The 225,823-nt window shown below is 70.1% G+C and carries 227 protein-coding genes, 2 tRNA genes and 1 pseudogene (2 of these 230 running past the window's edge); 126 read left to right on the plus strand and 104 right to left on the minus strand.

Annotation, left to right across the window (positions count from 1 at the left end; genetic code table 11):
• Positions 1 to 1,035 carry the 3' portion of a sigma-70 family RNA polymerase sigma factor gene (locus tag BJ998_RS15340; RefSeq protein WP_093575477.1) on the plus strand. The gene continues 15 nt to the left of window position 1, outside the view, so only the last 1,035 of its 1,050 coding nucleotides appear in the window; its start codon lies beyond the left edge, outside the window; its stop codon occupies positions 1,033 to 1,035.
• A gap of 179 nt (positions 1,036 to 1,214) precedes the next feature.
• On the opposite strand, the gene BJ998_RS15345 is transcribed toward BJ998_RS15340, so the two are convergent.
• Positions 1,215 to 1,880, minus strand: a complete 666-nt coding sequence (locus BJ998_RS15345) for a prepilin peptidase (protein ID WP_167545496.1) — start codon at positions 1,878 to 1,880, stop codon at positions 1,215 to 1,217.
• A gap of 464 nt (positions 1,881 to 2,344) precedes the next feature.
• On the opposite strand from BJ998_RS15345, the gene BJ998_RS15350 reads away from it, so the two are divergent.
• The 35 genes from BJ998_RS15350 to BJ998_RS15520 all read left to right on the plus strand — a co-directional run bounded on the left by BJ998_RS15350 (position 2,345) and on the right by BJ998_RS15520 (position 28,532).
• Positions 2,345 to 2,734, plus strand: a complete 390-nt coding sequence (locus BJ998_RS15350) for a hypothetical protein (protein WP_244287345.1) — start codon at positions 2,345 to 2,347, stop codon at positions 2,732 to 2,734.
• Positions 2,728 to 3,768 carry a hypothetical protein gene (locus tag BJ998_RS15355; protein ID WP_184862308.1) on the plus strand — a complete coding sequence of 347 codons (1,041 nt, stop codon included), beginning with the start codon at positions 2,728 to 2,730 and terminating at the stop codon, positions 3,766 to 3,768. Before BJ998_RS15350 ends, BJ998_RS15355 begins: the two co-directional genes overlap by 7 nt.
• A gap of 123 nt (positions 3,769 to 3,891) precedes the next feature.
• Positions 3,892 to 4,602: an SAF domain-containing protein gene (locus BJ998_RS15360; RefSeq protein ID WP_093575562.1), complete on the plus strand. Its 711-nt coding sequence runs from the start codon at positions 3,892 to 3,894 to the stop codon at positions 4,600 to 4,602.
• Positions 4,602 to 5,444 (plus strand): CpaE/TadZ family protein, encoded by an 843-nt coding sequence (locus tag BJ998_RS15365; protein WP_093575473.1) that lies wholly within the window; start codon positions 4,602 to 4,604, stop codon positions 5,442 to 5,444. The genes BJ998_RS15360 and BJ998_RS15365 overlap by 1 nt, the downstream gene beginning before the upstream one ends.
• Complete coding sequence (locus tag BJ998_RS15370; RefSeq protein WP_184862310.1) at positions 5,441 to 6,892, plus strand: TadA family conjugal transfer-associated ATPase; 1,452 nt, start codon at positions 5,441 to 5,443, stop codon at positions 6,890 to 6,892. The genes BJ998_RS15365 and BJ998_RS15370 overlap by 4 nt, the downstream gene beginning before the upstream one ends.
• Positions 6,889 to 7,812 carry a type II secretion system F family protein gene (locus BJ998_RS15375; protein WP_184862312.1) on the plus strand — a complete coding sequence of 308 codons (924 nt, stop codon included), beginning with the start codon at positions 6,889 to 6,891 and terminating at the stop codon, positions 7,810 to 7,812. Before BJ998_RS15370 ends, BJ998_RS15375 begins: the two co-directional genes overlap by 4 nt.
• 11 nt (positions 7,813 to 7,823) lie before the next feature.
• On the plus strand, positions 7,824 to 8,702 hold the full coding sequence (locus BJ998_RS15380; RefSeq protein WP_312890555.1) for a type II secretion system F family protein: 879 nt from the start codon (positions 7,824 to 7,826) through the stop codon (positions 8,700 to 8,702).
• Positions 8,703 to 8,753: 51 nt separating this feature from the next.
• Positions 8,754 to 8,939, plus strand: a complete 186-nt coding sequence (locus tag BJ998_RS15385; protein WP_184862316.1) for a hypothetical protein — start codon at positions 8,754 to 8,756, stop codon at positions 8,937 to 8,939.
• 13 nt (positions 8,940 to 8,952) lie between these two features.
• Positions 8,953 to 9,426 (plus strand): TadE/TadG family type IV pilus assembly protein, encoded by a 474-nt coding sequence (locus BJ998_RS15390; protein WP_184868676.1) that lies wholly within the window; start codon positions 8,953 to 8,955, stop codon positions 9,424 to 9,426.
• On the plus strand, positions 9,423 to 9,920 hold the full coding sequence (locus BJ998_RS15395; RefSeq protein ID WP_184862318.1) for a TadE/TadG family type IV pilus assembly protein: 498 nt from the start codon (positions 9,423 to 9,425) through the stop codon (positions 9,918 to 9,920). Before BJ998_RS15390 ends, BJ998_RS15395 begins: the two co-directional genes overlap by 4 nt.
• Positions 9,917 to 10,369 carry a TadE/TadG family type IV pilus assembly protein gene (locus BJ998_RS15400; RefSeq protein ID WP_246488594.1) on the plus strand — a complete coding sequence of 151 codons (453 nt, stop codon included), beginning with the start codon at positions 9,917 to 9,919 and terminating at the stop codon, positions 10,367 to 10,369. The genes BJ998_RS15395 and BJ998_RS15400 overlap by 4 nt, the downstream gene beginning before the upstream one ends.
• A gap of 54 nt (positions 10,370 to 10,423) precedes the next feature.
• On the plus strand, positions 10,424 to 10,855 hold the full coding sequence (locus BJ998_RS15405) for a hypothetical protein (protein WP_184862320.1): 432 nt from the start codon (positions 10,424 to 10,426) through the stop codon (positions 10,853 to 10,855).
• Positions 10,856 to 10,945: 90 nt separating this feature from the next.
• A complete protein-coding gene (locus tag BJ998_RS15410) occupies positions 10,946 to 12,310 on the plus strand; it encodes a LysM peptidoglycan-binding domain-containing protein (protein WP_184862322.1) in 1,365 nt (454 codons plus the stop codon).
• 995 nt (positions 12,311 to 13,305) lie between these two features.
• A complete protein-coding gene (locus BJ998_RS15415) occupies positions 13,306 to 13,695 on the plus strand; it encodes a hypothetical protein (protein WP_184862324.1) in 390 nt (129 codons plus the stop codon).
• Positions 13,696 to 13,710: 15 nt separating this feature from the next.
• Positions 13,711 to 13,998, plus strand: a complete 288-nt coding sequence (locus tag BJ998_RS15420; protein ID WP_184862326.1) for a hypothetical protein — start codon at positions 13,711 to 13,713, stop codon at positions 13,996 to 13,998.
• A gap of 56 nt (positions 13,999 to 14,054) precedes the next feature.
• Positions 14,055 to 14,828, plus strand: coding sequence for a DUF7178 family protein (locus tag BJ998_RS15425; protein ID WP_184862327.1), 774 nt, complete (start codon positions 14,055 to 14,057; stop codon positions 14,826 to 14,828).
• Positions 14,829 to 14,851: 23 nt separating this feature from the next.
• Positions 14,852 to 15,151: a hypothetical protein gene (locus BJ998_RS15430; protein WP_184862328.1), complete on the plus strand. Its 300-nt coding sequence runs from the start codon at positions 14,852 to 14,854 to the stop codon at positions 15,149 to 15,151.
• A gap of 48 nt (positions 15,152 to 15,199) precedes the next feature.
• The gene (locus BJ998_RS15435; RefSeq protein ID WP_168523987.1) at positions 15,200 to 15,508 is read left to right on the plus strand and encodes a hypothetical protein; all 309 of its coding nucleotides are present in this window, start codon (positions 15,200 to 15,202) and stop codon (positions 15,506 to 15,508) included.
• Between the two features lie 190 nt (positions 15,509 to 15,698).
• Positions 15,699 to 16,268 carry a hypothetical protein gene (locus BJ998_RS15440; protein ID WP_184862329.1) on the plus strand — a complete coding sequence of 190 codons (570 nt, stop codon included), beginning with the start codon at positions 15,699 to 15,701 and terminating at the stop codon, positions 16,266 to 16,268.
• Positions 16,269 to 16,329: 61 nt separating this feature from the next.
• Entirely contained in the window at positions 16,330 to 17,205 is an 876-nt protein-coding gene (locus BJ998_RS15445) for a hypothetical protein (RefSeq protein ID WP_184862330.1), read from the plus strand.
• 140 nt (positions 17,206 to 17,345) lie between these two features.
• Entirely contained in the window at positions 17,346 to 17,930 is a 585-nt protein-coding gene (locus tag BJ998_RS15450; RefSeq protein ID WP_184862331.1) for a hypothetical protein, read from the plus strand.
• A 96-nt stretch (positions 17,931 to 18,026) separates the two neighbouring features.
• The gene (locus BJ998_RS15455; RefSeq protein ID WP_184862332.1) at positions 18,027 to 18,614 is read left to right on the plus strand and encodes a hypothetical protein; all 588 of its coding nucleotides are present in this window, start codon (positions 18,027 to 18,029) and stop codon (positions 18,612 to 18,614) included.
• Positions 18,615 to 18,646: 32 nt separating this feature from the next.
• A complete protein-coding gene (locus tag BJ998_RS15460; protein ID WP_184862334.1) occupies positions 18,647 to 19,204 on the plus strand; it encodes a hypothetical protein in 558 nt (185 codons plus the stop codon).
• Between the two features lie 6 nt (positions 19,205 to 19,210).
• On the plus strand, positions 19,211 to 20,026 hold the full coding sequence (locus BJ998_RS15465; RefSeq protein WP_184862336.1) for a hypothetical protein: 816 nt from the start codon (positions 19,211 to 19,213) through the stop codon (positions 20,024 to 20,026).
• A gap of 42 nt (positions 20,027 to 20,068) precedes the next feature.
• On the plus strand, positions 20,069 to 20,452 hold the full coding sequence (locus tag BJ998_RS15470) for a hypothetical protein (RefSeq protein WP_184862338.1): 384 nt from the start codon (positions 20,069 to 20,071) through the stop codon (positions 20,450 to 20,452).
• A gap of 115 nt (positions 20,453 to 20,567) precedes the next feature.
• Positions 20,568 to 20,999 (plus strand): hypothetical protein, encoded by a 432-nt coding sequence (locus BJ998_RS15475; RefSeq protein WP_184862340.1) that lies wholly within the window; start codon positions 20,568 to 20,570, stop codon positions 20,997 to 20,999.
• A gap of 118 nt (positions 21,000 to 21,117) precedes the next feature.
• Positions 21,118 to 21,384 (plus strand): hypothetical protein, encoded by a 267-nt coding sequence (locus tag BJ998_RS15480; RefSeq protein ID WP_184862342.1) that lies wholly within the window; start codon positions 21,118 to 21,120, stop codon positions 21,382 to 21,384.
• Between the two features lie 135 nt (positions 21,385 to 21,519).
• Complete coding sequence (locus BJ998_RS15485; protein WP_246488595.1) at positions 21,520 to 22,749, plus strand: phosphoadenosine phosphosulfate reductase domain-containing protein; 1,230 nt, start codon at positions 21,520 to 21,522, stop codon at positions 22,747 to 22,749.
• A gap of 125 nt (positions 22,750 to 22,874) precedes the next feature.
• Entirely contained in the window at positions 22,875 to 23,402 is a 528-nt protein-coding gene (locus tag BJ998_RS15490) for a hypothetical protein (RefSeq protein WP_184862346.1), read from the plus strand.
• Between the two features lie 155 nt (positions 23,403 to 23,557).
• Complete coding sequence (locus BJ998_RS15495; RefSeq protein WP_184862347.1) at positions 23,558 to 24,766, plus strand: hypothetical protein; 1,209 nt, start codon at positions 23,558 to 23,560, stop codon at positions 24,764 to 24,766.
• A 42-nt stretch (positions 24,767 to 24,808) separates the two neighbouring features.
• A complete protein-coding gene (locus tag BJ998_RS15500) occupies positions 24,809 to 25,609 on the plus strand; it encodes a DUF8317 domain-containing protein (protein WP_184862349.1) in 801 nt (266 codons plus the stop codon).
• 69 nt (positions 25,610 to 25,678) lie between these two features.
• Entirely contained in the window at positions 25,679 to 26,557 is an 879-nt protein-coding gene (gene dprA / locus BJ998_RS15505) for a DNA-processing protein DprA (RefSeq protein WP_184862351.1), read from the plus strand.
• The gene (locus BJ998_RS15510; RefSeq protein WP_184862352.1) at positions 26,554 to 27,339 is read left to right on the plus strand and encodes a M48 family metallopeptidase; all 786 of its coding nucleotides are present in this window, start codon (positions 26,554 to 26,556) and stop codon (positions 27,337 to 27,339) included. Before dprA ends, BJ998_RS15510 begins: the two co-directional genes overlap by 4 nt.
• A 177-nt stretch (positions 27,340 to 27,516) precedes the next feature.
• Positions 27,517 to 27,795, plus strand: coding sequence for a hypothetical protein (locus BJ998_RS15515; protein WP_184862354.1), 279 nt, complete (start codon positions 27,517 to 27,519; stop codon positions 27,793 to 27,795).
• 80 nt (positions 27,796 to 27,875) lie between these two features.
• Positions 27,876 to 28,532 (plus strand): SLATT domain-containing protein, encoded by a 657-nt coding sequence (locus BJ998_RS15520; RefSeq protein WP_246489244.1) that lies wholly within the window; start codon positions 27,876 to 27,878, stop codon positions 28,530 to 28,532.
• 23 nt (positions 28,533 to 28,555) lie between these two features.
• Here BJ998_RS15520 and BJ998_RS15525 read toward each other — a convergent pair whose 3' ends face one another.
• The 9 genes from BJ998_RS15525 to BJ998_RS15565 all read right to left on the minus strand — a co-directional run bounded on the left by BJ998_RS15525 (position 28,556) and on the right by BJ998_RS15565 (position 40,893).
• Positions 28,556 to 29,467 carry a C40 family peptidase gene (locus tag BJ998_RS15525; RefSeq protein WP_184868678.1) on the minus strand — a complete coding sequence of 304 codons (912 nt, stop codon included), beginning with the start codon at positions 29,465 to 29,467 and terminating at the stop codon, positions 28,556 to 28,558.
• A gap of 48 nt (positions 29,468 to 29,515) precedes the next feature.
• Positions 29,516 to 30,559, minus strand: coding sequence for a replication-relaxation family protein (locus BJ998_RS15530; RefSeq protein ID WP_184862358.1), 1,044 nt, complete (start codon positions 30,557 to 30,559; stop codon positions 29,516 to 29,518).
• 128 nt (positions 30,560 to 30,687) lie between these two features.
• On the minus strand, positions 30,688 to 33,231 hold the full coding sequence (locus tag BJ998_RS15535) for a helicase HerA domain-containing protein (RefSeq protein WP_184862360.1): 2,544 nt from the start codon (positions 33,229 to 33,231) through the stop codon (positions 30,688 to 30,690).
• Positions 33,232 to 33,280: 49 nt separating this feature from the next.
• On the minus strand, positions 33,281 to 34,126 hold the full coding sequence (locus BJ998_RS15540; RefSeq protein ID WP_184862362.1) for a GP88 family protein: 846 nt from the start codon (positions 34,124 to 34,126) through the stop codon (positions 33,281 to 33,283).
• A 56-nt stretch (positions 34,127 to 34,182) separates the two neighbouring features.
• A complete protein-coding gene (locus tag BJ998_RS15545) occupies positions 34,183 to 36,093 on the minus strand; it encodes a VirB4 family type IV secretion system protein (protein WP_184862364.1) in 1,911 nt (636 codons plus the stop codon).
• The gene (locus BJ998_RS15550; RefSeq protein WP_184862366.1) at positions 36,090 to 37,325 is read right to left on the minus strand and encodes a PrgI family protein; all 1,236 of its coding nucleotides are present in this window, start codon (positions 37,323 to 37,325) and stop codon (positions 36,090 to 36,092) included. The genes BJ998_RS15545 and BJ998_RS15550 overlap by 4 nt, the downstream gene beginning before the upstream one ends.
• Positions 37,322 to 39,412 carry a TrbL/VirB6 family protein gene (locus BJ998_RS15555; RefSeq protein WP_184862367.1) on the minus strand — a complete coding sequence of 697 codons (2,091 nt, stop codon included), beginning with the start codon at positions 39,410 to 39,412 and terminating at the stop codon, positions 37,322 to 37,324. Before BJ998_RS15555 ends, BJ998_RS15550 begins: the two co-directional genes overlap by 4 nt.
• 3 nt (positions 39,413 to 39,415) lie before the next feature.
• Positions 39,416 to 39,727, minus strand: coding sequence for a pilin (locus BJ998_RS15560; protein ID WP_446685013.1), 312 nt, complete (start codon positions 39,725 to 39,727; stop codon positions 39,416 to 39,418).
• A gap of 188 nt (positions 39,728 to 39,915) precedes the next feature.
• A complete protein-coding gene (locus BJ998_RS15565; RefSeq protein ID WP_184862369.1) occupies positions 39,916 to 40,893 on the minus strand; it encodes a hypothetical protein in 978 nt (325 codons plus the stop codon).
• A 543-nt stretch (positions 40,894 to 41,436) separates the two neighbouring features.
• On the opposite strand from BJ998_RS15565, the gene BJ998_RS15570 reads away from it, so the two are divergent.
• The 5 genes from BJ998_RS15570 to BJ998_RS15590 are packed head-to-tail and all read left to right on the plus strand — an operon-like array spanning position 41,437 to position 45,469.
• Positions 41,437 to 42,429 (plus strand): hypothetical protein, encoded by a 993-nt coding sequence (locus BJ998_RS15570; protein ID WP_184862371.1) that lies wholly within the window; start codon positions 41,437 to 41,439, stop codon positions 42,427 to 42,429.
• Complete coding sequence (locus BJ998_RS15575) at positions 42,422 to 43,375, plus strand: DNA methyltransferase (RefSeq protein WP_184862373.1); 954 nt, start codon at positions 42,422 to 42,424, stop codon at positions 43,373 to 43,375. Before BJ998_RS15570 ends, BJ998_RS15575 begins: the two co-directional genes overlap by 8 nt.
• On the plus strand, positions 43,372 to 44,166 hold the full coding sequence (locus BJ998_RS15580; RefSeq protein ID WP_184862375.1) for a recombinase family protein: 795 nt from the start codon (positions 43,372 to 43,374) through the stop codon (positions 44,164 to 44,166). Before BJ998_RS15575 ends, BJ998_RS15580 begins: the two co-directional genes overlap by 4 nt.
• Complete coding sequence (locus BJ998_RS15585) at positions 44,163 to 44,684, plus strand: VUT family protein (protein ID WP_184862377.1); 522 nt, start codon at positions 44,163 to 44,165, stop codon at positions 44,682 to 44,684. The genes BJ998_RS15580 and BJ998_RS15585 overlap by 4 nt, the downstream gene beginning before the upstream one ends.
• Complete coding sequence (locus tag BJ998_RS15590; protein WP_013673389.1) at positions 44,681 to 45,469, plus strand: deazapurine DNA modification protein DpdA family protein; 789 nt, start codon at positions 44,681 to 44,683, stop codon at positions 45,467 to 45,469. Before BJ998_RS15585 ends, BJ998_RS15590 begins: the two co-directional genes overlap by 4 nt.
• A gap of 29 nt (positions 45,470 to 45,498) precedes the next feature.
• On the opposite strand, the gene BJ998_RS15595 is transcribed toward BJ998_RS15590, so the two are convergent.
• Together BJ998_RS15595 and BJ998_RS15600 are read right to left on the minus strand one after the other, a co-directional pair.
• On the minus strand, positions 45,499 to 45,777 hold the full coding sequence (locus BJ998_RS15595; RefSeq protein ID WP_013673388.1) for a helix-turn-helix domain-containing protein: 279 nt from the start codon (positions 45,775 to 45,777) through the stop codon (positions 45,499 to 45,501).
• Positions 45,778 to 46,243: 466 nt separating this feature from the next.
• Positions 46,244 to 46,831: a hypothetical protein gene (locus tag BJ998_RS15600; RefSeq protein WP_184862379.1), complete on the minus strand. Its 588-nt coding sequence runs from the start codon at positions 46,829 to 46,831 to the stop codon at positions 46,244 to 46,246.
• Here BJ998_RS15600 and BJ998_RS49560 point away from each other — a divergent pair.
• A complete protein-coding gene (locus tag BJ998_RS49560; protein ID WP_184862381.1) occupies positions 46,818 to 47,324 on the plus strand; it encodes a recombinase family protein in 507 nt (168 codons plus the stop codon). The genes BJ998_RS15600 and BJ998_RS49560 overlap by 14 nt on opposite strands.
• Positions 47,325 to 47,813: 489 nt before the next feature.
• Here the strand turns inward: BJ998_RS49560 and BJ998_RS15610 are convergent, their stop codons facing one another.
• The gene (locus tag BJ998_RS15610; RefSeq protein ID WP_184862383.1) at positions 47,814 to 49,028 is read right to left on the minus strand and encodes an IS110 family RNA-guided transposase; all 1,215 of its coding nucleotides are present in this window, start codon (positions 49,026 to 49,028) and stop codon (positions 47,814 to 47,816) included.
• Between the two features lie 304 nt (positions 49,029 to 49,332).
• Here BJ998_RS15610 and BJ998_RS47510 point away from each other — a divergent pair.
• Positions 49,333 to 50,124: pseudogene (locus tag BJ998_RS47510) on the plus strand (recombinase family protein); the annotation flags it as partial.
• Positions 50,125 to 50,610: 486 nt separating this feature from the next.
• Here the strand turns inward: BJ998_RS47510 and BJ998_RS47515 are convergent.
• From BJ998_RS47515 to BJ998_RS15640, 6 genes are all read right to left on the minus strand, one after another.
• Complete coding sequence (locus BJ998_RS47515; RefSeq protein ID WP_246488598.1) at positions 50,611 to 50,757, minus strand: hypothetical protein; 147 nt, start codon at positions 50,755 to 50,757, stop codon at positions 50,611 to 50,613.
• A 250-nt stretch (positions 50,758 to 51,007) separates the two neighbouring features.
• Positions 51,008 to 51,080 (minus strand) — tRNA-Ala (locus BJ998_RS15620).
• Positions 51,081 to 51,156: 76 nt separating this feature from the next.
• A complete protein-coding gene (gene sepX / locus BJ998_RS15625; RefSeq protein ID WP_184862385.1) occupies positions 51,157 to 51,951 on the minus strand; it encodes a divisome protein SepX/GlpR in 795 nt (264 codons plus the stop codon).
• A 145-nt stretch (positions 51,952 to 52,096) separates the two neighbouring features.
• Entirely contained in the window at positions 52,097 to 52,765 is a 669-nt protein-coding gene (locus BJ998_RS15630) for a GNAT family N-acetyltransferase (RefSeq protein WP_184862387.1), read from the minus strand.
• Positions 52,758 to 53,981 carry a molybdotransferase-like divisome protein Glp gene (gene glp / locus BJ998_RS15635; RefSeq protein ID WP_184862389.1) on the minus strand — a complete coding sequence of 408 codons (1,224 nt, stop codon included), beginning with the start codon at positions 53,979 to 53,981 and terminating at the stop codon, positions 52,758 to 52,760. Before glp ends, BJ998_RS15630 begins: the two co-directional genes overlap by 8 nt.
• Before the next feature lie 10 nt (positions 53,982 to 53,991).
• Positions 53,992 to 54,882 (minus strand): UTP--glucose-1-phosphate uridylyltransferase, encoded by an 891-nt coding sequence (locus BJ998_RS15640; RefSeq protein WP_184862391.1) that lies wholly within the window; start codon positions 54,880 to 54,882, stop codon positions 53,992 to 53,994.
• 38 nt (positions 54,883 to 54,920) lie between these two features.
• On the opposite strand from BJ998_RS15640, the gene BJ998_RS15645 reads away from it, so the two are divergent.
• The 4 genes from BJ998_RS15645 to mscL all read left to right on the plus strand — a co-directional run bounded on the left by BJ998_RS15645 (position 54,921) and on the right by mscL (position 57,030).
• On the plus strand, positions 54,921 to 55,496 hold the full coding sequence (locus BJ998_RS15645) for a 5-formyltetrahydrofolate cyclo-ligase (protein WP_312890130.1): 576 nt from the start codon (positions 54,921 to 54,923) through the stop codon (positions 55,494 to 55,496).
• A 101-nt stretch (positions 55,497 to 55,597) separates the two neighbouring features.
• Positions 55,598 to 55,915 carry an FmdB family zinc ribbon protein gene (locus BJ998_RS15650; RefSeq protein WP_184862393.1) on the plus strand — a complete coding sequence of 106 codons (318 nt, stop codon included), beginning with the start codon at positions 55,598 to 55,600 and terminating at the stop codon, positions 55,913 to 55,915.
• An 82-nt stretch (positions 55,916 to 55,997) separates the two neighbouring features.
• Positions 55,998 to 56,621, plus strand: a complete 624-nt coding sequence (locus BJ998_RS15655) for an SAF domain-containing protein (RefSeq protein WP_246488599.1) — start codon at positions 55,998 to 56,000, stop codon at positions 56,619 to 56,621.
• 25 nt (positions 56,622 to 56,646) lie between these two features.
• Entirely contained in the window at positions 56,647 to 57,030 is a 384-nt protein-coding gene (gene mscL, locus BJ998_RS15660; protein ID WP_184862395.1) for a large conductance mechanosensitive channel protein MscL, read from the plus strand.
• Here mscL and BJ998_RS15665 read toward each other — a convergent pair.
• Positions 57,027 to 57,206, minus strand: coding sequence for a hypothetical protein (locus tag BJ998_RS15665; protein WP_184868681.1), 180 nt, complete (start codon positions 57,204 to 57,206; stop codon positions 57,027 to 57,029). The genes mscL and BJ998_RS15665 overlap by 4 nt on opposite strands.
• 47 nt (positions 57,207 to 57,253) lie before the next feature.
• On the opposite strand from BJ998_RS15665, the gene BJ998_RS15670 reads away from it, so the two are divergent.
• Positions 57,254 to 57,535: an Rv0909 family putative TA system antitoxin gene (locus BJ998_RS15670; protein ID WP_184862397.1), complete on the plus strand. Its 282-nt coding sequence runs from the start codon at positions 57,254 to 57,256 to the stop codon at positions 57,533 to 57,535.
• Between the two features lie 208 nt (positions 57,536 to 57,743).
• On the opposite strand, the gene BJ998_RS15675 is transcribed toward BJ998_RS15670, so the two are convergent.
• Entirely contained in the window at positions 57,744 to 58,241 is a 498-nt protein-coding gene (locus tag BJ998_RS15675) for a MogA/MoaB family molybdenum cofactor biosynthesis protein (RefSeq protein WP_184862399.1), read from the minus strand.
• 94 nt (positions 58,242 to 58,335) lie between these two features.
• On the opposite strand from BJ998_RS15675, the gene BJ998_RS15680 reads away from it, so the two are divergent.
• The gene (locus tag BJ998_RS15680; RefSeq protein ID WP_184862401.1) at positions 58,336 to 59,397 is read left to right on the plus strand and encodes an NAD-dependent epimerase/dehydratase family protein; all 1,062 of its coding nucleotides are present in this window, start codon (positions 58,336 to 58,338) and stop codon (positions 59,395 to 59,397) included.
• A 17-nt stretch (positions 59,398 to 59,414) separates the two neighbouring features.
• On the opposite strand, the gene BJ998_RS15685 is transcribed toward BJ998_RS15680, so the two are convergent.
• Genes BJ998_RS15685 through BJ998_RS15695 form a run of 3 tightly spaced genes read right to left on the minus strand, consistent with a single transcriptional unit; the run spans position 59,415 to position 62,442 of the window.
• Positions 59,415 to 60,407: a sensor histidine kinase gene (locus BJ998_RS15685; RefSeq protein ID WP_184868682.1), complete on the minus strand. Its 993-nt coding sequence runs from the start codon at positions 60,405 to 60,407 to the stop codon at positions 59,415 to 59,417.
• Between the two features lie 18 nt (positions 60,408 to 60,425).
• Positions 60,426 to 61,115 carry a response regulator transcription factor gene (locus tag BJ998_RS15690; protein WP_184862403.1) on the minus strand — a complete coding sequence of 230 codons (690 nt, stop codon included), beginning with the start codon at positions 61,113 to 61,115 and terminating at the stop codon, positions 60,426 to 60,428.
• A 4-nt stretch (positions 61,116 to 61,119) separates the two neighbouring features.
• Complete coding sequence (locus BJ998_RS15695; RefSeq protein ID WP_312890131.1) at positions 61,120 to 62,442, minus strand: hypothetical protein; 1,323 nt, start codon at positions 62,440 to 62,442, stop codon at positions 61,120 to 61,122.
• A gap of 132 nt (positions 62,443 to 62,574) precedes the next feature.
• Between BJ998_RS15695 and BJ998_RS15700 the strand changes: the two genes are divergently transcribed.
• Genes BJ998_RS15700 through BJ998_RS15720 form a run of 5 tightly spaced genes read left to right on the plus strand, consistent with a single transcriptional unit; the run spans position 62,575 to position 66,065 of the window.
• Positions 62,575 to 63,225, plus strand: a complete 651-nt coding sequence (locus BJ998_RS15700) for a glycosyltransferase family 2 protein (protein ID WP_184862406.1) — start codon at positions 62,575 to 62,577, stop codon at positions 63,223 to 63,225.
• Positions 63,222 to 63,884, plus strand: a complete 663-nt coding sequence (locus BJ998_RS15705) for a TIGR04282 family arsenosugar biosynthesis glycosyltransferase (protein ID WP_184862408.1) — start codon at positions 63,222 to 63,224, stop codon at positions 63,882 to 63,884. The genes BJ998_RS15700 and BJ998_RS15705 overlap by 4 nt, the downstream gene beginning before the upstream one ends.
• Complete coding sequence (locus BJ998_RS15710) at positions 63,881 to 64,498, plus strand: class I SAM-dependent methyltransferase (RefSeq protein WP_312890132.1); 618 nt, start codon at positions 63,881 to 63,883, stop codon at positions 64,496 to 64,498. The genes BJ998_RS15705 and BJ998_RS15710 overlap by 4 nt, the downstream gene beginning before the upstream one ends.
• Before the next feature lie 44 nt (positions 64,499 to 64,542).
• The gene (locus tag BJ998_RS15715) at positions 64,543 to 65,646 is read left to right on the plus strand and encodes a molybdopterin-dependent oxidoreductase (protein ID WP_246489249.1); all 1,104 of its coding nucleotides are present in this window, start codon (positions 64,543 to 64,545) and stop codon (positions 65,644 to 65,646) included.
• Positions 65,643 to 66,065: a hypothetical protein gene (locus BJ998_RS15720; protein WP_184862412.1), complete on the plus strand. Its 423-nt coding sequence runs from the start codon at positions 65,643 to 65,645 to the stop codon at positions 66,063 to 66,065. The genes BJ998_RS15715 and BJ998_RS15720 overlap by 4 nt, the downstream gene beginning before the upstream one ends.
• Before the next feature lie 115 nt (positions 66,066 to 66,180).
• Here the strand turns inward: BJ998_RS15720 and BJ998_RS15725 are convergent, their stop codons facing one another.
• From BJ998_RS15725 to BJ998_RS15740, 4 genes are all read right to left on the minus strand, one after another.
• Positions 66,181 to 67,731 carry a S1C family serine protease gene (locus tag BJ998_RS15725; RefSeq protein ID WP_246488600.1) on the minus strand — a complete coding sequence of 517 codons (1,551 nt, stop codon included), beginning with the start codon at positions 67,729 to 67,731 and terminating at the stop codon, positions 66,181 to 66,183.
• Between the two features lie 77 nt (positions 67,732 to 67,808).
• Positions 67,809 to 68,891 (minus strand): galactose-1-phosphate uridylyltransferase, encoded by a 1,083-nt coding sequence (gene galT, locus BJ998_RS15730; RefSeq protein ID WP_184868685.1) that lies wholly within the window; start codon positions 68,889 to 68,891, stop codon positions 67,809 to 67,811.
• 20 nt (positions 68,892 to 68,911) lie between these two features.
• Positions 68,912 to 69,718, minus strand: coding sequence for a DeoR/GlpR family DNA-binding transcription regulator (locus BJ998_RS15735; RefSeq protein WP_184862414.1), 807 nt, complete (start codon positions 69,716 to 69,718; stop codon positions 68,912 to 68,914).
• 1 nt (position 69,719) lies between these two features.
• On the minus strand, positions 69,720 to 71,711 hold the full coding sequence (locus tag BJ998_RS15740) for a beta-galactosidase (RefSeq protein WP_312890133.1): 1,992 nt from the start codon (positions 71,709 to 71,711) through the stop codon (positions 69,720 to 69,722).
• 228 nt (positions 71,712 to 71,939) lie between these two features.
• Between BJ998_RS15740 and BJ998_RS15745 the strand changes: the two genes are divergently transcribed.
• The 3 genes from BJ998_RS15745 to BJ998_RS15755 are packed head-to-tail and all read left to right on the plus strand — an operon-like array spanning position 71,940 to position 75,153.
• Complete coding sequence (locus BJ998_RS15745; protein ID WP_184862418.1) at positions 71,940 to 73,256, plus strand: ABC transporter substrate-binding protein; 1,317 nt, start codon at positions 71,940 to 71,942, stop codon at positions 73,254 to 73,256.
• Positions 73,257 to 73,264: 8 nt separating this feature from the next.
• On the plus strand, positions 73,265 to 74,230 hold the full coding sequence (locus BJ998_RS15750) for a carbohydrate ABC transporter permease (RefSeq protein ID WP_184862420.1): 966 nt from the start codon (positions 73,265 to 73,267) through the stop codon (positions 74,228 to 74,230).
• Entirely contained in the window at positions 74,227 to 75,153 is a 927-nt protein-coding gene (locus tag BJ998_RS15755; RefSeq protein WP_184862422.1) for a carbohydrate ABC transporter permease, read from the plus strand. The genes BJ998_RS15750 and BJ998_RS15755 overlap by 4 nt, the downstream gene beginning before the upstream one ends.
• 172 nt (positions 75,154 to 75,325) lie before the next feature.
• Here the strand turns inward: BJ998_RS15755 and BJ998_RS15760 are convergent, their stop codons facing one another.
• Together BJ998_RS15760 and BJ998_RS15765 are read right to left on the minus strand one after the other, a co-directional pair.
• Positions 75,326 to 76,699 (minus strand): HAMP domain-containing sensor histidine kinase, encoded by a 1,374-nt coding sequence (locus BJ998_RS15760; RefSeq protein WP_184868686.1) that lies wholly within the window; start codon positions 76,697 to 76,699, stop codon positions 75,326 to 75,328.
• 2 nt (positions 76,700 to 76,701) lie between these two features.
• The gene (locus tag BJ998_RS15765; RefSeq protein ID WP_184862424.1) at positions 76,702 to 77,397 is read right to left on the minus strand and encodes a response regulator transcription factor; all 696 of its coding nucleotides are present in this window, start codon (positions 77,395 to 77,397) and stop codon (positions 76,702 to 76,704) included.
• 144 nt (positions 77,398 to 77,541) lie between these two features.
• Here BJ998_RS15765 and BJ998_RS15770 point away from each other — a divergent pair, with 144 nt between their 5' ends.
• Positions 77,542 to 78,045, plus strand: coding sequence for a hypothetical protein (locus tag BJ998_RS15770; protein ID WP_184862426.1), 504 nt, complete (start codon positions 77,542 to 77,544; stop codon positions 78,043 to 78,045).
• Here BJ998_RS15770 and BJ998_RS15775 read toward each other — a convergent pair.
• A complete protein-coding gene (locus BJ998_RS15775; protein WP_184862428.1) occupies positions 77,975 to 78,586 on the minus strand; it encodes a trimeric intracellular cation channel family protein in 612 nt (203 codons plus the stop codon). The two genes, BJ998_RS15770 and BJ998_RS15775, sit on opposite strands and share 71 nt — an antisense overlap.
• A 74-nt stretch (positions 78,587 to 78,660) precedes the next feature.
• Between BJ998_RS15775 and BJ998_RS15780 the strand changes: the two genes are divergently transcribed.
• Positions 78,661 to 79,323 carry a histidine phosphatase family protein gene (locus BJ998_RS15780; RefSeq protein ID WP_184862430.1) on the plus strand — a complete coding sequence of 221 codons (663 nt, stop codon included), beginning with the start codon at positions 78,661 to 78,663 and terminating at the stop codon, positions 79,321 to 79,323.
• A 1-nt stretch (position 79,324) separates the two neighbouring features.
• Here the strand turns inward: BJ998_RS15780 and BJ998_RS15785 are convergent, their stop codons facing one another.
• From BJ998_RS15785 to mrf, 6 genes are all read right to left on the minus strand, one after another.
• Positions 79,325 to 81,430 (minus strand): bifunctional polysaccharide deacetylase/glycosyltransferase family 2 protein, encoded by a 2,106-nt coding sequence (locus BJ998_RS15785; RefSeq protein ID WP_184862432.1) that lies wholly within the window; start codon positions 81,428 to 81,430, stop codon positions 79,325 to 79,327.
• 14 nt (positions 81,431 to 81,444) lie between these two features.
• Positions 81,445 to 81,885: a hypothetical protein gene (locus BJ998_RS15790; protein ID WP_184862433.1), complete on the minus strand. Its 441-nt coding sequence runs from the start codon at positions 81,883 to 81,885 to the stop codon at positions 81,445 to 81,447.
• A 133-nt stretch (positions 81,886 to 82,018) separates the two neighbouring features.
• Entirely contained in the window at positions 82,019 to 83,200 is a 1,182-nt protein-coding gene (locus tag BJ998_RS15795) for a S53 family peptidase (RefSeq protein ID WP_246488601.1), read from the minus strand.
• Positions 83,201 to 83,323: 123 nt separating this feature from the next.
• Positions 83,324 to 83,497 (minus strand): 50S ribosomal protein L32, encoded by a 174-nt coding sequence (gene rpmF / locus BJ998_RS15800; RefSeq protein WP_184862435.1) that lies wholly within the window; start codon positions 83,495 to 83,497, stop codon positions 83,324 to 83,326.
• Positions 83,497 to 83,748 carry a type B 50S ribosomal protein L31 gene (locus tag BJ998_RS15805; protein WP_184862438.1) on the minus strand — a complete coding sequence of 84 codons (252 nt, stop codon included), beginning with the start codon at positions 83,746 to 83,748 and terminating at the stop codon, positions 83,497 to 83,499. The genes rpmF and BJ998_RS15805 overlap by 1 nt, the downstream gene beginning before the upstream one ends.
• Positions 83,745 to 84,854: a ribosome hibernation factor-recruiting GTPase MRF gene (gene mrf / locus BJ998_RS15810; protein WP_312890134.1), complete on the minus strand. Its 1,110-nt coding sequence runs from the start codon at positions 84,852 to 84,854 to the stop codon at positions 83,745 to 83,747. The genes BJ998_RS15805 and mrf overlap by 4 nt, the downstream gene beginning before the upstream one ends.
• Positions 84,855 to 84,952: 98 nt before the next feature.
• Between mrf and rpmB the strand changes: the two genes are divergently transcribed.
• The 6 genes from rpmB (at position 84,953) to BJ998_RS15840 (ending at position 88,145) form a co-directional block, all read left to right on the plus strand.
• A complete protein-coding gene (gene rpmB / locus BJ998_RS15815; RefSeq protein ID WP_184862440.1) occupies positions 84,953 to 85,192 on the plus strand; it encodes a 50S ribosomal protein L28 in 240 nt (79 codons plus the stop codon).
• The gene (gene rpmG, locus BJ998_RS15820) at positions 85,192 to 85,356 is read left to right on the plus strand and encodes a 50S ribosomal protein L33 (RefSeq protein WP_116177775.1); all 165 of its coding nucleotides are present in this window, start codon (positions 85,192 to 85,194) and stop codon (positions 85,354 to 85,356) included. Before rpmB ends, rpmG begins: the two co-directional genes overlap by 1 nt.
• Entirely contained in the window at positions 85,357 to 85,662 is a 306-nt protein-coding gene (gene rpsN, locus BJ998_RS15825; protein WP_184862442.1) for a 30S ribosomal protein S14, read from the plus strand. It abuts the gene before it with no gap.
• A gap of 4 nt (positions 85,663 to 85,666) precedes the next feature.
• Positions 85,667 to 85,906 (plus strand): 30S ribosomal protein S18, encoded by a 240-nt coding sequence (gene rpsR, locus BJ998_RS15830; protein ID WP_184862444.1) that lies wholly within the window; start codon positions 85,667 to 85,669, stop codon positions 85,904 to 85,906.
• A gap of 53 nt (positions 85,907 to 85,959) precedes the next feature.
• Complete coding sequence (bluB, locus tag BJ998_RS15835; protein WP_184862446.1) at positions 85,960 to 86,595, plus strand: 5,6-dimethylbenzimidazole synthase; 636 nt, start codon at positions 85,960 to 85,962, stop codon at positions 86,593 to 86,595.
• A gap of 104 nt (positions 86,596 to 86,699) precedes the next feature.
• On the plus strand, positions 86,700 to 88,145 hold the full coding sequence (locus tag BJ998_RS15840; RefSeq protein ID WP_312890135.1) for a GGDEF domain-containing protein: 1,446 nt from the start codon (positions 86,700 to 86,702) through the stop codon (positions 88,143 to 88,145).
• A gap of 145 nt (positions 88,146 to 88,290) precedes the next feature.
• Here BJ998_RS15840 and BJ998_RS15845 read toward each other — a convergent pair whose 3' ends face one another.
• Positions 88,291 to 88,938, minus strand: a complete 648-nt coding sequence (locus BJ998_RS15845; RefSeq protein WP_184862450.1) for a response regulator — start codon at positions 88,936 to 88,938, stop codon at positions 88,291 to 88,293.
• A 183-nt stretch (positions 88,939 to 89,121) separates the two neighbouring features.
• Complete coding sequence (locus tag BJ998_RS15850) at positions 89,122 to 89,343, minus strand: hypothetical protein (protein ID WP_184862452.1); 222 nt, start codon at positions 89,341 to 89,343, stop codon at positions 89,122 to 89,124.
• 101 nt (positions 89,344 to 89,444) lie between these two features.
• Here BJ998_RS15850 and BJ998_RS15855 point away from each other — a divergent pair, with 101 nt between their 5' ends.
• Positions 89,445 to 92,678 carry a penicillin acylase family protein gene (locus BJ998_RS15855; RefSeq protein ID WP_184862454.1) on the plus strand — a complete coding sequence of 1,078 codons (3,234 nt, stop codon included), beginning with the start codon at positions 89,445 to 89,447 and terminating at the stop codon, positions 92,676 to 92,678.
• On the opposite strand, the gene BJ998_RS15860 is transcribed toward BJ998_RS15855, so the two are convergent.
• On the minus strand, positions 92,666 to 93,547 hold the full coding sequence (locus tag BJ998_RS15860; RefSeq protein WP_184862456.1) for a hypothetical protein: 882 nt from the start codon (positions 93,545 to 93,547) through the stop codon (positions 92,666 to 92,668). The two genes, BJ998_RS15855 and BJ998_RS15860, sit on opposite strands and share 13 nt — an antisense overlap.
• 13 nt (positions 93,548 to 93,560) lie before the next feature.
• Positions 93,561 to 95,117, minus strand: coding sequence for a hypothetical protein (locus BJ998_RS15865; RefSeq protein ID WP_184862458.1), 1,557 nt, complete (start codon positions 95,115 to 95,117; stop codon positions 93,561 to 93,563).
• A gap of 188 nt (positions 95,118 to 95,305) precedes the next feature.
• Between BJ998_RS15865 and BJ998_RS15870 the strand changes: the two genes are divergently transcribed.
• Positions 95,306 to 95,381: transfer RNA gene (locus BJ998_RS15870), tRNA-Arg, on the plus strand.
• Positions 95,382 to 95,476: 95 nt separating this feature from the next.
• Here the strand turns inward: BJ998_RS15870 and BJ998_RS15875 are convergent.
• The 4 genes from BJ998_RS15875 to BJ998_RS15890 all read right to left on the minus strand — a co-directional run bounded on the left by BJ998_RS15875 (position 95,477) and on the right by BJ998_RS15890 (position 99,204).
• Positions 95,477 to 95,848 (minus strand): hypothetical protein, encoded by a 372-nt coding sequence (locus BJ998_RS15875; RefSeq protein ID WP_184862460.1) that lies wholly within the window; start codon positions 95,846 to 95,848, stop codon positions 95,477 to 95,479.
• 45 nt (positions 95,849 to 95,893) lie between these two features.
• A complete protein-coding gene (locus BJ998_RS15880; protein ID WP_184862462.1) occupies positions 95,894 to 96,262 on the minus strand; it encodes a roadblock/LC7 domain-containing protein in 369 nt (122 codons plus the stop codon).
• A 56-nt stretch (positions 96,263 to 96,318) separates the two neighbouring features.
• Positions 96,319 to 96,867, minus strand: coding sequence for a hypothetical protein (locus tag BJ998_RS15885; protein ID WP_184862464.1), 549 nt, complete (start codon positions 96,865 to 96,867; stop codon positions 96,319 to 96,321).
• 549 nt (positions 96,868 to 97,416) lie between these two features.
• A complete protein-coding gene (locus tag BJ998_RS15890) occupies positions 97,417 to 99,204 on the minus strand; it encodes a VanW family protein (RefSeq protein WP_376775868.1) in 1,788 nt (595 codons plus the stop codon).
• A gap of 103 nt (positions 99,205 to 99,307) precedes the next feature.
• Here BJ998_RS15890 and BJ998_RS15895 point away from each other — a divergent pair, with 103 nt between their 5' ends.
• Positions 99,308 to 100,039 (plus strand): hypothetical protein, encoded by a 732-nt coding sequence (locus BJ998_RS15895; RefSeq protein ID WP_184862466.1) that lies wholly within the window; start codon positions 99,308 to 99,310, stop codon positions 100,037 to 100,039.
• Between the two features lie 197 nt (positions 100,040 to 100,236).
• Here the strand turns inward: BJ998_RS15895 and BJ998_RS15900 are convergent, their stop codons facing one another.
• Positions 100,237 to 101,841, minus strand: coding sequence for an MFS transporter (locus BJ998_RS15900; protein ID WP_184862468.1), 1,605 nt, complete (start codon positions 101,839 to 101,841; stop codon positions 100,237 to 100,239).
• 374 nt (positions 101,842 to 102,215) lie between these two features.
• Here BJ998_RS15900 and BJ998_RS15905 point away from each other — a divergent pair, with 374 nt between their 5' ends.
• From BJ998_RS15905 to BJ998_RS15925, 5 genes are all read left to right on the plus strand, one after another.
• A complete protein-coding gene (locus BJ998_RS15905) occupies positions 102,216 to 102,635 on the plus strand; it encodes a YciI family protein (RefSeq protein ID WP_184862470.1) in 420 nt (139 codons plus the stop codon).
• On the plus strand, positions 102,632 to 103,813 hold the full coding sequence (locus tag BJ998_RS15910; protein WP_184862472.1) for an RNA polymerase sigma factor: 1,182 nt from the start codon (positions 102,632 to 102,634) through the stop codon (positions 103,811 to 103,813). The genes BJ998_RS15905 and BJ998_RS15910 overlap by 4 nt, the downstream gene beginning before the upstream one ends.
• A gap of 49 nt (positions 103,814 to 103,862) precedes the next feature.
• On the plus strand, positions 103,863 to 104,447 hold the full coding sequence (locus BJ998_RS15915) for a TetR/AcrR family transcriptional regulator (protein WP_184862474.1): 585 nt from the start codon (positions 103,863 to 103,865) through the stop codon (positions 104,445 to 104,447).
• The gene (locus BJ998_RS15920) at positions 104,444 to 105,703 is read left to right on the plus strand and encodes an FAD-dependent monooxygenase (RefSeq protein WP_184862476.1); all 1,260 of its coding nucleotides are present in this window, start codon (positions 104,444 to 104,446) and stop codon (positions 105,701 to 105,703) included. Before BJ998_RS15915 ends, BJ998_RS15920 begins: the two co-directional genes overlap by 4 nt.
• Positions 105,704 to 105,776: 73 nt before the next feature.
• Complete coding sequence (locus BJ998_RS15925; protein WP_184862478.1) at positions 105,777 to 106,550, plus strand: pyridoxamine 5'-phosphate oxidase family protein; 774 nt, start codon at positions 105,777 to 105,779, stop codon at positions 106,548 to 106,550.
• Between the two features lie 44 nt (positions 106,551 to 106,594).
• Here the strand turns inward: BJ998_RS15925 and BJ998_RS15930 are convergent, their stop codons facing one another.
• The 8 genes from BJ998_RS15930 to BJ998_RS15965 form a co-directional block, all read right to left on the minus strand.
• The gene (locus BJ998_RS15930; protein ID WP_184862480.1) at positions 106,595 to 107,107 is read right to left on the minus strand and encodes a DinB family protein; all 513 of its coding nucleotides are present in this window, start codon (positions 107,105 to 107,107) and stop codon (positions 106,595 to 106,597) included.
• Positions 107,108 to 107,148: 41 nt separating this feature from the next.
• Positions 107,149 to 108,390: an FAD-dependent monooxygenase gene (locus BJ998_RS15935; RefSeq protein WP_184862482.1), complete on the minus strand. Its 1,242-nt coding sequence runs from the start codon at positions 108,388 to 108,390 to the stop codon at positions 107,149 to 107,151.
• Positions 108,391 to 108,414: 24 nt separating this feature from the next.
• Positions 108,415 to 111,192: an AfsR/SARP family transcriptional regulator gene (locus tag BJ998_RS15940; RefSeq protein ID WP_184862485.1), complete on the minus strand. Its 2,778-nt coding sequence runs from the start codon at positions 111,190 to 111,192 to the stop codon at positions 108,415 to 108,417.
• Positions 111,193 to 111,225: 33 nt separating this feature from the next.
• Complete coding sequence (locus BJ998_RS15945; RefSeq protein WP_184862487.1) at positions 111,226 to 114,174, minus strand: S8 family peptidase; 2,949 nt, start codon at positions 114,172 to 114,174, stop codon at positions 111,226 to 111,228.
• Between the two features lie 323 nt (positions 114,175 to 114,497).
• The gene (locus BJ998_RS15950) at positions 114,498 to 115,538 is read right to left on the minus strand and encodes a family 2 encapsulin nanocompartment cargo protein polyprenyl transferase (RefSeq protein WP_312890136.1); all 1,041 of its coding nucleotides are present in this window, start codon (positions 115,536 to 115,538) and stop codon (positions 114,498 to 114,500) included.
• A 9-nt stretch (positions 115,539 to 115,547) separates the two neighbouring features.
• Complete coding sequence (locus BJ998_RS15955) at positions 115,548 to 117,722, minus strand: terpene synthase family protein (protein WP_184862489.1); 2,175 nt, start codon at positions 117,720 to 117,722, stop codon at positions 115,548 to 115,550.
• A 12-nt stretch (positions 117,723 to 117,734) separates the two neighbouring features.
• Positions 117,735 to 119,123, minus strand: a complete 1,389-nt coding sequence (locus BJ998_RS15960) for a family 2B encapsulin nanocompartment shell protein (protein ID WP_312890137.1) — start codon at positions 119,121 to 119,123, stop codon at positions 117,735 to 117,737.
• Between the two features lie 166 nt (positions 119,124 to 119,289).
• Positions 119,290 to 120,708: a family 2B encapsulin nanocompartment shell protein gene (locus BJ998_RS15965; protein WP_312890138.1), complete on the minus strand. Its 1,419-nt coding sequence runs from the start codon at positions 120,706 to 120,708 to the stop codon at positions 119,290 to 119,292.
• Between the two features lie 845 nt (positions 120,709 to 121,553).
• On the opposite strand from BJ998_RS15965, the gene BJ998_RS15970 reads away from it, so the two are divergent.
• Positions 121,554 to 122,156 (plus strand): TetR/AcrR family transcriptional regulator, encoded by a 603-nt coding sequence (locus BJ998_RS15970; RefSeq protein ID WP_184862491.1) that lies wholly within the window; start codon positions 121,554 to 121,556, stop codon positions 122,154 to 122,156.
• Between the two features lie 88 nt (positions 122,157 to 122,244).
• Positions 122,245 to 122,604 (plus strand): helix-turn-helix domain-containing protein, encoded by a 360-nt coding sequence (locus tag BJ998_RS15975; protein WP_184862493.1) that lies wholly within the window; start codon positions 122,245 to 122,247, stop codon positions 122,602 to 122,604.
• Positions 122,605 to 122,837: 233 nt separating this feature from the next.
• On the opposite strand, the gene BJ998_RS15980 is transcribed toward BJ998_RS15975, so the two are convergent.
• Positions 122,838 to 123,596, minus strand: coding sequence for a thioesterase II family protein (locus tag BJ998_RS15980; protein WP_184862495.1), 759 nt, complete (start codon positions 123,594 to 123,596; stop codon positions 122,838 to 122,840).
• A 34-nt stretch (positions 123,597 to 123,630) separates the two neighbouring features.
• Here BJ998_RS15980 and BJ998_RS15985 point away from each other — a divergent pair, with 34 nt between their 5' ends.
• The 3 genes from BJ998_RS15985 (at position 123,631) to BJ998_RS15995 (ending at position 127,097) form a co-directional block, all read left to right on the plus strand.
• Complete coding sequence (locus tag BJ998_RS15985; protein WP_184862497.1) at positions 123,631 to 124,272, plus strand: phosphatase PAP2 family protein; 642 nt, start codon at positions 123,631 to 123,633, stop codon at positions 124,270 to 124,272.
• 105 nt (positions 124,273 to 124,377) lie between these two features.
• Entirely contained in the window at positions 124,378 to 125,820 is a 1,443-nt protein-coding gene (locus BJ998_RS15990) for a glycoside hydrolase family 10-like protein (protein WP_184862499.1), read from the plus strand.
• Positions 125,817 to 127,097, plus strand: coding sequence for a C39 family peptidase (locus tag BJ998_RS15995; protein WP_246488602.1), 1,281 nt, complete (start codon positions 125,817 to 125,819; stop codon positions 127,095 to 127,097). The genes BJ998_RS15990 and BJ998_RS15995 overlap by 4 nt, the downstream gene beginning before the upstream one ends.
• Positions 127,098 to 127,242: 145 nt before the next feature.
• On the opposite strand, the gene BJ998_RS16000 is transcribed toward BJ998_RS15995, so the two are convergent.
• A complete protein-coding gene (locus tag BJ998_RS16000; RefSeq protein ID WP_184862501.1) occupies positions 127,243 to 128,004 on the minus strand; it encodes a class I SAM-dependent methyltransferase in 762 nt (253 codons plus the stop codon).
• 4 nt (positions 128,005 to 128,008) lie between these two features.
• Positions 128,009 to 128,584 (minus strand): TetR/AcrR family transcriptional regulator, encoded by a 576-nt coding sequence (locus BJ998_RS16005; protein ID WP_184862503.1) that lies wholly within the window; start codon positions 128,582 to 128,584, stop codon positions 128,009 to 128,011.
• A gap of 132 nt (positions 128,585 to 128,716) precedes the next feature.
• Between BJ998_RS16005 and BJ998_RS16010 the strand changes: the two genes are divergently transcribed.
• Positions 128,717 to 129,298, plus strand: a complete 582-nt coding sequence (locus BJ998_RS16010; protein WP_221338028.1) for a TIGR03086 family metal-binding protein — start codon at positions 128,717 to 128,719, stop codon at positions 129,296 to 129,298.
• Positions 129,299 to 129,302: 4 nt separating this feature from the next.
• On the opposite strand, the gene BJ998_RS16015 is transcribed toward BJ998_RS16010, so the two are convergent.
• The gene (locus BJ998_RS16015; RefSeq protein WP_246488603.1) at positions 129,303 to 130,166 is read right to left on the minus strand and encodes an MBL fold metallo-hydrolase; all 864 of its coding nucleotides are present in this window, start codon (positions 130,164 to 130,166) and stop codon (positions 129,303 to 129,305) included.
• A gap of 195 nt (positions 130,167 to 130,361) precedes the next feature.
• Complete coding sequence (locus BJ998_RS16020) at positions 130,362 to 133,508, minus strand: bifunctional cytochrome P450/NADPH--P450 reductase (RefSeq protein ID WP_221338029.1); 3,147 nt, start codon at positions 133,506 to 133,508, stop codon at positions 130,362 to 130,364.
• Positions 133,509 to 133,611: 103 nt separating this feature from the next.
• Between BJ998_RS16020 and BJ998_RS16025 the strand changes: the two genes are divergently transcribed.
• Complete coding sequence (locus BJ998_RS16025) at positions 133,612 to 134,217, plus strand: helix-turn-helix transcriptional regulator (protein ID WP_184862507.1); 606 nt, start codon at positions 133,612 to 133,614, stop codon at positions 134,215 to 134,217.
• 123 nt (positions 134,218 to 134,340) lie between these two features.
• Here the strand turns inward: BJ998_RS16025 and BJ998_RS16030 are convergent, their stop codons facing one another.
• Positions 134,341 to 134,784 carry an SRPBCC family protein gene (locus tag BJ998_RS16030; protein ID WP_312890140.1) on the minus strand — a complete coding sequence of 148 codons (444 nt, stop codon included), beginning with the start codon at positions 134,782 to 134,784 and terminating at the stop codon, positions 134,341 to 134,343.
• Positions 134,785 to 134,960: 176 nt separating this feature from the next.
• Here BJ998_RS16030 and BJ998_RS16035 point away from each other — a divergent pair, with 176 nt between their 5' ends.
• Genes BJ998_RS16035 through BJ998_RS16055 form a run of 5 tightly spaced genes read left to right on the plus strand, consistent with a single transcriptional unit; the run spans position 134,961 to position 139,209 of the window.
• Complete coding sequence (locus BJ998_RS16035) at positions 134,961 to 136,049, plus strand: S-(hydroxymethyl)mycothiol dehydrogenase (protein WP_184862511.1); 1,089 nt, start codon at positions 134,961 to 134,963, stop codon at positions 136,047 to 136,049.
• 10 nt (positions 136,050 to 136,059) lie between these two features.
• Positions 136,060 to 137,118, plus strand: a complete 1,059-nt coding sequence (locus BJ998_RS49180) for a gamma-glutamylcyclotransferase family protein (RefSeq protein WP_184862513.1) — start codon at positions 136,060 to 136,062, stop codon at positions 137,116 to 137,118.
• Positions 137,119 to 137,176: 58 nt separating this feature from the next.
• A complete protein-coding gene (locus BJ998_RS16045) occupies positions 137,177 to 137,665 on the plus strand; it encodes a DUF4232 domain-containing protein (RefSeq protein ID WP_184862515.1) in 489 nt (162 codons plus the stop codon).
• Between the two features lie 24 nt (positions 137,666 to 137,689).
• Positions 137,690 to 138,499, plus strand: coding sequence for an alpha/beta hydrolase (locus BJ998_RS16050; RefSeq protein ID WP_312890141.1), 810 nt, complete (start codon positions 137,690 to 137,692; stop codon positions 138,497 to 138,499).
• Between the two features lie 11 nt (positions 138,500 to 138,510).
• A complete protein-coding gene (locus BJ998_RS16055) occupies positions 138,511 to 139,209 on the plus strand; it encodes a dienelactone hydrolase family protein (RefSeq protein WP_184862517.1) in 699 nt (232 codons plus the stop codon).
• On the opposite strand, the gene BJ998_RS16060 is transcribed toward BJ998_RS16055, so the two are convergent.
• Complete coding sequence (locus BJ998_RS16060) at positions 139,153 to 140,409, minus strand: VanZ family protein (RefSeq protein WP_184862519.1); 1,257 nt, start codon at positions 140,407 to 140,409, stop codon at positions 139,153 to 139,155. The genes BJ998_RS16055 and BJ998_RS16060 overlap by 57 nt on opposite strands.
• A 295-nt stretch (positions 140,410 to 140,704) precedes the next feature.
• Between BJ998_RS16060 and BJ998_RS16065 the strand changes: the two genes are divergently transcribed.
• From BJ998_RS16065 to BJ998_RS16100, 8 genes are all read left to right on the plus strand, one after another.
• Entirely contained in the window at positions 140,705 to 141,427 is a 723-nt protein-coding gene (locus BJ998_RS16065; protein WP_184862521.1) for a DUF2382 domain-containing protein, read from the plus strand.
• 155 nt (positions 141,428 to 141,582) lie between these two features.
• A complete protein-coding gene (locus BJ998_RS16070; protein WP_184862523.1) occupies positions 141,583 to 142,413 on the plus strand; it encodes a hypothetical protein in 831 nt (276 codons plus the stop codon).
• A 197-nt stretch (positions 142,414 to 142,610) separates the two neighbouring features.
• Positions 142,611 to 142,853 (plus strand): hypothetical protein, encoded by a 243-nt coding sequence (locus BJ998_RS16075; protein ID WP_184862525.1) that lies wholly within the window; start codon positions 142,611 to 142,613, stop codon positions 142,851 to 142,853.
• A gap of 3 nt (positions 142,854 to 142,856) precedes the next feature.
• On the plus strand, positions 142,857 to 143,108 hold the full coding sequence (locus BJ998_RS16080) for a hypothetical protein (protein ID WP_184862527.1): 252 nt from the start codon (positions 142,857 to 142,859) through the stop codon (positions 143,106 to 143,108).
• 20 nt (positions 143,109 to 143,128) lie between these two features.
• A complete protein-coding gene (locus BJ998_RS16085; RefSeq protein WP_184862529.1) occupies positions 143,129 to 145,909 on the plus strand; it encodes an FtsK/SpoIIIE domain-containing protein in 2,781 nt (926 codons plus the stop codon).
• Positions 145,906 to 146,271: a hypothetical protein gene (locus BJ998_RS16090; RefSeq protein WP_184862531.1), complete on the plus strand. Its 366-nt coding sequence runs from the start codon at positions 145,906 to 145,908 to the stop codon at positions 146,269 to 146,271. Before BJ998_RS16085 ends, BJ998_RS16090 begins: the two co-directional genes overlap by 4 nt.
• 116 nt (positions 146,272 to 146,387) lie before the next feature.
• Positions 146,388 to 147,401, plus strand: coding sequence for an NADP-dependent oxidoreductase (locus BJ998_RS16095; protein WP_184862533.1), 1,014 nt, complete (start codon positions 146,388 to 146,390; stop codon positions 147,399 to 147,401).
• Positions 147,402 to 147,681: 280 nt separating this feature from the next.
• A complete protein-coding gene (locus BJ998_RS16100) occupies positions 147,682 to 148,110 on the plus strand; it encodes a helix-turn-helix domain-containing protein (RefSeq protein ID WP_184862535.1) in 429 nt (142 codons plus the stop codon).
• 8 nt (positions 148,111 to 148,118) lie between these two features.
• Here the strand turns inward: BJ998_RS16100 and BJ998_RS16105 are convergent, their stop codons facing one another.
• Together BJ998_RS16105 and BJ998_RS16110 are read right to left on the minus strand one after the other, a co-directional pair.
• Positions 148,119 to 149,072 (minus strand): amidohydrolase family protein, encoded by a 954-nt coding sequence (locus BJ998_RS16105; RefSeq protein ID WP_184862537.1) that lies wholly within the window; start codon positions 149,070 to 149,072, stop codon positions 148,119 to 148,121.
• 9 nt (positions 149,073 to 149,081) lie between these two features.
• Positions 149,082 to 150,710 (minus strand): FAD-binding oxidoreductase, encoded by a 1,629-nt coding sequence (locus tag BJ998_RS16110; RefSeq protein ID WP_184862539.1) that lies wholly within the window; start codon positions 150,708 to 150,710, stop codon positions 149,082 to 149,084.
• Positions 150,711 to 150,726: 16 nt separating this feature from the next.
• On the opposite strand from BJ998_RS16110, the gene BJ998_RS16115 reads away from it, so the two are divergent.
• The 6 genes from BJ998_RS16115 to BJ998_RS16140 all read left to right on the plus strand — a co-directional run bounded on the left by BJ998_RS16115 (position 150,727) and on the right by BJ998_RS16140 (position 155,785).
• Positions 150,727 to 151,305 (plus strand): TetR/AcrR family transcriptional regulator, encoded by a 579-nt coding sequence (locus BJ998_RS16115; RefSeq protein ID WP_184862541.1) that lies wholly within the window; start codon positions 150,727 to 150,729, stop codon positions 151,303 to 151,305.
• Complete coding sequence (locus tag BJ998_RS16120; RefSeq protein ID WP_184862543.1) at positions 151,302 to 152,756, plus strand: glycerol-3-phosphate dehydrogenase/oxidase; 1,455 nt, start codon at positions 151,302 to 151,304, stop codon at positions 152,754 to 152,756. Before BJ998_RS16115 ends, BJ998_RS16120 begins: the two co-directional genes overlap by 4 nt.
• Before the next feature lie 165 nt (positions 152,757 to 152,921).
• Positions 152,922 to 153,191 (plus strand): helix-turn-helix transcriptional regulator, encoded by a 270-nt coding sequence (locus BJ998_RS16125; protein WP_184862545.1) that lies wholly within the window; start codon positions 152,922 to 152,924, stop codon positions 153,189 to 153,191.
• A complete protein-coding gene (locus tag BJ998_RS16130) occupies positions 153,188 to 153,706 on the plus strand; it encodes a hypothetical protein (RefSeq protein WP_184862547.1) in 519 nt (172 codons plus the stop codon). Before BJ998_RS16125 ends, BJ998_RS16130 begins: the two co-directional genes overlap by 4 nt.
• A complete protein-coding gene (locus BJ998_RS16135; protein WP_184862549.1) occupies positions 153,699 to 154,610 on the plus strand; it encodes an ABC transporter ATP-binding protein in 912 nt (303 codons plus the stop codon). Before BJ998_RS16130 ends, BJ998_RS16135 begins: the two co-directional genes overlap by 8 nt.
• Entirely contained in the window at positions 154,607 to 155,785 is a 1,179-nt protein-coding gene (locus tag BJ998_RS16140) for an ABC transporter permease (protein ID WP_184862551.1), read from the plus strand. The genes BJ998_RS16135 and BJ998_RS16140 overlap by 4 nt, the downstream gene beginning before the upstream one ends.
• Here the strand turns inward: BJ998_RS16140 and BJ998_RS16145 are convergent.
• Positions 155,772 to 157,091: a cryptochrome/photolyase family protein gene (locus BJ998_RS16145; RefSeq protein WP_184862552.1), complete on the minus strand. Its 1,320-nt coding sequence runs from the start codon at positions 157,089 to 157,091 to the stop codon at positions 155,772 to 155,774. The genes BJ998_RS16140 and BJ998_RS16145 overlap by 14 nt on opposite strands.
• 50 nt (positions 157,092 to 157,141) lie before the next feature.
• Between BJ998_RS16145 and BJ998_RS16150 the strand changes: the two genes are divergently transcribed.
• Positions 157,142 to 157,591 (plus strand): hypothetical protein, encoded by a 450-nt coding sequence (locus BJ998_RS16150; RefSeq protein ID WP_184862555.1) that lies wholly within the window; start codon positions 157,142 to 157,144, stop codon positions 157,589 to 157,591.
• Positions 157,592 to 157,701: 110 nt separating this feature from the next.
• On the opposite strand, the gene BJ998_RS16155 is transcribed toward BJ998_RS16150, so the two are convergent.
• From BJ998_RS16155 to BJ998_RS16165, 3 genes are all read right to left on the minus strand, one after another.
• Positions 157,702 to 159,018, minus strand: coding sequence for a citrate synthase (locus BJ998_RS16155; protein ID WP_184862557.1), 1,317 nt, complete (start codon positions 159,016 to 159,018; stop codon positions 157,702 to 157,704).
• Positions 159,019 to 159,561: 543 nt separating this feature from the next.
• Positions 159,562 to 160,488, minus strand: a complete 927-nt coding sequence (locus BJ998_RS16160; protein WP_184862559.1) for a carbohydrate kinase family protein — start codon at positions 160,486 to 160,488, stop codon at positions 159,562 to 159,564.
• A gap of 106 nt (positions 160,489 to 160,594) precedes the next feature.
• Positions 160,595 to 161,200, minus strand: coding sequence for a TetR/AcrR family transcriptional regulator (locus tag BJ998_RS16165; protein WP_184862561.1), 606 nt, complete (start codon positions 161,198 to 161,200; stop codon positions 160,595 to 160,597).
• 91 nt (positions 161,201 to 161,291) lie between these two features.
• Between BJ998_RS16165 and BJ998_RS16170 the strand changes: the two genes are divergently transcribed.
• Positions 161,292 to 162,422 (plus strand): acyl-CoA dehydrogenase family protein, encoded by a 1,131-nt coding sequence (locus BJ998_RS16170; RefSeq protein WP_184862563.1) that lies wholly within the window; start codon positions 161,292 to 161,294, stop codon positions 162,420 to 162,422.
• Positions 162,423 to 162,475: 53 nt separating this feature from the next.
• On the opposite strand, the gene BJ998_RS16175 is transcribed toward BJ998_RS16170, so the two are convergent.
• Both BJ998_RS16175 and BJ998_RS16180 read right to left on the minus strand, forming a co-directional pair.
• Positions 162,476 to 163,687, minus strand: coding sequence for an amidohydrolase (locus BJ998_RS16175; RefSeq protein ID WP_184862565.1), 1,212 nt, complete (start codon positions 163,685 to 163,687; stop codon positions 162,476 to 162,478).
• Between the two features lie 39 nt (positions 163,688 to 163,726).
• Positions 163,727 to 164,632, minus strand: coding sequence for an aldose 1-epimerase family protein (locus tag BJ998_RS16180; protein WP_184862567.1), 906 nt, complete (start codon positions 164,630 to 164,632; stop codon positions 163,727 to 163,729).
• Between the two features lie 111 nt (positions 164,633 to 164,743).
• On the opposite strand from BJ998_RS16180, the gene BJ998_RS16185 reads away from it, so the two are divergent.
• The gene (locus BJ998_RS16185) at positions 164,744 to 165,634 is read left to right on the plus strand and encodes an arginase family protein (protein ID WP_312890142.1); all 891 of its coding nucleotides are present in this window, start codon (positions 164,744 to 164,746) and stop codon (positions 165,632 to 165,634) included.
• 51 nt (positions 165,635 to 165,685) lie between these two features.
• On the opposite strand, the gene BJ998_RS16190 is transcribed toward BJ998_RS16185, so the two are convergent.
• The 8 genes from BJ998_RS16190 to BJ998_RS16225 all read right to left on the minus strand — a co-directional run bounded on the left by BJ998_RS16190 (position 165,686) and on the right by BJ998_RS16225 (position 172,236).
• Complete coding sequence (locus BJ998_RS16190) at positions 165,686 to 166,969, minus strand: MFS transporter (protein WP_184862571.1); 1,284 nt, start codon at positions 166,967 to 166,969, stop codon at positions 165,686 to 165,688.
• Positions 166,970 to 167,015: 46 nt separating this feature from the next.
• Positions 167,016 to 167,681, minus strand: coding sequence for a pyridoxamine 5'-phosphate oxidase (gene pdxH / locus BJ998_RS16195; RefSeq protein ID WP_184862574.1), 666 nt, complete (start codon positions 167,679 to 167,681; stop codon positions 167,016 to 167,018).
• A 167-nt stretch (positions 167,682 to 167,848) separates the two neighbouring features.
• Positions 167,849 to 168,610: an urease accessory protein UreD gene (locus BJ998_RS16200; protein WP_184862576.1), complete on the minus strand. Its 762-nt coding sequence runs from the start codon at positions 168,608 to 168,610 to the stop codon at positions 167,849 to 167,851.
• Entirely contained in the window at positions 168,610 to 169,290 is a 681-nt protein-coding gene (gene ureG, locus BJ998_RS16205; protein WP_184862577.1) for an urease accessory protein UreG, read from the minus strand. Before ureG ends, BJ998_RS16200 begins: the two co-directional genes overlap by 1 nt.
• Positions 169,280 to 169,903, minus strand: coding sequence for an urease accessory protein UreF (locus tag BJ998_RS16210; protein ID WP_184862579.1), 624 nt, complete (start codon positions 169,901 to 169,903; stop codon positions 169,280 to 169,282). Before BJ998_RS16210 ends, ureG begins: the two co-directional genes overlap by 11 nt.
• The gene (locus BJ998_RS16215; RefSeq protein ID WP_184862581.1) at positions 169,903 to 171,624 is read right to left on the minus strand and encodes an urease subunit alpha; all 1,722 of its coding nucleotides are present in this window, start codon (positions 171,622 to 171,624) and stop codon (positions 169,903 to 169,905) included. The genes BJ998_RS16210 and BJ998_RS16215 overlap by 1 nt, the downstream gene beginning before the upstream one ends.
• Positions 171,621 to 171,926: an urease subunit beta gene (locus BJ998_RS16220; protein ID WP_184862583.1), complete on the minus strand. Its 306-nt coding sequence runs from the start codon at positions 171,924 to 171,926 to the stop codon at positions 171,621 to 171,623. The genes BJ998_RS16215 and BJ998_RS16220 overlap by 4 nt, the downstream gene beginning before the upstream one ends.
• 7 nt (positions 171,927 to 171,933) lie before the next feature.
• Positions 171,934 to 172,236 (minus strand): urease subunit gamma, encoded by a 303-nt coding sequence (locus BJ998_RS16225; RefSeq protein ID WP_184862585.1) that lies wholly within the window; start codon positions 172,234 to 172,236, stop codon positions 171,934 to 171,936.
• A 97-nt stretch (positions 172,237 to 172,333) separates the two neighbouring features.
• Here BJ998_RS16225 and BJ998_RS16230 point away from each other — a divergent pair, with 97 nt between their 5' ends.
• From BJ998_RS16230 to sepH, 4 genes are all read left to right on the plus strand, one after another.
• Complete coding sequence (locus tag BJ998_RS16230) at positions 172,334 to 173,440, plus strand: citrate synthase 2 (protein ID WP_184862587.1); 1,107 nt, start codon at positions 172,334 to 172,336, stop codon at positions 173,438 to 173,440.
• A gap of 147 nt (positions 173,441 to 173,587) precedes the next feature.
• A complete protein-coding gene (locus BJ998_RS16235) occupies positions 173,588 to 174,133 on the plus strand; it encodes a tetratricopeptide repeat protein (protein ID WP_184862589.1) in 546 nt (181 codons plus the stop codon).
• Between the two features lie 124 nt (positions 174,134 to 174,257).
• Positions 174,258 to 175,391 (plus strand): phosphoserine transaminase, encoded by a 1,134-nt coding sequence (gene serC / locus BJ998_RS16240; RefSeq protein WP_184862591.1) that lies wholly within the window; start codon positions 174,258 to 174,260, stop codon positions 175,389 to 175,391.
• Between the two features lie 183 nt (positions 175,392 to 175,574).
• Positions 175,575 to 176,507, plus strand: coding sequence for a septation protein SepH (sepH, locus tag BJ998_RS16245; protein ID WP_184862593.1), 933 nt, complete (start codon positions 175,575 to 175,577; stop codon positions 176,505 to 176,507).
• A gap of 16 nt (positions 176,508 to 176,523) precedes the next feature.
• Here sepH and BJ998_RS16250 read toward each other — a convergent pair whose 3' ends face one another.
• On the minus strand, positions 176,524 to 176,751 hold the full coding sequence (locus tag BJ998_RS16250) for a hypothetical protein (RefSeq protein ID WP_246488604.1): 228 nt from the start codon (positions 176,749 to 176,751) through the stop codon (positions 176,524 to 176,526).
• 186 nt (positions 176,752 to 176,937) lie between these two features.
• Between BJ998_RS16250 and BJ998_RS16255 the strand changes: the two genes are divergently transcribed.
• Entirely contained in the window at positions 176,938 to 178,728 is a 1,791-nt protein-coding gene (locus tag BJ998_RS16255; protein ID WP_184862595.1) for an ABC transporter ATP-binding protein, read from the plus strand.
• Positions 178,728 to 180,560, plus strand: coding sequence for an ABC transporter ATP-binding protein (locus BJ998_RS16260; RefSeq protein ID WP_184862597.1), 1,833 nt, complete (start codon positions 178,728 to 178,730; stop codon positions 180,558 to 180,560). The genes BJ998_RS16255 and BJ998_RS16260 overlap by 1 nt, the downstream gene beginning before the upstream one ends.
• 103 nt (positions 180,561 to 180,663) lie before the next feature.
• Here BJ998_RS16260 and BJ998_RS16265 read toward each other — a convergent pair whose 3' ends face one another.
• Together BJ998_RS16265 and BJ998_RS16270 are read right to left on the minus strand one after the other, a co-directional pair.
• Complete coding sequence (locus tag BJ998_RS16265; protein ID WP_312890143.1) at positions 180,664 to 181,338, minus strand: DUF2537 domain-containing protein; 675 nt, start codon at positions 181,336 to 181,338, stop codon at positions 180,664 to 180,666.
• Complete coding sequence (locus tag BJ998_RS16270) at positions 181,335 to 182,138, minus strand: TrmH family RNA methyltransferase (RefSeq protein WP_184862599.1); 804 nt, start codon at positions 182,136 to 182,138, stop codon at positions 181,335 to 181,337. The genes BJ998_RS16265 and BJ998_RS16270 overlap by 4 nt, the downstream gene beginning before the upstream one ends.
• 213 nt (positions 182,139 to 182,351) lie before the next feature.
• On the opposite strand from BJ998_RS16270, the gene BJ998_RS16275 reads away from it, so the two are divergent.
• Together BJ998_RS16275 and BJ998_RS16280 are read left to right on the plus strand one after the other, a co-directional pair.
• Positions 182,352 to 183,848 (plus strand): glutamate-cysteine ligase family protein, encoded by a 1,497-nt coding sequence (locus BJ998_RS16275; protein ID WP_184862601.1) that lies wholly within the window; start codon positions 182,352 to 182,354, stop codon positions 183,846 to 183,848.
• Positions 183,849 to 183,895: 47 nt separating this feature from the next.
• Positions 183,896 to 184,522 carry a superoxide dismutase gene (locus BJ998_RS16280; protein WP_184862603.1) on the plus strand — a complete coding sequence of 209 codons (627 nt, stop codon included), beginning with the start codon at positions 183,896 to 183,898 and terminating at the stop codon, positions 184,520 to 184,522.
• A gap of 82 nt (positions 184,523 to 184,604) precedes the next feature.
• On the opposite strand, the gene BJ998_RS16285 is transcribed toward BJ998_RS16280, so the two are convergent.
• On the minus strand, positions 184,605 to 185,051 hold the full coding sequence (locus tag BJ998_RS16285; RefSeq protein ID WP_184862604.1) for a MarR family winged helix-turn-helix transcriptional regulator: 447 nt from the start codon (positions 185,049 to 185,051) through the stop codon (positions 184,605 to 184,607).
• A 97-nt stretch (positions 185,052 to 185,148) separates the two neighbouring features.
• Between BJ998_RS16285 and BJ998_RS16290 the strand changes: the two genes are divergently transcribed.
• Complete coding sequence (locus BJ998_RS16290) at positions 185,149 to 186,078, plus strand: alpha/beta hydrolase (protein ID WP_184862606.1); 930 nt, start codon at positions 185,149 to 185,151, stop codon at positions 186,076 to 186,078.
• A 101-nt stretch (positions 186,079 to 186,179) separates the two neighbouring features.
• Here the strand turns inward: BJ998_RS16290 and BJ998_RS16295 are convergent, their stop codons facing one another.
• Genes BJ998_RS16295 through BJ998_RS16310 form a run of 4 tightly spaced genes read right to left on the minus strand, consistent with a single transcriptional unit; the run spans position 186,180 to position 190,231 of the window.
• On the minus strand, positions 186,180 to 186,935 hold the full coding sequence (locus BJ998_RS16295) for an ABC transporter permease (protein ID WP_184862608.1): 756 nt from the start codon (positions 186,933 to 186,935) through the stop codon (positions 186,180 to 186,182).
• Positions 186,936 to 186,994: 59 nt separating this feature from the next.
• Positions 186,995 to 188,311 (minus strand): MFS transporter, encoded by a 1,317-nt coding sequence (locus BJ998_RS16300; protein ID WP_312890144.1) that lies wholly within the window; start codon positions 188,309 to 188,311, stop codon positions 186,995 to 186,997.
• A 16-nt stretch (positions 188,312 to 188,327) separates the two neighbouring features.
• Complete coding sequence (locus BJ998_RS16305; protein ID WP_184862610.1) at positions 188,328 to 188,762, minus strand: MarR family winged helix-turn-helix transcriptional regulator; 435 nt, start codon at positions 188,760 to 188,762, stop codon at positions 188,328 to 188,330.
• Positions 188,763 to 188,779: 17 nt separating this feature from the next.
• Positions 188,780 to 190,231: an NCS2 family permease gene (locus tag BJ998_RS16310; RefSeq protein ID WP_184862612.1), complete on the minus strand. Its 1,452-nt coding sequence runs from the start codon at positions 190,229 to 190,231 to the stop codon at positions 188,780 to 188,782.
• A gap of 20 nt (positions 190,232 to 190,251) precedes the next feature.
• Here BJ998_RS16310 and BJ998_RS16315 point away from each other — a divergent pair, with 20 nt between their 5' ends.
• On the plus strand, positions 190,252 to 190,533 hold the full coding sequence (locus BJ998_RS16315; protein WP_312890145.1) for a DUF2530 domain-containing protein: 282 nt from the start codon (positions 190,252 to 190,254) through the stop codon (positions 190,531 to 190,533).
• Here BJ998_RS16315 and BJ998_RS16320 read toward each other — a convergent pair.
• The gene (locus tag BJ998_RS16320; protein ID WP_184862614.1) at positions 190,530 to 191,378 is read right to left on the minus strand and encodes a sigma-70 family RNA polymerase sigma factor; all 849 of its coding nucleotides are present in this window, start codon (positions 191,376 to 191,378) and stop codon (positions 190,530 to 190,532) included. The two genes, BJ998_RS16315 and BJ998_RS16320, sit on opposite strands and share 4 nt — an antisense overlap.
• 72 nt (positions 191,379 to 191,450) lie before the next feature.
• On the opposite strand from BJ998_RS16320, the gene BJ998_RS16325 reads away from it, so the two are divergent.
• Positions 191,451 to 192,383 carry an oxidoreductase gene (locus BJ998_RS16325; protein ID WP_184862616.1) on the plus strand — a complete coding sequence of 311 codons (933 nt, stop codon included), beginning with the start codon at positions 191,451 to 191,453 and terminating at the stop codon, positions 192,381 to 192,383.
• Here BJ998_RS16325 and BJ998_RS16330 read toward each other — a convergent pair.
• Positions 192,380 to 195,331, minus strand: a complete 2,952-nt coding sequence (locus BJ998_RS16330) for a sacsin N-terminal ATP-binding-like domain-containing protein (protein WP_184862618.1) — start codon at positions 195,329 to 195,331, stop codon at positions 192,380 to 192,382. The two genes, BJ998_RS16325 and BJ998_RS16330, sit on opposite strands and share 4 nt — an antisense overlap.
• Positions 195,328 to 196,083 carry a DUF3027 domain-containing protein gene (locus BJ998_RS16335; RefSeq protein ID WP_312890146.1) on the minus strand — a complete coding sequence of 252 codons (756 nt, stop codon included), beginning with the start codon at positions 196,081 to 196,083 and terminating at the stop codon, positions 195,328 to 195,330. The genes BJ998_RS16330 and BJ998_RS16335 overlap by 4 nt, the downstream gene beginning before the upstream one ends.
• Before the next feature lie 55 nt (positions 196,084 to 196,138).
• Between BJ998_RS16335 and BJ998_RS16340 the strand changes: the two genes are divergently transcribed.
• From BJ998_RS16340 to BJ998_RS16350, 3 genes are all read left to right on the plus strand, one after another.
• Positions 196,139 to 196,888, plus strand: a complete 750-nt coding sequence (locus BJ998_RS16340; protein WP_184862622.1) for a glutaminyl-peptide cyclotransferase — start codon at positions 196,139 to 196,141, stop codon at positions 196,886 to 196,888.
• Between the two features lie 155 nt (positions 196,889 to 197,043).
• Entirely contained in the window at positions 197,044 to 198,624 is a 1,581-nt protein-coding gene (locus tag BJ998_RS16345; RefSeq protein WP_184868701.1) for an MFS transporter, read from the plus strand.
• 214 nt (positions 198,625 to 198,838) lie between these two features.
• Positions 198,839 to 199,315: a DUF2771 family protein gene (locus BJ998_RS16350; RefSeq protein ID WP_184862625.1), complete on the plus strand. Its 477-nt coding sequence runs from the start codon at positions 198,839 to 198,841 to the stop codon at positions 199,313 to 199,315.
• A gap of 43 nt (positions 199,316 to 199,358) precedes the next feature.
• Here the strand turns inward: BJ998_RS16350 and BJ998_RS16355 are convergent, their stop codons facing one another.
• Positions 199,359 to 199,745: a cold-shock protein gene (locus BJ998_RS16355; RefSeq protein ID WP_184862627.1), complete on the minus strand. Its 387-nt coding sequence runs from the start codon at positions 199,743 to 199,745 to the stop codon at positions 199,359 to 199,361.
• Positions 199,746 to 199,862: 117 nt separating this feature from the next.
• Here BJ998_RS16355 and BJ998_RS16360 point away from each other — a divergent pair, with 117 nt between their 5' ends.
• Positions 199,863 to 200,075 carry a hypothetical protein gene (locus BJ998_RS16360; protein ID WP_184862629.1) on the plus strand — a complete coding sequence of 71 codons (213 nt, stop codon included), beginning with the start codon at positions 199,863 to 199,865 and terminating at the stop codon, positions 200,073 to 200,075.
• 2 nt (positions 200,076 to 200,077) lie between these two features.
• On the opposite strand, the gene BJ998_RS16365 is transcribed toward BJ998_RS16360, so the two are convergent.
• A complete protein-coding gene (locus tag BJ998_RS16365) occupies positions 200,078 to 200,710 on the minus strand; it encodes an HAD family hydrolase (RefSeq protein WP_184862631.1) in 633 nt (210 codons plus the stop codon).
• Positions 200,711 to 200,791: 81 nt separating this feature from the next.
• Between BJ998_RS16365 and BJ998_RS16370 the strand changes: the two genes are divergently transcribed.
• From BJ998_RS16370 to BJ998_RS16390, 5 genes are all read left to right on the plus strand, one after another.
• Complete coding sequence (locus BJ998_RS16370; protein ID WP_184862633.1) at positions 200,792 to 201,388, plus strand: TetR/AcrR family transcriptional regulator; 597 nt, start codon at positions 200,792 to 200,794, stop codon at positions 201,386 to 201,388.
• Positions 201,381 to 202,322, plus strand: coding sequence for a R2-like ligand-binding oxidase (locus BJ998_RS16375; protein WP_184862635.1), 942 nt, complete (start codon positions 201,381 to 201,383; stop codon positions 202,320 to 202,322). The genes BJ998_RS16370 and BJ998_RS16375 overlap by 8 nt, the downstream gene beginning before the upstream one ends.
• Before the next feature lie 133 nt (positions 202,323 to 202,455).
• Positions 202,456 to 203,223, plus strand: a complete 768-nt coding sequence (locus tag BJ998_RS16380; RefSeq protein WP_184862637.1) for a polysaccharide deacetylase family protein — start codon at positions 202,456 to 202,458, stop codon at positions 203,221 to 203,223.
• A gap of 4 nt (positions 203,224 to 203,227) precedes the next feature.
• Positions 203,228 to 204,415, plus strand: coding sequence for a YncE family protein (locus BJ998_RS16385; RefSeq protein ID WP_246488605.1), 1,188 nt, complete (start codon positions 203,228 to 203,230; stop codon positions 204,413 to 204,415).
• A complete protein-coding gene (locus BJ998_RS16390) occupies positions 204,390 to 204,905 on the plus strand; it encodes a hypothetical protein (RefSeq protein WP_184862639.1) in 516 nt (171 codons plus the stop codon). The genes BJ998_RS16385 and BJ998_RS16390 overlap by 26 nt, the downstream gene beginning before the upstream one ends.
• Positions 204,906 to 205,038: 133 nt before the next feature.
• Here the strand turns inward: BJ998_RS16390 and BJ998_RS16395 are convergent, their stop codons facing one another.
• The 9 genes from BJ998_RS16395 to BJ998_RS16435 form a co-directional block, all read right to left on the minus strand.
• Positions 205,039 to 206,346, minus strand: a complete 1,308-nt coding sequence (locus BJ998_RS16395) for a M14 family zinc carboxypeptidase (RefSeq protein ID WP_184862641.1) — start codon at positions 206,344 to 206,346, stop codon at positions 205,039 to 205,041.
• Positions 206,347 to 206,405: 59 nt separating this feature from the next.
• Positions 206,406 to 208,040 (minus strand): AMP-binding protein, encoded by a 1,635-nt coding sequence (locus BJ998_RS16400; RefSeq protein WP_184868703.1) that lies wholly within the window; start codon positions 208,038 to 208,040, stop codon positions 206,406 to 206,408.
• An 83-nt stretch (positions 208,041 to 208,123) separates the two neighbouring features.
• The gene (locus tag BJ998_RS16405; protein ID WP_312890147.1) at positions 208,124 to 208,921 is read right to left on the minus strand and encodes a metallophosphoesterase; all 798 of its coding nucleotides are present in this window, start codon (positions 208,919 to 208,921) and stop codon (positions 208,124 to 208,126) included.
• A 132-nt stretch (positions 208,922 to 209,053) separates the two neighbouring features.
• A complete protein-coding gene (locus tag BJ998_RS16410; protein ID WP_184862643.1) occupies positions 209,054 to 209,839 on the minus strand; it encodes an HAD-IIA family hydrolase in 786 nt (261 codons plus the stop codon).
• A gap of 4 nt (positions 209,840 to 209,843) precedes the next feature.
• Positions 209,844 to 210,938, minus strand: a complete 1,095-nt coding sequence (locus tag BJ998_RS16415; RefSeq protein ID WP_184862645.1) for a sulfate/molybdate ABC transporter ATP-binding protein — start codon at positions 210,936 to 210,938, stop codon at positions 209,844 to 209,846.
• Complete coding sequence (locus BJ998_RS16420; RefSeq protein WP_312890148.1) at positions 210,935 to 211,717, minus strand: ABC transporter permease; 783 nt, start codon at positions 211,715 to 211,717, stop codon at positions 210,935 to 210,937. The genes BJ998_RS16415 and BJ998_RS16420 overlap by 4 nt, the downstream gene beginning before the upstream one ends.
• Positions 211,714 to 212,502, minus strand: a complete 789-nt coding sequence (gene modA, locus BJ998_RS16425) for a molybdate ABC transporter substrate-binding protein (RefSeq protein ID WP_184862647.1) — start codon at positions 212,500 to 212,502, stop codon at positions 211,714 to 211,716. The genes BJ998_RS16420 and modA overlap by 4 nt, the downstream gene beginning before the upstream one ends.
• Positions 212,499 to 212,918 carry a TOBE domain-containing protein gene (locus BJ998_RS16430; RefSeq protein WP_312890149.1) on the minus strand — a complete coding sequence of 140 codons (420 nt, stop codon included), beginning with the start codon at positions 212,916 to 212,918 and terminating at the stop codon, positions 212,499 to 212,501. The genes modA and BJ998_RS16430 overlap by 4 nt, the downstream gene beginning before the upstream one ends.
• A gap of 76 nt (positions 212,919 to 212,994) precedes the next feature.
• Complete coding sequence (locus BJ998_RS16435; protein ID WP_184862648.1) at positions 212,995 to 213,495, minus strand: MarR family winged helix-turn-helix transcriptional regulator; 501 nt, start codon at positions 213,493 to 213,495, stop codon at positions 212,995 to 212,997.
• A 117-nt stretch (positions 213,496 to 213,612) separates the two neighbouring features.
• On the opposite strand from BJ998_RS16435, the gene moaA reads away from it, so the two are divergent.
• Positions 213,613 to 214,671 carry a GTP 3',8-cyclase MoaA gene (gene moaA, locus BJ998_RS16440; protein WP_184862650.1) on the plus strand — a complete coding sequence of 353 codons (1,059 nt, stop codon included), beginning with the start codon at positions 213,613 to 213,615 and terminating at the stop codon, positions 214,669 to 214,671.
• A 4-nt stretch (positions 214,672 to 214,675) separates the two neighbouring features.
• Positions 214,676 to 214,927, plus strand: coding sequence for a MoaD/ThiS family protein (locus BJ998_RS16445; RefSeq protein ID WP_184862652.1), 252 nt, complete (start codon positions 214,676 to 214,678; stop codon positions 214,925 to 214,927).
• 68 nt (positions 214,928 to 214,995) lie between these two features.
• Here BJ998_RS16445 and BJ998_RS16450 read toward each other — a convergent pair whose 3' ends face one another.
• Complete coding sequence (locus BJ998_RS16450) at positions 214,996 to 218,232, minus strand: AfsR/SARP family transcriptional regulator (RefSeq protein WP_184862654.1); 3,237 nt, start codon at positions 218,230 to 218,232, stop codon at positions 214,996 to 214,998.
• Between the two features lie 188 nt (positions 218,233 to 218,420).
• On the opposite strand from BJ998_RS16450, the gene BJ998_RS16455 reads away from it, so the two are divergent.
• A complete protein-coding gene (locus BJ998_RS16455; RefSeq protein WP_312890078.1) occupies positions 218,421 to 219,518 on the plus strand; it encodes an IS630 family transposase in 1,098 nt (365 codons plus the stop codon).
• 7 nt (positions 219,519 to 219,525) lie between these two features.
• Here the strand turns inward: BJ998_RS16455 and BJ998_RS16460 are convergent, their stop codons facing one another.
• Positions 219,526 to 222,705: an AfsR/SARP family transcriptional regulator gene (locus tag BJ998_RS16460; protein WP_184862656.1), complete on the minus strand. Its 3,180-nt coding sequence runs from the start codon at positions 222,703 to 222,705 to the stop codon at positions 219,526 to 219,528.
• 564 nt (positions 222,706 to 223,269) lie between these two features.
• Between BJ998_RS16460 and BJ998_RS16465 the strand changes: the two genes are divergently transcribed.
• Positions 223,270 to 223,923 (plus strand): LysM peptidoglycan-binding domain-containing protein, encoded by a 654-nt coding sequence (locus BJ998_RS16465; protein ID WP_184862659.1) that lies wholly within the window; start codon positions 223,270 to 223,272, stop codon positions 223,921 to 223,923.
• A gap of 163 nt (positions 223,924 to 224,086) precedes the next feature.
• On the opposite strand, the gene BJ998_RS16470 is transcribed toward BJ998_RS16465, so the two are convergent.
• The 3 genes in view from BJ998_RS16470 to BJ998_RS47530 are tightly spaced (at most 9 nt apart) and all read right to left on the minus strand, a layout consistent with a single transcriptional unit that may run on beyond the window.
• Positions 224,087 to 225,034: a molybdenum cofactor biosynthesis protein MoaE gene (locus tag BJ998_RS16470; RefSeq protein WP_184862661.1), complete on the minus strand. Its 948-nt coding sequence runs from the start codon at positions 225,032 to 225,034 to the stop codon at positions 224,087 to 224,089.
• Entirely contained in the window at positions 225,031 to 225,510 is a 480-nt protein-coding gene (gene moaC, locus BJ998_RS47525; RefSeq protein ID WP_312890150.1) for a cyclic pyranopterin monophosphate synthase MoaC, read from the minus strand. Before moaC ends, BJ998_RS16470 begins: the two co-directional genes overlap by 4 nt.
• 9 nt (positions 225,511 to 225,519) lie before the next feature.
• A protein-coding gene (locus tag BJ998_RS47530; protein WP_246488606.1) for an NAD-dependent malic enzyme crosses the window boundary here: on the minus strand, positions 225,520 to 225,823 show its end. It continues 1,082 nt past the right edge of the window; only the last 304 of its 1,386 coding nucleotides appear in the window; its start codon lies off the right edge, out of view — the gene reads right to left on this strand; it ends in the stop codon at positions 225,520 to 225,522.

Here is a 225,823-nt window from a genome sequence, read left to right on the forward strand (position 1 = left end):
GTCGACGGTGGCAGCGAACCGGATGGTCAGCTCGCCACATTTGACGGTCCACGACGTAGCTGCTCGGTCAGTCGAGCCCGTGCTCCCCGGCGACAGTCTCGCGCGCACGAGCTGCTTTCGTTTGCGCGGCCGGCAAAGCCATCCGAACCACCCGGTGCCACCGAGGAAACCGTCGCACCGATCTACCAGGTTCGCGAGCGCGACGATGCAGAACTGCTTGAGGCCGTCCGGCAGGGGGACATCGAAGCGTACGGCGACCTGTGGGCACGTCACGTCAGCTCCGCTTGCAATCTTGCTCGCCAGCTGTCCCGGACAGCGGCAGAAGCCGACGACCTTGTCTCAGAAGCCTTCATCAGAGTTCTCCACACGCTACGTGCTGGTGGCGGCCCGGACTCAGCCATCCGTGCCTACCTGCTCACGGCGCTTCGTCATGTGGCCTACGACCGGACTCGAAAAGAACGTCGCATCGAACTGTCCGAGGACATTGGGCAATCGGTCGACCCTGCTCTGATCAGCATCCCCTTCGACGACACGGTGACGGCAACTACGGAGAGGGCCTTGGCGAACAAGGCGTTCGGGCAACTGCCCGAGCGTTGGCGGACAGTGCTCTGGCTGACCGAGGTCGAGGGGCGGACGCCAGCTGAAGTTGCGCCCAGCCTCGGACTCACAGCCAACGGAGTGTCGGCGTTGGCATACCGGGCTCGGGAGGCTCTCCGTCAGGCGTATCTGCAGGCTCACCTGGCTGCTGCTCAAGCTGAGCAGTGCGCCCCGACGATCAAGGTCCTCGGCGCGTGGACAAGAAGTGGCCTGCCGAAACGGCAGGCCAAGAAGGTCGAGGCTCACCTGGACGAGTGCGCTTCCTGCCAAGCGCTCTCCACGGAACTCACTGAGATCAACAGTTCGTTCCGCGCCACTACGAAGGCGCCTCCGAAGCGTTCAGCTGGGAGCAACGGCGTCAGTCAGTCTGCCTCTCGTCAACAGTGCCTCGTGATCGAGACGGGGCGCGGCCTCCTCAGCATGAAGTTGGCGAGCTAACGGACGCCCAGTCGCGCCACAACTCCCTCGATTGGGTTGCTTCACTCGCGGCTTGCGGTGAGGGCCAGTCACCGGCGTACCGTTGACTACTTCGGCGGTGTCGACCCTCCCCCTTGCGACGCCGTCCAGAGCCGCCGGCCGGCGCAGTACCCCCGCGGCGAACCGGTCGGCGGCTTCATTCAGGTCATCGAACTGACCAGCACGGCAGCGAACGCCCCGATGATCAAAAAGGGGCCGATGGGGATGTCCTGGCTCGCCTCAGATCCTCGAACGAAACGAAGTACGAGCAGTGCGAGTGCCGCGGTGAGCCAACCGAGGAGGGTTCCCGTCAGGATGGGCATCCATCCAGCCCAGCCCAGTGCCAGCCCGAGAACTCCGCCGAGTCGGAGGTCGCCGCCGCCGAGCCCACCAGGGCGAAGGACGTACAGCACTCCGTAGAAGATGAGGAGTGCAAGCATGCCGGCTACGGAGCGGACGAGCGGGTAAGCGTCACGGTGGAGCACAGCGGCCAAGCCGAAGAGCACGACCAAGAGGAACCCGGTTGGCCAGACCAACCTGCTGGGTAGGGCGTGGCTCTTCCAATCGATCGCGGCAAGCAGGACGCCGGCTGCGGCCAGCCAGGAGTAGGCGAACAAAGCAGGTTCCGTGCCGATGCGCCAGGCCAATGCAGAGAACAGGACCGCCGTGGCCGCTTCGAGCACGACTGGTGGCGCGAGCCGACCGGTCTCTGCGGGGAGGATCGAGCTTCGCTTGACGGCGACGCGTAGAACGCTGGCAAGTACGAGCCCGATCAGACCCCAGCCGATCGTGCCGAGCGTGGTCACCGTCGAACTCGCGCTGTTCATCTGCTCACGAGAGTGACAGACCTGGCCACGCTGTACCCCCTCTGCCCGCCGGTTGCGGCTGTCCGGTGTAGCGAACCTACTACTCAGCGGCATTTGGACACGGAGTTGTTAACCCATTCGGGTGAACCTTGTCCAGTTTTCCCAGTTCCGACACCGGTGTCCCCTCATAGGGACATTGCAGTCTCCTGGGGGACGGCAGGTAGACGTGGGGTGTAACACAGTAGATCGAAAGGAATTTTCGCAGATCTGAGGGGGTGCACGTGGTCGGGGGGAATGTACAAGGCCGCAACGGCTGGCGCAGGGTGGGACTAGCGCTTGGTGGACTCGCAGCGCTGACGTTGGCGGCCTGTAGCTCGAATCCGTCTTCGACGCCTGGGGGCACCACTGGGGTGGCACCTTCGTCGCCGACGAGCAGCGCTCCGCCATCGTCGGCGTCTCCGGCTGACAACGCTCGGCAGCAGGCTTTGGCTGCCTACACCGGCATGTGGCAGCAGATGGTCAAGGCCAGCGAGACCTCGGACTGGCAATCGCCCGCGCTTGCGAACTACGCGACTGGCGACGCGCTCGGGGTGATCAACCGCAGCCTGTACACCGACCATCTCAACGGCGTCGTCTCCAAGGGACAACCGCTTACAAATCCGCATGTCACGAAGGTCGACCCGGAGAGTAACCCCAATACGGTCATGATCTCCGACTGCGGAGATGACTCGAACTGGGTGAAGTACAAAAAGGACGGCTCACCGTTCACCGACGCGCCAGGAGGGCGGCGGTCGATCACCGCGGAGGTCAAGAAGCAGGCGGACGGCTCGTGGCGGGTCACCCGCTTTGCAGTTGAGGGGGTCGGGTCATGCTGAAGCGTGCACTAGCGGTAGCAGGTTTGACGGCGTCCGCCTTGATTCTTACGGCTTTGCCCGCGATGGCAAGCGGTTGGGGCTATACGGACTGCACTCAGTACCCCAACCCTGGTTGCGAACTCGGTGCAGGCACCAACCCTCAGCCAGGGAACGGTAACCAGGGCAACGGAAACAGCAAGCCAGGAACCCACGGCAACGGAAACCCCGGTACGGGGCAATCCAACGCCAACGGCGATACGATCATCGGTGGCAACACCAACTTGGCCCAGTGTGCGTACGAGCTCAGCGACTACCAGGGGCCTCCGCCTGGAGGCGCGCAGCCGGCGGCGTTCCATGTTCCGCCGAAGACTGGAGAGGTCACGGCGGTGCCCGCGGTGTACCGGCCACAGAGCGAGCCGGCCACGGTGCAATTCGCAGTTGCGCAGCCGCGACTCGCACAGGCCCAGCCACCATCCGGCGCCTGGTACGTCTACAAGTGCACTGGGCCTGGGTTCCACGACGCGTTGTACCGGCCGCCGGTCTGGATCGCGAACGGCCAACCTGGTCCGGCACCCCTACCGTCGCCTGCCGAACTCGCGGCACAGGCGCGGAGCCAGCTGCGCCTGCCCGCACCGAAGATCAAGGCGAATCCGGCCGGGGACCAGTTGGTTACCTTGCCGACGTGGTTGTGGCTGGACCGCGGCAGCTGGGGTGACGTGTCGGCGACCGCGTCGGTGCCAGGCGTCTCGGTGACCGCGGTCGCGAAGCCGACCTCGGTGACTTGGTCGATGGGTGACGGTGGCTCTGTGACCTGCACCGGCCCCGGTTCGCCGTTCCCTGCCGGTGGTGATCCGAAGAGCGCGTCACCGGATTGCGGCTACACCTACAAGACCTCCTCAGCCGGTCAGCGTGCCGATGCCTTCCCCGTGACCGCCACGGTGAACTGGACCGTGACGTGGGCGGGTGCTGGCCAGGCCGGCACATTCCCGAACATGACGACCTCGGCCACGGTGGCGTTCCGTGTGGCGGAAAGCCAGGGAATCGCGACCGGCTGAACCGAAGCCTCCCGCCTCACGAGGGCGGGCGTGCACAACGCAAAACGACCCCGTTGAGACCAAGGCACGTCGAACACCCGAATCGACGCGTCGCGATGGCGTCATGCCTGAAGGAGGTCGGTGGTGACCACTACCGCAGGTTCGACCAGCACGGACGCGACGACGCAGAAGCCCGCGTCGCCGAACGCGTGGGCCGGCCGTGACGGCAAGACACCGTCGCGTCTGAGTGGCGGTGGCCGGCGTCGCAGCGTGCCTTATCTGCTGCTCGGCGTCTTGCTGGTCGTTGTGTGCGCGGCCGGCGGCGTGTTCGCTGGCATGCAGCTCGGTGACCGCGAGAGCGTCATTGCGCTGGCTCGCCCCGTTGCCGTCGGCCAAGTTCTGACGGCGCAGGACCTGAAGCAGGTCAGCATCGCCGCGGATTCCGGGATGGACGTGTTGCCTGCATCGACTGCGTCCACAGTGGTGGGACAGCCGGTCGCTTTCAGCCTTCCCGCCGGCGCGCTGGTGACCCGTTCGGTGCTCGGCGCACCGCAGATTCCCGTCCAGGGCAAGGCAATCGCCGCGGTCGGGCTCAAACCGGGACAGTTCCCGCCCGACTTGTCGCCCGGCACCACCGTCGCGGTCCTTACCACGCCAGGACAAGGCACGGCGACCGGAACGACGACAGGCTCCGGGCAGACGTCGTCGTGGACCGCGGTGGTGACGGGCGTTGCCACACGCGAGACCGAGCAGATCACGGTGGTGTCCTTGCAACTGTCCGAATCAGACGCTCGCGCGTTGGCTTCGGCCCCGGCAGGGCAACTGAGTCTGGTCGCAATCGCAGGAGGCCGCTGATGCTCATCGCCGTCTGCTCGCTGAAGGGATCGCCAGGGGTGACCACCCTCGCGACCGCGCTCGGGGCTCGCTGGCCGGGCCACCAAAGCCCGATTGTGGTCGAGGTCGACCCGGCCGGCGGTGACCTCATGGCCCGCTTCCGGCTACCCGACACACCGGGCCTGGTCAGCTTGGCCGCAGCGGCCCGAGGCCGCGGCGGGACCGACCCCACCCTGCTGGCCCAGCACACACAGCTGCTGCCGGGCGGCCTGCGGGTGGTGCTCGGCCCGGTCGGTGCCGAACAAGCCCGCGCCGCGCTGATGGTGCTGGCCTCGGGCCTCTCGTCGCCGCTGCGGCGGGCGGCCGACCACCCGGACACCACGGTCATCGCCGACTGCGGCCGGGTCGATCCCGACTCTCCCGCGCTGCCGATCATCCGCAGCGCGGACGCGATGTTGCTGCTCGCCCGCCCGCACGATGACGAACTCGCGCACGTGGCGCTCAAGCTGCAGGCCGCCCAGCAGTGGTCTCGCCGCCCATGCTTCATCCTGGTCGGCGACGGCTACCCAACCGCAGAGGTCTCCCAGGCGCTGCGCATCCCGGTCATGGGCCGAGTGCCACGCGACGCCAAGGGCGCTGCCGTCCTGTGCGGCCAGGGCACCAGCCGACGCGGGCCGGACAAGTCCGCACTCGGTCGGGCCGCCGCCACGATCGCGCTCAACCTCGCCGCGCACGGGCTCCAACCAGCCACCGCCAACAGTCCCCAGGCCCCGCATCTGCGGCTGGCGGTCGCAGGCGAGCCGGTCTCGGGCGCGAGCCTGCAACCGCTCGGTCCGCAGACCCGAAACGGGGTGACGCCATGACCCGCCCCGAACTGAGCGATCCCCGCCTGACCACCTCGACCAACGGCACGGGCCCGCACCCGCTTCCTGCTCAGCACCTACCCGGCCCGGCCGAGCCTCCGCACCGGCCGGCCGGTGAAACCGCGGCCGTGGAACGGCTGCGCTCTCACCTGCGCACCGAGTTGTCCTCCCAAATTAGCCAGCGCATCCGAGCCGACGAAACCGCCGGTCGCCCACCGATGGACGCACCGGCGCGCCGCCGGCTGGCAGAGGTCATCCTGACCGATGCGGCCGAGGCGCACGCCCAAGCCGAGCTGCGCAACTCCGCCTCGGGCGGCATGCTGCTGCACCCCGAGGTCGAGCAGCGCGTGATCGGCCAAGTTCTCGACGAGGTCTTCGGCCTCGCCGGCCTGGAGCCGCTGCTGGCCGATACCGACATCGAAAACATCAACATCAACGGCGACCGCGTCTTCGTCAAGTACGCCAACGGCCGCCGCAAGCGTTTGCCGCCGGTGGTCGGCTCGGACACCGAGCTGATCGAACTCATCCGCGACCTGGCCACCCGTAGCGGCGTGGAGGAGCGCCGCTTCGACCGCGGCAGCCCGATCGTGAACTTCCAGTTGCCCGGCGGTGAGCGCGTCTCGGCGGTCATGGCGGTGACCGCGCGGCCATCGGTGTCGATCCGCCGGCACCGGTTCACCAAGGTCACGCTGGCCGAACTGCGCGAGAACGGGACGATCGATCTCGCCCTGGAGAGCTTCCTGAAAGCCCTGGTGAAGGCGAAGCGGAACATTCTCGTCACCGGCGGCACGGCGATCGGCAAGACGACCATGCTGCGGGGCCTGGCCTCGGCCATCCCGCCGTGGGAGCGGCTGGTGACGATCGAGGACGTCTTCGAGCTCGGCCTCGGTGAGGACGCCGATGCGCACCCGGACGTGGTCGCGCTGCAGGCCCGCGAACCGAACATCGAAGGTCAAGGGGAAATCTCGCTGTCGGACCTGGTGTGGCAGTCCCTGCGCATGTCGCCGGACCGGGTCATCGTCGGCGAGGTCCGCGGCCCCGAGGTCATCCCGCTGACCAACGCGATGTCCATGGGCAACGACGGCAGCATGGGCACCCTGCACTCCTCCAGCAGCCAGGGCGCGTTCACCAAGCTCGCCGCCTACGCCGTCCAAGGCCCTGAGCGCCTGCCCATGGAGGCCACCAACCTGCTGGTCGCCGCCGCGCTGCACTTCGTGGTCCACCTGGAAAAGCCCCGCGACGACCCGAGTAAGCGCGTCGTGTCCTCTATCCGCGAAGTCGTCGGCGCCGATGGCGCCCAGATCATCAGCAACGAGGTCTGGCGCCCGGACGCCACCCTTCGTGCCGTACCGGGTGCGCCACTGCGCACCGACACCGTCGACCTGCTCGTCGAAGCGGGCTACGACCCGGACCTGTTCGAGCGGCGCGAAGGGTGGTGGACCCCATGACCACCACTGCCGCCTTGTTCGGCCTGCTCGGTGCCGGCGTGGCCGTCGGGGCCCTGCTCATCGCCGTCGGGCTGCGCGGTCGGCCCGCTCGTCCGGCGACGCCGTCGCGGCTGAACACCTGGTTGGCCGCACGGCACGACCGTAAACAGGTCGGCCTGCTCGTCGTGGCCGTGCTCGCCGGGCTGGCGCTCGGCGCGGTCACCGGCTGGGTGGTCGGCGCCATCCTGACCGTGGTCGCGGTGATTGGCCTGCCGCGGATCCTTGGCTCGAACGTCGACTACAAGCGTCAGCTCGAACGCATCGAGGCGATCGCCGGGTGGACGGAGATGCTGCGCGACACCCTGGTGGCCGCGGCCGGGCTGGAGCAGGCCATCCTCGCCACCGCCCCGGCTTGCCCGGAGGCGATCCGCGAGGAGATCACCGAGCTGGCCGTCCGGCTGGAGCGCGGCGAACGCCTCGCGCCGTCGCTGCGTCACCTCGCCGACCAGCTGCGGGATCCGACCGCCGACCTGGTGATCTCCGCGCTCGTGCTGGCTGCCGAGCACCAGGCCCGGCAGCTGGCCGACCTGCTCGGTGAACTGGCCGGCGAGGCCCGTGAACAGGCGTCGATGCGCATGCGGGTCGAAGCCGGCCGCGCCCGCACCCGGACCAGCGTGCGGGTCGTCGTGATCACGACGCTCGTCTTCGCGATCGGGCTGGTGCTGCTCAACCGCGGCTACCTCGCCCCCTACGACTCCGCGTTCGGGCAGATCATGCTGCTGCTCGTCGGCGCGCTGTTCACGGCCGCTTTTGCGTGGCTCGCGCGGATTGTGCGCCTGCGTGAACCCGAGAGGTTCCTGACCGAGCTGACCACGATCCGCCCGCACGGCGCCGAGGTGGACGTCGATGACCTGCTCATCGGGAAGGAAACGTCGTCATGATCAGCGCGTTGGTGTGGGGCGCCGGGCTCGGCATCGGCCTGTGGGCACTGGTGGTCTACGTGTTCCCGCCACGGCCACCACTGCGGGCCTTGGTCGACCGGCTGCACGCAGCTCCCGCACGGCCGCCCATCCTCGCTGCGGACTCCGATGGCTGGGCACTGCGCGTGGGCCGTCCGTTCGTCAAGCCCCTGGCCGCGCTCGGGTTGCCCAACCGCAAGCTCCGCAATGATCTCGCCGTCACCGGCAAGAGCGTCCAACATCACTTGGCCGAGAAGGCCACGTTGGCGCTGACCGGTCTGCTGTTGCCGATCCTGATGCAGCTGCTGCTTGTCGTGGTCGACGTCGGGCTCTCCTGGGAGGTTCCGGCGGTCGCCAGCCTGCTCTTCGCGCTCGGCGGGTTCCTGTTCCCGGACATCAACGTCCGGCAGGAAGCCGAGCGCCGTCGCTCCACCTTCCGGCACGCGCTGACGGCCTATCTCAACCTGATCCGGGTCCTGCTGGCCGGCGGCGCTGGTGTCGATGGCGCGCTGTCGGATGCCGTCGGCATCGGCAAGGGCTGGGCCTTCCAACAGCTGCGCCGCGCGCTGGTCACCGCCAAGCTGACCCGCACCACACCCTGGTCGACCCTCGGCCAGCTCGGCACCGAGCTCGACGTGCACCAGCTCTCCGAGCTCGCCGCCTCAGTCAGCCTCGCGGGCACCGAAGGCGCCCGCGTCCGTGCCAGCCTCGCGGCCAAAGCCGCCGCCCTGCGCACTCGTGAGCTCACCGACGCCGAAGGCGACGCTCAGGCAGCCACCGAACGGATGAGCCTTCCCGTGGTGATGCTGTTCATCGGATTCCTGATCTTCATCGGGTTTCCCGCTCTTGCCAGCGTGTTGGCCGGCCTATGACAGTTCCACAAGAACTGTCCATACAGGACTCCGAACCCTAGGGAGAAGCTGATGCTCACCGAAGTCCAGATCCTCATCGCACGTATCCGTGTCGAGCTGCAGCGCCTGCACCGCGACGAAGGCGGATACTCCACCGAAGCCGTCGTGGTGACCGCCGCCTTGGTCCTCCTGGCGATCGCCGTCATCGCGATCATCGTCACCAAGGTGACCCAAAAGGCCAACGGCATCAACCTGTAGGTCGGTGACCACGATGCCTCGTCCCGACACGGCACACCACCTGCCCGACCCTCCGCGCTGGGCACGGGTGCGGGCCGCGCTGCGCCGACTTCGAGCGGATCAGCGAGGCGCCGGCACGGCCGAACTCGTCGTCGCGACCCCGCTGCTGTTGTTGCTGATTTTGCTCATCGCTCAGTTCGCGCTGTACATGCACGCCAGCCACATCGCCCAAGCCGCCGCGTCCGAGGCGCTGTCCGCGGCGCGGGTCTCCGGTGGCAGCGCCGCCGCGGGCAACACCGAAGGGCAACGTGTCCTCGCGCAGCTGGGAAGCGGCCCGTTGCAAGGAACGTCAGTGAACGTCCAGCGCGGAGCCACCCAAGCATCCGTGACGGTCACCGGGACCGTGATCAACGTAATCCCGTTCGCAACCTTCACGGTCCACGCCGAAGCCGTTGGGCCCGTGGAGAAATTTACTCCGCCGAGCGGAACCGGGGCGGTGACACCATGACCGCAGCCTACGGTCTCCCAGCGTTCGCAGACGCCGCCCGTCGGCGAATTCGTACGCTGCACCGGGACGAACGAGGCTCCGCCGCGGCCGAACTCACGCTCCTGACGCCGCTGCTGATCGTGCTGTTGTTGTTCGTCGTGTTCTGCGGCCGGCTGGCCGACACCAAACTGCGGATCAACGACGTCGCCCACCAGGCTGCCCGTGCCGCCACCCTGGCCCGCAGCCCATCGCAAGCAACCTCCAACGCCCAGGCCACCGCCAGCGCAGCCTTGGCCTCCGCTGGGATCACCTGCCAATCACTGTCGGTGTCCACCGATACCCAGGGACTCAAGCCCGGCTCGACGGTGACCGTCACCGTGTCGTGCAGCGTCGGTCTGGGGGACCTGACCTCGCTGGGCGTGCCCGGCAGTCGGACGTTCGAATCCAGCTTCTCCTCACCGGTCGACGTGTGGCGTGGCACCTCGACGCTGGCCCAAGCGGGAGGCGCGCCATGAGGCCAATCGCTGTGCTGCGACGCCGGATGTACCGGCTGCACGAGGATGAGGACGGCCGAGTGACTGCCTTCGTCGTCGTCATCGCGATCGCCGCCCTGCTGTTCGCCGGGCTCGTCCTCGACGGCGGACTTGCCCTGGCCGCCAAGGTCCGCGCGATCGGCGAGGCGCAGGAAGCCGCCCGAGCCGGCGCCCAGGAAATCGACCTGACTGCCTACCGCGCCGACGGCACCCTGCGTCTGGTCCCACAACAAGCCAGTACGGCGGCCCGGAACTACCTTGCCGCGGCAGGCCACACCGGCACGGTGTCCGTCGCCGGCAACACGGTCAACGTGACGGTCAGCATCACCCAGCCCACGCAGCTGCTGGGTCTGGCCGGCATCGGCTCGATCACGGTCACCGGAGCCGGGCAAGCCCAACCGCAACGCGGAATCTCCGGAGTACTCCCATGACACCTCCCGCACCATCGCGCCCAGCTCAGTACACCCACGGGAAAGGAGACCGGGATGGCGACGACTGAAGAGATCGAACGCCGCGTGGAAGAAGCCGACGCTGCCCGCAGCGCGAGGAGGGCCGCCGCGGCCAAGCGTGTCGGCGAGCTCGCGCAGCGGCGGGCCGAGGTGGCCGAGACGCTCGCCGACATCGAACGCGAACTTGGCGATGTGCTCGCCGAGTCCAGCGACGTGATCGGTGTCGACGAACTAGCCAAGTTCACGGACGTGCCGGCGGCCGATCTCGACCAGTGGCTCACCCATCGCAAAGCGGCCCGCCCCAAGCGCAAGCGGGCGACGACCACGTCCGCGACGAGAAGCGAGACGCGCGCAGGAGCGCCATCAACGAAGAAGCCGTCGGTAGGCCAGCCGGCAACGCCACCGGAGGTCGCGCCGCCCCGCACGGCCGTGGAGGAGTCCACTCGCACGCCCGTGCCGGTGACATGACCTCGCAGCGCCGACGTGACCGGCATGTCGTCGGCTCACGTGGCGACTGCTGAGTCATAAGCCTGTACACCCCAGGGAATCGAGCTCATCGTGACCGCACACTCGCACTTCTCGCGCCGGAAGCTGACGCAACCGAGCCCAGGCCGCCCCGCCTGGTGGCTGCTGTCCGCCACGATCCGGTTCGTCCGCGGTCTGCTCGCGCTCGTCGTCCTCCTTGCGCTCGTCGCCGGCCTGCCCTGGGCACTGGTGCGCTTTGTCGGCTGGCCACTGCCCAACCACGTACCGACCTGGGATGAGATCCAGGCCATCCTGCTCAACCCGATGAGCGCGGAGTTTCTGCTCGACACCTTGGCGGTGCTGTGCTGGATCGTCTGGTTCTTCTTCGCCCTGGACGTCGCGCGCTGCACCGTCGACGCGGCACGCGGGATCACCTGGCCGCAGGTCCGTCCGCCCGGCCCGCTGCACGGGCTGGCCGCGGCGCTGATCGGCACCATCGTGCTGACCCTGCTCGGCAGCCGGACCTCGTCCACGGCGCCGACCACCGCCATTGCCACGCTGGCCGGCGACCTCGCCCCCGTCGCCGTCGTGGCACCGCTCACGCCAGGCCCCGCCACGGCAACCACCGTGCACCTGGCCACCGCAGTCCAACCAACGACCACGATGGTCATCGATCGGAACGCGCCCGCCCCGCCGGGCATGGTGCAGGTCACCGAGGAGGTCCTGCTTCCCCACGACGGGATCTACGACAGCCTGTGGCGGGTCGCCGAACGCATCTACGGTCCTGGCGGCGGCAGCCGCTGGCCCGAGCTGTTCCAGCTCAACCGCGGCGTCGAACAACCCGACGGCCGCGCGCTCACCAACCCGAACCTCGTGCGACCCGGCTGGAAGATCACCGCCTACGTCCCAACTCCGCCCGACGACCATCCGCCCGGCGAGCAGCAGCAGGTGCCGCCCCAGCAACCCCCACCGCCGACGAGCACCGCACCGACCACACCACCGCCATCAACCCAGCCAGCGCCGGCCACCACCCAGACACCGGCCGCGACGAGGGATGCCGGCGACCACGGCAGCAGCAACCAGTCCGGATCGGGGCTGGACCTGCTGACTGGGGCGTTCGTCGGCCTGGGCCTCGCCGGAGCGATCACCACCGCCATGGTGTCGGCTCGGATGTGGCGACGCCGCCGCTACCGCGTAGGCAGCGGCGACCGCGCCGACCTGCAGCGCCCCATCGCGCCGGTAGTTCGCGCCCTGCGCGCCGCGCACGACGACGACCAGCAGTCGGGCGACGACGTGGAGTTCGTCGACCTCGCACCGGCCCCGCCACGGATCCATATCACGGCCGCCGGATCCCTGGAACCCGACGACGAACCGATCCCAGTCCCCACGCGGATCGGCGTGCGGGGTGGGCATGAGCTCGCCCTGAACCTCGCCAGCACCCGCGGCTCTGCCGCATAAACCCACAAAATTGCATTACCGCGACGAGCTGTCCGCTGGGGCCTCCGCCGTGCCGGTCGCGTCCGCTGGGGCCTCCGCCGTGCCGGTCGCGTCCGCTGGGGCCTCCGCCGTGCCGGTCGCGTCCGCTGGGGCCTCCGCCGTGCCGGTCGCGTCCGCTGGGGCCTCCGCTCGCTTCCCTATGCAACCGCATGTTGCCGGCACGAACAGCGCCTGACCAGCACTCGCACAAGATCATGTAACGGCAAGGTCACGGCGGAGGCGTACCCTCTTGCGAAGTGTCCTACTTGGGTGTCTAATAGACATGTCAGCAGGACAGCCACCGAGGAGGCGACGAGGACCAGGGCACGGCGTCCCTGCGAGTCGATCACCACGGCGTCTTTCCTAACGACAACAACCATAAGTCCCGTATAGCGCGGGCAGCGGCTTGGGCCGTGCGGACAGCAGCGAATCCGTGCAGAGCAGCGTGAAGAACGACGCGTAGCCAAACGCGCATTTCTATTCTGGAATGCGTAGTAACTGCGCTTGCAGCTTCGCGACGTAAAGCTCTTGCTATAAAGCGGAGAAGCGCGCATAAATGGCATGCCTGCCACAGGTGTGTCCCCAAGATAAGTCAATGGTGGTCTAGCACCGACAAACGTCGCAATGTGTAGGCGTTCGGGGTTGTCTTAGGCGGTTGCCGACATTGGGTTTCTCTGGCTTGAGAGCGTCGCTCTCGCCTACCCATAGCACGCCAAACCCATACGGGCATGGTTCCTTGCGTTGCGCGCTAGACATAACGGCTTATCCCAACAGTGTTTTAGAGATTCAGGGAATGTGCCATCGGGACGCGCAACCCTCACCGCGCGAGTAGTGCCGTATTGCCCGGATGCAGGATGTGTCCCCTTTGCGGAGATCTCGCAACGGCGAGGGTTGCGCGTTTCGGTGCCAGTTCACAACTGGCCTGAATCACTGCCAAGGAACCACTTTCGTACACGAAACGGAGTACCGCCATGACTATGACTCTGATCGACTGGTCCGCCCGGATTAACGCCATGGCGGACGCTCTGTCCGTTCCCGACGGTGGCTTTTCTGTCAAGCCTGACGACGGTTCCGACGTCCGTACCGGCTACGCGGTTGCCGTACACCCGGAACACGAACGCATTTTTGATGGTCCCGTGACCAGTAACGACCTGCACGAGTACATCGGGCAAGCGAAAGACGCGCTCTCACTGCCCGGTCGCGTTCTCGGCGGGTGGCGTGACCCTGCGACCGGTCGCGTCTACCTGGACGTTTCCGTCGTGACCCCAGACCTGTCCGAGGCAATGACGCTCGCACGGGAAACCGCCCAGCTCGCCATTTTCGATTTTTCCGCCATGGAATCCATTCCAGTCACGATCGCGGCGTGAACCAAGGGGCAAACCATGAGTGCAGTTATCGTCATGATCAGCGACGGGCAAGCGCGACGCATTGCGCCCGAGTGGCACGGCGGCATGTCGTCCGCTCTGTATTCACTCGCGTCATCGGGCGCGATTGACCTTGACCGCGTGCGGGACGAGATCTCCCGTGAACTGTGGCAATTGGACGTCGGAGAAGTACGACGCGAATTGCTCGCCCTGGACAAATACGTACGGACGGCCGCCGCACGTCCCGCGCAATCGGGATGGTCCCGCTTGTGGGACGACTCGCCGGTGACCGTGAACCACACCTAAAGGATTGAATTGTCATGCCTGCCCCCAGCGATCACCCCTGGTTCCGGGCACACCCCGTGAGCCACGAAAACATCGTGTGGCACTGGGAACAGGCCACACCCGACGAAATCGCGCAAGGAATGCGCTGGTATGCCGACGCGCACCACGTGGCAACCGCCATCGCGAACGGCGACGCCCATCTCGGCGCCGGAATGCTCGCGATCTACTCACCCCAGCAAGGATGGATCGGCAACGTCCTTAATGCCGCTCGCGTACTGCGCGAGGGTAAGGGAATCGGCGGGCCCGGTTCCGGCATGTTCGCCACAACCGGCCAGAAACGCGCCGCTGACCGGTTGCTCGCCGGTGAGCGGTACGAGGACATCCTGAACGGTCCCAAGATCCGCGACTTCGCCCACCTGATCGAGTTCGGCGGAGATCAGGACCCGGACAACCCGCGCGTGGTGATCGACCGGCACGCGCTGTCAGTGGCGCACGGTCGCGCGCTCACCTCCGAGGAGTACGACTCCGCGCCGGTCAACGGGTTCCGTCGCAAGGACGGAACGGTTTCCCGGCGGCAGTACGACCACGTGGTGAGCCTGTACCGCCGTGCCGCGGAGCTGATCTCCGCACGCACGGGACAACGGGTCTCGGCACACCAGGTGCAGGCCGTGACCTGGCTCGCCCGTCAACGGCTCAACCAGGAAGCCGAACAACGGCGCGGCCCCAACCGGCTGGACCGGGGACGCAACCGGGCCCGCGCGAATTCCGAACGCGCGTGGAACGACTTCCGAACCGTCTACCTGCCCCATCTGGCCAACTTTCCCGGCACGGGCTACCAGTCAGCCGCCTAACGCATCCCGAGCGAGGTCTCGCAATGACTGACACGCAACGCCATTCGATTCGGACGACCGTTATTCGGATCGGTGATCTTATCTTCCTGGACAGTTTCTCCGGACTCGTGCCGGCCAAGGTGACCGAGTACGCCACGCGCGGCGAACTCGCCGTGTTGGTCACCGCTACACGCGGCGCCTACCGCCGTGGCGAACACACCACGTTCACCCCAAGCGGTTGTGTCCCGCGCGGACACGTGCGCGTGCGTTGTGGACAGTTCCGCATCTTTGGGGCGTGGACCTTTGACGGACTGCGCGAGGAATTCCAACCGCGCTGGGCCTGAACCCGCGCACGCGACCTACCCAGACCGGACAACGCCAAGGGAGAGCACATGTCCACCGACACGGACAACGTCGTTGAGCTCCACTTTCAGTACGCCCAAAACGGCTACGTCATGACTGACGACACCTACGGCGAACAGGACGCCGATAGCGCGGTCGCGTTCACCCGTGACGGGTGCGCGTTCGTCGCCTGCGAACGCGCACCGCGCGGACGTTGGCGCATCGATTCCACCGACGGGGCGCCCACTCCGGTGCCGCTGTCCGCCTACCGCTACCGATTCTCAACCCTGGCGGACGCTGCGGACTACGTCGCCAAGAAATGCGGCGCCACCGTCCACCGCGTCGATTCCTGGATCTAACTACAGTCCAACTCGCCCGGACATGTCACCGATAGTCAGCCCCGTTTCTCGGCGCCCGTTCACGACGGGCGCCGCGCAGCTCTCACCCGCGCGCAACGGTTGCAACGGCCTGATTTTCCGTTGCGGATTGTTCGACTCATCCGCGCGCACGTCATCACCACCGTTGCCGAATCAGTAAAGGAGCTCAACCATGTTCGTGTACGGCGTGTCCCTCACCGATATTCACCACGTCGTACGCGACGTGTCCAGCGCGCTCTACGACGGAAACATCACCGTGCGCACGGGCGAGGATCGCAGCAACCGCGCCGGCCCCCGCGCCACGTTCACCCTCCGCGCCACCGACACGGCCGGTTCCGGTGCCAAGGGAAGCGCGTCCGCGTTCGGCAAGGGCACCGGCCCGAACGGCAGGCGCCGCACGATTTCGGCGTGTTGGCACGCCCACTACGACGTGTTGGCCGAGTTGTTCGCCCGATTCCCGGCCGCTCGTGTGGTCACCGCGATTGCCACCTACACCGCGCCAACCTTCCGTGACCGCGCGCTGGCTACCGCGTCCCGGAACGTCGGCAGTCAGTTGTACCCGGTGACCGCGCCGGACTGCTGCGAATGCGACCACTCCGACTACGTCGACACCTTCGACCAGGCCGCCAGCACCGGTTACGTCGACGACTTCGACTGGATGCCGTCGGGCGACGCGATGCGCCCGAACACGGACGTCGACTACTTCCTTGATCAGCTCGACCGCGTGCTCGCCGAACAGTGACCCCCTTTCCCATCACCTCCGCACATTCACGCAATTCGACCGACGAAAGCGAGCACCCACAATGACCACCGACCACCCGACCACACTGGACACACTGCGCGCGGAACTCGACCGGGAACGCGCACGAGCCGAGTCTCTGGAGACGGTGAACCGCGTGCAGGCCGCCAGCCTCACCAGCGTCGCCAGGCTCGCGGAGGAACTCCGCTGCCAGGTCGCCGACCTGCACGACGACGCACTGAGCTCGCACCCCATGCCGGTGCAGGGCCTGCGCAACGTCACCGGCCGCATGAACGGCTTGGCGGACACCTTGAGCCGCGCGGCACGCGGCTACTCCGGCGCCCGGACCACAGACATGATCTACCCGACCGTGGACGACGACCTCCGCGCACACGGGTGGACGCCCCGACCGGACCGGGGCCTGGACGGCGTGTTGCCGCCGATCCCGATCACCGAGCTGGGCGACCGGCGCGGCTATGCGCGCGGCTGGCATCGCGGCCCGCAGTGGATCACGTTGTGGTTCACCGGGCCGTGCGCACTGGCCTACGCGGACAGCAGCGACCACGGCCGGCTCACCGACGCCGACGCCGTGCGCGCCGTGATCACCTCCCGCCGGCCGTTGTCCGCGGACGCACTGGCCGAATGGGCAGCGACCCGGCAGGAAGCACACACCGCGCCGTTCGACGCCTCGTACGTCCGGGTGTTCGCGCACCTGCGGTCGTCCTGGGGCGGGGGCCTGGTCGTCGATGACCGATGCGACGAACACGGCGCCCCCGCGCCCAACGGGCCCGGTCAGCGCTCCGTGTGGGCCTGCCCAAGCGACCCCGATTTCCGGCTCTCCGTCTGGGGAATCGGCAACGAACCGGCCCACGTCCGCTACTGGGCCGGGCCCGTGGCCGACATGGCCCACCTGGTCCAGATCACCGGCCACTGCCGCTGACCTCCGTCTCTCCTTTCCCGCCGGTCGGCCGTCCCCGTCGACGGTCGGCCGGCGCCCCGTCGTGCGCCGGTTGCCGCCGCACCTCACCACCAGTTCGGCCGGCGCGTCTCGGGCTGGCCGCCGACCCACGGGAGAACTCCATGACCACCCTCGACCTCGCGCACACCGTCGCCGAGCACCTCGGAACCGGGTGGCGCGCCTACACCGGCAAGGCCGACGACGGCTCGGAAGCACACCTCGCCGGACCGAACGATCAGGTCCTCGACCTGATCGACGGCACCACCACCGGCCGCAAGACCGACCAGGGCCGATTGATCATCACCGGTCACCTCGGCTTCCTGCGCAACCACGTCCCACAGGACCACAAGCAGGACCACAAGATCACCGTCGACCAGGGCAAATCGCCCGACATGATCGCCCACGAGATCCGGCGCCGGCTGCTGCCGAACTACGAGGCCGCGCTGCACGCGGCCTGGGACGAGAAGCACGCCAGCGACGGCATCGCCGCCGCCCGCGAGCAACTCGCCGCGACCGTCGCGGCCCGCCTGGGCGTACAGCGCCGAGACCAGGCCACCGACTTCCACTTCGGCACGGTCGACGCAGGCGTCCACGGACGCGTCTGCGTGCGCTCGGGCGCGTCCGACTCGGTGTTCACCGTCCGCGTCCCGCACGACCGGGTGGCCGAGTTCGCCCGGCTGCTGGCCACCTTCGGACACCTCACTTGATCACCTCCGGCCGTTCGAGCCGCCTCCGGTGGCCGAACGGCCGGCCTACGCATTCCCGATTCCGCTCGTCACCGGCCTGAAGGGACCGATGCCGCCATGACCACCTCCTTCACCGCCCCCGTGGCGGACATCCTCGACTGCGGCCACCCGCCCACCCCGGACCCCAGCGGGGTCGGCACCGGCCGCGCGATCGACCCCACCACCGGCGCCACGAGCTGCTACCCGTGCTCGGACGAACGCGAACGCCACGCGATGACCCGCGCAAACACGTTCGTCGCCTACGTGTCCTCGACCGGTCACGCGCTGACCACATGGCCCGGCGGGCACCTGGCCACGATCGACCCCCACGACGTCCACCAGGTCGGCCGGCGCACCTACACCCCGTCCGGCGGGATGTGGACCCGCTACGTCTGGCACGCCACCGACGTCGACGGAGGCCGCTGGGCCGGCGTCAACGGCGGCCCTGGCCTCGTCATCCGCGTCCACCGGTTGCGCGCGTGCACCTGGCAAACCGAGTTCGGCGACGGCCGACCCCCGCGCTACTGCCACCGCCGCGCCACCCACGCCGGCCAGGGCGGCGCCTTCGACCTCTACTGCCGCTCCCACGCTCGCCAGGTCTTCGACCTCTACGGCTGGACCACCACCGCCCTGCCACCCCGCGCACTCGCCCAGACCCGCGCCTGAACCCGCGCCACCACACCGAAAGGGGAGTCCTCGTGTTCGTGAAGTTCTACGACCGCCTCGACCTGTCACGGGCCCACCTGGACGACGTGCTCACCGTGCCCGCCAACCGCGCCAAGGCGCTCGACGTGGCACGGGCCCGCCACCTTCCGCGCCAGTCGCTCACCCGCGCGACCACCCGCATGGGCCTCTGGGTCTACGTCTTCCAACTCGGCGCCGACGCCCAGCTCGGCACGGTCACCCTGGCCGGCGCCGAGCCCGGACCCGAGAACGTGGTCACGCTGCCGGTCCGCCAGCTCGACCACTACACCACCCCCGGCATGCCGTTGACCGAGATGGCCGGGCTGCTGGCCGCGGTCGCCGAGGACTACCCGCCCACCGCGCTGACCGCGCTGCTGGCCGACAGCCTCACCAAGGTCCTCGACCTGTGGGCCGACGCCCGCCGCACCGGCCGGCCCACGATCGACATCCGCGACCTCGACCGCGCCGTCACCAGCGAACTCGCCCCCGCCATCCGCGCCTGGCGCACCGGCGACGCCTTGCCACGCCCCCGCCTGGCCGACACGGCCTGGCCCGAACCCGTTCCGAGGTGAACCACCATGCCCATCGACGACCCCACGACCGCAACCCCGTCCGAGATCGACGAAGAGCTCGCCCGGCTCGGTATCGAGCACGCCAAGGCCACCGACACCGTCAACGGGCTCACCGCCCGCGTCCGCCGTCTGGTGAACGACGGCATGGACGAGTACGCGACCGAGTTGCAGCCCCGGATCGAGCAGGCCCGCCAGACGATCGCCGAGTGCGAGGCCGCCGCGCGCCCCCTCGATGCGGAGTTCGAACGCCGAGGCGGCTGGACCCGCGCCTGGCTGGTCCTCAACACCGGCGGCCACGTCCACCGCACCATGCAGTGCCGAACGTGCTTCCCGTCCACCCGATTCGCCTGGCTCACCCAGCTCTCCGGGCACGACGAGACCGAGATCGTCGAGCAGGCCGGCAAGGCCGCGTGCACCGAGTGCTACCCCAGCGCGCCGGTCGAGGTCCGCAACCGGCCCAGCCGGATCAAGACCCCCGAGCAACTCGCGCGGGAAGCGGAGAAGGCCGAACGCGCGAAAGCCAAGGCCGCCAAAGCGATCACCGCACCCGACGGAACGCCCTTGCGCACCAATCAATACGGGCAGATCGACACCGAGTTCACCGCGCGGCGCTCCTACATCGACGCGCTGTCCTACGCCCGGCTCCTGACCAAGCGCAACGTCGCATTCCACCGCGACACCATCGCCGAGTACCACAAGGATGCGCAGCTCATCCTGGCCGCGCTCGCCGCCAAACACGGCCGGACCGAGGACGACCTGCGCGCCGAACTGGCGCCCAAGGTCGAAGCCAAGTGGAACCGCGAACACCGCAACTGGAGCTAATCACTCCCGGCAGGCAACCCGTTCTCGCGAAAGGACTCACCGATGCTTCTGGTCGAAACGCTGGAAGACCTGGTGCACAACTACCTCGAAAACCCCACTCGGCCCGGCTCGGCCGTCGGCAAGGTCAACGCGCAAGACCTGGTCAGCCACGTCGTGCAGCACCTCGCCGAGCGCGGGGTCGACGTGGGATTTCACGACGGCTCACGCCTTACCCTGCCGGGCAACGCGCCCCGGCGGCCGGAGCCCGAGCGGCACCGCCTTCCCCTGGTACTCCAGGAAAACGACGACGGGCACGTCCGCATCTACTGCGACGGCCGCGACTGCGTCTGGTCCTGGCCGCTCTACCAGCAGGCGAGCGCGCAGACCAACGGCGACACGATCACCACCGCTGTCGAGCATGCCATCCGGCGACACCGCCACTCCTGACCACTCCGGCAACCAGCTACGCACCTCAGCGCGATGCCCTCCCCAGCACCAACTCACCACGGGGACGGCATCGCGCTGCATGGGCTGATACACATCCGAAGGAGCCCGAACCGCCATGACTACCAACGACATTCACGATGCCCGGCAACTCATCGCCGAGATCGACGTCCCCACGGAACGCCCGCGATGGGCGTGGTGGGCCCCCGGTGACGCCACCCGGTACCACGCCACGCTGATCAACGCAGCACCCAGCGCCAGCATGATCGGTCCCGCATCTGGCGGCACCTTCCGCGCTCTCGTGATCACGATCGACCTGTTCAGCTTGAGTCCCACCTCGATCGTGATCCCGCGGCCCAACGCCGACCTAGACCGTTACACCGCCGAGGAATGGCTTTTCCGGCGGTTTCCTGGTGGCTGGTGGGCCGGTATCCGGCCGCTACTGGCCGCACTGGGCTGGACGCCCACGAGCGACCGCGACACCAACTACCGCAGCACGGACCACCGCGACATCACCACGGCGCAGCGCGGCCCAGACGCCGCCCGCTAGCACCAGGCACCGCAGTTCACCGGCCACGCGGTCGGACCACCTACCCGCATCCACGCCACACCGGCCCGCGTCCGCGCGGGCCGGCGATGAGGGCCGGCCGCCTTCCGAGGAGATCATCATGAACAGCACCGCCAACACCGATCTGTCTGTCGTCGCCGATACAACCAACCGTGCAGCCACCTTCGAGCCGATGACGAACGAGGACGAACGGCCGACGATCACCGTCGCCGGAGTCCACGTCGCGCTCTACGTCGACCCGGCCAGCCGGCAGGTCCGAGTTTCGATCGATCTCGACGACACCGAGTCGTGGCTGCTGCGCAACGACAAGGACAGCACCGTTCCATTGCGCGTCTGCGTCCAGGGCGACGTCACGTTCGAGGGCTGACAAACCGATCGCGCGAAGGTGGCCCGTGCTCGCGCCTTTCGCGCATTACCGGACAGCGCCACTGTTCGTCCACTCAGAACACCGAATCGCGTCACGTTGATGAAGGGGTGACTCATGCACGCGTCAACCATCGAAATGCCGGACCTCGCCGCCTATGACGTCATCCTCGTCAACAGCAGCGGCGGTAAGGACTCACAAGCAATGCTCGACGAGGTCTGCGTTCTCGCCGAGTCCGCGGGAGTTCTCGATCGCATCACGGTCCTGCACTGCGCGCTCGGCCACGTCGAGTGGCCCGGTACCAGTGAACTCGCCCGCGCCCAGGCTGAGCACTACGGGGTGCGCTACGAACAACGCCACCGCGAGCAAGGGCTGCTCCTCGACCAGGTTCGCCGCCGCGGGCGTTGGCCTTCGGCCTCGGCTCGCTACTGCACTTCGGACCAGAAGCGAGGTCCTGCAAGGAAACTCATCACGCAACTGGTCGCCGAGCTCGGTGATCTGGGCCGTCCGGCCCGCGTGCTGAACTGCATGGGCCTGCGCGCTGAGGAATCGCGGGCACGGCTGAAGAAGGCTCGTCTGAGCCGTGACGAGGCCGCCAGCAGCGGCCGACGCACCGTCGACACCTGGCTTCCGATCCACGACTGGACCGAAACCCAGGTATGGCAACGCATCCATGCGTCCGGCGTGCCGTACCACCCAGCCTACGACCAGGGCATGACCCGGCTGTCGTGCTCCCTCTGCGTACTTGCCAGCCGCGCGGATCTCGTTCGCGCCGCGCAACTACGCCCGGAACTGGCTGCTGAGTACGCCGAGCTGGAAGCCGAGATCGGGCACCGGTTCCGCAACGACCTGTCCATGGCCGACATCATCACCGCCGCCGCGCAAGCCACAACCGCGGAACGCACCGAGGAGGCAGCCACGATCGACCTCGGCGAGGGCCGACTGTGGTGGCCGAGGTTCGAGCGCCAGTCCGACCGTTACGGCACCGTGTTCCTGCTCACCGGCCCGGACGCCGAGGACTACGTCTCGTTCGACAACGCACCCGTCGGACAGCCGGGACGACTCGTCGCGATCGTGGTCGAGACCCGCCGCTCCGGCCACTGTGGCGACATCGCGCGGTCCCTCGCACCCGTCACGCCCTCGGTCGGTGAGGAGATCACGCTCGGCGCCGGTACGTTGTTCACCGACGCTGATGATGATCTCGGCGTACGCACCGCCGTCGGCCTCGTGCCGGACGACGGCCGGGACACCGACTGGCTCGACCCGCGCGCCTTGTACCGCTGCCACAACCAGACCGTGCGGCTCGAACTCCGCATCGGCAGCCACACCAACAAGCGCGCACGTGACACGACGTCACGCGCAGCCTGACAGGCCGGCAGTCGAGTCCGACGCGGGCTAGTCGCCTGGCCGTCATTCACCCACCTTCAGCGTCGCGCACGGGCTTTCGCGTGCGTGCGCGACGCCATAACCCCATGGAGACAGGAGAAAGGATCATGAACGACGTCACCGTGCCCCCGATCCCGTTGTCGCTACAGCACCTCCCGACCGTGGGCGGTCTCGTCGTGCCCTGGATCACGCCCCGCACGACCGACGGTCGATACCTGTTCGGCTCGGTCGACCGCGAACGAATGGGCCGCGCCTTGCTCAACCGGTGGTGCGGAGTATGTGGCCTGCCACTGGAGCACCGCGCCGTGCTGATGATGCGACTGTCCGACCTACCACGGCAGTGCACGAGCGAGCCAGCGCTACACCCGTGGTGCGCCGCGTACACCAGCGAGTCCTGCCCGATGATCGGCGGACGACTGGAGCACTATCGCTCGTCCCTGCCGCGGCTGGACACGAACATGCTGTCAGCGCCCGACGCGGCGGCCCGCCAAGGCGCTGCTGCCGAACCGTGGTTCGCCGTGTGGCTCGCCGGCTATCGAGTCATCACTGACCACGGCAACCTTGCCGCCTCCTACGCCGGTACGCGACCCCTGCGGATCCGGCCTATCACCTGGCGTCTGCCCAGCATCTTCTAACCACCGCAACCGACCCACGCCGACTGTCCCGTAACGACATCATCACGGAGGACTACATGCAAAGGAGGACAACAACAACCGCCGAACCCCTCGACCTGATGCCCTACGTCTGGTCGTACGGGATGGGCGCGGAATCAACAGCCGGGATCCTCCGCATGCTCACCGACCCGCCCGCTCGACCTGACACGATCGCGTCGGACTTCTCCAACCTGGTCGTCGTCATCGCCCAAACCGGAGACGAGTGGAGCACGACCGGAAGACTGGTCCAGCACTACATTCTTCCCTTGCTCCGCAAGCACAACATCCGCCTTGTCGAAGTCGCCCGCAAGGGTCCGACCAAAAAGGATGGAATCGCCGTACTTCAGGACACCAGGCAACCGTACCGGCTGCACCTCGACGGCGTATACAAGCTCTCCCGCGAGAACCGCGTCACCGGCACCATGCCGCAGCTCGGCGGAGTCCGCAAGTGCAGCCAAAAGGCGAAGGGCGCACCGCAGGATGCGTGGCGGGCCAACGAGTTCGGCGACAGGCCCTACATCCATGCGATCGGGTTCAACGTCCACGAGGGAACCAGGATCACGCGCGACTCCGCGTATTCCATGGGCGGACAACGCATCCCCACGTACCCGATCTACGACTGGGGATGGAGCCGACAGGACTGCCTCGACTACCTGTACCGCAAGCTCGGCGTGGCATGGCCGAAAAGTTGCTGCCGACACTGTCCCTACGCTGGCAACAAATCCGGGTGGCCCGAGCAACTCGCACGGTTCGCGGCGCTCCCAACCGAAGCGGCACAGCACATCATCGACGAGTACGTCTGTCTGGCGCTCAACCCTCGATCCGGCCTGTTCGGGCCCGGCAAGTCACTGATCACCCGACTGCGCCGTGACCAGGTGACCGAGCCCATCGCCCTCGCCGTCAACCGCATGAAGACGATGCCGTGGGCCATCTATCGCGTCCGCCGGCTCTACTACGCGCCGGCCAACGCGGCCCGATCCGTGGACAGCGTGCTGCTCGGTGGACACCGCACCGTCAACACCGCGCTGACCGAAGTCAGCCGGCTCGTCGACATCTCGCTGACGAAGAACGAGGAGATCGCCGGAGCACCGACCCGCGATGGCGATCGAGATACCCACCCCCGGCTGTGGCTCCGCAGGCGCGGCGACGGGACCTATCCGACCCAGGAGGAGTTCTACACGGTCGCGCCCGCCCAGGCGCAGGACAAGGAGCTCGACAGCTTCGCCGACGCCTGGACCGACCACACCGACGAGCCGCTGGCCTGGCTGGAACGCCGCGTTGACACCGCCGTCGCCGTTGTGCAGCAGGCGCTCATCGAGGGCCAGTGCCGCAGCAACGCGGCCTGAACCCCTCACCGAAATTTCTGTTCTCTTTGAAGGGATATAGCCATGTCTCGGTTCGACCTGCACCCTGCGCACATCGACGGACTCGTCAACGCCGGACTGCAATTCGGCCTGATCGGCGTCTTCGACAACCTCACCCCGGTCGGCCAGATGCTGCTCCAGCAGCACCAACCTCACCGCGACGTCGAGCACGAGCGGGGCGAGCCGCCGGACTACGCCGCGACGGTGACCGACCGCGCGCTGCATCCGATCGCGGTGCTGTGCCTGCTGGAGTGCTACGAGTACCAGACCAGCGGAACGATCGGCTGGCACGCCAGCGAGGCGCACGCCTGGATACAGCGCCTGCGCGAGACGGTGCTGACCCGGCTGCCCGCCGAGGCCAAAGCCACTGTGCGCCATGGTGCCAACTACCTCCCGGCCTACCGGCTCCTGGATGCCTACACCGAGACACCCTGGGGCATCACGGAACTCGACCAGATCCCCGAACTCGGGGACGGCGTCATCGACGTCCCGGTCGTCCGGAAGGGACTGCGCGCGGAGATCCTGACCGGCCCGATCCACTGCCCGAACAACGGCCTGTCCTCCCACGTCCGCTACGTGACCATCCTCGGCGTCGGGGAAGACCGGACACTGCCCGCCTTCGCCCGGATCTCCGAACCGTCGGACGACGCGCCGGGCGTCTACCTGCTGTTCCAGTACGGCCGCTACGTCGCGCGCCCGGCCGATGCCCCGCCCGGCACGTGGTTCATGGCCTCCGGTGCTCACATCCACACCGGCGATTCCCGCTGGCGCGAGCTGATCGGCCACCGCCTGCCCATCCCACTGCACGACCGCACCGAGCCCTAACCGGACCAGCACCGGCCAAGGCTCGGAACCCCATCGACCAACCAAACCGACCGATCCAGGAGTGTGACCATGCCTTCACTCGATGAACTGCACGCCAGGCTGTTCCTGCTGCGCGCAGCCGAACCACCAGCACCCGCCATCCACCAGTACGTCGCCGTCCACGGGCCGGTCGACGCCCTCGCGCGCATCCGGCACGGCACCGCCCCCGGCGCCGTCCTCGGCGAAGTCACCCGGCCCGAAGCCCGGATCGACGACGACCTGCGGGCCCTCGACGACGGCACGGCGCGCTTGCTCACGCCCGAAGACGGCGACTGGCCGCTCGGGCGGCTGACCGGCCTGGCCAGCCTCGGCGTCCCGCTCGCGCTGTGGGTGCGCGGTAGCGGCTCGTTGGCCGAGCTCACCAGCCTCGCCGTCACGGTCACCGGCGCACGTGCCTCCTCGGCGTACGGAAACACGATCGCCGCGGACCTCGGCTACGAACTCGCCCGCGTCGGGGTGACCGTCGTCAGCGGCGGCGGCCTCGGCGTGGACGAGGAAGCGCACCGCAGCGCACTGGCTGCTGACGGCCGGACGATCGTCGTACTCGCCAACGGCGTCGACCTCACCCATCCGCACCAGCACGCACGGCTCTACCAGACCATCATCGAGAAGGGCGGATTGCTGGTCAGCGAATACCCAATCGGCACACCACCCGCCCGCATCCGGTTCCACGCGCGGTGCCGGCTGCTGGCTGCTCTCGCCGCGGCGACCGTCATCGTCGAGGCAGGACAGCGCAGCGGCGCCCTCGCCGTCGCCCGTGCCGCTGGAGAACTCGGCCGCCGGGTCTACGGCGTGCCGGGCCCGATCCACTCCGTGACGTCGAAGGGCGTAAACGAGTTGCTCCGCACCGGCGCCGCCACGGTGGCCAGCTCGGTCGAGCACATCAACTACCAGGAGGGAGTGCGATGACCGGCCCTGACGCCTTCCGGGCCGCCCTGGCCGCCCTCGACCTGCCGCACGAGTGGCAGGTCGAGGTGGCCATCCGCCCACGACGGCGCAAGACCGGCATCCAGGTCAATCCGGGAGGCGGTGTCGCCGTGCTGATCCCACCGACGGCCGCCCCCGAGCAGGTTGCGCGGTTCGTCGGCAGCCATCGTCGATGGATCACCGAGAAGGTCGAGAGCGCCACCCGGTTGGCCCCAGATCACGCGGTCAAGCAGTTCGTCGACGGCGAGGAGTTCAACCTGCTCGGCCAGCGCTACCGGCTCCATCTCGTCGATGCCCCGCCCGCGGGCACCGCACAGCTGCCTCTGATCACGTCTGACGGCATCCTCTCCGTGCGGAGACAGCGGCCAGAGCTGGTCCGCCGGGCGGTGATCGGGCTGTACCAGCAGGTCGGCCTCGCCTGGTTGCACCGCGAGGGACGCCAGTACGAACTGGATGGCCACATCACCGGTCTGACCTACGCAGTTCGCGACCTCGGCCGGCGCCGCTGGGGCATCTACGAGGGACCGCCGAAGCACGCGACGACGTTGCACTGGGCCGTGTTCGGCCTGCCGACACGGCTCATCGAGTACGTGTTCGCGCACGAACAGGCTCACGCCACCCGGCCCGGCGGACAACCCCACGGCCGCGCTTGGCAACGGCGGATGTACTTCTGGATGCCCGACTGGCGGCAGCGACAGGCCGAACTCGCCGAGGTTGGCCGTCACTGCTGGCTCGGGGACCACCAGGAGCGCACCGGTGGTTAGTCGATCGCTTCCCTGACTTGCAGGCCAATCGCGAGCATCGGCGAGGGTGACGCCACCTCACCCAGCGTCACCCTCGCTATGTCCTTCCAAGGAGAGTGATAGACATGTGTGATAGACATACCCTGACGACGTCGTGTCGTCGCGTACACAACGACGCCACGCGAGAGAGGCTTCCTGATGAGCGACCCCGAGGAAGTCCTTCAGCTTCGGGCCAGCCGGGCCGAAGTCGAGGGGATCAAGAAGGAACTGGACGCCGCCCGCACTCAGCAGGCCGAACTTGAGGAGAAGATCAACGGGCTGCTTGCAAAGCAGAGAGAGGCACGTGCGAAGCGCCGCAAGGCTGTGCTCGCGGCGGACGCTGCGGGGGTGCCCCGCCTGCGGATCTCGAAGGAAGTCGGCATGCAGCGCAGCAACGTGTACAAATTGCTCGAAGGCGACGACAGCGACGAATCCTAGGAACCACTACGACAGTAACGGCCGATCGAGGCGGGGAGTGAGCAACGCTGAATCCGTGGCTCCAAGCGGCAGTCAGCTTGATGACGGCATTGGTTGCCGCGGCCGGGGCGTTTTTGGGCGTGCGCCTGTCCGTACGTGGCGGCGACCGAGCCACGGTACAACGAGAGAAAGCCGCCCGCCGCGAGGAGTGGTGGCGCCGCTTCACCTGGGCTGCTGAGCTCGCTCTTGACGAGTCACCCGCCAAGCGGGCAACCGGACTACGAATGCTGACGCAGCTTGCCCAATCGGAGCTTGCTCAGCGCGACGAGTACCTCATTCTGGATGCGTTCCCTGGGCGCGTGCTGGACGAGATGGCAAGCGGTCCCGTCGAAACGACAACCCAGGAACAGATTGCGGCGGCACAACTGCGATTGGTTCTTGATCGAAAGCTAGGACATGACACGCCGGACTATGTCAGACGCATAGCCGGCGAAAGTCGCTTTTATCGGACGGCAGCACGGCGGAGCCGGCGCATACATGCCGCTCTTCAAGCTAGCGCCCTCACTGGCGCGATTATTGCCGCAAGTCTCGCCGGTGCTGGAGCGGGCAATTCATCGCTTCTCCGGGTTGCGGCGGTCATGATGACCTTGACCGCCGCCATCCTCGGGTTCATGACCTGCTACAAGTTCAGAGACAGAGCGATAAATCTCGCACAGACTGCCGATAAATTGGACACTGATTCTTCTTCCGCCAATTAAGGCGTAGGATCCGAATGTGCACCTTACATCCGTGAATCGACAGCCGGGCGTGACGCCGCTAGGTAGTCGTCACCGTTCCAGCGGTAGTCGCTGACCTGAATAGGCTGTCCGAAATCTGGTGCGTGCACCATCTTGCCGGCACCAATGTACAGACCGACATGGTGGACGTTGCCTGGTGTGCCGTAAAAGACGAGATCTCCCGGCAGTAGCGGCTGCCCAGCGGGCACCAGCGGGCCGGCGTTGTATTGGGTCTGGGCCGTTCTCGGCAGCGAGATGCCGGCTGCGTTGTAGGCCGCCATGGTCAAGCCGGAGCAGTCGAAGCCCTTGTCGCCCTGGGCTGGTCCATTGCCGCCCCACTGGTAGGGCAGTCCGAGTTGGCCGCAAGCGAAGTTGATCGCCCTGATGGCCGCGGGTGTCGGTGCCTGGATGTTCTTGCAGTCGCCGGTTCCGACCATCGCGTCGCCGTACTTCTTCGCCTGCGCGAGAACTTCGTCGACGTACCAGTCGGCGTGGTTGTAGGCGAAGATCGCCTTGCGAAGGTCCTTGGGCGCGCCCGAGTCGCAGAGGTAGTACGCCGCGGCGTAGATCGCGTCATGCGGGTTGTACCGCGACGGCGGTGTGGCACCACCTGCCGGCAGCGGATGCCGGGCGACAACACCGTCGAATGTGGACTGCAGAAACTGCATAGGTCCGCCTGCGCCAGCATAGTTTTCTCCGCTGGAGACGCCCGGCAACGCTGAACGCCCGTGGTTGGTTTCGATCTTGCCGATGGCGGCGAGGATCGACCAGTCCAGGCCAGGGCACGCGCTGGTGGCTTGCCGATAGAGGGCGAGGTAGTCAGCGGGGATGTCGGCGAGTGCTTCCTGGCTGGGTTGGGTGCTGCTGCTGCCGAAGAGGGCATTGACGACGGCTTGGCCGATGCCGCCGATGAGCATCAGGATGGCGATGACAGCCGCGACGGCGGCGGCGGCGATCTTCACGGGTCACCTCCGGAAGCGGCTGGTTGGTGCGGCTGGAGGAAACGGATCCGGCGCGGTGAGCTCCGCAGGTGCCTGCTGGGCGGGGACCGCGGTCGAGGACGGCGCCGTGCTGGGTGGGTCGGTCTGTGGCCAGAGCTGGGCGAGCTCGACGAGGCGGAGCCGGCCGGGGCGATGTGGTGGCGGGCCGGAGACCGGCAGCCATCGTGCGACGGCGGGGTTGTTCTCGCCGGCCATGCCCGCGACGTCCGCTGCGCTGGTAGCGACCGGCACGAGTGCCGGGCGGTCGAGCTGGGACAGTGCGTCACTGAGCGCCCGTCGTGCCGTAGTTTCGCGGCGGTTGGTGGGCAGCCACACCAAGACCGGGGTGGTGATTCCCGTTGCGGTGGCGAGTTTCTCGTAGCCGTAGAGCTTGCGGCCGAGCGTGGCGAGATCTTCGGTGCCGAAGTCGAATTCAAGGAAGAACTCGATCTGCTGTCCGTCCTCGCGCCACCGGCCGTAGGCGTCGGGTCGGACCATGTCGCCGAACAACCGGCCGCAGCGCAGCTCGGACCACCACGCGGTCAGCCGCCCGCGGGCGCCGGGTCGCCGGCTGAGCGCGATCAGGGTGGTGAAGAAGCCGTTGACCCCGACGGTGTGGGCCAGGCGCAGGGAGTGCGCGATCCCGATGGCGTCTTCGTGCCGGTAGCCGATCTTCTTCGGGTCGAGACCGTCCTCGTAGGCCAGGGCGACCGCTCCGGCGATGTCAAGCACGTAGTGCATTGGCGCGGTGCCGGAGCTGACGAATGGCTGGAACCGGTCGATGACACGCCACTTGAACAGGTCGAGCAGCCGGTGGTTGGCCGCGCGCATGCTCGGGTAGCACAGTTCGACGATCTGCTGAGTGGTGAAAACCTTGTGCTCGTGCAGCATTCGGGCCAGCCACCGGTCCCGGAGCGTGAGCCGGCCAGCGAGCTGGGCGTGGTGCTCTCCGGTGGTGGCGGCTCGTGGGGTGGGGCGCTGCGGCATGTGGCCGCGCAACGCTCGCTGAGGGGTGGGGTTCGAAATCATGGGTACGCACCTCCCGGAGACGGGCAGCAGTGGCAAATGGCAAGGGCAACGCATGCGGTCCCACCGAGACGTGTCGTCCCTACGATTGATGAGTCCGCATGCGTTGCGCGAAAAGACAATTGGTCTCGCTAGGCCGCGCGGCGCGGGTCCACAGTGGTCTGCGTTGTGTGACCCGCGACCGCGTTGGAGTCGGTGGCGGGCGGACAGGTGTTGACTCTGGCGGCCTTGCGGATTGCCTTAGCGCGTCCGGGAATCGCGGGCGGAAGTTTCTCGGTGACCGCGGTGAACGGCGGTGCTTCCTCACCGCCCAGGACGAGCCGGGCTGCGACGTGGTAGACGCCGAGGTTGGACAGGTCGTGATCACTCAGCCGCGGCATGGTGTGCCGGGCCAGCTTCTTCGCGTCCTCGGGCGAGGCGTTAAAGAAGATCTTGCTGCGGGCGTTGGTGCTGATGCCCTCTTCGAGCTCCTTCGGTAGCTGCCCGAGGTACTGGTGCGCCAACGCCATAGAGAGCCGGTAACCACGGGCCTCGGCGAGCATGTCCTCCAACGGATAGGCCAAGTTCAAGAAGTTGTGGCACTCGTCGATGTACAGCCCGCAGTCGCGGCGTTGACGCTGCGGGACGCGAGCGCGGCGAGTCGCGGCCTGCCAGGTGCGCGCCACGACGATCGAGCCGACCAGCCGCGCGGTTTCCATTCCCAGTGCGTCACGAGCGATGCGCACCAGGCAGATGCCGCCGGTGTTGAGCACTTCGTCCATGTCCACCGTGGACTGACCGCCGGCGATGGCAGCGCGGACGAAGGGACGCAAGAGAAAACCGCGGACCTTGTTCATCAGCGGCGCGATCACTTGCGCCCGGCTGGCTTCGGACAGGTCGTCGTACCAGGACCAGAAGCCCTTGAGGACCTCGTCGTCGATCTGGTCGCAGGCTCGTTGCCGGAACGCCGGCACGGTGAGCAGCTTGGGCAGGTCGACCAGGGTCGGCGTGCCGGGCATCGCGGTCAGCGTGAGCAGCCCGGCGCGGAGGATGTCGTCGGTGCGCGGCCCCCAGGAAGAGGCGTAGATCCGGGAGAAGATCGACACCAGGTTGTCGACTGCGCGGGCCTTGTCCGCACCCGCCAAGGGGTTCAGTACCGGTGGGCGGGCTCGGGAGTCGGCGTCGAACAGCACGACCTTCTCGCCGAGTTCCTCGGGCAGGCGCATGAGGATGTCGCTGACCAGGTCGCCCTTGGGGTCGACCACGACGACACCGCGGCCGGCCTCGGCGTCGGCCAGGATCATCCGGGCCATCAGCTCGGACTTGCCGGAGCCGGTGGCGCCGAGGATGTGCAGGTGGTGTCGGGCGTCGGCGACGTGCAGGCCGACCGGGCGGGAGTGCCCGGAGTCCGACAGCCCCAGGGGCTTGATCTGCTCGCCGATGGTGGCGATGCCCGGCGGAGGCGGCACGGCCTTCGCGCCGGCCCGCTGCAGGCCAGGAGTCGACTCGTCGATCGGCAGATGCGCGATCGCGGCCAACTCGGGGATCGAGAGCAGGTCGCCCTTGCCGAGTCGGCGTTCGGCCAGCACGGCGACCGGCTCGCGGCGCAGCCGAACCCGGCGGTAGTAGTTGTGCTCGGAGTAGGCGGCGAACGCCGAGGCGATCGCGTGCCCGCGGCCCCGCAGCACCTCCCGCACCGCCTGAACCTCGCCCGAGGTGGCGTCCTCGGGCACCGTGGTGGCCACCGCGTAGCGGATGCGGGTCTCGAACTGGTTCGCCCGCAGCTTCTCCACGACCGCGCGGTCCTGGGCTGCGTACTCCAGGCTGGTCTGCCGATCCAGCTGCGGTGTCCGCGTGCTGGTCGACGGCTTCGGGGTCTTGCCCGGCGTGATGGCGTCGAGCAGCCGCCCGACCAGGTGGACCGAGCCGCCCGCGTGCACTCGCCGGGCCGCGCGGCGCGCCTTGGTCACCCGGTGGCCGGCGACGGGGCGGGCGAGGATCTGCACGCAGGCCCGCTCGTGCGGGCCGAGCCCGACCGGTGCGCCGAGCATCGCCCGGATGGGGTCAGCCGGGTGCTCGGTGCGGATCGGCAGGGCTTCCGAGCGGGCCAACCGCAGCTCGCCGCCGACGGCTTCGACGCGTCGGCCTGCTGCCGCCGTGGTCGGGATCGGGGGCTTGGCGGGGGTGGTGCGGGTGTGAGCGCCGGGCCAGGCGGCCTCGATGGCGCGTTCGACCATGCCGGGCGGCACCAGGCCGGGTACCCACAGGCGGATCTGCACGCCGTCGTCGGTGAAAGTCAGCTCGAAGGCCAGGTGCGGTTGTCCGCCGAAGCGGCGCAGCCATCCTGGTCGCAGGAGGCCGACGAGGTTGGACCACACGGTGATCGCGCCCGTGGGGTCGACTGTGGGCGGCGCGAGCACGGTGACGAGGCGGGCGTCGGTCATCAGGCGCTGGTGGTAGCGGCGGCGCCACCGCCGCCGCGCGATGACCGCTGCGGCGACGGCGACCGCGAGCACCGGCCCGACGACCGGGCCCCAGGTCAGGGCGAGGTCGCGCAGGTGCGCCAGCACGTTCTGGAATGCGCCGAGCGGGTCACGCAGGTAGTCGCCGACCGGTGAGGCGAGGACCTCCGCGGCCTGCTCGACCCGTGGAGGGACCAGGGTGGACAGGGGTGTGGTGGTGATTGGCCAGGACATCGGGGACCTCCCCACGCAAAGCGGTCGACGGGACGGGCGCGAGCGGCGGTCAGGCCGCCCGTGGCTGGTCGCCCGGCATCGAGCTGGGCTCGGCTGTGGGCGGATGGCGGTGGTCGGAGCGGGTGTTGTCGACGACGAGCCGCAGGTGCTGGCGGCCTCGGCGGGCGGCGCGTTCGGCGTCGACCTCGGCTTGCCACTCGGAGAACCGGCGCCCGGCCAACCGCTTGAGGTAGGCGGGAATGCGGTTGGCCGGCACCCCGACCAGCCGCGGGCCCAGGACCGCGAGCAGGTCGCTGGCTTCCTGCGAGGCCCAGCCCGCCTCGGCGATCGCGGACTCGTCGGGAAACACATCCGCGACCCGATCGACGGCAGGATTCAGCGCGGCATCCTGTGTCCCGCCGTAGGAGTAGACCCACAGAAAATTCGGCGGCGGGTCAGGCTCGACAAGTGCCCGGAAGCGAGACACCTCTTTGGTGTAGGCATAGAAATTCGTATCGGGGCGTGCACGGCAGATATCCAGCCATGCCTGAAGATAGGAGTCGGAAAAGAAATCGCCGCTGTCATGAATTCTGATCCACGCGCCGCGGAACTTGGTCGCGCTGAGTTCGGCGACCATCGCGGCCTGCCAGCCTGCCAGGTCGTCGAGGACATAGGTGAGGTTCGCCTGATGCTTGGCCCGGACGACCGGCCAGGTGTAGGTGCCATGCCGCGCGTAGCACGCTTGGGCGCAGATTCCGGCGCTGGGACAGGTGTTGTAGGTACGACCATCGGGCAGTCGCCCGGCCCAGGCGGGCAGCGACCAGTTCCATACGCCGATCTGGCGCATCTCGCTGTTTTGCGTCAGGAGCCGAGCGGGTCGCCGGACTGTGGCGGAAATGGGCAATGATGTAGACATGGGTATCCCCTGAGTGTGATTCGGTGTAAACGGATTAGCGCTTGCGATGAGGGCGGTCAGGCGGCGTCGAGTTCGATGTGCGACGCGTCGCCGTCTCCGAACGAGTCCGCGATCCCCGCGGCGTCTCCTGAGCCGAGTTCGACGAAGGAGTTCTCGATTCCCGACGCGGCGTCGGAATATCCGGCGATTTCCGCGGGGTTCGACGTGACCAACTCGTGCTCGACCGGCGAGGCGATGGACTGGAACGCCACCCGCTGCGTGCCGGTCGACAGGAGCCCTTGGCCGCGGTCGGCTGAGAGCAGGAACTGGCGTTCACCCATGGACAGGTCGAAGGTGCGGGTGATCTCGTCGATCGCCTGGGAGGCTTGCCGTAGCAGGATCTGTGTTGCCGCGTTCGCGACGACGGCTTTGCCCAGGTCCGAACCCAGTACGTCCGCGGTGTCCTGGGTGGCGACCGTGAGGCCGGCCCACTGCTTGCGGCTTGCCTTGGCCATCCGGAACAAGAACTCGGCCCCGGCGGGTTCCTTCATCAACAACCAGGCTTCGTCGACCACGACCAGTCGGGGTTTGCGGATGGCCGGGTTGGAGACCTGCCGCCAGACCGCGTCGAGCGTCAGCAGGGTGCCGATCGGCTTGAGCTCGTCGGGCAGGTCGCGCAGCGAGAACACGACCAGGTGCCCTTCCGGGCGGGTCGAGGTCGGGCCGGAGAACAGGCCGGAGAACGCGCCGGTGACGTACGGGTGCAGCCGCGCCGCGAGCTCGACCCCGGCGTGGTCACCGGTGTCGGCGAGGACCTCGGCGAGGTCGGCCAGCAGCGGCGCCGGGCGGGTCCAGGTCCGCGGATCGGACGTGATGCCGGCGCGTTGGTAGGTCGCGGTGATCGCCCGGTCCAGCGCTGCCCGTTCGGTCGCCGACAACTCCGCGCCGAGTAGTACTGAGATCACGGTGTGCAGGAACAGCGACCGGCGGATCAGCGCGTCGCGGGGCGCGGTGCGGCGCCCGTCCGGGCGCGTGTGGATCGGCAGGTCCATCGGGTTGAGGCGGACCTGCTCGGCGCCGAGGTGCACGTACGTCCCGCCGACCGCGGCGGCCAGCCGGGCGTACTCGTCCTCGGGGTCGATGACGTGGATCTCGATCCCGCGGTACAGCGACCGCAGCAACTCCAGCTTCACCAAGTAGCTCTTGCCCGCGCCGGAGCGGCCGAGGATCACGCTGTTGTGGTTGTCCAGCGCGAACCTGTCGTGATGCACGAGCCCCTGGCTGCCGACGTTGAAGCCGTAGAGCACGCCGCTCGGCGCACCGACCGAGGTCGGGTCCGGCGGCGGCAGGTCGGGCGAGGTGAACGGGAACGCCGCGGACAACGCCGAAGTGTCGAACGTCCTCCTCATTCCCACCAGATCGAGGCCCATGGGCAGGCTGGTGATCCAGCCCTGCAGGCTGCGATACGTGGTCGGTTTGCAGTCCAGCAGCAGCGACGCCGCCAACGACCGGATCGCCGCGACCTCGTCGCCGAGGGCTTCCTCGGTGGGGGCGTGCACGGTCAGGTACAGCCCGAGCCGGTAGAGCTTGCCCTCACCACGAGCGACCCGTGCGGACAGGTCGTAGGCATCCTCGGTGGCTGCTTCGACGTGCGGGTCGATCAACCGTCCCTTCTCGCTCGTGTGCCGGCGACCGGACTCCAGTTTCGACAGCTGCTTCTTGAGCCGGTTGGCCGCGGTGACCGGGTCGATCGGCTCGATGTGCAGCGAGACGTCGACCCGTCCGGGGTAGGTCAGCAGCGGCTGCAACCAGCCGGGGTGGACCTCGCGCGGGTAGCCGACGACGGCGAAGCTGGCGACCCATTCGCCGCCGACTTCCAGCGCGCGGGGGCGCACGGAGATGGCGTCCGGGGTGAACGCGCTGGCCCGCCCGAGCGGCGGCTGCACGGCCTGGGCCTTCCGGCCGCGGCGCTTGGCCGTGGTCTTCATGAGCGGTACCTCCCCGCGGAGTTGGCGTAGTCGTCGGGGTCCTCGGCGGTGTCGTCGAAGCCGTCGTCCCAGGCGTCCTCGGCCTCGCCGAACTCGGCGTCGGTGGGGAACGCGGCGCGGCCGAACGCGCTTGCGTCCCAGCCGTCGTCCGGGGCGGTGGTGATGACCTCGTCCGAGCCGGCGAGACCGGAGTTCGGCGGGATCACGCTGTCGGGGTTGCAGGCCGCGGCGAGCACCGCGGTGGCCTGTCCGGCGTCCAACGGGGTGACCACGATCCCGGACGGGGACAGCAGCTCGACCGCCTCGCCGAGCCGGCGGACCAGCCGGGCTTCGGCGGCACGGCGGGTGGCGTCGTCGACCGAGGCGGCTTGCTTGGCGGCCCGGCGTTTCGCGGTCAACGCGGCCAGCGGTGAGGCGTCGCCGAGCCCGTCAGTCGGCGCCGTGGTCAGCAGCGGTTCGCGCAGGATCAGCAGGACCTGGCGACGCAGCAGGTCGGTGGCGCGGCCGAGCTGGTCGAGGTACTCGGCGTGCTCGCGCGCAGCCCGTTCCAGCGCCGGGTGCGGCAGGCCGCCGGCCTGGTCGCGGAGCTCGGCGATCTGCCCGGACAGGTCCAGCCGTTCCGCCCGCACCAGCACCTGCACCGGTGCCGTCAAGCTGTGTAGGTAGCGTCCGAAGGAGGCGACGAGGGACTCCTGCTCGGCCGGGGTCCGCAGCCCGAAGTTGATCGTGGAGCAGACCGCGACCACGGCGACGCCGTCCTTACCGAGGTCGATGACACCGGTGTCGGTGACCGCTTCGGCGGGCAGCCGCAGCGCGGCCGGCGAGACCGTCGATGCCGCGGCATCCGTGCCGCCCGCGCTGTCCTTCCGCTTGGCGCGGCCCGTGCTGCTGGTGTTCGCGACCTGGCTGCCCAGCCACTCTGGGGCCGGGCGGATGCCTTCCGGCGCGGCCACCCGGTGCTGCGGGCTCATCCGCTGCCGCAGCGCCGCCAGCACCAACCGGTCCATGGTGATGCCGTCGCGCTGGCCCAGCGCGAGGAACGCGGCGGTCACCCCGATCGGGATGGCGACGATGAGGAACGCCACCAGCGGCACGAACTCGCGGGTGAGCGTGTACGCCCCGTACAGCACGATCCCGGTGACGGCGAGGATGAGCAGCTGCCGCGCGGTCAGCGGACCGATGACGCGGTCCTCGCGATCGACGTCGGCGGGAATCCTTACCGGCTGGCTCATTTCCCTTCACCTCCTGAAGTGGGCTTCGGTGCGCGGAACACCGGCGGCGGAACGGACTGGGTGCGCCGGTAGGCGTCACCGATGCGCGGCTCGGGCTGGGCTTGCCGGAACACCGGCGCGGCAGGAGCGGATGCCGGCCTGGGTGGCGGCGACGGCTGCGGCGCGGGTGGCGTGGCTGGCCGGAACTGCAACTGCGGGGGCACCGACGCGGTGCGGATCGGGCGGGCCGGCGGTGCCGTGGCGCCGCGACGACGCGGCCCTCCGGCGGCCTGAAACTGCGGTGCCGATCCAGGCCGCGACCCTCGCCGCGGCGGGGAGATCGGCGTGGCTGGCGTGGGTGCGGAACTGAACTCAGGAGGCATGGCTGGTCCCTGGTTCGCCGGGGTGACGGCGGGGTCGTGGGTGGTGTCTTGGGGTGAGGGCTGCAGGAACTGCGGCGCCTGCGACGGCAGCCGCGACCGGCGGGCCGCGCGGGCGCGCTCGGCGTCATGGGCCGCCTTGAGCCGCTTGTTGACCATCTCCGGCGTGGGGGCGAGGCGCGGCTGCGCGGGCCACGGCGGATCCGCCGAGCCGCCTCCGCGGCCCCCTCCGCCTCCGCCTCCGCCGCCCCGGCCGCCGGTCTTCGCGGTGCCTGCGGCACCGGCCTTGCCAAGCGCGCCGGTCTTGCCGGCGACCATGCCGAAGGTCTTCGCCGCGATGTAGGCACGGGCCAAGCCACCGAGGAAGGAACGGCCAGAGCCGACCTTGACCGCCTTCAACAGCCAGAAGGGGATCTTGAACAGGATGAAGAACAAGGCGATCGCGGCGACCAGCGTGCCGAGCGCGGACAGGGTCGAGCCGAACAAGTGCACGCCGCCGGACAGGAACGTGCGGACCGCGGTGATCAGCACCAGCGCCTGGGCGAACTGAATGGCCAAGGTCGCGGTCAGGGCCTTCCACCACCAACGCGCGAGCGGGTCGGTGTGCGGTAGGGCATGGCACATCAGGAACAGCGGTCCACTGATGATCAGAACCAGGGTGATGACGATCCGGACGACGTAGACGACCAACAGTGCGAGGCCGACCACGACCAGCACCAGTCCGACCAGGATGATGAACAGCCCGCCGCTCGCGATGCCCTGGACGGCGTCCTGGAGCGTGTTGCCCAGCGAGGGCGCGTTCACCCCGTCGCCGAGCACGCCCAAGGTCAGCGCGTTGGCCAGCTTGATGAACTTGTCAGCGAAGAACAGCGACAGGGCCGAGGCCAGGAACGCGATCGGGATCCGCGGGCCGATCTCCTTTATGGAGTAGCGCGCTTGGACGCTCTCGTGACCCATCAGCAGGATGCCGCCGCCGAGGATGAAGAAGCCGTAGAGGGCGAGGACGAGCTCCCAGGAGTTGTTCCAGAGCTCACCGATGCCCGGCAGGTCGCTGATGGCCGGGGTGGACAGTGCGGTGTGACCGATCAACTCCAGGATCGGGGAAAGTGCGGCGTCGACGATGCTGCGGAACGCCGAGTTGATGGCCTCGGTGATGCACGCGCCGATGTCGGTGATGCCGCAGTCCGAGTCGCTGTCGCCGTTGCCGGCGCCCGGCTGTTGCGGGCCGGTGTTCGGTGGCGGCGTGGTCGGCTGCGGGATGCAGTCCTCACCGGTGCACGGCTTGCTCGGCGCCGTGGTCGGTGAGGACGAGGTGCAGCCGATCTGGCCGGGGAAGGTGCATGTCGTTGGCGCGGGCAGCCCAGTCGGCAGCGGCAGTGGCGCGGTGGGAAGCGGCTTGGTCGTGGTTGGTGCGGGCAGGTGGCAGACCGGCAGCGGCGAATCCGGCGTGCACGGGTCGACGGTCGGGAGCGGCAGCGGCGGCGGAGGCTGCTGCGGCGCGGCGGGCGAGGCCCACGCGCTCACCGCGAGGACGCCGACCAGGAGCACGACGATGCTCAGCGCCAGCATCCAGCCCGCGCGCCAGCGCCGCCGCGGACCGGCCGGCGGCCGGTCCGCGCTGCCGTCGGAGACCGGGGAGAGCGTCGCTCGGTCTGCGGCGGCAGCGGTCGCGACCGGGCCGCCGGACCGGCGGTGCGGGCGAACCGTGGGCGGGGTGCTGACGGCCATCGGTCAGGCCCCCACGATCCCTTTGAGGATCTCCACGACCAGCGGCGCGAGCGCCGCCAGGCCGTAGCCCCAGCCCGCGGACTTGAACGCGGTCTTGGCCTTCTCGATCTCGCCGGGGTCGCCGCCGCCCATCACGTAGCGGACGCCGCCGATCGACAGGAACACCGTGGCCAGACCGGCCAAGATGCCCATGATCCAGTTGCGGACGTTGTTCAGGACGTCGGTGACCGAGCCGGCGAGGGCGACGACCATCGTGTCGGCGTGCGCCGCCGACGCCGACGCCAGCAGCGCGAGGATCGCCAGCTCGGCGATCAGCGCTACGTGCGACCACCGCCGGGGACGGACCGGAGTCCAGTCCTCCGGCGAAATGATCGGAGCATTCGACGGCCCGCCGCTGGTGAGCTCGTCCGGCGTACGCGCCTCCGTGTGCTGGGCCAACGGCTGCGGATTGCCGTCGAGACGGGCGCTGTGTGGCCCGCTCACGGCGGGGAGGAAACGATCGATCAGGCGCATTGAGGCACCTCCGAAGGTCGGGCTGAGCGCGGGTGTGTCCCGCAGCCCTGAACTCCGGATTTCGCGTCCGTTTTGGACACGCGACCCTGAACTTTCTGCTCCGATCCAACCTCGGCGACGGATACGGACAGTGACGAACGTGGCAAGTCGCGGGTCGGCGTGACCGGGCGCGCCAGGGCCACCGCAGTGGCCACCTGGTCGGTCAGCGGGTCGGTCGGATCGGTCTCGGCGGCGCCGTCGCGCAAGTACGCGGCGAGCCGGAGCTCGGCGCGTTTGCGCGTCTTGTAGACCGCCCACTCGCCGATCTGGTGCGCCGCGGCCCAGTCCGCGACGGGCACCTCTTCCAACCGGGTCGCACCGATCAGCGCGGCCTCGGTCTGGGTCAGGACTCCGTCCGCGACCGCGCGAGCGAGGACCAGATCCGGGTGTCCCCACGGCGTGTGCGGCGGGGTGGATCGGAAGCCCGGCGCGACCGGAGTCGGACCCGCCAGCGCCTCGGCGAGCGCGTCATATCCGGACCGGTAGGCGGCCCACCGAAGCCGCAGCATGATCCGCGGCGGACGCAGATCGATGGTCGACAACGCGGTCAGAAAGCCGCGCAAGACCTCGGCGTGAACATCGGCCGGATCGCCGGCGAACCGATCGGACAGGGTGGCCGCGACCGAGGTCAGCGCGGGCAGCGCGACCCCGACCGCGGCGACCGTCCAGGTCGCCCCTTCAGTACGGGAGCGCAGCACCAGATGCGCCCATACCGCGTCCCGCGTCGCCTGCGGGCACCGGCGCGCCAGCAGCCGGTCGCGGACCTCGTCCAGCGGGATGTGTCGGTCGGGCAGGCCAGGGAAGAGCCGGCCGTTCAGCGACACCGGGTGCGGCCCGGTCACCAGCCAGGTAAACGTGTCCCGCGCGATATCCAACGAGTTCGGGACAGCCTCGTCGCCACGGCGACGAAAAACGAATTGTGCTGCCATGTCGTGACTCCCACGGCGTCGATGTGAACAACAACGACGTCAGGAAGCCACGACCGATACCACGGAAATACCACGGCATTACTAGGCGCCAACTAGCAAACCGCGCCGAGGCTACTAGCGAACTACTATTTCGCCCCACGAACGGGGTCGATCAAGATCAACAAACCGGCCCCATGAAGCGAGCGCCTTGATCGACGCTAGTAGCCGATTATCTGCGGTTATAGTCGCTCGCTAGTAGTGCGCTAGTAGGCGCGCGGGCGCCGGTGCGAGCCAGGAGTGAAGATCAACCTGGTGGCGGCGAAAAAATCTTAAAAATTTGACTCAGGGCCGGTCCAGAGGACAGTTCTGGGCGGGCCCGGAGTGACCGAACCGGTAACTCTCAAGCCGTAGCTTTGACAGAACTGTTCGAGCCCTTTTGAGGTGCGAGCAACGCGGGCAGTCGTGATGCAGAGAAATTTGACGAGGCGTGTCCAAAACGGGGTCGAAATACGGAGTTAAGGGGCGTCAGAACGCACAGCACCCCCTCGCCGGAGGAGACCCGCGATGACCCCGACACACGGCAACGACTCACCAGGAGACGGCTCCCAGGAGCATGGCCCGACCGACCCGCCGACCGTCCCGATCCCGCTCCCACAGAGGCGGCGAACACCGCGTCTGCGAGCCCTGCGCCTCACGCTGCGCCATCCGCGTCCGGTCCGGCCGAGCACCGTCTGGCCGTGCGCTCAGGACGACCTTCAGGAAGGCACCGGACTGCTCGCCAACTGGCTGCTGACCGCAGTCATCAAGCTCGTCACCACCTACACCCAGCCCGGCCAACGGGTCCTTCTGCTCGACCCCGCGCCCTACCTCGCGCCACCCGCGTCGTGGTCACCCACCGGGAGCCGCAGCCAGTCCCGGCCCGGCCCGTACGCCGGACTGCACGAAGCCAGCTGGACCGTGGTCCGACTCGGCCGCGGCGTCCAAACCCAGACCGCCGTCGCGCACCCCGACCCGGTCGACGAACCCGCCGATGCCGCGGCAGCCGAGTCCGAGTCCGGACCCCGACCGAACCCCGACAGTCCGACCACCGACCAGCCCGCCGGACCGTCGACAGGCCGCCGGACCGGATCCGATCCGACTGCAACCGGCGTCGGTCCGGACCGCTACGACCTCGTCATCACCGCGGCCGACCGGCGCACCCTCGACTGGTTCCGCCCCGCCGACTGGGCAGGCTTGCTCACCCCGACCGGCACCCTCGCCGTCATCACTCACGGTGACCGTTCCCGTGATCGACTCACCGACCCCGCCGGCTCGCTAGTGCGCGCCGCGCACCGCACTGGACTGCGCTACCTCGATCGCATCGCACTGCTGCGTGTCCCCGTCCGCGACGGCGCGCTCGCGGTCGCGACCCCCGCCCCGCACCCCCGGCCGCAGGGCCCAACGCCACCGCTCGCGACCCCCGCTCGGCACACCCAGGTGCATGACGACCTCCTGGTGTTCACCCGCCAGCCGGCCCTGACCGACACCGCCGACGGGGAGGAGACCTCCGATGCCTGACCGTCCCACGTCGCCCTGGCCGCTCCCCCTACCGCCGGGGGAGGAGCCGCTGATGCCGCCGCTGTCGGTCTGGCCGACCGGCCAGCGTGACCCGCTCGCGCAACTGCGCGACGCCGGCTGCGTGCCCGGCACCGAGACCGACACCGAGCGGATTCCGCCCGCCGTCGCCGCCCACGCGATCGCCCTCTACTCCCGTCCCGGCGACCTCGTTCTCGACCCCGACTGCGGCGCGGGCACCGCCCTCGTGGAGGCGCTGCGCGCCGGCCGTCACGCGCTCGGACTGACCGCCCGCACCCGGTGGTGGACGCTCACTCGCGCCAACGTCACCGCCGCCAAGACCGCGGGCGCCTGGCGCGACGGCTCGGTCCTCGACGCTCGCCCGAAAGTCCTCGCGACCGTCCGGGCCGCCGGGTTGATCGGCCGAGTCGGACTCGTCCTGACCGCCCTGCGCACCGCGCCAGCCGACCCCAACAACCAGGCGAGCGGTCCGGACCGCGACCCGGTCGAGTCCACCCTCGCTGACCTCGCCGCGACGCTGCTCTACTGCGAGCCGCTGCTGCGCTCCGGCGGGCACGTCGCCGTCATCGCGCGACCGTTCCGGCACCCGGACGGCTCGCTGGTTGACCTGACCAGTCGGCTCATCGCCGCCGCCACCGCGGCCGGGTTGGCGCCGGTCGAGCGGTGTATCGCGCTGACCGCCGGCCTGCGCGGCAGCCGATTGGTCACCCGAGCCTCGCTCGCCGAGCGTCGCGCTGCTGCCCGAGCCCGCGCCGCCGGTGCGCCGACCGCGCTGACGGCGCACCACGAGGTGCTCGTCTTCCAACTCGCCCACGACGCCGAACTCGCCGCCGCGACGGCAGCCGGCATCCCGTGGCCGACTGAGGACGACGTCATCCGGCCCGCCGTCAACGGCGTCACCTACCCCGGCTGGAGGCGAGCGGCATGACCACCCGCCTGTACTGCCGCGAGTGCGGCTGGCACCCCGAGTTCCGCCGCAAGCGCGCTGCCCTCCGTGCCGCCGCCCGGCATCAGTGCACTGGCACACCGGTGGCGGAGATCCGTCCACCGTGGTGGTCCCGATTGTGGACAAATCTGTGGACAACTAGGTCGGATGCATCCGTCATCGACACCGAAGACGGGGCGGTCGACCAGGCCGGTGACGACGTACTGGCCGACGCTCACGGCAACCGGATCCAGTGGGCTGCGCTCTCGGCGCACCACGCCGAGACCACTCGTCGCGCCCGCGCCGCGATGGTCGAACTCGTCCTGGCCGGCTACCAGATCGGGCCGCCGCCCTACGGCTACCGTGCCTTGCGCATCCGGGTCACCGACCCCAGCGGACACAGCAAGCTGCGGGCGGTCCTCGTCCCGGACTGGCAGACCGCCGCGGTCGTCAAGCAGATCTTCATCTGGCGCGCCGACCACGGCCTGACGTTCGCCGTCATCGCCGCACAGCTCAACAACGACCCCCGCCAGTACCCGGCTCCGGTGCCCAACGGGCGGTGGACCGCCAAGGCCGTCCGGCGGATCGTCACCAACGTCAAGTACACCGGGCGCCAGGTCTGGGCCCGCACCGTTGCCGGCCGCCCGGCACCGGTCGAGCAGTGGGTCACCTCGGCGCCGAAGGTGCACGAACCACTGGTTGACGAACGCACGTTCCACCGCGCCCAGCCCGGCGCCGCCGACAGTCCGCCCGATGCGGAGAACTCGGCCGATACCCGGCCGAGTGCGGCATGACCACCCGCCGGCGGCGCGTCGCCGCCGGGATCCTGGTCGCCGCGTACGCGGCGACGATCGCCGGAGCGAACTGGGCAACGACGCTCTGGCCGGCGGTGGCGGTGGCGGGCCTGCACGTTCCCGCAGGCTCGCTCCTCGCCGGGCTCGCGTTCACCGTCCGAGACCTTCTGCAGGACGCTGTCGGCGCCCGGACAACGCTGCTCGCGATCTGCCTCGGCGCGGCGTTGTCCGGCCTGGTCGCCGAGCCGCGCATCGCGCTTGCCAGCGCGGCGGCGTTCGCCGTCTCGGAACTGGTCGACCTCGCCGTCTACACCCCGCTGCGCGACCGGAGTCGCCTTGCCGCCGTGGGTGTGTCGAACGCGGTGGGATTGCTCGTCGACAGCCTGCTGTTCCTGCCGATGGCCTTCGGCTCGCTGACCTACCTCACCGGCCAACTCGTCGGGAAGACCGCCACCACGCTCTTGGCGGTCGCTGTGCTTGGTGTTGTCCGCGCTCGCCGGAGGGCGGTGCCGGCGTGAAGTTCTACCTCGGCGTCCACCAGCCCATCTGGCTGACCCGCGTGCCGGACATTCCCCTGCTGGTGTCGCACCGGCGGCTCGGCCACCGCCGCACCCTGCCCCGCGCCACCACGGAATGGGCCCTCGACTCCGGCGGCTTCACCGAGCTGCAGCTTCACGGGCGTTGGCAGATCGAGGAGAAGGACTACGTCCGGGCGGTCCGGCGCTACGCCGACGAGATCGGCAACCTCGCCTGGGCGGCGCCGCAAGACTGGATGTGCGAACAGCGCATCCTGAAACGCACCGGCTTGACGGTCCGCGAGCATCAACGGCGGACCGTGCGCAACCTCGTCCGCCTGCGGGAACTCGCGCCTGAACTCCCGTGGGTGCCGACGCTGCAAGGTTGGACTCTGTCGGACTACGAACGCTGCGCCGACCTCTACGAGCGGGCCGGGATCGACCTGGGCGCCGAGCCGCTCGTTGGGATCGGCACGGTGTGCCGGCGGCAGAGCAGCGCCGACGTCGAGCGCATCATGCGCGCCTTCGCCACGCGCGAGTTGAACCTGCACGGTTTCGGCATCAAGATCACCGGCCTTAGCCGGTACGCCGAAGCTCTCTCCAGTTCGGACTCGATGTCCTGGAGCATGCGCGGTCGATACGTACCCGGATGCGGTCCGAGCCATCGCACCGAGTCGAACTGTCTGCGCTTCGCGCTCAGCTGGTATCGGCAGATCCGAACCACGCTGGGGTCGGCAGGACTGTCCGCGGACAACGTGTCCCCGCAGGTATCGAGGAGGGCTGCGTGATGGCCGTCGCCGCGTCCGCCGCCGCGAGCTCACTGCTCGCCGCGGGACTCCGTGGTGTCCGGTTCGACGAGCGAGACATCGCGTGGCGTGTCGATCCCGAACAACTCGTTGGGCGTGCACCGCAGCGTCGTGCACAGCGCCTGCAAGGTAGCCACCTTCACCTGGATCGGCTGCTTCTTGATCAGCACGTCAACCGACTGGAGGGACAGTTCGAACCCAGCGCGCTGGATGAGGAGTTCGCGCAGCTGGGTCGCGGTCCAGACGTCGCGGGAGGCCATGACCTTCCGCAGCCGCCACTCGATCTCCACCCGCTGCCGCCCGTGTTCGTCGCTCCGAGGCGCTTCGCGCCGTCGCCAACCGACGCTCAGTGTCCCCGATGGCGACGAATGCCGGCCGCCGTACGTCCGGCGTGTTCAGTAGCCACGCACGATCAACAGGCAAAGAATGAGCTATTCAGGCTGTACCAGATTTACTCAGGTGCTACCTTAGTTGAATGACAGACCTATCCCCGGTTCGGGAGAGAGGAGGTGCTTCGGCGCACGTCACGTTCATCGCCATGCCGACGCGCCGCCGTCCGCGGCCAGCGCCGGTAGAGATCTTCTGGACTCGCGTCGACCGCTCATCTCGCGCTGACGAGGTGACCCAGTACCCGTTCGGCCAGGCTCACGGTCCTGTCGAACGGCAAGAGTCCAGCACGGCCACGAGCGCCGGCCCCGCACACGTGCACTCGGGGAGTAGAGGCCCGTTGGTCGTGACAGCTTCGGCGGTCCCAGCTCATTCAACGCATGTCATGGTGCGTGCCCGCGTCGCCGCGAAACCCGCCTCGCGCGGACCGGCGACCGCAGGTGTCGGCGGCTGGGAGTGCCCGCTGTGTCGACGGTTCCTGTCGCCGACCAGCAGTCCCATGAACCCCCGCCAACCGCGGGCTTCATGGGCACGAAGGGGGCGCTCATGTGCGCTCAACCTCGCACCCCTGACCAGCCCAACGACAACTGCGCCGACGTTCCTGCTCCGGCCAACCAGGAGCAGGAAAGCCCCATCAGTGCGCCGAACAGGCAACCCCGACGACGCGTTGGCGCGGGCCGAGCCGTGCGCAATGTGGTGGTGCGCGGCGTCCGCCGCGATCCACCCGACATGCACAAGCTCGCGCGTGTGGTCGCCAGCCTCGCAGCTGACTTGGTGCAGGCCGAAGCCGGCGAACAAACGCTGCCCGCCGAGCCAGGCACTGCGGGCGTCGACCACCGCGACCACCGCCGCGACGCGGCATGACGCCGCGCATTCGCGCTTGCGCAACGAACGCAACAGATCGAAGCCGCACGCCATCGACTCGAAAGGACGGTCCAGCACAATGCCGCCTGTCACTTGCGATCCCCGCAGTTCTCGCGACACACACCCGCGGGCTCGATGCTCGATACGCGTCGGTCTCTACCAGCGGTGGCCCACTCTCCGCGAAAGTGACCACCTGCAGACCTACGTCGCGTCTCAACCCGGTTGGTACATCGCTCTCCGCGGCAGCGATTACGCATCAGGCGGCACGCTGAAACGTCCAGGGCTGCAACGGATATTGGCAGCGGCCCGATCCGGTGACATCGACGTGCTCGTCGTCAATCATCTGTACAGCCTGTCCCGCAAGACGCAGCACCTCGCCTTCGTTCTCAGCGAGCTGACGTCCCGAGGCGTGCGGGTCGTCTCGGCCGCTGATCCCGCCCTCGACACAGAGACCGCGCACGGCCTCTTTCTCGTCCGCGTGGTGACTGCCGTCGCGGAGATCGAGCAGACCGGGGCAGTCGCAGATCGACGCGACCGTCGTCGGCACGAGCAGCGATCCGGCGACGAGTCGCCGCTCGCGGGCTAGCCGCAATCCCGCCGCGGCCCACTCCGCCGAACAACACCATCCAATCCGAACGACCCACAACGAGGTGTCATGACCAGCGCCTACGCCAACTCGGTCAACGAAGGTCAGCAGCGCTGTCCTGTCCCTACACAGCGACCGTCGGATGCCCCCGCGACCGACGCCCGAGCCGTGATCTACAGACGCGTGGCCTCCGACCGGGCCGAGAGCGAGCACAGCGTCACGGCCCAGCGTGAGGCATGTCTGCGCAGGGCCAGGGAACTGGGCTTGTCGGTCATCGACGAGTACGTCGCCCCACGCGCTCGACTCTGGCCCTGGCCGAAGTGCCAACCGTTCCGACGCATCCTCGCGCGGTTCCGCAGCCGGTGAGACACAGCAACCCGTCATTACTTCGCCGCTCGTCGGTAGCGCGCGATCCAGCCGCCAGGACCCACTCGCCGGTTGCCCGGTCCTCCGTCCAAACCGCCCCCAGAAGGAGTTTCAATGATCGTGTCAAGCGGCATCGGCCGTGAGTTGTGGTGAGCGATGGAATTCTCGGCCGTCGCGCAGCAGTGCCCAGATGACGTCGACAAGTCGGCGTGCCAGAGCGATGAGAGCCTGCGTGTGAAGCTTGCCTTCGTCTCGTTTGCGCAGGTAGAAGCGCCGGGATGGGCTGTCCTGGACTTTGATCGAGGACAGGGCTGCCAGGTAGAAGACGCGGCGCAGGCCGCGGTGGTAGCGCTTGGGCCGGTGCAGGTTGTCCCGTACTCGTCCGGAGTCGTGCGGGACCGGCGCGAGCCCGGCGTAGGCGGCCATGCGGCCCGAGTTGCCGAATGCCGCGCGCAAGTCGCCACCGGTATCAGCGAGCAGCTGTGCGCCCAGAATCGGGCCGAACCCGTCAACGCTGGTGATCGGGCCGGCGTGCGGATGCTCGCCGAAGCGTCCCGCGATGTGCTTGTCGAGGTCCTTGATCTCGCGGTTGAGGTCAAGCAGCTGCCGAGCCAGCCTCATGGTCAGCGGTGCGGTGGCGGTTTCTCCCGGCAGGGCAACGGTTTGCTCGCCCGCCGCGGCGATGGCTTTGTCCACTATGGACGGGATGCTCTTCGGCCAGGCGCCGCCGGAACGCAGGTGCTCGGTCAAGCCTGCCCGTCCCGCGTCCCGGATGCCGTCAGGGGTGCAGCAGCCGGTCAGCAAGACCAGCGCCGAACGGGTGGAGTAGTCGAAAGCACGTTCCAGGGCAGGGAAAATCGAGGCGAGCAGCTCACGCAGCCGATTGATCCCGCGCACCCAGTCACCCATCAGGTCCTCTCGCCGCGAGGTCAGGATCCGCAGCTCGGCCACGAGCTCGTCCGGGTGCGTGACCGGAGCCAGGTCACCACGCAGGCGCGCGGTCTCGGCGATCGTGCGCGCGTCCTTGGCATCGGTCTTGCCCTCGCCGGGGAACGCCCCTGCCATCCGGTTGACCAACCGGCCCGGCACATACAGCACCGGCTGACCCGACCCGAGCAGCAACGCCAGCAACAACCCGGCAGAGCCCGAGGTCATGTCCACCGCCCAGACCACCGCGCGAGCCTTACGGCCGGCGCGCATGATCAGCTCCTCGATCGCGGACTGGCCGTTGACCACCTTCTGGCTGAATACGACCTTGCCGGTGTCGTCGACCGCGCACGCATGGTGGCCGGCCTTGCCGACATCGACGCCCACCCAGATCTTCTCGCGCACCGCCACGCGGTCCGCCCTCCCGTTCTCGCAGCTCAACCCCGTGGACGGCCCGCCAGCAGCTCCATAAACAGCGACACGCAAGGAACACGCGCACAGATCTCAATCAGCGGCAGGGCGTCCAGGACGACGAGGCGGCCACTCCCAAGAAGCCACCCGACGACAAGGAATCATCAGCCACACCTCACCGTCCTGGGCATTCAGAACATCCCGTTCTGAACATCGACAAGCTTATGGAGGTGTCATGACCAGCGCTTATGCCGACCTCATCGATGAACTGCAGCAGGACGTCACCATCCCCATCCAGCCACCGATGGACGACCTTGCCCCCGGCACCCGCGCAGTGATCTACCTGCGCGTGTCCTCGACCGGGCAGGTCCGAACCGACTACAACCCGGAAGGCATCTCCATCCCGGCCCAACGGGAAGCGTGCCTTCGCAAGGCGCGCGAACTGGGCGTCACGGTCATCGACGAGTACGTCGAACCCGGACGCTCGGGAACGGAGATGACCAAACGCGAAGCATTCCAACAGATGCTCGCGCGGGTCCGCAGCCAGGGCGACGTCGACGTCATCATCATCTACCAGCTCTCGCGCATGGCGCGGAACCGCTACGACGACGCGATCGTCATGGCAGACCTGCGCAAGCGCGGCGTCACCCTGGTCTCGGCCACCGAAGCCATCGACGACACCCCGGTCGGCCAGCTGATGCACGGCATCCTGGCCACGTTCAACGAGTACCAATCCCGCCAGTCCGGTGCCGACATCGCCTACAAGATGGGCCAGAAGGCCCGCAACGGCGGCACCCTCGGCCGCGCGAAGCTCGGCTACCTCAACCACATCGACCACTCCGACGGCCGCGTGATCCGCACGATCATCGTCGACCCCGACCGGGCGCACTTTGTACAGCTGGGTTTCGAGCTCTTCGCCACCGGCGACTACACGCAAGAAGAGCTGGCTGACGAGCTCTACGACCGCGGCCTACGCACCAGGGCCACCCGGCGACACCCCGCCAAGAAGGTCTCCGAGAACAAGATCTCGCAAATGCTGCGCGATCGCTACTACCTCGGATACGTCGAGTACGACGGCGAAGAAATCCAGGGGCGGCACGAGCCCCTCATCGACGAGGACCTCTTCGACACCGTCCAGGAGATCCTCGAATCTCGCATGACGGCACAAGAACGCCGTCGCGTCCACCACCACTACCTCAAGGGATCACTCTTCTGTGGACGCTGCCAACGCGACGGCATCAAGCGGCGGATGATCATCCAACGCACCATCAACTCGAAGGGCGCCGAGTACCTGTACTTCTTCTGCCGCGGCCGGCAGAAGGGGCTGTGCCAAGCACCCCACGTCAACGTCACGCTCGTCGAGGACGCGGTTGAGCGCCACTACTCCGCGATTCGCTTCAGCCAGCCGTTCATCGCTGACATGCGCGACCAGATCGATGCCGTGCTCGGCGAGCAGGAAAAGGCCGCACGGCTGCTGCGCAAGCAGATCACCGCACAGCTCAAGGAACTCGACACGAAGGAGGAGAACTTGATCGACCTCGCTGCCGACAGCACACTGCCTCGGACCAAGGTCAAGGAGAAGCTACGCGACATCGCCCGCGAACGCCGCCGGCTGGAGGAGCGCCTCGACACAGCCAACGCCGACCTCACCGACAGCGCCCAACTCGTCAACGCCGGCCTTGCCCTCCTCGAACAGCCCGACCAGCTGTACCGACGCTGCAACGACCAACAGCGACGCCTACTCAACCAGGCGATCTTCCACGCCCTCTACATCGAGGACGACAAGATCACAGACGGTGAGCTTCGTGAGCCCTTCGGCGAGCTCCACGCCATCCAAGATCAGCGGGCCGGAGCAACCGGCGCGGAGGGTGCAAGCAAAAGGACCACCCGCGATGCGGGTGGTCCTTGCACGCCTTCAGGCGTCGCGGTCCTACTTCGTGGCCTTCATTCAGGCACTTGTTCTAGTAAGACCTCTAAGGTGGAGCTGAGGGGAATCGAACCCCTGACCTTCTCGATGCGAACGAGACGCGCTACCAACTGTGCTACAGCCCCGTCGTACTTCCGCTGTCGCTTCCGTACGTGGAGAACTATAGCAGGGCCGGCGGGGTGGTTTTCACACCCCCCTGGTTCAGCCGGCGACGCGTCGGTAGCCGCGGCGGTGGGGCAGGTCGAGGTCGTCGAACGCGGGGTCTTCGTCGTCGATGTCGACGAGGGTGGTGCCGTTGCGGAGGGGCTGGGGCCGGTAGGGAGCGCGCGCGGGGGTGGAGCGGGGCGCGTCCTCGTACTCGGACAGCTCGGGTTCGGCGGGTTCGGGCGCGACCGGCTCGACGGACTCGACGACGGGGGCGGGCTCGGTGTAGTCGGCCTGCTCGTAGTCGGTCTGGTCGTACTCGGTCTCGACGAATTCGGCTTCGTCGGCGACGCGGCCGCGGATGCGGGCCTGTCGGCGCTCGCGCACGTCGGCTTCGATGCGCACCTGCCGGCGCAGGTAGACGAGGTAGCCGACGAGCAGGACGTCGACGCCGCCGTGGCCCCACCAGACGATGGGCATGACGAGCCCGGCGAACAGGGCGCTGAGCACGGAGAGCACGAGCAGCAGCAGCACCATGCGCTGCCGGAACGCGTACTTGGCCCGTGCGGCGCTGGCGGCGGCTTCGGGGTCGTACCCGCCGCGTCCGGGCCGGTAGGGCCGGGACGTGTCCCGGTCGCCGCGGTAGTCGTCGTCCGTGATCGCTGTATCGGACTCGTCGACGATCATGTCGAACTCCTCCTCAACATCCTCGGGACCACCGCCGTGGACCACGCGGGCGGCCATCGCCGACTCGGAGGTCTTGGCCACCTCCTGGCGCTTGCGCGCGATCATCGGGACCAGGACGACGAGCCATGCCACGACCAGGGCGACGATGATCAATGAGCTGGGCACGTTCGTCACCTCCCCCGTCAGTTCGATGGGCGTGCGCTGACCGCAGACGCCACGTTAGTCACAACAGTCACACGTGTCTCCGAGGCGCGCCGGGGATACACCGTTCCGCAAGTGTGGCGAAAAGCGCACTATCGGGTGAACTCGATTACCCGTGCTGGGCGCGTCCGGCTGCGACCAAACGGTCTACCAGGCCGTCGGTGACCTCTTCGGCCGTCAGGGCGAAGCAGATGTGGTCCCGCCAGCCGCCGGCCACGTCCAGATAGCGGCGGAACAGGCCCTCCTCGCGGAACCCGAGCTTGGTGAGCACCCGGATGCTGGGGGTGTTCTCGGGCCGCACGGTGGCCTCGATGCGGTGGAGTGCCGCGTGACGGAAGCAGTGGTCGACGACGAGCGCGGTGGCGGCGGTGGCCACGCCCCCGCCGGTGACCTCGCTGTCCACCCAGTAGCCGACCCAGGCGGAGCGCAGCGATCCCCGCAGCACATTGCCGACGGTGACCTGGCCGGCCAGCACGCCGTCGACCAGGATCATGAACGGCAGGGTCTGCCCGCGCCGGGCCAGGCCGCGCAACGCCGACCACTGGCTGGGCCAGGCCAGCACGCCGTTGCGCTCCTCCCAGCTGCCGGGCGCGGTCGGCTCCCAGTTCTCCAGGTGCGAGCGCTCCCGGATGCGGATACGGGACCAGGCGCCGGCGTCGAACAGCCGGGGCGGGCGCAGCTCGACCACGCCGGCGGCCACGGTCAGCGGGCCGAGGCGCACCGGCCAGCCCGGGTGCCGACCGCCGCCGAACTCGGCGATCTCCACGGGCTCACCCACGCTGGGCGAGGAAGCACACCTGGATCTCCTCCCCGACGCCGACGTCGGTGACGTCCTCGTCGACCACGGCCAGGCAGTTGGCCTCCGCGAGCGACGCCAGCAGGTGCGAGCCGGACGTGCCCAGCGGTTGCAGCAGGAAGTCGTCGGTGCCGCTGTCGCGCAGCAGCTGCCCGCGCAGGAAGCCGCGCCGGCCCTTGGTGGACGTCAGCGGCGACAGCAGCCGAGCGGTGACCATCCGCCGGTACGGGTTGGCCTTGCCGAGGGCGGTCCGGATGAGCGGCCGGACGAACACCTCGAACACCACCAGCGCGCTCATCGGATTGCTGGGCAGCAGGAACGTCGGCACGGAGTCCGGCCCGAGCCGGCCGAAGCCCTGCGCGGAGCCGGGGTGCATGGCGACCCGGGTGGTGTCCAGCTCACCGAGGTCGGCCAGCGCCGTCCGCACCTCGTCGCCGCCGGTGCCGCCGACCCCGCCGGCGATCACGACGATCTCGGACAGCAGCAGCCGGCCCTCCACGACCTCGCGCAGCCGCCGCGGGTCGCCGGGCACGATGCCGACCCGCGACACCTCGGCCCCGGCGTCCCGGGCGGCGGCGGCCAGCGCGTACGAGTTGACGTCGTAGACCTGGCCGGGGCCGGGTGTGCGGTCGATGTCGACCAGCTCGTCACCGACGCAGATGATCGACACCCGCGGCTTGGGGTGCACCAGCACCTTGTCCCGGCCCACGGCGGCCAGCAGGCCGACCTGGGCGGAGCCGATGGTGGTGCCACTGCGCACGGCGACGTCGCCGGTCTGCACGTCCTCGCCGGTGCGCCGGACGAACGCCGCCGACGGCACCGACATGTTCACGGTCACCTTGGCCGGGTGGCCGTCGGTGTAGCCGAGCGGGACCACGGCGTCGGCCAGGGTCGGCAGCGGCGCCCCGGTGGCCACCCGGACCGCCTGCCCCGGCTGCAGCCGGCGGGGCTGCCGGGAGCCGGCGGCGATCTCCCCGACCACCGGCAGCGCGACCGGGCTGTCGTTGGCCGGCTGCACGTCGACGCTGCGCACCGCGTAGCCGTCCACGGCGGCCTGGTCGAAGCCGGGCAGGGCGCGTTCGGCCACGACCTCCTCGGCACACAGCAGGCCCTGTGCCTCGGAGATCGCCACCCGAACGGGCGAGGGCCGGACCGCGGCCCCGAGTACCCGGGTGAGCTGCTCGTCTACTGACCTCATCGTCGTCCGCTCAAGCCTTCCCGATTCGACCCTCCAGCCAGTTGCGCAGGTCAGCGCCATACTCCGGGTGGTCGAGGGCGAAGTCCACCGCGGCACGCAGGAAACCACCCGGGTTTCCCAGGTCGTGCCGGCCGCCACGATGGACCACGACGTGCACGGGGTGACCTTCGTTGATCAGCATCGCGATGGCGTCGGTGATCTGCAACTCGCCGCCCGCGCCGGGGGTGATGCGCTTGATCGCGTCGAAGATCGCCCGGTCGAGCAGGTAGCGGCCGGCGGCGGCGAAGGTGGACGGGGCGTCCTCGGCCTTGGGCTTCTCCACCATGCCGACGACCTGCTTGACGTCGTCGTCGCCGGTGTCGCGGACGTCGAACACGCCGTAGGCGGAGATCTCCTCGCGCGGGATGTCGAACGCGCACAGCACGGTGCCGCCCAGCTTGGCCCGCACCTCGGCCATCTTGGTCAGCACGCCGGTGGGCAGCACGAGGTCGTCGGGCAGCAGCACGGCGACGGCGTCGTCGGAGCCGTCGAGGTTGCCCTCGGCGCAGCCGATGGCGTGGCCGAGGCCGAGCGGCTTGTCCTGGATGGCGGTCTCCACCGACAGCAGCCTGGTGGCGCGCTGCACCTTGGCCAGCAGCTCGGTCTTGCCGCGGGCCTCCAGCGTCTCCTCCAGCTCGGGCTGCGGCCGGAAGTAGTTGGCGACGGCGTCCTTGCCGGGCGAGGTGACGATGACGAGCTTCGTGGCGCCCGCCTGCGCGGCCTCCGTAGCCACCAGCTCGATGCCGGGTGTGTCCACCACGGGCAGCAGTTCCTTGGGGACGGCCTTGGTCGTCGGCAGGAAGCGGGTGCCCAGGCCGGCAGCGGGCACGATGGCCGTGTGGAAGGCGCTTGGCGAGCTCATGGACGAAAAGACTATCCGTCACTCTGCGAGGTGGGATCGTGACACCGACGGGCCGCGACCCCGAGAAGGATTCCTGGCGGAAACGCCTGGTCAAGGCCCGGGCCGAGTTGTCAAGCGAGGTTCGGGAGGCGGAGGCGCAAGCGCTTGCCGAGGCGGTGCCGGCGGTGGGCTGGCCGGCCTCGACGGTGTGCGCGTACGTGCCGGTCGGCACCGAGCCCGGTTCGCTGGCGCTGCTGGACGCCCTGCGTGCGGCCGGCCGGCGGGTGCTGCTGCCGATCGTCACCGGCAAGGAGCCGCTGGACTGGGGCGTCTACTTCGGTCCGGACAGTCTCGTGCCCGGTCCGTTCGGCCTCCGCGAGCCGGCGGGGCTGAGGTTGGGACGGGGCGCGGTGGCCAACGCGGACGCGGTGCTGATACCGGCGCTGGCGGTGGACCGTCGGGGTGTGCGGCTGGGCCGCGGCGCCGGGCATTACGACCGGTCCCTGGTCGGCGTGACCGCCCCGCGCATCGCCGTCGTCCGCGCGGAGGAGTTCGTCGACCGCCTGCCGGCGGAGCCCCATGACGTGCTGATGACGGCGGTACTCACCCCATCGGGTGGTTTTGTGCGACTGTGACGATTCCCCTTGCTGTTTGCATGGTCACGCCGTCGTGGCGCATCATCGTCTTGGCACTCTCCGCTCCCGAGTGCCAAAACTGACTGCCCGCGGAGGAACCCGTGCCGACCTACCAGTACGCGTGCACCGCATGTGGACACCGCTTCGACGCGGTCCAGTCCTTCAGCGACAGCGCGCTGTCCGAGTGCCCCGAGTGCGGCGGCAAGCTGCGCAAGCTGTTCGGCTCCGTGGGCGTGGTCTTCAAGGGCAGCGGCTTCTACCGCACCGACAGCCGCAACGGCTCCACCGCGTCGTCGCCGGCCGCCAGCAGCTCGGAGTCGAAGTCCGAGACCAAGAGCGAGACCAAGTCGGAGTCGAAGCCGGCCGCGGCGAAGGCGGAGAGTAGCTCATCCGCGCCGGCGAAGGCCGCCGTCAGCTGAGTTGTCCACAGGGAACACCGGTTGTCCACAGGTCGTGGACAACCGGTGTTCTTGCTGTTCACGGCCCCCTAGCGTGGATCGCATGGGCGCCAAGCGCACGACTCGACTCCGCCGCCTGCTGACCACGTCCAGCTGGGCGCGCACCATCCTGTTCCGCCGCGCCGCGGCCGCGCTGCTGGCCGTGCTCGCCGTCGCGCTGGCCGCGGCGACGATGCTGCACGGCCGCGAGAACACCGTCCCCGCGCTGGTCGCGGCGCGGGACGTGCCGGCGGGAGCCACGCTGACCCGTGACGACGTGCGAATACGCGACCTGCCGGCGGCCTGTGCGCCGGCGGGGACGCTGCGCGACGTCGGAACGGCGGTCGGGCGGGTGCTGACCGGGGCGGCGAGAGCCGGCGAGCCGATCACCGACGTGCGGCTGGTCGGCCCGGAGAACACGCTGCTGGCCACGGGCAATCCGGACGCCGTCGCGGTGCCGGTGCGGCTGACCGACGCGGCCGTGGCCGACCTGCTGCGGCCGGGCAGCCGGGTGGACGTGGTCGGCGATCCGGCGGTGCTGGCGAACGACGCCGTTGTGGTGGCGGTGCGACCGAGCGAGGGTGCGTCGGCGAAGGGCCGGCTCGTGGTCGTGGCGCTGCCCCGGCAGGCCGCGGCCAAGGTGGCGGCCGCGTCATTGGCGCAATCGGTCACCGTTACTCTGCGCTGATCGTTCGTCCCACCGAGGAGTCGCCATGCTGAAGGGTTTCCGGGACTTCCTGTTCCGCGGCAACATCGTCGACCTGGCCGTCGCCGTCGTCATCGGCACCGCCTTCACCGCGCTGGTCACGGCGCTCGGCAACGCCTTCATCAACCCGCTGGTGAAGGCCATCACCGGCGGCAAGATCGGCGGCACGTTCACCGTGGTCGGCGTGACCTTCGACTACGGTCTGTTTATCACGGCGGTGATCAACTTCGTCATCATCGCCGCAGTGGTCTACTTCCTGGTCGTGGTGCCGGTGCAGCGCATCACCAACCGGTTCAAGAAGCAGGAGGAGGAGAAGCCCTCCGCGCCGACCGACATCGAGCTGCTCACCGAGATCCGCGACCTGCTGCGGGCCCAGCAGGGCCAGCGCTAGCGGTCCTCGTGGTGGGGCGGTCGGTTCTCCTCGTACCAACTGTCGCGGCTGTCCGTCCGGCGCTCCGGATCGCGCTCGTCGGAGGTGGTCTCGGGCAGCACCTCGCCGAACACGTCGTCGAGGCGGCGGGTGGGTTCGCGTTGTTCGCGTGGCTCGCTCACCCGACCATCGTCCATCATTGACAACAGAGGCTGTCAGCGAGCAGGAAACGGGGGAACCCCACGTGAGCTTCTTCGACAAGGCCAAGGAGATGGCCAACGACCTGGCCGACAAGGCCGCTCCGCTGCGGGACAAGGCCGCCGAGGTGGCCAACGACCTGGCGGAGAAGGCCGAGCCGCTGCGCGAGAAGGCCGCGCCCTACCTGGAGCAGGCCAGCGAGGCGATCAACAAGGGCGCGGACGTCGCCGCGACCAAGATGGACGAGCTGACCGGCGGCAAGTTCAGCGAGGGCGTGCGCGCCGTCGGCGACAAGGTCGAGGAGCTGTTCAACCGCGACAAGAAGTGAGCGGACGCGGTCGGGGCCCGCGGTGACGGGCTCCGACCGGCCGCTCGACGGATCAAGGCGCTGCCCGTACCGACCGAGCGCGATCAGCCATTGTCCGCGCGGCACTACCGACCACGGACCGATGTTCCGTCGGGCGGGGTCGATCGCGGCGGCGTCGATGGATACGGTCGGAGGCCCGCCGGGTGGCGGGCCCTCGACCGGAAACAGGTCAGTCGTCCAGGCTGGACAGTTGCTCGATGACGTGCGGCACCAGCGCCGACAGGGTGGCCATGCCGTCGCGGACGGCGCCGCGGGAGCCGGCCAGGTTGACGACGAGGGTGCTGCCGGAGACGCCGACCAGGCCGCGGGAGATGCCGGCGTCCACGGCGCCGGCGGCGAGGCCGGAGGAGCGGAGCGCCTCGGCGATGCCCGGGATGGGGCGGTCCAGCACGCCCTGGGTGGCGTCGGGCGTCTGGTCGCGCGGCGACACACCGGTGCCGCCGACGGTGACGACCAGGTCGACGCCGCCGATGACGGCGGTGTTGAGCGCGTTGCGGATGCCCACCACGTCGCCGGACACCGCGACGACGCCGTCGACGATGAAGCCGGCCTCCTCCAACAGCTCGGTCACCAGCGGCCCGATGGTGTCCTCGTGCTCGCCGTGCACCACCGCGTCGTTGACGATCACGACGAGGGCACGGCCGAGACGCTGCGCACTGCGTTCCATGGCACCAACCTAGCGGTCGAGTGGATCTGACGGTTCTGTGACGTACCGGGTCACGGACGACCACGGCGGCGGGTCTGCCCATAACGTCGGCACGGTGCGAGTCCTCATCACCGGCGGGGCCGGTTTCATCGGCTCCCACGTCGCCGACGAACTGGCCGACCGCGGGCACGACGTGATCCTCCTCGACGCGCTGCTGCCGAAGGCGCACGGCACCGCGCAGCCGCCGCCGTGGACGGAACGGCACGACATCGTGCTCGGCGACGTGCGGGACGGCGAGTTGCTGGACAGCGTGCTGACCGGCGTGGACGTGGTGTGCCACCAGGCGGCGGTCGTCGGCCACGGCGTCGATCCCTCGGACGCCCCGGAGTACGCCGCCCACAACGACTACGGCACCGCCGTGCTGCTCGCCGCCATGCACCGCGCGGGCCTGCGGCGGCTGGTGTTGGCGTCGTCGATGGTCGTGTACGGCGAAGGCCGCTACTTCTGCGCCGAGCACGGCATCGTCCGGCCGCTGCCGCGGCAACAGTCCGATGTGGATGCCGGCCGCTACGACCCGCGCTGTCCGTGCTGCGGGGCCGAGCTGGGTTGGCGCAAGGTGCCCGAGGACGCGCCGCTCGATCCCCGCAGCACCTACGCCGCCACGAAGCTGGCGCAGGAGCACCTCGCCGCCGCGTGGGCGCGACAGACCGGCGGCAGCGTGTGGGCGCTGCGCTACCACAACGTCTACGGGCCGCGGATGCCGCGCGACACCCCGTACGCCGGCGTCGCTTCCCTGTTCCGGTCCGCGCTCCGCAACGGGCAGGCGCCGACCGTGCTGGAGGACGGCCGGCAGATGCGGGACTTCGTGCACGTCACCGACGTGGCGCTGATCAACGCCCTCGCCACCGAGCAGCCCGCCCCGGACGGCGTGCTGGAGGCCGTCAACGTGTGTTCCGGCGATCCGCACACTGTCGGCGAGCTCGCCGCGGAGCTGGCCGCCGCCTGCGACGGTCCCGCCCCGCGGATCGTGGGCGGCGCGCGGCCGGCGGACGTGCGGCACGTCGTCGCCGATCCGGCGAAGGCGGCTGAGCTGCTCGGCTTCAAGGCGCGGGTGGAGTTCGCCGCCGGCGTAGCCGACTTCGCCACAGCCCCGCTGCGAGACCCCGTCCGCCTCTGATTTGCCACGCTGGGGTGTCAGACGGCGATGGGGAGCTTGACCTCGAAGCGGCAGCCGGGCCCGTGGTTCTGGGCGGCGATCTGGCCGCGGTGGGCCTCGACGAGGCCACGGGCGATGGCGAGGCCGAGGCCGGCGCCGCCGTCGCCGGAGGGGGTGCGGGCGGAGCTGCCGCGAAAGGCGACGTCGAAGACGCGGTCGAGCTCGTGGTCGGGGATGCCGCCGCAGGCGTCGTCGACACGGACGACGGCGTGGTCGTCCTGGGCGTCGACGTGGACGGCGACGGTGCCGTCGGCGGGGGTGTGGCGGATGGCGTTGGAGAGCAGGTTGCGGATGACCCGGGCCAGCTCGGGGTCGCTGCCGAGCACGACGGGCCACGCCTCGGCGTTGGCCTCCAGGTGCACGCCCTTGCGCGCGGCGACGGGGCCCTCGGCGGCGACGGCCTCGCTGATCACGTCCCGCAGCGGCACGGCGGACATGGTGAGCCGCAATGCGCCGGCGGTGATCTTGGAGAGCTCGAACAGGTCGTCGACCATGCCGGACAGGCGCTGCGTCTCGGTGCTGATGCGCGAGGCGTAGCCGGCGACGTCCTCGGGTGAGGAGACGACGCCGTCGGACAGGGCGTCGGCCATGGCCCGGATGCCGGCGAGCGGGGTGCGCAAGTCGTGGCTGATCCACGCGACGAGTTCGCGCCGGGACGCCTCGGCGGCGCGTTCCCGGGACCGGGCCTCGCGTTCCCACACGGTCCGCTTGGCGATGCCGCGCCCGAGCAGCAGGGCGGCCGGCACGGTGACCAGCGCGACCCACAGGTAGACGAGCATGGTGGTGTTGAGCATCGGCGTGAACATGAAGCCGCTGACCCCCAGCACGCCGACGGCGGTGGCGATCAGCGGCACCAACACCAGCACGGTCATGGACGTGGCCAGAGAGCGCTCTCTGAGCCACTGGAGCAGCACCAGGCCCAGCAAAGCGATCGGCAGCGTGAAGGCGATCGCGTACGGGGCGATGTGCATCAGCTCGACGAGCACGGGTCACCTCATCCCGTCGAAGCGGTAGCCGACGCCCCAGACGGTGACGATCCGCTTGGGGTTGGCCGGGTCCTGCTCGATCTTCTCCCGCAACCGTCGCACATGGACGGTCACAGTGGACTGATCGCCGAAGTCCCAACCCCACACGCGTTCCAGCAGCTGAGGTCGGCTGAACGCCTGGCCGGGGTTGACCATGAAGAACACCAGCAGGTCGAACTCCCGTGTGGTCAACGACAACGGGGAGCCGTTCAGGGTCGCGCTGCGGGCTACGGTGTCCAGCCGCAGATCTCCGTCCTCGATGACGCCCATCGACGGCCCCGACGGCACGCCCTTGGCGCGCCGCAGCACCGAGCCGACGCGCAGCGCCAGCTCGCGGGGGCTGAACGGCTTGGTGACGTAGTCGTCCGCGCCGAGCTGGAGCCCGACGACGCGGTCCTCCTCCTCGCCGAGCGCGGTGAGCATGACGATCGGCACCGAGTGGCGCTGCCGGAGCCGCCGGCACACCTCGAGGCCGTCGATGCCGGGCAGCATCAGGTCCAGCACGATCAGGTCGGGCAGCTGCTTGGCGACCAGTTGGAGAGCGCTCTCTCCGTCTCCGGCGACGACCACCTCGTGTCCGTCGCGCTCCAGGTAGCGGCGCACCACGTCGCGCACCGTCTCGTCGTCGTCGACGACCAGGACCCGTCCAGTCATGTCCTCACCAGTTCGTCAGCACCAGATGGTTGACCGCGAGCGCGGTCAGCGCCTGCGCCGCCAGCCACCACCGGCGGGTCGACGCCGGCAGCAGCGCCGCCGCCGGCACCAGCCACACCGTGAACGGTAGCCAGATGCGTTCCACTTCCGCCTTGCTCAACCCGGTGACGTCGGCCAGCAGGATCGCCAGCACGGCGGCGCCGGTCAGCAGCAACAACGGCGATCCCGGCAGCCGCCGCAGCCCGGCGATGGCCGCCGGGCCGGCCGCGAGCACCAGGGCGGCCAGGTCCGCCCATACCCAGTAGGAGTACGGCCGCAGGGCGCCGATGCCCTGGTAGTAGCGCTCGACCACCAGGTGGTAGCCGTCGAACCACCAGAACCCGGACGCAGCGAAGGCGGCCATGACTGCGAGTGCCGCGACAACGGCCACTCCCAGTGCGACCCAGCGTCGGCTCATGACCAGGGCCGCCAGCGCGACCAGACCGAACAGCAGCAGCCCGTAGGAGAGGAACACCGAGTAGCCGAGCAGCAGCCCGCCGGCGACCCAGGCGATCCAGTGCCGCTGCACCAGCAGCGCGACGGCCAGCGCTGTGACGCCTGCGAACAAGCCGTCGGCGGAGACGCCCATCCAGACGGCTCCCGGCAGCAACACCGAGAACGGCACGACGGCGGAAGCCAGCTCGCCGGTGCTGACGGAGCGAGTCGTCGAGGCGGGATCGGCACGGCGCCACGGCCACGGCCACGGCACCACCGTCGACGCCAGCTCGGTGTTGCCGAGGGATCGGATCGTCCACGGCACGGCGAAGGCGGTGAGGCTGCCGATGAGGATCACGAACACGCCGGCCCACGCGCCGCCGCCGAGGCCGAGCCGGTCCAGCCACACGAAGATCAGCAGCGCGCCCGGTGGGTGTCCGGCGACGTGCGTGGTCCACGAGTCGGGCTGGAAGTCGAGGATCCGGCCGCTGAACGACCGGAGCATCGCCGCGATGTCGTGCACGCCGGGCACCTCGTGCAGGTACTCGTCCCTGGAGGTGAGCCGGTCGGCGATGCCGCGCTGCCAGCCGTCGATCAACGCCAGCGAGAAGGTCCAGGCGACCGCGAGCGGATAGGCGAATCGCAGCGGCGGCCGCCAGGCGATCACCACGACGGCGACGAGAATCGCGAGCGGGGTGCCGATGCCGACGTGCGGCATCCATTGCGCGAACAGCGGGGGCGCTGCCGCGAAAACGTTCGGCACGGCGAGTCCGACCGCCGTGGCGATGCCCACGAACACCAGTGCCGCGCCGCCCACGACGAGATCAAGGCGCAAGCCGGTGCGTTGGGCCACGGAGGACACGGTAGCGGCCACGCTGGCCGAACCCGTGGTTCGCAAGAACTCCGTAAGACTTTTCGAGCCGTCAGCTTTCGGTAAGCAGGCAAAGGGTTCTGCCGGTTCCGGCGCGGTCCTAACTTCGGCCGGGTGGATACCGTCGATGTGGTGCTGCCGTGCCTGGACGAGGCATTGGCGCTGCCGGCCGTGCTGACCGCGCTGCCACCGGGATATCGCGCGATCGTCGTCGACAACGGATCGTCGGACGGCTCGCCGGAAGTCGCCGCGGCGCACGGCGCAATGGTCGTGCGTGAATCGCGGCGCGGTTATGGCGCCGCCGTGCACACCGGCTTGGAGCACGCGACCGCCGACATCGTCTGCTTCCTGGACGCCGACGGGTCGTTGAACCCCCGGCAGTTGCCGGCGCTCGTGCGCACAGTGCAAGGCGGCGCGGATATGGCCGTGGGACGGCGAATTCCGCAGGGACGTGGCAGTTGGCCGTGGCATGCCCGTCTGGGCAACCGAATTCTCGCCGCGCTGATGCGGAAACGGGGACTCAAGGTGAGGGACATCGCGCCGATGCGGGCCGTCCGCCGCGAGCGACTGCTGGCTCTCCAGGTCGAGGACCGGGCCTTCGGCTATCCGCTCGAACTGCTCATCCGTGCCGCCGAGGCGAACTGGCGGGTCGTCGAGTCGGACGTCACGTACCGGCCGCGGACCGCCGGCACGAAGTCCAAGGTTTCCGGTTCGGTGCGCGGGACTCTGCGGGCCGTGCACGACATGGCGGGGGTGCTCCGATGACCGATCGTGCCTGCGTGCTGGTGGTGGCGAAGGCCCCGGTGTCGGGTCTGGCCAAGACCCGGCTGACTCCGGCCGCGACGCCGGAGCAGGCCGCCGAGGTGGCCGCCGCGTCGTTGCTGGACACGCTGGATGCCGTGTTGTCGGTGCCGCGCGTCCGGCGAGTCGTCGCGATGACCGGCGACCTCGAGAAGGCGGCGCGGTCCGCCGAGCTGCGCCGGATGTTGCGTTGGTTCGACGTGATTCCCCAGCGCGGCAACGACTTCGCCGAACGACTTGCGAACGCGCATCACGACGTCGCCGACCTGCCGGTGGTGCAGATCGGCATGGACACGCCGCAGGTGACGCCCTGGCTGCTCGGCTCGGCGGTCGTCAGCACGCTCGCCGGCGACGCCGCGCTCGGCCTCGCCGAGGACGGCGGCTGGTGGGCGCTCGGTCTGAAGGATCCGTTGCACGCCATGGCCCTGCGCCGTGTCCCGATGTCGCAGCCGGACACCGGGAGCCGAACCCTGGACGCGTTGCACGACCTGGATCTGCAGGTCTCGCCGCTGCCGGTCTTGTCCGACGTGGACACGATCGAGGACGCGAGAAGGGTGGCGGCGTTGTTGCCGCGCAGCAGGTTCGCGGCCGCGGTCAGTGTGGTGAGGCAGCCCGTCTCGTGACCACCACCGAGTTCGATCCCGGGCTGCTCGGCGAGCACTGCTGGCTGGAGTGCGCGAACGGGGAGCGAGTGATGCTGCCGGTGACCAGGTGGCAGGAGCTGGACAGCACGGACGAGCCGCTGCTGGCCGCGTGTCTCGGGCCGACGCTGGACGTCGGCTGTGGGCCGGGTCGGCTGGTCGAGGCGCTGACGCGGCGCGGCGTGATCGCGCTCGGCGTGGACGTCTCGCCGATCGCCGTCGAGCTGACCCAGGCCCGCGGCGCGCCCGCGCTGTGCCGGGACGTGTTCGAACGCATCCCCGGCGAAGGCCGCTGGCGGCATGTTCTGTTGGCCGACGGCAACATCGGCATCGGCGGCGACCCGGTCGCGTTGCTACGCAGGGCCCACGAGCTACTCCGGCCCGACGGCAGTGTGCTGGCCGAACTCGATCCGCCCGGCACCGGCCTGCGCCGCCAGCAGGTTCGACTGTCCAGCGTGGACAGCAGCGGCGGCTGGTTCGACTGGGCCCGGCTCGGCCCGGACGGGTTGGAGCGCACAGCCGGCGAGGCCGGCTTGGAGATTCGATGGTTGACGGAAAGGGGCGGCCGGTGGTTCGCCGAGCTCCAGCGGCACTGATGCGGCGGCGCGGTGTGAAAAGCCTCCGGGAGACCGTGAGCCGGCTGCAGGACAAGGCGTTCGGGCTGCTGAGGTTCAAGAGCCTGGTGCACGATCCGCGGGTCACCTCACGCATCGGAACCTGGCTGGGCATCGCCTTCACGGTCTGCTTCGTCACGGGCGTGATCAGCCACTTCATCCAGCACCCGGCGAGTTGGTTCTCCTGGCCGAGCCGGCCGGTCAACCTGTACCGGATCACGCAGGGGGCGCACGTCATCTCCGGCGTGGCGGCGATTCCGTTGCTCATCGCCAAGCTGTGGACGGTCTACCCGAAGCTGTTCGAACGGCCGGCGGTGAAGTCGGTGCTGCACGCGCTGGAGCGGATCTCCATTCTGGTGCTGGCCGGCGCGGCGTTCTTCGAACTGGCCTCCGGCACGTTCAACGCGGCGCAGAACTACCCGTGGAGCTTCTTCTTCACCACGGCGCACTATGCGGTCGCGTGGATCGCGTTCGGCTCGCTGCTGGTGCACATCGCGGTGAAGCTGCCGCTGATCCGGGAATCGCTGGGCAAACGCGAGATCGACGTGAGCCGCCGGGCGTTCCTGCGCACGACGTGGCTGACCAGCGGCGTCGCCGTGCTGGTGTTCGGCGGCAGCACGATTCCGTTCCTGCGCAACGTGTCCGCCCTGTCGGAGCGGTCCAACGGCGGCCTGCAGGGGCTGCCGGTGAACCGCACCGCCAAGGAGGCCAACGTGAACACGGTCGATTCGAGCTGGCGGCTGGAGGTCGTCGGCCCCAACGGCACCTCGACGTTCTCCCGCGAACAGCTCCAGTCGATGCGGCAGACCACCGCTGAGCTGCCGATCGCGTGTGTCGAGGGCTGGAGTCAGACCGCCACCTGGACCGGTGTGCCGGTGATGGACCTGCTCGCAGCGGTCGGGGCGCCGGCAGGGGCGTCGATCCGGGTCAGCTCGCTGGAGAAGGGCGGGCTGTACAACTCGACCACGTTGCCCGGCACCCACACCTCGGATCCGTTGACGCTGTTGGCATTGAGGCTGGAGGGCAAGGTGCTCGACCTCGATCACGGCTACCCGTGCCGGATCATCGCCCCGAGCCGGCCCGGTGTGCTGCAGACCAAGTGGGTTCGCCGGCTGGAGGTGATCACGTGAGGACCACGCGGGCGATCCTGAGCCTGCTCGGGCTGGCGGCGCTGGTCTGGGGCGGGTGGATGGCGTATCCGATGGCCAAGGACATCTACCAGTGGTTCATCGGCCCGCCGCTGCTCGACGACGCCATCGTGCTGCCGATCGCCGGCCTGCTCAGCCTGGCCGTGGCCCGGTTCACCAGCACCGCCTGGCGCTGGCCACTGCACTTCGGCATCGCGGCCACCGCGGTCATCGCCTACCTGGCCGTCACGGAGATCTGGCGGCCGTACGGCTTCCCGCCGAAGCCGGGGCTGCACGACCGGGACTACGTCACCGGCACGCTGATCACGCTCGCTGTGCTGTGGGCGGTCGTGCTGCTGGCGGGGCTGCTGCGGACCCGGTGGAACCGGCGAATACAACGGGACCAGATGCCAAGCCGGTGAGGGGGAGGCCGGCGAGGCGTCTGGTCCCGTTGGCCCGACCCGAGGGCGGGGGGTCGGGGGCGGTCCGGACGGGCGACCCCACCCCGAATGGGGGCCGGCCCGTCCAGGTCTGTGCTCAGTTCTGCACGTCGATGGTCTTCCCGGTCAGGGTGGCCTTGACGCTGGAACCGTTGGACAGCGTGATCGTCACGGTGTCGCCCGGCGCCTGGGCGTGCACGGCGGCGACGAGGCTGTCCGAGTCGGTGATCACCCGGTCGTTGATCTTGGTGACCACGTCGTTCTTCTTGATGCCGGCCTTGTCGGCGGCCCCGCCGGCGACGATGTCGCTGATCACCGCGCCGCCCTGGCCGTTGGTCGGGTCGGTGACGCTGACGCCGAGCTGGGCCTGGGTGGCCTTGCCGGTCTGGATGATCTGCTGCGCGGTCCGCTTGGCCTGGTCGATCGGGATGGCGAAGCCGATGCCGACCGAGCCGCCCTGGCTCTGCGCGCTGGAGTTGGGGCTGGAGATCGCCGAGTTCATGCCGATCACCTGGCCCTGCATGTTCACCAGCGGGCCGCCGGAGTTGCCGGGGTTGATGGCGGCGTCGGTCTGGATGGCGTCCAGCACGGTGTCCTGTCGCACCTGCGGGCCCTGCTGCTGTTGCTGCTGGCCGCCGCCGAAGCCGGGGAAGCCGCCGAACCCACCGCCGCCCTGGCCCTGGCCCGGTCCCTGGCCCTGGTTCAACTCGTCGCCGACGTTGACCGGCCGGTGCATCGAGGACACGATGCCGGTGGTCACGGTGCCGGCCAGGTCGAACGGCGAGCCGATGGCCACCACCTGCTGGCCGATCTGCAGGTTGTTGGACGTGCCGAGGGTGGCGGTCGGCAGCCCGGAGACGTTCTGGGCCTTGATCACGGCCACGTCCGTCGTCGGGTCCCGGCCGATGATCTTCGCCGACGCCGTCTTGCCGTTCTGGAAGTCGACCTCGATCTGGCCGCCGCCGGCGGCGGAGGCGATCACGTGGTTGTTGGTGATGATCTGCCCGTCGGAGGAGACGATGAAGCCGGAGCCCTCGCCCTCCTGCGTCTTGATCTCGACGACGGTCGGCAGCACCTTGTTGGCCACGTCCGTCACCGACCCCGGCGTCACGTTGGACGCGTTGGCCGCCGGCGGCGCGGCGAACACCGAGTTGTAGCTGCCGGCGCCGTTCGAGGCGGCCAGGTAGCCGCCGAGCGCGCCGGCGCCGCCGCCGACGAGCAGCGCCAGCACGGCGACGCCGACCACCAGCTTGGTGCGGGTGGGCTTGCGCGGCGTGGTGTACACCCCGTGCGGCTGCTCGGCCGTCAGGTTGTACGGGTTCGCGCCGGGCGGCATCTGAGCGTAACCCGGCTGCGCGAAGGCAGCCGTCTGTTGGGGGCCGCCGACGGGCTGCTGCGCGGCACCCTGCTGCCACGGCTGCCCGGTCGGCGGTTCCTGACCCGGCAGGCCCTGCTCCTGCGCGGGTCGCTCCTGGCCCTGCGGAGCCCACGGGCTCCACTCGGGCGCGCCCGGGTGGCCGGTCGGCTGGGCGGCCACCGGCGGGGTCGCCTCGTGTTGGGCCGCCGAGTCGTGCTGGGTCGCCTGCTCAGCGGGCTGTTCGGGCCGCTCGGGCGTGGGCCCAGCGGCACCCGGGATGTTCTCCGTCATGGCAGTAACTGTGCCGGGTCAGCCTGAGAGCTGCCTGAGATGAGCCTTGGGGTGTTGTGAGGATCGAAACCCCAAGATCAAATGGCCCGCAGCCGCTCGGCCACCTGTTCCGGCGCGGTGTCGTTGATCCACACGGCCATGCCCGACTCCGACCCGGCCAGGTACTTGAGCTTGTCCGCGGTGCGCAGCACCGAGAACACTTCCAGGTGCAGCCAGGCCAGGTCCCGCCCGGTGCGCACCGGCGCCTGGTGCCAGGCGGCGATGTAGGGCAGCGGCCGGTTGTACAGGCCGTCCAGCCGTCGCAGCACCTCCAGGTACAGCACCGCGAAGTCGTCACGCTCCACTTCGGACAACGCGGGCAGATCGGGCACCTGGCGGTGCGGCACCACGTGCACCTCGACCGGCCAGCGGGCGGCCGAGGGCACGAAGGCCGTCCAGTGGTCGGACGACGCGACGACCCGAGCCCCGGCGGCCCGCTCGGCGGCCAGCACGTCACCGAGCACGTGAGTGCCATGCGCCGCAAGGTACTCCCCGGCGACCTCCAGCATGCGCGAGGTCTTCGGCGTGACGAACGGGTAGCCGTAGATCTGCCCGTGCGGGTGGCTCAGGGTGACGCCGATCTCCTCGCCGCGGTTCTCGAACGGGAAGACCTGCTCGACGCCGGGCAGCTTGGCGAACGCCTCGGTGCGGTCGGCCCACACGTCCACCACCGTGCGCACCCGGCGCGGGGTCAGCGCGCCGAAGGAGCTGTTGTGGTCGGAGGTGAAGCAGACGACCTCGCAGCGACCCCGGCCCGGCCCGCGCGCCACCATCGGCATGCCGTCCACAGTGGACGGGACGTCCGGCACCGACTCCGCGAACGACGGGAACCGGTTCTCGAACACCACCACGTCGTAGCTGGACTCGGGCACCTCGGTCGGCCGGCCCGGCGAGGTGGGGCACAGCGGGCACAGGTCGGCCGGCGGCTTGTAGGTGCGGGTCTGCCGGTGCGCCGCGATGCCGACCCACTCGCCGGTCAGCGGGTCACGGCGGACCTCGCTGTGCGGCGCCTGCTCGGGCAGGTCACGGGTGTCGACGGCGACACGCTCGGGCGCGCCCGGGGTGTCGTCGAAGTAGATGATCTCGCGGCCGTCCGCCAACCTCCTTGACGTGCGCCGGATGCTGCTGGTGGATGCCTCGGTCACGCACCGACTCCCTGTTCCTGTGCCTGCTTCACCTGCTCGGCCAGCCGAAGCTCGCCCACGCTCTCGCCCAACACCTGCCGCGCCTGCTCGGACAGACCGCTGTCGCTGACTAACACGTCGGCCTCGTCGAGATCGGCGATGGTGGAGATGCCGACGGTGCCCCACTTGGTGCTGTCGGCGACGACGACCACCCGGCCGGCGGCGTCCACCAGCGCGCGGTTGGTCTCGCTCTCGTTCAGGTTCGGGGTGGTGAAGCCGGCGCGCGGGGCCATGCCGTGCACGCCGAGGAAGACCACGTCCAGGTGCAGCGAGCGCAGCGCCTGCACGGCGACCGGCCCGACCAGCGCGTCCGACGGCGTGCGCACGCCGCCGGTCAGCACCACGGTCCGGTCGGTGCGGCCGCGCTGCTGGAGCACGTCGGCGACGCGGATGGAGTTGGTGACGACGGTCAGGTCCGGCACGTCGTCGAGGAAGCGGGCCATCGTCCAGGTGGTGGTGCCGGCGGACAGGCCGATCGCGGTGCCCGGCCGGACCAGGTCGGCGGCCAGCCGCGCGATCGCCTCCTTCTCCGGCAGCTGCCGCACCGACTTGGCCTCGAAGCCGGGCTCGTCGGTGCTGCGGCCGCCGACGGTGGTCGCGCCGCCGTAAACCTTTTCCAGCAGTCCCCTGCCGGCCAGCACGTCGAGGTCGCGCCGGACGGTCATGTCCGAGACCCCGAGCCGGACCACCAGGTCGCTGACCTTGACGGCGCCGATCCGCCGGATCTCCTCCAGGATCACCGCCTGCCGCTGCCGTGCGAGCACCTCACACCTCCCGGACCACGGCGACCCCGCCCGCCGGGACCGGCAGACCGCCGGACGTTTCGACACCGGAGATCAGTTCCACGCCTTCCACCGGCAGGACCACGTCCGTGCCGGTGTGGTTGATCGCCACCAGCCAGGATATCCGTTCCCCGCGTCGCCGCACGACTTCCACCCCGGACGGGGCAGTCGTGACCGGCTCGACGCCGGCCCCCGCGAGGACGTCGGCGAACATCGTGACCGCGCTGTCGGGGTCGAGCGTGGTCGCCAGGTACCACGCGACACCGTCGCCGAAAACGTTCCGGGTCACGGCCGGCACGCCTCGCAGGTCACCGTCCACATAGGAGGAAATGACCTCGCAGCCGTTGGGGTGCAGCAGTTCCGACCAGGTCGTCGCCGACAGCCCGCCGGTCAGCTTCACGTTGTCGCCGACCGGCAGCGGGAAGAACTCCTCCACCCTTACGCCGAGCAGCTCACGGAACGCGCCCGGGTAGCCACCGAGCCGGACGCGGGAGTTCTCGTCGGCGATGCCGGAGAACCACGTCACCACGGCATGACCGCCGGCGCGGACGTAGTCCTCCAGCCAGCGGGCTTCGTTGTCGGTCACCTGGTACAGCGACGGCGCCACGACCAGACGGTAGCCGGACAGGTCGGCCGACGGTGGCACAACGTCGACAGTGACGCCAACCCGCCACAGCGCCCGATACACGCCGAGCACCGTGCCGTAGTAGTCGAAGTCGGAGGTCGGGTGGGCCGGCTGCTCGGCCGCCCACGCCGACTCGAAGTCGTAGACGAGCGCCACCTGCGCGTCCACAGTGGACCCGAGGAGCTCGGACAGCCGCTGGTACTCCTCGCCCACCTGGGTGACCTCGCGGAACACCTTCGTGTCCTCGCCGGCGTGCGGCAGCATCGCGGAGTGGAAGCGCTCGGCGCCGGCCCGGGACTGCCGCCACTGGAAGAACAGCGTGCCGTCGGCGCCGCGGGCCAGGTGCGAGAACGAGTTGCGGCGCAACTCGCCGGCCAGCTTGGCGAAGTTGCGCGGCTGCCAGTTCACCGCCGAGGTGGAGTGCTCCATCAGCAGCCACGGCTCGCCGCGGGACAGCCCGCGCACGAGGTCCGCGGACAGCGCGAGCTCGATGTGCCGCTCGGGGTCCTCGGCCCGCGTGTAGTGGTCGTTGGAGACGAAGTCGACCTCGGCGGCCCAGTGCCAGTAGTTGAGCGCCTTGAACGTCCAGTTGGCCATGAAGTTCGTGGTGACCGGCACGTCCGGCGTGACGTCGGAGAGCACGTCCCGCTCAGCACAGAACAGGTCGAGCAGCGCATCGGAGCAGAACCGAGCAAAGTCCAACACCTGCCCGGGATTCTGGAACGTCGGCGTCACCCGCGGCGGCAGCACCTGCTCCCACGACGAGTAGTGCTGGCTCCAGAAGTCGGTGCCCCAGGCCCGGTTCAGGCCGGCCAGGTCGTAGCGGGCGCGCAGCCAGTCGCGGAACACCTCGGCGCACCGGTCGCAGTAGCAGCGCGACACGTGGCAGCCGTACTCGTTGTTGACGTGCCAGGCGGCCAGCGCCGGGTGCTCCCCGTAGCGCAGCGCGATCTTCTCGGTCAGCGCGATCGCCCGGTCGCGGTACACCGGCGAGGTCGGGCAGTACGCCTGGCGCGAGCCGTGCGACAGCCGCACGCCGTCGGCGCGCACCGGCAGCATGTCCGGGTTCGCGCTGGTCAGCCAGGGCGGCGGGGACGCGGTGGCATTGGCCAGGCACACCCGGATGCCGCCCTCGTGCAGCTGGTCGAGGATCTGGTCCAGCCAGCCGAAGTCGAACCGGTTGTCGGCGACCTCGATCCGGGCCCAGGCGAAGATGCCGACGCTGACCAGGTTCACCCCGGCCCGCTTCATCAGCTCCACGTCCTGCGTCCAGACGTGCTCGGGCCACTGCTCGGGGTTGTAGTCACCACCCCAGCCAGGTCCCTGCAGTCCGGTCGGCCATCCGGTCACGGCAGAAGCGTGGACTACACACCCACCAAACGTCAACACACTCAAACAGGCTACGACTTGATAACTGTTATCCCCATCACCCGCCATTGCCGCCTGAGCGGACCGTTCCGACTGCTCTACAGGGAGCAACCAGGTGAAACTGGGGCTTGACATCTGTTGTGACGGGTACAACATTGTGCGCAACTTTGTTTGAGTCCGTTGGTTCATACTCGACACGGGAGGGGCCCGATGGCGCGCCCAAGACCAGGCCAACTGCCCACACTCGACCGGCGGTCGGTGCTCAAGGTGCTGCTCGCGGGTGCCGGTCTCGCGGCCGTGCCCGGCCTCGCCGCCTGTGGCTCCGGCGGCTCGACCGCCGCCGACCCGAACACCGTCACGTTCGGCTCGAACGGCTCCGACGCCAAGCCCAAGCAGGCCTACCAGGCGGTTCTCGACGCCTTCGCCAAGCAGTCCGGCGGCCTCAAGGCCAAGCCGAACGTGCAGGACCACCAGGCGTTCCAGCAGAACATCAACAGCTACCTGCAGGGCACGCCGGACGACGTGTTCACCTGGTTCGCCGGGTACCGGATGCAGTTCTTCGCCAACAAGAACCTGCTGAGCCCGATCGACGACGTCTGGGACAAGATCGGCGCCAACTTCCCGCAGGCCGTCAAGGACCTGTCGAAGAACCCCCAGGACGGGCACTACTACTTCGTGCCGATCTACAACTACCCGTGGGGCGTGTTCTACCGGAAGAGCCTGTTCCAGGAGAAGGGCTACACGGTCCCGAAGACCTTCGACGACTTCATCAACCTGGCCAAGAAGATGCAGGGTGACGGCCTGTCGCCGTTCGTGCAGGGCTTCGGCGGCGGCGAGAGCTGGATGCTGCTGGGCACGTTCGACTACCTGAACATGCGCACCAACGGCTACCAGTTCCACATGGACCTGATGCACGGCAAGGAGTCCTGGTCCGACAAGAAGGTCAAGGACGTGATGGACTCCTGGAAGCGCATGCTGCCCTACTACCAGGCGGGCGCCTCCAGCAAGAAGTGGGAGGACGCGTCGGCCGCGCTGGTGAACAAGACCGGCGGCATGATGGTCATCGGCATGTTCGTCGGCCAGTCCTTCACCAACCAGGCCGACTACGAGGACCTGGACTTCTTCGCCTTCCCGGAGATCAATTCCCAGTACGGCACCGACGCCGTCGAGGCGCCGATGGACGGCTTCCTGCTGTCGAAGAACCCGAAGAACCCGGACGGCGCCAAGAAGCTGCTGGAGTACCTGGGCAGCGCGGAGGCGGAGAACACCTACCTGTCCATCGACTCGTCCAACCTGGCGGTCAACGACAAGGCGGACACCAGCAAGTACGGGACGCTGCAGAAGAAGGCCGTGCAGTTCGTGGCCGACGCCAAGCAGCTGTCGCAGTTCGGCGACCGGGACAGCGACCCGGGCTTCATCCAGAACGTCGTCGAGCCGGCGTTCGCGCAGTTCGTGCAGAACCCGAACACCTCCGATTCGCTGCTCACCCAGATCCAGTCGCAGAAGTCGCAGTACTTCCAGTCCTGAGGTAGGCCATGACCGTCATCACCGACGCGGCCGAGAACGTCGCCGGAGCCGGGGTTCCCGGCTCCGGCCGCGTGCGCCGGCTCACCGGTCGGGACAAGATCGTGCTTGGCCTGATGGTCGGCATCCCCACCCTGCTGCACGTCGTGCTGGTGTGGGTGCCGACCCTGGTGTCCGTGCTGCTGTCGTTCACGCGCTGGGACGGCATCGGCGGGCTGGCCACGATCAAGTTCATCGGCGTCCAGAACTACAGCACGATGTTCACGGTGTCGCCGACCTTCTGGCCGGCCGTCCAGCACAACGTGATCTGGCTGGTGTTCTTCGTGCTGCTGCCGACGCCGTTCGGCGTGTTCCTGGCCTACCAGCTGGACAAGAGCATCCGGTTCACCCGCTTCTACCAGACCGCGATCTTCCTGCCCGTGGTCATCTCGGCCGCGGTGACCGGGTTCATCTGGCAGACGATCTACGACCCGGACAACGGTCTGGTCAACAGCATCCTGGGCACCAACAAGCCCGGCGGCACCTACATCGAGTGGCTCGGCAACTCGCACCTGAACCTGTGGGCGGTGCTGGTCGCGGCCAGCTGGAAGCAGGCCGCGTACATCATGATCCTGTACCTGGCCGGGTTGAAGGGCGCCGACCCGTCGCTGCGTGAGGCGGCGGCGCTGGACGGCGCGAGCGAGTGGCAGACGTTCATGCGGGTCACGTTCCCGGCGCTCAAGCCGATCAACATCATCATCCTGGTGGTGACGATCATCGAGTCGCTGCGCGCCTTCGACCTGGTGTACGTGGTCGCCGGCACCAACGGCACGAAACCGGGCCTCGAGCTGCTGTCCATCCTGATCGCCAACAACATCCTCGGCGAGTCCAGCCTGGTCGGCTACGGCTCGGCGCTGGCCGTGGTGCTGCTGGTGATCTCGCTGGCGCCGATCCTGTCGTACGTGTTCCAGACCTTCCGCAAGGAGCAGCAGTCATGACGGCCGTCGCAGAAGTCCCGGCCGCGGCGGAGTCCTCCCGGCCGGTCGCCGTGCGGCGGCGCAAGCGGGTCCGGCCCGCTCGCGTCGTGCTGCACGTGTTCCTGACCGTGACCGCGCTGGTGTGGCTGGTGCCGCTGGTGTGGGCGGTGTACACGTCGCTGCGCACGTTCGCGGACACCTCGCAGCACGGCTACTTCTCCCTGGCCACCGCGCTGACGTTCGAGAACTACGAGAACGCGTGGGAGCAGGCGGGGCTGCCGCACTACTTCCTCAACTCGGTGATCATCACCGTCCCGGCCGTGCTGCTGACGCTGCTGTTCTCCGCGTCGGTGGCGTTCTTCGTGTCGCGGTTCAACTTCAAGGTCAACCTGTTCCTGCTGATGCTGTTCACCGCGGGCAACCTGCTGCCGCCGCAGGTGATCATCACGCCGCTGTTCCGGATGTACCTGCTCATCCCGCTGCCGGACTGGCTGTCCAACGGCTCCGGGCTGATGTACAACTCGTTCTTCGGCGTGATCATGATCCACGTGGCGTTCCAGAGCGGGTTCTGCACGTTCGTGCTCAGCAACTACATGAAGACCATTCCGCACGAGCTCACCGAGGCGGCGCTGGTCGACGGCGCGTCGGTGTTCCGGCAGTTCTGGCAGATCATCCTGCCGCTGTGCCGGCCCGCCTTCGCCGCGCTGGCCACGCTGCTGACCATCTGGATCTACAACGACTTCTTCTGGGGCCTGGTGCTGTTCCAGACCGGCGCGGACCGGCCGATCACCTCGGCCATCTCCAGCCTGCAGGGGCAGTACTTCAGCAACCAGAACCTGATCGCGGCCGGCGCGCTGCTCACCGCGATCCCCACCCTGGCCATCTACCTGGCGCTGCAGCGGCAGTTCGTCAGCGGCCTCACGCTCGGCGCCAACAAGGGCTGAGCCGCTCCCCCAGTCGCCGGCCGGCGTCGGGTTCTCACTGTGGCGGCGGGAAAGCCCGACCCGGCCGGCTCCCCTGCGTTACCCCGGCGAGTCCCGCTCAGCGTCACACCGAATGCATGAATCGGTTTCGTACATTCGGTGTGACGGTAGGCGGGACTCGCCGGGGCTTTTCTTATGCCGGGCTTGGGCGGCCGGGGAGCCGCAGGGTCATCAGGGCCCCGCCTTCCGGCGCCCGGCCGGCGTAGGCCCGGCCGCCGTGGCGTTCCACGGCCTGGGCGACGATCGCCAGGCCGAGCCCGGAGCCCGGCAGCGTCCGCGCCTCCGAGGACCGGTAGAACCGCTCGAACACGTGCGGCAGGTCGGCCTCGGCGATGCCGGGGCCGCTGTCGGCGACCTCGATCAACATCGTGCCGTCGCCGACCGGCTTCATCTCCAGCCGGACCACGCCGTCCGCGGGCGTGAACTTGACCGCGTTGTCGAGCAGGTTGAGCACGGCCCGCTCCAGCGCGTGCGCCTCGCCGAGCAGGTACCACGGCTGCAGGCTCACCAGGAACTGCTGGCCGGCGGCCCGCCGGCGGGCCCGGTCCAGCGCCCGCTCGACCAGCTCCACCATGTCCACGGGTTCGTGCACGGCCTGCGGAGCGTCCTCGCGGGCCAACTCCACCAGGTCGCCGATGAGCGTGGTCATCTCGGCGATCTGGGCCTGCACGTCGTCGTAGATCTCCTGCCGGTCCTCGGCGGACAGCTTGGGCGCTCCGGGTTTCTCCGACGCCAGCAACAGCTCCAGGTTGGTGCGCAACGAGGTCAGCGGCGTACGCAGCTCGTGGCCGGCGTCGCCGACCAGCCGTCGTTGCCGTTCCTGCGACTCCGCCAGGGCGCCGAGCATCGTGTTGAAGCTCGTGGTGAGCAGCGCCAGCTCGTCGTCACCGGTGACCGGAATCGGGCGCAGGTCACCGGTGGCCGTGATGTGCTCGGTCGCCTGCCGCAGCCGGGTCACGGGCCGCAGACCGCCCTGGGCCACCGCCGTTCCGGCCAGCGCCGCGACGAGCACACCGCCGATGCCCACGAACACCAGCACCAGCGCCAGCTTCTGCAGCACGCCCTGGGTCGGCTTCAGCGACTGGGCCGCCACCACCGCCTTGCCCGGGGCATAGGTGCAGCCCATCACCAGCACCGTCGCCGCGGTGTCGGTGCGCTGCGGGGAACAGGTGCCCGGCGGGCTGTCGACCAGGTCCTGCTCGGTCGTGCTGAGCCTGATCGGGGACCGGTTGGTCTCCGTGGTCATGCCGCTCTCGTCGAGCAGGGCGAAGGTCAGGTCGGTCGGACCGATGGGCGCCAGACCCCGGTACTGCCCGGACTGCAGGGTGCCGGCGGCCTGCTTGACGGTGATCTCCAGCGACTCCGCCACCTGGCTGTTCAGGTTGCTGCTGACCACCATGAACGCGCCGATCGAGGCCAGCGCCACCGCCCCGGCCACGCACACCGCCGTGAGCAGGATCACCCGCGAGCGCAGCGAGACGTTCCGCTTGCCCTCGGCCTGCGGCATCGTCACGGAGGGGTCTCCCTGAGCACGTAGCCAACTCCGCGCACCGTGTGCAGCAGCCGCGGCTCGCCGTCGGCCTCGGTCTTTCGCCTCAAGTAGCCGACGTAGACCTCCAGGGCGTTCCCGGAGGTCGGGAAGTCGTAGCCCCATACGTCCTCCAGGATCCGGCCCCTGGTGAGGACCTGCTTGGGATGGGCGAGGAACAGTTCGAGCAGGCTGAACTCGGTGCGGGTGAGGCTGATCGACCGCTCGCCGCGGCGCACCTCCCGGGTGCCCGGGTCCAGCTCCAGGTCGGCGAAGCGCATCACGGCCGACGGGGCGTTGGCCGCCGCGTCGTCGGCGACCGCGCGGCGCAGCAGCGCCCGCAGCCGGGCCAGCAGCTCCTCCAGCGCGAACGGCTTGGGCAGGTAGTCGTCGGCGCCGGCGTCGAGGCCGGCCACCCGGTCGGACACCGCGTCCCGGGCGGTGAGCACCAGGATCGGCAGGTCGTCACCGGTGCCGCGCAGCCGCCGGCACACCTCCAGGCCGTCCAGCCTGGGCATCATGACGTCGAGGACCATCGCGTCGGGACGCTGCGCGGTGACGGCGTCCAGCGCTTGCTGACCGTCGCCGGCCAGCTCGACCTGGTAACCGTTGAACTGCAGCGAGCGACGGAGCGACTCGCGCACGGCCCGGTCGTCGTCCACTACGAGGATGCGCATAAAGGAAGTGTTACCTGCGGGCCTGAGAGGTGCCTGAGAGAGGCCCAAGGACAGGCACAATTTCACCGACCGGGTGAGCTGCCGCCCGACTACCCCTCGTGACGGCTTGACCTCTACTTAACCAGAGGTTCCATGCTGGCCCGCATGGACCTGCCCGACCTCGCCCGCCCGGACGTCGCGGGCATCGTGATCCGCACCTGGCGGACCGACGACCAGCTCCGCGCCGCCGACGCGGCCATGAAGACCTGGCGGTCGCGGCCGTGGCCGGCCGACTGCCTGACCCGCAGCGTGCTGCTCGGCGTGGACGGCCGGCTGGTGCTGCACTACGAGCAGTGGAGCAGCCACCAGCTCGGCTACCGTCTCGTGCACGCGTCCGAGCCCGTGTCCTCCTCGGAGATCATGATCGTCTCGTTCGGCGTGAGCAAGGTGGCCCAGCAGCGCCGGCTCGTCGACGTGATGCGTGCTCATGTCACGCCCGGCACCTACCTGCACGCCAGCACCGACGGCACCGGCGTGGTCGCCTGGACCACCCGCGACACGTGGCAGCACCTCGACGGGCTGCCGTGGGTGGAGCGGCTCAGCTCGCAGCGGTTCCGTCCGCACGCGGCACTGGCGCATTCCAGTGCCGCCACAGCGCGATCAGCCTGATCGCCACCACCAGCGCCGAGCCGATCACCGTGCCCCACAGGTCCGGCAGGCCCAGCCGGGCCGTGAGCGGCACCACCACCGCGCCGGCCAGCGCCGCCACCGCGTAGATCTCCTTGCGCAGCACCATCGGGATCTCCCGAAGCAGGACGTCCCGGATCGCGCCGCCGCCGATGCCGACCGTCATGCCGATCAGGCAGGCCGTGTACGCCGGCACCTGGTGCTGCAACGCCGTTGTCGTGCCGGCCGTGACGAACACGCCGAGGCCGACCGCGTCCGCCAGCAGGACCGCCCTGCGCAGACGGGCAACCTGCGGGTGGAAGAAGAACACCACGATTCCGGTCAGCGCCGCCGTGAGCAGGTAGGGCCAACTACGCAGCGTGGTCGGCGGGTGGATGCCGAGCAGCACGTCCCGGATGATGCCGCCGCCCAGCGCCGTCGTCAGGCCCAGCACGACCACGCCGAACAGATCCAGCTTCGCCCGCACGGCGGCCAGCGCTCCGGACGCCGCGAACGCCACTAGACCGATCAGCTCAATGACCACGGTTGCGCAGCGTACGGGTCCTACTATCCGTAGAGATGGATGCTCCGGTTGGAGCCGACCGGAGAATGGGAACCATGCGGATCATCCTGGTACGGCACGGGGAGAGCCTCGGCAACGTCGACGAGCTGGCGTACTGCCGGATCCCCGACCACGCGCTGCCGCTGACGCCCCACGGCGAACAGCAGGTCGCCGACACCGCCCCGGAGATCAGGGCGCTGCTGGCGCCCGGGCCGGTCGCCGCGTACGTGAGCCCGTACCTGCGGACCAGACAGACCCTGGAGCTGCTCGGCGTGCGGGACCTGACCGAGCGGATGATCGCCGAGCCGCGGCTGCGGGAACAGGACTGGGGCAACCTGCAGGACCCCGTCGAGCAGGAGGTGCAGAAGCGTCTTCGGCACGAGTTCGGGCACTTCTTCTACCGGCTGCCCCACGGCGAGTCCGGCGCCGACGTCGACGACCGCGTCGCCAGCTTCCTCGCCGAGCTGGAGCTGCGGATGCTCCAGCAGGCCAGCCACCCGACCACCGTGCTGGTGGTGTCCCACGGCCTGGCCATGCGGCTGCTGTGCCGGCGGCTGTTCTCGTGGAGCATCGAGCTGTTCGAGTCGCTGTCCAATCCCGGGCACTGCGAGTACCGGGTGCTGGAGCGGGCCGCCGACGGGGAATGGACGATCGACCGTCCGTTCGGCCAGTGGCGGCAGTCGCCGGACGGCTCCACCCAGAAGACGTCCGTGCGCTGAGTCAGGTCGACGCACGGTCGGCGGGCACCGACAGTCCGGTGCGCGCCAGCTTGTGCCAGGGCAACCGCGCGCCCGCCAATGCCGTCATCACCGACTGCAGCACCACCAGGTACATCAGCTGCCGGTACACGAACTGCTGCAACGGCAGCGCCAGCAGTGGCCCGAGCCGCTCGCGGTCCAGCCGGAAGGCGATGATCGCCGGAACCACCTGCATCGCCAGGAAGGCCAGCCAGTACACGAGCGTCGACAGCCAGTCGCCGGTGACGATCCCGAAGACCGCCGCCACGTCGACGAACGGCCCGAGCACCGGCAGCGCCACCTGGAACAGCAGCAGGTACGGGATGCCGCGGCGGCCGAGCCGCCCGGCCGGGCCGCGCTCGACCACCGCCCGGCGGTGCTTCCACACCGCCTGCAACGTGCCGTAACACCAGCGGTAGCGCTGCTTCCACAGCTGCCCGAGGGTGGCCGGAGCCTCGGTCCAGGCCAGCGCCTGCTGTTCGTAGACGACACGCCAGCCGTCCCGCTCCAGCGCCATGGTGAGGTCGGTGTCCTCGGCCAGGGTGTCGGTGGGCATTCCGCCGAGCGCCAGCACGGCGTCGCGGCGGAACGCGCCGATCGCCCCCGGCACGGTGGGCATGCACTCCAGCACGTCGTACATCCGCCGGTCGAGGTTGAAGCCGATGACGTACTCGATGTGCTGCCACTTCCCGAGCAGCCCGCCCCGGTTGCCGACCTTCGCGTTGCCCGACACGGCGCCGACCCGCGGGTCGGCGAAATGGCCGACCACGGTCCGCACGGTGCCGCGTTCGAGCACCGTGTCGCCGTCCACCATCACGACCAACTCGGTGCGCGCCGCCGCCAGCCCGGCGTTCAACGCCGCCGGCTTGCCGGCGTTGGCCTGCCGGATCAGCACGACTCGGCGCAGGTTCAGCCGCTCGACGACCTCGGCCGTGCCGTCGGTCGAGCCGTCGTCCACGACGATCACCCAGACCGGATGGTCGGAGGCCAGCACCGAGCGCACGGTGGCCTCGATGCCCGCCTTCTCGTTGTAGGCCGGCACGATCACGGTCACCGGCTCGTCGGGAGCCCACAGCGGCCGGCCCCGGGCGCGCCGGACGTGGGCCGCGGTGGCGACGAGCACCAGGATCGTGCGGAGCACGGCGAGCGCGCTGGCCGCCAGCAGGACGAACCGGAGGGTCGCGGCGAGCCAGTCGCTGAGCTGCACGGCGGCGACGAGGAGCCAGCCGCCGAACCGGGTTTGCGGCTCGGCCGCCGCGTTGGTGCCGCTGATGCCCACCGTGTGGCTCACGGTGTCCAGCTGCCAGCCGGCGGCCTGCATCGCCGGCACGAACCGGTCCAGCGCCGCGACGGTCTGCGACCTGTCCCCGCCCGCGTCGTGCATCAGCAGCACCGCGCCGTGGCCGCCCCGCGGCGTCGCGTTCGCGATGATCTTGTCGACGCCCGGCAGCCGCCAGTCCTCGGAGTCCAGATCGGACAGCACGACCAGCCTGCCGTCGGCGCCGATCCGACGGATCGACTGCCACGCCAGGTCGTCGACCGAGTCGGGCGTCGCCGAGTAGGGCGGCCGCACCAGGGACGTCGCGACGCCGGCCGCACCGGCCAGGGCGAGATCCGTCGCGTGCAACTCGACGCCGGTACCGGTCGGGCCGGCGTCGCGCAGGTCCGCGTGCGTGGCGGTGTGGTTGCCGATCTCGTTGCCGCGCGCCAGGATCTCGCGAATCAGGTCGGGGTGCTGAGCCGCATGCGCGCCGGTGACGAAAAACGTCGCGTGCACGTGGTAGCGATCGAGCACAGCCAGCACCTTCGGTGTCCACGTGGGATCCGGACCGTCGTCGAAGGTCAGCGCGAGCGTGTGGTCGCGGGGACCGCGCGTGGCGGGCGCCGCTCCCCGGGGGTCGATCACCGCCTGGCCGGTGCGCACGGCGGTCGGCACCGCATTGGTCGGCCCCTGCGGAGTCGACTCGTCCGCGTGGAACTCGCCGAGTACGAGGCCGTGCAGCGTGAGCAGAGCCGTGGTCGCCAACAGCAGCGCGCCGAGGAGCACCCAGTGCGCCCGCGGTGGCGGGGTGCGGTGGTGCGTCGGCAACGTCGGATTCCTCGCTACGGGCTGGGCGCGGTGGTGTCGGTGTGCTTGCTACGGCCGGGAGGCGTGGTCGGGGCGTGCGAATTGCGGTTGCCCGTGGTCGCGGTTGTGGTGGCAGTCGTCGTCACGGACTGCGTGTTCGTCCGTGTCAGCGACGGCGTCGCCGTTCTTGTTACACCTGGGGTCGCGGTGGTGGTCACCGCCCCGCCGGCCTGGGGCCGCTGCTGGCCCGGCTGGTTGTCGGCGGTGGTCGACGTGACGGTGTCGGCCGGGGACGCGGGCAGGGGAAGCAGCGCCGACGGCGGGATCGGGGCGCCGGAAAGCGCGGCGCACAACAAGATCACGTACACGGCCAGCGCCGAGCAGGCGCCGATGGCGATGCGGCGGACGACCCGGCGGCGGCGGCCGCTCGGGTCGACGAAGACCGGTCTGTCGGAGAGATCGCTTGGGGTGGGCATCCTCTGACTCCGTTGGGGGCGGCCCACCCTAAGCCACGCTGCCCGGTTTGCCGAACATCTCACGCACGGTCATCCGACCGCTACCCGAGAGGACGGGGCCGGCCGCCGGGCGGCCGGCCCCGTCGAAATCCGATCAGAACGCGCCGGTTCCGTTGGGAGTGCCCAACCCGGTCGGGCCGTCGAAACCGCTCACCGCGGTGCAGAGGTAGGTGCCGCCGCAGCTTCCGTTGCTGCCGCCCGACACGTCGTACAGCGCCGAGGTGTGGCTGTAGATCGACGAGGCGTAGGTCAGCGAGGAAGCGTTGCCCGCCAACGCATAGATCGATCCGATGATCGGCGAGGCGACGCTGGTGCCGCCGAACACCAGCCAGCCCTTGCGACCCTGGTACGACGTGCTGTCGTAGACGGCGACGCCGGTGTTGGGGTCGGCCACCGCGCTCACGTCCGCGACGGTCCGCCGGGCGCAGCCGGAATCGGTCTGCCACGACGGCTTGGTGACGTAGCCGGAGCAGCCGCTACCGGCGCCGCTCCACGCCGTCTCGCTCCAGCCACGGGAGTTGCTCGCCTTGGCCAGGCTGGTGCCGCCGACCGCGGTGACGTAGCGGGACGCGGCCGGGAACTCGACACCGTAGCCACCGTCGCCGGAACTGGCCGTGATGGCGACGCCCGGGTGGTTGTAGTACGTGCTTTCCGAGCCTGTTTCCGAGGATGACTCACTTCCGCCGTAGCTGTTGCTCACCGCGTTCGCGCCGAGCCTGACGGCGGTGTTCACCGCGGTGCCCAGGTTGGTCAGCGACGCGCTGCTCGCCTCGACGAGCAACACGTTGCACTTCGGACAGATCGCCGACGCCATGTCCAGGTCGAGCGAGATCTCCTGGGCCCAGCCGCCGTTGGCGCGCGGGTAGCTGGTGCCGCCGTTCTGGTCGGCCTTCGCGAAGCACGCGGTGGTGCTCGACTTGATCGTCGACGGGGTGCACGAGCCCAGCGCGGCGATGCCGTACTGCGCGCGGTAGACGTTGACGTCGGCGAAGGCTGTCGGGTCGTCGTAGGCGTCCACGATCGCGATCGTCTGGCCGGCGCCCGCGGTCGTCGACGTCGTGAGGTTGTAGGCCGACCGCAGGTCGGACGGCCCGTAGCCGGACGGGGTCGCGTTCGGCGTGACGCGGTCGCTCAGCCACGCCTCGCAAGCCGCCTGGCCGGCGGCGGGCCGGTCGCACACGCGGTGCGCGGAGTGCGTCGCGGCCGCGCCGACGGCGGTTCCGGTCAGGGACATCGCCAGCACCAGGCCGGCCAGCAGGGGGATTGTTCTACGCAAAGCGGACCTCCACTTTGGCAGGGACCGGGTCTGCGGAACCCGGTTTGTCCGCGCATCGTGCATCCCCACTGGACGGATGTCAGCTCTGGACCGATACCGGTGAATTTCAAAGCAGCGGCTTGATCACTGTTGACGGGGCCGCAGGAAGCCCCTGTGGTAGGCGGGAACCAGGTGGCGCGGCACCAGGATCCGCCGCCCTTCCAGCACGATCGGCACCAGCTCCGGGGCGGTCGCCTTCCACTGCGAGCGGCGGTGCCGGGTGTTGCTGCGTGACGTCCTGCGCTTGGGCACGGCCATCAGCGGATCCTCTTTCCGTAGCGGCGGTTGAACTTCTCCACGCGACCGGCGGTGTCGACGAGCCGCTGCGCGCCGGTCCAGAACGGGTGCGAGTCGGCGGTGATGTCGACCACCAGCAACGGATAGGTGTTGCCGTCGTGCCATTCGACGGTCCGGTCCGAGGTGGCGGTCGACCGGGTCAGGAACGACGTCCCGGTCGAGGAGTCCTGGAACACCACGGGGTGGTAGTCGGGGTGGATGCCCTTTTTCATCGCAGTTCGTCCTCACGGTCGGTGAACAGGAACGGGTCGCGGTAGCCGTCCCAAGCGGACAGTCCGGCGGCGAGTTCGGCGTCGGTGACGAGCGCGTGCCGCAGCGCGGCGGTGATCTCGGCGTGGTCGGCGCCGTCGGTGAGCACGACGATCTCCTGGCCGCGGTCGCCGTAGTACGGATCCCAGTTGAGGGCGGCCATGGCTCGGCGGTCGTCGTCGATGCCGTCCCACTCGTCGATGGCGGCCAGCCACGGGCCGGCATGCCCGATCTGGAGTCCGCCGCCGGCGGATTCCAGCCACAGCGCGATGTCGGGACGGCTGGCGACCCAGAACCGGCCCTTGCCGCGCACAACGCCGTCGAGGAGCACATCGATGTTCGAGTGGAAACGTTCTGGATGAAACGGCCGGCGCTCGCTGAACAGCAGCAGTTCGAAGCCGTCCTCCCGGTGCAGCGGCGGCTCGCCGCGCAGCAACGGCCCGTGCGCGCTGTCGGAGCGTCCCCGCCGGGCGTTCGCCGGCAGCTTCGACAGCCACCCGACGCCGCCGAGCGGAACCTGCAGCGCGGTCGGCGCGAGCCGCCGGAACGCGGCGTCGAGGCGGCCGGCCGGACCGGTGAGCACGAGCACGTCGGCGAACTCGGCCTGGCCGACCGCGACCTGGGCGACCGTGCGCTCGTCGTCGGCGCTGCCGCCGAGGCCGCGTTCGTACATCGCGTCGTCACCGGTGGCGTCTTCGAGCCAGCGTTCGTGGTCGACGGCGGTGATCACCGCCTGGATCCGCGACCGGTCCAGCGCCCAGCAGACCGGCTCCGGCTCGATGCGGGGGTCGAGGTGCAGCACGATCCGGCTGACGTCGTCACGCTCGGACAGGCGAGCCACCAGCGGCAGCAGGTCCTCGCGCAGCGTGCAGGACACGCAGCCGTGGCCAAGCTCCAGCACCGTCCAGCTGTCCTCGCCGCGGTGCCGCAGCCGTCGCCGCACCACCCCCTCGGTCACCCGGCACAGGTCGTGGTGCACGACGGCGGTGCCGCCGCCGGCCAGTTCGTCGGCTATCGACTCGGCCGCCGTCGCCGCCAGGCCGCCGACCAGCACGATCGGTACGGACACGAGCCCTCCTATCGAGAACGATTTCCATCTACGGCGTCCGCCACGCTACCCTGCCGAGGGAATTTTTGAAAACGAATGTCGTTACAAGGAGGTGCAGCATGGCCAAGCGCTGCCAGGTGACCGGCAGCGGCCCCGGCTACGGCAAGCAGGTGTCGCACTCGCACCGGCGGACCTCCCGCCGGTGGGAGCCCAACCTCCAGCGCCGCCGCTACTGGGTGCCGTCCCAGCGGCGCTGGGTGACGCTGCGACTGTCCGCCAAGGCGATCAAGACCATCGACCGCAAGGGGATCGACGCGGTCCTGGCCGGAATGGGTGTTCCAGCCCGAAAGGAGTCGTAATGGCTCGCAACGAGGTTCGACCGATCGTGAAGCTGCGTTCCACGGCGGGCACCGGCTTCACCTACGTCACGCGCAAGAACCGCCGCAACGACCCGGACCGTCTGGTGCTGCGCAAGTTCGACCCGGTGGCCCGCAAGCACGTCGACTTCCGCGAGGAGCGCTGAATGGCGAAGAAGTCCAAGATCGCCAAGGACGCGCGGCGCCGGGAGACCGTGGCCCGCTACGCACAGCAGCGGGCCCGGCTGAAGGTCGTCGTCTCGTCTCCGACGGCGACCCAGGCCGAGCGCGAGGCCGCCGGGCTGCTCCTGCAGAAGCTGCCCCGCGACGCCAGCCCGACCCGGCTGCGCAACCGGGACGTGGTCGACGGCCGGCCGCGCGGCTTCTTCCGCAAGTTCGGGCTGTCCCGGCTGCGGCTGCGCGAGGCGGCGCACCGCGGCGAGCTGCCCGGCGTGAGCAAGTCGAGTTGGTGAGGACATGCCCAGGACCGATCGGCGCCCGGCACGGCGCAAGGTGAACATCCTCCGCCGCGAGGGCGTGACCCGAGTGGACTGGACCGACGTCTCGCTGCTGCGCAAGTTCATCTCGGACCGCGGCAAGATCCGCTCCCGTCGCGTGACCGGGCTGACCCCGCGGGAGCAGCGCGAGGTCGCCACCGCGATCAAGAACGCGCGCGAAATGGCCCTCTTGCCCTATCCGGGGCCCTCGCAGCGCTGAGTTATGTCACATGCGCTTCCTACTTGACCGCTGGAGTCAAGTAGGAAGCGCATGTGCATCCTCTCTACGACGTGCTGTACCGCCGGCGCGACACCCGGCGCGAGTTCACCGGCGAGCCGATCGACCCCGCCGTGCTGGAACGGGTGCTGGGAGCCGCGCATGCGGCGCCGAGCGTCGGGCTCTCCCAGCCGTGGGACTTCGTTCTCGTATCGGACGAACGGGTGCGGCGGGAGTTCCGCGATCACGTGCTCACCGAGCGCCGGGTGTTCGAGGCCTCGCTCGATCCCGAGCGGGCCGCGGTGTTCGACCGGATCAAGATCGAGGGTGTGCTGGAGTCCAGCCTCGGCGTCGTCGTCTGCTACGACCCGTCGCGGGGCTCGCCGGCGGTGCTCGGCCGGCACGCCATCGCCGACGCCGGCCTGTACTCCGTGTGCCTGGCGATCGAGAACCTGTGGCTGGCGGCCACCGCCGAGGGCCTCGGTGTGGGTTGGGTGAGCTTCTATCGTGAGGACTTCCTGCGCCGGCTGCTCGGCGTGCCCGCGGGGGTGCGTCCGGTGGCCTGGCTGTGTCTCGGCGGGGTACGCGACCTGCCCGATGTTCCCGATCTGGAGCGACACGGGTGGCGTGAACGGTTGCCACTCGATGACGTTGTCCACCATGAGCGGTACGGTCAGCGGCCAGGCCGGTAGCCTGGCCCGAGTCGAACCGCATCGAAGAAGCAGGGGACGTCGAGGACCCAGTGGAGCAGGACGATTCGCTCGTAGGGGGACAGCTCCCGCAGCAGGATCAGCGCGTGCGCCTGCTGCTCAACGCTGGCCGCCTCGCGGAGGCGAACACCCTCTTCGAACAGGTCGTCTCCCGGGGGCCGACCAGCGCGGACCGGTGGGGCCGGTCCTATCTGCTCGTGCACCGGGCGACGATGGCATGGCGGCTGCGCCGGATCCCGCTGGCGCTGGAGCTGGCCGCCGAGGGCTGGACCGAGATGGACTCCGAGCGGCCGACCGGCGTGCTCGCGTCCCGTGCGCTCGGGCAGCTCGGCTACCTGTTGGAGGGCATCGGCCATCGGCGGGCGGCGCTGGACATGGTGCGGCTGGCGCTGCACGTGGCGAGGGAGGCCGGCGACCCGTCGGCGCTCGCGCAGTGCCTGCAGCGGCTCGGCGGCACGCTCAACTTCCGTGCGGTCGACGGCACGCCCGTCAACGCGCACGAGATCTTCGGTGAGGCGCGGCAGCACCTGGGCGAGGGGCTCACGCTCGTCGGCAAGGACGACGTGAGCTACTGGCCGCTGCTCGGGGCGTACTCCCGCTCGCTGGCCGGCACCGGCGACCTCGAGCTGGCCGCGCGCCACGCCACCGAGGTGCTCGCCCACGGTCTCGAGGTCGACGATCTGTGGACGGTCGCCGTCGGCAACTGGGTGCTCGGCTGCGTGCACAGTGGCCTCGGCGAGCTCGTGCAGGCCCGGACCTTGGCCAGCCGGGCCGTGAACGCGGCCAACAAGATCAACGACAACTCCTTGCTGCTGCGGTTCTCCCTGGACCTGGCCGACATCTGTGCGTCCATGGAGGACGAGGTCGGCGAGGCCGCCGCGCTGCGGTGCAGCGTGGCCGCCAGCCGGATCGCCACCGAGACCCTGCAGGAGGGGCTCGGGCAGGCGCTGGAGCAGCGGCGGCTGGCCGTGCAGGCGCAGAAGCTCGCGATGGCCGCTCAGGAGGCCGCCGCCCGGGATCCGTTGACCGGCCTGGCCAATCGGCTCGGCTTGGAGCGCAGCGCCCAGCAGCTGTTGGAGGGCACCGCTTCCAAGGGCAAGGTGCCGTGGCTGGTGCTCGTCGACGTCGACTGGTTCAAGGACGTCAACGACGATGCCGGGCACGCCGCCGGCGACGCCGCGCTGCGGGAGATCGCCCGGCTGCTGCGGCGGGAGTGCCGGAGCGGGGATCTGGTTGCCCGGTGGGCCGGCGACGAGTTCGTTGTGCTGCTCGGCGATGCCGGTCCCGGCACCGACGTCGGTCCGGCCGTCGCCGAACGGATTCGGGCCGCCGTCGACCAGCACGACTGGCGGATCGTCCTCGGCACCGCGCGGCGGCCCACGGTGTCGATCGGCGTCGCCGGCGGCCCCGCCAAGCTGGACCAGCTGTTCGCCGCCGCCGACATCGCGCTGTACCGGGCCAAGCGGCAGGGCCGCAACCGCGTCGAGGTGCACGAGACGATGGCCCGGTTGGGCGAGCTCTCGGAGAGCTGACCCTCCACTTGCAACTTGCAGTCCGCAAGCATCGCTCGATTGTTCACGGTTGCGCGTGATGATCTTCCACCCGATCGGCGCAAGGGACCGTCGAGCGCGAAGAAGGGCCCCGGCCGATGCCGAGGCCCTTCCCGAGAACAACGACTCAGGCGATGAGCCCGCCGCGGTAGGCGACCAGCGCCGCCTGCACCCGGTTCACCGCGCCGATCTTGCCCAGCACGGACGACACGTAGCCCTTCACGGTCGCCTCCGACAGGTGCAGCGCCCCACCGATCTCGGCGTTGGACATGCCCTGGCCGATGAGCTGGAGCACCTCCCGCTCACGCTCGGACAGCGACGTCAGCAGCCGGCGGGCGGGCTCGGCGGCACGCTCGCCGTCGGCGACGGCGGCCAGCACGCGGGCGGCGACGCCCGGGTCGAGCACGGCCCCGCCGCGGGCGAGATCGCGGACGGCCTTGACGAGTTGCTCGGGCTCGGTGTCCTTGAGCAGGAACCCACTGGCGCCCAGCCGGAGCGCCTCGGACACGTACTCGTCGACGTCGAACGTGGTCAGCATGGCGACGCGCGGCGGCTCGGGCAGCGTGCGCAGCCTGCGCAGCGCGACGAGCCCGTCAGCCGAACGCATGCGCACGTCGAGCAGCACGACGTGCGGCCGGTGCTGCCGCGCGAGATCGGCGACGAGCAGGCCGTCATCGCACTCGGCGACCACCTCGATGTCGCCGGCGCTGCTGAGAATCATCCTGAGGCCGGATCGGACGAGATCCTCGTCGTCAGCCAGCATCACTTTGATCACCGGACGCCTCCCCGATTCGGCGCTGCGTGCTCGCATTAGCCAAGCATCACTCATCTTGACGCAACCACGGGTTACCGCGGTGTTATCTCATCATGTGGTCCCGGTTTTGCCTAGAAGTTCCGGTGACTTGACGCCCGCACCGAAATATCAACGGTTTCCAAACCTGTGAATCGGCTTGCACGATCAGGGGAGGCTGTGCCGTCCGGCGGCACGCAGACTGCGCGCGGCGACGAGTGTCAAGCCGCCGAACAGCCACCCGCCGACCGTCCAGAGCACCGCACCGGTCAGCCCGGCGCCGTGCAGCATGGCGACAAGACCACCGGCGCCGCCGCTGGCCCGCATCTGCCATCGCCCCTGGTCACGGGCGAGTTCCTCGTCGATCCACCGCACCACGGCTCCGGCCACTCGCTCACCCTTCAGAGTGAATGTCTAACGTGAAGCTCTTTCGCGTTGACCTACTCGGAAGTAACGTGCGTCACGTTCCCTCCCGGAGAGGACCCCTGCGCATGTCGCGAAGCTCTCGCCTCGCACTCGCCGCGACCCTGATCGTGGCGACGTCGACCACCCTGCTGTCCGCGGCACCGGCCAGCGCCGCCCCGGCCAACAACGACTACTGCCTCGGGCAGTGCAACGACATCCTGCCGCCGGGTGAGAACGGCAACGCCACGCTGGCACAGATCCTGGCCAACAAGGCCTTCGGCAGCCGTCCCGCGCACACCGACGACCAGCTCGGCAAGTACGCCAACCTGGTCAACGGCTACACCGGCCTGACCAACGGCCAGCTCTCGAACTTCTTCGACGACTCCTCCTTCGGGGTTCCCGCCGCCCAGGTGGAGTCGACGATCAAGCCCCGGTCGGACGTCACCATCGTGCGCGACAAGGCAACCGGGGTGCCGCACATCACCGGCACCACCCGCTCCGGCACCGAGTTCGGCGCCGGCTACGCGGCGGCGCAGGACCGGCTCTGGCTGATGGACGTCTTCCGCCACGTCGGCCGGGGCGAGCTGACCTCGTTCGCCGGCGGCGCGGTCGGCAACCGCGGGCTGGAGCAGACGTTCTGGCAGGCCGCCCCGTACACCGAGCAGGACCTGCAGAACCAGCTGACCTCGGCCGCGGCGGCGCACGGCGCCCGCGGCGCGCAGGCGCTGCAGGACGCGACCGACTACGTGGCCGGCATCAACGCCTACATCACGCAGGCGTACAACAACCGGACCTTCCCCGGCGAGTACGACCTGACCGGGCACATCGACCCGGTCACCAACGCCGGCGGCATCGACCCGTTCAAGCTCACCGACATGGTGGCCATCGGCAGCGTGGTGGGCGCCCTGTTCGGCTCGGGCGGCGGCGGCGAGGTGCAGTCGGCGCTGGTGAAGCTGGCCGCTGACGCCAAGTACGGCGTCACCGATGGCGACAAGGTGTGGAACGCGTTCCGGGAGCAGAACGACCCCGAGGCGGTCACCACCGTCCACGACGGCAGCTTCCCGTACGGGAAGGACCCGGCCAACCCGCAGGGCGTCGCGATGCCCGACCCGGGTTCGGTCACGCCGCAGCAGCTGGTGTTCGACCCGACCGGCTCGGCCCAGTCCGCGGCCGAGGTCAAGGCCGCCGACCAGCCGGCCGCGAAGACGGCGGACGAGGAGAAGGCGCGCGGCATCTTCGATGACGGCGTGCTGCCGGCCGACCTGATCTCGGCCAAGCACGGCATGTCCAACGCGCTGCTGGTGTCCGGCAAGTACACCGACACCGGCAACCCGGTCGCGGTGTTCGGCCCGCAGACCGGCTACTTCGCGCCGCAGCTGCTGATGCTGGAGGAGCTGCAGGGCCCGGGCATCAGCGCCCGCGGCGCCGCGTTCGCCGGCGTCAGCCTGTACGTGGAGCTGGGCCGCGGCCAGGACTACTCGTGGAGCGCCACGTCGGCCGAGCAGGACATCACCGACACGTACGCGCTGCACCTGTGCGACCCCAGCGGCAAGCCCGCCACCAAGGACTCGAACTTCTACCTGTACCACGGCCAGTGCACCGCGATGGAGCCGCTGGAGCGGGACAACTCGTGGAAGCCGACCATCGCGGACGGCACCGCCGAGGGCTCGTACAAGCTGATCGCGTTCCGCACCAAGTACGGCATCGTGCAGTCGCGGGCGACCGTCGGCGGCGCCCCGGTGGCGTACGCCAGCCTGCGGTCCAGCTACCAGCACGAGGTGGACTCGATCATCGGGTTCCAGGAGTTCAACGACCCGTCCGCGGTGCACGACGCGGCCAGCTTCCAGAAGGCCGCCCAGGACGTGAACTACACGTTCAACTGGTTCTACACCGACTCCAAGGACATCGCGTACTACAACTCGGGCAACAACCCGGTGCGGGCCGCGAACACCAACCCGAACCTGCCCATCTGGGCCGACCAGCAGTACGAGTGGCAGGGCTGGGACCCGGCGACGAACGTCGCGACCTACACCGGCCCCGCGCAGCACCCGAACTCGATCGACCAGGACTACTACGTCAGCTGGAACAACAAGCAGGCCAAGGACTTCAGCGAGGCCATGTACGGCGACGGCTCGGTGCACCGGGTGAACCTGCTCGACAGCCGGGTGAAGAAGCTGATCTCCAGCGGGCAGAAGGTGACGCGGGCGGCGCTGACCTCGGCGATGGCGGACGCGGCCAACGTCGACCTGCGGGCCGAGGACGTGCTGCCCGAGGTGCTGCGGGTGCTGGGCAGCGCGCCCATCACCGACCCGACGCTGGCAGGAGCGGTCAAGCAGCTCACCGCGTGGCAGCAGGCCGGTTCGCACCGCCTGGAGACCTCGCCGGGCAGCCACACCTACGCCAACGCCGACGCGATCCGGATCATGGACGCCTGGTGGTCGCCGCTGGTGCAGGGCGAGTTCCAGCCGGCGATGGGCAACGACCTGTTCACCAGCATGACCGGCGCGATCCAGATCAACGAGTCCCCGTCCGGCGGCCAGAACATCGGCACCACCGACGGCAGCGCGAACAACTCCCAGCCGCACAAGGGTTCCTCGTTCCAGTACGGCTGGTGGTCCTATGTGGACAAGGACCTGCGCGCGGTGCTCGGCGACAGCGTGCAGGGCGGACTGTCGCGGACCTTCTGCGGCAACGGCAACCTGGCGCAGTGCCGGCAGTCGCTGCTGACCAGCCTGCAGCAGGCGGTCGGCCAGACGGCGGCGCAGGTGTACCCGGGTGACGCGGACTGCTCGGCCGGCGACCAGTGGTGCGCCGACTCGATCATCCAGCGGCCGCTCGGCGGCGTCACCGACGACAAGATCAGCTGGCAGAACCGGCCGACCTTCCAGCAGGTCGTGCAGTACCCGGCACACCGCGGCGACAACGTGGCCAACCTGGCGCAGGGCCGGACCGTCACCGCGACCAGCCACGAGACCGGCGCGTACGACTCGCCGCCGGCCTACGCGGTGGACGGCAAGGCGGACACCCGGTGGGCGAGCGACTGGAGCGACAACCAGTCGATCACCGTCGACCTCGGCTCCGTGCAGACCGTCGGGCGGGCCATCCTGACCTGGGAGTCCGCGTACGCCAAGGGGTACCGGATCGACGTCTCCACCGACGGCGCCACCTGGCGCACGGCGTGGTCGACCACGGCGGGCGACGGCGGCACCGACAACGACGCGTTCACCCCGACCGACGCGCGCTACGTGCGGATGACCGGGGTGCAGCGCGGCACCAAGTACGGCTACTCGCTCTACGAGTTCCAGGTCTACTCGCTGTGAGCCGGGCGGGGGCGGTCCCGGCCGCCCCCGTCCAGCTGCGGCAGTTCGCTGGCCAGATCCGGGCTGCCGTAGTGGGAGAAGACGTCCGCCAGGTTGCTCAGCAGCCGCCAGCGGGCCCCCTCCGGCAGCCGATCGACGAAGCGGTCCACAAGGGACGCCACGGTGTCCGTTGTGGACCGTTCGTCGTTCTCGGTCATGATCTGGGCCAGTTTGCGCAGCTTGGCCGACATCTCGACGGCCTGGTCGACCTGGTTGTCGTTGTTCTGCAGCCACCACACGGTGGCCATGGCCGGGTCGCTGAGGATGTCGTCCTTGAGGTGGCGCAGCTCGTCCAGCTTGAGGTCGCGGTCCCAGCCACGCACCAGCCGACGCCGTTGCAGCTCCTCGAAGAGCTCCGTCGCCGCCTTCGCCTCGTCCGTGCAGGTCAGCTCGATCTCCACCAGCTGCACGGCGATCCGGGCGTCGTCGAGCTTGGTCACGTAGCCGAGCTCGGCCTCCAGCTTGTGCTGCAACTGCTCGCACTGCGTCACCCGGCCGTTGGCCAGGATGGCGGCCGCGCGGCGTTCGATGTCGCTGCGGGCAATGGATTCCGGCTTGGCATGGGTGGTCTCGCCGATCGCCTCCCACGCGACCGTGCAGGTCGCGGTGAACTCCGCGTGCGGCACGGCGCTGGGCAACACCGCCGTGAACACCACCGTCGGCCGCTTGGGCGCGGGCGGCGGCTGCCGCAGCTGGATCGTGGCGCCCGGCTGCTTGCCGTAGATCCAGTCGTGTTCGGCCTGCTGGCGGCGTCTGAGGAAACGCTGCCACCAGCCGCCCATCTTGCCGCGCACGGTCGGCTTGACCTCCGACCACGGGTCCGTCGCCATCGTTCCCCTTGTTTCAGCTCGAGATCGCGGACCGCAGCAGCGGGTCCACCCCGTTCAGCTTCGCCTGCAACTGGTCGTGCACGTCGCGGGAGCCGCCGTCGCGGCGCCACTCGAAGGCCGCCAGGTCGAGGGCACCCAGCTCGGTCGGCCGACCGCCGGCCGCCTGCACCAGCAGGTTGAGCAGGGTCTCCCGGTGCTGCGGCTGCGCCGCCGCCTCGTCCAGCAGCGCCCGCACCGCCAACGCCCTTCGCGCCTCGTCGGTTTCCCGTAACCAGCGCGCCAGTCTCGTCACCACTTGGGCGAACTGGCTTTCACCAGCCATTGTGGACAGTGCCGCGGCGACCTGGTCCGTCAGCTCCGGCCGTTTGACGAAACTGCCCAGTCTGGTCAGCGCCACGTGCGGGAACCGGCTCCCCAGCTCACCGCCGCAGACCGCGATCACCACTTCGCTCAGCGCCGTCGGCAGATCGCGCCGCCTGGACCAGTCTCGGATCGTGCGCCGGATCTCGGATCCTCTCGCCGGGTCCAGCGCGGCCGCCGCGAGCAGCCCACGCGCCAATGGGAGAGCGTTTTCCGACCACACCGTGACCGCTTCGACGACCGGCCCCGTGCCGAGATCGAGCAGTCTGAGCGCCACACGTTTGCCGTCTTCGTCCGGGAGTTTCGGGGCCAGCGCGATCAGCCAGGCTACGAGGGGTTCCCGCAGCGCCGGGAAGTCCGTCCAGACATGGTTGATCACCGCGTCCGCGTAGCCCGGCTTGTCGAAGGTCACCGTGCCCGCTGACGCCCCGACCGCCGCCAGCCGCGCCGCCAGGCCCTCCCCCGCCAGCGGATGCGGTTTCGGGCCCTCGTAACGGCTTTCCTCCAGCAGCTCATCCGCCGCCGCGTGCACCACGTCCTGGTGCGCGCCCTCCAGGAACGCCGCCGCCAGCAACAGCGCCCGCCACGGCACGTCCTCGTGCCGCTTGAACTCCTCGCACAGGTGGCTCGACCAGTTCGTGTACGCCCCGAGCACGTCCTGCCGGTCCTCCACGCTCACCAGCAGCTCCGCCAGCCGGGCCGCCTGCGCCGGCGTCGTCGGCAGCTCCTCCAGCGCCGGGTCCATGCCGTCCAGGTGCGCCGTGAGGACCTCCGCCGGCCTCGGCGTCCCCAGGCGCACCGCGTCGAACCCCGCCGCCCGATCGTCGTCGACGATCACCACCAGCGAGCTGTCCTCCTGGTCCAGCGCCTTCGTGAACTCCGCCAGCGATGCCCTGACCTGCTCCACCGTCGCGTCGTCCGCCGCCGTCAGGTCCAGCAGGTAGCCCTCCTTCGCCGCCACCGGGTGCCTCGCCAGCGTCGCCTCGTCGTCCACCGCGATCTCCACCAGGTGCAGGCCGCCCAGGCGGTCCAGCAGCACCGTCGCCGCCGTGCGCCGGCCCGTGCCGCTCGGGCCCGCCAGCACCACCGCCCTGCTGCCCAGCAGCTTCGCCAGCGCTTCCAGGAACCCCTCCGGCTCCACGAACCGCCTCGCCGCCCGCCTGGCGTCCAGGCGGGTCCGCTCCAGCAGCCGGGTCGCGTCGGTGGTCAACAGCCCCTCCTCGCATCGTCGTGCCCCTAGCGACTATGCGGGACGATGTGCTCGGCTGGGGGAAAGTTCAACTGTTCGTCGGCCTACCGCCCCGCCCCACCTGCACCGCCTGTGACCGTTACTACTCCACCCGGCGTATCCACCCACCGCCGCGCGCCCCCGTCCACGCCCGGTATGCTGCTCCCAGCGCCTTCGTAGCTCAGGGGATAGAGCATCGGTTTCCTAAACCGTGTGTCGTAGGTTCGAATCCTACCGAGGGCACCACCTTTCACCGGGTGAAATCGGCCCCTCACCAGCGCAAGCAGGTGAGGGGCCGATCTTGTTCAGTCCGGGCGGACACCGGCGCGCTCCGGAGTCGCTCACACCTGCAGCTCGACCTCGATACGCTTGAGCTGGTGCCGGGCCAGCGCGAGGTTCGACGACTCCCGCTCCAGCACCAGGTACAGGAACAGGGAGCTGCGGGTCTTCATCGAGTTCATCAGCCGGATCAGGTGGTACTGCCGGTGCAGGGTGATCAGGATGTCCTCGATGCTGTCGTTGAGCGCGAGCGTGGACATCACCCGGAGTTTGGACCGCACGACCTCGGTGTTGCCGGCGGCGGCGAGCTCCAGGTTCAGCCAGTCGCCGCCGCCGCTGGTGCCGAGCGACATGCCGCTCTCGTAGTCGACCAGCGCGACGCCGACCGCGCCGGCGATGCTCATGGCTTCCTTCAGGGCGGTATCGATGTTCATCGGACACACTTCCTTAGCTGACGGGGGCTATCGGGGGACAAGGGGCTACGGGGTGAGGATCGAGCCGATGCGTTCGGTCACGGGACGCGACTCGTAGAGGAGGCGGCCGAGATTCAGGCCGCTGTCACCGAGCACCACCAGCAGCGCGATCCGACCGATGGCGTAAACGGCCATGTAACCGCCGCTGCTGAACACGACGGTCTGGTTGAGCGTGCCCTGGCGGGTCACCTCGGCCGCCTGCCGCGCGATCCCGAGATTGGCGGCGGCGAGCGCGGATATGTTCAGTGGATCGACGCTGTCCGCGACGTCCGAGATTATCGGAATTCCGTCGACCGCCGCGATCACCGTGTCCGTCACGCCGGCGACGCTTTCCCTGAGCTTGCGAAGCTCGGCGGCTAACGCGTCGTAATCCACGATTTTTCTCTTCCCTTTCAGAAAGGCCGGCCGACGCCGGGGGAAGCGCGCCACCGCTAAGGCCCCGGGCCCGGTCCGGCGCCCGCCGCGGCCCGTCCCGGACGGCGCACGGGCAGTGGATCCGTCCACTCGGCGACGGCGGCCGGCGGCGACGCAGCCCTGGGACGCAGCGCGGCGGACGCGTGGTGCACACGGCCGGCGAACATCGAGGAGGGAACGATCGCCAGCACGTCCTCGCCCAGCATCCGGGCGATGTCCACGGTGACCGGATGGACGCCGCGGCCGATCGCGAACGCGATGTCCCGCGCGGTGCGCCTGCCGGTCGCGTGCGCGACGATCTCCCGGAAATCCGTGGTCGGCTCAACGCGGCCCGTCGGCACCAGGCGCTCACGGTAGGGCGACACGGGGCAGGGCGATGCGGCTAGCACGGCCAGCCGGACGGCGACCTGCCCGAGCAGCCGGCCCGGGGAGGCACCGTCCGACGCGGGCGACAGGACGTCCACGGTGTCGTCGACGGCGTAGTGCGCGATGCTGCCGACGGCGATCGCGAACGCCGCGTCCGCCATGGCCGCTCTGGCCAGGTCCGGCATTTCCAACGCGCCCACACGCAGAGCCTCCACCCCGGGCGCGCCGGGACTGTCTACCGCGATTACCGCACCATCACGGAAGTGGATCGCCCCACCGGGATCACCGGCGATGACCAGAGTCGCGGTGATTCGGTCGGCATGGCACTGCGTCAGCGCATGCGCGAGGACGTCAAAGGATGTTCGATAAGCGCGTCTCAGGACTCACTCCGCGTGAACTCGGGACCGAAAGCCGGCGACAGTGGCACGTCGATCAGCCGATCGGACTCCCCTTCTGTCACGGGGAGCCACCACCCGCCGTACTTTGTACCCGCCTACCCACCATTTGCACATCAACCTTCACACGATCGTGTGAAGGCATTCCACTCAGTGTAACAGCGCAGGTTGATCAACCATTTTCACCGACGGTTTAGGCCGAATGCAGCCATTCGACAATGATCGTTTGACGATGAAAAGGACTACAGATGGGCAGCGAAAACGACCGCCGTGAATGGCCGGAGGCGGCGGCCGGCCCCGCAGGGCGCGGCAGGGCGCCGGAACGTGGTCCGCCCCGGGGACGAGCCGGCCGGGTCAGCCGCCGCAGGTGATCTTGGGAGCGGGGTCGTAGACCTTCTTGCGGGTGTGGCGGGAGACCTCGCGGCCGGCCAGGTCCTTGATCACGCGGGTGTCGGTGGCGGTGAAGCCGGGCCCGCCGGCGGAGGGGTGGCAGTTGGTGGCGGGGCCGGGGCGGGGCTGCGGGTCGACGAAGTTGGTGCGTTCACCGGGGACGGACTCGACCTGGTAGCGCTTGGTGCCCCAGAGACGGACCGTGATGTTCTGGGGAGTCCAGATGGTCTGGATGGCGATGCCGGTGGGCCCGTCGTTGGTGAACTTGAGATCGATGACGCTGCTGCCGTCGGGGTTCTGGAAGACGGTGGCCTCACGGGCGGCCGGGTAGCGACTGATGTAGTAGCTGTGCTCGGTGTGCCCGGCGTCGGCCATGCCGGCGAAGTAGGAGGCGTTGTAGAGGGTGGTGGCGAACTGGGAGATGCCGCCGCCGACGGCGGTGCCCGGGGCGCCGTTCTCGATGATGCCGGCCTCGACGTAGCCCTGCTTCGCGGTGCGCGGGCCGGTGTAGCCGTTGAGACTGAAGGTCTCCCCCGGCTTGACGACCGCGCCGTTGACCTTTTCCGCGACGACACGGATGTTGACGCCGGAATCGGCGGCGAAGCCGCCGGTGGTGAACTCGCCGACGACTTCCTTGATGCCGAGCTGGTTGGCCTGCTCGGTGGTGAGCTTGGCGGGCTGCTTGGCGTACTGGGCAGTGATGACGCGGTTGTCGCGGTGCGGCAGCAGGTCGGTGAGGCCGGCCAGGCTCTTGTCCCAGTCGACGCCGCGGCCGTCGACCGAGGGCTTCACGGAGGGCGTGTTGCCCTCGATCACGACCTGGGCGTCCTTGCCTGGCTGCTCGGTGCTGGCCAGCTGCGGCTTGAGCGCGTCGACAACCTTGCCGCGGTCGAGCTTCGGCACGAGCTTGCCGTCGTCACCGGGGGCGAACCCGAGCGCGGCGGCGATCGTGGCGGGCTGGAGCGTGGCGTCCTTGCCCTCGCCCTTCACGGTGACGGGACCGGAGACTGCCGGCTGGGCGTAGTTCTCGACGGCGGCGCGCACCGCGTCGGCGCTCACCTTGGCCGGCGTGCTCGTCACCGGGAGCGCCACGGCAGAGCCGCCGATCCACTTGTCCACAATGGACTTCTTGGCCGTGGCGGCGTCCAGCTTCTGCCCGGACTGTGGGGTGACGGCGTTCGGGGTCGTGCCGTCGAAGCGAATGGAGCCCTCGACCGGGTCGCGGTCCACCTTGGGCCGCAACCCGTCCAGCGCCTTGCCGAGCTTTGCGTCATCCACAGTGGACACGAAGGGCGAGTCGTGCCGCTCGAAGAAGGACGTCAGTCGCACGAACGGGTTGAGGGGCTGGGACGACGCCTGGTCCAGGGTGGCCGACCAGTCCGGGGCGAGCCCGGCCTGCTTGGGGTCGAGGGAGGCGTCCACGTCGCCGGCCCGGACCTTCACCGGCTGCGTGAGACGTGCGTCGAGCGCGGAATGCAGCCGCTGCTCGGCGTCCGCGCGGCTCAAGCCGCCGACTTCCACCCCGGCGACGGTGGTGCCGCGGGGCATCGCGCCCCGGGAGATCAGCAGGTCCAGCCCGTACAGGACGACCAGCACGCCGACAACCGCGCCTGTCCCGATCAGGCCGCGCCGCAGCAGCTTGCGGCGGTCCGGCCCGTCCTCTGACGGCGGTTCCAGGCTGCCCGAGACCGGCGCGAAGCTCGCGGCGCCGCCGAAGCGGATGGTCTGCTGGCTGTGGTTCTCCTCGGACACCTGGCCGAGTTTACCGATTTGTCCGCGACGCCCCGGTCACGGTGTCCGTCGCGGCGCGTGCCCGCCCCAACACGGGCCGGATCGATCCCCTCGGGCCGAACGAGTGATTTTTCCGATCTGTCGCGGTCGCATTGTTATTTTGAACGACACGGTGCTGCCGAAATGGATCAGTGGGCTCAATTCGAAGGAGCGGCTGATGATCGAGGGTGGCGTGGTGGTGGCCTATCTCGTCGCGCTGCTCGGCGGCGCGGCCAAGCGCTTCATGGAGGGGCGCGCGGAGGCGGCGATGACGGGCCTCTACAACGTGGTGGCGCGCAAGTTCGGCGGCATCGTCGGTGATCTTCGAGCGGACCCGGCGGACCCGAACGCGCAGCGCAGGCTGGCCCGGGCGGTGGAGAACACGGCGACGGTCGACCCGCATTTCGCGGAGCAACTCGCCGCGCTTGTCGATCGGCTGGATCGAGTTGGCGGCCGGCAATTCCTCAACCAGGTCCAGGCGCACACGAACGTGCAGAACTTCGGCGGCGATCAGGCCGTGTACGGCGGCGTGATCAACAAATCGTGGTCGCGCACCTCCGAACACCCCGAGAACTATTCGGGCGCGCCGGGCTGGGTGAAGGTGGCGACGGTGCTCGGCGTGCTGGCGTTCCTCGGCGGTTTCCTGCTGATCGTGGTGCGCGTCGCCCTGGTGATGTCGTCCGGGGAGGACGAGTTCGGCCGTCCGCTGGCCCCCGGCCTCGCCGACCTGGCGCCGGGCGGCGTCCTGATCGCCATCGGCCTCGTCCTCGGGGTCGCCGGTTCGCTGGGGCGGTCGATGTCGCGTCGCGGTTGGTGACGAAGGAGTCCGCCCCGCGCCGGTGAGGTGCGGGGCCGATCGTGGAACTCCGTCGCCGACGGTCGTTGTCGTTGCGCCACGCAAACTCTCGATGCGCCGGCGACGGAAGTCAGGAGACGCGAGGAAGGCCGGTCCGTCCGGGGGTCGAGGACGGCCGGCCTGCGCTCGCCTTGTCGATAGGGATCCTCACTTCGTCGTCAGGCGGTCACTGCCTCGAACACCTCGGTCTTGTCCTCCTTCTCCTCGGTCTTGTTGTTGTCTTTGGGGGTGGGTGGGGTCGGCTTGATCCGCCGCAGCAACGCGATGGTGAACACCGCCGCGCCCACCGCCACGACCCCACCGGCGATCGCCGAGTAATGCAGCGAGCTGGTGAACGCCTCACGGGCCACCGCCAGCAGCGAGTCGGCCTGGGCCCGCGGCAGGCCATGAGCGACCGTCGAGGCGGTGGCCAGGGTCTGCCGGGAGGCCTGCACGGCGGCGGCCGGCACGTCGTGCGGGGTGTGGGCGTCGAAGGTCACGGCATACACCGCCGCCCCGATCGACCCCAGGATCGCGATCCCCAACGCCCCGCCCAACTCCTGACCGGTCTCCAGCAACGCCGAGGCGGCGCCGGCCCGCTCGGCCGGCGCGGCCGCCACGACCAGGTCGGTGATGCAGGTCAGCACGATCGCGATGCCCAGGCCGATCCCGATCGCCCCGCCCATCACCGTGACCATGCTGCGGGCCACCTCCAACTGCGTCATCACCACGAAACCCACGGCGGCGACGAGGAAGCCGGCGGCGATGATGTAGGCCGGGCGGACGGTGCGGGCGATGATCGTCACGAACGGCACCACCAGGGTCACCACCACCGGGGAGGCCATCGTCCACAGCGCGGCCTCCAGCGTGCTCATCCGCAGCACTTCCATCAGGTACTGGGTGGTGAACACGCCGAACCCGATCAGGCAGAACGAGCAGGCGACGGACACGGTCATGGAGGCGCCGAAGTCGCGGTTGCGGAACAGTTGCGGGTCGATCATCGGGTGCGACAGGGTCTTCTGGCGGCGGACGAAGACGTAGCCCAGGGCCAGGCCGGCCGCCAGCGCCGCCGCGGGCAGGGCGGAGAACCCGTTGACCGCGGTTTCCTTCAGGCCCCAGATGATCGCCAGCACCCCGGCCAGTGACAGCAGGCCGGAGGCGAGGTCGAAGCGGCCGGCTTGGCCGCGGGGCAGGCGGTACTCGGGCACGAGGGCGGGGACCAGGATCAGCAGCAGGACCATGACGGGGGCGTTGATCAGGAAGACCGAGCCCCAGGGGAAGAACTGCAGCAGCACCCCGGACACGATCGGGCCCAGGGCGGCGCCGACGGACAGGCCGGTGGACCACACGGCGATGGCGGAGCGGCGCTGCTTGTCGTCGTGGAACATGCTGCGCACCAGGGCCAGGGTGGAGGGCATCAGGGTGGCGCCGCCGATGCCCTGGATGGCGCGGGCGGTGATCAGGGTGGTGGGGTCGGTGGCGAAGGCGGCGGCGACCGAGGCCAGGCCGAACACGGTGGAGCCGATCAGCAGCAGGGTGCGGCGGCCGATGCGGTCGCCGATGTTGCCCATGGTGATCAGCAGGCCGGCCAGGACGAAGCCGTACATGTCGATGATCCACAGCTGTTCGGTGCCGGAGGGGGCCAGGGCGGCGGAGATGGCGGGGATGGCGAAGTACAGGACGGTCATGTCCATGGAGACCAGCAGCAGTGGCAGGACGAGGACGGCCAGGCCGGTCCATTCGCGTCGGCCGGCGAGGCGGGGTGGTTGCGTGGCGTGTGTCATGCCCCGAACCATACACGCGTCCCACACGCTTGTATAGAACGTACGTTTAAGACACTCGATGGCTAGGGAAACCCCCAGCCGTCGCTCGCCAACCCCAGCCCCGGTGCACGTGAGTGGCATACGTGGCTCCTGCGGCCACACAAGCCACTCACGTACGGCCGGCCACGGCACGTGAGTGGCTTATATGGCTCCTGCGGCCACACAAGCCACTCACGTAGGCCAGCACCCGGGGCCGGCCACGGCACGTGAGTGGCTCAGGTGGCCGCCGAGGCCAAGTAAGCCACTCAGGTGAGAAAAACCGGGGGGACGATGTCCGGATGGGGCGGGCGGCGCCGACGTCTCGGGTGACAGGCCCCTACGAGAGGAGCGGCACCATGAAGTACCTGATCCTGGCCTACGGCTCGCAGCGTGACTACGACGCGATGTCGGGGCGGCCGACGAGCGGTGGCCCGACGTGGACGCCGGAGGAATTCGAGGCCATGGGCGCCTACATGGAGAAGCTGAACGGGGACCTGGCGGAATCCGGAGAGCTGGTGGAGACCCGAGGGCTGACGGCGCCGGTGCACGCGCGACGGGTGCACCAGCGGGACGGCGAGATCGTGGTGACGGACGGTCCCTACGCGGAGACGCAGGAGGTGCTGGCGGGCTACTGGGTGGTGGACTGCGACAGCTACGACCGGGCCACGGAGATCGCCCAGCGGCTGATGCACGTGCCGGGGCCGAAGGACGCCTACGGGGACGCGGTGATCGACATCCGGCCGATCGCGGAGAGCCGGCACGAGATGGACCTGTGACGAGCGGCTTCGAGGACCTGCTGCGGGAACTGGCGCCGCAGGTCCTCGCCGCCCTGGTCCGCCGCTACGGCAACTTCGACACGGCCGAGGACGCGGTACAGGAGGCGCTGCTCGCGGCGGCGCAGCAGTGGCCGGCCGGGGGCGTGCCGGACAACCCCAAGGCGTGGTTGATCACGGTGGCGTCGCGCCGGCTCACCGACCTTCTGCGCAGCGAAAGTGCCCGCCAGCGCCGGGAAAGCACGTGGGTCGTGCCGGAGCACTACACGCCGGCGCCGACGGCTGACGACTCGCTGGTGCTGCTTTTCCTGTGCTGCCACCCGAGTCTGTCGCCGCCGTCGCAGATCGCCCTGACGCTACGGGCGGTCGGCGGCCTGACCACGGCGGAGATCGCACGGGCGTTTCTCGTGCCCGAGGCCACGATGACGCGGCGGATCAGCCGGGCCAAGCAAGCCGTGAAGGCCAGCGGCGTGCCGTTCGGGTTGCCGGCCGACGACCGGCTGCCGGTCGTCCTGCACGTGCTGTATCTGATCTTCAACGAGGGGTACGCCAGCACGGCGGGCCCGTCGCTGCACCGGGTCGAGCTGTCGGCGGAGGCGATCCGGCTGACCCGCATGGTGCACCGGCTACGGCCCGACGACGCCGAAGTCGCCGGGCTGCTGGCGTTGATGCTGCTCACCGACGCCCGCCGACCGGCTCGTACGGGCCCGAACGGCGAGCTGGTGCCGATGGCCGAACAGGACCGGAACCTGTGGAATGCCAAGGACATCGCCGAAGGCGTCGGGCTCGTCACGGCGGCGTTGTCACGAGGCGAGCCCGGCCCGTACCAGCTGCAGGCGGCTATCGCGGCTGTGCATGACGAGTCGCCGAGCTATGCGCAAACCGATTGGCCGCAGATCGTCGGCCTGTACGAACTACTGCTGCGTTTCTCCGACAATCCCGTGGTGGCGCTGAACCACGCGGTCGCCGTCGCGATGGTCGACGGTCCGCTCAAGGGCCTGGCGCTACTGGATGATCGGCTCGGCGACGACCACCGCCTGCACTCCGTGCGGGCACATCTGCTGGAGATGTCCGGTGATCACGCGGCGGCGCGGGCGTCCTACCGCGAGGCGGCCCGACGGGCGACGAGCCTGCCCCAGCAGCGCTATCTCAACGCCCGCGCCGACCGGCTCACGGACTGACCCGGTCGCCGGCTTGACCAACGGGCGGTCTGCAGTAAACATTTACTGTATGGACAGCCGGGACGCGTTGCTGCAGGCCGCCGCCGAGGAGTTCGCCCGCAGCGGGCTGAAGGGCACCCGAATCAGGGAGATCGTGCAGCGCTCGGGCGTGAACGAGCGGATGATCTACCACCATTTCGGCAGCAAGGAGGGGCTGTTCCGGGCGGTCGTCGAGCACGAGTTCGGCGGCATGGGCCAGGCCTGGCACGACGTGCTGGCCCGGGCCCGCGAGCTGGAGCCGTACGAGGGGATCCGGCTGGCGTTCGCCACGCTGTTCGACATCGTGCACAGCCGCCCGCTGCTGGTCCCACTGGCCCTGCAGGAGGGCCTCAGCGGCTGGAGTGTGCGCCCGCCGCTGCCGGCCGACGAACTGCCGGCGGAACTGCGTGAGCTGCACGAACGCGGCGTGGCGAAGGGCGTGTTCCGCGCGGACGTGGCGTTCGAGGTGCTGTACGCGACGGCCGTGATGACGCTGATGGGGACGCCGGCCATGGCCGGGCGGATCCCGGCGGTGCTGGCCGACCGCGACATGGGGCGACTGCGCGACCAGATGATCGCGCTGCTGTTGGACGGACTGACAGGGGGAGACCGATGACGGTGCTGGTGGTGGGCGCGGGCCCGACGGGCCTGGCGCTGGGGGTGGACCTGGCCCGGCGGGGCGTGCCGGTGCGGGTGATCGACAAGGCGCCGGAGCACTTCCCCGGCTCACGGGGCAAGGGAATCCAGGACCGGACCCTGGAAGTGTTGGCGGACCTGGGAATTCGGGACGCGGTGCTGGCCGAGGGCCGGCACACGACCATGCGCGTGTACGTCAACCGCGAATTCTCCCACCAGGTCGAGAGCGGCTCGTTGATCACTCCGCAGTGGAAGCTCGAGGAAGCCCTGCGGGACAAGCTCGCCGAGCACGGCGTGAAGGTGGAGCTGAACACCGAACTGCTCGACCTCGACGGCACGACCAGCCGCGGCAAGATCGACGCGGACTACATCGTCGGCTGCGACGGCGGCCGGAGCACGGTCCGCAAGCTGCTGGGCGTCCCGTTCGAGGGCGTGAGCTCCGACGGCAGCCAGGTGATGCTGCTCGGCGACGCCGAGGTCAGCGGCCTGGACGCCGGCTGCGGGCACATGTGGACCGGGCAGGGCCTCTACGCCCTGACGCCGTTCCGCACGGTCCCGCAGTGGCAGGTGCAGATCGTGTCGGCGGCCACCGCGACCATGGAGCCGTCGCTGGAGTCGTTCCAACGGCTGTTCGACGACATGGTGGGGCTGCCCGGCGTGAAGCTGAGCAACCCGACCTGGCTGTCCACCTACCGTGTGAACATCCGCATGGTGCGGAAGTTCCGTGTCGGCAACGTCTTCCTGGCCGGCGACGCGGCGCACGTGCACCCGCCGGCCGGCGGGCTCGGCCTGAACACGGGCATCCAGGACTCCTACAACCTGGGCTGGAAGCTCGCGGCGGTGATCAACGGCGAGGCCGGCGACGCGCTGCTCGACACCTACGAGCTGGAGCGGCGGCCGATCGCGGAGTGGACGCTGGGCACCAGCTCGGAGGGCCTGCGGAAGATCACCGCGGCGATGGCGAACGGCACCGGCGCGATCGAGGCGGCCGCCAGCCCGGAGCACAAGCAGTTGGGCCTCGGCTACCCGGACAGCCCACTGTCCCGCAACCTCGTCGACTGGGACGGCCCGAAGGCCGGCTTCCGCGCGCCGTGGCAGGAGTCGTTGCGACGGCAGGACTTCACCCTGTTGACCTTCGACGACGTGCGGGTGCTCGTCCGGCCGGACGGCTACATCGGCGTGGTCGGCGGCCCGGGCGACGACCTGAGCGTGCCGACCTACCTAATGGATAAGTAACGGCAAGACCGTTTGACAGGGCCGCCCACGCGTGCCACTATCGGTTCAGATTCCGAACCGTCAGGAGGGCGTGATGGGCGGCTTCCACAGCGGTGAGCTGGCCGTGCAGGAGCGGGCCGGCGTGCGGCAGCTGGCGCAGCGGCTGAGCCCGATGCTGGCGCCGCCCGACCTGTCCGGCGGCGCGGGGCGCTTCCTCGCCGGGCGGGACCTGGCCGTGATCACGGCCCGTGGGCAGGACGGCCGGTTGTGGACGTCACCGTTGGTGGCCAGGCCCGGGTTCCTGACCGGCTACAACGCGTCGCTGCACGTGAACGCCGTGCCGCACGAGGGAGATCCGCTGCACGATCTGCCGGCGGGACAGCAGGTCGGCATGGTGGCCATCGACTTCGCCGCCCGTCGGCGGATGCGCGTCAACGGCCACCTGACCCGGGTCGACGGCGGCCTGCACATCGAGGTGGAGCAGGCCTTCGGCAACTGCCCGCAGCACATCAACCCGGCGCACCGCTTCCCCGCCGGGCCGCCGCGGTCGATCACCGACCGGTCGGCGCTGATCGCGCGGGCGGACACGTTCTTCCTCGGTACCATCCACCCGTTCCGTGGCGCGGACGCGTCGCATCGGGGCGGGCCGGCCGGCTTCGTCCACCTCGACGGCGACGACCTGTGGTGGGACGACGTGCCCGGCAACAACATGTTCAACAGCCTCGGCAACATCGCCGCGAACGACGAGGCGGCGCTGCTGTTCCTCGACTTCGAGACCGGTGCCCGGCTGCACCTTTCCGGCCGCGCCCGCATCGAGTGGACGGGCACGGACCGCCGCGTCCGCTTCACCACCGAGGCCCGGGCATAGGGTGAGCGGCGCAGGCCCTCGGACCTGCGCCGCCGTCTTTCCTTTCACCCCATGGACTTCTGGCCGTCGATGGTCTCGCGGATGATGTCGGCGTGGCCGGCGTGCTGGGCGGTCTCGGCGATGACGTGCATCAGCACGCGGCGGATGGACCAGCTGGCGCCCGGCTTGAACCACGGCGCCTCGGGCAGCGGCCAGCTCTTGTCGAGGTCGACGCCGGAGGCCACCAGCTCGTCGGTGCGCCGGGCCGCCTCCTCGTACGCGGCCAGCAGGCCGGCCAGGGTCTCGCCCGGCTCCATCCGGAAGCTGGCGATGTGCCCCTCGATGTCCTGGCCGGAGTGGGCCTCCGGACCGGCGACCGCGAAGTCGTACCACCCGCTCTCGGCCCGGGTCACGTGCTTGATCAGGCCACCGAGGCAGAGCTGGCTGGCGGTCGGCGTGAGCGCGGCCTGCTCGTCGGTGAGGCCCTGCACGGTGTAGCGCAGGAAGTGCCGGTGCTTGTCCAGCGCCTCCAGCAGCTCGGTGTGCTCGCCGGTCAGCGTCTGCTCGGTGGTGGTCATCTCGGGCCCCTCTCGGTGTCTCTTCCCTGTTGAGAACCACGTTAGGAGGCATTGCGGACAGCTTCGGCCCTCAATTCAGAACGAATTTCCGGACGAGTTTCCGGCAGCTCGACAGCGTTGGAGACGTCGCGGATCTCGGCGCGAACCTTCTCCATGATCTTGGCGGTGCCCGGGAGGTAGGGCATCAGCCGCATCATGGTGCGGTTCAGCCACAGCGTGAACCGCGAGCCGGCGACCATGCGCTTGATGTTGCTGGCCTGCTTCTGGTTGACGGTCACGAAGTGCCGCATCCGTTCCTCGTACGCGGCGAAGGCGGCCTCGTGGTCACCGTCGGCGGCGGCCAACTCACAGGCGAGCACGTAGGCGCCGACCAGCGCGAGGCTGGTGCCCTGTCCGGACGCCGGGGACGGCCCGTAGGCGGCGTCGCCGACCAGCGCGACCCGACCGGTCGACCATCGCTCCATCTCCACGACGCTCATGCCGTCGAAGTAGAAGTCGGGCGAGGCCGGCATCGCGGCCAGCAGCTGCGGCGCGATCCAGCCGTGCGGGGCGAAGACCTCGGCAAGCATCTGCTGCTGCCGGGCGGTGTCGCGGCGGTCGTAGGACAGTTCCGGCGATGCGAACAGGAACGCGGCCTTGGCCTGGGAGTCCTGCTTGGTGCTGTAGACGTTGAGGGTGCGGCCCTTCTCCGCCTGGATGGCCTCCCAGCGGTCCAGGTCGAGCATGTTCGGCACGCTGAAGATGGCGACGTAGTGGCCGAGCGAACGGAGGAAGCGCTCCTCCGGCCCGAAGGCGAGGGCGCGGACCGTGGAGTGCAGGCCGTCGGCGCCGACCACCAGGTCGAACCGGCGCGGCAGGGAACGCTCGAAGGTGACGGTCACGCCGGCGGCGTCCTCGGTCAGCGAGGTGATCGAGTCGCCGTAGACGTACTCGACGCCCTCGGTGGCGGCGAGCAGGATGCGGGCCAGGTCGCCACGCAGGATCTCGACGTCGGTGGGCTCGCGGAAGCCGACGGTGTCGGCGTCCATCTCCACCACGGACCTACCCTTGCGGTCGAGGAACGAGCCGCCGCGCATGTCGGTGTGGTGCTGGCGGACCTCGTCGGCGATGCCCATCCGGGTCAGCACCTCCATGGCGCGGCCACGGACGTCGATCTTGTAGCCGCCGGGGCGGGGCTGGGGAGAGCGCTCCACCACGGTGACCGTGTAGCCGTGCTCACGCAGCCAGTAGGCGAGGGCCGGGCCGGCGATGCTGGCGCCGGAGATCAGGATGTTCTTCGTCATGCCGCAGACTCTGCGGCCGGCGGTTCACCACATGCTCACGAAGCGCTCACGGAGTCGGTGAAGGGCCTGCTCCCAGGTCAGCTCGCCGCCGGACAACCCCTCATCGGCAAAGGCCGCCATGGGCAGGTTGTACCTGGTCAGAGCCTCGTCACGGGCCTGCTCGTAGCACTCACGGGCCCGGTCGGCGTCGCCCTCCGCGGTGGCGATGGCGCCCAACCCGCACAGGATCCGGGCCCGGATCTCGGCGGCGATGACCGGCCCCGGCAGGTACTCGGCAAGCGCTCTCTCATGGAGGTCGCGGGCCGTTTCGAGGTCGCCGGCGAGCCGGGCGATCTCCCCGAGCCCCCGGTGCGCGGCGGCCAGTGTCGGCTGTGTGCCGTGCTCCGCCACCCGCTCGTAGATCGCCCGCGCGGTGGCGACGTCGCCGATGCGCAGCAGGTTGTCGGCGCGTCGGCACTGCAGCTCGGCCGCGTCCTCGACGTCGCCGAGCTGGCCGATCACCTCGATCGCTTCGTCGTTGAGCGCCAGGGCCGCGGTCGGATTTCCCTCCAGCGCCTCGATCCCGGCGAGTTGGTCGACCACGTTGGCGATGCCCCACCGGTCGCCGACCTCCCGGAACGACGCGAGCGCCTGCCCGAAGGCCGCCCGCGAGGCGGCGAGCTCGCCGTAGTACAGCGTCCGCAGCCCCTCCGCGGTCTGCACGAACGCGCGTGACCAGGGATCGTCGCCGAACACCTCCATGGTGATCACGTCGGCGGTGCCGATCGCCGCCCACAGCATCACCAGGTACGGCCGGCGCAGCCGGATGCCCGGCTCCTGCATCACGGCCTCGACCCGGTCGATGTGCATGTCGGCGTTGATCCCGCAGAGCGCGTACTCCTCGCCGAGCCCCGGCGGAACGTCCTTGCCCAGCTTGGTCATCAGCTCCGCCGCGAGCGGGATGCCCTCGCTGCGCAGGCCGCGCAGGTAGAGGTACCAGGCGGTGTTCGCGGCCAGCCGGAGAGCGATCTCCACGTCGGCGCCGACCGCCCACCGCAGGGCCGACATCAGGTTGGCGTGCTCCGCGGACAGCTTGGCCAGCCACTCCAGTTGCTCGCCGGTGCGCAGCCGCGGCTCGGCTTCCTCGGCCAGCCGCAGGAAGTACTCGGCATGCCGGCGTCGGGTCGGCTCCTCCTCGTCGCCGAGCTGGTCGGCGCAGAACGCGCGGACCGTCTCCAGCATCCGGTAGCGGCCGGCGTTCACCTCGACCAGCGACTTGTCGACCAGGCCGGCGAGCACGTCGGCGGGCAGGCCGCAGACCTCCTCGGCGGCGGAAAGCCTTGCCCCGCCGGCAAAAACCGACAGCCGCCCGGCCATCGTGCGCTCGTCGGAGCCGAGCAGGTCCCAGCTCCAGGCGACGACCGCGCGCAGCGTCTGGTGCCGGGGCTCGGCCGTCCGGTCCCCGTGCGAGAGCTGCCGGAGCCGCGCCTCCACCTCGTCCAGCTCGAACGACCGCAGCCGGGCCGCCGCGAGTTCGATGCCCAGCGGCAGTCCGTCGACCGCAGCGCAGATCCGGCCGACCGTGCCGGCGTCGAGTTGGTAGCCGGGACGGACGGCACGGGCCCGATCCTCGAACAGCCGGATCGTGTCGGAGGCCGGCAGCGGCGGCAGCGGGCAGAGCGACTCCCCGGTCAGGCCAAGGGCTTCCCGGCTCGTCGCCAGGATCCTCAGGCCGGCGCAGGCGGCCAGCAACTGCCGGGCCAGCCGGGCGGCGCCGCCGATCACGTGCTCGCAGTTGTCGAGGACGAGGAGGATCCGGCGGTCGGTGAGGCCGGAAACCAGTCGTGCCACCGGATCCGGCGCCTCGCCGACGGCGAACAGCCCGGCGTCGCGGAGCCCGAGCGCGCCGATCACGGCTTGCGGAACCTGCGCCGCGTCCCCGAGCTCCGCCAGCTCGACGAAGCACACCTCGGCCACCCGGCGGGCCGACTCGATGGCCAGGCGGGTCTTGCCCGCGCCGCCCGGGCCGATGATCGTCACGAGGCGGGACCGGGACAGGGCCTCGGTGACCTGGCGGATCTCGGCGTCCCGTCCGACGAAGCTGGTCAGCTGCGCGGGCACCGGTCGCACGGGGTTGGCGCCGCGGAGCACGGCCAGGTGCGCGTCGGCCAGCTCCGCCGACGGGTCCGCGCCGAACTCGTCGGCCAGCGTCCGGCGGGCGTCGTCGAAGCTGGCCAGGGCCTCGGCCTGCCGGCCGTCCGCGGCGAGGGCCCGCATCAGCTGGCCGCGCAGGCGTTCCCGGTAGGGGTGTTCCTCGGTCAGCTGCCGCAACTCGGCGATGTCCGGCCGCCCGAGGGCCAGGTCGGTCTCGACGCGGTCCTCGATGGCCGCCAGCCGGAGGTCGTCCAGGCGGACCGTCGGCGCGGCGCCGCGCCACAACTCCAGCGCCTCGGTCAGAGCCTTCCGCGCCTTGGCGTGATCACCGAGCGCGAGCAGTTCTCGTCCCGACGCCGCCAGCCGCTCGAACCGGTGCGCGTCGACCGCGTCGGGATCGATGGTCAGCAGGTAGCCGGCGGGATGGCGGGTGACGCTGCCCGGCGGCAGCAGCGCGCGGATCCGGGACACCTGGGACTGCAACGCGTGCTGAGCGTTGCCCGGCGGCTCCTCGCCGTACACGGCGTCCACGAGCTGCTCCAGCGGCACCGGTCGCCCGACGTTCAACGCCAGCGCCGCCAGCAGGGCACGCGGCCGCGGGCCGCCCAGGCTCACTGGGCTCCCGTCAGTCCCCCACAGCTCGACCGCGCCGAGCACACCGATCCGCACCCGGACATTCTGCCGGGTGCGGACCGGTCGAGCTCACGGATTGACGGACGTGCCCACGGTGTAGCCGTAGGGCAGGGTGGCGATCGTCTGCGCACCGTTGGAAACGCTGGTGTTGCTGAGCACGCTCACCACGCCGCTGACGGCGGCGCCCGGGGCGGCGGTGGGGGTGAGGGTAGCGGTGAACAGGGCGGAGGTGCCGGCGGCCAGGTAGGTCGGCGCGCCGAAGGTGATGTCGTTGGCGGTGGACGTCAGCCGGAAGGTGCGGCCGACGCCGGTGGTGTTGGTGACCCGGAAGTACAGCGTCCGACCGGACTTCACGGTGGTGCCGGCGGCGGGCAGGTTGTAGGCGACGGCGTCGGAACGGTCGTAGCCGACGGTGCCGGTGACCTGCTGCGTGAACTCCTTGCCGCTCACCGTCAGCTTGAGCATCACGTCGATCTCCCACCGGCCGGGCTTGGGATTGACGGTCACGAGCGAGGCGTCGGCGACGGGCTTGTCCGAGCCGATGCCCTGCACGGTGGTGGTCGGCGTGGCGTCGGTGGTGACGACCTTGCCGTCCGGGTCGATCAGGTAGTAGGTGAAACCGTTGTCGGCACTGGCATCGGCGGTGTGGAAGGTGACGTCGAGGTCCTTCTTGCCGGCCGGCACGTCGACGTTGAACGTGCTGATCTGGCCGACCTCGCGGCCGACCGTGCTGGTGATGGTGGTGGCGAACTTGCCGCCGGCGGCCGGGATCAGCGTGCGGCGCTGCACGGGCAACGAGGTGCGGGCACCGTTGCTGGCGACGAACTGCACCGACTCCGGGTGGTCACCGGGCGCGGCGGGCATGCTGACGGTCAGCGGCACATCGACGCCGGCATGCGCCGGAATGGTCACCGGGCCGGTGGCGTCCTTGGTGACGTAGTGCTGGCCGGTGGTACGGAAGGAAATCGTGCCCCGGTAGCTGCCCGGCACGTTCGGCGGGGACTGCAGGTGCGCCCGGCCGTTGGCCCAGAGGATCTTCGCGGTCCACGTGCCCGGGGTCGGCGCGGCCACCTCCACGTGCTGGATGTTCGGCACGGAGCCGAACTTGGCGCTGCCCGACGGCGGAGTGCCGTAGTCGTAGGAGATCTGGCTCAGCCGGCCCTTCGGGTCGACCAGGGTGAACGACAAGATGGTGCCGTTGGTGGGATCCGGGGTGATCATGTCGGCGCTCATCCGGTCCAGCCCGGCCGGCACGGTGAACGTGATCGGCGTGGCGGCCGTCGCACCGTAAGCCGGCACCGGCAGGCTCGGATCGGGAGCGCTGACCGGCTCGGTGACGGTCGAGCCGAACTGCTTGGCGGCGCCGAGTTCCCGGTACTTGCCGGTGACGGTGGTCGGCGTGCTGCTGGCGTTGAAGAGGTTCACGGTCTGCGCGCTGTCGCCGGCATTGGCCGTGATGTCCAATTGCGACGGTGACGGGACCAGGGCCGGGGCCTCCGGCGCGGACGCGGTGCCGCCCGGCGCCTGCTGGGCGGCGCGCACGGCGGCGTACACGTCGAGCAGGCCGGCGCCCTGCTGGTCGGCGGGCGCGCCGACGTCCTTGGCGGTGCCGGTGAGGATCTGCTTGACCAGTGCCGGGGTCGGCTTCACGCCGTTGTGGGAGTCGGCGTACGCCTGGATGACGTCGGCGGCCGCGCCGGCCACCAGCGGGCACGACTCGCTGGTGCCGCCGAAGGCTTCGGTGATCGTGTTGGTCGGGCAGTCCGAGCCAGTCGGGCTGCACGCGGCCATGCCGCCGTAACCGGGCGCGACCAGGTCCACCACGCGGTTGTCGGGCGCGGTGCCGCCGGAGGACAGCGGCGTGATGTCGTTGTTGATCCAGTCGCTGTAGCCGTAGGCCTGGCTGATCATGCGCAGCGTGTTGGTCGCGCCGACGGCGATCACCTGCGGGTCGGTGGCCGGCGAGGAGACCGTGCCGGAAACGCCGCTGTCGCCGGAGGAAACCACCACCGTGACGCCGGCCGCGACGGCGGCGTCGTTGGCCGCGTAGAACACCGAATACCGGCCGGGGCGCGGGATGTAGCCGTACGATTCGGAGATCACGTCGGCGTGCTCGGTCACCACCGCGTGGTCGATGCCGGCCACCACCTCGGACTCGTACCGGACGTCACCCGAGCCGCTGGGCGGCGTGTCGATCAGCAGCGAGTCGACGAGCGACGCGTCCGGGGCGACACCCTTGATCCGGAACGTGCAGCCGGCCGGCAGCCCCGAGTAGGGCAGCTCCTTGCTGAAGTCGTAGGTGACAAGCCCCTGCCCGGCGACGGAAGAGGCGTCGCCGTAGTACTCGCCGTCGCTGTCGTCCTCGCTCGGGTTCGGCGCGTCGACGACCACGTGCGAGCCGTCGGGGCGGATGAAGTTCGGGTTGCCGGCCAACTCGTTCATGCCGTCGATGGCGACCAGGACGCCCTTGCCGGTGGCGATCTTCGATGCCTGCTCGGTGTCGCCGGGCCGGTCGGTCTCGACCTTGTCGACCGCCAGCGCCTCCGGTTCGAGCAGCGGCTTCGCCGGATCGGACGGGCACAGCTCGGAACTCAGCTTGGCCGCCTGCGCCTGCGGCACCCGCGCCGGGCTGTCCACCGGCATCGGCTCGTCCGGCACGATCTCCTGCACGGCCGGGTTGGCACGTAACCGGTTCACCTCGGCGGCGGACAGGTGCGCGGCGACCGCGTTCACGCTGACCAGCTGCGTGATGTCGCTGCCCCCGTTGGCCTTGATGTCCGCTACGACCGACTGTTGGTCGGCCCGAGTGGTCGCGGTCCGTTGCGAGCTCTGCGCCCGCAGCTTGAGATCGCTGTGCTGGTTGCCGAGCACCACGATCACCCGCCCGCCGGCCGCGGCGCCGTCGAGCGCGGGCGCGAGCGGGGCCGGCGCCGCCGATGACGGGCCGTTCCCCAGCAGCGCCAACGCCGCGCTCATGGTCAGAGTGGTCGCCACGGTGAGCAGGCGAGATCTATTCACGGGACACACCTCGGGCAGTCGTCGCCGATGATCGTCACCGGCCAGTCAATCCCTCACGACGGCGGCGGGACAAGCGACGAACGTCCGCCACCGGCCCGACCAAAGGCGGCTGGTTTTGTTGGCGGGCAAGGACTACGGTGACGGTCCCGAGGTGCTCTTTTCGCCCTTGACGGAGCAAAACGGCCGAACCGGCCTGGGGGGCCGGCTCGGCCGTTGGTCAGGTGGCTGCGATCGATTGGTGCGATCCGCTCAGCGGCAAGACGAACGACAACACCCGTCGCGCGATCCGCCCGGCGGCGGAATCCAAGCAGTGTCCCGCGCTGTCAGTGGTCTCGCCGGGTGATCAACCTTGCCAGGGCGGTCAGCTCGGCGGTGGCGCGGGCGACGGGGGCCGCCAGCGTCAGCTCGGCCAACGCCAGATCGAGCTGGTCGGCGGCCTCCCGCTGGGTCCACGACCGTCCACCGGCCAGCTCCACCAGCTCGGCGGCGCGGGAAAGCTCCCTGTCGGACAGTGGGTCCTGCCGGCCGTACAAGGCAGCGAGCTCCTCGGCGGCCGCCTCGCCCGAGGTCAGGGCGGCGACCACGGGCAGGGACTTCTTGCGGCTGACCAGATCCGAGTGCACGGGCTTGCCGGTCACCTGCGGATCTCCCCAGATGCCCAGCAGATCGTCGACCAGCTGGAAGGCCAGCCCCAGGTGCTCGCCGAACACCCGCATGTGCTCGGCCTGGGCGGCGCTGCCGCCGCCGAACAGCGCCCCGACGGCGGTGGAGCAGGCCAGCAGCGCGCCGGTCTTCTCCCCCGCCATGGACAGGCATTCGGACAGGTCCACATCGGACCGTTCCTCGAAGGACACGTCCTCGCACTGGCCCTCGACGAGGTCCTGCACCGCGGCGCTGACCATCCGCATGGCGTCCTGCGACCGCGGGTGTCCGCTGCCGGCGAGCACGTCGAACGCCAGCGTGAGCAGCGCGTCACCGGCCAGGATCGCCGGACTGACCCCGAAAACGGTCCACGCGGTCGGCCGGTGCCGCCGGCTGACGTCCCGGTCCATCACGTCGTCGTGCAGCAGCGAGAAGTTGTGCACCAGCTCCACCGCGACCGCGGCCGGCACGGCGTCCACGACGGACCCGCCGACGGTCTCGGCGCACAGCATGGCCAGCGTCGGCCGGATCGCCTTGCCGGCGTCGCCGGTGCGCGGCGTGCCGTCGGCGTCCCACCAGCCGAAGTGGTAGCCGGCCACCCGGCGCATGGACGTGGGCAGCGTGCCCACCGCCGCGCGCATCGCCGGATCGACCAGGCCACGGCTCCAGGTCAGCACCTCGGCGGCGGAGCGGGGCTGCGAGATCACATCGATGGGAACCACTCCCTGAAGTCACGGGGCGAACATCCGCACCGCGGACGTGCCGAAGCCGGTGGGCAGCGCGAAACCGTGCCCGCCCCTGGCTCGGGCCAGATCGGCCTCCTCGTACCGGACGGTCTTGCGGTGCCAGTTGAGGACCGCGGCCATCCAGTCCTGCAGCTCGCACACGTACGAGTCGACGGCCCGGCGCTGTTCGGCGGTGAAGCCGAACTCCTCGCACAGCGCGGGAATCTCGTGGTCGCGGGTGCGGATGAACTGCTCGACGCGGGCGGTCATCAGGTCGTTGACGATGCCCACCGCCTGGTCCTTCGAGCAGTTGAGGAAGTTCTGCACGACCAGGACCATGTTCAGCAGCTCACCCTCGTACTCGATCTCCTTCTGGTACGAGAAGATGTCGTTGAGGAAGCAGGCCTGGTCCTGGGCGGAGTCCTCCAGGCCGCGCACCTGGCTGGTGGCGAAGAACTCGTCCGGGATCAGGTCGGCGCGAGCGAACCGGGCCAGGCTCATGGTCAGGTCCGAGCCGAAGGTGCCGCGCCGCATCTCGATGTAGTCCACGGGGTCGGGAATCCGGTTCTGCTGGTGGCAGTCCGCCTCCCACACCCACGCGTCCAGCATCGTGGCCACCGCGCGCCGGAACTGCGTCCGGTGGTTGTCCGGCATCGGCAGCGCGGTCCGCACCCACAGGTCGGCCAGCCCGCGTTCCCACGCGTTGGTCGGCGCCGGCATCGTCACGCAGTCCAGCGGCATGAACTCCTTGGTGCGCTCGGCGAACGCCCGCGGGCCGGCCAGGTCCCGGCCGTGGAAGAACAGCTTCGGGAACATGTCGTCCCCGTAGGTGCCCCAGGTCAGCCAGTCCGACGCCAGGTTCAGCTCCTCCTGGGTGCCGTCCGGGTCGATGCCGGCGGCGCAGATCGGCAGGTCGTAGCCGACCATCGCCCGGTCGGTCCACACGCCCTCGCTGGTGTAGCCCATCACCCGGGCCCACTCAAACGCGTGCTGCCGGGCCTTGTCCAGCAACGGGTTCAGCGTGAGCTTGAACGGCATCGTGAAGTCCGGCAACGCGACCGGCCCCACCGCGTGTGGCGTGTGCGTGAACCGCTTGAACCGTCCGGGAATGCCGAACCTCGTGCCGAGCGTGCCCAGCCCGGTGGGGCCGCCGGGCACCCAGCCGGCCTTGTCCGCGTTCTGGTTCATGTACCGGCTGGAGCGCATGTGCCACTCGTGCCCGCCGGACTGCCAGTCCTGCAGGCCGCGGGCGTACACCAGCACGGCCATCCGCTCGTCCGGCCGCAGCCGGTACTGCTCGAACATGATCGGCAGCTCGGTGAACACGGTGTGCTCGAACTGCTGCATGCGCGAGGTGATCAGGTCGTTGGTGGCCTCGGCGGCTTCCTGGGTCGTACAGCCCAGAGCCGTTTCCAGCACCAGGACGAGGTTGGCGTTCTCGCCCTCCTCCTCCACCTCGCGCTGGTAGGAGAAGACGTCGTTGCGCAGGTGCACGCCGTCGGCGAAGGTGTCCCGCAGCACCCGCATCGGCCGGGTGCGGGCGACCGGGTCCGGCACCTCGGCGCCGACCGCGACCTCGACCAGGTTGGCCGACCACGGCGCGCCGCCGACCTTGCGGCGCATCTCGATGTAGTCGATCGGGTTGGCGACCCGCCCCTCGTCGATGTTGATGATCTCCCACATGCACTCGACGAGCAGGTTGAGCGTGCTCTCGATGAAGCGGACCTTCCACTCCTGGGACATCATCGGGATGGTGCGTTCCCACAGGTCCTTCAGCCCGGCCTCGACCGGGTTGGCCGGCTTCGCCGTGATCTCGCCGTGCAGCGGCATGAACGCGCGCAGCCCGTCGAGGTACACCTTGGCGCCCTTGATGTCCTTGGGCTTCTTGTACAGCTCCAGGAAGTGGTCGTCGAAGAAGAAGACCCAGACGTACCAGTCGGTGATCAGGTTGAGGATCTCGGCCGAGCACTCGGGATGGGTGTACGCGCACAGCAGCGCGTAGTCCATGGCCTCCAGCTTGGCCTCGGTCCAGATGATCTCGCCGCCGGCGTAGGCGGGCGTGTCGACCATGTCGAAGTCGCGGGCCCACTTTCGGGTGTGGGCGCGCGCGACCTCCAGGTTCGGGTTCAGCCGTGCAGGGTGAACCATGTAGAACTCGGGCAGTTCGAACGGCTGCGGCATCGTGGACGGACCTCAGTTCCCCAGCTCGACGTCTTCCAGCACGCCGAGTGCGTCCGGCACCAGCACCGCGCACGAGTAGTAGGTGCTGACCAGGTAGGACAGGATGGCCTTGTCGCTGATGCCGGTGAAGCGCACGGACAGGCCCGGCTCGCGCTCGTCCGGAATGCCGGTCTGGTGCAGGCCGATCACGCCGTTGTCGTCCTCCCCGGTGCGCATGGCCAGAATGGACGTGGTGTTGTGCTCGGGGTCGATCGGGATCTTGTCGCACGGGAAGATCGGCACGCCGCGCCAGGACTGCAGCGGCCGGCCGTCGACGATCACCGGCGACGGGTAGAGGCCGCGCGCGTTGAGCTCCCGGCCGAACGCGGCGATCGCCTTGGGGTGGGCCAGGAAGAACTTCGTCTTGCGCCGGCGGGAGACCAGCTCGTCCATGTCGTTCGGGGTGGGCGCGCCGTTGCGGGTGTGCAGCCGCTGGCTGTGGTCGGCGTTGTGCAGCAGGCCGAAGTCCCGGTTGTTGAGCAGGTCGTACTCCTGGCGCTCGCGCAGCGCCTCGATGGTCAGCCGCAGCTGCTCCTGCACCTGGTCGTGCGGGCCGTTGTAGAGGTCGGCGACGCGGGTGTGGATGCGCAGCATCGTCTGCGCGACGCTGAGCTCGTACTCGCGCGGGGACAGGTCGTAGTCGACGAAGGTGCCGGGCAGGTCGACCTCGCCGGCGTGGCCGGCGGACATCTCGATCGCGGCCTCGCCGTGCTTGTTCTGCGACTTGCCGCCGCGCTCGCGGAAACCGTCCACATGGGACCGGAGCGCGGGCGATCCGTCCGCCACTTCGAGGAACGCTCCGCGTGGCAAGGCCAGCACGACGCAGCCGGTGCTGGCGCGCACGGAGAACGGCCAGTCACCCTCGCCGAGCAGCACCTGCTCGCCGAAGTGGTCGCCGTCGGCCAGCGTGCCCAGCGCGGAGTCCTCGCCGTACTTGCCGACGCCGACCTTGTCCACCCGGCCGTGCACGATCAGGAACAGCTCGTCGGCGGCGGCCCCCGCCTGCACGATGGTGTCGCCCGCGGAGTAGCGGCGCTGGGTGAACCGGCCGGCCAAGGCGGTCAGCGCGTCGGCGTCGGTGAAACCGCGCAGCGGGGCCAGTTCGCCGAGCTCGGCGGGAATCACCCGGACGTTGTCGCCCGTGCTGACGAACTCGATGCGGCCGTCGCCGACGCTGTAGGTGAGCCGGCGGTTCACGCGGTAGTTGGCGCCCTTGGCCTCGACCCACGGCAGGTTGCGCAGCAGCCACCGGGGTGTGATGGCCTGCATCTGCGGGACGGACTTGGTCGTCGTGGCCAGCTGCCGCGCGGCCGCTGTGCCAAGACTCAGCTGGGTGGATGCCGGGTCCAGGGTCTCGGTCACGACGAGGTGCTCCAATCACGAACGTGTCGACACAGGGGAAAGACCTTGAGAAGAGCGGCGTCCCGCACGCCGGCGGGGGATCGTCCCCGGCGGCGTGCGGGCGGTGATCACCCGGCCGGCCGCGGGCGGGTGGGCCGGCGGCCGGTGCGGGCACGCGGTCGGCAGGTCAGCTGGCGCCGAGCTGGACGTCCTCGAGGATGCCGAGCGCGTCCGGCACCATCACGGCGCAGGAGTAGTAGACGCTGACCAGGTAGGAGATGATCGCCTTCTCGTTGATGTTCATGAAGCGCACCGACAGGCCCGGCTGGTACTCGTCGGGCAGCCCGGTCTGGTGCAGGCCGACGACGCCCTGGTTGTGCTCGTCGCCGGTGCGCATCAGGATGATCGAGCTGGTGCGCTGCTCCGTGATCGGAATCTTGTTGCAGGGCAGGATCGGGATGCCGCGCCAGGCCGGCACCTGGTGGCCGCCGAAGTCGGTGTTGCCCGGGTAGATGCCGAGCCGGTTGCACTCCTGGCCGAACGCCGCGATCGCCCGCGGGTGGGCGAGGAAGATCGTCGGCTCCTTCCACACCGTGGCCAGCAGGTTGTCCATGTCGTCCGGGGTGGGGGCGCCGGTGCGGGTGTGGATGCGCTGGCTGAAGTCGGCGTTGTGCAGCAGGCCGAAGTCGCGGCTGTTGACCAGCTCGTGCTCCTGGCGCTCGCGCAGGGCCTCGATGGTCAGGCGCAACTGCTGCTCGGTCTGGTTCATCGGCTGGTTGTAGAGGTCGGCGACGCGGGTGTGCACCCGCAGCACGGTCTGCGCGACGCTGAGCTCGTACTCGCGCGGCTCCGCGTCGTAGTCGACGAAGGTGCCGGGCAGCTCGGGCTCGCCGCTGTGCCCGGAGGCGACGCTGATCTCGGCCTCGCCGCTGTCGTCGGCCCGGCCGAGCGCGGCGTTGGCCTGGAACATCACCACCTGCTCGCGCAACTCGGCCGACTGGTCGGTCAGCGCCTGGAAGTCGGCGCGGGTCAGCGAGAGCAGGGTGGCGCTGGTGACCGCCTTGGCGGTGAAGTTCCAGCTGGCGTCGGGGTCGACGAGCGCGTCGGCGCCGAAGTATTCGCCGTCGGCGAGCGTGTCGAGCACGGACTCGTCGCCGTACTTGCCTTCGCCGACCTTGTTCACCTTGCCGTGCGCGATCAGGTAGATCCGGTCGGCGGCGTTGCCGGCCTCGGCGATCACGTCGCCGGGCGCGAACTCGTGCTGGCGGAACCGGCCGGCCAGCGCCTCCAGCACCGCCATCTCGTCGAAGCCGCGCAGCAGCGGGAGTTCGCCCAGCTCGGCGGGGATCACCCGGACGTCGGCGCCGGTGTTGACGAACTCGATCCGGCCGTCGCCGACGGTGTAGCTCAGCCGCCGGTTGACCCGGTAGACGCCGCCGTTGACCTGCACCCAGGGCAGCACCCGCAGCAGCCAGCGGGAGGTGATGCCCTGCATCTGCGGGACGGACTTGGTCGTGGTGGACAGGTTCCGCGCGGCGGCGGTGCCCAGGCTCAGCTGGGACTGCCCTTGCTCAACTCCGGCTCCCGGCTCCAACGTCTCCGTCACGACGGACAACTCCTCACCAGATCGACGTAGAGGAAAAGAGAGGAAAAGAATAGGGGGACCACATTCGCCCCGTTCTCGTTCGCCACCATTCAAGAACGCCGCGCGAGACAATGGCGAATTGACCGCAGGCCGATATGGACGCCGACAGCAGCGAAACTAGCACCGCCGTTCAGCGGACGTACAGTCGCCCGAGCGGGTGACTATTGCGCGGCCACAAGTTTGGTTATTTGTTCACCCAACTCGCCTAGTAACGACCCACCGTCCGTAGCACCGTTCACCGATTTCTCCCGACCATCGGGATGCAATAGGACAGCTGTGTCGGATCGCACCGCCATCCGGGTTCTCTTTTTCGGCGACCCTCGCTCACCATTGCCGGACGGCGGCGCGAGCGGACCCGGGCGATCGGGTCATAGGACGTCCGGCAAACCACTCGAAAGAGACATCGGCCGGCAGCACAGGGCCGACTTTCGGCCATCCGGGTGGCGGGCGGTCACGGCGCGCGAGCCCGGATCGTTGCCACAACGCGAAACAAGACGTGACAGATCACTTACGGAGTGTCACCACATCGCGGGAATTATCTGACCGAAACCCCGCTATCCGTCAACAACCGGAATCGGTGATCCAATCACCGGCAACGCGCCGGCCGCGCCGCATTCGGCCGCCGTTTGACGTCCGACCCGGTGACAAAACAAGACATCGACCGCCAGGCCTGCGCGTCCTTACCACGGCCACTGCCCGGATGTTCGTGACAGTTCGTCAAGTCACCGCGTGACCTCGTTAGCTCTTCGCGGTCACGTACGCGCAGCGGGTAACGTCGGTGCCCCCAGCCTGACGGGAGCACAGCGATGCGCGACGGCGGCGGCACCGGCCGACGGTTGATGCCGCGCGAACAACGGGCCGCGAGCATCGTGGCCGCCGCGGCCCGGGCGTTCGCCCGCGGCGGCTACGCCGGCACCTCGATGGACGACGTCGCCGCCGAGGCCGGCGTCACCAAGATCATCCTGTATCGGCACTACAACACCAAGAAGGACATCTACACCGCGGCGCTGGACGCCACCTGGCAGCGGCTCGTGGACAGCTCCCAGCTCGGCTACGACACCGAGGCCGGACTGCGCGCGCTGCTCGCCGCCGCCCGGCGCGACTCGGCCGGCTTCACCCTGCTGTTCCGGCACGCCGTCCGGGAGCCGGAGTTCGCCCCGTACGCGCAGCAGCTGGTGGCGCAGACCGTGCAGGTGGCCGAGCAGACGCTGGCCGACTCGGTGCGGGACCCGCAGCTGCGGGCCTGGCTGGCCCGGGGCGTGACCGATCTGGTCCTCAACTCGGTGCTGGAGTGGATCACCACCGGGGATCCGGCGCGGGACGACGAGGCCGCCGGCCTGCTGTTTCAGACCGCGGCGGCGGTCATTGTCCACCACAGGTCAAGGGCGGTCCCCCGGCCGGTTGCATGACGATCGGACGGACTTCGCGAAACTGTATACTGACGAGTTGCTCAGGGAGTACTGTCGGGCCTCCACGGTCAAATCTGGGGAGGTGACAATGGCGACTGGCCAATTCCCGGCGGATGACGCCGAGACCGCCGCGAACGTCTTCGCTGGAGAACTCAAGCGTTGGCGGACGCTGCGCGGGCTGTCGAGGACCACACTCGCACGACGGATGGGCTATGACCGCTCATACGTGTCCAAAGTGGAGAGTGGGGCCAAACCGCCGTCCCGGGACTTCGCCTTTCACGCAGAGAAGGCGTTGCACTCGGGAGGCGCGCTGTACAACGCGTATCGGGAGCACAGCAGCTCGGTCGAGCGGTCCAAGGCCGACGGCCAGCTGGTGCGCGCCGCGTCGAGGCCGACGCAGCCGTACGCGGATCTGATCGCCGGCGGCGTGCCGCCGGTCGGGAGGTAGATCGGGTCGACACCGCCGACCGGGAGAAAGTGGCGCGAACCCCCGCCGTGCCGACTAGGTTCCCGAGACGCAGCCAGGCGGGCCACAGCCAGTGGCCCGCCTGGTTTCTTTTTCAGTGCCTTCCCCGCGCGGGGCGAGGCCGCCCACGAGGCCGGCGCCTTCCCTTGCCGCAGTCAAGGAACCGGCCTCGCGCGGCTGATGACGATTCAACCAGTTGCCGGTTCAGGAAAGGTTCATCGGCTGAACGAAGTCAGCGAAGCGATTCGACTGGGGAACACCGACCAGATCTCCGGCGTGTAGAAGTGGCCGCCGGGCAGTTCGTCGACCCGGACCCGGCCGGCGGCCAGCTCGGTCCACCGCTGCGCGTGCCCGGCCGGCGCCTTGCCGTCCTCGGCGCCGTAGACGACCTGCATCGGCGCCTGCACGGTGGTGCCCGGCCGGTACTGGTAGCTGGCGCTCACCGTGAGATCGGCCCGCAGCAGCGAGACGGCCATCTGCACCAGCTCCGGCTCGTCGAGCAGCGCCTGCGGCAGCTGGCCGACGGTGCTCATCCAGTGCACCAGCTCGTCGTCGCTCTGCCCGAGGTGGGGCGGCGTGCCGTCACGCAGCGGCCAGTCCGTCGGCGCCTCGCTGGCCGACACGGTCAGCGCCATCGGCCCGCGGCCCCGCCGCTCCGCGCGGGCGGCGACCTCGAACGCCATGACCGCGCCCATGCTGTGCCCGAACAGCACGTACGGCCTGGTCGCGACGTCCGTGACGACGGCGTCGACCACCTCGTCACACAGCGGGTCCCACTCCGTGGCGTACGGCTCGGTGAACCGGCCCTCCCGCCCCGGGTAGCAGACCAGCACCAGCTCCGTGTCGTCCGGCAGCTGCGTCGCCCAGGGACGGAACGGGGCGGTGCCGCCGCCGCTGTAGCCGATGCACACCAGCACCCGGCTCGCCTGGGGCCGCGGCCGCGGCCGGACCAAGATCTTGGCTCCCGTGCTCACGGCCTCAACCTACCCGGGCCCGTAGCCTGGTCCGGTGCGCCTGCTGCCGCCCCAGGCTCGCCGACCCGTGGTCGGCCTGATCGTGCTGTGTGCCGCCGTGGTCGCCGTGGGGGCGGCGCTCTACCACGGGGAACTGCGTGCCGGCCGGCTCGACGACGCCGTCGACGACCGGCTGTTCACGATCTTCGGCCGATATCGGGTGTTCCTGTACCAGCTGCTGCACGTGGCCGACCTGCAGGTGGTGGCCACGGTGCTCGCCGTCGTGGCCGTGACGGCAGTGCTGCGGGCCCGGCCGGACATCGCGGCGCTGGCGGCGATCGGCCCGCTGGTGGCGATCGGGTTGACGGAGCTGGTGTTGAAACCGTTGGTGCGGCGTAGGTACACCGGCTGGCTGTCCTATCCCAGCGGGCACACCGTCGGCATGCTCTCGACGTGCACGGTGCTCGGCGTGATCCTGCTGGGCGCCGGCGGGCTGACCCTTGCGCTACGCGTGGCAATGGGGGTGCTTCTGTTGGCGGCGTCCGTCATCGTGGTGCTGGCGCTGATCGTGGACGGGTTCCACTACTTCACCGACACCGTCGCCGGCACGGGCCTGGCCGTCGGGATCGTGCTGCTGGTGGCCATGGCCGTGGACACGGTCACTGGGCTGGTCGCGCGCCCGCCGGCACGGGTCTGAGACCACCGAACGGCGGAATTGCCGGAAGTTGCACTTAGGCAGTTCTTTACACCGTCGCCTTCCATCGCGAAAATCCTTGACCAGGGCGACGAGCGAGGTGACGGCGTGCGAAGGCTCGCGATTGCGGTGGCGGCGCTACTGACCGTGTTCATGGCGCTACCGGCGGCGGCCGCCCCGTCGGTCACGGCCTCCCGTGAACTGCGCGGGATGTGGATCGCCAGCGTGGCCAACATCGACTGGCCGGCCAAGCCGGGACTGCCGGTGGCGCAGCAGAAGCAGGACTACGACAGCCTGCTCGACCGGGCCAAGGCGCTCGGCGTGAACGCGGTGTTCGTGCAGATCCGGCCGACCGCGGACGCCTTCTACCCGTCGACCCTGGAGCCGTGGTCGCAGTACCTGACCGGGACGCAGGGCCAGGATCCCGGCTACGACGTGCTGCGGTTCCTGGTGTCCGAGGCGCACAAGCGGGACCTGGAGTTCCACGCCTGGTTCAACCCGTACCGGATCAGCCTGCAGGGCGACGTCACCAAGCTGGCGCCGAACCACCCGGCGCGGCTGCACCCGGACTGGGTCGTCGGCTACGGCGGGCAGCTGTACTACAACCCCGGCATCCCGGCCGTGCGGCAGTTCGTGGAGAAGGTCATCCTCGACACGACCCGCCGCTACGACATCGACGGCGTGCACTTCGACGACTACTTCTACCCGTATCCCGTTGCCGGGCAACAGTTCCCCGACCAGCAGACGTTCGCGCAGTACGGCGGTGGCTTCTCGAACATCGCCGACTGGCGGCGGGACAACGTCGACAAGCTGATCGGCGAGCTGTCTTCGCGGGTTCACTCCCTGAAGCCGTGGATCGCGTTCGGGGTGAGCCCGTTCGGCATCTGGCGGGACGCCCGCACCGACCCCACCGGCTCCGACACGCAGGGCGGCGTGCACGACTACGACGACCTGTACGCCGACACCCGCACCTGGATCCGCAACCGCTGGGTCGACTACATCGCGCCGCAGCTGTACTGGCCGGTCGGGTACACCATCGCCGACTACGGGAAACTGCTGCCGTGGTGGGCCCACGAGGTCGCCGGCACCGGGGTGTCGCTGTACATCGGGCAGGCCGTGTACAAGATCGGCACCTCGAGTCCGGCCGCGTGGCTGAATCCCGAGGAGATGCCGCGGCACATCGCGCTCAACCGCGCCACCCCCGGGGTGAACGGCGACATCCTGTACAACACCACCACCTTGCTGGCCAACCCGCTCGGGTTCGCCGACCGGCTGCGCACGGATCTGTACGCCAAGCCGGCGATCGTGCCGGTCCGGCCGACCGTCGCCGGGCATGCCCCGCTGCCGCCGCTGCTGCTTCCGTCGCACGGGAACACGCTGCGCTGGATCGGCTTCGGCACGTCCTATGCCGTCTACCAGGACGGCCAGCTGCTCACCACGCTGCGCGGCACCAGTTTCACCCTGCCTCCGGGCCGGCACAGCTACGCGGTCACCGCGCTGGACCGCACCCACCACGAGAGCCGTCCGAGCATCACCGAGGAGTACCGATGAGCCCTGTGCACAACAGGTTGACCAGGCTCGCCATGGTGGGCACCGTCGCCGGCGCCCTCATCGCGCAGCTCACCGCCGCCCCCGCCACCGCCGCGACCACCACGGCGCCGGTGGACTTCCACCAGTGGAACAGCGACTCCCAGTTCCACAGTGGACACTCCGACGGCCTGCTGGTCCGCAACGGCATGGTGATCGGCCGGCCCGCCGGGACCGTGCAGCACACCGAGCCGGCGCTGGGCACCACCAAGACGTACGACTACGGCACGTGGACCTCTCCCCGGTACAGCCAGCGATTCGGGGCCACGCAACTGATCGCCTCGTGGAACGCGACCACGCCGGCCGGCACCTGGCTGCAGGTGGAGATGCGCGGCACGTCGTCCACCGGCGCGCAGACCGGCTGGTACGTGATGGGCCGCTGGGCCTCCGGCGACCAGGACATCCACCGCACCAGCGTGCCCGACCAGACCGACGCCACCGGCACCATCGACGTCGACACCTTCGAGGCCGCCGACGGCGTGCGGCTGATGTCGTACCAGCTGCGGGTCACCCTGTACCGGCTGCACGGCACCGTCGCCTCGCCGCACCTGCGGATGGTCGGCGCCATGACTTCGGCCGTGCCGGACCGCTTCTCCGTGCCGACCAGCCCGAGCGGCGGCGCGTGGGGCATCGAGCTGCCGGTGCCGCGCTACTCCCAGGACGTCCACAAGGGACAGTACCCGGAGTACGACGGCGGCGGCGAGGCATGGTGCAGCCCCACCTCGACCCAGATGGTCGTCGAGTACTGGGGCAAACACCCCACGGCGCAACAACTTTCCTGGGTCGACCCGAGTTACGCCGACCCTCAGGTGGACTACGCCGCGCGTAACACGTACGACTACGACTACCAGGGCGCCGGCAACTGGCCGTTCAACGCCGCCTACGCCGCCAGCTACGGGTTGGACGCGCACATCACCCGGCTGCACTCGCTGCAGGAGCTGGAGGGCTACATCCGGCGGGGCATCCCGGTGATCACCTCGCAGTCCTTCCAGGCCAGCGAGCTCGACGGCGCCGGCTACTCCACGTCGGGGCACATCATGGTGGTCGTCGGCTTCACCAAGACCGGCGACGTGATCGTCAACGACCCGGCGTCGGCCGACGACCAGGCGGTGCGCAACGTGTACAAGCGCAGCCAGTTCGAGAACGTGTGGCTGCGCACCGAACGCCCACTGCCCAGCGGCGGCGTGGGCAGCGGTTCAGGCGGGGTCGTCTACATCGTCACCCCGCACGGGATGCCGTGACATGCCGCGCGTGCCGCGCGGGGCGAGGTCGCTCTGAAGCCGGTCTCTTCCCTTGGCATTCTTCGATCGATGGAAAGACTCGATCGAAGAATGCCCGCGGTCCAGAGACCGGCGCGACCTCGCATCCAACCGTGCAGCGGCGGTCTCATGCCTTCCTAGCGATCAGCCTGGTGTTGTGCGGGTTGAGCTGGTTCGCGGCGATCATCTCGGTGGCGACCTCGATGACGAAGTCGTCGGCGTCGTCACCGAGCTTGTCGGCCTGGGCGGCGAGGCCGGCGGCGCGCATGATCCGGGCCAGGGCAACGGGTTCGGCGACGAACTGGGCGTCGAGCTCGGTCGGCGGCAGCTCGATGGCCAGGCCGCTGCTCACCAGCCGGGCCACGACCTCGTCGGCGGGATGCTGGTGCATGGCGAACGGCGTGTCGGCCAGCCGGTCCCGCCAGCGGGGCCGGTTCATCACGCCATGGAGGATGGTCACTCCGTCTTCGGAGCCTCTGGCATTGGCCCGGCTCCACTGCAGGATCAGCGCGCCGCCGGGCTTGACGGCCCGGGCCATCTCGTTCAGCGCATGGTCGATGTCGTCGAGCCAGTGCAGCACCCAGGAGCAGTGCACGATGTCGAAGGCCGCCGGTTCGAGCTTGAGCTCACGGGCATCCCGCACCTCGACCGTCACCGGGAATCCCTCGCACAGCCGGCGGGTGGCGGCCACCATCGACGGCGAGAAGTCGCTTGCCGTCACGGCGAACCCGCGTTCGGCCATGTTCCTGGTGATCTCGCCGCTGCCGCAGCCGACGTCGGCCAGCCGCCCGCCGTGCAGCCCAGCCAGTTCCAGCGCCTCGACGGCCGTGCGGTACTGACGGCTGTTCGACCGGCGGTAGTGCTCCGCCTGCCAGACGTGGCGCTCCATCGGGTCACCTCCCCAGCGCCGCCCGCACCGCGTGGTCGGCCCGCTTGTACGCGCTGTCGTCCCCGTGCAGCAAGGATGCGGCATTGGCCGCGTGCACATGGGCGTTCAGTTCGAACGCCAGCTGTTCGGGATCGGCCTTCAGGCCCGCCTGCCCGATGGCGTCGGTGATCACCTTGAGCCACGTGCGGTCCAACTCCGCGATCGCGTCCCGGACCCGGCCCGGCTTCGCCCCGAACTCCGCGCTGACCGCCGCGAAGAAGCAGCCGCCCGGGAACACCCGGCTCTTCGAGTACTCCAGCCAGCCACTCATCAGCTCGTACACGCGATCGACGCCGGGCGCGGTGGACAGCGTCGGGGCGATCACCTCGTCGTAGAAGATCCTCGACGCCTGCTTCACGGTGTGCAGCTGGAGCTCCTCCTTGGAGCCGAAGTGCGCGAAGACACCGCTCTTGCTCACGCCCAGCTCAGTGGCCAGCCGCCCGATCGACAGCCCCTCCAACCCCTCCACCGAGGCGATGTCCACCGCCCGCGCCAGCACCGCCTTCCGCGTCTCGGCCCCGCGCAACGTCCTGCCGTCCACACTCGCCGCCTCTCGACCCCGATCCCTGCCTCTGCTTCCCGCCCCGGCGCCGAACCGCAGAAAATCGGGCCGCCCGCCGCCCAACAAATAGTACGATCGTTCGTGCAGTTTTCGAGCGAAGGGGGACCCATCGTGGATCTGCGTGCACTGGACCGGCGGGCGGTTGAGGACACGGTTCGGCTCTGCTCGGACATCACCGCCGACCAGCTGCGGTTGCCGACGCCGTGCGCCGACTGGACCCTGTACGGGCTGCTTCGGCACATGACCAGCCAGCACCTCGGCTTCGCCGCCGCGGCTCGGGGCGAGGTGCCTGACCTGGCCGTCTGGGACAGCGGGGACCTCGGCGACGACCCGGCCGGCGCCTACCGCGCCGCCGCCGCGCAAGCGCTTGCGGCGTTTGCCGATCCCCAGGCCACGGAGCGTTCCGTGGAGCTGACCGAGCTTCGGCGCACCCTGCCCGGCGGCGTCGCCCTGGCGTTCCACTTCATCGACTACCTCGTGCACGGCTGGGACGTCCGGGCCACGCTCGGCCTGCCTCGCGACCTCGACCCGGAGCTGGTGGACGCCGCGTTGCGCCTGTTCGCCAACGCCGGCACCGCGCCCACCACCTCACCGCTGCGGATCCCCTTCGCCAAGCCGCTGCCCGTGGCCGACGATGCCCCGCCGCTGGACCGCCTGCTGGCCCGGGTGGGGCGGCGGGCGGACTGGAGCTAGCCGCTCACCACCGCATGGCGGTGAAGTCGACGGGTCGCGGCTCCGCGAGTGCGGTTCGGTCGGCCAGTGCCGCCAGCCGGGCGGCCATCTCATCGGCGGGGCGGCGCATGCGGTCGCCGTGGCCGGGGAGCACCCACTCGAACCGGATCAAGGGTGCGGTGCGGGCGAGGGAGGCCGCCAGCACACGGATGTCGTACCAGGTGATGGCTTCGGCGACCGCCAGATCGCCGGTGCTGCGGGACCAGTAGAAGGAGTCGCCGGTGAAGCAGTACTTGTCGTCGGCGACGTAGAGGACGCTGCCCTCGGTGTGGCCGGGGAACGGATGCGCAACAACGCCGGGGGTGATCTCCACCGGGTCGAGGCCGCGGATGACCTGGTCGGCGTCGGGGGAAGCGTCGAGATCGGCCTCGTGGATCCAGAGGCGGGCCCCGTACCGGTCGGCGTACTGCCGGCCGTGGGCGGCGTGATCGCGGTGGGTCAGCAGCACGTCGCTGACGGGACCGAGCCGCTCGTACCGGTCGGCCAGCTCGGGGCTCCACCTCGGCGTGTCGATCATCAGGTTGCCGGTGGAACGCCGCAGCAAGAACGAGTTCGCGCCGGCGGTGTGGCGCGAGTTGTGTCCACAGTGGAACAAGTCATCATCGAGAGCCATCGGGAACGGGTCGAGGTCGGGGTCGAGCCGGTCCGAGGTGTGCCGGATCGACCGGGTCAAACAGGCGAACCCGGCGGCGTGCAGGTCCCGGAGCTCGGCCTCGGTCTCGGGCTGTCGGATCACCGCGGACCGCCCGTCCACCTCGCCGATCAGCTCCGGCGCGAACTGCCGGGCCACATCGCAGTTCGTGCAGCGGTCGTCGACGTACCAGGTCATGAGCATCCCCCAAGGAAGTCGGTAATCCAGGAGTACCAGTCGATTCCGGGGAAAAGAAAGCGTTGACTTTCGCGGGGACCTGCTATCGGACAAGATCGAGAACCGCGGGTTTCCTTGCCCTGCAATAGAAAGGTCGACCCCGACAGTGTCGGGGTCGACCTTGGAAGAGGATTTGTCGGCTAGCGCCCTCAGGGATCAGCCGGCCCAGACGTCCTCGACGTAGCGGTCCTCGGCGATCAAGCCGTCCAGCCAGGCCTGGTCGTCGCCGGTGCCGTGAGCACGGTGAATGGACTTGAAGGCTTCCCGAACGGCGGGGGCCATGCCCTTGCCGTCGCCGCAGACGTAGACGCTGCCGCCGGCCTCCAGAGCCGCCCAGATCTCGTCACCGTCGGCGGCGATGCGGTCCTGCACGTACTTGACGCCGTCGACCTCGGCGCGAGAGAAGGCGGGGCGCATGGAGATGACGCCGTCCTTCTCGGCGGCCTCAAGCTCGGCGCGGTGCAGGTAGTCGACGTCGGGGTGCCGGATGCCGAAGTAGCAGAGGCCGGGACCAAGAGGCTTGCCGGCGGCCGACTGCGAAGCGCGGTCGCCGATGAAGCCACGGAACGGGGCGAGGCCGGTGCCGGCGCTGACCATGATCACGGGAACGGTCGTGTCCTCGGGGGCACGGAAGGCCTCCCGAACGGGGTCGACCCGGGCCCGCAGCTGGTCGCCGGCGGCGAGCCGGGACAGGTAGTAGGACGAAACGCCGTGGTAGGTGCCGGATCCGGTGCGAGAGGGGCCGGAAACGACGCCGACGATCAGCTCGACCTCGCCGGGACGAGCGAGCGCCGACGACGAGATGGAGTAGTGCCGGGCCTGGATCGGCGACAGCATCTCCAGGAAGTCCTCGGGCGCCAGCTGGCAGGCGGGGTTCTGCTCCAGCAACTCCAGCAGGCTCAGGTCCGTCTCGGTCAAGGCTTCCAGCGCGGCCTTCTCCGGCGGGCACGGGTTGCCGTCGGCCAACACCTTGATCTGCGCGGGCGTCGCCGGGTTCTGCAGCTCGACGAAGTGCGTGAGCAGCTGGCGAATCGTCACGGGACGGTCCAGGGGAACGGCCCGCCGGGTCTTCTGCCGGGGATTGATCGACACGACCAGGTCCAGGTCGAGCCCGAACCGCGCGGCGACCCGGTCGACCAGGTCGGAAGGGTTGTCCGGGACGACGGTCAGGTGGTCGCCGGTGCGGTAGGTGACGTCCGGGGGCAGCTGGATCCGCAGGTGCCGCTTGGACCGGCCCAGCGGGTTGTCGACGTCGACCAGCTCGTCATTGGCCAGCACGGTCATCGGCACGACCTCGTACCGGGCGTCCAGCGCGGCGGTCACCGGGCCGGTGATCACCCGCACGTCGTAGAGCCGGTCGGAAGCGTCGGTGACCACCGGCTCGGCGTCCGGGTCCCCGTACCGGGCAAGGAGTTCCGTCCACAGCAGGTCGCTCCACGACTCGATGTCGCCGGTCAGGTCGCCGGAGGCGTCGGCCTCGCACCGCTGCACCAGCCGAGTGGCGCCCAACGCAGCCAACCGGGCGTCGATCCGGGTCGGCACGTGCTGGTAGGTCGCCGCCCAGTTCCGGTCGCCGACACCCAGCACCGCGTACGACACTGCGGACAGGTCGTCGGAAGCGGAATCCAGCCAGGCCACGAACTTCGCGGCATCGTCGGTCGGCTTTCCGTTGTACGAGGCGGCAACGACAACCACCGGGCCGTCGGACGGCAGCTTGCCGGTGAACTCGTCCAGCGGCGCGGCGACGGCGGTGAACCCGCGGTCCTCGCCCTCGTCGGCGAGCTGGCGGGCCATCGCCCGGCAGGTGCCGAGGTTGGAGCCGTGCAGCACGGTCAGCGTGGTGCCCTGCCGCGCCCGCCCGGCGGCCTTCGCCGTCTCCCGCGTCGCGGAACCCTGCGTCACCTGAACACGTTCCACCCGGCGGGCCAGGTCCAACCGGAACCCGGTCGGCTTCAGGGTCAGCGTCTCCTTGATCTTCAGGTCGTAGTTGAAGGTGTCCAGCAGCCGGTACCGGTGAATGATCATGCCCAGCAGCAGGGTGGCCTCGTGCAGGGCGAACTGCCGGCCGATGCAGGCCCGCTCGCCGGTGCCGAACGGCTTGAACGCGTGCACCGGCCGCGCCTTCTCCCGCTCCGGGTCGAACCGGCTCGGGTCGAACGCCTCCACGTTGTCGCCCCACACCTTGTCCCGGTGCAGCATCGGGGCGAGCACGACGACCCACTGCCCCTTCTTGATCGGGTGGCCGCCGATGGTGGTGTCCACGATCGCCTCGCGGGAGAACGCGGCGGCGGTCGGCCACATCCGCAGCGCCTCGTTGAGGACCTGCCGGACGTAGCGGAGCTTGCCGACCTCCTCGTACGTCGGCTGCGGGCTGTCCTGGTCGCCCCACAGCGCGTCCACCTCGGCCTGGGCCCTTGCCAGCACGGCCGGGTTCTTGACCAGGTAGTACAGGGCGAACGACAGCGCGCCGGAGGTGGTCTCGTGCCCGGCGATCAGGAAGGTGATCACCTGGTTGCGGATGTTGGTGTCGTCCAGCACCGTGCCCTCGGTGGGGTGCGGCGCGTTCAGCATCAGGCCGAGCAGGTCGTCGGTGGAGTCGTCGCCGGATTCCTTGCGCCGGCGGATGACGTCGTCGACGACCTCGGCGAGGTAGCGGGCGTCCTTGGCGAACTGCTCGTCGGCCCCCTTGTTCAGGATCGGGCCGATCCACGGCAGTTCCCGGGACTTGGCCTGGGCGTGGGCGAGGCCGCGGACCAGGGCCTGCACGAACGGGTGCGGGTCGGGGCGCTTGAACGACTCGAAGTCGAAGGCGAAGCCGGTCAGGCCGATGGTGTCCAGGGTCAGCCGGGTCATGTCGTCGGCGACCTCGACCGGGCGGCGGCCGATGTGGGAGTCCCACGAGGCGATCAGCCGGTTGGCCACCTGCAGCATCGCCGGGTGGTAGCCGCGCATCGACTGCAGCGAGAAGGCCGGCAGCAGGATGTCGTGGGCCTTCTGCCAGTTCGGCTCGTCGTTGAAGGCGGTGAACAGGCCGTCGCCGGCGATGGCGCGGATGCGGGCCAGCGACGGCGCGACGTGCTTGGCGAAGCGGTCCTCGTCGGCCACCTCGGCCACCAGGTCGGCGCCGGACACGAACACCACGTCGTTGCCGAAGAAGGTGCGCGTGAAGATCGGTCCGAGTTCGCGGGACTGCCGCATGGCGTCCTGGATCGGGGTGCTCGGCGACATCCCGACCACGTCGCCGACCACGGGAATGCGGTTGGCCGGGTGCGGGAGGCCCGTGGTGTCCATCGAGGTTGTCATCGCTCTTCCCCAGGTCGCTACGTCTTGATCGCTCCATCTCAGCGTGGCAGCGGCCAGGGCCGTTCGCCACGAGTAGGACTACAAGAACCTGTAGGTTTGCCCTGTGAGGGAAGCGACGCCGGACCTGCGCGCGGAGCAGCGTCGCGCCGGCATGTGGCGCAACCGTTTCCTCGCGCTGCTCGACCGCACCCCGGTGCCCACCGCGATCTGCCAGTTGGACGGCACGATCACCGTGGCCAATCCGGCGTTCGCCGAAACACTGCGGACCCGGCCGTCCCAACTGCGCGACCGGCACGTGCTGGATTTCTTCCAGGCCAAGGTGCGTCGCGACTACGAGAAGCTGGTGGCCGGGCTGAAAAGTGGGGGCCGGGCCCGGCTGGTGATCGCCGTGCAGTTCGCCGGCGGCACCGGCGAGCTGACCGTGCAGGCGGTTTCCGACGACGACGGCTCCGGCCTGTTGATGACACTGCGGACCACGCCCGTCCCGACGGACGTGCAGCTTTCCGACCGGGAGAGCGAGATCCTGCGGCTGATCGCCGGCGGCGCGACGTCCGCGGCGGTGGCCGCCCAGCTCGGCATCACGGGCGACGGCGTGAACTACCACCTGACGCGGATGTCCGACCGGTTCGGCGTGCCCAACCGAACCGCGCTGGTGGCGCGGGCCTACTCGCTCGGCCTGCTCGACCCGACCTCGTGGCCGCCGCACTGACGTGTGAACCGACCCATGTCACCGGAACGCCGGTACCGTCGGATACACCAGCCCACTACGCTTTTCGGACTAGCCGACCAGGATCGTGCCGACGCGCAACGTGTGCGACCCTGGCCGGCTTTCCTATGCCCGCTGCTCGGCGACCCGGCGCAGCTTCTCCAGCGTCCGCTCGATGTTGCGGCGGTTGTGCTCGGACCGGTCCCACACGCCGGTGGCCAGCGGCGCGACGACGTACCGGAAGAAGGCGTTGCGCCGGTCGTACGTGGTCTCGGTGACCTCGCAGCCCCGCTCCCCCGGCTCGATCAGGTACTCCCACTCCGCCACGTCGGTACCCAGGCTGCGCACCAGATACCGGAACCGCCGGCCCGGCTCGGCGCTGACCACCTCGGACGTCGTCGCCCAGCGGAACGGGCCGTTCCTGTTGCTGCCGCGGAAGACCGCGCCCACCTCGGGGCCGGTCGCCGGGTGCACCCACGCCGACCGGGTGCACTCCTCGGTGAACCGGTGCTGGCCGGTGACGTCGCTGACCAGGTCGTAGACGACCTCGGCCGGCGCGTCGACATGCACGGAGACTCTGACGGGATCCGATGTCACATCGGGCACAACGAGGCGGCGTCCGGACGGTTTCGCCGAGGGTCACCCGTTCCGGTGATCACAACTCGGACCCGTGCGGGGGTCGCGATGTGTGCATGGAAGTGCGAGGCTGCCGATCAAGAGGCGACGAGGCCGGAGGGTGATAGCCGATGCCGTACGAGGTCAACGGGGTGGTGGCGACCGGGAAGGGCGCCCCGGTCAGCGTCCAGCGCATCATCGTGCCGGATCCGGGGCCGGGTGAGGTCGTGGTGCGGGTGCAGGCGTGCGGGGTCTGCCACACCGACCTGCACTACCGCGAGGGCGGCATCACCGACGAGTTCCCGTTCCTGCTGGGCCATGAGGCGTCGGGGATCGTCGAGGCCGTCGGCGCCGGCGTGACGAACGTGGCGCCGGGCGACTTCGTGATCCTGAACTGGCGCGCGGTCTGCGGCGACTGCCGGGCCTGCCGCCGGGGCCGGCCCTGGTACTGCTTCAACACGTTCAACGCGAGCCAGCCGATGACGCTGGCCAGCGGCCAGCCGCTGAGCAACGCCCTGGGCATCGGGGCGTTCGTCGAGAAGACGCTGGTGCACGCCGGCCAGTGCACGCCGGTGGACCGCCGGGTCGCGCCGGACGTGGCCGGCCTGCTGGGCTGCGGCGTGATGGCCGGCCTGGGTGCGGCGATCAACACCGGCGGCGTGACCCGCGGCGACACCGTCGCGGTGATCGGCTGCGGCGGCGTGGGCAGCGCGGCGGTCGCCGGCGCCCGGCTGGCCGGCGCGTCGAAGATCATCGCGGTGGACGTGGACCAGCGGAAACTGGACTGGGCCAAGGACTTCGGGGCGACCGACACGGTCAACGCCCGCGAGGCCGACGTGGTCGAGACCATCCAGGAACTGACCGGCAGCTTCGGCGCGGACGTGGTGATCGACGCCGTCGGCCGGCCGGAGACGTGGAAGCAGGCCTTCTACGGGCGTGACCTGGCCGGCACGGTGGTGCTGGTCGGTGTGCCCACCCCGGACATGACGCTGGAGATGCCGCTGCTGGACTTCTTCTCCCGCGGCGGCTCGCTGAAGTCCTCCTGGTACGGCGACTGCCTGCCCTCGCGCGACTTCCCGATGCTGATCGACCTGCACCTGCAGGGCCGGCTCCCGTTGGAGAAGTTCGTCACAGAGCGGATCGGACTTGACGACGTAGAGCAGTCGTTCGAGCGCATGGGGCGAGGAGACGTGCTGCGCAGCGTGGTCGTGTTCGACTAATACTGGAAGGGTGCGACCACCGTTCGGCGACGAGGAGTTCCCCGCAGCGCCCTACCCGGGCGCCCGGCCGGACGTGTCGTTCGCACACCTGAACGGGGTCGGCGCGCCGCTGCGCCCGGACCGGCACAGCCCGTCCGGCTGGCGCGTCGACCACACCGGGGACGACCTGGACGACTGGCTGGCCGAGCGGGACGCCGTCCCGATGAGCGGGCGTGTGCCGGTGCTGGCCTACGGCTCGAACGCGTGCCCGTCGAAGATCACCTGGCTGCGTGAGTCGCTCGGCCTGACCGGGCCGGTGGTGGTGCTGCGGGCCCGCTGCGAGGGCCTGGCCGCGGTGTGGGCGGCGGGCCTGCGCGTGGTGGACGACCAGCGGCCGGCCACGCTGATGGCCGACAAGGACGCGGTCGAGGAGCACGCCGTCTGGATGGCCGATCCGGAGCAGGTGCGGGTGCTGGACGCCTGTGAGGGCCGCGGCCGCCGGTACCGGCTGGCCCGGGTGCGCAGCGGCCACGTGGTCCTTGACGACGGCGCGGTGGTGGATCGGGTGCTGGCCTACATCGCGGCGGACCGGGTGCGCCGGCCGATCCTGGTCCGCGGCAAGCCCGTGCGCTGCGCCGACATGGATCAGGCGGCCGCGCAGGGCCTGGTCGGCAAGCGGGCCGGCAGCGACGGACTGAAGGCGTCCACTGTGGACGGCGAGCCGAATCCGGACACGTGGCCGAAGCGCGTCTTCGTCTACGGCACGCTGCAGCCCGGCCACGAGGCGTGGCACCTGCTGGAGCCGATGGTCACCGGCCGTCCGCGCAGGGCGTCGATCCGGGGTTCGCTCTACGACACCGGAATGGGCTATCCGGCGCTGCAGCTGGACGGCGACGACGAGGTGCCGGGCTGGGTGGTGCCGATCCGCTCCCCACGCCGGACTCTGTCCACTTTGGACAAGTACGAGGGGCCGGACTACCGGCGGATACGCCACGTGTTGCCGGACGGCGTCGTATGTTGGACCTACGTGTGGACCGAGCCGACGCACGGCATGGACCTGCTGCCGGAAGGGTGGCGCGTTTCGGCGTGACCTCGTGAGGCAACCTCAACCATCCCGCAGACGTCTGCGGGGTGGAGGTGGTCCAACCATGTTCATCAACCGCGTTGTGGTTGCCGCAAGCGTGCTCGTCGCCGTCGGGGCGGCCCTCGCCCCGGTCGCCTCGGCGAGTCCGGCCAGCACCCGCTGCAACGCCGGCACGTTAACCGCGAGCCTGCAGAATCCCGACGCCGGCGCGGGCCAGCGCTACGCCCAGTTCGTCGTCACCAACACCAGTTCCGGCACCTGCACGCTCTACGGTCACGGTGGATTCGCGCTGGTGGGCGCGCCGACCCAGCTGGCGTGGACGTCCAACCCGGGCGCCAGCCTGGTCACGCTGGCCCCGGGCCAGCGGGCCGCGATGACCCTGCACTGGGCGGCGATCCCGGCCGACGACGAGGCCGGTGACCAGTGCGAACCCGTCGCCGCGTCGGCGATCTCGATCCCGCCGGACGAGACCGCGCCGCTGTCGGTCGGCTGGCCGTACGGGCCCGTCTGCCAGCACGGCCGAATGGACGCCAGCGCTTACTACCGGTTGTGAGTGCGGGTGTGCTGAAGTGGACGGGTGATCCCACCGATCGAATGGACCCTGTCCGGGCACGGCGGCGAGCTGGCCGCGCGCACCTGGCCCAATCCTGACGCCCGCTGGCTCGCCGTCCTGATCCACGGGTACGGCGAGCACCTCGGCCGGTACCAGCACGTCGCCGACGCGCTGGTCGGCATGGGCGCGCTGGTGGTCGGCGCCGATCACGTCGGCCACGGCCGGTCCGGTGGCGAGCGGGCGCTGATCGGCGATTTCGAGGCGGTGGTGTCCGATGTGGACACCGTGCTGTCCGCGGCCCTCGACGGGCACCCCGACCTGCCGGTGGTGCTCGTCGGGCACTCGATGGGCGGCGCGATCGCCGTCCGCTACGCGCAGCGGTACCCGGACCGGGTGGCGGCGATGGTGCTGTCGGCCCCGGTGCTCGGCAGCTGGCACGTGCTGGATCTGTTGGAGTACGAGGAGATTCCCGACACGCCGGTCGACCCGGCGACGCTGTCGCGGGACACCTCGGTCGGCGCGGCGTACGCGGCGGACCCGCTGGTCTGGCACGGCCCGTTCAAGCGGCCGACGCTGGCGGCGCTGGAGGAACTGTTGCAGACGATCAGCTTCGACCACCCGCTCGGCGACGAGCTGCCGGTGCTGTGGCTGCACGGCGACGCCGACGACCTGGTCGACCAGGCCGACACCCGCGCCGGCACGGATCGGGTGCGCGGCCTCGGCTTCGAGGAGCGGACCTACCCCGGCGCGCGGCACGAGCTGTTCAACGAGATCAACCGGGACGAGGTGTTCGCGGACATCGCGGCCTTCACAGCCCGGGCGGTCAAGGGCTAGCGTCGGCGCTCGTGCAGCTGACTGTCTCCACCCCGAACGGTCTCATCGACGCCTACCTCGCGGTGCCGTCGGTCGAGGTGTCCGGCCCGGGTCCGTGGCCCGGCGTGGTTGTCGTGCACGACATTCTGGGTCTCGGCGACGACATCAAGCAGATCACCGGCCGCTTCACCAGCGCCGGACATGTCGCCATTGCCCCGAACATGTACGCCCGTGGCGGCGCCGTCCGCTGCGTGCGCGGCATCTTCAAGGCGCTGAACAGCGGCCGCGGGCCGGCGTTCGACGACATCGAGGCGGCCCGCGAGCTGATCGCCGGCCGCGGCGACTGCACCGGCAAGATCGGCGTGGTCGGGTTCTGCATGGGCGGCGGCTTCGCGCTGCTGGCCGCGCCGCGCGGGTTCCAGGCCTCGGCCCCGTACTACGGCATGGTGCCGAAGGACCTGGCGATGATCGACGGGGCGTGCCCGGTGGTGGCCAGCTTCGGCGCCAAGGACCCCAGCCTCAGGGGCGCCGCCGCCCGGCTGGACGCCGCGTTGACCGAACGGAATGTCCCCCACGACGTCAAGGAGTACCCGGACGCCGGGCACAGCTTCGCCAACCGCATCTCGCCGGCCGCGCTGACCAAGGTGCTCGGCTTCGGCTACAAGCACGAGGAGTCAGAGGACGCTTGGCGTCGTGTCCTTGCGTTCTTCCGGCAGCACCTCGGGAGTTGACGCGGCGGCGGCCCTCGTCGGCGGCAGCGCCACGTTGCGCACGCCCGAGGCCAGCTCGTGCAGGCCGAGATGCTTGTTGTGCAGCTTGGCGAACAGCCCGAAGCCGATCGGCAGGGCCACGCTGACCAGCACCGCGAACGCGGCGAAGGCGACCTCGCCGGGCCGGTCCTCGATGATGCCGACCAGCGTCGACAACCGCAGGCCCTGCATGGCCTCCACCAGCCGCGAGGCGGAGACCACCAGGAAGATCACGCCGAGCATGGCGACGAGGGACAGCGGCACGAAGGCGATGGCCAGCAGCACTTCGCGAATCAGCAGCCGCCACACCGGCGGCCGGTTGCCGTCGGAGTCCACCAGCCGCAGCCGCAGCACGTGCTTGCCGACGGTCGCGCCGGTCACCCACGGCATGAGCACGAACCACAGCACGAACACGAACAGCGCCACCAGGAACGCGCTGGTCGGCGACTCGCCGCCGAGCAGGTACCAGATCGCCGCCAGGAACGGCAGGCAGAACGTGAAGCCGACGGCGTCCAGCAGCAGCGCGATCAGCCGGCGGCCGAACGGCACCGGGACGCGTTCCAGCACCCGCACGTCGATGCTGTCCAGCGTGGGCAGCCAGCGGGTGATCGGACCGGCCAGCGACCAGCCCAACAGGCAGCCCAGCGAGTTGACGATGATGTCGTCCACGTCGAACAGCCGGTACGGGCACGGGTAGATGCCCCACAGGCCGGTCAGCTGGGTCAGCTCGAAGAAGCACGCCACGCCCAGCCCGATCGCCGCGCTGGTCCAGCGGCCGCGCCGGAAGTGGTAGCGCAGGTACATGCCCAGCGGCAGCAGCAGGGCCAGGTTGAACGCCGTCTCCCAGACCGCGGGGTTGTGCAGTATCAACGCGTTCGGGTTGAGGGAGCCCTTGGCTTCCTTCCAGATGTCGTTGAACGTGTTGCCGGGCACCAGCTGCGGGTGCGAGAAGTCCGCGTACACGCGGCAGACGTCGATCTCGCGGCTCGGCAGCGGCACGATCACCAGGCAGAACGCGGCCAGCGAGTAGTAGAGGAAGCTGGCGAACGACAGCCCGCGCCACCGGCTGAGCACGCCGTGCCGGCGGTACAGCACGATCGCCGTCGGCACGAACAACACCATCGCCAGCAGCGGAAACAGCAGCGCCGCGGTTCGGATCGGCAGCAGGTAGGCGTTCACCACCCGCCGCACTATACACACGGTGAATAGTGTCAACGAAAGCGCGTGGGCCTCAAGTTGACCCGGACGAGTGACAGTAGCTCGCATCGCCGGCCGGCGGGCCGCCGAGGGTTCGCCCATACCCGAAGGGCTGCCCGCGAAACCACCGACAAGTGCCGGCCGGCCGACTGCGCAGCGCAGCCGCCGTCATGATCGTTCCGCAGCGGCGCCACACATGTGGGTGACCCTCGTGTTTCCCTCCGACCGCTCCGGAAATCCCCTTGCCCGGCAGGAAATCGACCACGAAAGGGGAGCACTCATGACCAGCATCGCCAACCCCCGCGACCTGATCGGCACCGAGGTCGTCGACCGCGACGGCGAACGGGTCGGGCGGGTCGGCAACGTCTATGTCGGCGACGACAACCGGCAGCCGCAGTGGGTGACCGTCCGAACCGGACTGTTCGGCCAGAAGGAGAGCTTCGTGCCGTTGCAGGGAGCCCGGATGGCCGACGGCGGCCTGTGCGTGCAGACGACGAAGGACGCCGTCAAGGAGGCGCCGCGGATGGATGCCGACGGGCACCTGTCCGACGCCGAGGGGCGCCGCCTGTACGAGCACTACGGCCTGACCGGCATGCCCGGCCAGCGCGGGCGGACCACGCCGAGCGCCGGCCGGAAGGGTTCCGACGAGCAGGCCATGGTCCGCTCCGAGGAGCAGCTGCGGGTCGGCACCGAGCAGACCGAGACCGGCCGGGTGCGCCTGCACAAGTACGTCGTGACCGAGGAGCAGCAGGTCACCGTGCCGGTGCGGCACGAGGAGGTCCGCGTCGAACGGGAGCCCGTGCGCGGCGGCGAGCGGGCCCGCATCGGCGAGGACGACCAGGAGGTCGTGCTGCACGCCGAGCGCCCGGTCGTGGAGACCGAGGCGGTGCCGGTGGAGAAGGTCCGGCTGAACACCGAGACCGTGACCGAGCAGCGCACGGTCCGCGGCAAGGTGCGCAAGGAGCGCATCGAGGTCGACGACTCCACCAAGCACGGGAAGTAACGGAGTGTGGCGCCGGTCCGACCTCAGCCGGGCCGGCGCCACCCCGGACGGGACCGCTGAGCCGGGTGGACCACGGCACGACTCCGACCGCCCAACCCGACGCGACACCACCCGCCCAGCGGGCCGCCACCACGTCTGGGGGACAATTGGCGGCGATGGTGGAGCAGGACCTCAGGCTGCTGATCTCCGTGGTGGTCAGCGCCGAAGACGAGCGGCAGGCCCATGACGCCTGCCGCGACCTCGTGGACCGGATCGGCGGCCGGGTCGTTGAGGCCGCGGACTGCTCCGACGAGGAACCCGGCTGCTGGTCGGTGACGATCGGCAAGGACCTGCCGTCGGTGCAGGTCCACAACGACGCGGCGGCGCTGGCCCGGTCGGTCCGCACCTTCATCCGCGAGCTGGCGCCGGACTCGCCGCTGCCCCGGGTGTGCTGCGAGCCGCCGACGGCCTGGACGGTGCTGGACGACCCGGAGCTGATCGGCAAGCTGGTCGAGGGCGCGGAGCGGCTGCTGGTGGAGGCGTGGTCGGAGCAGGCCCCGTTCCAGCCGGTCAGCTACCAGGAGCCCGACACCCCGGAACCGGTTCCGGCGGAGCACACCACCCGGCTGCGGCTGCGCGTGGACGTGGCCGTGCAGCATCCGGCCGGCGCGCAGTGGCAGGCCCGGGCGCTGGCCAGCCGGATCACCGAGGCGGCCACCATCACCGAGGTCACGCAGGGCGGCGACGGCGTCTCCGTGCACCTTGATCTCGGACGATGGCCGCAGCCGCCGCAGCAGGCCGTCGCGGACGCGGCCGAGGCGCTGGGCCGCCCGGAGTGGTCGCCGATGGAGCTGAGACCCGACGGCACGGCGGTGCAGCGCTGGCTGGACGTGCTCCGGCCGACCTCCGGCATCACCTCGTTGGAGCTGGTCGCGGACCGGGCCGACATCGAGGTGGCGTGGCCGACCGAGGACGAGCCCCCGGTGTGGCGGGAGCCCGGAAGTTGATCGTCTACAGTGGATGGACACGGACCGCCGCGACCGAGGCCAACCGTGCACTCTAATGCGCGGAAATACCGCTCGATCAGCCGATCCTGGTTGCACGGGCGTCGTGTGACAGTACTAAGTTCGGGAGCGTTGGACTGCACGGTCGGGCAGTCACGTTACTGGGAGGGACCGGATCAGCGATGGCTAGCGTCGAGCAGGTGAGGGGCCAGATCGGTCTGGCCAAGGAGCAGGCCGAGCGCGGTGCCCAGGCGTTGCAGGAAGCGGAGACCCAGATCGGGCAGGCGCAGCAGGCCTTCCAGGAGGCGGCGCAGGGCAGCAACCAGTCCGAGGCCAGCGACGTGAACAACATGTTCACCCACGCCCTGCAGAAGATCGGTGAGGCCCGCGACGCGGTCATGGCCGCGACGAGCAACGCGGAGTCCTACGCCGGCCGGTTGTGACCGGTGGCCTCCGTCGAGCAGGTGCGGGCGTCGCTGGCGCTGGTGGGCGAGCATCTCCGGACCGCGCACCAGCAGCTGGTCGAGGCGGCCGAGCGGCTGTCGGAGGCGCACGCGATCCTCAGCGAGGCCAGCCGGATGCACCCCCGTTCACTTGTGCCCCCGGAACTGACCAAGGCGTGCGACCATGCAAGGGAGCAGCTGACGCTGCTGCTGGGCGTCATGGAAGCCGTGGAACGGTTCTCCGGTCGCCTGTGAACCGACCGTAGAGGTGGGCGTTGAACAGGCGAAACGATCGCCGGCAACGGATACAGGACGCGTTCGCCGCCTTCCACGACGCGGTCGCCGCGGCCCGCGGCGCCGCCAAGCGTGCGCATGACGCTGCCGCTTTGCAGCAGGCCCGCGAGACGTTCGAGCAGGACCTGCGGGCCCGCGGCATCGACCAGGCGCTGCGTGATCCCGACTACGCGCAGTCGCTGACCGATCCGCGGCTGGCCCGGATCGTGGCGCAGGCCAAGGAGGACTGGGAGCAGGCGTTCGCCAAGTGGACCAACAACGGCCCGCGGGCGCTGGCCGACCTGGTCGCCGAGGCCGCGCCCGGCAGCGCGTCCGAGGACTACGAGAACTGGCTCGGCGAGATCGGCACCGTCGACGGCCGCGGCCCGGTTCCGAGCCTGTGGCGGATCGGCAGCGCCGTGGCCACCAGTTCGCCCGTGCCGGTGTCGTTCCCGGTCGCGGTGCCGCTGCTGGACCGGTCGCACCTGGCCGTGTTCACCTCGCCCAGCAGCCGCACCCAGGCGGAGAACCTGGTCGAGTCGCTGCTGCTGCGGGTGCTCAGCCACTTCGCGCCGGGCCTGGTGCACGTGCACGTCTGGGACGTGGGCCAGCTCACCGGGTCGCTACCCGGCCTGTACCCGTTGACCCGGGCCGGTTTGCTCACCGTGCACGATCCGGCGCGGCCGGCGGAACTGCTGGACGAGCTGGCCGAGCACATCCGCAAGGTGCACACGTCGGTGCTGGTCGGGGGGCACGACTCGCTGCGGTCCATGGAATCCGACGCCGGGCTGCGCACCGAGCCGTGGCGGATCGCCGTCATGTTCGGCCGTCCGGACGCGTTGAAGGACGAGGAGCTGCACAAACTGCAGCGGATCGCCCGCAACGGCCTGGCCGCCGGCGTGCAGCTGGTGCTGGTGGACATCCCGATCACCGTCAACAGTCCTATCGAGACGGTGAAGCTGTTCGACGACAAGCCGTGGCGCACGACCATGTCCGGTGAGCACGCGGCCTTCCACGTGGACCCAGCGCTGCCGCGGGAGATGGTGCCGCGGGCGTGCGCGGCGATCGCCGCCGCGCTGGAGGAACGCCGCAACCGGGTGTGCACGTTCGAGGAGCTGTTGCCGGAGCACTACTGGTCGTACCAGTCGTCCTCGGGCGTGCAGACTCCGATCGGGCACCGGGACGGCGTCGCCGTGCCGATCACCATCGGCGACAGCTCGCCGCACGTGCTGATCGGCGGCCCGAGCGGCTCCGGCAAGACGAACTTCCTGTACGCCATGCTCGGCGGCCTGGTCGCCCGGTACTCGCCGGCCGAGCTGGAGCTGTACCTGCTGGACTTCAAGGAGGGCGTGTCCTTCGCCCAGTTCGCGCCGGGCCGCAAGGACCCGACGTGGCTGCCGAACGCGCGGCTGGTCGGCGTGAACGTCAACCAGGACCGGGAGTTCGGCGTCGCGCTGCTGCGCTTCCTGGCCGACGAGATGCGCCGCCGCGCGGACGCCGCCAAGCAGCACGAGGTCACCAAGCTGGAGGAGCTGCGCGCCGAGGATCCCGGCGGCCGGTGGCCGCGGGTGATCGCCGTGATCGACGAGTTCCAGTACCTGTTCGCGGAGAAGGACGCCGTCACGCGGGAAGCGGTTGCCCTGTTGGAGGACGTGGCCCGGCGCGGCCGGTCGCAGGGCATCCACCTGGTGCTGGCCAGCCAGGACGTGTCCAGCATCGAGGCCTTCTGGGGCAAGCCGGCCATCTTCGAGCAGTTCACGGTCCGCGTCGCGTTGCCCAAGGCGCGCCGGGTGCTCGTGGACGGCAACAACGAGGCCATCGACCTGCCGCGCTGGCACGCGATCGTCAACCACGAGTCGGGCGTCAAGCAGGGCAACGAGATCGCCCGCGTGCCGGACGCCACCGGGCGCGGCACGTTCGACCGGGTGCAGGCGCGACTGTTCGAGATGATGCCGCCGGACCTGTCCGCGCCGCGGCTGTTCGACGGCAGCCGGGTGCCGGTGCTCGCCGACATGCCCGGCTTCCAGGCGCTGGAGCCGATTTCCGGCGGCGCGCCGACCGTCCTGTTGGGACAGGTCATCGACGTGGAGGATCGGGCCGCCCGGGTGTCGCTGGCCCGGGCCCCGGGCCGCAACGTGGCCGTCTTCGGCTCCGTGTTGAAGGAATCCACCAGCGTGCTCGCCGCCGCTGCGCTTTCCCTGGCCCGGCAACACCGGGCCGGCGAGGCCCGGTTCACCGTCGCGCCGATGATCGACGACGCGATGCCGGCGGCCGATTCGCTGGCCGCACGGCTGCGGGGCATGGGGCACGAGGTCGCCACGGTCGGCCTGGATGGCGTCCGCCAGTACCTGGCCCAGGTCGCGCGCGGGTTGGAGGAGCGGCTGTCCGGCGCGGTGATCGACCAGCCGGTGCCGCACTACCTCGTGCTCTACGGGATGGACGCGGCCAACGCCGTGCTGGAGGCCAAGGACCCGGAGACCCGGGTGTCCGGTGTGGACAGTTTCCGGCAGGTGATCAAGAGCGGGCCGGAGCACCGCACCCACCTCATCGGCTGGTGGCGCAGCCCCGGCCGGCTGAAGAACATGCTGATGATGGGCGCGTCCGCCGACGACATCGGCGCTTGGGTCGGCTTCGACGTGCAGGGGCAGGACCTCAACACCTTCGCGCCCGGCCAGATGATCACCTGGTCGCCCCGCCCCGGCCGCGGCCTGTTCTTCGACCGCTTCGAGCACGCCCGGCCGCAGGTGGTCATCCCGTTCGACACCGAGGGGGAGCGCTCATGACCGACCCGATCGGCGCCGTCGAGCGCTACAAGGAGATCACCGCCTGGATCGGCGACGCCATGCAGGAGATGCGGGAGCAGGACTCCGAGCGCGGGGAGGCGGTCACCTCGCGGCTGGCCAGCGCCATGGACGCCACCAACGAGATGCTCACCCGCGCCGACCAGAGCATGGACCGCATCGACGAGTTCTGGCAGCAGGCGGTCGGCGAGCTCTTCCACGAGCGCTGGATGAAGGTGACCCCCATCCCGCGTCCCGACACCACCGTCGCGCCGCGCCCGCTGGAGTTCTACGAGGCCGAGGTGGAGAAGGCGTACGAGGCCCTGATCGAGGCGATCAAGAAGAAGGGCATTCTCGGTCGTTAGGGCGGTTCCGCCAGTGACGGTCACCACTCGCGGGAACAGCCGGCGCGGTCCATGGTGTTGACGATGGTGAACACCAATTACTGAACTAATCAGTCTCGAAAATGGAGGCGCTCGCCATGTCCGTTCCGACCACCGTCCGCGAGATCAGGCTGGCCGCCCGTCCCAAGGGCTGGCCGACGGAGGAGACCTTCGAGCTCGCCGAGGCCCCGCTGGTGGTCGAGCCCGGTCACATCGTCGTGCGCAACCAGTTCATGAGCGTGGACCCGTACATGCGCGGCCGGATGAACGACGCGAAGTCCTACAGCGCCCCGTTCGAGGTCGGCAAGGTGATGGAGGGCGGCGCGATCGGCGAGGTCGTGCAGTCCGACGCCGAGGGCTTCGCGGTCGGCGACACCGTGCTGCACTTCAAGGGCTGGCGCGACTACGCGGTGCTGCACCCCAAGCAGGCCGTGAAGGTCGACCCGAAGGCCGCCCCGATCAGCACCTACCTCGGCGTGCTGGGCATGCCCGGCCTGACCGCCTACGCCGGTCTGCTGCGCTCCGGCGAGTTCAAGGAGGGCGACACCGTCTTCGTGTCCGGCGCCGCCGGCGCGGTCGGCCAGGTCGTCGGCCAGCTGGCCAAGCTCAAGGGGGCGAAGCGGGTCATCGGCAGCGCCGGCAGCGCCGACAAGGTCCGCTACCTGATCGACGAGCTGGGCTTCGACGCCGCCTTCAACTACAAGGACGGCTCCGTCACCGAGCAGCTGGCCCAGGCCGCGCCCGACGGCATCGACCTGTACTTCGACAACGTCGGCGGCGACCACCTCGAGGCCGCGCTGAACAGCCTGAACGTGCACGGCCGCATCACGGTCTGCGGCATGATCTCCGGCTACAACGCCACCGAGGCCTCCCCCGCCCCGCACAACCTGGCCCAGATCATCGCCAAGCGGCTGACCATCCGCGGCCTGCTCGTCGGCGACCACTACGACCTGCAGCCCGAGTTCGTCGCCGAGGTGGCCCCGCTGGTGGCCGGCGGCAAGCTCCGCTACACCGAGACCGTGGTGGAGGGCCTGGAGAACGCGCCGCAGGCGTTCCTCGGCATGATGCGCGGCGAGAACACCGGCAAGATGCTGGTCAAGATCGCCGACTGAGCAGCGGCGGAAACCCCGCCTGGGTAAGCACTTTCCGCGGCCGCGGGGCCGGGACTGGCTGCGCGGGTGGAGGCGCCGCCTCGCGACGCGCCTCCACCCGAGCCTCCCCCCGGGCGAGTCCTTCCACCCCTCTGACACCGGCCGGCCGTCTCCACGCCCCCGCATTGAGATCAACCAACCGGCGACCATTCATGCTGCCCGTTCAACCCCTAGTTGAACGGGCGCGCTCAGTCTAGACTGACCCGAACCACTGTTGTCAACCACTGGTTGAGGTGTCCGGATGCCCGACAGCGAGCAGTCGCTACTGGCGGACCGGCTGAACAGGCTGTTCGAGGACGTCCGTCCCGAGGGTCGTGCCGGTCGCCGCTGGACGAACGACGAGGTCGCCACCGCCGTCAAGACGGCGGAGCCGACCATCCGGGTCAGCGGCGCCTACCTTTCCGCGCTGCGCACGGGGGCCAAACGCCGGCCGTCCACCGAGCTGCTGGCGGCGCTGGCGAAGTTCTTCGGGGTGTCGGTCGACTACTTCGTCACCGGCGAGATCCGCAACGACGCCGAGGCGGAACTGGCCCGGGTCGCCGAGAACCTGGGCGTGCGGCGGCTGGCGCTGCGCGCGCTGGAGCTGTCGCCGGAAGGCCTCGCGGCCGTCACGAAGATCATCGAGCAGGTCATCGAGCTGGACACCAAGGCGGCCGACGAGAAGGACTGAGCCGGCCGCTAGACCACCTTTCCCTGGTGCACCACCACTGTCGGGTCGCGGCGTTCCCGAATCACCTCGGCCACAGTCTCCCCGGGCAGCACCACGAACTCCGCCCGATCGCCCTCGACCAACCCGTGGTCGCGCTCACCCAGAACGGCCGCCCCACCACGGGTGGCGGTGTCGGCACACATCTCGATCATCGGGTCGGCGGTGTAGCCCTCGGCCTCGGCCAGCTCCCACAGGTCGCAGCCGCCGATGCCGACGCGCACGCCGCCCCAGCGGAGCTTGCGCAGCGGCAACGGTTTGGTGGCGATCACCGCGACGTCCGACTCGGCGAGGCGGTCGATGAGCTCGTCCTGCCGGTCGGGATCCACAGTGGACAAGGCGGACGCGTGAGTGATGGTGACCCGGCCGCGCATGTCCAGAGCCGAGGCGCGGGCGCAGATGAGCTCGATCTCGAACGCCCCGAGCTCGCCGGGATCGTCGAGCTGGATGTCGATGCCGCACTGGTGCTTGTCGGCGAGCCCGAACACGACGTCGAGGTGCCGCACGGGATCCCGGTCGACACGCGCGGGATCGATGCCGCCGACAAGATCGGCGCCGGCCTCCAGCGCGGCGTCCAACGCGTCCATGCCGGTGATGGCCCCGGTGGGCGACACGGCGACGAGCTGCACCTCGACCCGACCAAGCAGTTGCTCACGCCGGGCCAGCGCCTCCTCCATCGCGGCTACCGGGATGTGCGCGCGGGCCATGGTGGTGCCGGGCCGTAACGCGTCCAGCCGGGCATGCGCGTCGACGAAGGACGGCAGCAGCACGCCGCCACCGCCGTCCACGACAGGTGTTCCGGCCGGCGCGGCCAGCCCGACGCCGATCTGGTCGATCCGGCCAGCCACGCAGAGCACGTCGACCGCGGGCAGCTCCGTCGCGCTCGGCCACGGCCGGACGGAGGTGATCAGCAGCTCACCGCTCATCACGGGAGGTTAACCCCGATCGGCCGCCGGCAACAGCTTTCCGGGGTTGAGCACACCGGTCGGGTCAAGTGCGCGCTTGACCGAGGTCATCACGTCGATACCGAGCGAGCCCACCTCGCCCGCCAGGTACGGCGCGTGGTCGGTGCCGACGGCGTGGTGGTGGGTGATCGTGCCCAGCGGCGCGATCGCCTCGGACGCCGCCCGTTTCGCCCGCTGCCACTGGCCGATCGGGTCCTCGTCGGCCCGCGCGGCCAGCACCGTGAAGTACAACGAGGCTCCCGTCTCGTACGCATGCGACACGTGGCACATGACAACCGCGCGGTTGAGCGAACGTTGCAAGGCCCCTCGCACGGCCGTCCGAAGGGTGCTCAACTGCGACCAGTGCGTCGCAGTCTCCAGCGTCTCCACGCACACGCCCACGTTCAGCAGCGAATCCCGTTGCCGGGGGCCGGCAAACCGGCCGTGCCGCCACGACTCCCCGATCGGCTTGCCCAGCCGTATGGCCTTGTGTGGGCCCAGCGCCCGCATCGTCGCGGCGCGCCGGACGGCCAACTCGCCGGCGGATCCGGCCTCCCAGCCCAGGATCAGCAGGCATGGATCGGCGATCCGCCGCGCCCGCAAGTACGTCTTGACCGCGCCGGCCTTCACGCCACCGGTGAGCGAGAGCTGCACCTCGGTCTCCTCGGCGTCGGACAGCCGGGTGACGTCCGCCAAGACGCGGTGCTGCGCCAGATCCCGCACGGCGGCGGTCGCCGCGTCCCAACCGTCCAGGAAGTACCCCTCGTACCGGGTGTGCGTGGCGACCGGCCGGACCCGCAGCGTCACCTCGGTGATCACACCGAAGGCCCCCTCGCTGCCGATCACGAGTTGCTTGAGGTCCGGGCCGGCGGCGGTGGCCGGGGCCACGCCGAGGTTCAGTTCGCCGACGGGAGTCGCGAGCCGCACACCGTCCACCATGTCCTCGAACCGCCCGTAGCCGGCGGAGGCCTGGCCGGCCGAGCGGGTGGCTGCGAAGCCGCCGATGGTGGCTCGCTCGAAGGACTGCGGGAAATGGCCGAGGGTGAAGCCGTGCGCGGCGAGCATCCGCTCGGCGTCGGTCGCCCGCACACCGGCCTGCAACACGACCAGCCGGGACAACGGGTCGATGGACACCAGGCGGTTGAGCCGGGCCAGGTCCAACACGATCACGGCGTGCTTGCCGCCGCGCAGCGCGGTCACGCCGCCGACCACGGAAGTGCCGCCGCCGAAGGGAATCACGCCGATGTCGTGCTCGCCGCAGGCCCGGAGCACGGCGACGACCTCGTCCGGGTCGGCCGGCAGCACCACCGCGTCCGGCACGGCCAGCTCGCCGCAGCCCCGGTGCCGCAACAGGTCCACATAGGACATGCCGCCGGACCGGCCGAGCCGGGATTCCCGGTCGAGCAGCACGTTCTCGGGGCCGACCACGGCCTCCAGCGCCGCCCGGCCGACGATCGACAGCTCCGGTTCGGGCACGGTCAGCACCGAGTCGGGCGCGATCGGCGTCGGGTGTTCGCCGAGGCCGGTCCTGGTCCGCAGCCAGCGCAGCGCGTGCGGGGGCAGCGCGTGCTCGCCGTTCGTCCAGCCGCCGCGCAGGGTGTGATCGATGCCCGGTTCCATTGCTACAGTGTTACACATGTCGTCACAACGTCACAGCGCCCGAGTCGGGGACGACGTCCTGCTGGACGCCGCGCACAAGTGCGTCCTGCTGGTCGGTGTGCGGCGCACCACGCTGACCGACGTGGCCCGAGAGGCCGGCGTCAGCCGGATGACGCTCTACCGGCGCTTCCCGGACGTGCGCAGCCTCGTCGCGGCCCTGATGACCAGGGAGTTCGGCGCGCTGCTCGGCGAGGTCGGCCCCGGCGAGACGGCTCGGCAGCGGCTGGTCAGCGGGGCCGTCGGGACGGTGCGGCGGCTGCTGGCCAACCCGCTGATGGCGGCCGTCCTGGACCGGGACGCCGAACTGCTGCTGCCGTACGTCGTGGAGCGCCTCGGGGCGACGCAGCGCATTGCCGAGCAGTTCCTGCGGGTCGAACTGGCCGCCGGGCACGAGGACGGCTCCGTCCGCGCCGGTGACCTGGACGTGCAGGCGCGGACCCTGCTGCTGATGGTGCAGTCGTTCGTGCTGTCGGTCCGACCGGCGGTCGCCGGTCTGGCCCCGGACGCCGTCTTCGACGAGTTGGCGACGATGCTCGAAGGAGCGCTGCGACCGTGAACACCTCCCTGAACGCCGGCCGCCGGCTGCGCGAGCTGGCCGAGATCTCCGCCGGCTCGGCAGTCGACGTCCTCGTGGTCGGCGGTGGCGTGACCGGAGCCGGTGTCGCCTTGGACGCCGCCTCACGAGGATTGTCGGTGTGCCTGGTCGAGGCGCACGACCTCGCCTTCGGCACGTCCCGGTGGTCGAGCAAGCTGGTGCACGGCGGGTTGCGGTATCTGGCCCACGGCGAGGTCGGCCTGGCATACGAGAGCGCCGTCGAGCGGGGCATCCTGATGACCCGCACCGCCCCGCACCTCGTCCGGGCGCTGCCGCAACTCGTTGCCCTGCACGGAAAGCAGCGCGGCTCGCTGGTGATGGCCGGGCTCCGGGCCGGTGACGTGCTGCGCCGCGCCGCCGGCACGCCGAAGACGGTCCTCCCGCCGCCGCGACGGATCTCGGCGGCGGAAACCCTTGCCCTGGCGCCGGGCCTGCGCGCCGCGGGGCTCACCGGCGGGCTGTTGTCGTTCGACGGCCAGCTGATCGACGACGCCCGGCTGGTCGTCGCGCTGGCTCGGACCGCCGCCGGCTTCGGCGCCCGCATTCTCACCCGGGCCAAGGTCACCGAGCTGGCCGGCGGCGGCGCGCGGGTCCGCGACACGCTGACCGGCGACGAGTTCGAGGTCAAGGCGCGCAGGGTGATCAACGCGACCGGGGTGTGGGCCGGGCAGCTCGTGCCGTCGGTGCGGCTGCGGCCGTCCCGCGGCTCGCACCTGGTGTTGAGCGCCGACGCCGTGCGGGTCGGGTCGACGTCGCTGACCGTGCCGATCCCGGGCGAGACCAACCGGTTCGTGCTGGTGCTGCCGCAGGCCGACGGCCGGGTCTACGTCGGCCTCACCGACGAGCCGGTCGACGGCCCGCTCCCGGACGTGCCCGACGTGCCGCAGTCCGATGTGGACTTTCTCCTCGATGTCGCTTCCTCGGTGCTGCAACGCCCCCTGACCACCGACGACGTGATCGGCGCTTACGCCGGGTTGCGACCGCTGATCGAGCAGGCGGGTTCGCGCAGCGCCGACCTGTCCCGCAAGCATGCCGTGCTGACCTCCCCGGACGGCGTGATCACCGTCGTCGGCGGCAAGCTGACCACCTACCGCCGAATGGCCGCCGACGCCGTCGACGCCACCGGACTGACGGCAAAACCCTGCCGTACCAAGGACATCCCACTCGTCGGAGCCACCAGGTCCGCCGTCGACGCGCCACCCCGGCTCGTCGCCAAGTACGGCGCCGAGGCGCCGCAGGTGCAGGCGCTGAACCGCCCCGAGCCGGTGTTCGGCGAGGTCACCGCGGCCGAGGTGGTGTGGGCGTACGAGCACGAGGGCGCGCTGGACGCCGACGACGTGCTGGACCGCCGAACCCGGATCGGGCTCGTGCCCGCCGACCGCGAGCGCGCGCTACCCCACCTGACCCGCTGACCCCGCCCCACCCTCCCCTCCTTGTACCTGAGTGGCTTACTTGCTCCCCAGGGCGAAGTAAGCCACTCACGTAGCCCAAGGGTCGCCAGGTTCCCGCCGCGCCTCTTCCCGCCCCGGGCGCGTATCCCGTTGACGATCCGTTGGGTTTTTGCAACACTTCGTTCCGTGAGCCCAGTAAGGCGCGGTAAAGAGCTGCCGATCCACAATCGGCTGCAGGTGCTGCGCGCGGAACGGGGGCTGACCCGGGCACAGCTGGCGGAGCTGGTCGAGGTGAACCCGCAGACCATCGGCGCGCTGGAGCGCGGCGACCACTACCCCAGCCTCGACCTGGCCTTCCGGATCTGCGAGGTGTTCTCGCTGCCGGTCGAGGCGGTGTTCAGCCGCACCCCGTTCCAACCGCTGTCCACCCAGCTGTACGGCAAGGGGGAGTCATGAACACGTTCAAGGATCATTACCACGCGCACCAGGAACGCAGCGCCACGGCGTATTCGACCGCGCTGCCCGGCATGCGCAACCGCCGCACCCGCCGAGTGGCGGTGTCGGCCTGGCTGGTGACCACGATCGCCTTGCTGGCTGTGTGCCCGTTCGCCGGCACGCCGTCGGTGACCTTCGCGGTCTGGGCGGCGCTGCTCGGGATCACGGCCCTGTTGCAAACAGTGCACAAGGTGCTCACGAACAACATCGGGGAGCGGACGGCGCGGCTTTTGGACGAGCGCGAACTCGCGCTGCGCGGCCGGTGCGGCTACGTTGGGTTCCTCGTCGCCGCCTGGAGCCTGGTGATCGCCGCCATGGTGCTCGCGCTGACCCCGCTCAGGGAACAGCAGTTCGGTCCGTTCGCACTGCTGGTCAGCCTCGTGGCACTGGCCAGCAACGTGCCGACCGCGCTGCTGGCCTGGCAGTTGCCGGACGACGAGCCGGACCCGATCGCCGAAGGAGACAGCCGTGGCTGAGGGGGTGCTGGAGATCGACCGGATCTCCAAGCGCTACGGGACCGTGCGCGCGCTGCACGAGATGACCTTCGACGTGCGCGCCGGGGAACTGTTCGGCTTCGTCGGCAGCAACGGCGCCGGCAAGACCACCACCATGCGCATCGCGCTCGGCGTGCTGGCGGCCGACGCGGGCGAGGTCCGGTGGGCCGGCAAGCCGGTGGACCTCGCCACCCGCAGGCGAATCGGCTACATGCCGGAGGAACGCGGGCTGTACCCGAAGATGAAGGCACGCGAACAGCTCGTGTACCTGGCCCAGCTGCACGGCATGTCCGCCGGCGACGCCCGGCGCGCCACCGACGCCTGGATCGACCGGCTCGGGCTGACCGCGCGGCGCGACGACGAGGTGCAGAAGCTCAGCCTGGGCAACCAGCAGCGCGTGCAGCTGATCGCCGCGCTGGTGCACGATCCGGCGGTGCTGGTGCTGGACGAGCCGTTCTCCGGGCTGGACCCGGTGGCCGTGGACGTGATGAGCGAGGTGCTGCGCGAGCAGGCGGATCGCGGCGTGCCGGTGCTGTTCTCCAGCCACCAGCTCGACCTCGTGGAACGGCTGTGCGACCGGGTCGGAATCGTCCGAAATGGACAGATGGTGGCCAGTGGCGGCGTCGCCGAGCTCCGCGAGAGCGGGCCGGTGCGGCTGGTGGTGGACGCCCCCGACGCCGCCGCGGACTGGACAGCCGGGTTGGCCGGCGTGCGCGTGGTCGCCGCCGACGGCGGCCGCACGGTCGTCGAACTCGGCGAGGGCGGCGACGACCAGGAAGTGCTGGCGGCGGCGCTGAAGACCGGGCCGGTGCGGGAGTTCACCCGGCTGCGGCCGAGCCTGACCGAGTTGTTCCGCAACGTCGTGTCCGAACAGGGGGCATCGTGACCACCTCGCGCGTGATCGGCCTGGTCGCGGGCCGCGAGTTCACCACCCGCGTGCGCAGCAAGTCGTTCGTCGTGAGCACGCTGGTGATCCTCGCCGTGATGGGGATGTACGTGGTGCTGTTCACCGTCATCGGCAAGGAGAGCACGGCCAAGATCGGGCTCACCGGACAGGCCACCGCCATGTCCGCGCCGCTCTCGGCCGCCGCCAACCACCTCGGCAAGCAGGTGCAGATCAGCACCGTGGACGACAAGGCCACCGGCCTCCAGCAGGTCCGCGACGGCAAGCTGGACGTGCTGGTGGAGGGCCCGCTCGGCGCGCCGACCGTGGACGTGAAGTCCACTTTGGACCCCGTGTTGCAGAACGTACTGGAGCAACTGGTGCGGGCCCAGGCGATCCAGGCGGTGCTGGCGCAGGCCCAGCTGCCGCCGACCGCGCTGAACGCGGCGCAGAACGCCAAGGTGACCGTCAACGCGCTGGAGCCGCCGGATCCCGAGCAGGCGCAACGGATCGCACTGTCGCTGATCACCGGCATCGTGCTGGTGTTCTCCATCATGGCCTTCGGCACCGCCGTCGCGCAGGGCGTGGTCGAGGAAAAGTCCAGCCGGGTGGTGGAGATCCTGCTGGCCACGATCCGACCATGGCAGCTGCTGGTGGGCAAGGTGCTCGGCATCGGCGTGGTCGGGCTGATGCAGGTCGTGATCATCGCCGCGGTCGGGCTGACCCTGGTCAACACCAGCGGTGTGTTCGCGGTGCCGGCGGTCGCGTTCGGCACCGTGCTCGGCGCGCTCGTCTGGTACGTCCTGGGCTTCTTCCTCTATGCCGCGCTGCTGGCCGCCGCCGGCTCGCTGGTGTCACGGCAGGAGGAGCTCCAGTCGGCGATCACGCCCGTGTCGCTGCTGCCGACGATCGCCTTCGTGGTCGGCGTGAACCTGCTGATTCCCAACCCCACCAACACGGTCAGCACCGTGCTGTCGCTGATCCCGCTGTTCACGCCGACCCTGATGCCCAGCCGGATCGCGCTCGGCGTCGCCCCCGCGTGGCAGGTCGCGCTGGCGGTGGTGCTGATGATCGCCGCGATCGCGCTGGTCACCTGGCTGGCCGGGCGGATCTACCGCAACGCGGTGCTGCAGACCGGCGGGCGGGTCCGACTGCTGGACGCGCTCAGGTCGTCCTGATCGCGTCGTACCGGTCGAGGGACACCCGGCGCTCGTGGGCGTGGTCCACGATGGGCGCCGGGTAGTCCTTCGGCAGCTTGTCCAGCTTGTGCACGGCTTTTCCTTGGACACCACGGAGTTCCGGCACGTACTTGCGGACGTAGTCGCCGCCCGCGTCGAACTTCTCGCCCTGGGTGACCGGGTTGAAGATCCGGAAGTACGGGGCCGCGTCGGTGCCGCAGCCGGCCACCCACTGCCAGTTGAGCTGGTTGGAGGCCAGGTCGCCGTCGACCAGGTGGCGCATGAAGTGCCTCGCGCCCCACCACCACGGCACGTGCAGGTCCTTCACCAGGAAGCTGGCGACGATCATGCGGACCCGGTTGTGCATCCAGTCCTCGGCCAGCAGCTGCCGCATGCCGGCGTCCACGATCGGGTAGCCGGTGCGGCCCGCGCACCAGGCCTCGAACCGTTCCCGGGCCGCCTGTCCGGTGTCGTGCTCGAACCTGTCGAACTTGCGGTCGTAGTTCTCGCGGGCGGTGTTCGGCTGGTGCCACAGCACGTCCGCGTAGAACTCCCGCCAGGCCAGCTCGGAGCGGAAGGTCTCGTTGCCGGGCCTTATATCCGCCAGCAGTGTGCGCGGATGCAGGCACCCCCAGTGGAGGTACGCCGACAGGCGGCTGGTTCCGTTGCGGTCCGGCCGGTCCCGGTCCGTGTCGTAGTCGGCCAGGACGCCGTCGCGAAAGTCCTGCCAGGCCTCAAGAGCGGCTTCCTCGCCGGCGTGGTGTTTCGACTTGCCGGCCGGGATCTTCTCGCCGCCCTTGAGGGACATCCACCGTGCACTGTCCACACCGGACTGTGCCGGCTTGCGCCAGCCGTGGTCCAGCCAGGCCGTCCGGAACGGCGTGAACACCCGGTACGGCTCGCCGTCCTGCTTGCGCACCCGGCCCGGCGTCACCGCGTACGGCGATCCCGTGCGGACGAAATCGATGTTCCCCAACGCCTTGCGCACTCGCTCGTCCCGCTCCCGCCCGTACGGCCCGGCGTCGGCCGACACGTGCACGCTGCCGGCTTCGATCTTCTTCGCGATCTCCGGCAGCACTCGCTCGGGGTCCCCGCGCGCGACGTGCAGGCGGCCGCCGAGGTCGTGGTCGAGGGCGCGCAGGCAGTCGTACAGGAACCGGCGCCGCGGCTCTCCCGCCGGCTTCAACAGCCGGTCGTCCAGCACGAACAGCGGTAACACCTCACCGCTGTCGGCGGCCGCCAGCAGCGCCGGGTGATCGGACAGCCGCAGATCGCGGCGGAACCACATGATCGCGGGCGGGCTCATGCCTTCCGACGCTACGGTGATGGCGTACTGGCCGCAGAGCGGGGAGGGACATGGGCGTCGCCGTCTCCGACCGGCGCACGGTGTACACGCACTCCACCGCCGGCCTGCTGTTCGGCCTGTTCGGCGGGGTCGTCAGCGCCTTCTTCGCCTACTTCGTGACGATCACCCCCGGCGGGGCGTTCCTGCTCGACGTCGGCGCCACGTTCGGCGACCTGACCCGGCTCGCCGACATCCCACCGCTGCGCTGGCCCGTGGTCGTGCTGGACCCGGCGCTGCCGGTGCTGGAGCTGATGGTCGTGCCCCTGTGCAGCCTGTCCGCCGCCCGCCACGTCGGCCCGTCCCTGATCAGCCGCCCCCGGCTGCTGTGGATCGGCCTGTTCGGCCTGGTCCTGGCGTTGGGCGTGCTGACCACCGGCACCGTCCCCGAGCAGGCCCACTGGCTCGGCCTGGTGATCGTGCTGGTGGCGCTGTCCCTCCCCCACCACCCCGACCCCCGCTGAGTCAACCCCCTGATGTCAGGAAGGGACCATTCCTGACGTTGAACGTCAGGAATGGTCCCTTCACGCAGCTCCGGTGGACCGGTTCAGCGATCGATTCAGCCCAAAAACGATCAGCGCTCGTCGATCGGCACGAAGTTGCGCTCGGCCGGGCCGACGTAGAGCTGGCGCGGGCGGCCGATCTTGGTGGCCGGGTCCTTCATCATCTCGCGCCAGTGGGCGATCCAGCCGGGCAGCCGGCCGAGCGCGAACAGCACCGTGAAGAACTTCGTCGGGAAGCCCATCGCCCGGTAGATCAGGCCGGTGTAGAAGTCCACGTTCGGGTACAGCTTGCGCTCGACGAAGTAGTCGTCCGCCAGGGCGGTCTCCTCGAGCTTCTTGGCGATGTCCAGCAGCTGGTCGTCGCCGCCCAGCTTGCTGAGGATCTCGTCGGCGGTCTTCTTGATGATCGCCGCGCGCGGGTCGTAGTTCTTGTAGACCCGGTGGCCGAAGCCCATCAGGCGGACGCCGTCCTCCTTGTTCTTCACCTTGCGCACGAACGACTCGACGTCGCCGCCGTCCTGCCGGATCTTCTCCAGCATCTCCAGCACCGCGCTGTTGGCGCCGCCGTGCAGCGGGCCGAACAGGGCGTTGATGCCGGCGGAGATGCTGGCGAACAGGTTGGCCTCGGACGAGCCGACCAGCCGCACCGTCGAGGTGGAGCAGTTCTGCTCGTGGTCGGCGTGCAGGATGAACAGCAGGTCCAGCGCGCGGACCAGGGCGGGGTCCACGTCGTAGTCCTCGGCCGGCAGGCCGAAGGTCATCCGGAGGAAGTTCTCCACCAGGCCCAGCTTGTTGTCCGGGTAGAGGAACGGCTGGCCGATCGACTTCTTGTACGCGTACGCGGCGATCGTCGGCAGCTTGGCCAGCAGCCTTATCGTGGAGATCTCGACCTGGTTGTCGTCGAACGGGTTCAGGCTGTCCTGGTAGAACGTGGACAGCGCGGACACCGCCGAGGACAGCACGGGCATCGGGTGCGCGTCGCGCGGGAAGCCGTCGAAGAACCGCTTGAGGTCCTCGTGCAGCAGGGTGTGTCGACTGATCTGCCGGCTGAACTCCTCGACCTGGGCCTGCGTCGGGAGCTCGCCGTAGATGAGCAGGTAGCTGACTTCGATGAAGTTGGACCGCTGCGCCAACTGCTCGATCGGATAACCACGGTAACGCAGAATGCCGGCGTCACCGTCGATGTAGGTGATCTCGGAAGAGCATGAAGCGGTGTTCACGAATCCGGGGTCGAGGGTTACCATCCCGGTTTTCGCGAGGAGTTTGCCGAGATCTATGCCGGGTGCGCCCTCAGTCGGGAGCGACACACCCATCTCGTGCTCTCCGCCCGCATAGTGCAGCGCGACGGTACGGAGGTCGGTATTCGGCGCAGTCGTCGCGTCGGGCATCAAAATCCCTCTCACGCTCAGACGGGGCAGCCGCTGGGCTCACAGCGAAGGTGTCGAGCGAGCGCACGGAACCGGGGTGACCGCACCGCAGCACCGCCCCGTTGGGGTCCTGTCGACTGCCACGCTAGTAGCCCTCGAGCCCGGCGCACAGCGCGGCGGGTGTGCTGTTGCGTGCGATGGGACAGGTATCACACGATGTCCGGAGCCATCCGGGTCACGATCGGGACACATCGCCGCCGCCGCCGTGGCGTGCGACACGTCGGGCCCGGTCCCACCCGCTGACCGCACCCGCGCGGGTTTCCACCGGACGGAGGAGCCAGCTGGGCCGTCCGGGTGAGACTGTACACCCGCTGTGCGGGTTACCGACACGTCTCGTGACGACATGTCGACACATTCGTGTAGCCACGAAAGGCTGGCATCGGAGTTACTTTTGTTCTAGCGGCCGCGTTTGGCAGAAAACAATTCTCCACACGAGGCGGAGGTTTGAGAAATGATCGTCATCGGTTTGGGTCTCGGTCTTTCCCTCGGCGCGTGGTGGTGGCATCACCACTGCTGGTGAGACATTTCCGCGCTGCGGGGCGGTTCGGCCCCGGCACGGGAAACGGTGATCGCGGCGGCGGCTCCGGCAAAGGCCAGGGCCGTCCGCCACTGGAGGTCGGTCAGCGCCGCGACGCCGTCCTTCGACAGTGCGCCGTGACGGTGCAGCCACGCCAGTAGCGCGCCCTGCACCGTGTCGCCCGCGCCGATCGTGTCCACCACGTCGACGCGGACCGGCGGCACCTCGACGAGCTGGCCGTCACCCGACAGCACGGCCAGCCCGTCGCCGCCGCGGGTGATCACCACCGCGGCCGGCCCGATCTTCTGCCACGCACGGATTTCCGTCATCACGTCGGCGTCGCCCGCCAGCCACTGAGCGTCCTCGATGGACACCTTGAGCAGGCCCACGTCCGGCAGCCACGACCGGAACCGCTCACGGTAGGCGTCGGCGTCCGGGATGAGCACCGGGCGGATGTTCGGGTCCAGCGCGGTCAGTCGGCCGAGGCCGGATTCCCGGCGCAGCAACGATTCGTACACGGAGGCGCCCGGCTCCAGCACCATCGACAGCGTGCCGAAGGAGACCGCCTGCGCCGCGGCCGGCAGCGGACCGGGGTCGGTGACCAGGCGGTCGGCGGTTCCTTCGACGTAGAAGCCGTAGCGGGCGGAGCCGTCCGGCGCCAGGCCGACGACCGCCAGCGTGGTCGGTTCGGGGCCCCGCTGGACGAGGCTCACGTCTACCTGCGCGTCCTTGAGCCGGGCCACCAGGGCGTCGCCGAAGGTGTCGGTGGAGACCCGGGACAGGAAGGCCACTGGCGCGTCCAGCCGGCCCGCCGCGATCGCCACGTTGTACGGGCCGCCGCCGAGCTGCGGCAGCATCGCGCCACCCGTCGTCGGAACCAGGTCGACCAGCGCCTCACCAGCGACGACGATCACGCGTACTCCTCTGTCAACGTTGTCACGGCCGCGAGCCGGCTCATGCTAACGCCGTGAAAGCGCCCTTCCTACACTCCGAGTAGAGGAACGGTCCGTTCCGAACCTCTCAGGCGCTCGGGGAGAGGCCGCCGAGGAGGAACTCGGCGAGGGCCTCGAACGCCTCCGCGTCCGACAACCCCGTGCGCTTGGCGATCACGCCGAGGTGGATGTGCTCGATGGTCAGCCCGACCATCTCCGACACCAGGGCGGCGTGCACGTCCCGGAACTCGCCGAGCTTGACACCCTCGGCGATCAGCGACCGGATGCGCGCGGCGGCGGCGCGGGCGTTGAGCTCGTAGACGGCGCGGGCGGGCGGGAAGGCCGCGATGTCGGCGATGAACTCCCGGCTGGCCGGCCGCAGCTCGTCGGCGGCGGCGGACAGGTAGTCGCCGATGCGGGCGCGCACGTCGGCGACCTCGGCGATGCGCTCCTCGATGCGTGAGGTCGCCTTCTTGAAGAAGTGGCTGACGACCTGCACGGACAGCTGCTCCTTGCTGGGCGCGAGGGCGTACAGGGTGGACTTGGAGCAGCGCATGCGGGCGGCCAGGTCGTCCAGGGTGAAGCCGGCGAAGCCCTCCGCCAGGAACAGCTCCTCCAGCCGGTTGAGCAGGTCGGACTGGCGCGCCGTGAGGGTTCGCCGGCGCGGCAGAGCGGTGACTTGGGACCTGGTCATGGTGTGGAGACTGCCACAAACTCTCCAGTAGTACTCCAGTACGTCCCAGAGTACTGTTTTGAGTACCGAACCCACGACCTGGGAGCGTGCCATGCCCGCCGAGCGCCTGCTGCCCACCACGGAGGCCGAGGACCTGATCTCACTGGTCAGGGAGATCTGCCGGGACGAACTCGCGCCACGAGCGTCCGCCGACGAGGAGGCGGGCCACTTCCCGCGCGAGGCGATCCGGCTGCTCGGCAAGACCGGTCTGCTCGGCCTGCCGTACCCGGAGGAACTGGGCGGCGGCGGCCAGCCGTACGAGGTGTACCTCCAGGTGCTGGAGGAGATCGCGGCCAGCTGGCTGACCGTGGCCGAGGCGATCTCCGTGCACGTGATGTCCTGCTACCCGCTGGCCACGTTCGGCAGCGACGAGCAGCGCGAGCGCTGGCTGCCGGACATGATCGGCGGCGACCTGCTCGGCGCGTACGCGCTGTCGGAGCCGCAGGCCGGCTCGGACCCGGCCGGCATGACCACGCGGGCGGTCCGCGACGGCAACGACTACGTCCTCAACGGCACCAAGGCGTGGATCACGCATGCCGGCGTGGCCGACTTCTACACGGTGATGGCCCGCACCGGCGAGGTGTCGTGCTTCCTCGTGGACGGCAAGTCGGAGGGACTGTCGGCGGCCGAGCGCGAGCGGACCATGGGCCTGACCGGGTCACCGGTGGCGCAGCTGCGTTTCGACGACGTGCGGGTGCCGGCCGAGCGCCGCATCGGCAACGAGGGCAGCGGCCTGAAGTTCGCACTGTCCGCTTTGGACTCCGGCCGGCTCGGGATCGCCGCCTGCGCGGTCGGTCTGGCCCAGGCGGCGCTGGACGAGGCCGTCAACTACGCCCGCGAGCGCCGGCAGTTCGGCCGGCCGATCATCGAGTTCCAGGGCATGGAGTTCCTGCTGGCCGACATGGCCGCCGCGGTGGAGTCGGCCCGGGCCACCTACCTGGAGGCGGCGCGGCGGCGGGACCGCAAGCTGCCGTTCAGCCGGCAGGCCTCGATCGCCAAGCTGGTCGCCACCGACGCCGCGATGAAGGTGACCACGGACGCCGTGCAGGTGCTCGGCGGGGCCGGGTACACCCGGGACTTCCCCGCCGAGCGCTACATGCGCGAGGCGAAGGTGCTGCAGATCTTCGAGGGCACGAACCAGATCCAGCGCATGGTGATCGGCCGGCACCTGGCCCGGGTCTGAACGGATGGTCGCCATCGCCCGGAGAAGCGCGGGTTCGCGCGGCAAAGGCGCTGCTAGCCGCGGTAGTACGGGTTCTCGGTGACGCCCTCACCGGTCGCCTCGTCGAAGTGGTAGACCGAGCGGCCCTGGATGAACACGCGCAGCGCGCGGCTCATCACGTCCAGCGGGTCGCCGGACCAGATCACCACGTCGCCGTCGAGGCCGGGCTTGAGCGAGCCGACCCGGTCGTCGAGGCCGAGGATGTGGGCCGGGTTGGCGGTGATCGCACGCAGCGCGGTGTCGCTGTCCAGCCCCTCCTTGACCGCCAGCGTCGCCTGGTGCACCAGGAAGTGGATCGGCACCACCGGGTGGTCGGTCATGATCGCCAGCTCGACGCCGGCCCGGGCCAGGATGCCGGGGTTGCGCAGCGACCGGTTGCGCAGCTCCACCTTGGACCGGCTGGTGAACAGCGGTCCGATGATCACCGGAATGTTCTTCTCCGCCACCAGGTCCGCGATCAGGTGCGCCTCGGTGCCGTGGTTGATCACGAGCCGGTAGCCGAACTCCTCGGACAGCCGGATCGCGGTGGCCACGTCGTCGGCGCGGTGGGTGTGCTGGCACCACGGCAGCTCGCCGTCGAGCACCCTGACCAGGATCTCGTTGTTGGCGTCCCGCTCGAACGGCTTGTTCTGGGCGGCCGCGTGGTCCCGCTTCGCCTTGTAGTCCTGCGCCTTGGTCAGCGCCTCGCGGATCACCGCGGCGACGCCGAGGCGGGTGCTCGGCGTGACCTTCTTGTCGCCGTACACCCGCTTGGGGTTCTCGCCGAGCGCGCTCTTCACGCTGACCGGCTCGCGCAGCACCATCTCGTCGACGGTCCGGCCCCAGCACTTCACGGCGACGGTCTGGCCGCCGATCGGGTTGCCGGAGCCGGGCTTGATCACCGCCGTGGTGACGCCGCCGGACAGCGCGTCCGCGAACGCCAGGTCGGCCGGGTTGATGCCGTCCAGCGCGCGGAACCGGGCCCCGACCGGGTCGGTCATCTCGTTGGTGTCCTCGCCGGCCCAGCCCTCGGACTCCTCGGACACGCCGAGGTGCCCGTGCGCCTCGACGAACCCGGGCAGCACCCAGGAGCCGGCCGCGTCGACCACCTCGACGTCGTCGGGCACGTCGACGTCGGCGTCCGGGCCGACGGCGGCGATCCGCCCGTCCATGATCAGGACTGTTCCGCCGTCGATGGGATCGCCGTCGACCGGCACCACGTATCCGCCTGTGATCGCCACGTTCATGATTCGCAATGCTAACGGTCTCGGGCGGGTTGACCAGGCTTACTTCGGCAGCAGTCCCCAGCGGGCCGACCACGCCTCGCCGGGCGCGATCGTGATCAGGTCGACGCCGGAGTTCAGCGCGTCCGGCGGGCAGGTCATCGGCTCGATCGCGACGGCCCGGCCACGGCCCAGGAAGTCGTCCGCGGTGTAGACCTGAACCCATTTGAAGGCCGGGTCGGCCCACACCTCGACGCTGCCGTCCGGCCCGGCCAGGCGGTGCCGGACCAGGCCGTCCGCGCCGGGCTCACAGCCGCCGAACGCGTCGTCCAGGTCGACCCCGCGCAGCGACTTCGGCTTGGTGAAGTCCAGCTCGGTGCCGGCCAGCGGCACCGGCGGACCGTCCGGGGTCATGGTCTGCGGGCTCAGCGGCAGGTGCGTGCTCGCGCCCAGGTGCAGTGTGCAGTCGTCGGTGGCCGAGCGGCCCGCCCGCGGGTACGGGTGCGTGCCCACGCCGAACGGCACCGGGCGATCGCCCACGTTCGTGACTCCGTGCGTGACGGTCAGGCCGCGCTCGTCCAACGCGTAGCTGATCGTCACCCGGAGCGGCACCGGCCAGCCCGGCTCGGCCGGCAGGTCGATGCCCAGCGAGATCAGCGAGCCGGTGTGGTTGATCACCTGCCAGGGCAGCTTGCGGACCAGGCCGTGGATGGCGTTGCCCCGCTCCGGCTCGGTCAGCTCCAGCTGCTCAGTGCCGCCCTCGAACGGCCAGCTGCCGCCGCGCACCCGGTTGGGCCAGGGCACCAGGACCGCGCCCGAGCCCATCGGCGGGTGCGTGTCGTCGGGATAGCTCTCGACATAGTCGACGCCCGCGACCGTGTAGGTCCGCAGGCTCCCCCCTATCTCGGTGACGACCGCGCGGGCGTGGCCGTAGGTGATCTCGAACTGGGCGCCTGTGGGACCGCTCACCCGTGCGAGCTTAGAGGTCCGACGCGGGACCTCGTAACGATCGGCTCACCGATCGGGGCCGAACACAACACGGTTCGGCTTCACCCGACCGGCGTATCTAGGGTTGTGCACGTGGCGATCAGCATCGTGGACGCACCGACGAACCTGGGCCTGCGCCCACCTGCGCCCGGAGTGGTGCCCGGCTGCGCGAAGGCGCCCGCGGCGCTGCGCGAGGCCGGGCTGCTCGACCGGCTCGCCGCCGCCGACGCCGGCGCCCTCGTCGCTCCCCGCTACGACCTGGGCGGATGGCAGCCCGGGGACGGTGTTTTCCACGCGCAGCAGATCGTCTCGTACTCCCGTCGCATCGCCGACCGCGTCGCCGGCCTGATCGGCCACACCTTCCCGCTGGTGCTCGGCGGGGACTGCTCCGTGCTGCTCGGCACCGGCCTCGCGCTGCGGGAACGGGCGATGGCCGAGGGTCGCCGCTACGGGCTGGCCTTCGTCGACGGGCACAGCGATTTCCGGCACCCGGGCAACTCGTCCGACATCGGCGCGGCCGCCGGCGAGGACCTTGCCCTGGCCACCGGCCGTGGCCAGGCCGACGTGGCGTCCCGGCTGTTCGAGGACGCCGACGTGGTGGTGCTCGGCATCCGTGAGGACGACGAGGGCCGGGCCGAGCTGGCGTCCTCCGGCATCGGCCACCGGACCGCGCTGGAGATCCGCAAGGCCGGCGCGGCCGAGTCGGCGGAGTGGGCGCGGCGGCGGCTGGACGAGCTGGACGGCTTCTGGGTGCACCTCGACGTGGACGTGCTGGACCCGGCGGTGATGCCCTGCGTCGACTCGCCCGATCCGGACGGGTTGGAACACGCCGAGCTGGCGGAGTTGCTGGCCGGGCTCACCGTCGCGCCGGGCTGTCTCGGCGTCGAGGTGACGGTGTTCGACCCCGACTTGGACCCCGACGGCACCTATGCCAAGGCCCTCGTCGACACCCTCGCCCGCGGCTTGGCCCCACGCGTCTCCTGAACCCCCGCGAGTCCTAACCCCGGCGAGTCACGCTCTCAGGCACACCGAATGTCACTCTGAGACAGGTGCCCGGTAGCGCCACATCGCCGGCAGCGCGACCGCGGCGACGGCGATCGCGATCAGCACGGCGACGCCGCCGCCGGAGACCGCCACGGTCGTGCCGACGGCGGCGCCGGCGGTGCCGTGCAGCACGTCGGCGAGGCGAGGTCCGCCTGCGACGACAACCGTGAAGACGCCCTGCATCCGCCCCCTCATGTCGTCCGTGGCGGCGGCCTGCAGGATCGCGCCGCGGAACACCATGCTCACCATGTCGGCGGCGCCGGCCAGGGCCAGGAACACCACGGCCAGCCACAGAGACGACGACAGGCCCAGGCCGATGATCGCCACGCCCCAGGCCGCGACTGCGGCCCAGACGGCGACACCGTGCCGGGTGATCCGGGACAGCCAGCCGGACATCAGCCCGAACAGCAGCGCCCCGAGCGGGATGGCGGCGAACAACCAGCCCAGCGCCGGCCCGCCGCCGGCCGGGTCGTGGAAGGTCCGCTCGGCCATCTCCGGGAACAGCGCCCGCGGCATGCCGAACACCATCGCCACGATATCGGCCAGGAACGACGCCAGCAGCACGCTTTTCGTTGACAGGTAACGGAATCCGTCGATGACCGAGCGCAGGCCGGCGGTGCGGCGGACGCCGTCCAGCGGCGGCAGCGCCGGCAGCTTCCACACCGCCCACAGCGTGGCGGTGAGGCCGATGGCGTCGATCAGGTACAGCGTGGACAGTCCCAGCACGGGGATCAGCGCGCCGGCCAGCATCGGCCCGAGCACCGCGCCGAAGGACTGCACGGTGGAGCCGAGCGCGTTGGCCGACGGCAGCATCTCGAGCGGCACCAGCCGGGCGATGGACGCGCTGCGAGCCGGCATGTTGACGGCGAAGAACGCCTGCTGCAGGCCCAGCAGCACGAGCACGACGGTGACCGAGCCCATGGCGGTGAGCGCTTGCAGCCAGAGCAGCACGGAGACCACGGCGATGCCGGTGTTGGTGATCAGCAGCAGCTTGCGCCGGTCCATCACGTCGGCGACGGCGCCGCCCCACAGGCCGAACACCAGCAGCGGGACGAGCGCCACCGCCCCAGCCACTCCGACGTACGCCGACGAGCCGGTGAGGTCGTAGACCTGCTTGGGCACCGCGACGGCGGTCAGCTGGCTGCCGATGGCGGTGATCACGGTGGACAGCCAGAGGCGGCGGTACGCCAACACCTTGAGCGGCCTGGTGTCGAGCACCAGTTTGGCCAGTAGGCCCCGTCTCGGGGGCGCGGAGGTGGTGTCAGCAGCCGTCACGGGTCGTTAGTTTAGAATAACTAACGACCCGTGCGAGTGTGATTCTTCACGGCGCCAGCCGCTCGACCTGCCAGGCGTCGCCGACCAGGTGGTAGCGCAGCCGGTCGTGCATCCGGTCCTGCCGGCCCTGCCAGAACTCGACCATCTCCGGCCGGATCCGCCAGCCGCCCCAGTGCGGCGGCACCGGTACTCGCTCGGCGTCGGCGAACTGCCGGTTGATGTTGGCCAGCGCGCTGTCCAGCACCGCGCGGTCGCGCACCACCCGGGACTGCGGCGACGCCCACGAGCCCAGCTGCGACCCGCGCGGCCGGGTGCGCCAGTACTCGGCGGTCTCCGCCGGGTCCACCTTCTCCACGGTGCCGCGGATCGTGGCCTGCCGCTGCATCGCCAGCCACGGGAAGGTCGCCGACGCGTAGCGGGTCGCTCGCAGGTCGTGGCTCTTGTTGGAGGTGTAGTTCGTGTAGAACACCAGCCCGCGCGCGTCCAGACCCTTCGCCAGCACCGTGCGCGAGGACGGCCGGCCCTCGGGGTCGGCGGTGGCCAGCACCATCGCGTTCGGCTCGGCCAGACCGGCCCTCGTCGCCTCGTCCAGCCACTGCCCCAGCTGCTCGTGCCAGGTGCCGGCTAGATCGAGTTCGGTCAGCGAGCCCTGCTCGTAGGACACGCGCATCGCGGGAAGCGCGATGTTGGTCTCGGACTGGGTTTCCGGCATAGCGGCCTCCGCGCGGAAGAGCACTCGTGGTACCAACCGTGTTCGTCGGAAGGTACGGGGTTTGTCGGCAAACCGGAACCGCTCGCGAGGTGACGGTGAACACCCGGCGAAGTGATCACGAACGGGAATTGGCCACGCAGCGGTTCGGGATCGAAAAAGTGATCAATTCAGAAGCCGGCGTCCACTGTGGAAAGTCCGGGATGACCGGCCACCGCCGCGGCCAGCCGCCGCTGCGCGGTGACCGCGTCCCGAGCCAGCGCCGTCGCCAGCGAACCGCCCCGGGCCAGCGGAGCCAACGACCACCAGTCGCCGCTCCGCGCCGCGGCCGCGTCCTCCCCCCAAACCAGCAGCTCAGTGGCCAGAACGCGGTGCCCGGCGAGGTACGCGGCACTGGCGCTGAGCGCGGGATCGCCGACGTCGATGCGCTGCCGCAGCAGCGGCGTGCCGCCGCGGACGACCTCGACGGTGCTGTCCAGATCGCCGGGCGGCTCGCCGACGCGGCCGAGCACCAGAACCTCGCGGCAGCGCAGCCGGGCCGAGTCGGCGAGGTCGGCCGCGAAGGCCGAGCTGTGTGACGCCCGCGACGTGACGACCGTCGGTTCGGGCAGGAATTCGAGAGCTGCGTTGACATCGATGTCCACATGGATCGAGGCGTGGCTCCGCTCACCGCGATGGCCGGGCAGCGCGAGCGTGGCGGCGATGCCGCGCAGCTGCAGCTTCGCGCCGGGGCCGACGCTCACCGCCAGCGAGAGGTCGTCGCCGCCGAGCGGGGCGGTGGCGGAGCTCACCAGGTGGACGACGGCGGTGTCGGCGCCGCGCCGCAGCAGGTTTCGTTGCGGCAGCAGCGTCCACGGCGCGGCGGAGCGCAGTTCCGATAGGACGGTGCGGCCGTCGCGGAGCTCGGCGACGAGCCGGGCGCGGGCCCGCATCAGGGCAGCTGCTTGCGCACCCAGTCGGCCACCTCGGGCGCGTCCGGGGTGCGGGTGAGCGACTGGGTGATCACCGGCAGCCGATGGTTGCGCATCCGGTGCGCGTCGGCGGTCATCACGTCGAGATCCGCGCCGACCAACTCGGCCAGGTCGATCTTGTTGATCACCAGCAGGTCCGCGGTGGTGACGCCGGGCCCGCCCTTGCGTGGCACCTTGTCGCCGCCGGCCACGTCCACCACGAACACCTGCCGGTCCACCAGGCCGCGGCTGAAGGTGGCGGTCAGGTTGTCGCCGCCGCTCTCGATGATCACGAGATCGAGGCCCGGGAAACGCTCCTCCAGCACCTCGACGGCGTCCAGGTTGGCGCTGATGTCGTCGCGGATCGCGGTGTGCGGGCAGCAGCCGGTCTGCACCGCCTCGATCCGCGCCGGGTCGAGCACACCGGCCCGGCGCAGGAAGTCGGCGTCCTCGGTGGTGTAGATGTCGTTCGTCACGACGGCGAGTTCGAGCTCACCGCCGAGCGCCCGGCACAGGGCGGCGACCAGGGCCGTCTTGCCGCTGCCGACCGGGCCGCCGATGCCGATCCGAACGGCGCGGTTCGCGGCCGGCGGCGCCTCGTGGTGGTCGTGCGCGGTGACCGTGGGGTCGAACGAGACCGGGTGCTCGTGGTCAGCTGACAAAGAGACGCACCTCCTGCTGGTGGATCCGGGCGTGGGAGTCGGCGAACAGGTCCAGCGCGGGCGCGCCGAGCATCGGCAGCCCCTTGACCGCCTCCTCGACAACCGCGGCAAGGTCCATCCGCGCGACAACGGCGTTGACCCGGAACGGATCGAGTCCGAGCAGCCGCACCGCCGCGCTGGCCGGCCCGCTCACCGAGAGGTAGGCGGCGCATTCCGCCGCCTCCTCAGCTGTCCCGCCGGCGACGTGGACCAGCGCGCCGATGGCAATGGCGTGGTGTGGCTGGGAAAGCGCGTCGAGCCGTGGCGAGGGCCAGGCCACCCGGCCGGCCCGCAACGTGCTCTTGCCCTGGGCGCGGGAGGCGGCCCGCTGCGCCGGCGACGGTGTCCGAGCGTCCAGTTCAACGTCCAAAGTGGACCAGTCGCCGTCCACCGCCGCGGCGGCAAAGGCCGCTGACACCAGGCCGTTGGTACGCAGCCGGCCGGCCAGGAACGACTCCAGGCTGTTCTCGTCGGTGATCAGCCCGCGCGCCGCCGCCTCCTCGACGCCGCCGGAGTGCGCGTGCCCGCCGCCCGGGAACCGGGAATCGGCCAGCACGAGCAGCACGGCCGACATCAGAACAGGAAGTAGCGTTGGGACATGGGCAGTTCCGTCACGGGATGCGGCTCGACCAGCTCACCGTCCACGTGCACCGCGAAGCTGTCGGGGTCGACCGTCACCCGCGGCAGCGTGTCGTTGCGGATCATGTCCGCCTTGCCCCGCCGCCGCGTGTCGGCAACCGGGAGCAACGGCCGTGACAGCCCCAGCTTCTCCGCCAGACCGTCGTCGATAGCCGCCTGCGACACGAAATGCACGCTGCTCGCCGCCGCAACCCGTGGCGCCGCACCGAACATCGGCCGCGCCAGCACCGGTTGCGGCGTCGGGATGGAGGCGTTCGCGTCGCCCATCGCCGCCCACGCCGCGAAGCCGCCCTTCAGCACCATGTGCGGCCGCACGCCGAAGAACTTCGGCTCCCACAGCACGAGATCCGCCAGCTTGCCGACCTCCACCGACCCCACCTCGTGGTCGATGCCGTGCGCGATCGCCGGGTTGATCGTGTACTTGGCCACGTAGCGCTGCGCCCGCTCGTTGTCCGCTCTGTATTTCCCTCCCTGGGAAACACCGCGCCGCGACTTCATCACGTGCGCGGTCTGCCAGGTCCGGATGATCACTTCGCCGATCCGGCCCATCGCCTGCGAGTCGGAACTGATCATCGAGATGGCGCCGATGTCGTGCAGCAGGTCCTCGGCCGCGATGGTGGTCGGCCGGATCCGGCTCTCCGCGAAGGCCAGGTCCTCGGGCACCGACGGGTTGAGGTGGTGACAGACCACCAGCATGTCCAGGTGCTCGTCGAGGGTGTTCACGGTGTGCGGCCGGGTCGGGTTCGTCGACGAGGGCAGCACGTTCGGCTCGCCGACCACCTTGATGATGTCCGGCGCGTGCCCGCCGCCGGCGCCCTCGGTGTGGTAGGCGTTGATCGACCGGCCACCGATCGCGTCCACTGTGGACTCGACGAAGCCGGCCTCGTTCAACGTGTCGGTGTGGATCGCCACCTGCACGCCGGACGCGTCGGCCACCCGCAGCGCCGCGTCGATCACCGCCGGCGTGGTGCCCCAGTCCTCGTGCAGCTTGAAGCCGCCGGCGCCGCCGCGAAGCTGCTCCCACAGGCCTTCTTCGCTGACGGTGTTGCCCTTGCCCAGCAAGAGAACGTTGACCGGCTGGTAGTCCATCGACGCCAGCATCCGCGCCAGATTCCACGATCCCGGCGTCACCGTGGTCGCCTTGGTTCCCTCGGCCGGCCCGGTGCCGCCGCCGATCAACGTGGTCAGGCCGGCGGCGAGGGCCTGGTCCACCAGCTGCGGGCAGATGAAGTGCACGTGGCAGTCGATGCCGCCGGCCGTGAGGATCTTGCCGTTGCCGGCCACGACCTCCGTCGACGGGCCGATCACCAGCGCCGGGTCGACGCCGTCCATGGTGTCCGGGTTGCCGGCCTTGCCGATGCCGACGATGCGCCCGTCGCGGATGCCGACGTCCGCCTTGACCACGCCCCAGTGGTCCAGGATCACCGCACCGGTGATCACCACGTCCGGCGCGCCCTCGGCGCGGGTGGCCATGCCCTGGCCCATCGACTCGCGGATCACCTTGCCGCCGCCGAACACCACCTCGTCGCCCGAGCCCGCGCCCCGGCTGCGATCCTCGGTGACTTCGATCAGCAAGTTGGTGTCGGCCAGCCGGATCTTGTCGCCGGTCGTCGGGCCGAACAGCTCCGCGTACCGGTGCCGGTCGATGCTCGTCACAGTGCCCCCGACCATTCCCGGCGCAGCCCCGGCACCACCCGGTTGCCGGCGATCGGCACCAGCGTCACCTCGCGCTCCACCCCCGGCTCGAACCGGACAGAAGTGCCCGCCGGCACGTCCAACCGCTTGCCCCAGGCGGCTTTCCGGTCGAACTCCAGCCCCGGATTGACCGCCGCGAAGTGGTAGTGCGAGCCGACCTGCACCGGCCGGTCCGCCGTGTTGACGACCGTCAGCACCGTGCGCTCCCGCCCCGGGTTCAGCGCCACCGGCTCGTCGCCCGGAATGATCTCGCCTGGAATCATCGGCACCTCACGCGATCGGGTCGTGCACGGTGACCAGCTTCGTGCCGTCCGGGAACGTGGCCTCCACCTGCACCGAGTCCAGCATCTCCGGAACGCCCGGCTGGACCTGGTCGCGGCGCAGCACCTGCCGGCCGCTGGCCATCAGCGCCGACACCGACTCGCCGTCCCGCGCGCCCTCCAGCACGTGGTCGGTGATCAGCGCGACCGCCTCCGGGTAGTTGAGCAGCACTCCGCGGTCCAGCCGCCGGCGGGCCACGTCCGCGGCGACGTGCACCAGCAGCTTGTCCCGTTCGTGCGGCGTCAGGTGCATGGCAAGAGATCTAACACGCGGTGAGCGTCCTGTGGCGACGGCTACATGATGTTTACCTGCGATTGCCGATCAGCCGCCGGAGGTGCAGGGTTGCGCCATGGAGGACGGATTCCGGCCGGGGCTTGAGGGTGTTGTCGCTTTTCGGACGGAGATCGCCGAGCCCGACCGCGACGGCGGCGCGCTGCGCTACCGCGGGGTGGACATCGAGGATCTCGCCGGACGCGTGACGTTCGGCAATGTGTGGGCGCTGCTCGTGGACGGCCGGTTCGGGCCGGGGCTGCCGCCGGCGGAGCCGTTCCCGATCCCCGTGCACACCGGGGACGTCCGGGTCGACGTGCAGGCCGCGCTGGCCATGCTCGCGCCCATCTGGGGCTACCAGCCGCTGCTGGACATCACCGACGAGCAGGCCCGGGAGCAGCTCGCCCGCGCCTCCGTCATGGCCCTGTCGTACGTGGCGCAGTCCGCCCGTGGCATCGGGCGGCCCGCCGTGTCGCAGCGGCGGATCGACGAGTCGAGCACCATCACCGAGCGGTTCATGACCCGCTGGCGCGGCGAGCCCGATCCCGCGCACGTCAAGGCCGTCGACGCCTACTTCGTGTCCGCCGCCGAGCACGGCATGAACGCCTCCACCTTCACCGCCCGGGTCATCGCCTCCACCGGCGCCGACGTGGCCGCGTCCATGTCCGGCGCCATCGGCGCCATGTCCGGGCCCCTCCACGGCGGCGCCCCCGCCCGGGTGCTGCCCATGATCGAGGAGGTCGAACGCGTCGGCGACGCCCGTGCCGTCGTCGCCGGCATCCTCGACCGGGGTGAGCGGCTCATGGGCTTCGGGCACCGCGTCTACCGCGCCGAGGACCCTCGCGCCCGCGTCCTCCGCCGTACCTGCCGTGAACTCGGCGCCGCCCGCTACGAGGTCGCCAACGCCCTGGAGCAGGCGGCGTTGGCCGAGCTCCGCTCCCGGCGTCCCGACCGGGCCATCGAGACCAACGTCGAGTTCTGGGCCGCCGTGATCCTCGACTTCGCCGAGGTCCCGCCGCACATGATGCCCGCGATGTTCACCTGCGCCCGGACCGCCGGCTGGTGCGCCCACATCCTCGAGCAGAAGCGCACCGGCCGCCTCGTCCGCCCCTCCGCCGAGTACATCGGCCCCGCCGCCCGCACCCCCGAGGAGGTCGAGGGCTGGGACTCCATCGCCCACGCCTGACGTCCCCAGATCACCCCATCCGGCGACTTCCTTCCGCCCAGCCCTTGCATGTGACGAAAAGGGTGGGCCGTTCGGGTGTACGGGTGGCTGTGGGAACCACTCTCTGAGGTGGAGTTTGGTCACGCTCTCACCGGCTAGCCTCCGGGAATGCGGGACGGGAGGGCCGCAGCCAGGGCCGCGGAGGCCGCTGAGGCCGAGCGGCTGGCGGCGCTGATCCCGGAGGAACGGGCGCAGTACCTGGTGGAGGCGGCGGAGAGCTGGGCGGCGGCCGGGTGGCCGGAGCGGGCCGGGGAGCTGTTCGCGGCGGCGATCGCGGACGGCGGTCACGTGATCGGCGACGCGAGGACGTACTACGCGGGCTTCCTGTTCGACACGGGCCGCCCGGAGCGGGCGCTGAGCACGCTGGCGGAGCTCAAGAGCTCCCGACCCGACGACCCGTTCGCCTACGTCTGCGCGGGCGAGGTGCTGGAGGAGGCGGCGGACCTGGACGGCGCGCTGTGCTGGTTCACGGACGGCCTGACCAGGTTCTACCGGCACTTCGAGATGCCGGACGCGGTGAACGACGCGACGCTGATGCAGCTGCTGACCAACCGGCAGCGGGTGCGCCGGCTGCTGGAGCTGCCGCCGGACTGCTGGGACGACATCGCCAGCAGCGCGCAGGCGGTGCTGCTGGCCGATCTGACCGATCCGTGAGACGCAAAGTGTGGCGCGGAACACCCGGACGTCACGTGCCGGACACCGGTTTGCAACACTGGGCCCTTCCCCGGCAACGGCGCCGGCATTCCTTGCACTTGCTGACACGTCCGGAGGCGCCGGCATGACGCAGACCGCAGACCCCGCCACCCTCATCCTGCCCGCCGAGCTGCGCCCGTCCGACGGCCGCTTCGGGTGCGGCCCGTCGAAGGTCCGCCCCGAGCAGCTGGCCAAACTGGCCGCCGAGGGCGCGGCGTTCATGGGCACCTCGCACCGGCAGAAGCCGGTGAAGTCCCTGGTCGGCCGGGTCCGCGCGGGCCTGCGCGAGCTGTTCGCGCTGCCCGAGGGCTACGAGGTCGTGCTGGGCAACGGCGGCACCACCGCCTTCTGGGACGCCGCGGCGTTCGGCCTGGTCCGGGAGCGGTCGCAGCACTTCACGTACGGCGAGTTCTCGTCGAAGTTCGCCACGGTGACCAAGGGCGCGCCGTTCCTGGCCGACCCGATCGTGGTGAAGGCGGAGCCGGGCGACGCCCCGGAGATCGTCTACCAGGCCGGCGCGGACCTGGTCGGCTGGGCGCACAACGAGACCTCGACGGGTGTCGCGGTGCCGGTGCGCCGGCCCGAGGGCTCCGAGGGCGCGCTGGTGGCGATCGACGCCACCTCGGGCGCCGGCGGCCTGCCGGTCAAGGCCGAGGACTTCGACGTCTACTACTTCGCGCCGCAGAAGTCGTTCGCCTCGGACGGCGGCCTGTGGCTGGCCCTGATGAGCCCGGCGGCGCTGGAGCGGGTCGCGGAGATCGGCGCGTCGGACCGCTGGGTGCCGGAGTTCCTGTCGCTGACCACGGCGCTGGACAACTCCACCAAGGACCAGACCTACAACACGCCGGCCGTGGCCACGCTGTTCCTGTTGGCCGACCAGATCGAGTGGATGCTGGAGCAGGGCGGCCTGGAGTGGACGACGGCCCGCACGGCGGACTCGTCGCAGCGGCTGTACTCCTGGGCCGAGGCGACCGAGTACACCACGCCGTACGTGGCCAACCCGGCGCACCGCTCGCAGGTCGTCGGCACGATCAACTTCTCGGACGACGTGGACGCCGCCACGGTGGCGAAGGTCCTGCGCGCCAACGGCGTGGTCGACGTGGAGCCGTACCGGAAGCTGGGCAAGAACCAGCTGCGTGTGGCAATGTTCCCGGCGATCGAGCCGGACGACGTCACCGCGCTGACCAAGTGCGTGGAGTGGGTCGTCGGTCAACTGTGAAGCCCGTCACAGATCGATATCACCGTCCGTGACGGTGAACCTTCTCCCCTCACCATGCGTCTTAGCTAGTAAATCCGGCAGGATCGTGGTCGGATGTCGATAGACTCGGCGCGCCTACGGCGTCAAGTAGGCGCGCCGAACTATCGTTGGCATGTGGCGAGGTGACAGATCGGGGAGGCCGTGATGCGAGCGCTGCGAGTCGTCGGGCTCGACGACGACGGCACATCTGTCATCTGCGAGGACCCCGTTCGCGGCGAGCGCTACACGATCCCCTGCGACGAGCGGCTGCGCGCCGCCGCGCGGGGCGACATCGCCCGCCTCGGCCAGATCGCCGCCGAGGCCGACGTCCAGATGCGTCCCCGGGAGATCCAGGCCCGCATCCGCGCCGGCGAGTCGGTGGAGCAGGTCGCCGCGGCGGCCGGCATGCCGACGCACCGCATCGAGCGGTTCGCCTACCCCGTGCTGCTGGAGCGCTCCCGCACCGCCGAGCTGGCCCAGCGCGCCCACCCGATCCGCGAGGACGGGCCGGACGTGCAGACCCTCGGCGAGGTGATCGCGCACTCCTTCGGCCTGCGCGGCCAGGACTATACCGCCGTGAACTGGGACTCCTGGCGCGGCGAGGACGGCAAGTGGATCATCCAGCTGCACTGGCAGGCCGGCCGGTCGGAGAACCGGGCGCACTGGACGTTCCACCCCGGCGCGCACGGCGGCACGGTGTCGCCGATCGACGACCACGCCATCGACCTGCTCGACCCGTCGCCGAACCGGCCGCTGCGGACCGTGCGGCCGGTGACGGAGCTGGCCCGGCAGGCGCTGGAGCTCGAGCACCAGGCCGCGGCCGTCCCGGCGCCCGCGCCGGTCGTGCCCGAGCAGGCGCCGGAGCCGCCGCCGGTGGTGCCCGAGCCGGAGACGGCACGCGTCGAGCAGCCTCCCGCCCCGGAGATCACCGATCCGGAGCCGGTGGAGGAGCCGCCCGCCGCGCAGGCGCCGGCCCAGGCCCAGCCGGAGCAGCAGCCCACCCGTAAGGCGGAGGCGCCGCCGCGGCGCGGCAAGAAGAACCACCCGATCGTGCCGTCCTGGGAGGACGTGCTGCTCGGGGTTCGCTCGCAGCGTTGATTCTTTTCGGGCCAGCTCACAGCTGCTCGAAGGCGTGCCAGTCGATGCCTTCGCGCTCGCACCAGTCCTCCGCCTCCTGGCGGGTCAGCGGCTTGGCGTCGATCGGACGGTCGGCGCCGAGCCGCGTCCAGCCGTCCGGCGCCAATAGGTAGAGCTGGCGCTGCTTGCGGGCCAGCAGCCGGCCGTCGGGGAACGCCATCGTCGGCTCCGTGCGGAGGTAGTGCACGGACTCGGGTCGCGTCATGTCTGCATCATGCGCCGACTTCGCGCGCCCCGTCACCCCTCACCCGAGCCCCGCCGTCAAGCCGTGTGACCTGCCACAACGTGCTCGACCTCCACCGCGCTGGAGCTCGCACACTCCCGGAAATTCAGATGTCCTCGTCAGGGGTCCTACGTATGGTCGAGGTGAAACTCGAAGGGGGATTGTCGAATGAGTGACGACGGAGATCAGTCCGTCACCCACCGCTCATCCTTCGCCACGCTACGCAGGCTGTGGCCCTATGTGCGTCCGGTGCGGCTGGAACTGCTCGCCTCATTGGCGGCGGCACTCGTCGCGATGCTGGCCGGACTGTCCATCCCGCTGGTCATCCAGCAGATCGTCGACGGCCCGGTCGCCCGCGGCGAGCTGTCGAAGCTGCCCTGGCTGGTGGGTCTGGTGCTGGTGCTCGGTGTGACCGAGGCCGTCCTGTTCTACGCGCGGCGCCGGTTGAACGTGCGGCCGAGCACCACGGTCGAGATGCGGCTGCGCGAGGACATCTACCACCACCTGCAGCGGCTGCCGGTGGCGTTCCACGACAGGTGGCAGTCGGGGCAGTTGCTGTCCCGGGCCGTGAACGACCTGAGCACGTTGCGCCGGTTCATCGCGTTCGCGGCGGTCTTCCTGGTGGTCAACAGCACCGTGCTGGTGGTCGGCGTGGCCGTGCTGCTCACGCTGTCGCCGCTGCTGGGCCTGATCGTGATCGCCTGCGGCGCACCGCTGATGGTGCTGTCCTACCTGTTCGAGACGAAGTACAAGATCTACGCCCGGCGCGCCCAGGACCTGCAGGGCGACCTGGCCAGCACGGTCGAGGAGTCGGTGCTGGGCATCCGCGTGCTCAAGGCGTTCGGCCGCGGCCGGGACATGACGAAGTCGTTCATGGCGCAGGCCCGCTCGCTGCGTGGCGCGGAGCTGAACAAGGTCCGCGTGATGTCGGCGCTGTGGGCGGTGCTGGTGAGCCTGCCGGAGCTGGCGATCGGCGGCGAGCTCGCGGTCGGCGGCGTCGGCATCGCCAACGGCACGCTGACCGCCGGCACGCTGGTCGCGGCGATCACCGTGAGCACGTACCTGCGCTGGCCGTTCGACTCGATCGGCTGGCTGCTGGCCGAGACCAACATGGCGGCCTCGGCCTGCGACCGGTACTGGGAGGTCCGGGATGAGATCAACACGATTGTCGAGCCGGAGCATCCTCGGGAGCTCCCGGAACACGTCCGCGGACACCTGGTATTCGAGGATGTCCACTTCGCCTACGACGGCGGCACGCGCGAGGTTCTCAAAGGCATCGACCTCGACGTGCGTCCCGGCGAGACGGTGGCGCTTGTCGGCGGCACCGGCTCGGGCAAGACGGCGCTGACCGCGCTGGTGGCCCGGCTGGCCGACGTCACCGGCGGCCGCGTCACCGTGGACGGAATCGACGTCCGCGACCTGCGGATGAACGACCTGCGGCGGATCGTGGCGACGGCGTTCGAGGAGCCGGTGCTGTTCTCCGCGAGCGTGCGGGAGAACGTGGCGCTGGGCACCCCGGAGGCGACGGACGACGACGTGCACGAGGCGCTGCGGGTGGCGCAGGCCGAGGAGTTCGTCGAGAAGCTGCCGTGGGGCATCGCGACCCGGGTCGGCGAGCAGGGACTGTCGCTGTCCGGCGGCCAGCGGCAGCGGCTGGCGCTGGCTCGCGCGGTGGTGGGCAGGCCGGCGGTGCTGGTGCTGGACGATCCACTGTCCGCTTTGGACGTTCACACCGAGGGCGAGGTGGAGCGGGCGCTGCGGCGCGTGCTGCACGACGTGACGGCGCTGGTCGTCGCGCACCGCCCGAGCACGGTGCAGCTGGCCGACCGGGTGGCGATGCTGGTGGACGGCCGGATCGCCGCCGTGGGAACGCATTCCGAGCTGATCGCCAACAACGCCGAGTACCGGCGACTGTTGTCCACTTTGGACGAAGACGAGGACGAGGAGGTGGCGGTCTGATGAGCGCGCCGACCGCTACCGACTGGCGCGGCGTCGCCGCCGAGGACGTCGAGAACGTCGACAAGGTCGTGACGGCCCGGCTGCAGGCGCGGTCCCGCCGGCTGCTGGGTTCGCTGCTGCGGCCGCACAAGTGGGGCGTGGCGTTGGCGCTGGTGTTCGTGCTGCTGGAGAACGGCGCGCAGCTGGCCGGCCCGCTGCTGGTCGCGGCGGCAATCGACCGCGGCGTGGCCGGCGTGATCGCCGGCCAGCCGGCGACGCTGGTGTGGTGCGTGGTCGGCTACGCCGTGTGCGGGCTGGCCAGCGCGGGCGCGAAGTTCTCGTTCGTGCGGCTGTCCGGCCGGGTCGGCCAGGACCTGCTGCTCGACCTGCGGCACCGGGTGTTCCGGCACGTGCAGCGGCTTTCCCTGTCGTTCCACGAGTCCTACACCTCGGGCAAGATCATCTCGCGGCTCTCGTCCGACGTGGAGTCCATCGACGACCTGCTCGACATGGGCCTGGACGGGCTGCTCAGCTCGGTCCTCACCGTGGTGGGCGTCGCCGTCACGCTGCTCGTGCTCGACCTGCGGCTGGCCGTGGTGGTGCTGTTCGGCTTCATCCCGTTGCTGATCGTGGCCCGGTGGTTCCGGCGCAGCTCCCACAAGGCGTACCGGGCGACCACCACCGCCGTGGCCAAGGTGATCGTGCAGTTCGTGGAGACCATGAACGGGATCCGCGCGGTGCAGGCCTACCGCCGGCACGGCCGCAACGAGCAAATCCTGCACGAGGTCAACGTCGAGTACCGGGATGCCAACAACCGGGCCTTCAAGGTGATGGCCCGGTTCACCGCGACCGTGCGGCTGGTCGGCAACGTGACCATGGCCGTGGTGCTGGCGTGGGGCGCGCTGCGGGTCGTCGACGGCAGCCTGCAGCTGGGCGTGCTGGCGGCGTTCACGCTCTACCTGCGCCGGCTGTACGACCCGTTGGACGACTTGGCCATGTTCGCCAACTCCTACTCGGCGGCCGTCGCCGCGCTGGAGAAGATCTCCGGCGTGCTGGAGGAGGAGCCGTCGGTGGCCGAGCCGGCGGAGCCGACGCCGCTGCCGCGCGAGGGCCGGCGCGGCGACCTGCGCTTCGACCGGGTGGAGTTCCGCTACGGCCCGCAGACGCCGGTGGTGCTGCCGGAGTTCGACCTGCACGTGCCGGCCGGGCAGACCATCGCCGTGGTCGGCGCGACCGGCGCCGGCAAGTCGACGCTGGCCAAACTGGTGGCCCGGTTCTACGACCCGTCCCACGGCACGGTGACACTGGACGGCGTGGACCTGCGGGACGTGGCCGACGTCGACCTGCGGTCCGCGGTGACGATGGTGACGCAGGAGAACTTCCTGTTCGCCGGGTCGGTGGCGGACAACATCGCGATGGGCCGGCCGGACGCGACGCGGGAGGACGTGCAGCGGGTGGCCGCCGCGGTCGGGGCGCACGAGTTCATCAGCGCCCTGCCGGAGGGCTACGACACCGACGTCCGCAAGCGCGGCGGCCGGCTGTCGGCGGGCCAGCGGCAGCTGGTGGCGTTCGCGCGGGCCCTGCTGGCGGACCCGTCGGTGCTGGTGCTCGACGAGGCGACGTCCAGCCTGGACGTGCCGACCGAGCGGGCGGTGCAGGCGGCGCTGGAGACGGTGCTGGCCGACCGCACGGCGCTGATCATCGCCCACCGGCTGTCGACCGTGCTGATCGCCGACCGTGTGCTGGTCGTCGACGGCGGTCGCATCGTCGAGGACGGCTCCCCCGCCGACCTGATCGGCCAGCACGGCCGCTTCGCCCGCCTCCACCAGGCCTGGCTGGAATCACTGGCCTAACCCGAACCCCCGCGAGTCACGCTCTCAGGCAGTGCGAATGTAGGTTTCGGGCATCTGCCCGAAACCTACATTCGGTGGGTCCCAGAGCGTGACTCGCCGGGGGTCAGGTGGCCGGGCCGAGCAGGCTCAGCAGGAGGGCGATCCAGGCCAGGCCCAGGCCGCTGGCGACGCCGAGGGCGACCCAGCGCCACACCGGCACGTCCCGGGCCAGCCACACCGACGGCGACAGCCCGCCGATGATCACCACGTTGGCGATCACCGCCAGCCAGAGACTGGCCTGCGCCAGCGCGAACGACAGCGACGTCACCGCCACGGCGATCATCGCCGCGACGACGAAGGTCACCGTCAGCCCGGTGGCCCAGGGCGTCGGCTCCCGCTCCGGGAAGTCCTCGACGGCGTCCTCGGCCGGCTCGACCGGCGGCTCGGCGACGACCGCCGGCTCCACCTCGTACATCCGCCCGGACACCGGATCCGCGTAGTCGACGGGCAGCCCCAGCTCGGTGGCCAGCCGGCCGGCCAGCTGCCGGCCCCGTCGGGTGACCAGATCACCGGCCGTGCCGCCGACCGGCTCGTGGTCGTTGGGCACGAGCGCCCGCGCCACCTCGGCCCACTCGTGCAGCGCCGCGGTCAGCTCGGACGGCAGCGCCAGCGACCGCGGGTCGACCTCGCGCAGCTGCGTGCCGTCATGGCCGACGAGCACGGCCTTGCCGGCTCGCGCGTGAAGCTGCACGATCGTCTCCTCCGACCCGTCGGCGTCTGCCTGGTCGACGGTACTCACGAGACCCCCAAGGCGTGAAACGCCACGGCCCCCGCGGTGGCGACGTTCAGCGAATCCACACCCGAGGCCATGGGGATCCGGACCGCGATGTCGGCCGCGTCGATGGCCTCATCGGTCAGACCGGGCCCTTCGGACCCCAGGAGCAATGCGACCTTCTCGCCCGCGAGCTTGCATTCACGCAGGTCGACGGCGTCCGCCCGCGGCGTCAGCGCGGCGACGGTGAAGCCCTTGGCCCGCAACAGGTCCAGCCCCGACGGCCACGGCCGCAGGTCGGCGAACGGCACGCGCAGCACGTGCCCCATCGAGACGCGGACGCTGCGCCGGTACAGCGGATCCGAGCATCCCGCGCCCAGCAGCACCCCGTCCACGCTGAGCGCGGCGGCGTTGCGGAACAGCGCGCCGAGGTTCTCGTGGTCGCCGACGCCCTCCAGCACGGCCAGCATCCGGGCGCCGTCGACGAGCGCCGCCGGATCGGGTTGCGGGGCGCGGTCCGCGGCCGCCAGCACTCCCCGGTTCAGGTGAAATCCGACAACCTGGGCCATCACGTCGGCGGACACCGCGTAGGCGGGACCGTCGAAATCGCCCAGATCGGGGACCAACTCCTGTATCCGACGGGGGATGCCGAGCAGGCCGCGCAGCGGATACGGCGAGTCCAGCAGCCTGCGCACGACGATCACGCCCTCGGCGATCACCAGGCCGCGCCCGCCCGGCCGGTCCGGCCGCCGATCGGCGGTGGACAGGTCGCGGAAGTCGTCCAGCCTGGTGTCCGAGGGGTCGTCGATCTCGATCACCTGCGGCACGACACGCAGTGTCTCACTGTTCGTCCATACCATGTTTCACGTTCGCCAGGGGTGGTAATCCCAGGCCTCCTACCAGCGCGTTCTCACCGGAAGTTATGCCAATGTGACAGAGAGCACCGTTTTGGCCGATGGGCAGGGCCAAACCCGTTGTGTCACGGTTGGCATTCGCTTCAGGCGCCCGGGGAACCCGGGCAGACCGAAGTGGGAGGCGGCATGGGCAAGGACGTGTCCGACCGAACATTCACCCGGGAGGACCGCCAGCGTTACCGCGAGAAGGTGCAGCGCTGTCTGGACGCGTTGGCCAGGATGCTCACGGATGACGTGTTCTCGTTCCCCCAACAACAGATGGGGCTGGAGATCGAGCTGAACCTGGTCGACGAGAAGCTGCGGCCGGCGATGGCGAACTCCGAGGTGCTGGAGAAGATCGACGATCCCTCCTTCACCACCGAACTCAGCCAGCACAACCTGGAGATCAACGTGCCGCCCCGGCCGCTGGCCGGCAACGAGGCCGTTGATCTGGAACAGGAACTGCGCCGAACGTTCGACAACGCCGACACCAAGGCGAAGGACGCGGGCGCGGCGATCGTGCTGATCGGGGTGCTGCCGACGCTGCGGCGCGAGCACTTCGACCCGCGCTGGCTGACCAGCAACCGGCGCTACACGGTGCTCAACGACGAGATCTTCGCCGCCCGCGGCGAGGAAATGGTGCTGCACATGGAGGGTTCGCCGATGCCGGGCGGCGAGCCGGAACGACTGCGCAGCTACGCCGAATCCATTCTGCCGGAGGCGGCCTGCACGTCCGTGCAACTGCACCTGCAGGTGCAGCCGGACCATTTCGCCGCGCACTGGAACGCCGCGCAGTGCCTGGCCGGTGTGCAGGTGGCGCTCGCCGCGAACTCGCCTTTCCTGTTGGGCAAGGCGTTGTGGCACGAGACCCGGATCCCGCTGTTCCAGCAGGCGACCGACACCCGGCCGCAGGAGCTGCAGAACCAGGGCGTGCGGCCGCGGGTGTGGTTCGGCGAACGCTGGATCACGTCGATATTCGACTTGTTCGAAGAGAACGTGCGCTACTTCCAGGGCCTGCTGCCGGTGATCGACGACGAGGACCCGATCGCCGAGCTGGCGGCCGGCCGGGCCCCGCGCCTGTCGGAACTGATGCTGCACAACGGAACCGTGTGGCGGTGGAACCGTCCGGTGTACGACCTCGTCGACGGCGTGCCGCACCTGCGGGTGGAGAACCGGGTTCTGCCGGCCGGACCGACCATTGTGGACGTCCTGGCCAACGCGGCGTTCTTCTACGGCGCGCAGCGGGCGCTGGCCACCCAGGAACGTCCACTCTGGACGCAGATGTCGTTCCAGGCGGCCGAGGAGAACCTGTACTCGGGCGCGCGGCACGGCATGGGCGCCCAGCTGTACTGGCCCGGCATCGGCTGGGTGCCGCCGGACGAGCTCGTGCTGCGGCGACTGCTGCCGATGGCCCACGAGGGCCTGCGCGAGCTGGGCGTCTCCGACGCGGCCAGGGAGCGCTACCTCGGCATCATCGAGCAGCGCTGCGTGGCCCGGCGGACGGGTTCCTCGTGGCAGCGGGAGACCGTCGCGCAGCTGGAGCAGCGCGGCGCGGACCGGGAGGCGGCTCTGGTCGGGATGCTGCGCCGGTACGTCGACCTGATGCACGCCGGCAACCCGGTGCACACCTGGCCCGTCTGGTGACGACGTCCTAGTTGCCACTATCTGGCAATTGCTAGATAGTGGCAACTATGGCCCAGTACGTACTGCCCGACCTCGACTACGACTACGGCGCGCTCGAACCGTCGATCATCGGCGAGATCAACGAGCTGCATCACAGCAAGCACCACGCCGCCTACGTCAAGGGCGCCAACGACACGCTCGAGCAGATCGACGAGGCCCGGGACAAGGCCGCGTTCGGCTCCATCGTCGGGCTGGAGACCACGCTCGCGTTCCACCTGGCCGGCCACGCCCTGCACCAGGTGTGGTGGAAGAACCTGAGCCCGAACGGCGGCGACAAGCCGACCGGCGAGCTGGCCCAGGCGATCGACGAGTTCTTCGGCTCGTTCGACGGGCTGCGGGCCCAGCTGGGCGCGGCCGCCAGCACGATCCAGGGCTCCGGCTGGGGCATCCTGGCCTGGGAGCCGGTCGGCCGGCGGCTGATCACCCAGCAGCTCAAGGACCACCACTCCAACCTGTCGATCGCCACCACGCCGCTGCTGGTGTTCGACATCTGGGAGCACGCGTACTACCTGCAGTACCGCAACCTCAAGGCGGACTACATCGGCGCGCTGTGGAACGTCGTGAACTGGACCGACGTCAACGAGCGCTTCGAGGCGGCGCGCGCCGGCAAGAACGGCCTGCAGCTGACCCCCTGAACCCGGCAGTGGATGCTCCGACAGGCCGAGCTGCCAGGAGAACACCGAGACCCCGTCGTTTCGGCGGGGTCTCGGTGCGTCCTCACGCCGTGTAGGCCTGCACCGACGTCGTCAGGCGCGTCAGCAGGTCGCGCAGGACGTCGAACTCCTCGTCCTTCAGGCCCATCGCGGTGCCGACCACCGGCGGCACCGACAGCGCGCGGTCGCGCAGCGCCCGGCCCTCGTCGGTGAGCGCGACCCGCACCGAGCGCTCATCGTCGGCCCGCCGCTCGCGGCGCACCAGCCCGTTCGCCTCCAGCCGCTTGAGCAGCGGCGACAGCGTGCCGTAGTCCAACTGCAGCGCGGCGCCGAGGTCCTTGACCGGACTGTCGCCGTGTTCCCAGAGCACCAGCAGGACCAGGTACTGCGGATAGGTCAGCCCCAGCTCGTCCAGCAGCGGCCGGTAGAGGGCTGTGACCGAGCGGCTCGCCGCGTACAGCGAGAAGCACAGCTGGTCCTTCAGCAGCAACGGGTTGCTCGTGTCTTCCATACCACAATCATAACTTGCCAACTTAAGTTGTGCACGATCTAAGTGTGCGCTAGTGTTCCAGTCGTCAGGTCAAGGGACCAAGCAGGAGGAGGAAGCCATGAGCGTCGTTCTGGAGCCGGCCGCCAAGGAGTTCGCCGAGGCCACCGCCAACCCGCCGTACCTGTTCGACCTGGGTCCCGTCGAGGGCCGCAAGACCGTCGACGGGGTGCAGGCCGGCGAGATCGACAAGCCCGAGGTGGACGTCGAGGAGTTGACCGTCGGCGACGTGCCGGTGCGCATCACCCGGCCGGTCGGCGCCAGCGGCCCGCTGCCCGTGATCATCTACATCCACGGCGCCGGCTGGGTGTTCGGCAACGCCCACACCCACGACCGGCTGGTGCGCGAGCTGACCGTGAAGACGGGCGCGGCCGTGGTGTTCCCCGAGTACAGCCTGTCGCCCGAGGCCCGCTACCCCGTCGCGATCAACCAGAACTACGCCGTGGCCAAGTGGGTGGCCGAGCACGGCGCCGAGCACAACCTGGACAGCAGCCGCGTCGCGGTGGCCGGCGACTCGGTCGGCGGCAACATGACCGCGGCGCTGACCCTGATGGCCAAGGAGACCGGCGAGTTCTCCTTCAAGCAGCAGGTGCTGTTCTACCCGGTGACCGACGCCGCGTTCGACACCGAGTCGTACCACCAGTTCGCCGAGGGCTACTTCCTGCGCCGCGACGCCATGCAGTGGTTCTGGGACCAGTACACGACCAGCGAGGAAGATCGTGCGCAGATCACCGCTTCGCCGCTCCGGGCCACCGTGGAGCAGCTCCGCGACCTGCCGCCGGCCCTGGTGATCACCGGCGATGCCGACGTGCTGCGGGACGAGGGCGAGGCCTACGCCAACAAGCTGCGCGAGGCCGGCGTCCCCGTGACGGCCGTGCGCTACCAGGGCATCATCCACGACTTCGTGATGCTGAACGCCCTGCGCGGCACGCACGCCGCCGACGCCGCGATCAACCAGGCCGCCGAGTTCCTGGCTCGCGCGCTGGCCTGACCGGTCACGCGAAGAGGCCCCGGGTCTGCCGGACCCGGGGCCTCTTCTGTTCCCGAACTGACTGCCGCTCCCACCACGAAGCGGTTGAGATTAGGTTAGCCTTACCTTCGCTGTCGGTCAAGGCGGCTGACCCGACCGTGGGCGACGAGCTCCACCACGATCACGATGGCCAGCGACTCCACCGCCAGCAACCCGAGCAGCACGACCAGCTGCAACGCCCCCGCCAGCCACACCGGCGAACCGCCGAGCAGCATGCCGACAAAAGCACCCGGAAGGGTGACGAGGCCGACCGTGCGGGTCTGGTCCAGCGCCGGCAGCAGGGCGTCGGCCGCCGGCTTGCGCACCAGCTCCCGGATCGCCACCGGCTCGGTGAAGCCCAGCGCCAGCGCCGCCTCGTACTCACCGTGCCGCTGCTTGAGCGTGTCCAGCGCGCGGCGCACCGACAGCGTCGTCGCCGTCATGCCGCCACCGATCAGGATGCCGCCCATCGGCACCAGCGCGATGCCCGTCGGCGGCAGCAGGCCCGTGCCCAGCAGCAGCGCCAGCGCCGGGATCACGCCCGCCACGATCGCCAGCCCCACCCAGGCGCCGCGCCAGCCCACGCCGGTTCGCGCCGCCGACGTCGCCGTCGCCACGACGGCCATCAGCAGCAGGAAACCGCCGGTCAGGCCCAGCGAGGCCAGCACCGCCGTGATGACCGCGGAGACGACCGCCAGCTGCAACACCGCCCGTCCGGCGGCCAGGATGATCGGCCACGGCTCCCACAGCCGGCCCGCCTTCACCACCACCGCGGCCGCCGCCGTGAAGACGAGGCAGACGATCAGTAGCGGCAGCCACCCCACCGAGCTCGAGATCACGAGCCCATCCTGGGTTCGGAACGGACCATTCCTCTACTCCGAGTGTAGGAAGGGCGCTTTCACACCTTTTCCGGGACCGTCCGCCGCCACAGCAGCGACCGCAGGCTGATGTTCGCCCGTCGCATCAGGACCAGGGCGCAGGCGGTCGTCGCCACCAGCGACAGCACGCCGCCGGCGATGAACGGGGCCCGGCCGCCGAAGGCGTCGGCCAACCAGCCGGTCAGGGGACCGCCGATCGGGTTGCCGCCGAGGAAGACCAGCATGTACAGGCCCATCACCCGGCCCCGCATCTGCGGCGACACCGACAGCTGCACGGTGCTGTTCGCCGTCGTCGTGAAGGTCATCAGCGCGGCGCCGATGGGGATCAGCATCAGCCCGAACGCCAGGTACGTCGGCATCACGCCGAGCACGACCTCCAGCGCGCCGAACACCAGCCCGCCGATGAACAGCATGCGCAGCCGGGGTCGGCCGCGCGTGCTGCGTCGCGCGGCCATGGTGGCGCCGCTGAGCGTGCCGACGGCGAGCATCGTGGACAGCAGTCCGTAGCCGTCGGCGTCCTGGTGGAAGACGTTGGCCGCGGCCACCGCGAGCGTCGTGAAGAAGGTCATGCCGAAGGTGCTGACCAGGAACACCAGGACCATCAGCATCACCAGGTCGGGCCGTCCCCGCACGTAGCGCAGGCCCTCCAGCAGCTGGCCGCGCTCGCGCGGCGCGGGCGTGCCGCGGTGCAGCCGGGACGGGTCCATCAGGGCCAGCCCGGTCAGCACGCCGACGAAGCTGACGAAGTTGCCGATGAACACCCAGCCGGTGCCGATCAGCGTGATCAGCACGCCGGCGATGGCCGGGCCGACGATCCGGGCCAGGTTGAAGGTCATCGAGTTCAGCGCGACGGCGTTGGTGACCTGGGCCTTGCCGACCATCTCGACCACGAACGACTGGCGCACCGGTGTCTCCACCGCGGAGAAGCAGCCCAGCACCAGGCAGAACAGGTACACCTGCCACAGCTGCGCGACGCCGGTGACGTCCAGCAGGCCCAGCCCCAGGGCGCACAGTCCCATCGAGGCCTGCAGTAGCATCAGCAGTTTGCGCTTGTCCATCCGGTCGGCCAGCACGCCGGCCCACAAGGACAGGAACAGCGTGGGTAAGAACTGCAGCGCGGCGGCGACGCCCAGCGCGACCGGGTCCTTGCCGGACAGCTCCAGGACCAGCCAGTCCTGGGCGACGCGCTGCATCCAGGTGCCGATCAGCGAGACGATCTGCCCGCTGGCGAAGAGCCGGTAGTTGCGTTCACGCAGCGAACCGAACATTCCGGTCGTGCGCGGGGTCTCCGAGGTGTGCTTCTGCTCTGTTCCGGTGCTCCCCGCGTATGCCGGCACTCGTCCGCCGCCCCCTTTACTGGCCCGCCATCCGGTCGATGATCTCCGCCGCCCTGGCGAGCAGCTCCCGATCGTCGGAATCCAAATCCGCGAGGCGCGAGTCCAGCCAGGCTTCCCTGGCCGACACCTCGGCCCGCAGGTAGGCGGTGCCCTGTTCGGTCAGCTCGACGATGGCCTGCCGGCCGTCGGTGGGGTGCGGGCGCCGGGACACGAAGCCGTAGTCCTCGAGCGCCGCGATCACCCTGGTCATCGACGGGGGCTGGACACCTTCCTTCGCGGCCAGCTCGCCCGGGGTCAGCGGCCCGCACTTGCGCAGCGCGGACAGGGCCGAGACCTGGGTCAGCGTGACCGACGAGTTGGTGCGCTGGGCCCGCAGCCGACGGTTGAGCCGCACCACGGCCAGCCGCAACCGGCTGGCCAGCGACGGCTCGGTCGACTCGGGTTCCGCCATGTAGTTAGCATACCTCACTAACTACCGGCCAGGGCCGTCTCGATCGGGCCCACCGCGAAGTACGCGACGAACGCCACAGCCACCACCCACATCAGCGGGTGCACCTTGCGCGCCCCGCCGGTGGCCACGGCCAGCAGGACGTAGCTGATGAAGCCGGCGCCGATGCCGTTGGCGATGGAGTACGTGAACGGCATCACCACGATGGTCAGGAACGCCGGCAGCGCGATCCGGAAGTCGGTGAAGTCGATGCCGGTGGCCTGCCTGATCATCAGCGCGCCGACGATCACCAGCGCCGGCGCGGCCGCCTCCACCGGCACCACCTGGTACAGCGGCGTGAGGAACATCGCCGCCAGGAACAGCACGCCCGTGACGATGTTGGCCAGGCCGGTGCGCGCGCCCTCGGCGATGCCGGACGCCGACTCCACGAACACCGTGTTCGAGCTGGCCGAGCCGAAGCCGCCGGCCGCGCCGGCCAGGCCCTCCACGAACAGCGCGGGCCCGACCTTCGGCAGCTGGCCGTCCGCCCGCAGCAGCCCGGCCTCCTTGCCCAGGCCGGTCATCGTGCCCATGGCGTCGAAGAAGTCGGCCAGCACCAGCGTGAAGACCAGCAGCAGCACGGTGATCGCCGGCAGCCGGGTCCAGGCGCCGAACGAGACGTGACCGACGAGCGACAGGTCGGGCAGGCCGAGGATCTGCTGCGGCAGCGCCGGGTAGCCCAGGTCCCAGCCCTGCGGGTTGGTGCCGTTGGACGGGCCGGCGTGGAAGATCGCCTCCACCACGATCGCGAGCACCGTCGAGGCGAGCACGCCGATCAGGATCGCGCCGCGGACCTTGCGCGCGACCAGGATGCCGGTGATCACCAGGCCGATCACGAAGACGAAGGTCGGCCAGGACCCGATCGAGCCGTTGATGCCCAGGCCCACCGGCACCGTCGTGTGCGCCGCGTCCGGCAGCCGGCGCACGAAGCCCGCGTCGACCAGGCCGATCAGCGAGATGAACAGGCCGATGCCGACCGCGATCGCCGACTTCAGCTCCGCCGGCACCGCGTTGAACACCGCCGTGCGGAAGCCCGTGAAGACCAGCAGCACGATGATCAGGCCCTCGACCAGGACCAGGCCCATCGCCTCCGGCCAGGTCACCTGCGGGGCGATGGTGACCGCGACCAGGCTGTTCAGGCCGAGGCCGGTGGCCAGCGCGAACGGATAGTTGGCCAGCAGCCCCATCAGGATCGTCATCACGCCCGCGACCAGGGCCGTGACCGCCGCCACCTGCGGCACCGGCAGGATGCCGCCGAGGACGTCCTTGTGCGCCCCCGGGTCGTTCGCCGAGAAGCTCCCGATGATCAGCGGGTTGAGCACCACGATGTAGGCCATCGCGACGAATGTCACCAGCCCGCCGCGGACCTCCCGTCCGATCGACGAGCCGCGTTCGCTGATCTTGAAGAACCGGTCCAGCGCGTTCGCCCTCATGGCGCGGTAGCCTGCCTGACGTGGCCGAGAAGTCCAAAGAGGAGCACGGTAACGACCTGGTTACCGCACCCACCCCGCCGCCGCTGCCCCGGGCGCTGACCGACCCGGTGCCGGTGGTCGTCGTCGGCACCGTCGCCTTCCTCGTCGCCTTCGTGATCATGCTCTTGGTCGGCGCCCCACCCCTGTGGACCTGGTCCTGCCTCGCCGGCTTCGGCCTGGGCTTCGTCGGCTACGGCGTCTTCCGCTGGCAGCGCTCCGCCGCCCGCCGTGGCTCCCGCACCGCCCAGGAGGGACTGCTCTAGAGCGGCGTGATTTCGGTGTTGTGGAGCCTGGCCGTGTCGGCGATCACGTCGTACCCCGCCACCCGCCCGCCTTCGACGGTGATCGCCAACACCAGCTGAAGCCGACCGTTCGGCGCGACGACCGCGCCCATCTTGCCGCCCACCAGGGCAGGCTCGGCGTAGATCGCGCGCTTGCCCAGGACGAGCATCTCTCGCGCCACCGCGTCCCGGCCGCGGACCAGGGTGCTACGCCCCTTCGGCAGCGCAACCGCGTCAGCTCTGCGCACCACGTCCGGGTCAAGAACCTCGAGCAAGGCCTTGAGGTCGCCCTCCCGTGAGGCTGTCAGGAACGCCTCGACCACGCTCTTCTGCTCGGGGGCATCCGGCGGCGGTTCGGAGCCGCGTACGCGCTGTCGCGCCCGGCTGGCCAACTTCTTCGTCGTCGCCGTCGTCCGGTCCACGATCGGGGCGATCTCCTCGAACGGCACGGCGAACATGTCGTGCAGCACGAACGCCACCCGCTCCGCCGGGCCCAGCCGGTCCAGCACCACCAACATGGCCCGGCCGACCTCGTCGACCAGCACGGCCTCCCGCTCGGGGCCGTCGACCTCGGCGGGCGGGTGCCAGTCGATCGGCTCCTCGCGCTTGGCCCTGCGGCTGCGGAGCATGTCGAGGCTGATCCGGGAGACGACCGTGCGCAGCCAGCTCTCCAGGTTGTCGATGCCGTCGGCGGCGCTCAGCCGCATCCAGGCCTCCTGCACGGCGTCGTCCGCCTCGGCGGTGGAGCCCAGCATCCGGCCGGCCACCGCGCGCAGCAGCGGCCGGTGCGCCTCGAACCGTTCGGCGAGCGCCATGTCGTCGGGCATCGGTCACCTTTCCCCGTCGCGATCCGTCTGTGTCGTGCCACCGAACGACCGACGCGACGAGGAGTGGGGCTGATGAGCCAGGGTAGCGCGTTGCTGCGCCCCGTGACCTTGGGTGACTTGGTGTTGCCCAACCGAGTGGTGATGGCGCCGACCACCCGCTGCCGCGGCTGCGTGCCGTCCGAACTGCACGCCCTGCACTACGCCCGGCGGGCCGCCGCCGGCTTGATCATCGCCGAGGGCACGTGGATCAGCCCGCAGGCGATCGGCGCCTATCCGAACGTGCCCGGCTTGTTCGCCGAGGAGCAGGTCTCGGGCTGGCGTCGGGTCACCGACCTCGTGCACGCCCTCGGCGGCCGGATCATGGTGCAGCTCTGGCACGCCGGCGCCACTCCACTGACGCTGCCGGAAATCACCGCCACCATCGCGGACTACTGCACCGCCGCCCGGAACGCCCGGCGTGCCGGCTTCGACGGAGTCGAGATCGCCGCCAACGGGACGTACCTCATCGCGCAGTTCCTGAATCCGCGGCTCATCCGCCGCACCGACGCCTACCGCGCCGGCCCTCGCCTGCTGCTCGACGTTCTCGACGCCGTGCTGGGCACCGGCTGCCGCGTCGGCGTTCGCCTCTCCCCGTACTGGACCGCCACCGACAGCACGCCCGCCTGCCCGGACTACGTTCCCGACGAGGAAACCCTTTCCCGCTACGACGACCTCGTCCGCCGGCTCGATTCCCTCGCCTACCTACACCTTCGCGGGCCCACGCGCTTCGACCTCGACGCCTTCACCCGCTACCGCAAGCTCTTCGACGGCTTCCTCATCGCCAACAACGGATTCGGCCGGGAGTCGGCCGAGGCCGCCGTCGAGTCCGGCCTCGCCGACGCCGTCTCGTTCGCCCGGCACTTCATCGCCAACCCCGACCTGGTCACCCGCTTCGCCCTCGACCAGGAGTTGTCCGTGGCCGACAAGGCGTTCAACTACACGGGAGGACCCGCCGGCTACGTCTAGGACAGGTACGTCGCGGCCGTCGGGTCGTCGAGGAGGGCGGCGAGGAGGTGTCGGTCGTGCCAGCGATCGACGGCCCACGCGAGCGCCCGGGACAAGCCGGCGGGAGTGTCCTCGGCGTGCACGACACCGTCCTCGGTGACCCACCACGCGACGTGGTAGCGGGTGTCGCCGCGTCGGACGGCGAGCTCGTCGTAGACGACGACCAGGCCGTCGGGCACCGGACGGTCGAGGAGCTCGCTGGCGGCGACGACGGCGCCGAGGTCGGACCAGCTCACCGGCTGCCCGTTGCCGATCAGCGCGTCGGCGTCGACCTCGTCGGCGGCGAGCGGCAGGTCGAGCAGCTCGGCCAGCGGTTCGGCGTCGTCGGGATCGGCGGCGACGACCTGGTCGGGCGCGAAAGCGGCCAGCAGCCAAGGGGAATCGAGCACAACGGTCTGCTCGCCGGAGACGGAAGCGCCGCTCAGCGCCCGAACCCGCTCGTCGAGCTCGACGTCGCCGGCGTCGACGACGCCGGAGCGAACGGCCTCGGCCAGCACGCCATGGGCCCGCATCGCGACGCCGGGCGGCACAGCCCGCTCGGGATCTCCCAAGCGCCGCAACACATCCGTGACGTCGGCGGCATCGGTGACGACGAGCTCGGCGCGAACACCGATGGCGGCCAACAGATCCGTGCGCACGCCGACATCGGGAATCGGGTCGTAGACACCGGCGAGCGCGTCGGCGTCGGGCAGCCGCCACGACCGCGGCGACTCCCCGGCCAGCCGCGCGTTGCGGGCCAGCCACCACGAGGTGTAGCCGCCGGGCAGCAGAATCGCCTGCCACGTCTCGGGTTCCGCGGCCAGCAGCCGCAGCGCGTCCGGCCACTTGTCGTCGGCGACAAGATCGAGGTCACGCACGCCGGCGAACGTCGACGGCGGATTGAGGTCGCCGTCGACGGCGGCCCACCACGCCTCCTCGTCGGCCAGCTCGTGATCGGGGCCGCCGGGCGAGTCGTCGAAGACGACCACGAACGAGTCGATCACGCCGACCGCGGCCAGCACGTCCGGCGTCCAGCGCGACGCCAGCTCGTCGGCAAGCACGCCGAGCGGCGCGTCCTTGCCGATCACGTCGTCGGCGAACACCTCACGCAGCGGGCTCGACGGCAGGATCAGCTCGTCGGCGTGCCGGAACTCGCCGTCGGAGTCGGGCAGCGCCAGGGTGCCCAGCCACGGCCGCTCGCCGCGCCGCGCCCCGGTCGACTCGGTCAGCCACAGCACGGTGTCCACCAGCGACGTGGTGTCCACACCGGACTCGGCGTCGTCCATGCTCCGCTCGACGGCGGTCCGCATGGCGTCCAGCAGGTCCGCCGGGCCGGCCGACCGCGCGCCGAGCCGCTCCAGCAACCGGTGCACGGCGTCGGGATGTGCGACCCGCAGCCCAGTGACGTCCATTGTGGACAGCTCGGCCAGCGTCTCCTGGTCGAAGTCCGGCAGCAGCACGTCCCGGGGACCGGTGACGGTCCGGCCGTCGATCAACGGCACCGGCAGGCCGCCGAGCTCCTCGCGGGCGGTGGAATCCTGCTCCGCCACGGGATCGAGCGCCGCGTACAGCCGCGCCCACCACGCCGGCTCGCGGTCCTGACCGGAGACGATCGCGACGATCTCGGACAGCCGCAGCCGCGGAACCTCCAGCGCGGCCAGCTGTCGGGCGTGCGGAACGCCGGAGAGTTCAGCCTTGGCCAGGCCGTCCACGATGTCGGCAAGCATGTCGGCCAGCTCCGGGGCCAGCACGTCCAGCACACGCGAGCGCGCCGGAGCACCGAAACCGCCCTCCTGCAACGGAAGCCACACCGATGTGCGCAGCTCGGACGTCACCAGCGCACGCAACTGACCGTCCACTTCGGACTTGGGGAAGTCCGGCAGCGGCACCAGCAGCGTCCGGTGTTCCGGCTTGACGGCCAGCACCAGCTCGGAATACGCCCGCGCGGCGGCGGCCAGCACGGCGTCGGTGGCGGCGCCGGGCATCAGCCGGCGACGGGAAGCTTCGACCGGAATCGTCGCCAACAGCCTTGCCGGCAAGGAAAGTCGCTCGTCCGTGGGCGTCGGCGCGTGCAGCACGTCCTCGTCCAGTGGACGCGGCACACCCTCGTCGTCGATCGGCACGGCCCAGCACACGGACCACTCCGGCCGCTGCCGCGCCTCGACGCCGAGCCCCTCGATCACGGCGGCGTCGAGCTCGCCGGAGGCACGCCGCAGCAGCCACCGGACGCGGCCGGTCGGCCCGTGCAGCACAACGGTGCCGTCCTCCGCGTCCTCACGCCACCACGCGCGATCGCCGACCTCGATCCGGCTCAGCCCGGGCAGGGCGATCAGCAGATCCGGGGTCTCCGCGGCGCATTCGGCCAGCAGTTCGGCGGCGTCGACCTCCGGACGCAGCGGCAGCCGCACCTCCGTGTCGAAGCCCTCGGGCACCGGCGGCTCGTCGTCCGGCACCGGCCAGGCCAGGCGCAGCACCGGCACCGCGCCGTCGCGCTCGGCCACCTCGGGCAGGTCGCCGACCAGTTCCCGGGTCTTGGCGGCGGAGAAGGCCACGCCGCCGGTCGTGGACACCACGCGCGGCTCGTCGGTGACCGCCAGCACGGCCGCGAAGCCGACGCCGAACTGGCCGACCGTGCGGGCGCCGCGCTTGGCGGAGGCCCGTAACGACGCGAGCGCCGCCACGCCGGCCTCGGTCAGCGGCGCGCCGGTGTTGGCCGCGCGCAGCTCACCGTCCACAACGGACAGTCGGAGCACGCCGCCGGAGCCGGCCGCGTCCGCGGCGTTCTGCGCCAGCTCGACCAGCAGCCGGTCGCGGTAGCCGCCGAGGCGCAGGTCCTCCTCGGCGTTCGCGTCCTCACGGAACCGGGTCGGCGAGCCGCGCCAGGCCTGGAGGACGGAGGTGCGCAGGTCGGTGACGCCGAAATCGCTCACTGCTCGACTTCGAGTTCGCTGTCGTCGTACACCAGCTCGGCCACCGGCACCGGCGATCCGGTGTCGACCTCGGCTTCGGAGTGCGCGCCGCAGCCGTACTCCACGTGCACGACATGGCCGTCCGCGGGCGTGATCTCGTTGGTGCACACGCCGAACGCGCCGCCCAGGCTGCCGGCCAACTGCTGGTAGAAGCCGCACGTGCCGCAGGCGGCCGGCGCGCTGCGGGCCATGTCGCTGCGCGGCCCGAAGTCGCCACCCTCCCAGCGGCGGGCCGACTCCAGCCGGCCGAACCGGGACAGCACCCGCACCCGGCCGAGACCGACCTCGCGGGCGACCTCCTCCACCGCCGGGTCGTCCGACTCCAGGTAGCCGGGCACCAGCCGCGGGTCGTCCGGCGTCGTCGGCATCAGGTCGCCCACGCCGAGGTCGCCGGCGCGGACACGCTCGCCCCACGGCACCCAGTCCGGCGCCACCAGCGAGTCGGGGCCGGGCAGCAGCACGACCTCGCTGATCGTCACCGGGTCCTCGTCGCCGCCGGTGGTCGCGATGGTCACGGCCCAGCGCCAGCCGTCGTAGCCGGGGTGCGAGGCCTCGAACAGGTGTGTGACCGACGCCTCATCCTCGGCGAGGACGCCGGCGTGCGCGCCGATCGGCTCGTCGCCGGCCTCCTGCTGGGCGGCGGCCCTGGCCAGCTCGACAACCGATGCCAGGACCGGGTTCGGGGGCTGCTCACTGGTGGTCGGTGCGGTCACCCGTCGATTGTGCCGCACGCGGGGAACGCCGATGCACACGTGTCACGCTCTTGAGATGCGCGCAGCCCTGCTGTCACTTGCCGTGGTGTTGGTCACGGCCTGCGCCGCGCCCGGCGGACCCCCGCACCTGCGGGTCGAGGTGCTCGGCACGATCCCGCACGACACGTCGGCCTTCACGGAAGGTTACGAACTGGCCGACGGAGTGCTCTACGAGAGCACCGGGCTGACCGGTTCCTCCACGCTGCGCGCCGTGGACCCGCGGACCGGGCGGGTCGTCAAGAGCGTCGCCCTGCCGCCGGACTACTTCGGCGAGGGCATCGCCGTGGTCGGCGACAAGATCTGGCAGCTGACGTGGCAGCAGAACGTGGCGATGCTGCGTGATCGCGCAACGCTTCAGCAGGTCAGCACCGCGTCGTACCAGGACGAGGGCTGGGGCCTCTGCTACGACGGCAAGCGCCTGGTGATGAGCGACGGCACGTCGCTGCTGACCTTCCGCGACCCGTCGACGTTCGCCGTGACCGGGCACGTGCAGGTCGACTACCAGGGCCGGCTGAACGAGCTGGAGTGCGTCGACGGCTCGGTGTGGGCCAACGTGTACCCCACGAAAACGATCATTCGGGTGGATCCGGCCAGCGGCGCCGTGCAGGGCGTGGCCGACCTGTCGAAGCTCGGTCCGACCGGCGACACCGCCCCTGACGACGTGCTGAACGGCATCTCGGTGGCGCCGGACCCCGGCCAGTTCCTCGTCACCGGCAAGCGTTGGCCCCTTGCGTACCGGGTGAGGTTCGTACGCGACGGCTCCTAGTGCGGCAGGATTGAGGGGTGACCGCCGACCACTCCGACCCCGGCCGGCCCCGGCGCGGCTGGGGCGGGGCCAGCCGACGGCGCCAGCAGTCCGGGCAGAACGACCCGGATCTGGTCGCCGAGTGGTCGCACGCGCCCAAGCCGCCGACGCGGCCGATGCGGCGGTACCCGTGGCAGGAGGAGGAACCTCCGACCTATCGCACGGCTCCCCCGCGGCGTGAGGAACCCACGTACCGGCAGGGTCCGCCTGAGCCGCCGCCCACGTACCGGCAGGCGCCGCCGCCTCCGCAGCAGGGGCACCGGTTCGTGCCGCCCGAGCAGCCGTCGAGCGGGCCCCGCACGCCGAAGAAGCTGACCGTGACCCGGGTCGCGGTGTTCCGCAGTCGGCAGCTGGGACAGCGTGGCGTCGAGGCGTTCCGGCGCGCCCTGCACGCCGACGGCGCCGACCAGTCCGGGCTCGCGGCGCTGACGTGGGCCGTGATGCTCAACTACGCGACCGACGCCACGCTGGCGGTCGCGCTGGCCAACACTCTGTTCTTCTCCGCCGCGACCGGCGAGAGCCAGGGCAAGGTCGCCCTGTACCTGCTGATCACGGTCGCGCCGTTCGCCGTGATCGCGCCGATCATCGGTCCGATGCTGGACCGCATCCAGCACGGCCGACGGCTCGCTCTGGCCGTCTCCTGCTTCGGGCAGGCGCTGCTGGCCGTGGTCATGGCGCTGCACTTCGACGACTGGGGCCTGTACCCGGCGGCGCTGGGCGTCATGGTGCTGTCCAAGTCGTTCAACGTGCTCAAGGCGGCCGTGACGCCGCGGGTGCTGCCGCCGGACATCACGCTGGTCAAGACCAACGCCCGGCTCACCGTGTTCGGCCTCGCCGCCGCCGGTGTGTTCGGCGCGCTGGCCGCCGGCTTCGCCAAGCTGTTCAACTCACCGGGCGCGCTGTGGTTCACGGCGATCCTCTGCGTCGCCGATGCCGTGCTCTGCCTGCGGATTCCCGCCTGGGTCGAGGTCACCGAGGGCGAGGTGCCGACGTCGCTGCGGGCCGAGCCCCGGCAGAAGACCCGGCAGCCACTGGGGCGTCAGGTCGTGATGGCGCTGTGGGGCAACGGCACGATTCGCGTGCTGACCGGGTTCCTGACCCTGTTCGCCGCCTTCGTGATCAAGGCGCAGACCGAGCGCGACCACGCCCCGCTCGAACAGATCCTGCTGCTCGGGCTCATCGGCGCCGCCGCCGGCCTCGGCAACTTCCTCGGCAACGGCATCGGCGCGCGCATACAGTTCGGCCGCCCCGACCAAGTGATCATCAGTTGTCTCAGCGCCGTGCTGGGGATGACCGTGATCGCCGCCCTGCTCCCCGGCGTGCCGACAGTGGTGGCCCTCGCCCTCGTCGGCGCCGTCGGCAGCGCGCTGGCCAAGATCAGCCTCGACGCCACCATCCAGGACGACCTCCCCGAGCAGTCGCGGGCGTCGGCCTTCGGCCGGTCCGAGACGATCCTCCAGTTCGGCTGGGTCTTCGGCGGGGCGCTCGGCGTGCTGCTGCCCGCCCAGTACTGGATCGGCTTCGCCGTCATCGGGCTGTGCCTGGCCGCCGGGCTGGCGCAGACCGTCATGGTCAACCGGGACAGCACCCTGCTGCCGTGGCTGGGCCGGCGGCGGCCGCTGAAGTCGGATCCGGTGACTCGCCCCAACCACCACCGACCCGCTCCCGGCGCAGCAGCACCCGGTCCGCCGCAGTAGCGAGGCAACCGACGCCCACGTGAGTGGCTCACTTGCCCCTGGCAGCCACCTGAGTGGCTCACTTGCCTCTGGCAGCCACATGAGTGGCTCACGTGGCGCTGGGGCAGCCATATGAGTGGCTTACGTGGCGCTGGTAGCCACATGAGTGGCTCATGTGCGCTGGGCCGCCCCGGTGGCCAAGGGACCGTCTCCCGTAGGCTCGGCGGATGTGAGCGTGAAACGCCTTGTCCCGCTGGTGTTGGCCGGAGCGGGGGTGCTGGCCTCGGCGTGTTCGGCGCCGCCGCTGCCGCAGGTGACCTTCTTCGCGGTGAACACCACCGCCGTCACGGGGCCGTCCGAGTACTGCGACCTGCGGGTCGACAAGTGCGCGGTCGACCCGTCCGCCGGCGCGACGCTGGCGGTGCCGCCGAACAAGCCGCTGCAGATCTCCGTGCCCACCGAGGTCGGCGACGCCGCGTGGCAGGTGGTGTTCAAGTACAAGCTGAACGGCCAGGAGCAGCAGGAGCGCAGCAGTGTGTTCGCCCGGGGCGAGCGGCTCGCGTACACGCTGGCGGTGCCGGCCGGGGGCCAGCTGGAGACCGCCGAGGTGCAGCGCTACGCCGGCGTGATGACGCTCAACCCGAACACCGGTGAGCCGCAGTTCGTCGTCGGCGCGAGCTGGGTCCTGTCGGTGGCGGGTCAGTCCGGCTGAGCGGAACCGGCGGGAGGCTCGCCTCCCGCCGGGCGACCCGGGTTTACGGGTCGAGGTCCCTGGCGACGCCGCGGACCAGCTCCGCGATCAGCTTCGACGTCTTGCGGTCCGGGTAGCGGCCGCGACGCAGGTCCGGCTGGACCTTCGCCTCGAGCACCTTGATCATGTCCTCGATCAGTCCGTGCAGCTCCTCGGCCGGACGGCGCTTGGCCTCCGCCACCGACGGCGGGGCGTCGACCAGCCGCACCGACAGCGCCTGCGGACCGCGCCGGCCCTCGGCCATGCCGAACTCGATGCGCTGGCCGGTCTTCAGGCCCGCGACCCCGGGTGGCAACGCGGACGCACGAACGTAGACGTCCTCGCCACCGTCCTGGGTGACGAAGCCGAATCCCTTTTCCGTGTCGTACCACTTGACCCTGCCGGTCGGCACTGTCCTCACCTCTCCGCTGCACACAACGAACGCGCCCGGGGACCGTGCCCAGGGCGCGAACCTCAAGGGTAGGGCATCGACGGCGGCGTCGGGGCCTCGTCGAGTTACGCTGACGGCATGACGAGGTCTGCGCCCGGCGGCAAGCTGATGCCGCTGTCCATGGTGATCTTCGCGCTGGGCCTGGTGGCGCTGGCGGTGATCTTCGCCCTGTACGCCAGCGGCGCACGGGACCTGCCGCTGTGGCTCAACCTCGCCGGCGTCGTGCTCACCCCGATCGGCCTGGCCCTGGGCCTGGTCGCGGTGTTCCTGCAGAACCGCCGCCGCGCCTGACGTCAGCCGGCCATCGGTTCCACGAACCGGCCCGCGTTGTCGGCCAGCCAGGCGGGGAACTGCTCCAGGCTGGTCAGGACCACCTCGGCGCCGGCGTCCACGAGTTCGCGCCGATCGCACGGCCCGGTCGTGACAGCGACCGAAACGGCGTCGGCGTCCAGAGCGCCGTGGACGTCACCGACGTGGTCGCCGACGTAGATCGACGCGCCCTGCTCGCGCAGCACAGCGCCCTTGGCGGAGGACCACAGCTCCCCGCGAAGGTGGTCGACGTGCCAGCCGAGGGCCTCGACGTGCAGTCGGGCATTGGGTTCGAACTTGCCGGTGACAACGACGACGCGGCCGTCACGTTCGCGGACGGCGGCCATGGCCTCCTCGGCGCCGGGCATGGCGACGGTGGTGGCGATCACGACGGTCGGGTACAGCGCCCGGTAGCGGTCCATCAGCGCGGGAATGATCGCCTCGTCCATGCCGGCGTCGCGGAACATGTCCTGCAGCGGCGGCCCGAGGCGGGACGCGAAGTCCGAGCCGTCGAGCGGGACGCCGAACTCGGCGCCTACCTGGTCGATGGCCGCGGCCACACCGGGCCTGGCGTCGATGAGGGTCATGTCCAGGTCGAATCCGACGGTCAGCGCCACGCTTCGCACCCTAGCTGTTGACACGAGCCCTTTTCGTGTCCAGCCACTTGACATGACGCCGACAAATGTCAAGCTGAGGACGTGAACCAGGTCACACCCTTCGTCGAGCGGGTACGGGAATCGCTGCGGACCCAGCTACTCGACGCCGCCGCGGACCTGCTCGCCGACCGCGGCTTTCGCGGGCTGCGGATGGCCGACGTCGCCGCGGCGACCGGCGTGAGCCGGCAGACCGTGCACAACGAGTTCGGCACCAAGGAGGCGTTGGTCAACGCCGTCGCCGCGCACACGGTCGCCGATTTCCTCGAGGGCGTGGCGCAGCGCTTCACCGACGCCGACGACGTGCACAGCGGCATCGCAGCGGCGGTGCGTCACACCTTGACCCACGCCACGGAGAACCGGCTGGTCAACGCCATCCTCACCGGCACCGACGCCGAAGACCTGCTGCCACTGCTGACCACCAAGGGACGGCCGGTGCTGATGCCCGCCGTCGATCTGCTCACGGAGCTGTGGCGGCCTCGCATGCCGTGGTTGCCGGACAGGGAGATCCGGCTGCTGGCCGAGGCCGGCATGCGGCTGACGGTCAGCCACCTGCTGACGCCCACCGGCACGGTCGACGAGGCCGTCGCCACGATCACCGCCCTGATGCGCCGACTGATCCCGGAGGCCCCTGATGACTGACCTGCGCCGGACCGGATTCCACTCGCTGCGCGGCCGCTTCGACTGGGACCACCTGCCGCTGCGGCTGTTCGCCAAGGGCAACGCCAGGTTCTGGAACCCCGCCGACATCGACTTCGGCCAGGACGCGCACGACTGGGCGGAGCTGACCGACGCGCAGCGGGAGAACGCCACCTACCTGGTGGCGATGTTCGTCGCCGGCGAGGAGGCCGTCACCGAGGACATCCAGCCGTTCATGCGGGCGATGGCGGCCGAGGGCCGCATGGGCGACGAGATGTATCTCACGCAGTTCGCGTACGAGGAGGCCCGGCACACCGAGGTTTTCCGGCGCTGGATGGACGCCGTCGGCCTGACCGAGGACCTGCACGCCTACGTCGCCGACAACCCCGGCTACCGCACGATCTTCTACGAGGAGCTGCCGGCGGCGCTGCGGCTGCTGGAGCACGACCACAGCCCGGCGGCGCAGATCAGGGCCAGCGTCACCTACAACCACATCGTCGAGGGAACGCTGGCGCTGACCGGCTACTACGCGTGGAACAAGGTGTGCAAGAGCCGTGGCATCCTGCCGGGGATGCAGGAGCTGGTCCGCCGCATCGGCGACGACGAGCGCCGGCACATGGCGTGGGGCACCTTCACCTGCCGCCGGCACGTCGCCGCCGACGACGCCAACTGGGACATCGTCACGCAGCGCATGGGCGAGCTGGTGCCGCACGCGCTCGGCGCCATCCAGTGGGTGCTCGACCACGTCGACCAGACCGCCTTCGACCTCGAGGTGACGGAGTTCGTCGGGTACGCCGGCGAGCGCGCGCAGCGCCGGCTGGGCGCGATCGACTCGGCCCGCGGCGCCGACGTGTCCAAGATCGACCTGGACTACATGCCGGAACGCCTGGAGGACCAGTTCGGCGCCGAGGACGCGGCGGCGCTGGCGGAGATCTAGCCCCCGGCGGCGGGGCGACGCTGCTGCCGGCGATCCTCGTGCTGGCCGTCGGCGCGGATCCGACCAGGGCCCTGGTGCTGTTGATCGCCGGGGTCGTGATCACCCTCAACGTGGCACTAGCCATACTTACGGCGTGACCCGGCGTATCACTCGTCGAGCCGCGCTCGGAATCGCCGCGACCACCGCCCTGGCCGGGTGCTCCGGACCGCCGACTGCCGCTCCCACCCCCAGCGCGACGACGCGTTCCACGACGACAACGCCGCCGGTCACCACCACCACGACCACCACCGCCACCCCGGGCGGACCGGCGGTCGAGGTCGTGCGGGCGTCGAGCGGCCGGCCGGAGGTCGCGTTGACGTTCCACGGCGCCGGCCCGCTGGACATCACCCGCCAGGTGCTCAAGCTGCTGGCCCAGCACGACGCCAAGATCACCGTGTTCGCCGTCGGCACCTGGCTGCAGGCCACCCCGGACGGCGCGCGCATGGTCCGCGACGGCGGCCACGAGCTCGGCAACCACACCTGGAGCCACCCGGACCTGGAGAGCTACCAGCCGGGTCCGATGCTCACCGAGATCGAACGCTGCCGGGACGCACTGTCCACAGTGGCCGGAACACCGGGCACGTTCTTCCGCCAGTCGCAGGGACAGCATGCCACCGCCCGTGAGCTCGCGGCGGCCGGCAAGGCCGGCTACGCCAGGACCCTGTCCTACGACGTGGATTCCCTGGACTGGACGGATCCCGGCGCGGCCGCGATCCGCCGGGCGGCGGGCGCCGCCAAGGCGGGCAGCGTGGTGAGCATGCACCTGGGCCATCCCGGCACCGTGCAGGCGCTGCCCGGCATCCTGACCGATCTCGCCGCCCGGGGCCTGACCCCGGTGACCGCGACCGAACTGCTGAGGTGAGAAGTTGCCCATCCCCGGACGGGCGCTGCTCGCGCTCGCCTGCGTCGCCGCGCTGACCGCGTGCTCCTCGGCCCCCGCCGCCGAGGAGCCGCCGCTGACCACGACGACGACAACGCCGCCGACCACCACAACCACAGCGAAGTCCCTTGTGGACGGTCTGGCCGGCATGCCGCCGGTGTCCGATCCGCACGACGTGTACGCCGACGCGGGCGTGAACATGGTGCAGGACGCCGTGAAGCAGGACAAGCCGCTGGTCTATGTGCCGCACAGCGGTTCCGGCGACGTGTGGGTGATCGACCCGGCGACGTTCCAGGTCGTCGCGAAGTACCCGGCGGGCAAGGAACTTCAGCACGTGGTGCCGTCGTACGACATGCGGACCCTGTACGCCACCGACGACGAGGGTGATCACCTCCTGCCGTTCGACCCGCGCACGGGCCAGCCGGGCAAGCAGATCCCGGTGATCGACCCGTACAACATGTACTTCACGCCGGACGGCAAGTTCGCCATCTCGGTGGCGGAGCGGATGCGCAAGCTCGTCTGGTACGACCCGCATACCTGGCAGAAGCACGACGAGACGGCCGTGCCGGACTGCGCCGGCATCGACCACGCCGACTTCAGCCCCGACGGCAGGACCGCCGTGTTCACGTGCGAGTTCGCCGGCCGGGTCGCCGTCGTCGACATCGCGTCGCACCGCCTGCTCCGCATGATCGACATGCCGCAGCGGCACACCGTGATGGGGCCGCAGGACATCAAGCTCGCGCCGGACGGCTCCGTGTACTACATCGCCGACTCGGACGCCAACGGCCTGTGGGTGCTCGACGGCGCGGCGACGAAGGTGCTGCGCTTCATCCCGACCGGCGGCGGCGCGCACGGGATCTACCTTTCCCGTGACGCCAAGCAGTTGTACGTCACCAACCGGCACGAGGGCTCGATCAGCGTGCTCGACTCCTACACCGGAGCCGTGCAGGCCAAGTGGCGGATCCCCGGCGGCGGCAGCCCGGACATGGGCAACGTGACCGCGGACGGCTCGCAGCTGTGGCTGTCCGGCCGCTACGACAAGGCGATCTACGTGCTGTCCACCAAGGACGGCTCGCTGCTGAAGAAGATCCCCGCCGGGAACCAGCCGCACGGCCTATGCGTGTGGCCGCTTCCGGGGCGGTACTCGCTTGGGCACACCGGCATCACTCGTTGACGTTTTTGTCGTCGGCGCGACGGTGGTCGTGGTCGTTGCCGTCGGCACGGCGGTGGTCGTCGTGGCGGACGTCGGCGGCGGCGTGGTCGTGGTCGTCGGCGCCGCCGTGGTGGTGGTCGCCGGCGTTGTCCGGCCCGTGCACGGTGTCGGCGGGCCGGCGACCGCGCTCGTCGAGGAGGACGCCACGACCGTCGACGGCACCGTGACGGTTGTCGTCGGCCCGACGCCCGGCTTGCCGGTTGCGGGTTTGTGCAGGGCGAGCGGCTGCTCGGCGATCGTGACGCCGGGCTGCTCCTCGCTGTCGTCCGTCTCCAACGGCGTGGTCTCGCTGACCCTTGTCGCGTGCGGCAGCCCGAACACCGGACCGCCGGCCTGGTCGTCGTGTGCCGCCAGCAACGTGGTGAGCGCCATCAGGCCGGCGAACGCGGCGATGGGCGCGATCATGACCGCGGCGAAGCATCCTCGACCGCTGGCTGGTAGCTCCCGATGAGTCACACCGTGATCATGGTGTAGCCCGAGCGAGACGGCAGCCGATTCTGTATCGCTAGATCGGGTGATCAATCCATTTCGGACAGTGAACGGCCCCGGCGCCTGGTGGCGCCGGGGCCGTTCGACGGTTCGGGCTACTGCTTGTACGGGGCCGCGGCCGCCTGCGCCGCGGCGGTGAAGGCGCCCTTCATCTCCGGCCAGAACTTGCTGTCCAGGCAGGAGAACTTCGGGAAGAAGCCGCCGCAGCTGCCGCTGTCCGGGCCGACCTCGATGGTGAAGCTGGCCACGCCGAGCACGCCGTAGGTGAAGTCGTCGGTGGTGCCGGGCGTCGAGTAGCCGACGGTGCCGCCGTTGGTGTCGACGACGTATCCGTTGGAGGCGGCCATCTTCTGGCCCAGCGCCCGCAGCTGCGCGTCGTTCGGGGACTTCTTCTCGGTCCAGCCCCACGGCACGATGATGTCGTTGCCGAAGCTGTGCAGCGTGATCATCGTGCCGCGCGCGGTCACCGGCGCCGGGTCGTTGTCGCCGGTGCCGCGCTGCACCGGGTAGATCGACCGGAAGAACTTCTCCAGCCCGGTGACCTCGGGCTCGCTGCCCCTGGCCGTCCCCTGGTACGTCTCGGCGCACGGGTCGTTCGAGTCGCCGCCCCACTTGAACGTGGAGTTGCGGTTGAGGTCGATGCCGATGTTGACGCCGCTGCACCCGCGGGCGTTGTCGACGTTCTTGCGCTGCATCTTCGGCGAGTTGCCGCCGGAGGCCACCACGTCCACGCCGTCCGGGTTGGCGATCGGGATCACCCACACCTCGGTGGTGTCCAGAATGGACGTTGCCGTTGCGTCGGAGCCGTAGCCGTTGACCAGGTAGTCGATCCAGCGCTGGGCCAGTTCGCCGGTGGCGATCTCGCGGGCGTGGATCTGCGCCATGAGCGTGAACTTCGGCTTCGGCGAGGTCGTGCTCAGCGTGCAGTCGCCGGACTTCTTCTTGGTCAGGCAGATGGCCTTGATGTCATGGCCGCCCCGCCCCTTGGTCTTCAGCCATGAGTCGCCGATGTCGTACACCGTGGCGAGGTCGGGGTGTGCGCTCGCGACCTGGCTCAGGTGCTGCTCCTGATCGGGCACGGCCCGGTAGCCGCCGTAGAAGGTGCCGGCGGCCAGGGCGCGCTGCTGCGGCAGGTCCTTGTAGATCGTGTCGAACTGGGTGGGCCGATATCCCAGTTCCCGCAACGACTGCGCGGTCTGGTTGGTGCCGGTCACGTAGGCCACCCCGTCGGCGCCGCTCTCGGCGACGTCGAAGCCGGCGGCGACCAGCCGGCTGGCCTGGTCGCCACTGACGGGCACCCGCCACATCACGGGTGTGTCGTCGCCGGCGGCCGCGGACGCGGTCCCGACGAGCAGCAGTGCGGCGACCGAAGCGGCAATGCGGATCAGGGCGCGTGGCCTCATGGCGGCTCCTCCCATCGGATGGCGCCGCGTAACCATACCGACACGGTATGTGCGCCTGACTACCCGCCGTTCGTCTGGTTCGCCCGGAGGATCTCCGCCGCCCGCTCCCGCATCTCGACCTTGCGGATCTTGCCCGTCACCGTCATCGGGAACTCGTCGACCACGTGCACGTAGCGGGGAATCTTGTAGTGCGCCAGCTTTCCGGCGCAGAAGCCGCGGACCTGCTCGACGGTGATCGGCTCGGCGCCGGGGCGCATCCGGATCCACGCCATCAGCTCCTCGCCGTAGCGCTCGTCCGGCACGCCGATCACCTGCGCGTCCAGGACGTCCGGGTGGGTGTAGAGGAACTCCTCCACCTCGCGCGGGTAGATGTTCTCGCCGCCCCGGATCACCATGTCCTTGATCCGGCCGGTGATCGCGACGTAGCCGTAGTCGTCCATCACCGCGAGGTCGCCAGTGTGCATCCAGCGGGCCGCGTCGATCACCTCGGCCGTCTTGTCCGGCTGGGCCCAGTAGCCGAGCATCACCGAGTAGCCGCGGGTGCACAGCTCCCCCTGCTCGCCGCGGGCCGCCGTGAGGCCGGTCGCCGGGTCGACGATCTTGACCTCCAGGTGCGGGTGCACCCGGCCGACCGTGGACACCCGGCGGTCGAGCGTGTCGTCGGCGCGGGTCTGCGTGGACACCGGCGAGGTCTCCGTCATGCCGTAGCAGATGGTCACGTCCGCCATGCCCATCCGGTCGATGACCTGCTTCATCACCTCGACCGGGCACGGCGAGCCGGCCATGATGCCGGTGCGCAGGCTGGACAGGTCGTAGTTCTCGAAGTCCGGCAGCGAGAGCTCGGCGATGAACATCGTCGGCACGCCGTAGAGCGAGGTGCAGCGCTCGGCCTGCACCGCGTCCAATGTGGACTTCGGGTCGAACGCCGGCGCGGGCACCACCATGCACGCGCCGTGGGTGGTGGCGCCGAGGTTTCCCATCACCATGCCGAAGCAGTGGTAGAAGGGCACCGGGATGCAGACGCGATCATGCTCCGTGTACCCGCAGAGCTCGCCCACGAAGTAGCCGTTGTTGAGGATGTTGTGGTGCGACAACGTCGCGCCCTTGGGGAAGCCCGTGGTGCCCGACGTGTACTGGATGTTGATCGGGTCGTCCGGCGAGAGCTTGATCAACGTCAGCGACTCCCGCTCCGCCGCCCGCCCGCGCTCCACCATGTCCGTCCACTCCGGACGTCCGATCAGCAGCACCGTCCGCAGCGCCGGGCAGTTCGGCCTCACCTCGTCGATCATCGCCTCGTAGTCCGACGTCTTGAACGCCGGCGTCGCGATCAACGTGGCCACTTCCGCCTGGTTCAGCACGAATTCCAGCTCGTGCACCCGGTAGGCCGGGTTGATGTTGACCAGGATCGCCCCCAGCTTCGCCGTGGCGTACTGCGTCAGCACCCATTCCGCGCAGTTCGGCGCCCAGATCCCCACCCGGTCGCCCTTGGCCACGCCCAGCCGTTGCAGCCCCAGCGCCACCGCGTCCACGTCCGCCGCCAGCTCGCCGTACGTCCACCTTCGACCCGAGGCGCAGTCCACCAGCGCCTCCCGCTCGCCGAAGGTGGCCACCGTGCGGTCCAGGTTGGCGCCGATGGTGTCGCCGAGCAGCGGCACGTCCGAGGTTCCCGAGGCGTAAGCAGGCAGCGCGACCATGCCGCCATCCTCGCCTGTGACGCGCACCACTGCCACCCCCGAGCGGGGGTGACGGCGGGAGGCGGGTCACTCCCCGATACGGCTCAGAGCTCGACCACCAAGCACGGCCCGCCGTCGAACAGGCCGCCGTCCACCGCCAGCACCTTGCCGTCGGCGTAGGACAGCGGCCCGTCCACCTGCTCCGGCTCGATGCCCAGCTGGTCGGCGATGATGCTGTGGCCGTGCACGATCCGCTTGCCGCCGAACTTGCCCATGATCTCGTCGGCGGTCTGGGCGCCGGTGGCGCCGCGGAAGGCGAAGCGGGTGGTCATCTTGTGCCAGCAGTCCCACCAGTCGGCGAGGTCCCGGCTGTGCAGGATGGCCCGCACGGCGGCGTTGACCTCGTCGACAGAGTCGCCCCAGGAGAGATACGCCGTGGTGTCGGAGTGCAGGAGCAGGTGGTCGTCGACGACTACGGCCACGGGCCGGTCGGTGAGCCACCGCACGTGCCGGTCGGTGAGGCGAGTCTGGTCGTTGAGCTGCCCGCCGTTGAGGTGCCAGCTGCGCGCGAAGCTGCGGAAGCCGTAGTCGGAGGGCACCGGGGTGTCGCCGAACAGGTGCATGCCGAGCAGCAGCACCTCGTGGTTGCCGAGCAGCGAGCCGACGAAGCCGCCGGCGCGGTCGGCCTGGTCGGCCAGGCGCATGACGAGTTCGATGACGCCGATGCCGTCCGGGCCCCGGTCGACGAAGTCGCCGAGGAACCACAGGCGGTGCCGGCCGCCGGACCACTGGCCCTCGGGGGTGGTCAGCCCGGCGGAGTGAAGTGCGGTGATGAGCTCGGAGAGGTGGCCATGGACATCTCCGACCACGAACACCGACCCGTCTCGTTCGTCGTCGCCCACAGTGAGAGACGATAGGCGGTCGGCGGGGTGCACCGCCGACCAGCCCGGTCACCGGAGCGTATCGAAATGATCTCCGTGAGCTGCGGATTCACGGTTTCGAGCGGTCCGCGAACGACCGACCACGCAGCGTGACTAGTCGCGCTTGAACGGATCGGCGGCGCGGCCGACGAGCTCGGCGATGGAGTCGATCACCAGGGTCGGCCGGTACGGGAAGCGTTCGGCGGTGTCCGCGCCGGAAATGCCGGAAAGGACCAGAATGGTCTGCAGGCCGGCCTCCAGACCCGACCGCACGTCGGTGTCCATCCGGTCGCCGATCATGAGCGTGTTCTCGGAATGGGCGCCGATGGCCCGCAGCGCGGAGCGCATCATCAGCGGATTGGGCTTGCCGACGTAATACGGCTCACGGCCGGTGGCCCGGGCGATCAGCGCGGCGACGGAGCCGGTGGCGGGCAGCAGCCCCTCCCGGCTGGGCCCGGTCTCGTCGGGGTTGGTGGCTATGAACCGCGCACCGCCGTCGACCAGCCGAATGGCCTTGGTGATGGCCTCGAAGCTGTACGTCCGCGTCTCGCCGAGGACGACGTAGTCCGGGTCGCTGTCGGTGAGCACGTACCCGATCGAGTGCAGCGCGGTGGTCAGCCCGGCCTCGCCGATGACGTACGCGGAGCCGCCGGGCCGCTGGGTGTCCAGGAACTTCGCGGTGGCCAGCGCCGAGGTCCAGATGGACGACTCGGGCACGTCCAGGCCGGTCCGCAGCAGGCGGGCCCGCAGGTCGCGAGGGGTGTAGATGGAGTTGTTGGTCAGGAGCATGAACGGGATGCCCTGGTCCCGGAGCTCGCCGAGGAACTGGTCCGCGCCGGCGATGATGTGCTCCTCGTGAACCAGCACACCGTCCATGTCCATCAGGTAGTTCCAGGCCATGCCCTCATGATCCCCCGGCGACGGGGTGCAGGGCCACCTCAGCGGCCTTGACGGCAAGCCAAACCCTGGTGCCGGGCTCCAGCCCGAGGTCGGCGACGGAGGCGGCGGTCAGGTCGGCGGCGAGGCCGTCCACCCAGGACGGACCGTCCACGCTGCGGCCGGCGCGCAGCCGGATCATGTCGCCGTGCGGTTCGAGGCCGCCGACGACGGCGCCGAACACGTTGCGTGGGCTTCCGCCGGGCGGTTCGACGTGGACGGCGACGGCGGACGGCGAGAACACGGCGACGGCCGGCGAGCCCTCGGCAATAGGCTCGGGGACATGCCCGCTGATCACGAAGTCCCCGACGACCAGCCCGGCCGGCCGGTAGACGCCGGAAACGAGGTCGAGGCCGGCGATCCGGGCGGTGAAGGCGGTACGGGGACGGCTCAGCACAGCCCTGGTCTCGCCCTGCTCGACGATCTGGCCGTCGGAGAGCACGACAACGCGGTCGGCGAGAACAAGGGCGTCGAGCGGATCATGCGTGACGAGCAGCGCCGTGCGAGCCGAGTCGCGGAGCACCCGCCGGAGCATGGTGCGCAGCGCGGGGGCGGCGTCGACGTCAAGCGCGGCAAAGGGTTCGTCGAGGAGCAGTAGTTCCGGTTCGGACGCCAGCGCCCGGGCGACGGCGACGCGCTGCGCCTGACCGCCGGAAAGCTGCCCCGGCCGGCGGGCGGCGAACTCCGTAGCGTCCACATCGGACAGCCAACGGCGAACCAGATCATCGGCAGCGGAGCGGGAGACACCACGCGAGCGAGGGCCGAAGGCGACGTTGGCGGCGACGGTCATGTGCGGGAACAGCAGTGGATCCTGGGCCAGCATGCCGACGCCACGCAGGTGGGGCGGCACATGGACGCCCTTGGCGGCATCGGTCAGCACCCGCCCGGCCAGCTCGATCCGTCCCTCGTCGGGACGCAGCAACCCGGCCAGCGCCGACAGCAGGGTGGATTTGCCGGCGCCGTTGCGACCGAGCACCGCAACGACTTCGCCGGGGGCGACGGTCAGCCGCAGAGACAGCGAAAAAGCGTCACGGCGAACGGTGATGTCGACGGCGAGAGTCACAGGCGGCCCTCGATCGACCGGGGTCGGGCCACCGCGATCACCACGATCGCCAGCACCACCAACAGCAACGACACCGCCACAGCGGCGTCGACATCGGACTCCGACTGCACGTAGACCAGCAGCGGCAAGGTCTGGGTGGTGCCTTCGAGGTTGCCGGCGAACGTGATCGTGGCGCCGAACTCGCCGAGCGACCGGGCGAACGCCAGCACGAGCGAGGATCCCAAGGCGGGCAACAACAACGGCACGGTCACCCGCCGGAACACCGTCCACGGCGCGGCTCCCAGGGTCGCGGCCACGGCCTCGTAGCGCTCGCCGGCGGTCCGCAGCGCGCCTTCGAGGCCGATCACCAGGAACGGCATGGCGACGAACGTCTGCGCGATGATCACCGCGGCCGTGGTGAACGGCAGCCGGAGCCCGAACAACGCCAGCACCTGGCCGCCGAATCCGTTACGCCCCAACAGATACAGCAAAGCCAGGCCGCCGACGACCGGCGGCAGCACGAGTGGCAGCAGCACCACCGCCCGCAGCAGCCGCAGCCCCGGCAGCCGCCCGCGGGCCAGCACGACCGCGAGCGGGCCGCCGAGCAGCAGCGACAACACGGTGGCGGCCGCGCCGGTCCGCACCGAGAGCCACAGGGCCTCCAGCGCGGTCGGGCTGGTCACCAGCTGCGGCAGCCGGCCCAGGTCGCTGCGCGCCACCAGGCCGATGACCGGCAGCACGACCAGGGCCAGCGCTATCGCCGCCGGCACCCAGAGCAGGGCCGGGACCGGCCGTCTCACGGCAGTTGGAAGCCGACCGCGCCGAGTTCCTTGCGGCCCTGGTCGCCGCGCACGAAGGCGACGAACTCCTTGGCCAGCGCGGCCTGCGGCGCGTTCTTCAGCACGGTGATCGGATAGTCGTTGATCGCCTTGTCGGCCTCGGGGAACGGCACGCCCTTGACCTTGCTACCGGCCGAGTTGACATCGGTGAGGTAGACCAGCCCCGCGTCGGCGTCGCCGGACTCGACCTTGGACAGCACACCGGTGACGGCGGTTTCCTTGCTGGCGGGCGTGATCGTGATACCGGTGGCCTGCTCCACCTTCAACGCCGCCGCGCCGCACGGCACCGCGTCCGCGCAGACGACCACGACGACGCCGGGCTTGGCCAGGTCGGCGAAGCCGGCGATGTTCTTGGGGTTGTCCGGCGGAACCGCGATCTCCAGCTTGTTCCGCGCGAACAACTGCGGCGCGCCGTCGTTCAGGCCGGCCTTGGTCACCTTGGCCATGTTGGCCTGGTCGGCGGAGGCGAACACGTCGGCCGCCGCGCCGTTGGTGATCTGCTGCACCAGCGCGGACGAGCCGTCGTAGGTGACCTTGACGGTGACGCCGGGGTGCGCCGCCTCGAACTCGGCCTTGATCTTGTTGAAGGAGGTGGTCAGCGAGGCCGCGGCGAGCACGGTCAGGGTGCCGGACTCCTTGGCGGCGCTGCTGCTGGTGGTCGACGTGCCTGGGGACGACGTCTGCCCACCACCGCACGCGGTCAGCAGCAGCGCGGCCGACCCGACGGCGACGACCAGTTTCCTCACGACATGCCTCCCGGCGTTTCAATGATCACCTGGGTGGACTTGACCACGGCCACCGCGAGCATGCCGGGGGTCAGGCCGAGTTCGCGGACCGCCTCGGTGCTCATCAACGACACCACGCGGTGCGGCCCGCTCTGCAGCTCGACCTGCGCCATCACCTTGTCCTCGACGATCTCGGTGACCAGGCCGACGAACCGGTTGCGGGCCGAGCGGCCCACCCCGGACGGGTCGGGCACGGCATTGGCCTGGGCACGGGCGAACGCGGCCAGCTCGGCGCCGTCGACGACCTTGCGGCCGGCCGCGTCGACGCCGGCGGTCAGCTGCCCGGAATCCAGCCAGCGGCGCACGGTGTCGTCGCTCACGCCGAGCAGCACGGCCGCCTCGGACACCCGGTAGGTGGGCGCGTCAGGTCGAGTCACACGCCGAGGTTAACTCCGCTCGTGCGGCACGAACAGAGGTAGCGACCCGCGGATGCGGATTCGCGCCCCGGGCGGCTCAGTCCTTGGCGCCGATCTTGGAGATTTCCTTGCGCATCTCGGTGACGACCTCGCTGCCGTACTCGTAGAGCAGTTCGCGCTGCTCGGGCGTGTAGTGCGCGAGGATCCGGGCCATCATCTCGGACAGTCCCTTGAACAGCACGCTGAACCGCGCCGGGTCCTGGTCGCTGAGGGTGACCTCGACGAGCACCTTGCGACGGTCGTGCGGGTCGCGGACGCGGCGCACGTAGCCGGCGCGCTCCAGCCGGTCGATCACGCCGGTGACCGCGCCGGTGGACAGCCCGGACAGCTCGGCGATGCGGCCGGCGGTCATCGGCTGGCCGCCGCGGGCGGCGAGGTCGAGGCACTTGTGGTCGGTGGCGGACAGCCCGAGCTGCTCGGCGATGCGGGCATGGAACATCACCGTCACAAGGCTGCTGTCCCGGCCCAGCCACGAGAAGCGCTCCAGCTCCTCGTCGCTGACCGGATACGCCGCCCTGGCCTCGGCCGTCTCCGACATCGCCACCACCTCAACCTGCTTACTTGCTAAGACACTCGGCCCTAGAGACATCATAACCGCCGAACGCCCGTTGTCGGCGTTCCAGCGTAGGGCGTCCCAGCGACTACCCTGATCGCGATGGCACCCGTCGAGCTAGGCATTCCAGGCGTGCGGAGCACCCCTGACACCTCGACGCGTCCCGATCTGCCAGGCTTGATCGACAGCTACGGCCGCGTGGCCACTGACCTGCGGGTTTCCCTCACCGACCGGTGCAATCTGCGGTGCACGTACTGCATGCCGGCCGAGGGTCTGGAGTGGCTGCCGGGCGATGATCTGCTGACCGGCGCCGAGCTGATCCGGCTGATCCGCGTCGCGGTGGACCGCCTCGGCGTCCGGGAGCTCCGGTTCACCGGCGGGGAACCGCTGCTGCGTAAGGATTTGCCGCAAATCCTCGCGGCCGCGGCGGAACTGCGGCCACGGCCCCGCATGTCCCTGACGACCAACGCGGTCTCGTTGGCGCGCAAGGCTCGTCAGCTGGCCTTGGCCGGACTGGACCGCATCAATGTGTCCCTCGACACACTTCGGCCGGACCGGTTCGCCGCGATCACCCGCCGGGACCGCCTCGACGACGTGCTGACCGGCCTCGCCGCCGCCCAGGACGCGGGCCTGGCGCCGGTGAAGGTCAACACCGTGCTGATGCGCGGCGTGAACGAGGACGAGGCCCCGGACCTGCTCCAGTTCTGCCTCGACCACGGCTACCAGCTGCGGTTCATCGAGCAGATGCCGCTGGACGCCCAACACGCGTGGGACCGAGCCAAGATGATCACCGCCGAGGAGATCCTCGACCGGCTGAGCGCCCGGTTCACCCTCACCCCCGAGCCGACGGAGCGCGGCGCCGCGCCGGCCGAGCGCTGGCTGGTCGACGGCGGTCCGGCCACCGTCGGCGTGATCGCCTCGGTGACCAGGCCGTTCTGCGCGGCCTGCGACCGGACCCGGCTGACCGCCGACGGGGCGCTGCGGACCTGCCTGTTCGCCACCACCGAGACCGACCTGCGCGGGCCGCTGCGCGCCGGCGCCTCCGACGAGGAGCTCGCGCAGCTGTGGCGGGCCGCGATGTGGGGCAAGGCCAGGGGGCACGGCATCAACGACGACGGCTTCGCGCAGCCGGACCGTCCGATGAGCGCGATCGGAGGCTGACCGCGTGGTGTTGACCATCCGCTACTTCGCCGGCGCCAAGGCCGCCGCCGGGGTCGGCGACGAGCAGCTCACCCTGCCGCCCGAGTCCACCGTGGACGATGTGCTCCAGCTGGTGCGGGACCGGCACGGCGAGCGGCTGGCCCGCGTGCTCACGGCGTCCAGCCTGCTGCTGGACGGAATCGCCGTGCGGGACACCAGGACTCCGGTCGCCGGCGGTGTCGAGCTGGACGTGCTGCCGCCCTTCGCCGGCGGCTGACGGGCCCTTCCGAGGTTCGGAACGGACCATTCCTCTACTCGGAGTTTGGGAAAGGCGCGTTCCCAGCGTCAGGCGGTGACCGCCGCGCGGATCCGTTCGGCCCAGGCCATGCCGTTGCCGTCGATGATGCGCAGCGCCTCGCGGTTGAGCGAATCCGCGGTCTCCCCGTCACCACGGTATTTCCACACCTTGGCCATGGCGTGCAGGGACCAGGCGCTGCCGGTGGGGTTGCCCGCCTGCTGGTAGATCTCCCGCGCCTGCACGGCAACCGTGTAAGCGTCGGCCATGTCCTGCTCCCCGCCGCGGGCGATCAGCAAGTGCGCCAACAACAACAGCGCCCGAGCCCGGTACAGCGGCAGCGGGGCGGCGAGTTCCAGCGCGCGGCGGCCGGTGACCAACGCCTCCTCGATGCGGCCGACGGGGAGCATCGCCATCGCCGCGCCGATCAGGATCCACAGCCGGGTGCGCAGATGCCGGATGTCGTCGAGCATGTTCAGCGTCTCGTCGAAGCACCGCATGGCCTCGGGGAACTGGCCGGCCATGTGCAGCGTGAGGCCCAGCGCGGACAGGCTCATCGCCTGCGCACGCCGGTTGCCGGTGCGGCGGGCGCTCTCCAGCGCCTCCTGGGCCAGCTCCAGCGCGGGCTCGACGCGTGCGGTCATCTGGTACGCGTTCGCCAAGCGGTGCAACACTTCCAGCCCGGCGGTGACCTCGCCGAGCACCCGGAACATGCCGAGCGCGGTGGTGAGCTGCTCGATGGCCTCGGCCGGATTGCCGCGTTCGAGCAGCGCGGCGCCGAGGTTGGCGACGCTGTGCGCCTCGCAGTGCCGAAGCCCGGCTTCCCGGCACAGCTCGATGGACCGCCGGCAGTGTTCGATGGCCTCGCCGAGCCGGCCCAGCTCCAGCAGCACGAAGCCGATGTTGGCCTGCCCGATCACCTCGACGTCCCGCAGCCCGGACCGCTCGGCCAGCTCCAGCGCCTCGTCGAAGTAGCCGGCGGCCTCGTCGAACTGGCCGAGTTCGAGGTGGGAGTTGCCGGCGTTGTTCAGCGCCGCCGCGGCCCCGTCGTCGGCGCCGAGCTCGCGGAAGATGTCGGCGGCGGCGAGGAAGCTGTCGATGGCCTCCTCCTGCCGGTCCATGTTCCACTGCGCGGTGCCGAGGTTGAACAGCATCGCCGCCTCGCCGCGACGGTCCCCGGCCCGGCGCGCGACCGTGACGGCGGTCGACGCGGTGGCGAACCAGTCCACGTTGTACTGGTGCGCGAGGAAATACCCGCGCAGCGCGTCGGCCAGCCGGACGGCCTGCTCGGACAGGTGGTGTCGGGCCGCGTAGCCGAAGGCGGCGATCAGGTTGAGCCGCTCGGCGTCCAGCCAGGCCAGCGCCTCGGCCTCGGTGGCGAACGCCCGGCCCCGCTGCCGGCCGACGACCAGCCGCACCAGATCCCGGTATGCCACGTGCGCCGCGCCGATCGCCCCGGCGAGGTAATGGTCGAGCAGCCGCCGCACGACGATGTCCCGCTCGGTGCGGGTGTTCTCCTCGTGCTCACGCTGCGCCGCGTAAAGCCGGATCAGGTCGTGGAACTGGAACCGGCCCGGCACCGCCTGCTGCACGAGATGCACGGCGGCGAGCTGGTCCAGCAACTCGGTGGCGTCGGCGGCATCGGTGGCCATCAGCGCCGCGGCGGCCTGCGGCGTGAAGTCCGGCCCCGGCACGAGACCCAGCAGCCGGAACAGTTCGCGGGCCCGTGGCTGCAGCGTCGTGTAGGAGAGGTCGAAGGCGGCCCGCACGGCAGTGCCCTCGTCACCGGCGATGCTCAGCGCCGACAGCCGATTCCCGTTGCGGAGCTCGGCCACGTAGTCGGCCAGTCCGGACGGCGGCGACTTGGCCAGGTTGGCGGCGGCGATGCGCAGCGCCAGCGGCAGGTACGCGCACAGCCGGGCCAGCTCCGTCGAGGCCGGGAGGTCCTTGAGGTCCGGCCCGAGCACGGCGCTGAGCAACTGTCTGGACTCGTCGGGGGTGAGCGGCTCCAGTAGCACGGTGTCGACGCCGGCCAACCGGTTGCGCAGGTCGTTGCGGCTGGTCACGAGCACCGCGCAGCCGTCGGCCGGCGGCAGCAGCGGCCGGATCTGGTCGGCCGCGGCGGCGTTGTCCAGCACGATCAGCATCCGCTTGCCGTCGACCAGGGCCCGGAAGGTGGCCGCCTGGTGGTCGACGTCGATGGGGATCTGCTCCGGCGGCACGCCCATCGCGCGCAGGAACCGGGACAGCACCTGGGCGGTGCTCAGCGCCGGGCCGAGGGCATAGCCGCGCAGGTTGGCGTAGAGCTGGCCGTCGGGGAAGCGAGGGCGCAGTTTGTGGGCGAGATGCACGACGAAGGCGGTCTTGCCGACACCCGGCGGCCCCATCACCGTGACCGGCCCGGTCGGCGTGCCCCGGTCGAACCGGGCCACCAACTCGTCGATCAGCTCCTCGCGGCCCACGAAGTCGGCGATGTCCGCGGGCAACTGCGAGGGCACGACCACCGGCCGCGCCGCCTCGGACGCGATGGGCGCGAGCAGCTCGGGGTCGTTGCGCAGCATCGCCTGGTGCAGCCGGCGCAGCGGCTCGCCGGGGTCGATGCCCAGCTCGTCGGCGAGATAACCGGCCACGCCCTGGTACGCGGCCAGCGCGTCGGCCTGCCGGCCGCTGCGGTGCAGCGCCAGCATCAGCTGGCCCCAGAACGGTTCCCGCGTGGGGTGCTTGGCCGTCAGCGACTGCAGCTCGGCGATCAGCGCCTGGTGCCGGCCGCGCTGCAGGTCGATGTCGATGCGCCGCTCCAGCACCTGGAGATGCTGCTCGACCAGCTGCGGAACGACGTTGCGCTGCAGCTCCTCCGATGGCACGTCGGCCAGCGGGGCGCCCCGCCACAACTGCAGGGCCTCGTCCAACGCGGCGGCCGCGGCGGTCAGGTCGCCGGCGTCGCCGGCCCGCGTGCCCTCGTCGGACAGTTCGCGGAACCGCTCCAGGTCCACGGATCCGGGCGGCACCTCGATGTAGTAGCCCTCCGGCGCGGTCCGCACCAGCGCCGGGTCGCCCAGGGTCTGCCGCAGCCGCAGCACGTACGTCTGCAGCGTGCCGCGGGCCCGGGCCGGCGGGTTGCCTGCCCACAGCCGCTCCACGAGCGCGTCCACCGGGACCACCCGGTTCGCCCGCAGCAGCAGGCTGGCCAGCAGCGTCCGGTGCTTGGCGGCGCGGATCGGCACCGGCCGGCCGGCCAGCGACACCTCCAGCGGGCCGAGGATGCGGAAGCGCATGTCGGTGGACATGCCAGCCTCCTCTCGGCCGTGCAGTTGTCGTTCAGCCTAGGAGCGTCCCGCGGTGTCCACTACCGAAAATGGGACTTCCCGGCGGTGATCGTTCAGTCTAGTGGCTCGTCTCAGTACGTCGACCCGGTAATTGATCTTCACCAGCGGTAGACCAGGCTGGTCCCGTAGATCGACTGCGGGAGGTGGTTGTGGCTCGTCGACCCGAGGTGTTCGTCCGGGCACTGTCGATGGAGGAAGGCCGCAAGCTGCAGCGAGTGACCCGGACCGCGAAGGACCCGGTCAAGCTACGCCGGGCGATCGTGGTGCTGATGTCCGGCCAGGGCCAGGCCGTCCGGGACATCACCTCGTTGCTGCAGGTCAGCCCCGATTACGTGCGCGATGTGATCCACGCGTTCAACGAACGGGGGTTCGCCGCGCTGGACCCAAAACGGAAAGGGGGACGACCGAGGACGATCGGTGAGCAGATCCGCCAGCGGATCTGCCTGATCGCTCGGACGTCCCCCGCCGACTGGGGCATCACCGCGTACGCGACCTGGTCACTGGCCAAGCTGCGGGAACATTTACTCGACCGCGGCACCGTGGTGGCCATCAGCCGGGAGACGCTGCGCCGGATCCTGCGCGCCGGCGGCGTCTCGTGGCAGACCACGACCACCTGGAAGGCCTCCACGGACCCGGACTTCATCACCAAGATGCACCGGATCCTGGACCTCTACGACCACCCACCCACCGACGGGCGTGTGGTCTGTGTCGACGAGTTCGGGCCGCTGAACCTGCAGCCCCGCAAGGGAAAAGCCTGGCGACCGGTGGGCAGACCGCTGCGTCAGCGGGCCACCTACAACCGCTACGACGGCGTGATGCACATGCTGGCCGCGCTGGACCTGGCCACCGGCAAGATCTTCTACCGTATCCGGGACCGCAAACGCCACCGCGAGTTCCTCGGTCTGCTCAAGGTCCTGCGCGCCCGGTGGCCTGGGGAGAAGTTGTACGTCATCGCGGACAACTTCTCCCCACACCGCCATCCCAGGGTCCGTGCCTGGTGCGCCGACAACCAGGTCGAGTTGGTGTTCCTGCCGACCTACGGGTCCTGGTTGAACTGGATCGAGGCGGAGTTCGCCGCCCTGCGCTACTTCGCCCTCAACGGCACTGATCACCGCAGCCACGCCGAGCAGAACGCCGCGATCGAGGCCTACATCCGCTGGCGCAACGCCCGCGCCCGACCCAAGACCGGGTTCGCCACCGACTCACCGATCAGGACCTGGACCCATTACCCGCCCAAGGTTGCATGACACGCCACTAGTTCGGTGACGGCGCGAGTCCCATCGCGGACAGCAGCGTGGCGGCCTCGACCTCGTGCCGATCGGCCGCGTCCGGATGGCCGGTGGCCCGGTACGCGGCCGCGAGCAGCGTCAACGCGCGGGGCTCCCACAACCGCAGGCCGGTCTTGCGCAGCATGGCCAGGGCCCGTTCGCCGAAGTCGATCGCCGCGCCGTGCTCGCCACGCCGCAGATGCACGTGCGCCTGCGCGAGAAGCGCCCGTCCCTGGCACAGCCGCAGCTCATGCCGGCCGGTCAGCGCCACCGCCTCTTCCGCGTGCGCCAGCGCCCGCTCGTCGTCCCGCATCGCGTACGTCAGCCCGATGAGCGCCTCGACCTCGCCGAACCGGAGGTCGCGCTGGCGGCTCAGGTCCAGCGCCTGCCGGTAGTGCTCGATCGCCTCGGCCGGCCGGCCGCCGACAACGGCGACGTCGCCGAGGGTGTTCAGGGCGTCGATGCGGGACCGGAACATGCTCGGCGACGCGGCCAGCTCCAGCGCGGTCGCGGCCATCCGCTCGGCCTCCTCCTGCCGACCGAAGTCCAGGCGCACCAGCGCCATCGCGTTGACCAGCCCCGACTCGCTCTCCTGGTTGCCCAGCCGCCGGCTCATCGCGACGCCGCGCTCGAAGTACTCCTCGACGTCGGAGAACCGGCCCATGTGCCGGCTGAAGTTGAGCAGGTTGTTGAGGCAGTTGACCTCGCCGTGCTCGATGCCGAGCTCGGCGCAGATGGCCCGGGCCCGCGCCAGGTAGCCGAAGCCCTCCTCGGTCTCGCCCAGGCTGACCTGCACCAGGCCCAGGTTGAACAGCACCGGCGCCAGCCTGGTCGGTTCCCCCTCGGCGAGTGCGAGGGCGTCGGCGAACCGCGTGGCGGCTCCGTCCAGATCGCCCATTTCGGACAGTGCGATGGCCAGGTTGGTCAGCGCCGAGTACTCGCCGGCCCGCAAACCCGCGCGGCGGAACACCTCCAGCGCGCGGGCGAAGCTGTCGGCGGCCTCGTTGGCCCGGCCGCGACTCCAGTCCAGCGCGCCGCGGTTGTAGCGCATCGCCGCCTCGGCGACCTCGTCGCCGGCGGCGCTGGCGGCGGTCAGGCCGGCCTGCGTGACCAACTGCCACTCGGTGGCCAGCCGCTGGGCGTAGAAGAAGCCGCGCAGCGAGTCCACCAGCTGCCAGACGATCTCGCCGCTGCCCTGCTGGATCAGCGGCACCAGGTTGGGCAGCTCGGTGGTCATCCAGTCCAGCGCCTCGTCGCGGTCGCCGAACCGGTCCGGCCCCGGGCGCGGCGGCAGCGGCACGAGGCTCGGCACCTCCGGACCGAGCAGATCGGCGGCCTCCGCGACGGCGTGCAGGTAATAGGTGTGCAGCCGGGCGAGGGCCTGGTCCTCCGGCTCGGCCAGTGCCCGCTCGTGGGCGTACACGCGGAGCAGGTCGTACGCCTGGTAGCGGCCGGGCACCAGTTGCTGCACCAGGTTCGCGGTGGACAGCTGGTCGAGCAGCCGGCGGGCCTGCTCCGGCAGGCAGTCCGCGAGCGCTCCCATCGCCTCGGGGGTGAGGTCCTGGCACGGCGCGAGGCCGACCAGCCGGAACGCCCGCTTGGCCGGTTCCGCCAGCGCCTCATAGGAAAGGTCGAACGCGGCGCGGACGGTCACCGTCTCGTCCCCGTCGGCGGCCAGCGCGGCCAGCCGGTTGCCCTCGCGCAGCCGGCCCAGCTGCTCGGCCAGCCGCGGCTGGCCGCCGCCGATCATGTTCGCGGCCGCGATCCGCAGCGCCAGCGGGAGATGCGTGCACAGCTCGGCCAGCTCCGCCGCGGCGGTCGGCTCGACCCGAACGACCTCGTCGCCGAGGATCCGCGCCAGCAACGTGTTCGACTCGGCCGGGGTGAGGCCGCCGACGTGCACGCGGCTCGCGCCCTGCTCGGCGACGAGCCCGCGCAGCGCGTCCCGGCTGGTGATCAGCACCGCGCAGCCGGGGTCGCCCGGCAGCACCGGGCGGATCTGGGCGGGGCGGGCCGCGTTGTCCAGCACGATGAGCATTCGCTTGCCGGCCAACAGGGATCGCAGCGCGGCCGACTGCTCGTCGAGCTCCGTGGGCACGTCGTCGGCGGCGACGCCGAGCGCTCGCAGGAACCGGGCGAGCACCTGATCGGGGCCGAGTGCCGGGACCCTCGCGTGGCCGCGAAGGTCGACGAACAGCTGGCCGTCGGGGAATCGGGCCCGCAGCCGGTGCGCCACATGCACGGCCAGCGCGGTCTTTCCGGTGCCGGGCGGGCCGGTCAGCACCACCACCGGCGCGGCAGCCGGCGGCTCGGCCGGCGCGAGCCGCTCGGCGACCTGTGCCGCGGCCGCCTCCCGGCCAACGAAGTTGATCACCTCTGGCGGCAGCTGTGCCGGTACGAAAACCTTGGCGCTCAACGAGATTCGCAGGCTCGGGTGATCGGAGAGCACGGCTTGGCGCACGCGCAGCAACTCGGCGCCGGGGTCCACCCCGAGCTCATCGGAGAGGTACTCGTACACCTCTCTATATACGTGCAGCGCGTCGGCGCGGCGCCCCGACCGGTAGAGGGCGACCATCAGCTGCGCCCACACGCGCTCGCGGGCGGGGTTCGCGTCGGCCAGCTCGCGCAGCTCCGGCACCAGCTCCTCGTGCCGGCCGAGGGTGAGGCCGGCGTCGATGCGGCGCTCGCGGGCGTCTAGCCGCTCCGCCTCCAGGCGGTTGATCTCGTCGTGCCGCAAGGGATTCAGCGGAACATCGGCCAGCACCGGGCCGCGCCACAGCGCCAGCGCCTCGGTCAGCAGGGACCAAACGGTCGCCGCGTCGTCGACCGCGCGGGCCCGGACGAGCAGCTCGCGGAACCGGGCGGCGTCGAGCGAACCGGCCGGGACGTCGAGCGCGTAACCGTCCTGGGCGGTGCGCAGCGCGCAGGCGGGGCCGAGTTGCTGACGCAGCCGCATGACGTAGGTGCGCAGCGTGTTACGGGCGCCGGCCGGTGGCCGCTCGCCCCACACCACGTCGACCAGCTCGGCCGCGGACACCGCGTGGTTGGCCCGGAGCAGCAGCGACCCGAGCAGCAGCCGCTGCTTGGCCGCGGGCAGCGGGCGGGGCCCACCGTCGATGAGGACCTCGAGCGGGCCGAGCACCCGGAACTCGATCTCGCCCGCCATCGGCGCCCCTCCCCTCGACCGTCGGTGTGGGAGAGAGCCTAGCGGTCCGTGACTTGGTGCTGTATCGATACAGAACGGTGCCGCGCAAGGGTTTTCCGGGCAACTTTTCGGTTGCGCAAACCCCATCGCTTTTGGCCTAAACCACGTGACACACACCTCACGTTAGGTGATCGATCTCGACTTGGAAACGGCCAGATAACGACGCTTTGAGCTGCGCAAACAGGCGGAATCGAGGTTCGTTGCGTCGCGTTACTGTGATTACGGTCACACACTTCAGCATTTGGCGATCCCGTCGCCGTTACGTACGGTCGCTTCTCGGTCGGACCCGAACCGACCGGCAGTACCCGAGGGACCGAAGCGCCAAACCCTGTTCGGCGGTCTCCCGGCACCAAACCCCGAGCGAAGGACAACTACCGAACAGGGGCGGGGGAACCACCCCTGGGCGCCCGAGAACCGCCCAGCGGGACGTGCACCACCGGTACCCATGCCGGCCACTGTGCGGGGCACCCATGTGCCTTGTGCGGCCGGTGAGCTCGTGACGCAGGCGCTGTAGGCGAGAGGTCAATGAGTTCTTATCGCGGTAAGCACCGTCAGCAGTCCACCGTCGCTCGTACCGCCACCCAGGTCGTCCTGGCCGGTGCGATTGTCGCCGCCCCGATGGCGCTCGCGGCTGGTACCGCCAACGCGACGACCGTGAACTGGGACGCCGTCGCCAAGTGCGAGAGCGGCGGCAACTGGGCCATCAACACGGGCAACGGGTTCTACGGCGGTCTTCAGTTCACCGCCAGCACGTGGCGTGCCTACGGCGGCACCGCCTACGCGTCGCAGGCCAACCTGGCCAGCCGCGAGGCGCAGATCGCCGTCGCCGAGCGCGTGCTCGCCGGCCAGGGCATCGGCGCGTGGCCGGTGTGCGGCCAGCGTGGCCTCGGCGGCGTGACCGCCGGTGGCACCGGCGCTCCGGCCCCGGCCCCCAAGAAGGCCCCCGCCCCGCGCAAGGCCACCCCGGCCCCGCAGGCGCAGGCCCCGGTGCACCAGGAAGCCGCCCCGAAGCTGGACGGCAACGGCGACTACACCGTCGTCGCCGGTGACACCCTGTCGGGCCTGGTGGAGAAGCTCCACCTGAGCGGCACCTGGCAGGACCTGTACAACAAGAACAAGGACGTCGTGGGTTCGAACCCGAACCTGATCATCGTCGGTCAGAAGCTGACCACGAAGTGAGCTTGACGTTCGCGTAGTCGCGACGGGCGGAGTGCCTGTCGCCTGAGCGCCCCATGTTCGCAGCAAACGCGAACATGGGGCGCTAGGCGTGTTATTGGGGGCCGAGCCCCCAAACCCCACGCCGGGGCTCCGCCCCGGACCCCGCTCCAGCCTGTCGGCCGCTTTACGGGCAGTTGACCCATTCGTCGGTGCCGTCGGTGAAGACCTGGCGCTTCCAGATGGGGAGCTTGGCCTTCACCTCGTCGACCAGTTCGGCGCAGACCACGAACGCCTCGCGCCGGTGGGCGGCGGAAACCGCGCACGCCAGGGCCACGTCGCCGATGGCGAGATGGCCGAGGCGGTGGCTGACGGCCAGGGCCCGCACGTCGGGATGACGCGCGGCGACGGATGCGGCAACCTCGGCGATGACGTCCTTGGCGCTGGGGTGGCCGGAGTACTCCAGCTCCGTGACGTCCCGGCCGTGATCGTGGTCGCGGACCACGCCCTCGAACGTCACGACCGCGCCGGCGGTGCGGTCGGCGACCAGCGCGGCGTGCTCGGCGGCGGAGACCGGCGTCTCGCTGATCTCGGCCCGCACCACGACGGCCGGCAGTCGGCCCGCCGTGGCGCCCTCCACAGCGGCCGCTGAGGCGGCCGGCACGTGGTCGCCGCCGGCGAGCTGGTCCACGGCGTGGTCCAGCACCCCCGTCAGCACGGCCAGACCGTCCTTCACGCCCCCGGTCGAGCCGGGCAGGTTCACGACGAGCGTCGTGCCCGCCACGCCGGACACGCCCCGCGACAGCACGGCGGTCGGCACCTGGGGCAGCCCGGCCGCTCGAATGGCGTCGGCGATGCCGGGAATCTCGTAGTCCAACACCGAGCGGGTGGCCTCCGGCGTCCGGTCGGTCGGCGTCACGCCGGTGCCGCCGGTCGTCAGCACCACGGCCACGCCGTCGACGACGGCATCCCGCAGCGCGGCGGCCACCGGGTCGCCGTCGGGCACCACCACCGGATCCGGCACGTCGTAGCCGCGCTCGCGCAGCCAGTCGGCGATCACCGGCCCGGTCCGGTCCGGGTAGACTCCGGTCGCGGCCCGGTTGGATGCCACGACCACACGCGCCCGCCTGCTCATCGGTCCTCCGGTCGCTTCCAGCTGCCGGTCTTGCCGCCGTCCTTGCGCTCCACCCGCACCGCGTCCAGCACGGCCGCCGGGTCGACGGCCTTGACCATGTCGTGCAGGGTCAGCCCGGCCACGGCGACGGCGGTCAGCGCCTCCATCTCGACGCCGGTCCGGTCCGTCGTCTTGACGGTGGCGGTGATGCGCACAGTGTCGTCCTCGAGCCACAGGTCCACCTTCACACCGGTGATGGCGATCGGATGGCACAGCGGCACGAGGTCGGGGGTGCGCTTGGCGCCCATGATGCCGGCGATCCTGGCGGTCGCCAGCGCGTCGCCCTTGGGCAGGCCGTCCCGCCGCAGCAGGCCGACGACCTCGGCGGTGGTGCGCAGTACCCCGGTCGCGACCGCGACCCGGGCGCTGGCTTCTTTCGCCGAGACGTCGACCATCCTGGCCGCGCCGGCGGAGTCGACGTGACTCAGCTCGCTCACGGTCGAATGTTAGTTGGCCTGGGCCGCGTTCTTGACGGCCTCGGCCACCGCGGGGGCCACGGCGTTGTCGAACACGCTCGGCACGATGAACGAGGCGTTGAGCCGCTCCGGCTCCACCACGTCGGCGATGGCGTTGGCCGCGGCCACCAGCATCGCGTCGGTGATGGAGGTGGCGTGCGCGTCCAGCAGGCCGCGGAACACGCCGGGGAAGGCCAGCACGTTGTTGATCTGGTTCGGGTAGTCGCTGCGGCCGGTGGCCACGATGGCGGCGTGCTGCTGGGCCTCCACCGGGTCGATCTCCGGGTCCGGGTTG

It is taken from the genome of Kutzneria kofuensis (assembly GCF_014203355.1).
GTDB lineage: Bacteria > Actinomycetota > Actinomycetes > Mycobacteriales > Pseudonocardiaceae > Kutzneria > Kutzneria kofuensis.

Excerpts from the sequence above, each read along its gene's own strand:
- BJ998_RS15665 (WP_184868681.1), bottom strand. The coding sequence starts at position 57,206 with ATGGACGATGGTCGGGTGAGCGAGCCACGCGAACAACGCGAACCCACC.
- BJ998_RS15915 (WP_184862474.1), top strand. The coding sequence starts at position 103,863 with ATGGACAGCCGGGACGCGTTGCTGCAGGCCGCCGCCGAGGAGTTCGCC.
- BJ998_RS15900 (WP_184862468.1), bottom strand. The coding sequence starts at position 101,841 with ATGACACACGCCACGCAACCACCCCGCCTCGCCGGCCGACGCGAATGG.
- BJ998_RS15365 (WP_093575473.1), top strand. The coding sequence starts at position 4,602 with ATGCTCATCGCCGTCTGCTCGCTGAAGGGATCGCCAGGGGTGACCACC.
- BJ998_RS15545 (WP_184862364.1), bottom strand. The coding sequence starts at position 36,093 with ATGAAGACCACGGCCAAGCGCCGCGGCCGGAAGGCCCAGGCCGTGCAG.
- BJ998_RS15420 (WP_184862326.1), top strand. The coding sequence starts at position 13,711 with ATGAGTGCAGTTATCGTCATGATCAGCGACGGGCAAGCGCGACGCATT.
- BJ998_RS15385 (WP_184862316.1), top strand. The coding sequence starts at position 8,754 with ATGCTCACCGAAGTCCAGATCCTCATCGCACGTATCCGTGTCGAGCTG.
- BJ998_RS16450 (WP_184862654.1), bottom strand. The coding sequence starts at position 218,232 with ATGTCCACCGACATGCGCTTCCGCATCCTCGGCCCGCTGGAGGTGTCG.
- BJ998_RS15905 (WP_184862470.1), top strand. The coding sequence starts at position 102,216 with ATGAAGTACCTGATCCTGGCCTACGGCTCGCAGCGTGACTACGACGCG.
- BJ998_RS15925 (WP_184862478.1), top strand. The coding sequence starts at position 105,777 with ATGGGCGGCTTCCACAGCGGTGAGCTGGCCGTGCAGGAGCGGGCCGGC.
- BJ998_RS15395 (WP_184862318.1), top strand. The coding sequence starts at position 9,423 with ATGACCGCAGCCTACGGTCTCCCAGCGTTCGCAGACGCCGCCCGTCGG.
- BJ998_RS15355 (WP_184862308.1), top strand. The coding sequence starts at position 2,728 with ATGCTGAAGCGTGCACTAGCGGTAGCAGGTTTGACGGCGTCCGCCTTG.
- BJ998_RS15705 (WP_184862408.1), top strand. The coding sequence starts at position 63,222 with ATGACCGATCGTGCCTGCGTGCTGGTGGTGGCGAAGGCCCCGGTGTCG.
- BJ998_RS16290 (WP_184862606.1), top strand. The coding sequence starts at position 185,149 with ATGAGCGTCGTTCTGGAGCCGGCCGCCAAGGAGTTCGCCGAGGCCACC.
- BJ998_RS15485 (WP_246488595.1), top strand. The coding sequence starts at position 21,520 with ATGCCGGACCTCGCCGCCTATGACGTCATCCTCGTCAACAGCAGCGGC.
- BJ998_RS16460 (WP_184862656.1), bottom strand. The coding sequence starts at position 222,705 with ATGGCGGGCGAGATCGAGTTCCGGGTGCTCGGCCCGCTCGAGGTCCTC.
- BJ998_RS16320 (WP_184862614.1), bottom strand. The coding sequence starts at position 191,378 with ATGCCCGACGACATGGCGCTCGCCGAACGGTTCGAGGCGCACCGGCCG.
- BJ998_RS15370 (WP_184862310.1), top strand. The coding sequence starts at position 5,441 with ATGACCCGCCCCGAACTGAGCGATCCCCGCCTGACCACCTCGACCAAC.
- BJ998_RS15435 (WP_168523987.1), top strand. The coding sequence starts at position 15,200 with ATGTCCACCGACACGGACAACGTCGTTGAGCTCCACTTTCAGTACGCC.
- BJ998_RS16150 (WP_184862555.1), top strand. The coding sequence starts at position 157,142 with ATGGGCGTCGCCGTCTCCGACCGGCGCACGGTGTACACGCACTCCACC.
- BJ998_RS15580 (WP_184862375.1), top strand. The coding sequence starts at position 43,372 with ATGACCACCCGCCTGTACTGCCGCGAGTGCGGCTGGCACCCCGAGTTC.
- BJ998_RS15455 (WP_184862332.1), top strand. The coding sequence starts at position 18,027 with ATGACCACCTCCTTCACCGCCCCCGTGGCGGACATCCTCGACTGCGGC.
- BJ998_RS16210 (WP_184862579.1), bottom strand. The coding sequence starts at position 169,903 with ATGTCGGCCGTGCTGCTCGTGCTGGCCGATTCCCGGTTCCCGGGCGGC.
- BJ998_RS16230 (WP_184862587.1), top strand. The coding sequence starts at position 172,334 with ATGGAGGACGGATTCCGGCCGGGGCTTGAGGGTGTTGTCGCTTTTCGG.
- BJ998_RS15975 (WP_184862493.1), top strand. The coding sequence starts at position 122,245 with ATGGCGACTGGCCAATTCCCGGCGGATGACGCCGAGACCGCCGCGAAC.
- BJ998_RS15555 (WP_184862367.1), bottom strand. The coding sequence starts at position 39,412 with ATGGCCGTCAGCACCCCGCCCACGGTTCGCCCGCACCGCCGGTCCGGC.
- rpmG (WP_116177775.1), top strand. The coding sequence starts at position 85,192 with ATGGCTCGCAACGAGGTTCGACCGATCGTGAAGCTGCGTTCCACGGCG.
- BJ998_RS16065 (WP_184862521.1), top strand. The coding sequence starts at position 140,705 with ATGACCAGCATCGCCAACCCCCGCGACCTGATCGGCACCGAGGTCGTC.
- rpmF (WP_184862435.1), bottom strand. The coding sequence starts at position 83,497 with ATGGCCGTGCCCAAGCGCAGGACGTCACGCAGCAACACCCGGCACCGC.
- BJ998_RS15415 (WP_184862324.1), top strand. The coding sequence starts at position 13,306 with ATGACTCTGATCGACTGGTCCGCCCGGATTAACGCCATGGCGGACGCT.
- BJ998_RS16285 (WP_184862604.1), bottom strand. The coding sequence starts at position 185,051 with ATGGAAGACACGAGCAACCCGTTGCTGCTGAAGGACCAGCTGTGCTTC.
- BJ998_RS16310 (WP_184862612.1), bottom strand. The coding sequence starts at position 190,231 with ATGAGGGCGAACGCGCTGGACCGGTTCTTCAAGATCAGCGAACGCGGC.
- BJ998_RS15875 (WP_184862460.1), bottom strand. The coding sequence starts at position 95,848 with ATGAACATCGATACCGCCCTGAAGGAAGCCATGAGCATCGCCGGCGCG.
- rpmB (WP_184862440.1), top strand. The coding sequence starts at position 84,953 with ATGGCCAAGCGCTGCCAGGTGACCGGCAGCGGCCCCGGCTACGGCAAG.
- BJ998_RS16225 (WP_184862585.1), bottom strand. The coding sequence starts at position 172,236 with ATGCACCTGACGCCGCACGAACGGGACAAGCTGCTGGTGCACGTCGCC.
- BJ998_RS15530 (WP_184862358.1), bottom strand. The coding sequence starts at position 30,559 with ATGATTTCGAACCCCACCCCTCAGCGAGCGTTGCGCGGCCACATGCCG.
- BJ998_RS16105 (WP_184862537.1), bottom strand. The coding sequence starts at position 149,072 with ATGAGCGGTGAGCTGCTGATCACCTCCGTCCGGCCGTGGCCGAGCGCG.
- BJ998_RS16400 (WP_184868703.1), bottom strand. The coding sequence starts at position 208,040 with ATGGTCGCGCTGCCTGCTTACGCCTCGGGAACCTCGGACGTGCCGCTG.
- BJ998_RS15570 (WP_184862371.1), top strand. The coding sequence starts at position 41,437 with ATGACCCCGACACACGGCAACGACTCACCAGGAGACGGCTCCCAGGAG.
- BJ998_RS15745 (WP_184862418.1), top strand. The coding sequence starts at position 71,940 with ATGGCGCGCCCAAGACCAGGCCAACTGCCCACACTCGACCGGCGGTCG.
- BJ998_RS15860 (WP_184862456.1), bottom strand. The coding sequence starts at position 93,547 with ATGGCGACGGACCCGTGGTCGGAGGTCAAGCCGACCGTGCGCGGCAAG.
- BJ998_RS16410 (WP_184862643.1), bottom strand. The coding sequence starts at position 209,839 with ATGGCCTGGAACTACCTGATGGACATGGACGGTGTGCTGGTTCACGAG.
- BJ998_RS15805 (WP_184862438.1), bottom strand. The coding sequence starts at position 83,748 with ATGAAAAAGGGCATCCACCCCGACTACCACCCCGTGGTGTTCCAGGAC.
- BJ998_RS15490 (WP_184862346.1), top strand. The coding sequence starts at position 22,875 with ATGAACGACGTCACCGTGCCCCCGATCCCGTTGTCGCTACAGCACCTC.
- BJ998_RS15440 (WP_184862329.1), top strand. The coding sequence starts at position 15,699 with ATGTTCGTGTACGGCGTGTCCCTCACCGATATTCACCACGTCGTACGC.
- BJ998_RS49560 (WP_184862381.1), top strand. The coding sequence starts at position 46,818 with ATGCCGCCTGTCACTTGCGATCCCCGCAGTTCTCGCGACACACACCCG.
- BJ998_RS16435 (WP_184862648.1), bottom strand. The coding sequence starts at position 213,495 with ATGTCGGAGACGGCCGAGGCCAGGGCGGCGTATCCGGTCAGCGACGAG.
- BJ998_RS16095 (WP_184862533.1), top strand. The coding sequence starts at position 146,388 with ATGTCCGTTCCGACCACCGTCCGCGAGATCAGGCTGGCCGCCCGTCCC.
- BJ998_RS15575 (WP_184862373.1), top strand. The coding sequence starts at position 42,422 with ATGCCTGACCGTCCCACGTCGCCCTGGCCGCTCCCCCTACCGCCGGGG.
- BJ998_RS16375 (WP_184862635.1), top strand. The coding sequence starts at position 201,381 with ATGACTGACCTGCGCCGGACCGGATTCCACTCGCTGCGCGGCCGCTTC.
- BJ998_RS15690 (WP_184862403.1), bottom strand. The coding sequence starts at position 61,115 with ATGACTGGACGGGTCCTGGTCGTCGACGACGACGAGACGGTGCGCGAC.
- BJ998_RS16395 (WP_184862641.1), bottom strand. The coding sequence starts at position 206,346 with ATGAGGCCACGCGCCCTGATCCGCATTGCCGCTTCGGTCGCCGCACTG.
- rpsR (WP_184862444.1), top strand. The coding sequence starts at position 85,667 with ATGCCCAGGACCGATCGGCGCCCGGCACGGCGCAAGGTGAACATCCTC.
- BJ998_RS15450 (WP_184862331.1), top strand. The coding sequence starts at position 17,346 with ATGACCACCCTCGACCTCGCGCACACCGTCGCCGAGCACCTCGGAACC.
- BJ998_RS15920 (WP_184862476.1), top strand. The coding sequence starts at position 104,444 with ATGACGGTGCTGGTGGTGGGCGCGGGCCCGACGGGCCTGGCGCTGGGG.
- BJ998_RS16275 (WP_184862601.1), top strand. The coding sequence starts at position 182,352 with ATGGGCAAGGACGTGTCCGACCGAACATTCACCCGGGAGGACCGCCAG.
- BJ998_RS16255 (WP_184862595.1), top strand. The coding sequence starts at position 176,938 with ATGAGTGACGACGGAGATCAGTCCGTCACCCACCGCTCATCCTTCGCC.
- BJ998_RS15770 (WP_184862426.1), top strand. The coding sequence starts at position 77,542 with ATGGACCTGCCCGACCTCGCCCGCCCGGACGTCGCGGGCATCGTGATC.
- BJ998_RS15935 (WP_184862482.1), bottom strand. The coding sequence starts at position 108,390 with ATGACGAAGAACATCCTGATCTCCGGCGCCAGCATCGCCGGCCCGGCC.
- BJ998_RS15500 (WP_184862349.1), top strand. The coding sequence starts at position 24,809 with ATGTCTCGGTTCGACCTGCACCCTGCGCACATCGACGGACTCGTCAAC.
- BJ998_RS16100 (WP_184862535.1), top strand. The coding sequence starts at position 147,682 with ATGCCCGACAGCGAGCAGTCGCTACTGGCGGACCGGCTGAACAGGCTG.
- BJ998_RS15515 (WP_184862354.1), top strand. The coding sequence starts at position 27,517 with ATGAGCGACCCCGAGGAAGTCCTTCAGCTTCGGGCCAGCCGGGCCGAA.
- BJ998_RS16220 (WP_184862583.1), bottom strand. The coding sequence starts at position 171,926 with ATGATTCCAGGCGAGATCATTCCGGGCGACGAGCCGGTGGCGCTGAAC.
- rpsN (WP_184862442.1), top strand. The coding sequence starts at position 85,357 with ATGGCGAAGAAGTCCAAGATCGCCAAGGACGCGCGGCGCCGGGAGACC.
- BJ998_RS15400 (WP_246488594.1), top strand. The coding sequence starts at position 9,917 with ATGAGGCCAATCGCTGTGCTGCGACGCCGGATGTACCGGCTGCACGAG.
- BJ998_RS15470 (WP_184862338.1), top strand. The coding sequence starts at position 20,069 with ATGCTTCTGGTCGAAACGCTGGAAGACCTGGTGCACAACTACCTCGAA.
- BJ998_RS15955 (WP_184862489.1), bottom strand. The coding sequence starts at position 117,722 with ATGCCGCAGCCGTTCGAACTGCCCGAGTTCTACATGGTTCACCCTGCA.
- BJ998_RS15565 (WP_184862369.1), bottom strand. The coding sequence starts at position 40,893 with ATGGCAGCACAATTCGTTTTTCGTCGCCGTGGCGACGAGGCTGTCCCG.
- BJ998_RS15655 (WP_246488599.1), top strand. The coding sequence starts at position 55,998 with ATGGGCGCCAAGCGCACGACTCGACTCCGCCGCCTGCTGACCACGTCC.
- BJ998_RS16155 (WP_184862557.1), bottom strand. The coding sequence starts at position 159,018 with ATGCCCGACGCGACGACTGCGCCGAATACCGACCTCCGTACCGTCGCG.
- BJ998_RS16110 (WP_184862539.1), bottom strand. The coding sequence starts at position 150,710 with ATGGAACCGGGCATCGATCACACCCTGCGCGGCGGCTGGACGAACGGC.
- BJ998_RS16165 (WP_184862561.1), bottom strand. The coding sequence starts at position 161,200 with ATGACCAGGTCCCAAGTCACCGCTCTGCCGCGCCGGCGAACCCTCACG.
- BJ998_RS15390 (WP_184868676.1), top strand. The coding sequence starts at position 8,953 with ATGCCTCGTCCCGACACGGCACACCACCTGCCCGACCCTCCGCGCTGG.
- BJ998_RS16020 (WP_221338029.1), bottom strand. The coding sequence starts at position 133,508 with ATGACAACCTCGATGGACACCACGGGCCTCCCGCACCCGGCCAACCGC.
- moaA (WP_184862650.1), top strand. The coding sequence starts at position 213,613 with ATGGCACCCGTCGAGCTAGGCATTCCAGGCGTGCGGAGCACCCCTGAC.
- BJ998_RS15855 (WP_184862454.1), top strand. The coding sequence starts at position 89,445 with ATGTCGCGAAGCTCTCGCCTCGCACTCGCCGCGACCCTGATCGTGGCG.
- BJ998_RS15475 (WP_184862340.1), top strand. The coding sequence starts at position 20,568 with ATGACTACCAACGACATTCACGATGCCCGGCAACTCATCGCCGAGATC.
- sepH (WP_184862593.1), top strand. The coding sequence starts at position 175,575 with ATGCGAGCGCTGCGAGTCGTCGGGCTCGACGACGACGGCACATCTGTC.
- BJ998_RS16470 (WP_184862661.1), bottom strand. The coding sequence starts at position 225,034 with ATGAGCAGGCGGGCGCGTGTGGTCGTGGCATCCAACCGGGCCGCGACC.
- BJ998_RS15465 (WP_184862336.1), top strand. The coding sequence starts at position 19,211 with ATGCCCATCGACGACCCCACGACCGCAACCCCGTCCGAGATCGACGAA.
- BJ998_RS15525 (WP_184868678.1), bottom strand. The coding sequence starts at position 29,467 with ATGCTCATCGGCGGCATCGGCCAAGCCGTCGTCAATGCCCTCTTCGGC.
- BJ998_RS15760 (WP_184868686.1), bottom strand. The coding sequence starts at position 76,699 with ATGCCGCAGGCCGAGGGCAAGCGGAACGTCTCGCTGCGCTCGCGGGTG.
- BJ998_RS15780 (WP_184862430.1), top strand. The coding sequence starts at position 78,661 with ATGCGGATCATCCTGGTACGGCACGGGGAGAGCCTCGGCAACGTCGAC.
- BJ998_RS15970 (WP_184862491.1), top strand. The coding sequence starts at position 121,554 with ATGCGCGACGGCGGCGGCACCGGCCGACGGTTGATGCCGCGCGAACAA.
- BJ998_RS15540 (WP_184862362.1), bottom strand. The coding sequence starts at position 34,126 with ATGTCTACATCATTGCCCATTTCCGCCACAGTCCGGCGACCCGCTCGG.
- BJ998_RS16250 (WP_246488604.1), bottom strand. The coding sequence starts at position 176,751 with ATGACGCGACCCGAGTCCGTGCACTACCTCCGCACGGAGCCGACGATG.
- BJ998_RS16465 (WP_184862659.1), top strand. The coding sequence starts at position 223,270 with ATGAGTTCTTATCGCGGTAAGCACCGTCAGCAGTCCACCGTCGCTCGT.
- BJ998_RS16170 (WP_184862563.1), top strand. The coding sequence starts at position 161,292 with ATGCCCGCCGAGCGCCTGCTGCCCACCACGGAGGCCGAGGACCTGATC.
- BJ998_RS16360 (WP_184862629.1), top strand. The coding sequence starts at position 199,863 with ATGACGAGGTCTGCGCCCGGCGGCAAGCTGATGCCGCTGTCCATGGTG.
- BJ998_RS16235 (WP_184862589.1), top strand. The coding sequence starts at position 173,588 with ATGCGGGACGGGAGGGCCGCAGCCAGGGCCGCGGAGGCCGCTGAGGCC.
- BJ998_RS15430 (WP_184862328.1), top strand. The coding sequence starts at position 14,852 with ATGACTGACACGCAACGCCATTCGATTCGGACGACCGTTATTCGGATC.
- BJ998_RS16130 (WP_184862547.1), top strand. The coding sequence starts at position 153,188 with ATGAACACGTTCAAGGATCATTACCACGCGCACCAGGAACGCAGCGCC.
- BJ998_RS16000 (WP_184862501.1), bottom strand. The coding sequence starts at position 128,004 with ATGGAGCGCCACGTCTGGCAGGCGGAGCACTACCGCCGGTCGAACAGC.
- BJ998_RS15375 (WP_184862312.1), top strand. The coding sequence starts at position 6,889 with ATGACCACCACTGCCGCCTTGTTCGGCCTGCTCGGTGCCGGCGTGGCC.
- BJ998_RS16200 (WP_184862576.1), bottom strand. The coding sequence starts at position 168,610 with ATGCGGGCCCGCGCCCGGCTCGTCGCCGAGCTCCGCGACGGCCGCACC.
- BJ998_RS16015 (WP_246488603.1), bottom strand. The coding sequence starts at position 130,166 with ATGACCTGGTACGTCGACGACCGCTGCACGAACTGCGATGTGGCCCGG.
- glp (WP_184862389.1), bottom strand. The coding sequence starts at position 53,981 with ATGAGGTCAGTAGACGAGCAGCTCACCCGGGTACTCGGGGCCGCGGTC.
- BJ998_RS16340 (WP_184862622.1), top strand. The coding sequence starts at position 196,139 with ATGCGCGCAGCCCTGCTGTCACTTGCCGTGGTGTTGGTCACGGCCTGC.
- BJ998_RS15495 (WP_184862347.1), top strand. The coding sequence starts at position 23,558 with ATGCTCACCGACCCGCCCGCTCGACCTGACACGATCGCGTCGGACTTC.
- BJ998_RS15520 (WP_246489244.1), top strand. The coding sequence starts at position 27,876 with ATGACGGCATTGGTTGCCGCGGCCGGGGCGTTTTTGGGCGTGCGCCTG.
- BJ998_RS16070 (WP_184862523.1), top strand. The coding sequence starts at position 141,583 with ATGGTGGAGCAGGACCTCAGGCTGCTGATCTCCGTGGTGGTCAGCGCC.
- BJ998_RS16035 (WP_184862511.1), top strand. The coding sequence starts at position 134,961 with ATGCCGTACGAGGTCAACGGGGTGGTGGCGACCGGGAAGGGCGCCCCG.
- BJ998_RS16345 (WP_184868701.1), top strand. The coding sequence starts at position 197,044 with ATGCGGCGGTACCCGTGGCAGGAGGAGGAACCTCCGACCTATCGCACG.
- BJ998_RS15510 (WP_184862352.1), top strand. The coding sequence starts at position 26,554 with ATGACCGGCCCTGACGCCTTCCGGGCCGCCCTGGCCGCCCTCGACCTG.
- BJ998_RS15535 (WP_184862360.1), bottom strand. The coding sequence starts at position 33,231 with ATGTCCTGGCCAATCACCACCACACCCCTGTCCACCCTGGTCCCTCCA.
- BJ998_RS15685 (WP_184868682.1), bottom strand. The coding sequence starts at position 60,407 with ATGCACATCGCCCCGTACGCGATCGCCTTCACGCTGCCGATCGCTTTG.
- BJ998_RS16260 (WP_184862597.1), top strand. The coding sequence starts at position 178,728 with ATGAGCGCGCCGACCGCTACCGACTGGCGCGGCGTCGCCGCCGAGGAC.
- pdxH (WP_184862574.1), bottom strand. The coding sequence starts at position 167,681 with ATGCCGGAAACCCAGTCCGAGACCAACATCGCGCTTCCCGCGATGCGC.
- BJ998_RS15480 (WP_184862342.1), top strand. The coding sequence starts at position 21,118 with ATGAACAGCACCGCCAACACCGATCTGTCTGTCGTCGCCGATACAACC.
- mscL (WP_184862395.1), top strand. The coding sequence starts at position 56,647 with ATGCTGAAGGGTTTCCGGGACTTCCTGTTCCGCGGCAACATCGTCGAC.
- BJ998_RS16090 (WP_184862531.1), top strand. The coding sequence starts at position 145,906 with ATGACCGACCCGATCGGCGCCGTCGAGCGCTACAAGGAGATCACCGCC.
- BJ998_RS15345 (WP_167545496.1), bottom strand. The coding sequence starts at position 1,880 with ATGAACAGCGCGAGTTCGACGGTGACCACGCTCGGCACGATCGGCTGG.
- BJ998_RS16175 (WP_184862565.1), bottom strand. The coding sequence starts at position 163,687 with ATGAACGTGGCGATCACAGGCGGATACGTGGTGCCGGTCGACGGCGAT.
- BJ998_RS16115 (WP_184862541.1), top strand. The coding sequence starts at position 150,727 with ATGTCGTCACAACGTCACAGCGCCCGAGTCGGGGACGACGTCCTGCTG.
- BJ998_RS15445 (WP_184862330.1), top strand. The coding sequence starts at position 16,330 with ATGACCACCGACCACCCGACCACACTGGACACACTGCGCGCGGAACTC.
- BJ998_RS15585 (WP_184862377.1), top strand. The coding sequence starts at position 44,163 with ATGACCACCCGCCGGCGGCGCGTCGCCGCCGGGATCCTGGTCGCCGCG.
- BJ998_RS15640 (WP_184862391.1), bottom strand. The coding sequence starts at position 54,882 with ATGAGCTCGCCAAGCGCCTTCCACACGGCCATCGTGCCCGCTGCCGGC.
- BJ998_RS15725 (WP_246488600.1), bottom strand. The coding sequence starts at position 67,731 with ATGACGGAGAACATCCCGGGTGCCGCTGGGCCCACGCCCGAGCGGCCC.
- BJ998_RS15790 (WP_184862433.1), bottom strand. The coding sequence starts at position 81,885 with ATGCCCACCCCAAGCGATCTCTCCGACAGACCGGTCTTCGTCGACCCG.
- BJ998_RS16280 (WP_184862603.1), top strand. The coding sequence starts at position 183,896 with ATGGCCCAGTACGTACTGCCCGACCTCGACTACGACTACGGCGCGCTC.
- BJ998_RS15405 (WP_184862320.1), top strand. The coding sequence starts at position 10,424 with ATGGCGACGACTGAAGAGATCGAACGCCGCGTGGAAGAAGCCGACGCT.
- BJ998_RS16325 (WP_184862616.1), top strand. The coding sequence starts at position 191,451 with ATGAGCCAGGGTAGCGCGTTGCTGCGCCCCGTGACCTTGGGTGACTTG.
- BJ998_RS16045 (WP_184862515.1), top strand. The coding sequence starts at position 137,177 with ATGTTCATCAACCGCGTTGTGGTTGCCGCAAGCGTGCTCGTCGCCGTC.
- BJ998_RS15750 (WP_184862420.1), top strand. The coding sequence starts at position 73,265 with ATGACCGTCATCACCGACGCGGCCGAGAACGTCGCCGGAGCCGGGGTT.
- dprA (WP_184862351.1), top strand. The coding sequence starts at position 25,679 with ATGCCTTCACTCGATGAACTGCACGCCAGGCTGTTCCTGCTGCGCGCA.
- BJ998_RS15765 (WP_184862424.1), bottom strand. The coding sequence starts at position 77,397 with ATGCGCATCCTCGTAGTGGACGACGACCGGGCCGTGCGCGAGTCGCTC.
- BJ998_RS15930 (WP_184862480.1), bottom strand. The coding sequence starts at position 107,107 with ATGACCACCACCGAGCAGACGCTGACCGGCGAGCACACCGAGCTGCTG.
- serC (WP_184862591.1), top strand. The coding sequence starts at position 174,258 with ATGACGCAGACCGCAGACCCCGCCACCCTCATCCTGCCCGCCGAGCTG.
- BJ998_RS15550 (WP_184862366.1), bottom strand. The coding sequence starts at position 37,325 with ATGAGCCAGCCGGTAAGGATTCCCGCCGACGTCGATCGCGAGGACCGC.
- BJ998_RS16145 (WP_184862552.1), bottom strand. The coding sequence starts at position 157,091 with ATGAGCCCGCCCGCGATCATGTGGTTCCGCCGCGATCTGCGGCTGTCC.
- BJ998_RS16305 (WP_184862610.1), bottom strand. The coding sequence starts at position 188,762 with ATGGCGGAACCCGAGTCGACCGAGCCGTCGCTGGCCAGCCGGTTGCGG.
- BJ998_RS15755 (WP_184862422.1), top strand. The coding sequence starts at position 74,227 with ATGACGGCCGTCGCAGAAGTCCCGGCCGCGGCGGAGTCCTCCCGGCCG.
- BJ998_RS15995 (WP_246488602.1), top strand. The coding sequence starts at position 125,817 with ATGAGCCCTGTGCACAACAGGTTGACCAGGCTCGCCATGGTGGGCACC.
- BJ998_RS15675 (WP_184862399.1), bottom strand. The coding sequence starts at position 58,241 with ATGGAACGCAGTGCGCAGCGTCTCGGCCGTGCCCTCGTCGTGATCGTC.